A 230,686-nucleotide genomic window follows, 5' to 3' on the forward strand; every position below is an offset into this window, starting at 1 on the left:
AGGGCGGCTCTAGCAGCCAAGTGCTGTTAGGCTTTAATTAAGTTGAGGCCAATATGAAAACACATCACCCAGTTCGCAGTATGCGAAAACAGCGAGGTCTGGTTGCTGTGATTGTAACAATCGCACTGTTTTCCTTTATGGGGATTGCAGCGTTAGCCGTTGATATCAACCATGCGCTCATGAACCGTACTAAATTGCAAAACAGTGTTGACTCCGCAGCATTAGCTGCGGCGTTGGTACTTGATCGCTCAGATTTTACCAGTGGCACAGCAGCAAGTGCTCTTGCTATCGCATCAGGCGCAGCCAAAGATGCTCTTGCACAAATGGCGACGGCAGACGGAAATGCTGAGTTAGATTTTGTCTCCGCACCTGTTGAAGTCAATATTACCTTGGCAAACCGAGCTGATTTGACCGGAGGATATGATCCAGCAGGAGATGATCATTATGTAAGGGTTGCGGTAAACAACTTATCTTTAAACAGTTTTGTCATGCAGATATTTGGTCTTAATAAACAGCTTTCAGCCAGCGCGGTTGCGGGCCCCAGTGCAGGCGGTGGTAGCTGTAATCTGGTTCCAATGGCCGTATGTGAAATAGACGCAAGTGACACAGATAACTCAGGTTTTGACTACAACAGTGTTTATGCTCTTAAACTGGCTACTAATACATCTGATATGGGGGCTGGTAACTTTCAACTACTCAATTATGACACTGACGATAAGTTATCTGAGCAACTTGCAGGTAGCTTCCAAGGATGTGCTTCCGTTGGTAATACTGTGAGGTCAAAACCAGGTAATACAGTAGGGCCAGTAGGGGATGGTCTTAATATGCGCTTTGGTGATAAATCGAACCTTGAAGCGGCTGATTTTCCTGCCGATTCAAATACGACTGAAGCTGAGCTAAGTGATCTCTATAAAAATGATCACAAGGATGTGAATACGATAACCGATGTGTTTGAAAAAATAGCGGAAGCAGAAACTGCATTAGCAAACAATATTAACCCTAAAAATAACAAAGAACTTACTGACGCCGAGGTTGCTGAATATGAAGCGGTGTTGGCTGATTATCCACTCAATAGCCAAGAAGATCTTACTTTAAACTATGAGCAATACCAAAATACAGGAAACGACCGGCGCCGTTTAGCTGTGCCTATTATTGATTGTAGTGCCGATGCGTATGGTGACCCATCCCCAACTGGGGCTAGTGACTACAACGTGAAATCAGTGGGTTGTTTTTTCTTATTGCAACGCGCGCCGACCAACAGTGGGGATAAACAAGAGATCTACGGAGAGTATTTGGAAAAATGCCCAACGCCGAATGTTCCTTATAACGGCGTCAGCAATAGCTTAGGTACCTATCGTATTGTGCTCTATGACGATCCTTTCAATAAGGAGTCCTGAAATGCGTAGCTCTGTCGATAAACAATCCGGTATTGCCGCCGCTGAGTTTCTGGTGACGTTACCTGTCTTGCTATTTATCTTTACCGTCGTGATTGAATTTGGTAACGCTTTTATTCGCTACAGTACCTTGAACAAATCGGTACAAAATGCGGCTCGTTATGCGGTGGTTGATATATATGGCACAGCCACATCAGGTTCTATTGCGAATGAAAACGATATAAAGAACATGGTGATGTATGGCAAGAAGTCTTTTCCTGAGGGTGAAACACCTACACCGATTTTGGATTCGCTGACACTTGCTGACATTTCGGTGACCCCTGTGGGAAATTACGTGGTGATCAGCGCGAACTATGACTACCAGTCTATTCTTAATCTGCTGCCTATCGATGCGCTGGATAACTTAACTATTCATTCTTCAGCAGTAATGAGGGTCGCGCCATGAGGAGACTACATGATCAGCAAGGTATTACCATCGTGGAATTCACATTGGTCGCTTCCACCTTGCTATTACTTGTATTCGCCATTTTGGAGCTCGGATACTTTACTTTTAACTTACAAGCTTTGAATGACTTAACTCGAAGAGCTGCTCGTATCGCGACAGTTTGTCAGGTTGATGACGGTGATGTAATACGCAGTTTGACAATGTCAGAATTTGTGCCCAAAGGATTTACTAACGCAAATCTGAAGATCGATTATCTGGATGCTGAAGGAGTCTCAGTGCCAAATGTTTTGGCCGATGATGCACCGATTCATTATGTCAAAGCGGAAGTTGTTGATTACAACTATGGATTTTCAGGAATACTCAATTTTCTCGGAGATAATGGTGTCATATCGGTTCCTGCATTTGAAACAGTTTTGGTCAGAGAGTCATTAGGGGTAGGGCGACTTGATTCATCAACAGGTGATAAAGTTTATATTGACTGCAAATAAAAATAATCAAGGGAGCCCCTATGGGAGAAGCAGTTAAATTGTCTCGTGGTGACAGCAATAACATTCGAATAAAGACCAATTTGTCTATATGGATTTTGTATTCAAGTGATGCATTCAAGTTACATATGATGAATGAGCTGTCTCAGTGTAATAGTTTAAATTTTGAAGCTATATCGCTTCATGGTGTTGTTGCTGACAGTTTTAAACACTTTACGCCACCGGACCTTATTTTTGTAGAAACAGGTCCCAACTGGGCACAAAAAGTAGTGGAATTGCAAAATTACGACGGGCCAATGATTGAAGATAGTGAAGTTAGTACTTCATTAATTATATTTGGTGACGAGAGTGATAATGGGGCTTTAAAAATAGCTCTTCGCCTAGGTGCTACAGACTTTATATCTGATCAAGCCACAATTTTGGATTTAATGCCTCTGTTGAAAAATGTTGCTGAGGAAAAAATAGCGGCACGCAAACTTGGGCAACTGTTTGTATTTATTAATACTAAAGGAGGCTCTGGTGCGACAACAATAGCTTTAAATACGGCGGTTGAAGTTGCCATGCACCATAGAGAAAAAGTGTTATTGCTGGATTTGGATATTCACTTTGGTGTTGTCATGGATTATCTCAATATTAATCCAGCTTATAGCATTAACGACGCCATTGCGAACGCGTCAGATTTAGATGAAATTTCATTGCATGCTTTAGTCTCTAAGCATCCATCTGGTTTACATGTATTAAGTTTTAAACATGAAAATCATAATGAAAATTTTGATAAAGCGATGCAGATGGGTAAGTTATTACCAACGTTATTGGAATACTATCCTTATGTATTTGTTGATCTTTCCGGTGGTGTCGACCGAATGTTTTCTCCTATTTTGTCGCGAGCTAGTAAAACATTTTTGGTCACGCAACAAAATTTAGTCGCGGTCAAAAACATGTCTCGTATTCTAAAGGCAATGACCTTTGAATACGGTATTCAGCGCGATCAAATTGAAATAATCCTTAATCGCTATGAAAAACGTCAGCAAATACGACTGAAAGATATCGAACAGACGATTTCAGGAGTTCCAATACATGTTATCCCTAATGATTTTAAAGCGGCTATTGAAAGTGCCAACTTAGGGAAACCATTTGTAGAGTCGAGAAAAGGTAGCTCAATTACTAAATCGGTAGTGGATTTATCACAAACATTAGCGCCAGTTAAAGAGAAAAAAGGGTGGCTGAGACGTCTATTTTCCTGATGGATTAGGGAGAGGGTATGTTTTTTAAACGTAAGAATATTAGTTCTGATTTTCAAGAGGAGCTTTTAAAAGAAGAAAGCACCCCAAAAGCTGATATACCAGTAAAGCCTAAATCTAGTCCTGCACTGGGAAATCAAGAAAAGAGTGAAGCACCTAAACAGGATGAGAGCCCTCTTCAGCGCAAATTGCGTGAAGCCGAAGCAAAAAACAAACAAATCGATGATACCCGTAAGCAGCTTGAACAGGAGCAAGCAACGAAACACTATTATCATCGCCGGCTACTCGAAACATTAGATTTGGCATTGCTTTCTAGCTTGGAAAAAGACAGGGCTAAGAAAGATCTCCATGATGCAGTGGTTCAGCTAATGGCAGAAGACCAAAGTCATGCTTTGAGTGCAGAGGGTCGCAAACGGGTCATAAAACAGATCGAAGATGAAGTGTTTGGTTTGGGGCCTCTAGAGCCACTTTTAAATGATTCATCGGTTTCAGATATTCTGGTTAATGGAGCAAAAAGTGTCTATGTTGAGCGCCGAGGCAAACTAGAAAGAACGCCTTATACCTTTCTCGATGACCGACATCTACGTAGCATCATTGACCGAATTGTTAGCCAGGTTGGTCGTCGTATCGATGAATCGTCTCCTATGGTCGATGCCCGCTTAGCTGATGGTTCGCGTGTCAACGCGATTATCCCACCATTGGCACTTGATGGACCTTCAGTTTCTATTCGCCGTTTTGCTGTCGATAAGCTCACTATGGATAACTTGTTATCCTTTAACTCTATTTCAGAGCAAATGGCAAAGTTTGTCGAAGCAGCCGTTAAAGGCGAACTCAATATTCTTATCTCTGGTGGTACTGGTTCAGGAAAAACCACCACTTTGAACATATTCTCAGGCTTCATTCCTAGTGACGATCGAATCATTACCATAGAAGACTCCGCTGAGCTTCAATTACAGCAACCTCATGTTGTTCGTCTAGAAACCCGCCCTGCAAACTTGGAGGGTAAAGGTGAAATTACCCAGCGTGATTTAGTTAAGAACTCACTACGTATGCGACCTGACAGAATTGTATTAGGTGAGGTTCGGGGCAGTGAAGCGGTTGATATGTTGGCGGCAATGAATACGGGGCACGATGGTTCGCTTGCAACCATTCACGCCAATACTCCTAGAGATGCCTTGAGCCGTGTGGAAAATATGTTTGCTATGGCTGGCTGGAACATCTCTACCAAAAACTTACGGGCACAAATTGCTTCTGCGATTCATTTGGTTGTTCAGATGGAGCGTCAGGAAGACGGTAAACGGAGAATGGTCAGTATTGCCGAAATCAATGGAATGGAAGGTGACATCATTACCATGTCAGAAATTTTCAAATTTCAACGCCAAGGCATGGATGAGGAAGGCAATGTCATCGGATTTTTTACTGCGACCGGAGTCATCCCACAGTGCCATGATTCATTGTCTAAACGTGGTTGGCATTTACCTTACGAAATTTTTAATGAAACCTTTGAATAAGGGGTAGAGCAATGGACCAACTGTATTTTTTTGCTTTACTGTTTGTCGCAGTTTTTCTTATTTCCCAAGCATTCCTAATGCCAGCGGCTGGCAATAAAGCAAAGCACAAAGCCATTAGTAAGCGGTTGAAAGAAAGTCAATCGCAGGTCGATGAGCAGAGTCGTTCATTGTTGAATGAACATTACATCAAGAGCTTGTCTCCTATTGATCAGAAATTGGTGAGTTACAGTTATTTCGCCAATATGAAAAAAAACCTAGAGCTTGCCGGTATAGGAAAATCATTAACACAAGTGGTTACCTATACGGTTTTAAGTCAAGTATTGGTTCTGATTCTTTTTATTTTCTTAGGCGCAGAACTTTATATAGCTTTTGCAGCTAGTTTTATTGTTTGGCTAATTTTGTATTTTGTTATTAGCGGAAAAATATCAAAAAGGTTAAGTAAATTTGAAGAACTTTTTCCTGATGCTCTGGATATAATGAAGCGAATGCTATCTGCTGGTCATCCTATTACTTATTCGTTTAATGAAGTCGGAAAAGAATTACCCGAGCCGGTTGGCAGTGAATTTAAGAATACGTTTAATCTTTTAAATTATGGTTACGATATCAGATTAGCCATGATGCAAATGGTAGAGCGTAATCCAACCGTATCTATGTTTGCCTTTTCAAGTGCAGTTTTATTACAAAAAGAGACTGGCGGCGATCTGGCTGAAAATTTAGATAAAGTCGCTAAAGTATTACGTGCTAGATTCAAGTTACAGCGAAAAATAAAAACCTTATCCGCTGAAAGTAAAATGTCTGCTTGGGTATTAATGTTAGCACCTTTCGCTATATTTATTATGTTAAGCGTAATTAGTCCTGGATATTTGGACCCTCTTTACAGTGACCCTCGGGGTCACCGCTTATTGATATATGGTGGAATAGGGTTATTTATTGGCTCTTTGTGGATAAGAAAAATTATTAACTTTGAGGTTTGATATATGCAGGACCTAGTCAATTATCTACAGAATTTTAAATTAACAGAAGAAAACCTCATTCTGCTGATGATAATGTTTTCCAGTATTCTGGTGGTCATTACTATATTCTTACTGGTATTTGGTCGTTCTAAACAGTCTACTGTTCGTAATCGCCTACAAACCTACACAATGGAAGCGGAGATAACAAAGAAAAATAGCAAAATTGATAATGCGCTTGAATCTTTATCACCGATTTTTACTACCAGTAATGCTAAAGAAAAAGAAACGGTGCGTCATCAACTGATGCATGCGGGATTTCACAATGAAACGGCACTGACATACTTCTATGTGACAAAAACACTTTCTACGCTAATCGGGCTTTTTGCCGGATTGCTCTACTACACGTTTTCAGACAGTGGGCAGAATCCGCTGTTCATCTTAATAATCTGTGTTGGAGTCGGCCTCTTTATTCCTAATATTTTCTTACGACATTTAGTTAAAAAACGTCAGTCGCGCATTCGTGCTGGTGTCCCAGATATGCTTGATCTATTAGTGGTTTGTACGGAATCGGGGTTAGGCTTAAATGCTGGCTTGATGCGAGTATCAAAAGAACTTGGCATGTCTCATATGGATTTAGCGGATGAGTTAGATACTGTCTGCCTGAAAATCAAGGCGGGCTACGATATGTCAGAAGCGTTTCAAGGGTTTGTTGAACGAACGGGTGTTGAGGAGTTGGCTGGCTTAATCAGCATGCTGTCTCATGCATCAAGGATCGGCGGCAGCTTATCTCAAACATTGCGTGACTACACAGAAGATTACCGTGACAAGCGAAATCAGGAAGTGGAGGAGATTGCAGCTAAAATACCCACTAAGATGATTTTTCCTCTATTGGTCTGTATTTGGCCTGGATTTTTTATTGTTGTTCTTGGACCGGCAATCATCAAGTTAATGGAAGCTTTTGGGCAATAAAGGATGAATGATGAAAAAATATAATTATGCCACTCTCTTATTGATCGCTCTTATCGCAGGCTGTGCAAGCGATTCCGATAAACAATCTAAGTTTGATAGTGAACTTTATGATGGCAGGCCTGTTGAAACTTTTAGTACAGACGCTGCACCACTAACCGAAACGGAAGCGATAAAACGTGGTGACTATGCGTTAAGGCAAAACAATTCTGATCTGGCGCTTTACGAATATATTCGTTCTCTAGAGTTTCCTGACTCACAATATAGCGACAAAACCTTGTATACCATTGGCCGCATACATCAGTCTCGTGGCAATTATGAACTTGCAGAGCGAGCTTATCTGCTGGCGTTAGAGCACAACCCTAATAACGTTCAGGTTCTAGAGCAATTGGGTTCGAATTATAGTAAGCAAGGTAAAGTTGATGAAGGTCGAAGCTACTTTTTACGAGCGATTAATGCCGATCAATTGCGTTTGAGTTCAAGATTAAAACTGGACGATGACGCAAGTGTGTCAGAGATAGAGGCATTAAGCAGCGACAACCTTTCTCCGGCTAGCGCCTACATGGGATTAGGCATACTCGATGATGTCAAAGCGCAACATGAAGTAGCGCAGGCGTTTTACAAGCATGCTTTAAGAATTCAGCCTAAATCGAGTAAGGCACTGATGAATATGGGTTATTCCCATTATATGAGTGGGAATTACACCGACGCGACGCGCTTTACCTTAGCCGCTCTTGAGCAAGAACCGGATAACGAGAAGGCGTTAAACAACTTGGCACTCATTTATTTAGCCAAAGGCGAAACCCAGCGAGCTTTAAATGTGTTTATGCGCCGAATGGATGCTCCAGAAGCGTTGAATAATGTTGGCTATTTCTTAATGCTTCAGGGCAAACCAGAAAAAGCGATCCCATATTTGCAGCAAGCCATCGACAAAAAGACTTCTTACTACAAGATTGCCAATGAAAATCTAGAACGTGCGTTGGCCGAAGTGCGTGCAAAAACACCTGAAAAAGCAGAAATGATGTCTCAGTGACGGTCAAGCCTATCTTTGGGATCTGGCTCAGGATAGGCTTCAATTACCTTCTTCAAATATTCCTGATGGTACCTGAGTCCGTTAACGCAATGTCTGTCTAGCTTGCCGTTGGCAACCATCTTTTCTAATTCGAGTAACGCGAAGGGAACCGACCAAGCTTGTTTGTATGGTCGGTGGCTGGTTAACGCATCGAATACATTGGCAACGGTGATAATGCGGGCAGATATTGGAATGTCTTCTTGGGTTAAACCGTAGGGGTAACCGCTACCATCCAAAAACTCATGGTGGTAAGCGACGATCTCTTTTAGTACAGCTACACAAGGGTGATCAGGTGAGCCCATTTCATTAATGATCTTGTTGATGATCTCTACGCCTTTTTCCACATGATCTTTTAACTGATCGCGTTCATCATGTCCCAGTGAGCTAGATTTGGTTAACAAACTCACCGGAATAGACAGCTTTCCGATGTCATGGCATTTAGAAAACAGGGTAATGTTTTCAATGCTTTCATCATCTAATTCGTAGATGTGTGCAACTTCAAGTGCTATGACTTTGGCATATCGACAGATTCTTTCTTTGTGTTCAGACGACTCTTGCCAGTGTTCTTGAGATTGTGAATGAACAAGGCTGGCTGAATCGATCAATGAGTGCACTAAGTCATATTCTGACGTCACAACAAAACGAATGATCTCCAAAAACGGTTTGAGTGCTTCGGTCATGGACTGGTTGAATAAATCTTTTTGAAAAGAATTTAAGAATATAAAACCGATAAACTTCTTGTTTTGGAAAACAGGCACAGCCAGAGATGAGCGATACCCTTGATCTATAAGCCATTTAGAATGAGGGAATTTGGCATCTAGCTGATTTGGAATATCATTTAAATAACGACAATCGCCAGTTTCAGAACAGATTTTTAACGCTGGCAATTCTGATAAGGGAAACTCGTAGTGTAAGAGTTCAAAGCCATGAAAGGTGCTATCAGCATAGGTTTTTAGGTGATCATTCTCCTCATCGTAAAGCGCAAAAGAAATGCGATCGACTTCTGGAGCAGACACGCGCAAACGCTCATGAATATCAGTAAGCTGATTATTCAGAGTTCCCGCAGATGCGAAATAGCTGTGATCGCTATTTTTGCTGTGCGTGTCCATGGCATCTCCCCCTAATTTTTCCTCGGTGACAACTCAATTCATCAACCTAATTACGCAACTTATAGCTACTTAATAAGTTTAGTTGAGATTGCCTTTTTCTGTTCAATAAACAACCAGTAAATGTGCTTCAAAATGTTTATGTGAAATCGTTTACCGCCTATAGATAAAGGCATTTGAGCAATACCTTATGCCAGCCATAGATGTTTGTTATCTAAACTCCCCTTCTGTATATGACAATTTAGTGTTATTTGTGTAAACGTTTCCACTATGCAGCAGTGATCACAGAATGCTGACGATATAGCCTGCTAAACTCTTGCACATTAAATGAGATGTTGTTTGAGGTAAGTGAAGTGAAAGTATTGGTCACTGGCGGTATGGGATACATAGGTAGTCATACTTGCGTGCAAATGATTGACGCTGGGATGGAGCCGATCATTCTTGATAACCTGTGTAATGCTAAAAAGAAGGTGTTGGACAGAATTAAGATGATTTCTGGTGTAGCGCCAGTTTTTCATCACGGCGATATTCGTGATGAAGCGCTGCTCGATTCCATTTTTGCTGAGCATGATATCAAAGCGGTTATTCACTTTGCTGGCTTGAAAGCCGTGGGTGAGTCGGTGGCTAAGCCTCTCGAATACTATGATAACAACGTTAACGGCTCTTTAGTTCTTGCGCGTTCTATGCGTAAAGCGGGAGTGAAGAACATCATCTTTAGCTCTTCTGCCACTGTGTATGGTGACCCAGCTTCAGTACCAATTACCGAGTCTTTCCCGACAGGAGCAACGACCAACCCTTATGGCCGCAGCAAGTACATGGTGGAAGAGTGCTTATCGGATCTTTTCAACGCAGATCCGAGTTGGAGCATTACTTTACTGCGCTACTTTAACCCTGTTGGTGCGCATCCATCAGGCTTGATGGGCGAAGATCCGCAAGGTATTCCAAACAATCTCATGCCGTATATCGCACAGGTAGCAGTAGGGCGCAGAGAAAAACTTTCAGTGTACGGGAATGATTACCCAACACCCGATGGTACGGGCGTTCGTGACTATATTCATGTGATGGATTTGGCTGACGGCCACCTTGCAGCATTAACTCACGTTGGCCAGAAGAGTGGTTTACATATCTATAATTTAGGCACCGGTAAAGGTTCTAGTGTGCTCGATATGGTGGAGGCATTCAGCCAAGCTTGCGGCAAAGACGTAGCTTATGAGGTTTGCCCGCGTCGTGCTGGTGATATTGCTGAATGTTGGGCGAGTACGGAAAAAGCAGAGCGCGAACTGGGCTGGAAAGCTACTCGCAGCGTAAAAGAAATGACAGAAGATACTTGGCGTTGGCAGGTTGCTAACCCGCAAGGTTACTAGTTTGAGAGATGAATAAAAGTTATGTCGAATACTGAATTTAACCCTGTAGATCATCCGCATCGTCGCTACAACCCATTAACTGGGCAGTGGGTGCTTGTTTCTCCTCATCGAGCTAAGCGTCCTTGGAGTGGGCAAGATGAAAAGCCATCGGTTGCGGATCTTCCTTCTTATGACGCTAAATGCTTTTTGTGTCCAACTAACGAACGTATTTCTGGAGATAAAAATCCAGATTACAAAGGCACTTACGTATTTAATAACGACTTTGCTGCGCTAATGCCTGATTCTCCTGATGCACCTGAGAATGCACACCCCCTATTCAAGGTGCAGGGTGTTCGCGGTTTAAGTCGTGTTATTTGTTTTTCACCTGATCACAGTAAGACTTTGCCTGAGCTGGCTCCGCAAGCGATACGTGGTGTGATTGATACATGGAATGAGCAGATTGAAGAGCTAGGCAAAGAGTATCCTTGGGTTCAGGCTTTTGAAAATAAAGGCGAAACCATGGGATGTTCTCAACCGCATCCACACGGACAAATTTGGGCAAATAGCTTTTTACCTAATGAAATCGAACGTAAAGACAATAACTTACGTGCGTATTACAAAGAGAATAATTCAAACCTGCTGGTGGATTATGTACAAGCAGAGTTAAAAGACGGTTCCAGAATTGTCGTTGAAACAGAACATTGGGTCGCGCTAGTGCCTTATTGGGCGGCATGGCCATTTGAAACCATGTTATTGCCGAAAACCCACATCCGCCGCATGAGCGAGCTTAGTGATGAAATGCGCGATGATCTTGCTATTGCGATTAAAAAATTAACCAGTCGTTATGACAACCTGTTCGAGTGCTCATTCCCATATTCAATGGGTTGGCATTACGCACCGTTTTTTACAGATGGTCAGAGTGTTGAACATTGGCAATTACATGCCTTGTTCTACCCACCACTGCTGCGTAGCGCAAGTATTCGCAAATTTATGGTTGGTTATGAAATGTTGGCGGAAACTCAGCGAGATTTAACCGCAGAACAAGCCGCAGAGCGACTACGATCGCTATCAGACGTACATTACAAAGAACAATAAGTGGAACAATTATGAGCTTAATTAATAGTGTTGAAGCTGCATTTGAAGCAGTACTGGGTTATAAGGCAAGCCATCTTATTCAGGCTCCTGGCCGTGTAAATCTGATTGGTGAACATACTGATTACAACGATGGTTTCGTTTTGCCTTGTGCGATTAACTACCAAACTGTGGTTGCGGCCTCTCCTCGTTCTGATTCGAAGGTTAAAGTAGTTGCTGTGGATTATGGTAATGCGATTGACGAGTTCGATTTAACTCAGCCAATTACCTTTGTCGAAAACAAAATGTGGGCTAACTACATTCGCGGTGTAGTGAAGTACTTGATGGAACGCGGTTACTCATTTAACGGTGCCGATATCGCAGTGAGCGGTAATGTACCTCAAGGCGCGGGTTTAAGTTCTTCTGCTGCATTAGAAGTGGTTATTGGCCAGACATTTAAAGAACTTTACAGCTTACCTATTAGCCAAGCTGAAATTGCCTTAAACGGTCAACAAGCTGAAAACCAGTTTGTCGGTTGTAACTGCGGCATCATGGATCAGCTTATCTCTGCGGAAGGTCAGGCAAATTCTGCGCTTCTTATCGACTGTCGCAGTTTAGAAACCAAAGCGGTTTCAATGCCTGAAGATATGGCGGTCGTCATCATCAACTCAAACAAGCAACGCGGCTTAGTCGACAGTGAATACAACACTCGCCGCCAGCAATGTGAAGAGGCCGCACAAATCTTTGGTGTGAAAGCGCTACGTGATGTTTCTATCGAAATGTTTAACGACAAAGTAGAGCAGATCGATCCTGTTGTTGCTAAACGCGCTCGCCACGTAATCACAGAAAATGAACGTACCCTGCAAGCGGCAGATGCTTTAAGTGCTGGTGACTTAAAACGCATGGGTGAACTAATGGAGCAATCTCATGCGTCTATGCGTGACGATTTTGAAATCACAGTAAAAGAAATCGATGCCTTAGTAGACATCGTGAAAGATGTGATTGGTGAACAAGGCGGCGTACGTATGACAGGCGGCGGCTTTGGTGGCTGTATTGTCGCTTTAGTTCCGCCATCATTGGTTAACGATGTGGAAAAAGCGGTCGAAGCTCTATATCCAAAACAAAGTGGCCTTACTGCAACCTTCTATGTGTGTCAGGCAAAAGCTGGTGCCGGTTTGATTCAATAAGGGCTTTATCGATGACGAATTCTTTATTTGAAACAATGACACAATCGCCAGCCTACGATGGCCAACAAGCTAAGCTGATTGAGCTCACTAATGCTGGTGGTATGCAAGTGGTGTTTATGGACATTGGCGCAACTTGGTTGAGTTGTATTGTTCCTGTTACAGGCGAAATGCGCGAAGTGTTGCTTGGTTTACGTACTATGGAAGATTTCAAGCAACACGGCAGTTTCTTAGGTGTGACAGTTGGTCGATATGCAAACCGAATTGCTAATTCTCAATACTCATGGCAAGGCGAAACCTATCATTTAAATGGTAATCAAGGTGCGCATTGTTTACATGGTGGTAAAGATGGCTGGAGCCATCGTCGCTGGGATATCGTGGCTCAAAGTAAACAGAAAGTAGAATTCTCAATCTTTTCTGCTGACGGTGACCAAGGATTTCCGGGCAATGCGACTGCATCGGTGGCGTATGAGTTAACAGACGATAATCAGGTCGTGATTAGCTACAAAGCATCGACAGATAAAGCGACTCCGTTGAACCTGACTAACCATGCCTATTTCAATTTGCTCGGTGCAGAATCTGGCGCAGATATTCTCGACCATAAACTGCAAGTTAATGCTGACTACTATCTGCCAACCACATCAGAAGGTATTCCTTTGGGTGAGCTGGCGAGTGTTGAAAACACCAGTTTTGATTTCCGTACAGCTAAGACAGTTAGAGAAGACTTGTTGGCTGATGAACAGCAGAAAAACTGTAAAGGGTATGACCACAGCTTCTTACTTGATGACAGCTGTAAAACGGGGCAAACGGTCGCAACCGTTGAAGCGCCTGACGGTTCTCTGTCGATGGATGTGTTTACCGACAAACCGGCTATCCAGTTTTATGGCGGTAACTTCTTAGAAGGAACACCAAACAGAACTGGTGGGATATACAAACAGTATCAAGGTCTTGCTCTTGAAACTCAGTTTTTGCCTGATTCACCGAATCAAGCAGATTGGCCTCAGGAGAGTTGTATGACTCTTCCCGGCGAAGAATACGCTTTTACCACTGTGTATAAGTTCAACGTTTTGGCGAGCTAACCCGTAGGGTGCATAGTGAACCCAAGGGCTGGGGGGATAAGGTTTACAGTTCTTGGGGGAAAGCGATTTTGCCCTCACTTCTTATGAAGTGAGGGCTTTTTTCTTACTGAACCGTGCTGCTAGACGGTGCTTTGTCTACGGAATCTCTACGTACCAGCGTTGGCGAGAAACACATTGGCTCTTGTTCCAACTCTTCATCTCTAGCCAGTTGCAGCGCAAGTTTTGCCGCCTTTTCTGCCATCATTTGAATTGGGTAACGAATCGTTGTGAGGCGAGGGCGCACATAGCGTGCAATTAAACCGTCATCGAATCCGATAACCGAAACATCTTGTGGTGTCTTCACCCCATTTTCTTCCAGTACCGAAAGTGCGCCTGCTGCCATATTGTCGTTATAAGCAACAACAGCGGTAATATCTAAAGACTTAGTCAGTAAGTTGGTCATGGCTTCTTCACCGCCTTCACTGTCCGGAGAGGCGAGTTCCAAATAACTTGCTGGCAGGGAAATGTTGTGTGCAGCGAGTGCGTCTTTATAGCCTTCAATGCGCTGATCTGCATCTTCAATGTGATGAGAAGAACTGATACAAGCGATCTTTTCATGCCCGTGTCGGATCAGAAATTCTGTCGCTAAGTAAGCGCCTTTGTAGTTATCTAGAGAGATACAACGATCTGCGAGCTCTGGTATATGGCGGTTGATCAGTACCAATGCTTTGATCTCGTGAGCATAAGCAATCAGTTCTTCATCAGAAAGCGCTTTTGAGTGGATAACCAATGCATCACAGCGACTGTTTATCAGCAGATCGATAGCTTGGCGCTCTTCTTCTGCTTCATGGTAACCATTACCGATCAGTAAGTGTTTGCCCGCTTGATGAGCAACATTATCAACCGCTTTGACTAACGTACCAAAGAAAGGATCAGACACATCACTCACTAACACACCAATGGTGTTTGTACTTTGGCTTACTAAAGCGCGAGCAGCAGCATTCGGGCGGTAGCCAAGATCTTTCATCGCTTTCGTTACTGATTCGATCGAAGCTTTACTCGCTTTGGGAGATTTATTGATCACGCGTGAAACCGTTGCCACTGAAACGCCTGCTTCACGTGCTACGTCTTTTATGGTTGCCATGAGAGACCTCGCTACATAAGAAACGTTATTTAACAATGTGAGTGAAAATATGGCAACGAATCCGTTAAGTAATGTACAGATATGAGAGATTAAGCTTAGATTTGAGAAGGGATAATAGAGTGTGTAAACGTTTTTAGTAAACGTACTCTCCTCCTATCCGAAAATAGAAGGAGAAAAGAGATTTAACGGACGCTGGCAACAAGATTATCAATAAAAGAATGTTTAGATTGGCAAACGCCGGCAAGCCTCACGTATTTAGGATTATGGCGGTCATTGAGCAGTGGATGATGCCATCCAACAGTATGCTGAACGAAGTGTTTGGCAAACGCTTCAGAGACTTCTAAACAACCACAAATCACGGTATCAACATAGCTTTGAACAATCGGACTTTTCTCGCAAGGATGAAGATGTTGCTCGGTGACATACACCCAGATCGCTTTGTTTCTGTCGAACTCAATATCAGTTTCAATTTGGTCAGGGTGAAGCGCAACGCGTTGGTAACCACTTTCTCGACGATCAAACTCAACCAGTGCCGCGTCATCAATTTCCAACAGCACACCGTTAACCTGACCTTCACCAGTGTTCACGACTAGCGGAGAGATAGTGTAAGTGTCATCAATTTTCCCCCAAGAGCGAACTAGCCCGTGCGCAATAACTGGAATGGCGCTTCCGGTTTGTCCAGTGAGCTGTCGGGAATGTGAATTGATTAGGCTTCCGTAGCCAAAAATATACATGTACTCGTCCTATTTGAATCTGTAACTGCGTTGACTGCATTCATTCACCCTAATCACATAGTTAGCTATGCTCATAGGGCTTCACTCATTTGTCGTCTTGCTACAAATCCAAATAGTTAGAGTTTCAATGGCTATTTGAATCTATAGCTGTGTTGACTGCATTCATTCACCCTAATTACATAGTGTCCTATGTTCCTAGGGCAGAATTCATTTATTGCCTGTTACTGGTATTAATTTTTCGAGAAAAACTGCAGGCGTTTTAGTATCCAAAACTCTACAGCGAATATTCCTACTAACCCGAAGCAGAATAGTGCAAAGGCAATAGGGGATTCGGTTCCCGGAATGCCTCCTACGTTAACACCTAATAGACCAGTTAAAAAGCTGGTCGGTAAGAAGATAGCTGCAATTACAGAGAACAGATAAGTGTTTTGGTTCATCTTTTCTGCGTGGTATTGGCGCAGTTCACCTTTAATGATTTCTAACTCACTGAGGAAAAAGTCGAGTGTTTCATTAATGCGGGTAATGGTGTTCACGCTATGGCGTAAGCGCATATTCTTGAAGTTAGCTAACGGTACATCTGAAGACAAATAGTCATCAATCGCGTACTGCTGAGGCTTGATGAAGCGTTTGATTTTGAGCAGGGCTTTATGAGTGTCCATCATGTCTTCACTTAGCTCTAGCTCACTGTCAAACGCTTCAATTCTGTCTTCAACAGAATTAAGGTAGTTATCGATGTTTTTGTTGAGCCCATCAATAATGTTCAGCACAAGATCCGCAAGCGTTTTTGGTCCTAGACCTTGCTTTAGAGATTCACGGATAGCATTGATGGTTTTGGATGGAATCTTACGCGTGGAAATCAGCACACCTTGATAATACAGAATGCGAACACTGAGCATATCTGCCGGATCGGCATTGTCGTTGAGATTGACGCCTCTTAGTATCAACAGAAAACTCTGTTCGTCATATTGCTCAAACAACGGGCGCGTATCTTCAGCTAACAAGCTGTCGACAATCGATGCGGGGATAGCATTCTCTAGAAGCCATTCACGAACCCCCGGTATATCTCGTTGGCAATGATACCAATCATGAGCTTGGAGCGAGGTTGATTTACCCGTTGGTTGAGTTGCTTGCTGCCCTGAAAACTGCCAGTGATCGATTAAAAAATCCATAGTGATCCTTTTGAAGCGTTTGTCTCTTACAAATCGTGCTTTTTGAAAGCCTCTGTTTTCAAACTAGAGCTGAAAATGGCTTTGGTAAAGCTTATGTTTTTTATAAAAAGTAGCCCAAGATGATCTTGGGCTACGGGTGATTGCGATTAGAAGCCACGCATTTGAATGCGGCGCAGGAACTCAGTCATCACTCGGTCGTAAAGTAAGTCGCCCAAGAAAGCATCTTCAACATGATGGTCAATACTTGGGTTGTCGTTCACTTCGATCACATAGACTTGGCCGTCAATCTCTTTTAGGTCAACACCATACAAGCCGCTACCGATAAGGTTGGCCGCTTTAACCGCTACATCCACGACATTTTTCGGTACTTGTTTTAAGTCTAGTGTTTCAAAACCACCAGACGAAACTCGGCCGCTATTGTGGTGTTGATAAATCTGCCAGTGGCCGCGACTCATCATATATTTACAGGCGAAGATTGGTTGTCGGTTCATCACACCAATACGCCAGTCAAAATCAGTAGGCATAAAGGCTTGAGCTAAAATCAACGCGCTCTTTTCAAACAGAGCGGAAGCTTCTTTTTCTAGCTCTTCTTCAGTACGCACTTTTACAACGCCACGAGAGAAAGCTCCATCTGGAATCTTCAATACCATTGGTAATTCGAGCTGAGAAAGTAACTTCTCCTTCCAGCCTTCATCAAAGCTTTTCACAATCACGCCTTTTGGCGCTGGCACGTTGTTGCGTTGCAATAGCTCGGTTAAAAACACCTTATTGGTACATTTCATGATCGACTCGGAATCGTCCATGACCACTAAGCCCATCTTTTCTGCGGTTTTGGCAAAACGATAGGTGTAGTTGCTGATGTTGGTCGTAGCGCGGATGAATAGGCCATCAAACTCACCTAAGCGAGATAAGTCGTCAGGTGAAATGGTTTCCAAGTTCATACCTAAGCGGTTTGCTGCACGAACAAAGCGTTTCAGTGCTGAAGCATCTGAAGGAGGCATTTTCTCTTCAGAATCAACCAGCATTGCCACATCGTAGCGGTATTTTTTCTCTTGCTTCGGTTTACGCCATACTTTTGTTGAGAACATTTCCAGAGACTCGATGAAGAAGTCTTGCTCTTGATCTTCCAAATCTTGGAATGGGTATGGTGCAATTCGGTTAATCTGCCATTGACCTTGGTACTTGTGCATTTTCAGTTCAATAACAGGCACCATGAACTGCTCGAACAGGCGACGAGCAAGCTTATCCAACCCCGGCTCTGGCGTGCGTCCGAAGTAGATTTTACAGTGAATAGAATCGGTGTTTTTGCACAGTTTATTGAGTTTCAATAAACCGGAAGAGAGCAGAAATGGCTGGTTGATGTCGTTAATTGCCATGACGCGCGGAATAACGCGGTGCCCACGAGCCTCTGCCATCAATGAGCAGTAGTAGCCGTTGCTCATATAATCATAATCACGACACAAATTGACCACTTGAACGCTACGGAAGTTGTTTTTCCAGTCTGCATCAAGGTATTGGGCGACGCTGACAACTTGTTCGGAAGGGAAGTATTGTTGCCAGTCGCTTGCTTGGTCTGTCACGATTAAAAGGTTTGCCATATTATTTTGATTCCTATTGCTAGAGTCTATATACGCTAAAATTAGATTCCCGCATCACAGTAAACAGCTTTACTGCTCATCACTCCCAACGGTTCGATACGATTAAGTGTAGACAATCGTTCGAATTTTATTGTTCATTACCTAGCTGCATGCTTAGTTGCTTTGGGTGTATTATTGAGTTGCAATCTTGAACGGCCAACAGCCCTACAACCATAAGGACATCGTATGGACTTTCGTCTTGCGAAAAGTGCTGATCTCTCTGCGCTTAATGCGTTAGAACAACAGCTATTTGAAGGAGATAAAATTTCTCCTCGTCAAATGAAGCGTTTTTTACACTCCAACCAAGCTGTCATTTTTGTGGCAGATTCTGGTGAGGAATTGGCTGGATATGCATTGCTACTATTTCATCAAGGTACACAGCTATCAAGGTTGTATTCAATTGCCGTTAAACCTGATTTCAGAGGACGGAGAATTGCTCAGAATTTGGTTGAGCAATGTGAGCGTGCAGCTCTTGATCAAGGCTCTACTACATTAAGGCTAGAAGTTCGCGAAGACAATACGGCAGCAATAAATTTATATGAAAAAATGGGCTATAAAACACTGAAAGTCCTGATTCATTATTACGATGATTTGTGCAACGGCCGCCGCTTACAGAAACGTCTTACACCGCACGGTCCGAAAGTGCAGTTACCTATGCCGTTGTATGTTCAAACCACGCCGTTTACTTGCGGTGCAGCCTGTTTGCTAATGAGTTTTTCTTATTTGGATAAAACCTTTGAACCGACACGAATTCAGGAGATGCAACTGTGGCGTGAAGCGACGACCATTTTCATGGCTGCTGGGCATGGTGGTTGTAGCGGACAAGGCTTAGCACTCGCTGCGACGCGTCGCGGTTTCCATGTTGAGTTATGGAGTCAGTCTAAGAGTACCCCGTTCATTGATAGTGTGCGTGATGCGAATAAGAAAGCGGTGATCGAGTTGGTTCATCAGGATTTTTGTCAGCAATTAGAAACACAAGATGTGACGACCATTGACGCACCGCCAAGCCAAGAGCAGTTGGAAGAGTGGGTAAGACAAGGTGCATGTGTACTGCTGCTTATCAGTACGTATCGCTTTGATGGTAAGAAGGAACCCCACTGGATTGTATTAAGTGGTATGAGTGAGAAATTTTTCTTCTTCCATGATCCGCATGCTGAAGGCGAGGAACACGCTATTGCCTCAGCGTTTGTACCACTGGGCAAAAAGGCGCTGTGCCAGATTTTAGGTTTTGGTAAGCAGAAACATACAGCCTGTGTGGTTATTACCCCTAAAGCGTCTTAATTTATTTAGTATTCTGCCTCTCTTGATTCTTTGGGGATCAGAGAGGCAGATTGTTTTTGTGACTATAGGTATTGAGCTAAGTAAGCTTTAGTTTGTTCGGTCATACGCGCTTTTTCCAGGTCAGAAATAAAGCTCGCTTCAATCGCATTTAAGGTAAATTGCGCTAACTCTTGGTAAGACATTGGGTGAGCATCCGCAACCGCGTTGAAGTTATCTGTCATGTAACCGCCGAAATACGCTGGGTCGTCAGAATTGATGGTGACACAGAGCCCTTGACGCAGCAGTTGTACAATGTTGTGCTGTTCCATCTGCTGAAAAACTTTCAGTTTCAAGTTTGAAAGAGGGCATACCGTCAATGGCATACGAGTTTGTTTAAGTTCTTCCACTAACGCCGCATCTTCAACACAACGCACACCGTGGTCGACACGTTGTACACCCAAAAGGTCGATAGCGTTACGGATATTCATTGCCGGACCTTCTTCACCAGCATGAGCGACCGTAATAAAACCCGCGTTTCTCGCTTCACGGAACACATTCTCAAACTTCTCTGGCGGATGACCTTGCTCTGAAGAGTCTAAACCTACGCCAATGATTTTATCTTTAAATGGCAATGCCTGACGTAAGGTTTCCATCGCATCTGGTTCGCTCAGATGGCGTAAGAAACACATAATGATCTGGCTAGAAATCCCTAACTCTTGCTGCGCTTTATCAAGCGCTTTGCTAATACCATTGATCACGGTTTCAAACGCGATTCCACGATCGGTATGAGTTTGTGGGTCAAAGAAAATCTCAGTATGGATAACGTTGTCTTGCTTGCAACGAAGCATATAAGCCCAAGTAATATCGAAGAAATCCTGTTCGTGAATCAGAACGTTAGCGCCCTGATAATAGATGTCGAGAAAAGACTGTAGGTTTGAAAACTGATAAGCCGCATGAACTTCTTCTGGAGAAGAGAAGGGAATGTCGATGTTGTTGCGTTTCGCCAGTTCAAACATCAACTCAGGTTCTAGAGAACCTTCAATATGTAAATGAAGTTCAACTTTTGGCAGTTGTTGGATAAATCGTTTCATATATGCTCTTAATCCTCATGTGATTAATCGCTTTTCATCTTGAGTGGTGTTTTACCTTTATTACCTTATAGGTATGTGAGGTAAATGGGGCCCATACAAAGAGAAAGCGATAACCTATTCGCTTAACTCTTCGTAATCAGAATTTTACGGATTCTGGTAGAGACCCCCACACCGTATCAGTGGGGTTATACGAAGCAACTTTTGCTATTTTCAAATCTATAATCAGTAAGTTTTACTGTTAGATTTGAAAATAAGAAACTTTAAACAAATGATAACGCAATTATTTGTAATTGCCACTTTTAACAATAAGCAAAGATTCTGGTTTTACTTCTGATATAAAAACCAGATATAAAAAAAGCTCCCCTTGTAGGAGAGCTTCTTGAAGTGATTCGATTTAAGACAAAGCAAGAATTACGCTTGGGATAACGATGAATACTGAGAGTAAGTATCCTGCAACCACAGACTTACTTTTCACCGCCATGTCTGAAATGTAATCGGCGCCTTTCAACGGAATTTCGCGTAAGAACGGAACACCGTAAATCAAGATTGTCGCAAGTACGTTGAACGATAGGTGTACCAGAGCAATCTGTAGTGCGAATACTGCAAACTCACCTGAAACCGCTGTTGCAGCCAGCAGAGCTGTAATACAGGTACCGATGTTAGCACCAAGGGTAAATGGGTACACTTCGCGAACTTTTAGTACACCAGAACCTACCAGCGGAACCATCAAGCTGGTTGTTGTTGAAGAAGACTGAACCAATACAGTCACAACGGTACCTGATGCGATGCCGTGTAGCGGACCGCGACCAATAGCGTGTTGCAGAATTTCACGAGCACGGCCAACCATTAGGCTCTTCATCAGTTTGCCAATCACGGTAATCGCAACAAAGATGGTAGCAATACCAAGAACCACTAATGCAATACCGCCAAACATATCACCAAGAATAGCCAATTGGTGCTTCAAAGCGCCTACTACAGGGCTAGTGATTGGTTTAATAAAGTTCAGACCTTTCATGCTCATATCACCTCCTGCAAGGAACGGTGATACTAGCCAGTGTGAAATTTTCTCAAGTAGACCAAACATGATCTCTAGAGGAAGGAAGATCAACACGGCGAGCAAGTTGAAAAAGTCGTGAATAGTTGCACTTGCAAATGCGCGTTTGAACTCTTCTTTATTACGGATATGACCAAGGCTAACAATTGTATTGGTCACTGTTGTACCAATATTTGCGCCCATTACCATAGGAATCGCGGTTTCGATAGGTAAACCACCGGCAACCAGACCTACGATGATTGATGTGACTGTACTTGAAGATTGGATCAGGGCTGTTGCCACTAAGCCAATCATTAATCCTGCAACTGGGTGTGAAGCAAACTCAAAAAGCACTTTTGCTTGTTCAGCTGCCGCCCATTTAAAGCCATCGCCTACCATTGTTACGGCAAGTAATAGCAAATAAATCATGAAAGCCAAGTTTGTCCAGCGAAGCGTACGAGTCGTTGACGAAATCGGAGCCGCTGTTGAAGCTGCTTGGTTTATCATTGTTTTCTCCATTGACCTTAATTAACTACATTTGGTCTGTTGTTGAATCTGTCGGCGATAGTAGAACCCGAATATTTCAGTAATATGACAGTTTTGTAATAAATAGATATTTTTGTTAATTAGATTCAATTTGGAGCATGTGAGCTTTTTGATGTGTTTTTATCTGTATGAATACTAAGAGTATTTTTATGTATTTTGGATTTGATTAGCAGTAGGTAAAATGCCATTTTTTTGCTCATCTATGAGCTAAACATGACGCAAGAGTCACAAAGAAAATAACTGATGTAGGAAAAAATATAGTTAATCTTTATTTTATTCGGTTTTTTCGAGTTAATTGATTGATGGTGGGTGTTTGGTTTAACCTTAGCGATTATTTGGCTACTGAGTTTCGGCAATATGTCTCATTTAAACTATAACCACCTTTATTACTTTTGGATGGTATGCAAGCAAGGTTCTGTTACTAAAGCGGCAGATGCTTTGTTCCTCACTCCTCAAACGGTAACAGGTCAAATCAAAGCTTTTGAAGAGCGTATGGACGGCAAACTGACCAAACGTAATGGCAGAAGTATTGAACCTACTGAGCTTGGGCAGTTGGTGTTTAAGTATGCAGACCGAATGTTTGGCTTAAGTTATGAAATGCTTGATATCGTTAACTACAGTCAGCGTTCCAATGTTCTTTTTGATGTTGGCGTCGCGGATGCGCTGTCTAAAAGGTTGGTGAGTAAGATTCTGATGACCACCATTCCAGAAGACAACAGTATTCATTTACGTTGTTTTGAATCTACTCACGAACTTCTCCTTGAGCAGTTGTCCCAACATAAACTGGATATGATTCTTTCTGATTGTCCTGTTGATTCAAGCCAAAGCCCAGGTTTGTTTAGTAAAAAACTGGGGGAAAGTAACATGGGATTCTTTGCTCGAAATCATCTTGGCAAAGTTTCATTCCCTGCGGTTTTAGAAGAACGTAAGTTGCTGATGCCGGGAAGTCGTACATCAATGGGGCGAAAAGTCCGTCAATGGTTCGATCACCAAGGTATTCAACCGAACATTCTTGGCGAGTTTGATGATTCTGCGTTAATGAAAGCATTTGCTCGATACCACCCAGAAGCGATTTTCTTGGCGCCACTGCTTTATGTAACCGAAGTGGTTGATGATTTTTCCCTGCAGTTGATCGCACCTATCGAAGAAGTGAAGGAAGAGTATTACGTTATCTTTGCTGAACGGATGATTCAGCATCCGGCGGTCAAAAATATATGTGACGCAGATTTCACAAAATTGTTCGAATGAGACTTTTGTCATTATTTACAGTTGGATTAACTTCACACAATTTGATAAAAAGAACAATTATTACACAGGGCTAATTAATTCGAGCAGCAATAAAGGCGCAAGTTATGAATCAATAAGAATTCAGATGCGTCGCAGAAATAAAATTAACTGATATTACCAAAACACTTTACCCCGCTAATATGCCGCATAACGATAGCCAAGCTAATTGAAGTAAAGGCAGGCGACAAGATAATGAACCCATGAGCATAGCTATTATGTTATTGGGTAAGTAAACGTCGTCATCAAAGCTATTGCTTCAATAGAAAGGGTATTTTGAATTAGTTTATTATGCCGACTTAAGAGCGTTTTAGAAGTTGTTCCTAGGGGACTTATTCATGAATCTACAAGAAATGGAAAAGAATTCCGCTCAGGCGGTTGTTCTACTCAAAGCGATGGCGAATGAAAGGCGTTTACAAATTCTTTGCTTGCTGCACAACCAAGAGTTGTCGGTAGGTGAGTTATGCGGAAAACTAGAATTAAGCCAATCAGCACTTTCGCAGCATTTAGCATGGTTGAGACGAGATGGATTGGTCAACACGCGTAAATCTGCACAAACAGTATTTTATACTCTAAGTAGTGATGAAGTGAAAAAGATGATTGAGTTGCTTCACAATCTGTACTGTGAGTAGCTGATTTAGAAAATGAGTTAAATCAGAAAATAAAAAAACCGGCAAAAGCCGGTTTTTTTCATCGCTGATAATTCAAGCCAGAATTATAGTGCTTTGATAGCTGCAGCGAAGCGAGACTTATGACGAGCTGCTTTATTCTTGTGAATAAGGCCTTTAGTCGCCATGCGGTCTAGGATTGGTGTAACTACAGCAAAAGCAGCAGTTGCAGTTTCTTTGTCGCCTGCTTGGATAGCAGCAACAGTTTTCTTCATGTAAGTGCGCATCATAGAACGACGGCTAGCATTGTGCTGGCGACGTTTCTCAGCTTGGATAGCGCGCTTCTTAGCAGATTTACTATTTGCCAAGGGTCTAACTCCCAAAAACTTTTCGTTAGGTAACATTTTAAGGGCGAGGAATATCCCCTATTTGCTCTAAAATGTCAAATGATTTGTGCAAAAACCCACCTGAACCAAACAAGTTTGGTATAAGAAGGCCTTCGCGGTTAAGATGGCGTGGATTCTAACAGTATTTTTTTCAATGCTAATACTTATCTGCTCTCTGAATGACATTCTTTGCATTCAGTGGGCGACTATGTTGTTTTAGCTTGTTTTTCGAGGTTATCGTGAGCAAACGCTTACTCAAGTCTGGCATGATTGTCAGTGCCATGACGCTTATCTCCCGCGTGCTGGGATTAGTGCGTGATATCGTTGTTGCAAATCTTATGGGAGCTGGTGCCAGCGCAGACGTATTCTTCTTCGCCAACCGTATTCCTAACTTTTTACGTCGTCTATTTGCAGAGGGGGCGTTCTCTCAAGCCTTTGTTCCTGTGTTAACTGAGTATCATGCCTCTGGTGATATGAACAAAACTCGAGACCTGATAGCCAAAGCGTCGGGTACATTAGGGGTATTAGTCTCTATTGTAACTGTGCTGGGTATTGTGTTCTCTGGTGTTGTTACAGCATTGTTTGGTGCAGGTTGGTTTCTGGACTGGTTAAATGATGGACCCGCAGCGCCAAAATTCGAACTGGCGAGCCTGCTTCTTAAAATCACCTTTCCTTATTTATGGTTCATTACTTTTGTTGCTCTGTCGGGCGCCATATTAAACACCCTTGGTAAGTTCGCGGTTTCTTCGTTTACGCCTGTGTTCCTAAACGTCATGATGATCTTATCCGCTTGGTATATTTCTCCAAACTTGGATCAGCCAGAAATTGGTTTAGCAATAGGTGTGTTTTTAGGCGGTTTAGTTCAGTTTTTATTCCAACTGCCGTTTTTGATCAAAGCTGGAGCCTTAGTTAAGCCAAAATGGGGGTGGAAAGATCCTGGAGTGGTCAAAATTCGCACTTTGATGATTCCGGCTTTGTTTGGTGTGTCAGTGAGCCAAATTAACCTTCTATTTGACTCATTTGTTGCCAGTTTCTTGCAAACGGGTTCTATCAGTTGGCTTTATTACTCTGACCGCTTACTGGAGTTTCCGCTAGGTTTGTTCGGTATTGCGATTGCAACTGTTATTCTGCCGGCACTTTCACGCAAACATGTTGATGCCCATAGTGAAGGCTTTTCACATACCATGGATTGGGGCGTGCGCATGGTCACTTTGTTAGGTGTACCTGCCATGCTGGGGTTGATGGTGTTGGCGAAACCAATGCTGATGGTACTCTTCATGCGCGGCGAGTTCTCGGCCAATGACGTTGAACAAGCTTCGATGTCCTTGCTGGCTTATGCTGCTGGTCTGCTGAACTTTATGCTGATCAAGGTTCTTGCTCCGGGGTATTACTCGCGCCAAGACACGAGAACGCCTGTTCGCTACGGTATTATCGCTATGGTGAGTAACATGGTTTTTAACGCCATCTTTGCTTGGTTCTATGGCTTCGTAGGTTTGGCAGCGGCAACGGCACTATCTGCCTTCATTAATATGGCTTTGCTTTATAACGGTTTGCATCAGCAAGGTGTTTACAAGCTTTCACGTAAAACAGTGTTGTTTTTTGCTCGACTGATTGTTGCTGGTGGCGCTATGGTGGCTGCGATTTTATGGCAACTTGAAGATATGTCGGTTTGGCTTGAGTGGAGCTTCCACAGCCGTGCATTAATGCTGGCTGCGCTGATTGCTTTAGGTGCAATTGTTTATTTGCTCACCGCATTGATTCTAGGCTTGCGCCTAAAGGATTTAAAAGCGGCGACAGAATAATGTTAATTAGGGTATAATCCGCCAGTTTCGCACCAATATAACTGAGAACTATAGGTTTTAAACGTATTCCAATGGAATTAATACGCGGTATTCATAATATCAAAGCACAGCATAATGGTTGTGTGTTGACGATTGGTAATTTTGACGGTGTTCACTTAGGACATCAGCAAGTTCTGCAGAAAGTCTCTGAACAAGCGAAAAAGCTGAATTTACCTTCAGTCGTAATGACATTTGAACCGCAGCCTATGGAGCTTTTCTTAAAAGATAAAGCACCAGCTCGGTTAACTCGTTTGAGAGATAAGTTTGTTCAACTGAGTAAACTGGATATTGATCGACTGTTGTGTGTGAATTTTAACCATCATTTTGCCAGTCTAGATGCGGACAGTTTTATCCGTGACTTGTTGGTAAAACGTTTGGGTGTTAAGTTTCTGGTTGTTGGCGACGATTTTTGTTTCGGCCGTGGGCGCAAAGGTAATTTTGCTATGCTCAAAGAGGCTGGGCAAAAGTACGGATTTGAAGTCGTTAGCACGGAAAGTTTCTGCTTAGAAGAGCTTCGTGTGAGTAGTACGGCGATTCGAGAATCGCTGGCCGAAAACGATCTGACGGGAACGTCAGAAATGCTGGGAAGAAACTATAGTATTAGCGGTCGAGTTTCCCATGGTCGAAAACTTGGTCGTACTATCGGATTTCCTACGGCAAATATTCCACTAAAACGCTGTGTTTCACCTGTGTCTGGTGTGTATGTTGTCGAAGCTTATGGGCTCGGTGAACAACCTATTGGTGGTGTGGCGAATATTGGCCAACGACCAACAGTAAATGGTGTTCGTCAGCAGCTAGAAGTGCACTTATTTGACTTCCAAGGCAATTTGTATGGAAAGCAGTTAGAAGTAGCTCTTTTGCATAAGCTAAGAGATGAAAAGAAGTTTGAGTCGTTTGATGCGCTTAAACAACAAATAGAATTGGATGCTGAAGCGGCTAGGGTGTGGTTGCTTCAGTTTAAGAATTAGCCAGTTGATTCCACTGGTTAAAATAATGTCTAACTTCGCCCAATACAACGGAATTAAGAATCGATGAGTGACTATAAAAATACCCTGAACTTACCTGAGACAGGGTTCCCAATGCGCGGTGATCTGGCCAAACGTGAGCCAGCAATGTTAGAGCGTTGGTACCAAGAAGATCTATACGGTGAAATCCGTAAAGCTAAAAAAGGCAAAAAATCTTTCATCCTGCATGATGGCCCTCCATATGCCAACGGTGATATTCACATTGGTCACGCACTTAATAAGATTCTTAAAGACATTATTATTAAATCTAAAACGCTTTCTGGTTTTGACTCTCCATATATTCCGGGTTGGGACTGTCACGGTCTACCAATTGAGTTGATGGTCGAAAAGAAAGTGGGTAAACCAGGCCAAAAAGTGACTGCTGCTGAGTTCCGCGAAAAATGTCGCGAATACGCTGCGGGTCAAGTTGAAGGTCAAAAAGAAGGCTTCAAACGTCTTGGTATTCTTGGTGAGTGGGACAAACCGTACCGCACTATGGATTTTGCAACTGAAGCAAACATCATCCGTGCGCTAGGCAAAATCGCTGACAACGGCCACTTACTAAAAGGTTTCAAACCTGTTCACTGGTGTACAGACTGTGGTTCGGCACTAGCAGAAGCAGAAGTTGAGTACAAAAACAAAGTTTCTCCTTCTATTGATGTGCGTTTCAAAGCAGCAGATGAAGCGACACTTCTGTCTAAGTTTGATCTGAAATCTGATCATGCTGGCGAAGGTGACGTTTCAATCGTAATCTGGACTACAACACCATGGACGCTTCCAGCGAACCGTGCAGTGTGTCTACGTGACGATCTTGAGTACGTTCTTATTCAAGTAGAAGGCGATTCTGAAAAAGATCAGCAGCCAGAACGTATTATCGTTGCTTCTGAGCTAGCAAAAGAAGTGATGGATCGTGCGGGTATCGAGCATTTCCATAATCTAGGTTTTGCTAAAGGTAGCGACCTTGAGTTGGCTCAGTTCCAACACCCATTCTATGACTTCTCCGTTCCAGCGATTCTTGGTGATCACGTAACAACGGATTCAGGTACTGGTGTGGTTCACACAGCACCTGGACACGGTCAAGAAGACTTTGCAGTTGGTCAGAAGTACGGTCTAGAAGTGGCGAACCCAGTAGGTTCAAACGGTGTTTACCTTCCAGACACTGAGTTCTTTGCTGGCCAACACGTATTTAAAGCAAACGATGCTGTTGTTGAGTTGCTAAAAGAAAAAGGCGCTTTACTGCATCATCACGCTTATGAGCACAGCTACCCACACTGCTGGCGTCATAAAACACCAATCATCTTCCGTGCAACCCCACAATGGTTCGTTTCAATGGATCAAGCGGGTCTTCGTGCACAAGCTCTGAAATCAATCAAGAGCGTTCAATGGATGCCTGAATGGGGTCAAAGCCGTATTGAAGGCATGATCGAAGGCCGTCCTGAATGGTGTGTATCTCGTCAACGTACTTGGGGTGTGCCAATTGCTCTGTTCGTTCATAAAGAAACGTCTGAACTTCATCCAAACAGCGCTGAACTGATTGAAAAAGTTGCGAAACTTGTTGAAGAGAAAGGCATTCAAGCATGGTGGGATGTTGAACCTGCTGAACTGCTTGGTGCGGACGCTGAGAAATACGAAAAAGTATTAGACACCCTAGACGTATGGTTCGACTCTGGTGTTACTCACTACGCAGTAGTTGATAACCGTGAAGAGTTCAACGGCGCGGAAGCGGACATGTACCTAGAAGGTTCTGACCAACACCGTGGCTGGTTCCAGTCTTCTCTAATTTCATCTATCGCGATGAAAGGCAAAGCTCCATATAAAGAAGTATTAACTCACGGTTTCGTGGTTGATGGTCAAGGCCGTAAGATGTCTAAATCTATCGGTAACGTGGTTGCTCCTAAAGATGTGACCAATAAACTTGGCGCAGACATTCTTCGTCTATGGGTTGCTTCGACTGACTACACTGGTGAAGTTGCGGTTTCTGATGAAATCCTGAAACGTAGTGCAGACTCATACCGTCGTATCCGTAACACGGCTCGTTTCTTCCTAGCTAACCTAAACGGTTTCAATCCAGCAACGGACATGGTTGCAGCGGAAGATATGGTTGCTCTGGATCGTTGGGCTGTGGCGCGTGCCTTTGCTGCACAACAAGAAATTGTGAAAGCATACGATGAGTACAACACTCACGCGGTTGTTCAACGCCTAATGCATTTCTGTTCTGTAGAAATGGGTTCTTTCTACCTAGACGTGATTAAAGACCGTCAGTACACAGCGAAAAAAGGCGGTCACGCTCAACGTAGCTGTCAAACAGCGCTTTACTACATCGTAGAAGCTTTGGTTCGTTGGATGGCGCCAATCATGTCGTTCACAGCGGATGAAATCTGGAACGAAATGCCAGCTAAGCAAGAAAACGGTGAAGAGCGCAGCAAGTTTGTATTCACTGGCGAATGGTACCAAGGTCTGTTTGGTCTTGCTGAAGGCGAAGAGCTTAACAACGAGTTCTGGACTGAAATCCAAGAAATCCGTGGTGCGGTGAACAAACTGCTTGAAAATGCACGTAACGAGAAAACTATTGGTGGTTCACTGCAAGCTGAAGTGACTCTGTTTGCTGATGACGCACTAGCAGAGAAACTCAACAAGCTTGAAGATGAACTTCGCTTCGTACTACTGACTTCTAAAGCTGCGGTTAAACCAGTATCTGAGAAGACAGAAGCTGCACATGAAACTGAGATCGAAGGCTTGTTCGTTCAAGTAAGCAAAACTGAAGCAGAGAAGTGTGACCGTTGTTGGCACCATACTGCAGACGTTGGCACTATTGCTGGTCACGAGAAAATCTGTGGTCGCTGTGTGTCGAACGTTGACGGCGAAGGCGAAGTTCGTAAATTCGCATAACCAAAGGCGTTTACATGACACAGCAAGCATTAACGCTAAAACAATCAGGAGTGCGCTGGCTATGGCTGGCCCTCTTGGTGTTTGTGGCAGACATTGGCATTAAATTAGTTGTGATGAATAGCATGGGCTATGGTTGGGAAAATCGTATTGAGATTCTTCCCTTCTTCAACCTGCTATATGTTCATAACTATGGCGCGGCTTTTAGCTTTTTGAGCGATCAAGCGGGCTGGCAGCGTTGGTTCTTTACTGCAATTGCATTTGTTGTAACAGGTTTTCTCGCATTTTGGATGAGACGTCTACCTGCTAGTGATAAATGGAATAACATCGCTTATGCGCTGATTATTGGTGGCGCTGTGGGTAACGTGTTTGACCGCGTTGTTCACGGATTTGTTGTTGATTATCTTGATTTTTACTGGGGTAATTACCACTGGCCGGCCTTCAATTTAGCCGATAGCGCAATTTGTATTGGTGCTGCGATGATTATCTTAGATAGTTTCCGTAGCAGTAAAAAAGCGGCGTAAGTTCTATCAAAGCCTAATAACCCTAAGCGCTGTCCGTTGATTCGGAGAGCGCTTTTTGTTAGAAGAACAGCCAATATTTTAAATTCAAATAAAAGAAATAAACGAGACGAAAAAGATCTCGAACAATCTAAAGGAAGCCCAACGTGACAACAATTAATCAGAACTCAGCTGTAACTCTGCATTTTACTATCAAATTAAAAGATGGCTCTGTGGCCGACAGTACACATAATTTAGGTAAGCCAGCTAAATTTGTGATTGGCGATGGCAGCCTGAGTGAAAACTTTGAAAAATGCCTTATCGGAATGACTGCTGGACAAAGCCAAGCGATCGAATTGATTGCGGAAGATGCTTTTGGACAGCCTAACCCAGACAACATCCACCATATGGACCGAGCGAAATTTATCGGCGACACTGAGGTGGAAGTGGGTACTATCATGGCGTTTAGTGGCCCTGACGGTATGGAAATTCCGGGGATCATCACCGAGATTGTCGGTGATTCCGTGACGGTGGATTTTAACCACCCGCTAGCCGGACAAGATGTTATCTTTGATGTCGAAATCTTGTCTGTCGAATAACTGATTACTTATTAATACATCCATGAGCAACAACATGAAAATACTGTTAGCTAACCCTCGCGGCTTCTGCGCTGGTGTTGATCGTGCCATCAGCATTGTAGAACGTGCATTAGAAATGTATCAGCCACCTATCTATGTTCGTCATGAAGTCGTACACAACCGTTTTGTGGTTGAAGGGCTAAAACAACGTGGAGCGGTTTTTGTCGAAGAGCTGCATGAAGTTCCAGATAACAACATTGTGATTTTCTCTGCTCATGGTGTTTCTCAAGCTGTGCGTCAGGAAGCGAAAGAACGCGACTTAACCGTCTTCGATGCAACCTGTCCGTTAGTGACTAAAGTTCATATGGAAGTGGCTCGTGCAAGCCGCAAGCATATGGAAGTGGTGCTTATCGGTCATGCTGGGCATCCTGAAGTTGAAGGCACTATGGGGCAATACGCCAGCGATAAAGGCGGTATGTATCTGGTAGAAAAACCAGATGATGTTCTTGCTCTGGTAGAGAAAGTAAAAGATCCAAGCCATCTGCATTATGTCAGCCAAACCACCTTGTCTGTGGATGAAACGGCAGATGTGATCGATAAACTGCGCGAAGTGTTCCCTGAAATTCAAGGCCCGCGTAAGGATGATATTTGTTACGCGACACAGAACCGTCAGGATGCCGTACGTATCCTTGCGAGTGAAGTAGACGTGATGATTGTGGTCGGTTCTAAAAACTCATCTAACTCTACTCGATTGAAAGAGTTAGCTGAGAAATTGGGCACACCAGGTTATCTGACAGACTGCCCAGAAGATGTACGTCCAGAATGGTTCGACGGTAAGAGCAAAGTGGGCGTAACGGCGGGTGCGTCAGCACCTGAAGAGTTAGTGAACCAAATTATTAATCGCATTAAAGAACTTGGCGCTACCTCTGTAGAAGAAGTGCTAGGTCGCGAAGAAAACATGTTCTTCGAAGTACCAAAAGAACTGCAAATCAAGCAGGTTGATTAATTTCATATCTTCTTGATACAAAACGTGAATAAGAAAAAGGGCTCCGATTGGAGCCCTTCTAGTATCTATCAGACTTTATTGATACAGATTAAACCGTTTCAGTCACACCTGTAGGTTTCTCTTCGTCAGCAAACTCAGTATCGCCTTTGCCTTTAGAGATTTTAATTACGTAAGCTGTGATAGCAAGCGCCGCGACAACACCAATGATAGTTGATAGTTGCATTGGCTGACCAAAGCCTAGCGTACCGTTGTTTAGGATAAAGGTGATACAAACTGAAGTCATGAATGCCGCTGGAACCGTTGTAATCCAGTGGAACTTGTTATGACGTAGTAGGTATGCAGAAGCTGTCCACAACATCATTACAGCTGTTGTTTGGTTAGCAAAACCGAAGTAACGCCAGATGATACCGAAATCTACTTGAGTCAGTACGCCACCGATAATGAATAGTGGAACAGCCATTAGTAGACGGTTACGCATTGTTTTCTGTTCCATGTTGAAGTACTCAGCAAGGATCAGACGGCTTGAACGGAACGCAGTGTCACCAGAAGTGATTGGCAGGATAACCACACCTAGGAATGCGATGATGCCACCGAATACGCCTAGTAGACCGAATGAAGCGCTGTAAACTACGTTACCTGGACCACCGTTAGCAACCGCAGCTTGAAGACCTTCAAGTGAATCGAAGAACGATAGAGCGATAGCACACCAGATTAGCGCGATGATACCTTCACCAATCATTGCACCGTAGAATACGAAACGACCATTGGTTTCGTTCTCAATACAACGAGCCATTAGTGGAGATTGAGTCGCGTGGAAACCAGAGATAGCACCACAAGCAATGGTGATGAATAGTGCTGGCCACAAAGGCATATCTTTAGGGTTCAGGTTGCTGAACATGTCGCTTGGTTCAAAGCCGCCTAGGATTTGGTGTTCGCTAGAGAATGCGATAGCTGTGATCAGACCAACAGACATGAAAATCAACAGTGCGCCAAACAGTGGGTAGAAGCGGCCGATGATTTTATCTACAGGAACGATAGTTGCGATAATGTAGTAAGCAAAAATGATGACTACCATAGTTGTCATGCTTACAGTCAGGCTAGTTTGTTCGTTGATTAGGTTAGTAATCATGCCAGCAGGCGCTGATACGAATACCACACCAACAAGCAGTAGAAGAACAATGGCAAAAATGTTCATAAAGTGTTTTGCGCCATTGCCTAAGTAACGACCTGTCATTGTTGGAACAGATGCACCACCGTTACGAATCGATAGCATGCCTGAGAAGTAGTCGTGAACTGCCCCAGCAAAGATACAGCCAACAACAATCCATAGCATTGCCGCAGGGCCGTATAGAGCACCCATGATTGGACCGAAGATTGGGCCAACACCAGCGATGTTAAGAAGTTGAACTAGGTAAACTTTAGGCGTTGACATGCGAACGTAGTCGACACCGTCAGCTTTTGTATGGGCAGGAGTTTTACGGCTTTCGTTAATGCCGAAGATTTTCTCTACGATAGCACCGTAGATGAAATATCCAGCTAGCAGTGCTGCTACACAGGTTAGGAACCACAACATAGCGATTGTCCTTTGTTATTGGATTATGAAATAAGCTCAATTTGCATAGTAAAGGGTTGCTAGACTAGAAACATTCGCTTTCCTAGTGAGTGGTCGAATAGAGAATTAAGTGGTTTCTGAAGTAAATAAGCGGTCTCTGATATTGTTCAGTGGCAGTCAGAGAAAGTAAGCGGTTCTGTTGATGGATTTGAGGATTTAGCAGGAAAGAATGCACAATCAGTGGTATACCTAAAGAGCTAAAGATTTTTGGCTAAGTTGAAGGTAAATAATGAAAAAAACAATAACAGTGGTAATGGTTTTAGGGCTTTTGGGGTGTGCGGCAACGGACAGCGAATTGGCGAAAGAGGGCAACTGGTATCAAATCGGCTACCAAGATGGCATGGTTGGACATTCACAACGTTCATACAAAATATTGTCAGAGCTTGGGGATGTTCAAGAATCGGATTATGAAAACGGCTACTCGCAAGGCATCGCGGAGTATTGCAACCCTAACGTCGCTTATCAGATTGGCGTGAATGGTCAGTATTATGAAGGTGTTTGTGAAGGAACTGATCAAGCGCAGCGATTTCGTATGGAATGGCAACGTGGCTGGAATGAGTACAATAACTAACTGAAATGTTTTGCTTTCCCCTTTTATTACTCGTCAGTTTCAGGATGTTGAGGTGCTACTATGCACGATGAATCACTCGCATTAGTGTTTGCCAGTGTCGGCGTTGTTGGTCTGTTTTGTCAGTGGTTAGCTTGGCGCTTACGTTTACCAGCGATTTTATTTTTACTACTTGCTGGCATTATTGCAGGCCCTCTCACGGGCATTCTTGTCCCTCAACAATTGTTGGGGGAACTGTTATTCCCACTCGTCTCGTTAGCGGTTGCCGTTATTCTGTTTGAAGGTAGTTTAACGCTTAACTTCAAAGAGATACGCGGAGTCAGTAACACCGTATGGAGCATAGTTTCCATCGGTGCAGTGATCTCTTGGGCTATCACTTCCTTTGCGGTTCATTTGTTACTTGGGTTTGATTGGCCCCTCTCATTCCTGTTTGGCAGTTTGACTGTGGTGACGGGACCTACCGTTATCGTTCCACTGCTAAGAACGGTAAGACCAAATACAAGGTTGTCGAACATACTGCGCTGGGAGGGCATTCTGATTGATCCTCTAGGCGCATTGTTCGTTGTGATGGTGTATGAATTTATTGTCTCCAGCAGTGAAGCGCATAGTCTACACGTCTTTGCTCTTATTATCGCGGTAGGTTTAGCGTTTGGCGTGTTGTCGGGAGCCGCGGTTGCTTATGTGTTACGCAAGGGGCTGATACCGGAATATCTCCAACCTTTTGGCGTTCTGAGTGTGGTATTGGGAATTTTTGCGCTCTCAAATCACATAGAATCCGAATCCGGTTTGCTGACAGTGACTGTGATGGGTATGTGGCTTGCCAATGCTAAAGACGTCAATATCCGCCACATACTGCACTTTAAAGAGAACCTGACTATCTTGCTGATAACAGGTTTATTCATTTTGTTGGCGGCGCGCATTCAATTGAGTGACTTTATGACACTAGGTTGGAGTGCGTTATTGCTGTTTGTTGTTATGCAGCTTATCTCCCGACCTGTGTCTATTATGCTTTCCACTTTACGCAGCAATTTAGCGTTCAAGGAAAAACTCTTTCTTGCATGGGTAGCGCCGCGAGGCATTGTTGCTGCGTCTATTTCATCATTGTTTGCCATTAAGTTGAGTTCTATTGGTATGACTGAGGCTGAGTTGCTGGTGCCGCTGACCTTTATGGTGATTATCGGTACTGTCGTTTTGCAAAGCGCTACGGCACGACCAATGGCATTAGCACTACAAGTGGCAGAACCAGCGCCTAAAGGTTTTCTTATCATTGGCGCGAATGATGTGGCTCGTCAGTTAGGCTTGGCGATCATGAAGTATGATTGTCGTGTGGTGCTCACCGATTCGAACTGGGACTATATCCGTCAAGCGAGAATGGCGGGATTAGAGAACTATTACGGCAATCCGATTTCAAGCCATGCCGATGAATATCTGAACTTAATCGGTATCGGGCATGTGGTCGCCCTGAGTCCAGATAAACACTTTAATATCATGGCGTGTATGCAGTTCTTATCAGACTTTGGTGAGAAACGCGTTTTTTGCCTGCATGATAAGGTCAACGGTAATACCAAAGATAAACACGTGGTGGCGCAGGAGTACCATGGTTTGTCGTTTCTGGGCGCTGATGTCAGCTATAAGAAACTGGCAAGTTTGATCAATCAGGGGGAGAGATCAAGCACACCAAACTGAGCGAAAACTTCACTTATGATGATTACTTGAAGAAACATCAGGAGAGTTATGTGCTACCGCTTTTCTTGGTTGATGCTCGCAATAGAGTGCAGATCTGCTCTGATCTCAACGCGTTCGAGCCGAAAGAAGGTGAAACCGTGGTGTCGCTGATTAAAGCCCAGTCTTAGGACGAACAGCATTGATAAAAAGCGAGCCTAATATTAGGCTCGCTTTCGATTCTTCAGAGTAGCAAGTTGCTACTGATCTTTGATTACTTTGTGCAGAACACCGTCAGATTCAGAAAGCTTCTCTTTTGCCAGATCCGCATCAACACCCGTCAGCAACATCAAAATTGCAACCTTGGCGCTATACCCGCATTCTTGTAACAGAGACTGTGCGGTTTGGGTATCACAGTCTGTGGCTTGCATGACGATTCGCACGGCACGTTTTTTTAGTTTTTCTTGTTCATTTTCAGCTTTGTGGTGAGGTTTTGGAGACTGAAAATGTTGCTCTAAATCATTGAGCTCTTGTTCTTTTGACACAATATGAGAAAGCGCGGATAAAAGTGCGTCGTTAGCCATGAATCACCTCAATAACCTCTAATTTAAGCCGTGATGGTTACTGCTATTTTTGAGTTCGAATATTAATTCGAAAAGTATACGACGCCTAAGCTTGCAAGGCGAGAGGCTCCAGTAACTGCAGGCAAATTACTTGGCAAATTATGCATTCTGCGCTGGGCAAGCCAAGCAAAGGCCATGGCTTCCATATAGTCACTGTCTACTCCTTTGCTAATTGTTGGAGCAACGCCCCAATATGGCAGAAGAGATTGGATTATTTCCATAAGCAGAGGGTTTTGCGCGCCGCCGCCACAGACTAACAATTCGGGTTGTGATCCAATCGCGAACTTAGCCACTTCTTCGCAGATAGTCACAGCGGTAAATTCACACAAAGTACGAAGAACGTCTTCTGGTGAGTAATGGGTGTTTTCGAGATGTTGTTCTAACCAAGGCATGTTAAACAGCTCACGCCCTGTGCTTTTCGGAGCGGGTTCAGACAAATAGGGCTCCTGACAAAAACGTGAAAGCAACTCAGGTATAACTTTGCCTTGTTTGGCTCTGGAAGCATCTTTGTCATAGCTTTCATTCCAGTTCACTTGGCACCAAGCATCCATCAGCATATTGCCCGGACCTGTGTCATATCCAATAACTTCACCATTAGGCTTAAGAACGGAGATATTTGAGATGCCACCAATGTTGAGTACTACAACACTGGAGTCTTTGACTTGGAAAATCGTGTGGTGAAAAGCAGGAACCAAAGGCGCGCCTTGACCGCCCAATGCCATGTCTTTTCGTCTGAAATCCGCAACGGTGGTTATGCCCGTTTTGGCGGCAATTATGTTGCTGTCGCCTAACTGCATCGTAAATGGTTTTGCACCATTAGGCTGGTGGAAGACAGTTTGTCCATGGCTGCCAATGGCGCGAATCTGTTGTTTATCAATATTCGATTTATTTACCAGAGCTAAAGCAGCGTCAGCAAACAGGTGACCAAGCTCATGATCGATTTCGCCAATTTCAGGTAAATGGGTTGCCTGACCAATACAAATATTCAAAACGCGCGATTTGAGCTCAGAGGGAAAAGGAAAGAAATCGTGGTCGATGAGTTCTATTTTATCGTCTTGTATCGCCACCAAAGCGGTATCCACGCCATCCAGACTCGTTCCAGACATAATTCCTATGTACAGTTCACGCTCACTCATTATGTAATCTCGCCGTCAGATCTAAACAAACTCATTGTAATTGAAAAATAAACTGAATAACCTCACCCGCAGTGACAAATTTTGAAATTAGGAGAAATAATGGGACCGTTATGGCTTGATGTGGAAGGCTATGAATTAACCGCAGAAGATCGCGAGATTTTGCAGCACCCTACGGTTGGTGGCGTCATATTGTTTGCTCGCAATTATCATGATAACCAACAGTTGTTGGCATTAAACAAAGCGATTCGCCAAGCGGCAAAGCGTCCTATCTTGATTGGTGTTGATCAGGAGGGCGGCCGAGTTCAGCGTTTTCGCGAAGGTTTTAGTAAGATTCCGGCCGCTCAGTTGTATGCAAAGAGTGACAACGGCGTTGAGCTGGCAAAGCAAGGTGGATGGCTAATGGCAGCGGAGCTCATTGCTCACGATGTCGATTTGAGCTTTGCGCCTGTACTCGATAAAGGCTTTGAATGTCGCGCAATTGGTAACCGTGCGTTCGGGGATGATGTCTCGACTGTGTTGAAATACAGCAGTGCCTTTATGCAGGGAATGAAATCGGTAGGGATGGCAACAACAGGAAAACACTTTCCTGGCCATGGTGCGGTGATTGCAGATTCTCATTTAGAAACCCCTTACGATGAACGTGAAGTCATCAGTGATGATATCTCGATTTTTAAAGCTCAGATTGAGGCAGATATTCTTGATGCCATGATGCCTGCTCACGTTATTTACCCGCATTTTGATGATCAGCCTGCCAGTGGTTCTCCTTACTGGTTGAAAAAGGTATTGCGCCAAGAGATGGGCTTTAAAGGCATTGTCTTCTCCGACGATTTAAGCATGGAAGGTGCGGCAATCATGGGATCGCCAGCAGAGCGATCACTGCAAGCGCTGGATGCAGGCTGTGACATGATTCTGATGTGCAATAAGCGTGAAGCTGCGATTGAAGTGCTGGACAATTTGGCGTTTGTTGACGTTCCTCAAGCACATCAGTTACTGAAGAAGCAAAACTTTAGCTATCAAGACTTAAAAGCGATGCAGGAGTGGAAACAAGCGGTTTCGGCGATGCAACGAATCATAGAACAGCACAGCTAATCAGCATGCGATCAGTGCGGCAAAGAAAAGGCTCCATATGGAGCCTTTTTTAATGAAATCCGAGTTTTTCTTTTAACTCTTTTAGGTAGCGACGGCTGACCGGTACTTTATGCTCTGAACGGGTAATGATTTCCGCTAAACCATTTTCAAGCAGCTTTATCTCTTTAATCGCTTTGAGATTAATTAAATACTGGCGATGACAACGCAGAAGCTGAGTTTTCTCTTCCAGAACCTTAAGCGTAAGCTGGCTGGTGGCTCTTTGGTTATGGGTTTGAACATGTACGCCACTGATATCAGTAAACGCGTATTCCACCTCAGTGGTTGGGATAATCATGATGCGGTTCAAGCCGATACAAGGCACTTGGTCGAGCATCGCGGGCGCGATGGAAGAAAAGTCTTGTTTCTGTGTTGTGCTGCGTTGTAGACGTTGAATGGTCTTATTCAAACGTGCGATTTCAATCGGTTTAAGTAAGTAGTCAAACGCATTGTCTTCAAATGCCTGTAAAGCATATTGGTCATAGGCGGTGACAAACACAACCTTGGGCATGGTTTCTGGATCGAGCATGCTCAACATTTCAATACCAGTGATCTGTGGCATTTGAATATCGAGAAAGACAACATCGGGTTTGAGTTGGTTTATTTTTTTAAGACCTTCAATTGCGTTGTTCGCTTGGCCAATTACGTTGATTTCGCCACTTTCTTCAAGCAATTCCATCAGTTCTTCACGCGCGAACAGTTCGTCGTCAATCACAAGTGCTGAAAGCATTTCTAAACCCTTACTTCTTTTCTAAATTAAGAATTTTCTAGATTAGGAATGAGGAAGCTCATTCGTGTGTATTGGCCCGGTTCAACTTCGATTTTCAGTGCGGAGTTGTCGCCGAATTTATTGGTTAGCCGTTTCGCCACTATCTGCATACCCAACCCATCATGATCATCACTTGGTGGTTGATAGCTGCCAGCATTGTCCTCAACCACTACTCGGTAGCCGTTTTCCACTGGTTCGCTGTATATACGAACTTTGCCATCTTCAAGCAGATTGGACGTACCATGTTTGATCGCGTTTTCCACTAAAGGTTGTAAGGTGAAAGTGGGCACATTGCGTTCCAATAATGAGTTATCGATATCGATCTCGACATCGAGGCGGTCACTGAAACGGGCTTTTTCTATTGTCAGGTATGCATTGACATGAGCGATCTCGTCGCGGAGTGTCACGGTTTCGATATTCTGCTTCAAGTTACTGCGGAAAAACTGCGATAGGTGCTGAATTAATTCGCGTGCTTTTGTCGGATCCCTGCGGATAACGGCACTGATGGTATTGAGAGCGTTAAACAGAAAGTGAGGGTTAATCTGAGCTTGCAACAGCTTAATTTCAGCTCTGGAAAGCAGGATTTGTTTCTGTTGATACTCACCATACAGAATCTGACTGGAAAGTAACTGAGCGATACCTTGCGCCATGGACATATTGATAGTTGAGAACAGCTTGCGCTTTGGTTCATACAGCTTAATGGTGCCAATGACTCTGTCACCCGCTCTCAGTGGAATAATTAACGCAGAACCTAGCTTACAGGTTGGCGATAACGAACATTGATAAGGTTGTTCTTTGCCATCGAGATAGATAATGGCGTTTCCTGAAATCGCATCAAGCGTACTTTGAGAAGATATCGGAGTATTGGGTTTGTGGTGGTCATCGCCAATGCCAACGAAAGCGAGAATTTTTTCCCTGTCGGTAATGGAGACTGCGCCAACGTTGGTAAGTTCGTAAACGATGCGGGCAATTTTGTCGGCATTCTTAGGGTTAAAGCCTTGAGCAAGAATACCGACAGAGCGTTCGGCGATGTTTAAAGCACGACGAGAAAAGGTCGCGGAATACTCTTCAAATATGGTTTTTCTGTCTTGCAGAATACTCATAAACAGCGCTGCACCTACTGAGTTGGCAATGATCATTGGCGCTGCAATGGTGGAGACAAGGTCGTAAGCTTCATCAAACGGTTTGGCTACAAGTAGAATCAGCAGCATTTGAACTATTTCGGCAAACAGAGTGACGGCAAAAACGATACTAGGGCTAAAAACCAGTCGCCCTTTACTGTTTCTGAGCAGATAAGTGTGCAGTAACCCGCCGATGAGACCTTCTGCCGTTGTGGAAATAGCACAGGCTAAATCGGTAAACCCGCCTAGAGTGTAGCGGTGAATCCCGCCTGTTAGGCCAACGAAGAAACCAACCACAGGACCACCGAATAGACCACCCATTACTGCGCCGATTGCGCGAGTATTGGCTATGGCATCATCAATTTGCAGGCCGAAATAGGTTCCCATGATGCAAAACAGTGAAAACAGGGTATAGACACTTAATTTATGATCAAGACGGCTGGAAATATTAAGCAGTGGGAGAAACAACGGTGTCTTACTCAACATGTAAGCTAAAACTAAGTAGACACACATCTGTTGTAATAAGGAAAGGATCAAATCCATAGTTCAGCCAGCAAGCAAATGTTGAAGAATGAGGGTATTTTATGAAAGTTATCGACAATAAAACACGATTTAATCGCATTCAGTGACCTAAAGCTTGTATTTATATTTGTGTAAATAATTTTATACATATGTGTTTTTTTAAATTTACACTTGAAATCTTTTTGTAGCCTGATAAGTTGTGTTCTATTGAGTTTTAGCTTCAGTGTATAAGTTTAGTGTAAATTTTTTAATACAGGTGATAAGATGAAGAAAAGTGAATTAAGTGATATCAATATTATTGATGAACAGGTATTGATCACACCAGACGCGCTAAAAGCGAAATTACCTTTAAGTGATGATAGCCGTCGTTTCATCCGTGAATCTCGTCAGACTATCGCAGATATTATTCATAAACGCGATCATCGTTTACTTGTGGTTTGTGGCCCTTGTTCTATCCATGATGTTGAAGCGGCAAAAGAGTACGCCAAGCGTTTGAAAACCTTGTCAGAAGAGCTGAAAGATCAGCTTTACATTGTGATGCGTGTTTACTTTGAAAAACCTCGTACTACGGTTGGCTGGAAAGGCTTGATTAACGATCCGCATCTGGATGGCACTTTCGATATTGAACATGGTTTGCATGTGGGGCGTGAACTGTTGGTGGATCTGGCTGAAATGAATATCCCTCTGGCAACAGAAGCGCTTGATCCTATCAGCCCTCAATACCTAGCGGATACCTTTAGCTGGGCTGCAATTGGTGCGCGTACCACGGAATCTCAAACTCACCGCGAAATGGCGAGTGGTCTTTCAATGCCTATCGGTTTTAAAAATGGTACCGATGGCAGCCTTTCTACCGCTATTAACGCGATGCAAGCTGCATCATCAAGCCACCGTTTCATGGGGATCAACCGTGAAGGACAAGTGGCACTGTTGACGACTCAAGGTAATGGTAATGGTCACGTGATTCTGCGTGGCGGTAAGCAAACCAACTACGATTCTGTGTCTGTGGCTGAGTGTGAAGAAGATTTAGCAAAAGTGGGCTTAGATGCGGCTCTGATGATCGACTGTAGCCACGCGAACTCACGCAAAGATTACCGCCGTCAGCCGCTGGTAGCGGAAGATGCCATCCACCAAATTCGTGAAGGTAACCGCTCAATTATTGGTTTGATGATCGAAAGCCACATTAATGAAGGTAACCAGTCTTCGGATCTGCCAATTTGTGAGATGAAGTACGGCGTTTCTATTACAGACGCATGTATTAATTGGGATACAACTGAGGCACTATTGCGTAAGGCTCACAAAGAGCTGACTCCGTTTCTCGAAAACCGCCTGAAAGGATAAAAAGGATAAACCATGGCTGTTGAATTGAATGAATTGCGTGATCAAATTGATGCGGTTGATAAGCAGATGGTAGAGCTGCTTGCTCGTCGACTGGCATTAGTGGAAAAAGTGGGTGAAGTAAAAAGCCAACACGGCCTTCCTATTTATGCTCCAGATCGCGAAGCGGCAATGTTAGCTTCTCGTCGTGAAGAAGCTGAGAAAAAAGGCGTACCACCGCAATTAATTGAAGACATTCTTCGTCGCACCATGCGTGAATCCTATGCCAGTGAAAAAGATTCCGGATTTAAGTGTTTGAATCCGGAACTACGTTCAGTGGTTATTATTGGTGGTAAAGGTCAGCTAGGCGGCTTGTTTGGGCGCATGTTCAGACTATCTGGCTACCAAGTGAAAGTGCTTGGCAGTCAAGATTGGGACAATGCAGATGAACTGCTGAAAGATGCAGGTCTTGTAGTGGTCACTGTGCCAATTCACAAAACCATTGGTGTAATTGAGAAGCTTAATAATCTGCCTGAAGACTGCATTCTGTGTGACTTAACGTCGATCAAATCTAAGCCTCTAAAAGCGATGATGGCTGTGCACAAAGGCCCAGTGGTAGGTTTGCACCCAATGTTTGGTCCTGATGTACCGAGCTTGGCGAAACAGGTGATTGTTCATTGTGATGGACGTGGTAAAGAGCAGTATGAATGGTTGCTAAAGCAGTTCTCTATTTGGGGAGCGAGTCTGTGCAATATTGATGCTGAAGAGCACGATCATGGCATGACTCTGATTCAGGCACTGCGTCACTTTACGTCGTTTGCTTACGGCTACCACTTATCGAAAGTAAAACCCAACATTGCTCAACTGCTGAAACTGAGCTCGCCAATTTATCGTCTTGAACTGGCAATGGTTGGGCGCTTGTTTGGTCAGGATCCAAATCTGTACGGCGATATCATTCTGTCGTCTGACGAAAATATTGAAATGATTCAGCGTTTTCAGCGTAGTTTTGGTGAGGCAGTTAGTCTGATTGAAAGCCGTGATAAGGCAGGGTTTGTAGCAAGTTTTGAACAGGTGAGTGAGTGGTTTGGCGATTACTCTCAGCAGTTTATGACGGAAAGCCAGAATCTTTTGAAACAAGCGAACGATTCAATTCATCGCCCTCATTCAAGTTAAAGTGATAACCACTAATACCTAAAAAGCGCTACCTGTTGGTTAGCGCTTTTTTGTTGGTGTTAATGAAACTTAAACTTTTGCTACTCAGCGCAGTCAGCTAAATCCACTAAGTGTTCCAGCTCGCGATGCAGTAGTTCATCACTGCCGACATTGAGTTCAACTAGACGGCGTAAGTGGCCAATACTTTCGATATCAATATGGTCGATTTTGAGATGCAATATACGCTCATTTTGCATGATAAGTGTTGCGGAGAGACTGATGGTGATATCGCTATCGGGGAGTGTGAAAGTGACGTCTACAATGTCGTTTTTATCCAGTTCTGGTTCATCAACTGCCCACAATAAAAGCCCTTTTAATGATAAGTCTTGAATGCAAGTGGCCAACTGATAATCGCCTTGAGTGAGCGTAGCAGGTGCTTGATAGATGATGCGTGAAAAACGTCGGCGTTCAATCATAAATGTATCTCTCGTTAAACATATTCAAAAGCATAGCAAAGGTTAGGCTATTAAACAGATACATAGATTAAAAAGGCCGCAATAAAGCGGCCTTGAATCATTTAAATGTTACTTAGAAATACGTTTGTATTTAATACGGTGTGGTTCTGCTGCTTGTGCGCCAAGCGTTTGCTTCAACCAATCCATGTATTCGGTGTAGTTACCTTCGTAGAAGTTCACTTGGCCTTCATCACGGTAATCCAGAATGTGCGTTGCAATACGGTCTAGGAACCAACGGTCGTGCGAGATAACCATTGCACAGCCTGGGAACTCTAGTAGCGCTTCTTCAAGAGCACGTAGCGTTTCAACGTCTAGATCGTTGGTTGGTTCGTCGAGCAACAGTACGTTACCGCCTGCTTTTAGCAGTTTAGCTAGGTGAACACGGTTACGTTCACCACCAGACAATTCACCAATGACTTTCTGTTGGTCTACGCCTTTGAAGTTAAAGCGAGAACAGTAAGCACGTGCAGGAATTTCGAAGTTGTTGATCTTAATGATGTCAGCACCTTCAGAAATCTCTTGGAACACGGTGTTTTTGTCGTTCATGCTGTCACGGAACTGATCAACAGACGCCAGCTTAACCGTTGTACCCAATTCAATTTCACCTGAATCTGGCTGTTCAACACCGCTTAACATTTTGAATAGGGTAGATTTACCCGCACCGTTGGCACCGATAATGCCAACGATAGCACCTTTCGGCATGCTGAAAGATAGGTTATCGATCAGTACGCGATCATCAAAAGATTTCGTCAGGTTGCGAACTTCAAGAACTTTATCACCTAAACGCTCACCTGGCGGGATGAACAGTTCGTTAGTTTCGTTACGCTTCTGGTGTTCGCCACTTTGAAGTTCTTCAAAGCGTGCCATACGAGCTTTAGATTTCGCCTGACGACCTTTAGGGTTTTTACGTACCCATTCAAGTTCTTTCTCGATAGTTTTCTGACGCGCACTCTCTTGAGAAGACTCTTGCTTTAGACGTTCATCTTTTTGCTCTAGCCAAGAGGTGTAGTTACCCTGCCATGGAATACCTTCACCACGGTCAAGTTCGAGAATCCAGCCTGCCGCGTTATCTAGGAAGTAACGGTCGTGCGTAATAGCCACTACTGTTCCTGTGTAATCCACAAGGAAACGTTCTAACCAAGCTACTGACTCTGCGTCTAAGTGGTTGGTTGGTTCGTCAAGTAGCAGCATGTCTGGTTTTTCAAGAAGCAGACGACAGATAGCAACACGACGACGTTCACCACCAGAAAGCACAGCAATTTTTGCATTCCAGTCCGGTAGACGAAGTGCGTTTGCAGCACGCTCTAAAGCGTTCTCCAGATTGTGACCATCTTTTGCTTGAATCAGGGCTTCCAGCTCACCTTGCTCTTTCGCAAGCGCATCGAAATCTGCATCTTCTTCCGCGTAAGCGGCATAAACTTCGTCTAGACGAGTTAGAGCACCAGCCACATCTGCTACTGCTTCTTCAACCACTTCACGTACGGTTTTAGATTCGTCAAGAACAGGCTCCTGAGGCAGGTAACCAACTTTAAGACCTGGTTGTGGACGTGCTTCGCCATCTATGTCTTTATCAATACCGGCCATGATACGTAGTAGGGTAGATTTACCCGCACCGTTTAGACCTAAAACACCAATTTTGGCACCTGGGAAGAAACTTAGAGAGATGTCTTTTAGAATTTGACGCTTAGGCGGGACGATTTTGCTCACCCGCGACATGGTATATACGTATTCAGCCATTGCCGATTGTTCCTAATCTATCGTTCAGAATAAAGTCGCTATTCTATACCAAAGTTATCGCATTTGTTACTAGGGGCTGTTGACCTTTGTTATTCGATATTCAGGTGAATAGAGTGCTAAACATTCAGTGTTCGAATGCATATATTGGTGAATTATTATTTTTGTCACATTATTCACATCAACTTTACATCCCACCCCTTTACATTTACCACTAGAATTAGCGTAATGGAACGTAAGTAGTACTCAGTAAAGGATTAGAGTTCATGGCGCCCCTGCATTCCTCAAAGCCGTCTCGTATTTTGTTGTCAATGATTGCATTCAGTTCATTGTTTAGCGGCACAGCGTTTTCCGACTCTATCGACCTTAATGCTCAGCGTGATTTGTATGATCAAGCTCAGGAGTGGTTGGATGATAAGAATGTTTCAAAGTTCGAAAAGGCGAGACCAAAACTCGCGAGTTACCCGCTGACTCCGTATTTAGATTATCGAGCGTTTCTCATCGATATTGGTGATAAGCCACCCATCACCGTCAGAGTTTTTATTGACGGGCATAAAGATTTTCCATTCTCTGGCCGTATTAGTGCTCCCTATCTTGATGCTTTAGCTGAGCAAAAGAAGTGGAGTACGTTACTGCAATTTCAGACCTCAGAGCCGAATGGTGAAACCTATCAGTGCCACTATTACAACGCACATTTGAAAGTTGGTAAGCGTGAAAAAGCGTTTGGTGGAGCGAAAAAGCTCTGGATGAGTGGCGCAAGTATTTCAGATGCCTGTGACCCGCTATTCAAAGCTTGGGACAAGTCTGGCGGATTAACCGATGAGCTGGTTTTCAAGCGCATGCTGTTAGCGTTTGACGGACGAAATCGAGGGTTATTGGTTTACCTATCGAAAAAGCTCAGCAGCAGTCAGTTTAAGGAAAAAGGCAAAGCCATGCTGGCTCTGTATGATAAGCCAGAAACCGTGGTCAGTTTTGCAAAAAAATACAGTGATCCCTTGTCGGTTGAGCAGGCTCAGTTCGCGCTGGAAAAACTTGCTCGCGCTGACAGTGAGAAAGCACAGGCTTTAGTCGATAGAGTCACCAAAAGACCTGCGTGGACATCTCAGCAGAAAGCGCAAATTGAGCAGTTCATTGCCTTACGTCTGATGGACTCAGAGGACGAAAAGCTGATTCGCTGGAGAGATAAAGTGATCGCGATGGGCGATAACGTGACTCTCACAGAATCTCGAATCCGCTTAGCACTGCGCAATGCGGATTGGACCCAAGTGTTGTTCTGGATAAACCGCTTACCTGAAGAAGAGATAAAATCTCAGCGTTGGCAGTATTGGTTAGGTCGAAGCGAAATAGAAAATGGTCATGCTGAACAAGGGATGCAGCGCTTGTTTGCGCTTGTCGGTCAGCGCAATTTTTACAGTGTCGCAGCAGCGAAGATTGTAAAACAATCGATTCGCTACCCGAAAACTGCAGTCGAGTTCGATTTCAATCAGGTTAAGCCTTATCAAAAAAGCTTAGTTCGTATTCAAGAGCTGATTGAGCGAGATAAAATTGCGGCGGCAAAAAGTGAGTGGAACTGGCTGCTTGATAAAGTTAATCAAAGCGAAAAAGAGATGCTTGCAGCTTATGCCTCGCGCCAGAATTGGCATCATTTGACCGTTACCGCTTCGATATCGGCCAGCTTGTGGGATAACTTGCAGCTTCGTTTCCCTGTTGCTCACCAATGGTGGTTTAATTTTTATGGCAACAAGCATGGCATAGACCCGATTATGTTGATGTCGTTAGCTCGTCAAGAGAGTGCAATGGATTCAGAGGCACGTTCGCCTGTCGGTGCTCGCGGCATTATGCAAATCATGCCTGCGACCGCAAAATACACGGCTAAAAAATACCAACTCACCTACAGTGGCGCAGATGATCTGTATGAAGTCGGCAAGAATATTGAAATCGGCAGCCACTATCTCAACGGATTGCTCGAGCAATATGACAATAACCGGATCTTTGCATTTGCAGCCTATAACGCTGGACCACAGCGAGTAAACCGATGGCGGGAGCAAACTCAGGGTAAGCTTGATGCTTATGCTTTTATTGAGGCTATTCCATTTCGTGAAACTCGAGGCTATGTACAAAACATTTTGATGTTCGAGACCTACTATCGAGACTTAATGGGTCTGCAAGGCGATTTTCTCAATGAAAATGAGTTGAAGACAAAATATTGATTATATTCGGGGTATCACTAGAATAACGAGGGTGTATCACTTAACGAGTACAGTTATGTCTCAACAACCTGAATACAGCGATTGGTCTCAATTGATTGATTTAGTTAAACAAGCTGCAGATAACGATCAGCATGAGATGCTCTTGACCATGTTAATGACGCCGGATGAAAGGGAAGCGCTCGTTGCCCGAGTAAATATATTCTGTGAACTGCTCAAAGGTGAGATGTCACAGCGTCAAGTGAGTCAGATGCTCGGTGTTGGTATCGCAACCATCACTCGAGGTTCGAATGAACTCAAGTCTCGCTCAGAACAAGAAAAAGAGACTCTAAGTAAACTGATCCTCAAATAACTGTTCATCACATAGCTTCACGGAGTAGAAAGCCAGTCTAGTGACTGGCTTTCTTTCTTCTGCTTTGTGCAAACATACATGTATTTGCCGAGATCACTAAACCAAGTTCGCTGGAAAATGTTCTGGGTTAGTAAATGGAATAAGCGCCAAAATTAAAGCTTGGTGGTAGACAGAGCTACGAGTGAGCTGATGCTGAGTGAGCAGGCCGATCGCTCCGCCTTTTTGTTTAATATTGTCAGTGTCGAACACTTCATCCATCACATCACCCAGTTCATTCGCTTGCTCCAACTTAGCCAGCACTTGTGGTGGAAGCATTAAGCTCGCAGAGCGAGACTCGCCACGATGGGTTTGAGATTCAATAATCATCCAGGCAAACGTAACGTTGCCTTCAATACCTGCTTCCAAGCCAACATAGAAATCACCGTCTGTTAACGCTTGTTTGGCGTTACGAACACGGTTTAATGCGCCCGCTTTAGTTTCTTCGTTGGTCATAGGTTGATCCGCCACTTCGCTAGGTACACTAATACCTTGGAAGTTGAAAGCTTGATTGGGAAATGCGGTTTCAAATGCGCTCTTTACGGCGTTAATTTTTGCCGGATTAAGAGAAGCGATAATTACATTCTTCATAACTTACTTCTGTGTTGTCATTGTTCCAGTATTGGATCTCACGTAATGACATTGGGGGAGCTAAAAAGAAGCCTTGCATGTAGTCACAGTTGTAATGAGTTAACCACTGCTGCATTTCTCGGCTTTCAATACCCTCTGCCGTTACTTTCATCATCTGAGAATGACAGAGTTGGATTAGAGGCTCAAGCACCGACTGCTTACCTTTATCGATGATGGTTTCCAAAAAGCCTTGATCGAACTTAATGCGCTTAATTGGATACTGAACGAGCTGAACAATCGAAGTATAACCAGAACCAAAGTCATCAATGGTCAGGCTATAGCCCTGTTCAACCAAATCATACAGCAGTGGTATTGCTTTAGAATCGGCGGCGAAAGTTTCGGTTATTTCAAAATCTATCCAGTGAGGGCGAATTTTGTATTTGCTCGCCTGCTCGCGAATGTAATCGGCCAAATCAACCGAGTTTAGTTCCGCGGAAGAGAGGTTGATTGAAATATGGATTGGATAATCAAACGTTGCCGACAGTGACGAAAACTCCTTAAACGCGTGAGTAATTACCCATCGGTCAATTTTTCCAAATAGCCCTGTTTGCTCCGCAATCGGGATAAATTCGGTGGGGGAGACTTCGCCGAGCTGTTCTGAGTCCCATCTTAGCAGCACTTCGAATCCTGCGATTTCCATATTGCTGCATGAGTAATAAGGTTGGTAAACCAGCGAGAATTCTTTATCAAAATTCTCCAGACGCAATGCGCGTTCAATAGCATTTCTGCGCTGAACTTGTTGATCAAGCTGTTTGGAATAATGAGCAATTTGGTTTTTACCCGCACTCTTTGCTTGATACATAGCGGTATCGGCATTGATCAGTAAGCTTTCTATGTCGATACCATCCTCTGGATAAGTGGCAATACCTACACTCGCGGTGATTGGGAATCGGCCTAGAGGTGAATCATGATGCTCTTGAATTGGTTGTAACAGACGATGAGAAAACTCAACTGCAAAATCAGACAAACGGCTTGGCGCACAAGTCAGAATAGCGAACTCATCCCCAGATAATCGAGCAGCAAGGCTGTAAACATGTTGATTGAGGTTAAACTCTTCAGAAAGTGCACGCACATGGCTGGCAAAACTGATCAGCAAGGAATCGCCGACTTGGTGACCATATTTATCGTTGACGTACTTGAAGTTGTCTAAATCGATATAGAGCACTTGAACATGGCTGTTAATCGGGGACTCTCTTAATGTTGTCTGTGCCTGAATTTGGAACTGGTAGCGATTACACAACTTAGTTAAATGGTCAAACTCAGCCAGTGTTTTTGTTTCTTGATAGGAGTTGTTGAGCTCTTTATACATATCGTAAAAACGCGAAGATAACCGTCCGATTTCATCTTTAGTAGAGAGTCTTTCTATATTATTTCTTTGCTTGCTTTCGACTTCTTGCAACTGCTTATCTAAGCGAGAAATGGGGGTTATTACATGCCTGTAAAGTAACGATAATAACAAAACCAAACTAAACAATGCAGAACCACCAAAAGCGGCTACTAGGTTTTGTCTAATATCATTGAGCTTATTTCGCATCAGCATAGGTGCTGGAGAAAGTGTTGCGAACATGCCTGGTTGAAGTTCAACCGTCTGGGTTAAGCCTTCTGAGAATGATTGAGGTCTTTTACTAAAGAAAATGGGGCTCTGGTTATCAAACTCCAGTTTATTACGCAGCGCGTTAAACTCATCAAGAACCACGTAAACGACGATAAAGAAGATTCGGTCTCGGTTGTAACTCAACGGTGTTCCAAGAGTGCGGGTGTCTAAGACATCATAACGGACTAACACTCCATCTCCGCTTGAGTTCTCGGTATAACTGATGTCTGAGGTTTTTAACGTTTGGTTGAAGCGCTTTTTCACAAACTTAAAAACGGTTGGGTCGATTTTGCTGAACGGGTCTTCACTATTGTCGGCAAAATAGAGAATGTTATTGTCGCCATCTAAGATGGAAAGAGCAACGGAATCTCTTTCATTGGACTTCATGACATTGAATGTTTTTTCAATATTTTCAGCCAGTTCTAACTCTCGGTATGGATTGTTACTGTGAGAAAAATAGTGGCGAATAATGTCGCTATTGGCGAGCGTAAAGGTGTAACTGCTAACCAGAGATTTGGTTTGTCGAAAATGGCTAGCAAGCTTCTCCATATCAAGCTGCAGATAGCTATCCATGCGTTTAACGAGTGCGTCTTTCTGGCTATCGTAAATGAGATAACCTGACACGGCAGAGCTGAGGATGATGACCGGAGCGATCAGTAAAAGAATTCTATGGTTTAGCTTCATGTTGTTTGATCAGGCTGTTGATGATTTTCGCCCGCTGACTCAAATTGGATGAAGAAAGCTGACTGTCAATGATGCTTTGTGCTAACAAATCATCAGTAAGTAAAATGGCTTTATTGTTGATGTAGCTGGCAGGCATTAAATGCAAAGCTTTGAGATTCGGTGTTGCGGCTTTGATGTCTTGGGCATTCATTGCCGCTATTTCAGGCTGCATCAAAAATTCTAGAAACAACTTAGCTTGCTGTTTGTTATGGGAGGAGCTGTTCAACGCTAAACAATCCACCCAAATATAAGGTTTGCCTTCAGGAAGAACAAAATTCCAATCATCATTGTCGAAATAGCGATTGAGGGAGAACTGATCTCCGCTATAGCTTACCGCCATGTATAAATCATTATTATTACTATGGCTGCGAACATAGCTTAGTGAGTATTCATAAGTCAGAATATCCGGTGTGGCAGCTTCAAGCTTTTCATACGCTTTCTTTAGGTCTTCAACGGATGCAGTCAGTGGTGATAGGTTGAGGCTGTAAAGTGCCGGAAGTAACGTTTCTACACTGTCTTCTAATAAACCCACATGACCTTTCATTTTCTCGTCAATATCGACCAAATCACGCCACTGAGTCGGTGGTTGAGAGATTTTACTTTTACGATAAACAATACCGACATATCCCCAAAAATAAGGAACGCTATGTGAGCCACAAGCTTGTTGCCACATTCGGGCGTTATTTTGGTTGGCGTCGAATGAAGAGAGGTCTTCAAATTTATCTTGCTGAGAGAAAAGCTGTGCTGAAACATTATCTAGAATCACCACATCAAATGGGATTTGATCGCTACTCAGCATGAAGAGGCTACGTTCATCGTCATTATCAAAATGATAGAAGTTGAGCTGAGTGTCGTGACTTTTGTTCCATGCCTCAACGACCCTTGGGGATATTGTATCTTCCCAAAGGTAGATGTTTAGCTCTGAAGCAATGACTTGGCTACTGAGACCAGTAGCACTGAGCATAAGGGAGATGAGTCGTCCAATCTTCACCACAAATAATGCGCCTTATATGACTTTAAGGAATTGTGTTTCCCTGTGTTCACTTTTAAAACACTCAACAGAACACTAATTCATCTGAACTAAATTGTATAACTATTTCTGTATCATAAAGTTCTAATATGCAACTTCGGTCAAACTAGGCGCAATAGTTTGATTTAAGTACGGTTAACTTAACCGTACTTGAGTTGGCTTAACGTTCTCACTTGGATAACAGCCAAGGACTTTCAGATGCTTGGTTAACTTGGTTAACTCTGCGAGTGCCTGCTGCATATTTTCCGAATCCAGATGAGCTTCCAAATCCACATAGAACATCTCTTCCCAAGGATTCCCCATGATTGGACGAGACTCCAATTTGGTCATATTGATACCAAAACGTTGAAGAACAAGCAGCGTTGCAACCAATGACCCCGCTTCCTGTGAAGTAGACATAATCAAGGTTGTTTTGGCTGGAATCTGTGTCGAGACTTCGACAGGCTTACGAGCCACCACGATAAAGCGAGTGTGGTTTTCTGTTTGGTTAGCGATGTTGCTTTGAATGGTTTGAAGACCATAAAGTTTACCGCTCGAGGCATTGCCAATAGCGGCAACATCCTCTCGATTTAACTCTTGCACTTTTTTCATTGCGTCAGCAGTACTTGCGCATGTTTTGAGTTGCACACCTTTAAGGCGACTTAGGAATTCACTGCATTGCTGATGTGGCTGAGGGTGTGAATAAAGCACTTTCAGATCTTCTAAGCGAATGTCTTTTGTTGCAACCAGACAATGTTCAATAGGCTGAGTGATTTCACCAACAATGTATAAGGTGGTGTGTTGAAGCAGATCATAAACTTCGTTGATAGAGCCTGAGCTGGTGTTTTCAATAGGTAGTACACCGTAGTCAGCATGTCCTGATTCTACCGTCTTAGTGACTTCTTTGAATTGATCGCAGTTGAGTTCAACAAGCTCAGTATTTTTGCGGCTGAAATACTCGCGAGTGGCAAGATGTGAGTATGAGCCTTTTGAACCGAGAAAAGCTACTCGTGCCAGCGGTTTTCTGCTTTGAGGATTGGCTAAATTCTGTAAGTAAGCTTGTTGGAGTAACACCGAGTCTTCGATGATGGTGTGAAAAAGCTTGGTAATGAATTGTGCATCAAGCTGGTATTTATCTTTACCTGAGTTGATCAGTTTAACCAGCAGCTGTTGCTCGCGAACGGCATCTCGAACAGGTTTTGAGGTTTCTACTTTGCTTTTTGCTACTTCAATACTGAGTTTACGTCGTTCCGATAGCAAGCTTAATAATTGGTCATCAAGCTCGTTGAGTCTTAAACGAATCTCGTCGAGAGAGTATTGTCTGTCTGTCATTGAAAATTATCCTTATAAAAAAACCTCCCAGTGGGAGGCTTTCTGTTCGTTTTTGACTTTTCTTTCTTAAACGACTTAGCCTCCAAAGCTTATTGGAGAAAAAAGAAGTCAAAAAAGAACAGTTGAGTATTTGTCATTATTTTCGATTAAGTCGTTAAGGTAGTCCCACAATAAGCAAGGCGGCATAGAGCGTCAAGCAAAAAAATAGCGCCCGAAGGCGCTAATTCTAAAGCTGTATATTATTCAGTTTCTTCTTCCAATTCTGGTTTGTCAGATCGTCTTGCTTCTGGTTTATGACGAAGTTTGTTCAATTGGCGTTCTAGTTTCTGTTCAACTTCGTTGACGGCCGCGTACAAATCTTCGTGAACAGCGGAAGCAACTAATTGTCCTTTTGGTACCGTTACTGTTGCTTCGAACTTCATCTGTTTGTTTGGTTCTTCACTAAAGCTACATTGGCAACCTGTAATGTCTACTTGCCATTTCTCTAGTTTTTTTAATTTACTCTCAATGTGGTCGCGGATTGCAGAGGTAATGTCGATGTTTTTACCAGTGATATTCATTTTCATAATGCTTTTTCCTCTGTGTCATCCCTCATGGGTTAACTCCAGATTACCCATTCCCAAATAAAAAATAGTGACCTAGATCACTATTCTTTGTGGGGTATTTCTGATCGCTTTTAAACGTGATCTTCCGCAAAGTGTTGTCTTGATGAGGGTAAAAAAAGCTTGTGATTTTGTTGTTTATGACTACATTTAGAGAGGTAGCTTACTGAAAATTCATCCATTTTTAGGGAGCTAATTCGGCCTTTTAAATACCTCTGATTAATTCCTGAACAACACTGATTTGCGATAGTAATCACTTTGCCAATCATTCTTTTCTACTTGTCTGTGAATCCACTCCTTCAATAGCGTTCAGAGTAGCGGTTAAACTTTCCTCTTTTGCTTGCTTGAGTTGTTCCAACTGTTTGTAAACTACGTAATAGCGACTGACATTCGCCACATAAGTAACAGGCTCTGAGCTAATGTTTCTTCGTGTAATCACTTCCACATTCTTAAACCATACATTCGGATTAAACCCGTGCTTTTTGGCTAGTCGGCGCATTCTATTGATGTTTGCTGGCCCTGCGTTGTATGCCGCCAGTGCAAAATAAACTTGGTCATCTTCGTTTATCTCAGGAACGGAAAAGTATCGGTCTTTTATGAAACGCATATATTTCACACCCGCGTGGATGTTGTTTTCAACCTTCTCGATGTTTTTAATATTGACGTTCGGATCTCTGGCTGTGCTAGGCATAACCTGCATTATGCCTATGGCTCCTTTGTGTGACACTTTTCTCTGGTCAAAACCGGATTCCTGAAATCCTTGCGCTGCCATCATCAGATATTCAAACTCATATTTATTGGAGTACTCAGTAAATATTTTTGCCAGTTCATCAAGGCGTTTAAGTTTTTCTGGATTGAGAGCCTTGGTTAGCCAGCGGGTATCGTCGATGTATTTGCTGAAAATTACGTTGCCTAACAAGGTACCTGATTTCGCTGTTCTCAAATAACCGTTTACGATTTTTTTCAGCTCTGGAGAGTTTTTACGCATTGCCCATGCGATTTGACCATTTTCTCTTAGCGGCAACTCGGTATGTGCTTTTATGTCTTCCATAACATGTATCCACATTTCCGCTTTGTGGCTATCGAGTACCGTCGCAGGGATATGTCCGGAATTAACCATTTCCAATAGTTCGTAGTCTTGCAAAGCTTCTTCAACAAAATGAATTTTTATTGGCTTTAAGCTTTGCAAAATCAGCGAATTGTTTATTTTTTCTAAGCTCTCCATATAACTAGAGCTCTCTCTGACCCAAATCTCTTTGCCGGTCAATTGAGTTAAATTGGTGATGTTAGGATAACTTTTGTTGGTGACAATTAGCTCTTGGATCTCTTTTGTCAGAGGATTACTGAAATCAATCTCTTTTAGACGAGCAGGAGTAATCGTCAGGTTTGCGACTGCTAAGTCAGCTAAACCGGATTGGACAGAAGGGATAAGATCATCTCTGAGAACAGGGATGATTTGAATGTGTACATAAGGGGCTTGTTTTTTGAGGCTCTTTTCAAAGTGATATAAGAGTTCTGCTCCGATACCTTTCGGACGACCTGCTTCCACGTAATAAAATCCTAAGTCGGCAGACACGACGACACGGATGACACCTTTCTCTTTAAGAATCGGCCAGTCACCTTGATAAGGCTTATCACTTAATGGTGATAGTTCAATGCTGTTCGCAGGGAGGCTGAGAAGCAAAACAAACAGGCTTAAAAGACCTCGGTGTAACCAACGCAAATACGGCTCCTTTGCATTCATATCAATCAGTTTGAATAAAGATAAGCTTATGGACAAAAGGAGAAATCAGCAAATGGAAACGAAAAAAAGCCACTGTAAAAACAGTGGCTCATAGAAAGGCGTTATTTGAATATACGACTGATTAGTTTTCAGGGTTAAGTTGAATTAGCTTTTCAGTACGGGCAATAGAATCTTCTAAGCCCAGTTCTTTATAGGCAGCAAGCTGGATCGTGAGTGATTTTCTCGCGGCTTCGGTATCTGGATAAGTTTTTTGCAGCTCCTGACAACGCTTAATCGCAGCGATCCATGCTTCTCTGCGTAAGTAAAAATCTGCAGTCGCTAGGTCGTACTCAGCAAGGCGGTTCTTAAGCGCAAACATTCTGCGTTGTGAATCTTCTGCGTATGGGCTGTCTGGGTAGCGTTGCAGTAGCTTTTTAAAATCAGCAAAAGCTGCTTTTACTGGCTCTGGATCTCGATCACTACGATCAATATTAAACAAATCATGCATAAAGTTACGATCTTGAGCCATATGCGTTAAGCCACGCATGTACAGCACCCAGTCCATTTTTTCATGAGTTGGGTTAAGGCGGCTAAAGCGTTCAATGGTTGCTAAGCCAAGAGCAAGATCGTCATTTTTGTAATAAGCGTAAATCAGGTCAAGTTGAACCTGTTCAGAGTAAGCACCAAATGGATAACGTGAATCCAAGGCTTCAAGTTTTTCTATGGCAGTTAACCAGTTACCACTTTGTAATGATGATTGAGCTTCAGTGTAGAGCTCAGAAGGTGGCACGTCAGGGACGATGTTATCTTTGCTTGAACAACCAAATAGAAGTGATAGTGCAAGCAAGCCTGATAAAGTTTGGTATTTCATGTCAGGAGTGGGTTCCTTGAAAATAAAGCATCTTAAAGCTGGAGCAACTGTTTTAAGCCAGAAAAATCGTTTCTTGTTTTAGCTTGAACAACAGGGCTCCTCAAATCGTTTGGTTACTTTCTCTTTCGTAACAGATACAATGGCGGACATTATTTTATCCATACTAGTGAGTATTAGTCTCACGGTTTTTAAAAAGTTCGATATGGCTCAGCAGATTGAATTAACTCAAACAGTAAAAGATAGCCAGCTTGGTCAACGTTTAGATCAAGCTGTGGCTGAATTGTTCGCCGATTTTTCTCGTTCACGTCTGAAAGAGTGGTTACTTGACGGCAAAATAACAGTAGATGGACAAGTTGTCACTAAACCGCGCACGAAAGTGATGGGCGGCGAAGAGATCACTGTGCAAGCTGAACTCGAAGATGAAGTTCGTTGGGAAGCACAAGACATCCCATTGGATATCGTTTACGAAGATGACGATATTATCGTTATCAACAAACCTCGTGACTTTGTTGTTCACCCAGGTGCAGGTACACCAGATGGCACAGTGCTAAACGCATTGTTGTTCCACTATCCGCCAATTGCAGAAGTACCACGAGCAGGTATTGTGCACCGTCTGGACAAAGACACGACAGGTTTGATGGTGGTAGCGAAGAACGTTCCCGTACAAACACGATTAGTACGTGAACTGCAAAAACGTAATATTACCCGTGAATACGAAGCTATCGCGATCGGTAAAATGACGGCTGGTGGCATGATCGACAAGCCAATTGGTCGTCATTCAACTAAACGTACTTTGATGGCTGTGTCGCCAATGGGTAAACCTGCGGTCACCCACTATCGTGTAGCGGAACATTTCCGTGAACATACACGTATTCGCCTGCGTCTTGAAACGGGTCGTACACACCAGATCCGTGTTCATATGTCGTACCTGCAGCACCCTCTACTAGGTGATACTGCCTACGGTGGTCGTGCACGTATTCCAAAAGGTGCATCTCAAGAGTTAACGGATATGATTCGTAACTTTGATCGTCAAGCGCTACACGCTGTCATGTTGAGATTTAAACACCCAGCGACTGGGGAAGAAATGGAATTTCATGCGCCAGTGCCAGAAGATATGGTTATTATGACTGAAGCATTACGTGCTGATGCGCAGCAGAATCCTATGGAAGAGTATTAATCAACAGGTTTTAAGATGAATTGGATCACTCCTAACTGGAATGCACCTAAACAAGTCAAAGCATTTGCTTCTACACGTATTGGCGGTTGTTCGAAACCACCTTACGAAGGGCTTAATTTAGGTATGCATGTAGGGGATGATCCTATTCTTGTGCAAAGCAATAGAGATCTATTGCAGCAGCAAACCGAAATGCCGACAGCTCCTGTATGGTTAAATCAAACCCACTCAACCGTGGTTTTGGAAATTGCTCAGCCAACCAATGATGTTCTTGATGCCGATGGCGTGATTACCTCATCACCGAATGTGGTTTGTTCTGCGATGACAGCGGATTGTTTACCTGTCTTGATCACCAATACTCAAGGAACTCAGGTTGCTGCTGTTCATGCCGGATGGCGTGGTCTAGCAGGTGGTATTGTTGAAAATGCGCTAACGCATTTTTCTAATGATGTGATGTTATGGCTCGGTCCTGCTATTGGTCCTCAAGCGTTTGAAGTGGGTGAAGATGTTTTACAGGCATTTTTAGACTACGACTCAAAAGCAGAAGCTGCATTTGTTCCCGGCAAGCAGCAAGGTAAATGGTGGGCGAATATGGCAACGCTTACTCGTTTGCGCATGGCTAAACTCGGCATTGATCAGGTTTTTGATAGCGGGTTATGCACTTACCAAGATCCTCAGCGTTTTTATTCCTATCGCCGCGATGGTGTAACAGGAAGGCAAGCAACCTTTATCTGGATCAATGAAAATTAGGATTCCCTAAAAAGTTTCCACTCCCACCTTGAAAAGTGGCGCGTATGTAACCATCTTTCCTTACGTAATTAGTTTGAGGTTAGGAAGGTTGTTATGCGTCTCGACAGATTTACCAGCAAATTCCAAATAGCGATTTCCGACGCGCAGTCTCTCGCACTAGGGCGAGATCATCAGTACATCGAACCCGTGCATCTGATGGTTGCGCTGCTTGATCAAAATGGCAGTCCAATTCGTCCATTGCTGACTATGCTTGAAGTCGATGTCATGCAGCTTCGCTCTAAATTGGGTGAAACGTTAGATCGTTTGCCAAAAGTGAGCGGGATCGGTGGTGATGTACAGCTTTCTAGCGGTTTAGGCACTTTGTTCAATCTGTGTGACAAAGTCGCTCAAAAACGCCAAGACTCTTATATATCTTCTGAGATTTATCTTCTAGCGGCGATTGAAGATCGTGGCCCGCTAGGTCAGCTCCTGAAAGAGTTTGGCTTAACCGAGAAAAAAGTATCAGATGCGATTGAAAAGATCCGTGGTGGTCAGAAAGTGAATGACCCAAATGCGGAGGAGCTACGTCAGGCTCTGGAAAAATTCACAATTGATCTGACTGAACGAGCAGAGCAGGGCAAACTTGACCCTGTGATTGGTCGTGACGATGAGATCCGCCGAACCATTCAAGTGTTACAACGTCGTACCAAAAACAACCCAGTGATCATTGGTGAACCGGGTGTGGGTAAAACGGCAATTGTTGAAGGTTTAGCACAACGTATTATCAATAACGAAGTCCCAGAAGGTCTACGTGGGCGACGCGTACTCTCTCTTGATATGGGCGCATTGGTTGCAGGTGCTAAATATCGTGGTGAGTTCGAAGAGCGATTGAAATCGGTGTTGAATGAGCTAGCCAAAGAAGAAGGCAACATCATTCTGTTCATTGATGAGCTGCATACTATGGTGGGTGCAGGTAAAGGTGAAGGCTCAATGGATGCCGGCAACATGCTCAAACCTGCACTTGCGCGTGGCGAACTTCACTGTGTTGGTGCGACGACGCTCGATGAATATCGTCAGTACATTGAAAAAGATCCGGCTCTTGAGCGCCGTTTCCAAAAAGTGCTGGTGGATGAGCCAAGTGTTGAAGACACCATAGCGATTTTACGTGGTTTGAAAGAACGTTATGAACTTCACCACCATGTAGAGATCACTGACCCTGCGATTGTTTCAGCGGCGACGCTGTCTCATCGCTATGTGTCAGATCGTCAGTTGCCTGACAAAGCGATTGACCTGATTGATGAAGCCGCATCCAGTATTCGTATCCAGATCGACTCTAAACCAGAGGCTTTGGATAAACTAGAACGTCGTATTATTCAGTTGAAAATTGAACAGCAAGCGCTGTCAAATGAGACTGATGAAGCCAGTGAAAAACGCTTAAGTATTCTTAACGAAGAGTTGGGTCTCAAAGAGCGTGAATACGCCGAGCTGGAAGAAGTTTGGAAAACAGAAAAAGCAGCATTGTCAGGAACTCAGCACATAAAAACGGAACTTGACCAAGCGCGTATGGATTTGGAAGTTGCGAGACGTGCCGGTGATTTAAGCCGTATGTCTGAACTTCAATATGGTCGAATTCCTGAGTTGGAAAAACAGCTCGATCTTGCGGCTCAAGCCGAAATGCAAGAGATGACTCTGTTACGCAATAAAGTTACAGACAATGAGATTGCAGAAGTGCTGTCCAAACAAACCGGCATTCCTGTGTCTAAAATGCTTGAGGCAGAAAAAGAGAAGCTGCTTCGCATGGAAGATGTTCTGCATAAACGCGTTATCGGGCAGGTTGAAGCCGTTGAAGTAGTGGCGAATGCGATTCGTCGTAGCCGCGCTGGCTTATCTGACCCGAATAAACCGATTGGTTCGTTCCTATTCTTAGGTCCAACTGGTGTCGGTAAAACGGAGCTTTGTAAAACATTGGCTCACTTCATGTTTGATAGTGAAGATGCCATGGTTCGTATCGATATGTCTGAGTTTATGGAGAAACACTCTGTGGCTCGTTTGGTCGGTGCGCCTCCGGGTTATGTGGGTTATGAAGAGGGCGGTTATTTAACCGAAGCGGTTCGCCGTAAACCTTACTCTGTGATTTTGCTGGACGAAGTGGAAAAGGCACACCCAGATGTGTTCAACATCTTGTTGCAAGTGCTTGATGATGGTCGTTTAACCGATGGTCAAGGTCGTACGGTTGATTTCCGTAACACTGTGGTGATCATGACGTCAAACTTAGGTTCTGCGAGCATTCAAGAGAATTTTGCGAAGCTGGATTACCAAGGTATCAAAGAGCGTGTGATGGAGACGGTAACCAAACATTTCCGTCCAGAGTTCCTGAACCGTGTTGATGAAAGCGTGGTCTTCCATCCACTTGGCAGAGAACATATCAAGTCTATCGCTTCTATTCAGTTGGAGCGTTTACATAAACGCTTGGCTGAAAAAGACTACGATTTGATCGTGAGTGAAGATGCGTTGGAATTGATTGCTCAAGTTGGTTTTGACCCTGTGTATGGTGCTCGTCCGTTGAAACGTGCTATCCAACAAAATGTGGAGAACCCGTTGGCGAAATCGATTCTGTCTGGGAAGTTCGTACCGGGCAAGGCGATTCAGCTTGGGGCTCGCGATGGCAATATCATCGCTAGCCAATAGTTGTCGTCAGCAGCAATAGAAAAAGCCATGCGAGAGCATGGCTTTTTTGTTTCTTCGCAACTTACGTTTATTGAGTTCACATAGTCATTCAAACGTAGGTGAAACTATGAGTTTTACGAGAAGTTAGCGTTAATGCGCATTTTCAAATAGTCCTGCGCTGTGATTGGCTCGTAAACTTTCTTTGGTCCTTGAATGATTTGGTCACGGTTTGCTTGGCAGAAGAACGCCATGCTGTACCGGGAATCTTGATTCTCTTCTGCAGTTGGCATACGGACGCGGTGCAGAGTCGATTTCAGCAAATCATCACTCCAGCGCATTAACATGTCACCGATGTTGCACGTAATCACACCGGCTTTAGGTACGATGGTACTCCACACTAGATTCTCTTTTGCGTCTTTACCTGCTGCGGCTTGAAGTCCACCTTGGTTTTCTTGCTGAAATACCATGGTCAAACAGTCAAAGTCAGTATGAGCACCGGCGCGCCAGAATGTTCCGTTTTGCGGAACTTCTTTTATTGGCAAGTAGTGAAGCATACGCAAGGTGCTAAGGTAATTTTCAGACTCTCTTTGATGCGCTTTAGTGAAAAAGTCGCGCTCAAAGCCCAATTTATCCGCGAAGCACGAAAGAATTTTCATCCCCAGTTGCCAAGCTTGATATTCAAATGAAAGCAGGTGCGATTCAAAATCTTCAACAAGTTCATTGCTGGGCCAAAGGCCACTCATGTGAGGCAATGTAATTTGGTAAGACTCTTTTTGATCGGCTGTGCCCGTTGAGGGGCGAACTTGTTGTTTGAATTCCCAACCGGCATTTAACCCTTCTTTTAAAGGAAACTGCTGTTTTGCTTCCATAGGAAGTGCAAAGAACTGTTCGCTTAACTTAAAGGATTTTTCGATATCGGCTAAAGCGATACCGTGATCAACCAGTTGGAAAAAACCAACTTCAGTTGCAGCTTTCCAAAGCTGTTCGGTGATCTCTTCACGACGCTGATCAAAATCATGCAGGTTGATAAGAGGGATCACAGTGTCTGTGATTTCTACCCCTTTGCCACCGATGGTTGTTTCAAAGTTAAGTTCGTCTAAAAGATATGATTGAGTCATTGTGTTCTCCAATTAAGCATTCGCTTGTTATTGGAGCAATGTCCAGCAATAAGCCAAGAACCTTATTCTTGTTATTACAGACCGCTTCTACTCCGTCTTTCTACTCTTCCTTTTAACGCTGCAGCGTTGTTGACTGTGTTCATTCACTTGTCGCCTAGCTGTGGCGTTAAATAGATTGAGCAAATATAAAATGAAATTTTCTACCAAACTCCGTGCTGGACTTGTTCTGCTTCTTCTTCAAGTAGCGGACCGATGACTTCCACTTCGCGCTGACCTGATTCAAAAACCACTCGGCATGGAAGTGCCAAAGTTGGGTTCTCAGGATGATTCCCGGTTAACTCTTTGAGTTTGGCTTCGCTCAGACCGTAGACAACACGTCCAACGCCAGCCCAATAAATAGCACCCGCGCACATCGCGCAAGGCTCTGCCGATACATATAGAGTGCAGCGGTTAAGAAAATCAGGACGGTACAGTTTGCTGGCACGGGTCATGATCACTCGCTCAGCATGACCCGTCATATCTAAATCGGGTAAGTAACCGTTGATCTCTTCCAGTAAAATTTCACCGTGTTCATCGACCAGTACTGCTGAAAACGGGTGATTGCCCCTCTTTTTTGCTTCCTCTGCCAAAGAGAAACTGTAGCGCAACAACTTAAAATCCGTTTCTTGATTAAGCATTATTTCTCCTTGTGTTATCGCTGCTTTTCTTCTTCAGTCAGGCTCCAAGAGAAGTAACCTTTTTGCACCCAGCTAACAGCTTTGAACAGCAACATACTGACTAGAGACAGGAACACCAGTGCTGCAAAAGCTTGTGGGATTTTGAAATATGAGGTTGAGAACTGAACCAAGTAACCAAGACCTTTTTCAGCCGCGACGAACTCAGCAATAACCGAGCCGATGACCGCTAAAGTGATGGCAACTTTCACGCCGCTGAAAATATGTGGAATGGCGTAAGGCAGGCGAATCTGCCAGATGGTTTTGCTGTTTTTTACGCTCAGTGAACGTGACAGTTCAATAAGTTCAGGTGGCGTAGCCAACATACCTGTAGTGGCTGAAACCACTAATGGGAAGAAGGTAATTAAGCAAGTAATCGTGAGACGAGGTGCATCGCCCGTTCCCAAAATCACAATCAGTAGTGGCGCGATGGCAACCACTGGCGTGGATTGAATCACAACCAGAATTGGAAATAACGCACGGGTAAGGAACTTAGAATTCACCATCATGATAGCGAGAGGGATGCTAATCAAAAACGAGATGATAAAGCCAAGCAACGCAATGCGCAGAGTTGCCCATAAGTTATCGAGCCAACGTTCCATTGATACCTGAGTGAAAGCGATAGCGATATCGCTAGGCGCTGGCAAGATAAACGTTGGTATTGAAAATATTTTACAGATGGCTTCCCAAATAGGAATGATCGCTAATATTGCAATTAGTGGCAGCCAGTTTTGTGACCATTGAGAAAAATAGCGTTTCATAGTTAATCCTTTAACAAGAGACAAATTCGTTTAAGCCAATTAAGCCAATTAAGCCACTGTGCGACGAATCGGCTCAACGTTGTCCTTATCCTGACTATCCGCTTCTTCACTGCTTGTTACGTTGCTCTTTTCTGAACGATAGAAATACTCGCGAATTTTGTTGGTGTAAGTACCAAATTTAGCGTCTTGCAACGTATGAATATTGCGTGGTCGAGGCAGATCGATCTTGATCTCTTCCAACACGGTACTTGGGCGAGGTCCCATCACAAGCACTTTATCAGCGAGCAATACCGCTTCAGAAATGGAGTGAGTGATAAACAGTACTGTCTTCGGCTTCTCCATCCAGATTTTTTGCAGTTCAAAGCCCATCTCTTCACGTGTTAACGCATCGAGTGCTGAGAAGGGTTCATCCATGATCAAAATGTCTGGATTCAGTAACAGCGCTCGCGCAATACCAACACGCTGCTGCATTCCACCGGAAAGTTGGTCCGGCATGCTGTTTTCAAAACCTGATAGCCCAACTGTGTTCAGTAACTCTTGGGCATTTTGACGGTCTTTCTGGCTGACATAATTGAACTTATGTTTAAGCGGAAACAGAATGTTATCGAGGATGTTTTTCCATGGCAGTAGTGTTGGTTTTTGGAACACGATACCGATGTCTTCTCGCGGCCCTGTGACTGCATGTCCGAAAACGGAAATTTCACCCTGTGTTGGAATGATCAACCCTGACAGTAGGCGCAGCAAGGTAGACTTGCCGCAACCTGAAGGTCCAACGATGGCGACGAACTCATGTTTTTCCACATTGAAGTCGACATCGTTGAGAACCGTAACCGAATGTTTGTCAGAGTTATAGGTATGACCTATACGCTTGAACGAAACAAATGGTTGCATTAGTTCACTCCCTCGTAAAACTGACGATCAACCGCTGTTTCTGGGTCAAGTTTGCTGAGATCTAGACCTTGAGCCTCTGCTGTCCATTTCCATGTTTCGCTTAGACGAGATGGCGTGAACTGACCAACGCCATCACGTTGAGATACTTCATTCATGACGAGGCCATGAATCGACTTAATGGTGTCAGCCGCTTGTTTTGAGTCCACTTCAGGAACCATTTTTGTAACGTACGCGCCACTTTCTTCTGGATGAGCCCAGGTGTATTCGACCGCTTTTGCATAAGCTTTCACAAAGCGTTTCACCACATCTGGGTTTTCAGACATAAACTTGTCGCTGGCAATAATAGAAGAAGAGTAGAACTCTAGACCTGCGTCATACCAAGGCAATACCGTCAGCTTTTTCCCTGCTTCAGCGGCTTGCTGTTCGTTTTTAACACGGTCTGTCATCCAAGAAATCATCACGTCAGATTGACCAGTGATCAGCATTGGGTTGAGTGCGCCCGGATCCGCTTTTAACACTTTGACACTTTCTTCTTCAATGCCGTTTTTCTTTAGCATCAAAGGAAGGAAAACGTTCGCTGAAGTAAATGGAGAAGTCGCGATGGTTTTGCCTGAGACATCTTTCACTGAATTGATACCTGAATCATCCAGTACGTAGAATGCGTAAGGTGCTTTGCTAAACAGAGAGTAGATGGCTTTAACTGGGACGTTGTCATTCGCTTTCGCTACTAACAGAGCAACAATATCTGCGGAACCGATATCAGCCGTGCCTGTTGCAATCTTTGTAATCGCATCTGTAGAGCCTTTACCTCCCAGAATGGTTACGTCTAAGTCTTGTTCGGCGAAAAATCCTTGTTGAACGCCAACATAGACAGGTGCCTTATCCCCGCCTGGAAGCCAGTCAAGCTGAAACGTGACTTTGTCTGCAGCAAAGCTACTCGCTGATGTAAGTAGCAAAGATAGCGAAAGGCTTAGTTTGTTGAATTTAGAAATAGTTTTCATAGTTACTCCGTGTCTTCCTTTTCACTCTAAAGTGCAGCAAGTGTTGACTGCATCCTTTAGCTAACTATGAGCAATGTCCCGATACCGTCATTGGTATCTAACCGCTTCTACTCACACTTCCATTGTTCACAGAGCAATCGTTGTGCCAAAAATTGAAAAACAAATGGGAGGTAATTAACTGTACGTTAACTAACCGTTAACGGATGGGCGTTGCAGAGGAAATATCGTCAGATAGGGTTGTATACAATACAAGTAAGATATCGGATAAATATTGTATGCAATTGCACCTTTGCAATGCATTTTAGTGTGGTAAGGCTCAATCTTGGTGCATGTTTTCTGAGCTGGAAATGTAACGACTAAGGTGAGAGTGGTGGTCTGTAATTTGCATTGTATACATTAAGATTGAACGTTCAGAACAGATAATGTTTTGTATATGTTAAATGAGTAGAAGCGGTTAGGAGTAAGCGAACTCTGGGACATTGCTCAAAAGCGAATAAGCCTAAGTAACAGAGTAGGCTTGTATAAAAGGAAGTTTTGATGAACTACTTAATTAAAAATGCCAGCAGTGTCTTTTCTCCTAAACAAGACTGTAAAGATATACGAATTCATAACGGTATTATCGCCGAGCTAGGGCAGAACTTGCTGCCAGAGCAGGGTGAAGAAATTATTGATGCCAGTGATTGTGTTATCTATCCGGGTTTTGTGAATACTCATCATCATATTGCTCAGTCAATCTTGAAAGGGATACCCGCAAGTATTAATGATGGGCTGGGCGACTGGCTTGCAAATGTTCCTTACCGCTACTGGCCTCAAATCACGCCAGAGATCATGTTTTCAGCCGCGAAGCTTGGTTTCTATGAATTGCTGCGTTCTGGCGCAACAACTTGTGCGGATCACCATTATCTCTATCACGCCAATTCATCGATGGAATTAGAAGAGGCGGTTTGGCAAGCCGCAGATGAAATGGGAATTCGGCTGGTTTTATGTCGTGGTGGTGCGACAGTTAAAGGAACACATAAAGGATTAGCGAAAGCAGGCGTTGAGCCTGAATCCGTTGAGTTGATGATAAACCGCTTGGAATCTACTCGCAGTCGTTATCACCAAGAAGGTGAATTTGCCATGCGTAAGCTGGTGGTCGCCCCAACAACGATTGCTCACTCTTCGACTCCAAGTGATCTTCGTCTATTGTCTGAATATGCAAGAAGCCAAAAGTTACGTATGCATTCACATATGTTAGAAGTGGATTTCGATAATGAGCAATCATTGGCGAAATACGGTATGGGCATTGTTGAGTTCGCACAAAGCTGTGATTGGCTAGGCGAAGATGTTTGGTTTGCGCATTTGGTTAAAGCGACAGAGCAAGATATCAAGCTACTTGCAGAAACGAAGACAGGCATTGCTCATTGCCCTACATCGAATTGTCGATTAGGTAGTGGGATTGCCCCTGTTATAGCGATGGAAAAAGCTGGAATGCCGATATCGATTGGCGTTGATGGCTCTGCATCAGCCGAATCCGGTTCTATGCTGCAAGAGCTAAACCTTACTTGGTTGATTCATCGAGCGCAAAATGGTCCTAAAGCCACAACTTTAGAGCAAGTGCTTACCTGGGCAAGTAAAGGTGGGGCAGATATTTTGGGTTTAGAAGGTGTGGGAACCATAGATGTAGGCTATGCCGCTGATATTGTCTTATACGATATTAACCAGCCGCGTTTGTCTGGCTGTCACGATTTATCAATCTCTCCGATAATGGCCGGAGAGCCTTCTTATATTAAAGCGAGTTTCGTCAACGGTAAGATTGCATACCGCCATAGCGACGAAGCGAAATACCTCACTTTAGTTGAAGAAGTACGTCACTCTATCGCCAACTTGAATCAACGAGTGCAAAAGTTAGAGTTTCTATAAGCTGTTTTATGGCAAATTCGCTTAGATAAAACACGATTTGTTTCTTTCTTAATCAATCAGTCTGAAAACTTGGTTTTTAGGCTGATTTCTCCTTGCCAACTCATTTTTCCTCCCTATAATGCGCCTCCGTTGACCAGCAATTCTGAATAAAAGAATGTTGGGAAATATGACGGAAAGTTAAATTTCTTAAGTTAAAGAAAATTAACTAAAAAAGTGGTTGACTCTGAATGTTTACTCGCTAAAATGACCGTCCGTTTTGAGAGGAATACCTCGCAAAACCAAGCTCTTTAACAATTTAAACCTATCAATCTGTGTGGGCACTCGTTGATGAAAATCAAAGTTAAGTCTTTGTTCTAGTAACAAAGCAACTTAGGTTTCAATGAACTGAGTGACCAATACAAATAACTTCGGTTATTTGGCACAGTCAATTCATTACCGTTCTGTTGGAATGGTAATAGCTTTAAAATTACTTTTTACTTTCGAGTAAAAACAGTTTTGAAGTCAGTATTCGTTGAGCCGACAAAATCTTAAATTGAAGAGTTTGATCATGGCTCAGATTGAACGCTGGCGGCAGGCCTAACACATGCAAGTCGAGCGGCAGCACAGAGAAACTTGTTTCTCGGGTGGCGAGCGGCGGACGGGTGAGTAATGCCTGGGAAATTACCCTGATGTGGGGGATAACCATTGGAAACGATGGCTAATACCGCATAATAGCTTCGGCTCAAAGAGGGGGACCTTCGGGCCTCTCGCGTCAGGATATGCCCAGGTGGGATTAGCTAGTTGGTGAGGTAATGGCTCACCAAGGCGACGATCCCTAGCTGGTCTGAGAGGATGATCAGCCACACTGGAACTGAGACACGGTCCAGACTCCTACGGGAGGCAGCAGTGGGGAATATTGCACAATGGGCGCAAGCCTGATGCAGCCATGCCGCGTGTGTGAAGAAGGCCTTCGGGTTGTAAAGCACTTTCAGTCGTGAGGAAGGCAGTATAGTTAATAGCTATATTGTTTGACGTTAGCGACAGAAGAAGCACCGGCTAACTCCGTGCCAGCAGCCGCGGTAATACGGAGGGTGCGAGCGTTAATCGGAATTACTGGGCGTAAAGCGCATGCAGGTGGTTTGTTAAGTCAGATGTGAAAGCCCGGGGCTCAACCTCGGAATAGCATTTGAAACTGGCAAGCTAGAGTACTGTAGAGGGGGTAGAATTTCAGGTGTAGCGGTGAAATGCGTAGAGATCTGAAGGAATACCGGTGGCGAAGGCGGCCCCCTGGACAGATACTGACACTCAGATGCGAAAGCGTGGGGAGCAAACAGGATTAGATACCCTGGTAGTCCACGCCGTAAACGATGTCTACTTGGAGGTTGTGGCCTTGAGCCGTGGCTTTCGGAGCTAACGCGTTAAGTAGACCGCCTGGGGAGTACGGTCGCAAGATTAAAACTCAAATGAATTGACGGGGGCCCGCACAAGCGGTGGAGCATGTGGTTTAATTCGATGCAACGCGAAGAACCTTACCTACTCTTGACATCTACAGAATCCTGCGGAGACGCGGGAGTGCCTTCGGGAACTGTAAGACAGGTGCTGCATGGCTGTCGTCAGCTCGTGTTGTGAAATGTTGGGTTAAGTCCCGCAACGAGCGCAACCCTTATCCTTGTTTGCCAGCGAGTCATGTCGGGAACTCCAGGGAGACTGCCGGTGATAAACCGGAGGAAGGTGGGGACGACGTCAAGTCATCATGGCCCTTACGAGTAGGGCTACACACGTGCTACAATGGCGCATACAGAGGGCAGCGAACTAGCGATAGTAAGCGAATCCCAAAAAGTGCGTCGTAGTCCGGATTGGAGTCTGCAACTCGACTCCATGAAGTCGGAATCGCTAGTAATCGTGAATCAGAATGTCACGGTGAATACGTTCCCGGGCCTTGTACACACCGCCCGTCACACCATGGGAGTGGGCTGCAAAAGAAGCAGGTAGTTTAACCTTCGGGAGGACGCTTGCCACTTTGTGGTTCATGACTGGGGTGAAGTCGTAACAAGGTAGCGCTAGGGGAACCTGGCGCTGGATCACCTCCTTACGTAAAGATTCTCTTGATGAGTGTCCACACAGATTGATTAGGTTTAGATAAGAGTATATTGCAAAGTGATTTTCCTTAGTTCAAGGAAGGCAATTGACGAAGAAAGGAGTTTACATAAGTAAATGACTGACTGAGGATAAACAGCCTGACGCAGAAATAAGAAAAAGCACGAAGCAAGAAGTTGGGTCTGTAGCTCAGGTGGTTAGAGCGTTCGCCTGATAAGCGAGAGGTCGGTGGTTCAAGTCCACTCAGACCCACCAAATCTTCTTTCTTCTTTGTTAAATTATTCGTCGTGTATTGATATACACTTCCTCATAATTTGCCTTGAATAAAAAAGATTATATTTTCCTTTGTGAAAATGACCTACGATGGGGTTATAGCTCAGCTGGGAGAGCGCCTGCCTTGCACGCAGGAGGTCTGCGGTTCGATCCCGCATAGCTCCACCATCTTTAAGCGCATTCGATGAGTGCTTTTAAAAATGGTTTTCGTAAACTCTTTGTTTATAAAAACTCTTGCTCTTTAACAATTTGGAAAGCTGACAGTTAATAATTTGATTAATTATTAACTATTAAAAGTTCTCAAATCCTATGTCTCTTAGAGATGTAGGTACCAATACACATTCAAGTGTTCTTGGGAATAACATCATTGATGTTGTTCATATTTGAGTCCGGCAAAATCGAAATGTCTCTCGCTCATTCAAATAATGAGAGACAACTAACCTTGGTTGCTCGTTTGTCTTCACTTTAAAAAGTGAAATCAAATGGTCCATACATAAGACCTCTTGGGGTTGTATGGTTAAGTGACTAAGCGTACACGGTGGATGCCTTGGCAGTCAGAGGCGATGAAGGACGTATTAACTTGCGATAAGCGTAGATAAGGCAGTAAAAGCCACTTGAGTCTACGATTTCCGAATGGGGAAACCCACTCACAGAAGTGAGTATCATTAACTGAATACATAGGTTAATGAGGCGAACCGGGAGAACTGAAACATCTAAGTACCCCGAGGAAAAGAAATCAATTGAGATTCCGAAAGTAGCGGCGAGCGAAATTGGATTAGCCCTTAAGCTTTTAATGACACAGGTGAAGGCTCTGGAAAGTGCCGCGATACCGGGTGATAGCCCCGTAACCGACATGTCATTTTGAGTGAAAACGAGTAAGGCGGGACACGTGATATCCTGTTTGAATATGGGGGGACCATCCTCCAAGGCTAAATACTCCTGACTGACCGATAGTGAACCAGTACCGTGAGGGAAAGGCGAAAAGAACCCCTGTGAGGGGAGTGAAATAGAACCTGAAACCGTGTACGTACAAGCAGTAGGAGCCTCTTCGTGGGGTGACTGCGTACCTTTTGTATAATGGGTCAGCGACTTATATTCAGTGGCAAGGTTAACCGTATAGGGGAGCCGTAGGGAAACCGAGTCTTAACTGGGCGTTTAGTCTCTGGATATAGACCCGAAACCGAGTGATCTAGCCATGGGCAGGTTGAAGATTGAGTAACATCAATTGGAGGACCGAACCGACTAATGTTGAAAAATTAGCGGATGACTTGTGGCTAGGGGTGAAAGGCCAATCAAACTCGGAGATAGCTGGTTCTCCCCGAAAGCTATTTAGGTAGCGCCTCGGACGAATACTACTGGGGGTAGAGCACTGTTAAGGCTAGGGGGTCATCCCGACTTACCAACCCTTTGCAAACTCCGAATACCAGTAAGTACTATCCGGGAGACACACGGCGGGTGCTAACGTCCGTCGTGGAGAGGGAAACAACCCAGACCGCCAGCTAAGGTCCCAAATGATTACTAAGTGGGAAACGATGTGGGAAGGCTCAGACAGCTAGGATGTTGGCTTAGAAGCAGCCATCATTTAAAGAAAGCGTAATAGCTCACTAGTCGAGTCGGCCTGCGCGGAAGATGTAACGGGGCTAAGTAATCAACCGAAGCTGCGGCAATGCAATTTATTGTATTGGGTAGGGGAGCGTTCTGTAAGCCGTTGAAGGTGTGTTGTAAAGCATGCTGGAGGTATCAGAAGTGCGAATGCTGACATGAGTAACGATAAAGGGGTGAAAAACCTCCTCGCCGGAAGACCAAGGGTTCCTGTCCAACGTTAATCGGGGCAGGGTGAGTCGACCCCTAAGGCGAGGCCGAAAGGCGTAGTCGATGGGAAACGGGTTAATATTCCCGTACTTCTTACAATTGCGATGGGGGGACGGAGAAGGCTAGGTGGGCCTGGCGACGGTTGTCCAGGTTCAAGTGCGTAGGCTTGAGAGTTAGGTAAATCCGGCTCTCTTTAAGGCTGAGACACGATGTCGAGCTACTACGGTAGTGAAGTCATTGATGCCATGCTTCCAGGAAAAGCCTCTAAGCTTCAGATTGTAAGGAATCGTACCCCAAACCGACACAGGTGGTCGGGTAGAGAATACCAAGGCGCTTGAGAGAACTCGGGTGAAGGAACTAGGCAAAATGGTACCGTAACTTCGGGAGAAGGTACGCTCTTGACGGTGAAGTCCCTTGCGGATGGAGCTGATGAGAGTCGCAGATACCAGGTGGCTGCAACTGTTTATTAAAAACACAGCACTGTGCAAAATCGTAAGATGACGTATACGGTGTGACGCCTGCCCGGTGCCGGAAGGTTAATTGATGGGGTTAGACTTCGGTCGAAGCTCTTGATCGAAGCCCCGGTAAACGGCGGCCGTAACTATAACGGTCCTAAGGTAGCGAAATTCCTTGTCGGGTAAGTTCCGACCTGCACGAATGGCGTAATGATGGCCACGCTGTCTCCACCCGAGACTCAGTGAAATTGAAATCGCTGTGAAGATGCAGTGTACCCGCGGCTAGACGGAAAGACCCCGTGAACCTTTACTACAGCTTGGCACTGAACATTGAACCTACATGTGTAGGATAGGTGGGAGGCTTTGAAGCGCAGACGCTAGTTTGTGTGGAGCCGTCCTTGAAATACCACCCTTGTATGTTTGATGTTCTAACTCAGACCCGTCATCCGGGTCGAGGACAGTGCCTGGTGGGTAGTTTGACTGGGGCGGTCTCCTCCCAAAGAGTAACGGAGGAGCACGAAGGTGGGCTAAACACGGTTGGACATCGTGTGGTTAGTGCAATGGCATAAGCCCGCTTGACTGCGAGAATGACAATTCGAGCAGGTGCGAAAGCAGGTCATAGTGATCCGGTGGTTCTGAATGGAAGGGCCATCGCTCAACGGATAAAAGGTACTCCGGGGATAACAGGCTGATACCGCCCAAGAGTTCATATCGACGGCGGTGTTTGGCACCTCGATGTCGGCTCATCACATCCTGGGGCTGAAGTCGGTCCCAAGGGTATGGCTGTTCGCCATTTAAAGTGGTACGCGAGCTGGGTTTAGAACGTCGTGAGACAGTTCGGTCCCTATCTGCCGTGGGCGTTGGAGAATTGAAGGGGGCTGCTCCTAGTACGAGAGGACCGGAGTGGACGAACCTCTGGTGTTCGGGTTGTTACGCCAGTAGCATTGCCCGGTAGCTAAGTTCGGAATTGATAACCGCTGAAAGCATCTAAGCGGGAAGCAAGCCCTGAGATGAGTTCTCCCTGGCGCTTTAAGCGTCCTAAAGGGTTGTTCGAGACTAGAACGTTGATAGGCAGGGTGTGTAAGTGCTGTGAGGCATTGAGCTAACCTGTACTAATTGCCCGTGAGGCTTAACCATACAACACCCAAGGGGTTTTGTGGACTCAAAGCAAGAACAGAATTGAATGTGTAGAGAACATTAACAGCTTTCCGAATTTTAAAATTTTGCTTGGCGACCATAGCGATTTGGACCCACCTGATTCCATGCCGAACTCAGAAGTGAAACGAATTAGCGCCGATGGTAGTGTGGGGTCTCCCCATGTGAGAGTAGGACATCGCCAGGCTCATATTTAGCACCAAGCGCTAACCAATGCGGAGCGGTAGTTCAGTTGGTTAGAATACCGGCCTGTCACGCCGGGGGTCGCGGGTTCGAGTCCCGTCCGCTCCGCCACTTCTTTTTTATTATAGAAAGTGAGAGTCGTCTCATTAAAAACGAACTGCAGGGGTGTAGCTCCAATTGGCAGAGCAGCGGATTCCAAATCCGCGTGTTGGGAGTTCGAATCTCTCCACCCCTGCCATTATTAGAAGCCTCAGTCGAAAGACTGGGGCTTTTTAACATCTGTCGTTTGGATAGTTGTTGCGATGCTCAATTGGCAGAGCAGCGGATTCCGCCAATGCCAAAAATCAGCGCGTGTTAGGTGTTCGAATCTCTCCACCCCTGCCATTATTAGAAGCCTCAGTCGAAAGATTGGGGCTTTTTAACATCTGTCGTTTGGATAGTTGTTGCGATGCTCAATTGGCAGAGCAGCGGATTCCAAATCCGCGTGTTGGGAGTTCGAATCTCTCCACCCCTGCCATTATTAGAAGCCTCAGTCGAAAGACTGGGGCTTTTTAACATCTGTCGTTTGGCTAGTTGCTGCAATCCTCAATTGGCAGAGCAGCGGATTCCGCCAATGCCAAAAATCAGTGCGTGTTGGGAGTTCGAATCTCTCCACCTCTGCCATTATTAGAAGCCTCAGTCGAAAGACTGGGGCTTTTTCACATCTGTCGTCTGGCTGGTTGCTGGAATGTTCAATTGACAGAGAAGAGGATTCCGCCAACACAAAAAACAAGGCCACATCGCTTATTGCTGTGTGGCCTTGTTATTTTATCTGCGCTAATCAACTAACACTTATTCAGCGGTTTCTCCGCATTCTGTTTGCTGAGCTTCAACGCCTTTTAGACGCAAAGTCATGTCCCCTAATTCTGTTATTTTTTTCCGTTTAGCCAGAGAAAATTGAGAAGTCTTTTCACGCAGTTCTTTTTCGTCAACTAGCCATTCTCGTTGTTCTTTTGCCAGTAGTTGATGAGTGCTTGGTTTTGAATGCAGGACCAGTTCATCAGGAATCAATGAATGTACGCCTTCTATGCTAGGTTTGGCTTGTATACGTATTTCTCCTGCTTGCAACGAGGTGCGGATCATTGCTGGCGCAGTTCCCCATTCGACTAATCTTGGATTCGAACTCATGCGCTCTGTCGAAATCAATTCGGCTTCACCTAGTACCGTAAAAGTAATACTGTTTCTTGCTAAGCGTTTGATGTTGCCGCTTTCGTCAGTTACTTCGGCTACTATCGTAACCAACTGGGAACCATCTGCGACGATAGGTGTGCTTTCATCCAATAAGCGGAGTCGAATACGTGTCGGGCGCCTTGCCGGATATTTAACTTCACGACAAACCACTTCGCCGTCAACTAATCCTTCTGCAATAAGGCAAGCCTCCTCAAACAAGTCTGCTCGGTGTTTATCTTTTACCGTCATAAAGTCATAAGCGTTTTTAAAAACGGCGGGTTTAAATGGAATACCTGTGGTGGTGTTTTTGACTGAAATGGTTCCCACTTCAACACCACAGAAAGTTAATCTAACTTGGTCTGCATTACTGCACACGATGACGTCTGAAGGAGAAATAGGCGTCATTTCATGCAGAATCGCAATGTGATAGTCGCTTTCAGCAATAGGGTGTACCACAAGAGGATTACGTTGGCTGCAGAATAGCTCATACGCGTATTTGGGCTGACGGAATGCATCCATGATTCCGCCCCAGAACTGTTCCGGATGATAACCTCGTTGATGGTCAAAGCCATGCCATAGCGTGCCGCCTACATGCTGTCTTGGTGTTTGATAAAGGGTATTAATGCTGGTTGCGTATTGATGACCACCATCTCCAGAACCGAGAGCATAGTGCATGGCTTGGATAATTTGAGCTTGTTCTCCCCAACTGCGATGAACGCGGCTGCTTGAATTATGAGAGTTCCAGTCATCCACATTGTCTCCCCATTCACGGGTAAAGCTGGCCTTGCCTTTGAATAGGTCAAACTCAAGATCTCCTGCTGAAAGTTTGTTACTTCTCATTTGATTCGGGTGGGCATAAACCATATCTGAATACTGTTGGGCTTCGATGTAGCTATCTAGAGGCACGATAGCGCTATACGGTTGCTCTTCATGGACTATTTGATAGATATCTTTGAGGAAACTCTCCGGTTGGTGAGTTTCATTAAGAGCGGGTTCGAAAGCCATAACCGATGGATGATTACGATCTCGACGGATCTTTTGTCTGATATTGGATTTTGCTTGTGACACAAACTGCGGCGAATCATTCCAGAATTGCCAACCGATGGAAGGAATGAGAAGCAGCATGCCAAGTTCATCAGCCGCATCCATGAAAGCCGGAGACTGAGGATAGTGCGCTGTTCTGATGACGCGCATACCTGCATCTCTAAGCTTTTTCACATCATACCAATGTAAGTTGTTGCTCAGAGCAGTACCGACACATGCGTGATACTGGTGACGGTTAACACCAATAAGCTTATCTTCAAAAGCTTGTCCGTTGATGTATAGGCCATCTTCGCCCCGCAGTTCGATAGTTCGAATACCAATTCTGATACGGACTTCATCCACTTTTTCTCCTGCCTGATTGAAGAGCGAACACTCTAACCAGTAAAGATGCGGGGAGTCAGGGTGCCAGAGCTTTGGATTATCAACCGTAATCGACTGTTCTACATGTAGGTTCTGCTGACTTGTTAGCACAACATCTGTGTTGGTCGATGTAATTTCGCTTCCTTGAGAATCGACTAAGCAGGTGTGTAGAGACAGGGGGCAATCTTGAACATCTGTATTCGCTAAATGGGATTTGATATTTACAGTGGCGCTTTGTGGCGAAACCTTTTCGAAATGAACAAATATGCCGCCGCCAGCAACTTCATCGACTTGATTGGCATTGGTAATGTAGGTTTGAGTTGTGGTATACAGCCAAACATGTCGGTACATACCTCCGACATAGGTAAAATCGAGCTCGGACTGATTTTTACCAGCAGGGAAACTGGAATCATCGCTATTGTCGGCCATTACGCAGATCAGGTTGCTGGAGCCAACGTTCACATATTCGGTGATATCCAAAACCATACCGAGAAAACCTTCGTAATTTTCTCTTACTTTCTGCCCATTGATCCAAATCTGAGATTTGCCCTGAATCGCTTCGAAGTTGATGAAAATACGTTTGTTAGAGAAACCTTCGGACAGGTCAAAGTGTTTGCGATACCAGACTTCTCCCTGATAGTTAATACTTCCGCTGGCATCCTCTGGGAGCAATTCAACACAATGCGGAGCGTTGATGATTTCCCACTGGCTGTCATCCAAAGACAGTTCACCCCCTTGAGGATGTGAGCCCTTAAAGAATCGCCAACCAGTACCAAAATTAAACAGATCTCTGGGAGATGATTCAGTGTGAAAGAAACCAGCCGTAGAGAATTGTTGATGGCTGGCACTCACCGTTGGTTTACTGGCTAATGAGCGATGTGATTGGCAAGGTTTGTATTCTGGTGAGCAGAGTTTGGTCATTGATGAAGCCCTAGAGAACGAAAGAGAACAACGCTTAACCACTAATTAACTTTGAAGCGAGGTAAATAGTTCTTAACGGAGCGTTGAAGGAAAAAGAAACGGTATTTTATTAATTTTTAGCCAATAGACTTAAGGTGTACCGGATGTTATTTCGATGCATTTCATAAAAATAGAGGTCCTTTAATTTTGCTATAGCAGCCAGAGAAAATGGCGAGTTGGAAGAGGTTGTCTGAAACCTGATATCGCGTTTTTAATTGTTACAAATTTGATAAATTTTGTTCTCTTAAGTCGCAGGGCATGGTCTAAGATTTGTTAAGTAAAGGCGAATGATTCGTAATGAACTAAGGACATTTCATGACAGAACGTATTGATACCCTAGCGAGCCAACACCAACAAACAAGGGAAATACCGCAAGAAGCTTTTGACTGGTACGACGAATATGCTCATGGTCTGATCGACCGTAGAGAGTTTATGAGACGACTCTCTGGACTCGCGGTATTGGGGTTTAGCATGACAGTACTCACTTCTGCTTTACTACCTAATTACGCTTTGGCAGAACAGGTATCTTTTAACGATGCAAAGATCAAAGCCACTTACGTGGAATTTGATTCTCCAAAAGGGCATGGCAAAGGACGAGGCTATTTGGTTATGCCTCGTGAGCTGACAGGAACTGCGCCAGTAGTTTTGGTTGTGCATGAAAACCGAGGTTTGAACCCTTACATTGAAGATGTCGCAAGACGTCTGGCGATGAATGGTTATATCGCTTTTGCGCCTGACGCGTTATTCCCTCTCGGTGGTTATCCGGGCAATGACGACGATGGTCGAGCGATGCAAAGCAGTATGGATAAAGCCAAGATTGAAGAAGACTTTATTGCTGCCGCAATGTTTATTAAGTCCCATGCCAATAGCTCTGGCAAATTGGGTGCTGTTGGATTCTGTTTTGGTGGCTATGTGGTAAACATGCTTGCTGCCACGATGCCAGACTCTCTGGATGCCGGAGTTCCTTTTTACGGTACACCTGCAGTTGAAAGCATTCGTTCCAATGTCAAAGGGCCGTTGTTATTGCAGTTTGCAGAACTTGACCAGCGAGTGAATTCTACATGGCCTGATTATGAAAAAGTGCTGATGGCAAACAAAGTTCCTTATACTGCGCACATATATAAAGGCGTTAATCACGGCTTCCATAACGACTCTACGGGGCGTTATAACGAAGAAGCAGCGGAATTGGCTTGGGAACGCACCTTGAGCTTTTTCGGTGAACATTTAAAAGCATAGTAAATGGAACCAAGTGGCTCTTGTATTGAATGTTAAGACCTGAACTTTGATACAAGAGCCATTACTTACTATCGCTCCCTATTTTTGAAGCTGTTATGATGTTCAAAAAGAAGGAGTAAGTTATGCCACATTTTCGTTTCCGCGCTGTAGAACCTCAAACAGTGCAAAACTTGTCAAAACCTCTCACGGATTCACTTCAGTCTTTGATGAATTCTCCTCGTGAAGATTTCACTTTCGAATATATCTACACCACTTTCTATGCAGAAGGAGAGGTGACAGCGGCATACCCATTCGTGGAAGTATTGTGGTTTGATCGTGGGCAGGAAGTGCAAGATAAAGTGGCAGCCATTGTGACCGAACAAGTGAAAGGCATTGTTGGTCAGGATTCAAATGTTGCAGTCATCTTTACCGCTCTAAGTCCTGCGGGTTACTACGATAATGCTCAGCATTATTAAGGGGTAAGTTGATGAACTCCGTTATTGATACGATTCTAAATCATCGCTCGATACGTGCTTTTAAAGATACTCCGATTACTCAGCAGCAGTTAGACAGCATTATTAAGTCAGGTATTGCGGCTTCCAGCTCAAGCTTGCTTCAAGTGGTTTCGATTATTCGCGTAACCGATAAAGAGAAGCGCCAGAAGCTGGCTGAGCTATCTGGCAACCAACATTACGTTGCTCAGGCCGCTGAATTTTTGGTGTTCTGTATCGACTATCAACGTCACTATGAGATGAACCCAAATGTAAAGCCTGAGTTTATGGAGTTAACGCTGATAGGGGCGGTAGACTCGGGGATTATGGCGCAGAACTGCTTGTTGGCTGCGGAATCAATGGGGCTAGGTGGTGTTTATATTGGTGGGCTACGTAACTCTCCGCAGCAAGTGGATGAGTTATTGGGCTTACCGAAATACAGCGCAGTGCTGTTTGGCATGTGTCTGGGCCACCCAGACCAAGATCCTCAGTTGAAACCGCGTTTAGGGGCGGATGTGATTGTTCACGAGAACACTTATCAGCCTTTGAACAAAGATGCGGTTGCTGAATACGATCAGACGATGATTGAGTACTATCAAAGTCGTTCGAGCAATGTGAAACAACAAGGTTGGTCGGATCAAATCACTGCTAAGCTGAGTCAGGAATCGAGACCGTATATGCTTGGTTATCTGAATGACAAAGGTCTAGCTCAGAAATAATAGAGATTAGAACGCAACAAAAAAGCCCAGTCACTGACTGGGCTTCGTTTTAAAGTGTTTAGAGAGCGATTACGCTAATCCCTGAATAATCACAAACTTCTCAAGCAACTCTTCTTCCGTTTCTACATGCTCCGGATCCGTCACGATACAGTTGGTTATCGGGCATACAGACTGACATGTCGGAATCTCGTAGTGTCCTTTACACTCTGTACAGAGGTTCGGATTGATCTCATAGATATTGTCACCCATAGAGATAGCTCCGTTAGGACACTCAGGCTCACACATGTCACAGTTAGTGCATTTCTTTGTGATCAATAACGCCATGGTTACTTGCCTACTGGGTTACGAGTATCTTGTCCAGCATTCAGGTTACGCATCAGTAGCGCGTAGTTAAGATCCATGTCTTGAGGCACTGGGATATAAACAAAGTGACCGTTGCCTTTTGCGTCATCAACCGCTTCAGCTTTACGGTTTTCCATTGCTTCAAGAGTGAATACAACGTTTCCTTTTGGCGTCATCAGTTCTAGGCTGTCACCAAGCATGAATTTGTTCTTAACTTCTACTTCAGCCATATCGCCACGGCGCTTACCGGTAAACTCACCAACGAACTGTTGAGCATCAGACACTGAGTAGCCGTAGTCGTAGTTTTGGTATGCATCGTGAGTGTGACGACGTAGGAAACCTTCTGTGTAGCCACGGTGAGCTAGGCTTTCTAGAGTACCCATTAGGTTCTCATCAAATGGTTTACCCGCAACTGCGTCATCGATCGCTTTACGGTATACCTGAGCAGTACGTGCACAGTAGTAGAAAGACTTAGTACGACCTTCGATCTTCAATGAGTGAACACCCATCTGAGTCAAACGCTCTACGTGTTGAACGGCACGCAGATCTTTTGAGTTCATGATGTAAGTGCCGTGCTCATCTTCGTAAGCCGCCATTTTTTCTTCTGGACGGTGAGCTTCAGAAAGAAGTACAACTTCATCAGAAGGTTTACCTAAACCGAGAGTGTTATCAGGACGCTCTTCCTGAACTTCAATAGCTTGCGCAGCATTTGGATCAAACTCTTCTACGATTTGACCGGCTTCGTCTTCTTTGCCTTTTTCTACTTTGTATTCCCAACGACAAGCGTTAGTACAAGTACCTTGGTTCGGGTCACGTTTATTGATGTAACCTGAAAGTAGGCAGCGGCCAGAATAAGCCATGCAAAGAGCGCCGTGGACGAAAATCTCAATTTCCATTTCAGGGCACTGTTCGCGAATTTCTTCAATTTCTTCTAGAGATAGTTCACGAGAAAGAATGACACGCTCAACGCCTTGCGTTGACCAGAATTTTACTGTTGCCCAGTTAACCGCGTTTGCTTGAACAGAAAGGTGAATAGCCATTTCTGGGAACGCTTCACGAACCATCATGATAAGACCCGGATCAGACATGATTAGAGCATCTGGGCCCATATCGATTACAGGTTTAAGGTCGCGGATGAAGGTTTTTAGCTTTGAGTTATGCGGTTGAATGTTGCATACCACGTAGAATTTTTTACCTAGAGCATGAGCTTCGTTGATACCGATCTGTAGATTTTCGTGGTTGAACTCATTGTTACGTACGCGCAGGCTGTAACGAGGTTGGCCAGCATAAACAGCATCAGCGCCGTATGCGAATGCGTAACGCATGTTCTTAAGGCTACCCGCTGGAGATAATAGCTCTGGTACAAAAGTATTTTCAGTTGTCATTGTTTGTTTCTCAATCTGATCACAAGTCAGGCCAATACCACCTGATGGTATTGGAAGGGGCGCAAATTTTACGTCAAAACGTGAGCTGTGCCTAGTAAAGATTAAGAATAGAAGGGGAAGAAAAGTAGGAAAAAACTGACTCCGCGAAGGCAGAGTCAGAAATGAAGAAATTAAGCGTCAGCTTGTGGAAGACCACCAAGCACTTCAAACAGATTTGGTAGAAATGCTGAGAATTCACCGCACAGTAGAGATAAGTCAGCATCTAGGCGAGCTGCTTGATCTTCACGAGGAATATCTTCGTTTTGATCTTTGAGTTCATCGCTGTACTGAATTCGTTTAATGCTGCAATCTTCCGCCAACACAAAGCTCAAACGATCTTGCCAGCTTAAGGCGAGTTTTGTGACCACTTTGTTCGCCTGAATATGGCTTAGGATTTCATCGCTGGTCAGCTCTTGCTTCTTACAACGAATTACTGCGCCGTCATCTAAGAAAGATTTCAGCTCGGCTTCATCAAGTAACTGGAAACCTTGTGGCAAGTTGCCGTCTTTCACCCACTCAGTCAAAGTTGTTTCTACTGCCACTTCAGGAATGGCAGGAACCACAGGCAGGCTGCCCATACTCTTACGCAGTAGTGCCAGCACATCTTCCGCTTTCTTATAGCTGCTTGCGTCAACCAGAATTAGGCCTTCTTTTGGCATGATCAGAACGTAAGTTAGATGGCTGCGGCTAAAGGCACGAGGAAGAAGATCAACAATGATGTCATCTTTGATGTTGTCTTTTTCTGTTTTCTTCAGCGGACGACCTTCTTCCGCTTCCATCAATGCGACTTTCTCGTTAAGAGAGTCTTTAATCACTGAAGCGGGTAGCATTTTTTCTTCTTTCTTGGCGCAGATGAGAATGCGGTCTTCGCTAACGTGAGTCATCATGTCGCCGTGTTTGCCCAGTGCGTGAACCCAGCCAAATTTCTGTTTGTCTTGGCTGCCACATGGCGTGAAACGGAACTCTGCCAGTTGTTTTTCTAGCTGATCGGCGTTGAAATTGACTTCGCGATTAACACGATAAGCCATACAGTTTTTAAACCACATATCTTTTCTTTTCCTTGTTCGAAAGGCCAACATGATAGGGGATTTTCCCGTCAATGTCTTAGGCGAAACACAAAAATTATCAACTTATGCCAAGTAATATAAAACCATGAACAAGATAAGAAACTTATATTAAAAATTGTTTGCAATAGTCACAAAAGTGTCATATTCATTTTTCATAATGCAAAGCGTTGATTAAATATAAAGGTTATTCAAATATGTCTAGAAGGATTCTAGTTGTTGAAGACGAAGCGCCAATCCGAGAGATGCTTTGCTTTGTTCTTGAACAGAAAGGCTACCAAGCAGTGGAAGCAGAAGATTACGACACTGCGGTAGAGAAGTTAGCTGAACCCTTCCCTGATCTTGTTCTACTTGATTGGATGCTACCTGGTGGTAGTGGCATTAACTTTATCAAACACATGAAGCGTGAAGAGCTGACTCGTAATATTCCGGTTGTTATGCTGACTGCTCGTGGTGAAGAAGAAGATAAAGTTCGCGGATTAGAAGTGGGTGCTGATGACTACATCACTAAACCTTTCTCACCTAAAGAACTTGTCGCTCGCTTGAAGGCGGTGATCCGCCGAGTCACACCAACAGCATTGGAAGAGTTGATCGATGTGCAAGGTTTGAAGTTAGACCCTGTTTCACACCGAGTGACAGCCAACGATGTCCCGCTAGATATGGGGCCAACTGAGTTTAAAATGCTGCACTTCTTTATGACTCACCAAGAGCGAGTGTACAGTCGTGAGCAACTATTGAATAACGTATGGGGTACCAATGTGTATGTGGAAGATCGTACCGTTGATGTGCACATTCGTCGATTGCGCAAAGCCCTTGAAGATGCCGGGCACGATAAGTTGATACAAACGGTTCGTGGTGCTGGCTACCGCTTCTCAACGAAAGCGTAAAGAGTTAGGCTCATAAGCGCCAGCCTTGAAAATAAAAGGCTTAAAAAGGATCAAGTTCGAGAGATTATGGTTGAACGATTGACTTGGAAAAAGCTGGCTTGGGAGCTGGCTTTTTTTACCTTCCATGGATAGTGGTTGGATGGATTTTTGGATATATGCCGTGGTTGCTACTGGCAGCAACGGCGATTCAGCTTGTCTGGCATCTGCATAACCAGTTGCGCTTGTCGGCATGGTTATGGGATGAGAAACGCCTGACCCCACCTTCTGGTTCTGGCAACTGGGAGTCTTTGTTTAACGGTATTTACCGACTACAACAACGCCAACGCAAAAAACGCAAAGAGCTGACTAACCTGATTCGTCGTTTCCGCAACGGTGCAGAATCATTACCTGATGCGGTGGTGGTTTTTCGTAGCGAAGGAAACATCGTATGGTGTAACCGCTTAGCTCAACACCTGCTCGGCTTTCGCTGGCCTGACGATTCTGGTCAGCCGATTTCCAATTTGATTCGTACGCCGGATTTCATCAAGTATCTGCAAAAAGATGACTTTTCCGAGCCTCTGGAAATGCGCTCACCACTCAACGTAGAACGTATGCTCGAACTGCGTATAGTGCCTTATACCGAAGGTGAGCATTTGATGGTGGTTCGTGATGTCACTCAGCTTAAACAGCTAGAAGGTATGCGCCGTAACTTCTTTGCCAACGTTTCTCATGAGCTACGCACACCAATGACAGTGCTACAGGGCTATTTGGAAATGACCGAAGACCCAGAAGTCTTGTCTGGGCCGATGTGGGGCAAGGCGCATGGCGTGATGACTGAGCAGCTCAACCGCATGAACAGTTTGGTCAATCAGCTTCTGACTCTGTCGAAAATCGAAGCTGCACCGATGCACGAGCTTGAAGAAGTGGTTAATGTACCTAGCATGCTGGAAATTCTGGAAAAAGAAGCCATCAGTCTCAGCGGTAGTGACGAACACAAGCTCACTTTTGAAGTAGATAAGAAGCTTAAAGTTCTGGCGGACGAAGATCAGTTGCGCAGTGCGATCTCTAATCTTGTCTACAATGCGGTGAAATATACACCTCCGGGTGCTGAAATTTATGTCCGTTGGTATCAAAGCGCGCAAGGTGCTTGTTTGGAAGTCGAAGATAAGGGCGATGGCATTGAGCCACAGCACTTACATCGTTTAACTGAACGTTTTTACCGCGTAGACAAAGCTCGTTCTCGTGATACTGGTGGTAGTGGGCTTGGTTTGGCTATTGTAAAACACGCACTATCACATCATGATTCGCACCTTGATATCGCAAGTGAAGTAGGCAAGGGAAGTAAGTTCTCTTTTGTTCTGCCTAAACGTTTGGTCGTACGATGATAAAACTCAGTCAGTGTTGTATTGCTGCATCCTTATTGCTTGCTCAGATGGCTTATGCGGTTGAGAAGTTACAGGACTATACCAAAACATCGGGTGTTGCTGGCAGTTTGTTGTCGGTAGGTTCAGACACACTTGCAGGTATGACAACACTGTGGGTCGAAGAATTTCAAACGCTCTATCCGAACGTCGATTCTCAGGTGCAGGCATCCGGTTCAGCTACTGCTCCTCCAGCGTTAACCGAGGGCACTGCGCAATTTGGCCCGATGAGCCGACCAATGCGTATGAGAGAGATTGAAGCCTTCGAGCGCGCTTACGGTTACAAACCCACAGAGTTGCGCGTCGCGATTGATGCCATTGGCGTATTTGTCCATCGTGATAACCCGATTGAAGGGCTGAACTTCAGCCAGCTAGACAGCATTTTCTCGGAAACACTGCGTTGCGGAGCGGCCAAGTCTTCACAAACTTGGCAAGATCTGGGTTTGAGCTATGACTGGGCAAAGCGTGGCATACAGATGTTTGGACGCAACTCAGTATCCGGTACTTATGGTTACTTTAAACAGAATGCGCTTTGCGGCGGTGATTTCAAACGCAATGTGAACGAACAACCGGGATCGGCTTCGGTGGTTCAGTCGGTAGCATCATCAATTAACACCATTGGCTATTCTGGTGTCGGCTATCAGGTGTCGGGCGTGAAACTTCTGCCGATTGCCAAATCTGGTACCGATTATGTATTGCCGACCCACGAGAATATCCTTTCCGGTCAGTATCCACTTTCACGTTATCTGTTTGTTTATGTGAATAAAAATCCGTTGCGTGATTTAACGCCGATTCAACGGGAATTCATCCGCTTTATCTTCTCCAAACAAGGGCAAAGCCTAGTAGTAAAAGATGGTTATGTGCCGATTTCCGCTGAAATCGCCAGTCAAGAGCTGCAAAAAGTAGGGATTGAGTAACGGACAAAAAAGCCTCGTCGAAATGCGAGGCTTTTTAATGAACGGGTAAAATTAGAACTTAAGATCCCAACCGACGGCACGCCAGTACTCTTGTTCTGTGAGTAAATCGGCATGCAGCAGTTTGTTGTTTTCCAGCCAGTCTTTATCAACACAGCTTAAAGTCCATTCATCATCTTTGGCGCTTAAGGTGAGTTCTGGTAATGCATCATCATTACGTTGTCCGTTGACTAAAATAGCCAGACGTAAAACGCGGATCAGACCAGTAATGTGTTTCTTCTTAAACAAAGAGAAGTCTGTCATTTCATTGAGCTTTAACGCTTTGCGTTGGAAACGAACCAAGGTTGAAAGCACCAGTTGTTGTTCACTGTTAAAGCCCGGCATGTTGGTATGACGCAGGATATAAGCAGAGTGACGATGGAATGCTTGTAAGCTGATGCTCAAGCCCACTTCGTGAAGCAGTGCGCTCCATTCCAGTAGGTCAAACAGTTCGCTGCCCGCTTTTAAGCCAAGTTCAGAAGAGACATTGTCGAGAAAATCGCGCGCGTAACCTTTTACCTGAGCGGCATGTTCAAGGTCGACTAAGTGTTTAGCAGCAAGATTTTCTGTTGTACGCAGACGAATATCAGAATACTTGAAGCGATCTTCCATTTCGTAGAGCAGGCCTTCACGCAATGCGCCGTCGGAAAAGTGCATCTCTTTGATATGAAGATCTTTAAATATCGCTGACAGAATAGCCACTCCCGCAGCAAATACTGGCTTGCGATCATCGGTCAGCGTCGGCAATTCAATATCGTCAATCTTGTTCCATTCGCACAACTTGTCGATCAACTTGTTTAATCGATCTGGAGTGATAATGCCGTCTTCGTCGCCCAAACCGATAAGAACTTCGTGAATTGCTTTGATGGTACCTGAAGAACCAAACGCACTTTGCCAGCCTTTTTTACGATACTTAGAAGCCATAGACTCAAGTTTCTGCTCGGCTGCTAAGATGGCTTGCGCAAAGTTTTTCTTCGACAGTTTGCCATTGGCAAAATGCTGGTGGGTGTAACTCACACAGCCCATCTGTTTACTGTGAACCAGCTCAGCTTCAAAGCCTTTGCCGATGATCATCTCTGTACTGCCACCGCCAATATCCACTACCAGCATAGAATCAGACTGAGGCTGAGTATGTGCAACACCGAGATAAATCAGACGAGCTTCTTCACTACCGGGGATGATCTCAATTGGAAAAGGCATCACTTCACGAGCGCGCTGGATAAAAATGTGTGCGTTGTTGGCGCGGCGTAGCGTGTGGGTAGCTGCAATGCGAACATTCTCAGGTTCAAAGCCCTGAATTCGTTCTGCGAACATTGCTAAACACTCAAGACCGCGTTCAATTGACGGATTATCAAGATTACCGAGAGAATCCAACCCAGATGCTAAACGAACCCGCTGTTTATGACGGCTGATAAGTTGCAAATCTTGATCGACGACTTTAGCAACGACCATATGGAAACTGTTTGAGCCTAAATCAATGGCGGCAATTTCACGGCTTGAAATGGGTTGGTTCATAGGCGGTAACTTACTCTTGATGGGCGCTAGCCCCTTGTTTACGTGTCTGCTTCTCTACATTTTTAAGATAGTCATAAATCGCTATTTGAGAACGTATTTTTTTACGATTGCCACGTTTCACATAGCTGTTACTCATCTCTTTATCTATAACACGCGCTTTTACAGTATCTGTAAACTGAATGTTTAATATATCGATGATTTTTTTCTTCAAACGCTCATCACGAATAGGTGCAGTAACTTCGATACGGTAATCAATGTTACGTGTCATCCAGTCTGCGGAAGAGATATAGATTTGTGGGTCGCCATCATTGTGGGTCATAAACACGCGCGGATGCTCTAAGAAACGGTCAACGATACTGATCACTTCAATATTGTCACTTACCCCTTCAACACCTGGAACCAGTGAACACATCCCTCGGATGATCATTCTGATTTTTACTCCGGCTGCACTGGCGCCATAAAGTTTGTTAATCAAACCTTTATCGACAAGGTTGTTCAGTTTAATGGTGATAGCCGCTTTTTTACCTGCTTTGGCATTAGCTATTTCGTTGTCTATCAAACGATATAAGCGGGTTCGTGAGTTTCGCGGTGAGACAATTAAATGGTTAAATTTAACCGGACGGAATGGGTTTTCAATATAGTTGAAAACACTGCGAACTTCCGTTGTCAACTCCTCATCGGCAGTCAGTAGAGAGAAGTCGGTATAAATACGGGCTGTTTTCTCGTGGAAGTTACCTGTACCGATATGCGCGTAACGAACAAAGTTATCGTCTTCTTTACGTGTGATAAGTAATAATTTGGCATGAATCTTCATACCCGGCGCGCCAAAGATAACGTGTACGCCAGCTTCGGTGAGAATTCGAGACCATTCAATATTGGCTTCTTCGTCAAAACGCGCTTGCAGTTCAACCACCACAACCACTCGTTTACCGTTATGGACAGCATCGATTAATGAGTTCATCAAGCGTGAATCTTTTGCTACGCGATAAACGTTAATTTTGATACTGATGACTTTTGGGTCAAAAGACGCTTGTCTCACAAATTCGGTAATGTGGTCAAAACTGTGATATGGATAGTGAAGCAAAATGTCTTTGGCTTTGATTGCTTCAAACGAGTTAGGGTAACCATCAAAATCAGCGCAACTTAGCGGTGGTAACGGTCTGTTTTCCAAGTAATCACGGCCAAAGTTTGGAAAACCAATAAAGTCTTTAAAATTGTGATAGCGACTGCCTGGCAACAAACTGTCATAGTGGGAAATTTTCAACTTATCGCATAAGAATCGCAGCATTTCTTCTGGCATTTCTCGTTCATAAACAAAACGAACGGGCATTGCGGTGATACGCTGGCTCAAACTTTCAGACATCTGCTCCAATAAGCTGTATTCAACTTCGTGTCCTAAGTCGTATTCGGCATCACGAGTCATCTTCATTGAGTAGCCCGCGATACTGTCGTAATCGAAAAAGCCCTGAAAAATACTCTCGAGACAGTAACGAATGATGTTGTCGAGCAAGATAATAGTTTTACGACGTTTGCCTTTTTGCTCTGGCACCATGACAAAGCGAGGCAGGTGATCGGTCGGGATTTCGATCAACGCATATTGGCAATGGTCACCTTTTTTCAACTCAACAGTGATATAGGCGTACTCGTCTTTCAGGAATTGAAGAACGTCAATGTCGTCACGCATCAGCAGCGGAGTGATATGAGGCAGTACTTCCTTCTGGAAATACTTGGTTATCCAACGTTGCTGAGCTTCATCAAGTTGGGTCTCATTAACCAGAAAAATACGTCGTCTTGCCATTTCTAAGATCAGATCACTGTAGAGCTGATCAAAATCTTGGTTGAGTTTGTAGGCTTTGGTTTGCATTTGCGACAGCAGATGTTTGGATTCATCGCTGCCACCACGTTCGCGGTTGATGAGGATCATGCGTTTTACATCCGCAAATCGCACCTTATAAAACTCATCTAAGTTGTTGGAAAAAATGCCTAAAAATCGAATGCGCTCGATAAGGGGTACGGTTTTATCTGCGGCTTCTTGCAATACACGTTCGTTAAATGAAAGCCAACTCAGTTCCTTGTCGATATACAGCTTATCCGTACTCATGATACACCTACTGACTAGTTCTTTGACGTTGATAACTGTGGTCGTTAACTATGGTAGCTAACTCATGCAAAATATTGCTCCAATGTGACATTTTTATTGCAGTGAGTATTTTTGTTCTTAGAGTTGTTTTATTTTCAGTTGTTTAATGCGCTTTGTAATATAATTGTCACCTAAACGACATACTATGACATTCTGGCAAATTGGGTAGATTTTTAAATGGTTCAAAGCACATTTTCATTGAAAGAACGAGATCAGAAACGATTAATCAAAGATCGTTTGGTTCGTCTTGCAGTGACATGCGGTGGCGTCAGTGTGCTTGGGGCTTTGGTACTGATCTTTATCTACCTTGGTATGGTCGTTCTTCCTCTGTTTTCAGATTCAAAGTTGGAACCTAATTTTGCCAGTCAGCCTATTTCGGCTTCTGCACCTCAGTATCTGGCTATTGATGAATATGGCGAGCGTGGTTTTATTGTTCGTTCAAACGAAAGCGACAAAGATGTGAGCGCCGAATTTTGGTTGCTTAACCACGAGAAAAGTTCTCCGATCTGGATTGAACACCTCAACATAAAACCGACTGTGTTTGCTACAGCAACACGAGATTCTGGCTGGTTTGCTATGGCGGATAGCGAACGTAATGTGGTTGTGGTTCGTCCCCAATTTCTTTATTCAATGACCAAACAAGGGCGAGGTTTTACGCCGGAACTTGAACATCTGTCATTGCCTAAAAACTTTAAGCTATCTCCTCAAGGGTCAACGGTTCAGCAATTCAGCTTTTCAGTTACTGAAGAGGAGGCGGTGTTTGCCAGCTATCTTGATGACAGCTCTGTGTTGGTTCGTTGGGTGGATACTTCCACGCAAAACCAGCAAGGAGAGTTTCGATTCCCGACTCAGTTTGGCAAAGTCGACCAGTTGGTACTGACGCCGGATGCGAATACCTTGTACATCCGCTCAGGCACAGACCTTGCGGTGGTGCTTCGTGATGGGTTACGTTTTCACATTCGTGAAGTTGTTGATTTGAGCCTTGGTGATAGTAAACACCAAGTTACCGCCATTACGCTTCTGTCCGGTGCTCATTCTCTATTGGTTTCTCATAGCGACGGTTTGGTCTCTCAGTGGTTTGATGTTTTGCATTCAACAGATTCACAAGAGGGCGAGCGTAAGCTTACGCATATCCGCGAGTTTAAGTTGGCATCAGAAATGACGATGCTGCTGCCTGATACCTATCGCAAAGGTTTCTACAGTTTTTATAAAAATGGTTCGGTTCAAAGTCATTACACCACCAGTGAAAAGTTGGTGATCTTTGAACGTGCCTATTCCAAAGCACCGACATTGGCTGCGATGTCAGACAACGAACGTTATTTGGCGACTTATTCTGACGGCATTATCAGTGTCGCTGAGGTGGATAACGGCTATCCGGAAGTATCATTTTCATCGTTGTGGCAGAAAGTGTGGTACGAGAGTTACCCAGAGCCTCAGTACGTATGGCAGTCGACATCCGGTGGCGATGATTTTGAAGCTAAATTTAGTTTGGTGCCTATTGCATTCGGTACATTGAAAGCGGCGTTTTATGCGATGTTGTTTGCTGTGCCAATTGCTGTTTTAGGGGCGATTTATACTGCCTATTTTATGGCGCCGAAAATGCGCCGCGTCGTAAAGCCAACCATTGAATTGATGGAAGCTTTGCCGACGGTGATCATCGGTTTCTTAGCTGGATTATGGTTTGCTCCGATCGTTGAGACGAATCTGGCATCTATCACTGCATTATTTGTTCTATTACCTGTCGCTATTTTTACTGTGGGGCTGGTTTGGTCATGGTTGCCGCGTTCAATTATGCGTAAAGCTCATGGCTGGCACTCTTTAATATTGATCCCTCTGCTGATTGCTTTTGTTGCTTTGATATTATCGTTTACCAGTGAAATCGAGATGTGGTTGTTTGATGGCGATGTACGTTTGCTATTAGCGTCACACGGTATCGATTTCGATCAGAGAAATGCGCTGGTGGTTGGTTTTGCTATGGGCTTTGCGGTGATCCCGACCATATTTACCATTGCGGAAGATGCCATTTTCTCGGTGCCGAAACACCTGTCTGACGGTTCGTTAGCTTTAGGAGCAACGGCATGGCAGACGTTAATGAATGTTGTGTTGTTAACCGCGAGTCCGGGTATTTTCTCAGCCATTATGATGGGCTTAGGTCGAGCTGTGGGTGAGACGATGATCGTCTTGATGGCAACCGGTAACACACCAATTATGGATTGGAACATTCTGGAAGGCATGCGTACTTTGTCTGCGACCATAGCGGTAGAGCTTCCGGAATCCGAAGTAGGCAGTTCGCATTTTAGAATTCTGTTCTTGGCTGCATTGCTTTTATTTGTGTTTACATTTGCAGTGAACTCGATCGCTGAGTGGGTTCGTCAGCGCCTTCGTGCTCGTTATCGTTCACTGTAACGGGTTGGATAGCTAAATGTCGTTATTGAAGTGGTTTAAATCGGGCTCTCCTTGGATATGGCTTACCGGCGGTGCGGTGAGCCTAAGTTTGATCTCGGTTCTTGGATTATTGCTGTTGATCGGCTGGAAAGGGTTAACCTATTTCTGGCCTGCACCTCTGTATCAATGGCACAACTTAGCAGAGCCTAACAAAGTGATCGTCGGGCAGCTATATGCTTCTGAAAGTGTACCTGTCAGCCATTTGAAAGAGATGAATATCACTCTGTCTGCCGAAGCTTTGGAAGAGGGAACAGCAGAGCGCTTAAGCATTAAAGTTGCAAACCGAGACCTCTATCAGGCGGATTTTATTTCACTGCTGGCAGACAACGTTTCTGCGCCTGAAAAGCCAACGGGTTGGGCGGTGATTGAGCGTACCCGTGACGGACAGTTTTTTGGTAAGCCCGTCGGATTTGAAAAAGCCGATGGTGAGAGCAGTGCTTATATTTCAACGCTTCTTGAGCGAGGATTGCAAGAAGTGACGACGCTGCGTGAGCAGATCGATACAGTGATTGAACAAGAGATTCGGGTTGTCAGCAGTGCTTCAGAAAAGTTGAGACTGGAGAGAAGACGTTTAGAGCTCAATGGTAAGTTAACCGATGAATATCAGGTTGCCTATCAGCAACAAAAGCAAGTTCTGGATGAAAAACGAAAACAAGCTGAAGAACATCTGGATTTACTGAGAACTCAGCTAGGTCAGCAAACTCTAATTGTTGAAGACATGGCAGGAACTCGGGTGAGAATTCCAGTGAGTCATATTCTGGATATCTGGTATCCGAATGATATGAATGCTTTGGAAAAATTGACCCAGTGGTCGAAACAGGTTTGGGCGTTTTTATCTGAAAATCCTCGCGAATCTAACTCCGAAGGCGGTGTGTTCCCTGCAATCTTTGGCACTGTCTTTTTGGTGTTGCTTATGTCGGTTATCGTGATGCCTCTTGGCGTCGTTGCTGCGGTTTATCTGCATGAATACGCCAAAGACAATACTTTTACCCGCATTATTCGCGTAGCAGTCATCAACTTGGCCGGTGTACCGTCGATCGTTTATGGCGTATTTGGTTTAGGCTTTTTTGTTTACACCATAGGTTCATCTATCGATAGCGTGTTCTATGCAGAGCGTTTACCAGCCCCTACCTTTGGCACGCCGGGTTTGTTATGGTCAGCGTTGACATTGGCAGTATTAACGCTGCCTGTGGTGATAGTGACCACCGAAGAAGGGTTAACCCGTATTCCGAATTCGGTACGCCACGGTTCATTAGCATTGGGCGCAACACAGTTTGAAACCATTTGGCGAATTGTTCTGCCTATGGCTAGCCCTGCTATGATTACAGGACTGATATTAGCGATAGCCCGTGCTGCGGGAGAGGTTGCACCATTGATGCTGGTGGGGGTGGTAAAAATTGCCTCAAGCTTGCCAGTGGACGCAGAGTTTCCTTATGTTCATTTGGAACGTAAGTTTATGCATTTGGGCTTTCATATTTATGATGTAGGTTTCCAAACCACCAATATCGAAACCGCGCGCCCTTTGGTTTATGCAACGTCATTTTTGCTCGTCACTGTTATTGTGGCTTTGAACTTAACCGCCATCAGCATTCGTAATAATTTGCGCGAGAAATATCGTACTTTAGGACAAGATTAAGCATGTTTTCTGTTAATCAAACTTTGGGCTATCAAGCTCCGTTGGATGTCAACAATCTAACTGACCAGCAAACCTCAATTTCAATTGAAGGTTTGAGCCTTTTCTATGGTCAGACAAAAGCGTTGAGCGATATCTCCATGCGCATTCCTAAAGGACAAGTGACGGCGTTTATCGGTCCTTCTGGTTGTGGTAAGTCGACCTTGCTGCGTTGTATCAACCGTATGAATGACTTAGTGGAAGCGTGTCGTGTAGAAGGTGAAATCAAGCTGCATGGTAAAAACGTTTATCATCCGGATGTGGATGTGGCCACACTGAGACGCCGAGTGGGCATGGTGTTTCAGCGCCCCAATCCGTTTCCTAAATCTATTTACGAGAACGTGGTTTACGGTCTACGTTTACAGGGAATAAAGAACAGTCGAGCGTTAGATGATGCGGTGGAGCGTTCTCTGCGAGCCGCGGCACTGTGGGACGAAGTAAAACATCGTCTGCACGAAAATGCGTTTGGCTTATCTGGTGGTCAGCAACAGCGTTTGGTGATTGCTCGCGCGATTGCTATTGAACCTGAAGTGCTATTGCTGGATGAACCGACATCAGCTCTTGACCCTATTTCGACTCTGACGATCGAAGAGCTGATCCACGAGCTGAAAACCAAATATACGGTTGTGATTGTTACCCATAATATGCAACAAGCAGCAAGGGTGAGTGACCATACCGCCTTTATTCATATGGGAAAATTGATCGAGTACTCAGATACGGACTCTATTTTTACTTCGCCATTGAAAAAGAAAACCGAAGACTACATTACTGGTCGATACGGATAAACGAACAAAAGCAGTTTTTGCAGAAGAACTTTGCGAGTTAAGGAACCATCATGCAGTTAGGTCGCCACATCTCTGGTCAATTCAACGTTGAGCTTGAATCCATTCGTACGCATGTGTTAACCATGGGTGGATTGGTTGAGCAGCAGCTTTCGTTCGCGATGCAAGCGGTGAATAAGCAGGATATTGAGCTTGCAAGAAAGGTGGTGCGTGATGATCACAAAGTGAATGCAATGGAAGTATCGATTGATGAAGCATGCACTCGCATTATCGCTAAGCGTCAGCCTGCGGCAAAAGATCTGCGTTTGATTATGGCGATCATCAAAACCATTACTGATCTCGAACGTATTGGTGATGTTGCAACCAAGATGGCCTATGTGGCTATTGAAAGCCCTTCCTCTAAAGAGAGTCACTTTCAGGTGTCTCTAGAACCGCTATGTCGTAGTGCCGTAGCCATGCTGCACAAAGTCTTGGATGCCTTTGCCCGTATGGATGTGGAAGCCGCAGCAGAAGTGTATAAGCTGGACGATAAGTTAGATAAAGAGTACGAATCTGTGATTCGTCAGTTGATGACTTATATGATGGAAGACCCGAAAAACATCCCGCATATTTTGCAAGTGATGTGGTCAGCTCGTGCGATTGAGCGTGTTGGCGATCGTTGCCAGAATATCTGTGAATACATCATCTACTTTGTTAAAGGCAAAGACGTTCGCCACTTGGGCGAACAGTCTATAGACGATGCGTTACGTTAAAATTGAACGCTAATCGTCAGCACTAAAACGATTTTACAATTTCTACGACTTTGCGAATGGCTTCTGGATTCGTCACAGGGACGATGAAGTCATCGAGGTTTTGATTGCCCATTTTGGCGCTGTTTGCCACCAACGTCATGTGGCTTGCTCGCGTTGATTTTCCGGATAAGTGCACTTCTTTGACCAAGGTTTGAGTGACAATGGCATCCACGTTGTCACTTGATACACCTGCTCCCGCCATAATGGATAAGCGTCCATCTGCAAGTTGTACCATGTCTGCGATGACATCTGCCCCCGCTAATGCATTGCTGGCGAGACCTGAAGTTAGTACTCGCTCACAGCCGAGTTCGATGATGTCTTCTAATGCTTGGCGATAGTCGTGGCATTGATCGATGGCGCGATGAAAAGTGACACCTAATCCATTGAGTTTGGCGTGATTGACGATTCGGGCGCATTTCTGAATATCAACCTTCCCTTCAGCAGTAAGAATACCAAACACGATACCTTGTAAGCCCGCTTCAGCCGCCGCATCAATGTCATACAACATGGACTCCATATCGTCTTCATCGTAAAGGAAATCGCCTTGGCGAGGGCGGATCATGGCATAAACAGGAATAGACGAAATTCTCGCAGCTTGCTTCATCATGCCAAAACTTGGTGTGAGTCCACCTAAAGCCAAAGAAGAGCAAAGTTCGATGCGGTTGGCACCGCCTTCGATCGCTAAATGTAGAGATTCTAGATTGTCGATACACACTTCGATGTTGTAGTTCATGATTGGCTCGCAGCTGTTTGATGTGGGGATAAGTGTATACCAATCAGCGATGTTTTTATCTAATGGCTTGTGCGATCTTTTGCCCAATAAAAAAGCTCAAAGCGGATGCTTTGAGCTTTTACAAGACTTTACTTCTTAACTGATTGGCGGTGCGTTATCGCTTTATATATTGTCCAACCATTAACCCGAGTTGAGCGCGGGCTAAGAAGTGATTACTTTTTGCCTAAATCGTCTGAGTGCTCAGATAGGAATGCTGCAACACCTTTAGGAGATGCGTCCATACCTGCTTTGCCTTCTTCCCATTGTGCTGGGCAAACTTCACCGTGTTTTTGGTGGAAGTTTAGTGCGTCAACCATGCGTAGCATTTCGTCGATGTTACGGCCTAGTGGTAGGTCGTTAACAACTTGGTGACGTACTAGACCGTCTTCGTCGATTAGGAAAGAACCACGGAAAGCAACGCCAGCTTCTGGGTGCTCAACATCGTAAGCTTTTACGATTTCGTGCTTAACGTCAGCAACTAGAGGGTATTTAACTTGACCGATACCGCCATCAGCGATAGCAGTGTTACGCCATGCGTTGTGAGAGAATTGAGAATCGATAGAAACACCGATCACTTCAACGCCTTTAGCTTGGAAGTCTTCAAAACGCTTGTCGAATGCGATCAATTCAGATGGGCAAACGAAAGTGAAATCTAGAGGGTAGAAGAATACAACTGCTTTCTTACCTTTAGTGAATTCTTTGAAGTTGAATGTATCAACGATTTCACCGTTACCAAGTACCGCAGCAGCAGTAAAATCAGGGGCTTGACGACCTACTAGTACCATTTTTTTGCTCCTAAGCATTAAATTATGATAAGCCGACTTTCATTGTTGTCGGCTTAGTCCATGTATGTACGAGACAAACTATAGTACATTTTCTTAAATAGAAAAAAGCGAATTAAATAGATTAACTTAATCGAAAAAAGCGATAATAGCCCAAATCATAATTCACTGAACCGAAATACCTCAAAGATAATAATTACTATGAATAAATGGCCAAGCTTAAAGCAGCTTCATTACTTAGTGACACTGCATGAAACCCGCCACTTCAGCGAGGCGGCATTACGTTGTTTTGTGAGTCAATCTACCTTGAGCAAAGGCATTCAAAACCTTGAAGAGTTAATTGGTTGCCCGCTGTATGAAAAGAAAGATAAAAAAGTCCTCTGGTTTTTACCCTTGCCGGAGAGCAGGTGGTAAAAAGAGGGCGAGAGCTACTCGCTAAAGGACAGGATTTAGTCGAAGTTGGTAAACTGTGTCAAACCGATGCGATGGAAGGGCAACTGAGACTGGGTTGTATCCCGACAATAGCGCCGTTTCTGCTGGTGGATTTGGTGCAAGAGGTTAACTTGCGTTATCCGAAGTTGCATCTTTTACTACGCGAAGATACTACGACGAATCTGCTTCAGAGCCTGAGAAATGGAGAGTTAGATGTTCTGATCTTGGCTCTGCCAATGGATATTGGAAATCTGGAAAGTCGCATTGTCGGCCGAGATGCTTTTCGTATGGTGATCAGCCGACATCAAGCCGATGCGATTCGAGTTCCCATTAAGTACGCAGACTTGCCTGATGAATCTGTATTCTTGTTGGAGAACGAACATTGCTTAACGGAACACGCGGTTTCTGCCTGTAAGCTAACAGAGAAAGAGAAGATTAATCCATTCACAGCCACGAGTTTACATACCTTAGTACAGATGGTTGCCAATGGATTGGGGACGACGTTTATCCCACAAATGGCGATTGAACACGGTCTATTAGAAAACCAGAATCTCGTGGTTATCGATCCTCCCGGTCAGCAGGCCTATAGGGAGATTGGTTTGATATGGCGTCCAAGTTCATCTCGCAGTCATACTTTTAACCTCCTTGCGGATTTGCTTTCAGAGATGTTGTAGCGCTTAGTCGCATGTCCTGCCGGTTGAGGTTTCTGCTTTTTACAGACTTTGAACACCTTATTCGCTCTTTGCTGAGTAGAAACTTCAATTGGTTCGCAAATATAGACGATCATCTTATAGTTAAAATGCACTGGTGAAGGTGCATTTTTTAGTTTTTTATACTTTTCGAATCGCTTTTTCTGTGAAATTTCACAAGACTAAAAATTATGAAGCTTTCATAAAATTGTAAAAATTCACAAAGTAAATTTTACAGTTTTTGTCTTGCTCGATGTTTAAAGAAAAACGGCTTTCTCCGTCTAAGCTACCACCACTTCTGCACTCTTTGATCTTCAAAGCGCCTTTGCTGTTGTTTAAAGCGATTTTACACTTCGATTTTTAATGTAATTATATTACGTAATTAATTACATTTTTGTTGCCTGCGAAGTACTTAAAATATCAACCGAACAAAACTTTGAATTTTGCCGATATGCATTTTTGGGCTTTTACTAAACCCCTTTGTAAGTTAGTGTTTGTTTAGGTTTTGTAGACCTATGTCTAGTCTTAAATACGTTGCAGTCTGATGTTGTTTGAGGGATTGTATAGGCATGGGAAGCAAGGAAGGCTCAGGAAATTAAAAATTCAATTTGTAGTTTTAAAGTTACAAATGAAATTTTAAATAAAAAGGAAGAAGATATGTTCGCTCAAACGTCAGATTCGAATATTGCTCTCGAGAGAGATGCTAGTTTTTGTTCCCGATTAAAAATCACTGGAGAGCTCAACTCAGAGCACGAAGCAATTTTTCCTAGTGAAGCGCAAGCTTTCTTATCGGAACTGTGTGTTCGTTATGCAGCAAGAGTCGATGAGTTACTTGCAGAGCGTGAACGTAAACAGCAAGCAATCGATAACGGTCAGTTGCCAGACTTCCTGAGTGAGACCAAAGATATTCGCGAAGGAAGCTGGAAAATCCTTGGTATTCCAAATGATTTACAGGATCGCCGTGTTGAAATTACGGGGCCAACTGATCGCAAAATGGTGATCAATGCTCTGAATGCAAACGTAAAAGTATTCATGGCTGATTTCGAAGACTCAATGTCTCCAGCTTGGGATAAGGTTTTGGATGGTCAAATCAACTTGCGAGACGCAGTGAATGGCACCATCAGTTATACCAATCCAGACAACGGCAAAAACTATCAACTCAAGGAAGACCCAGCGGTACTGATTTGTCGCGTACGAGGTCTGCATCTACGTGAAAAACATGTCACGTTTGACGGACAGATTATTCCGGGAGCGTTGTTAGATTTCGCTTTGTATTTCTTCAATAACTACAAAGCTCTGTTGAAAAAAGGCAGTGGCCCTTATTTCTACCTGCCAAAACTGCAAGCGTATCAAGAGGCGAAATGGTGGAGTGATGTTTTCCATTTCACCGAAGACTACTTTGGTTTAGAAACCGGCACCATCAAAGCCACGGTACTGATTGAAACACTACCTGCAGTTTTCCAGATGGATGAAATTCTGTTTGCACTGAAAGAACACATTGTTGGCCTCAACTGCGGTCGATGGGATTACATCTTCAGTTATATCAAAACTCTGAAAAAACACGCTGACCGTGTACTCCCTGACCGCCAAGTTGTGACGATGGATAAACCATTCCTCAACGCTTACTCGCGCTTACTGATTTATACCTGTCACAAGCGTGGAGCATTTGCGATGGGAGGTATGGCGGCATTCATTCCAGCCAAAGACCCACAAGTGAATGCACGGGTTCAGGACAAGATTCGCAATGACAAATTGTTAGAAGCGAATAACGGTCATGATGGCACGTGGGTTGCTCACCCTGGGCTTGCCGACACTGCAATGGATGTTTTCAACCAAGTACTTGGTCAACGCAGCAATCAGCTCGACATCAGCCGTATGTCTGATGCGCCTATCACCGCCGAAGAACTATTAGCGCCATGTGAAGGTGTAAGAAGTGAAGAGGGGATGAGACACAACATTCGTGTTGCGCTGCAGTACATCGAAGCTTGGATCTCCGGCAATGGCTGTGTACCGATTTACGGACTAATGGAAGATGCCGCGACAGCAGAAATCTCGCGCACTTCAATTTGGCAGTGGATACAACATGAAAAATCGCTGGATAACGGTCAGACCGTAACCAAAGAGCTGTTCCGTCAGTATCTTGGCGAAGAAATTGAGGTGGTGAAATCAGAACTGGGTGAAGAACGTTTTAACTCTGGCAGATTTAGCGAAGCCGCTGAGCTGATGGAGAAACTCACCACCAGTGATGAGTTGACCAATTTCTTAACCGTACCGGGTTACGAATATTTAGATTAAGCAAAACCTATAACCAATAACAACATTAACGTGAAACAAAAATAGTCAGATCAAAATCAGCGAATGCAGTACTGATTGCGAAAGGACGCTCATATCAAGAGGGATAGATTATGACACTGACACGCCGCCAACAAATTGAAGCGTTAGAAAAAGATTGGGCAACGAATCCTCGTTGGAACAACGTAAAACGCACTTATACCGCTGAAGAAGTGGTGAACCTACGTGGTTCAATTACTCCAGCGAATACGATTGCACAACGTGGTGCAGAAAAACTGTGGTCACTGGTTAATGGCAGTGCCAAGAAAGGTTATGTGAACTGTTTAGGTGCGTTAACCGGCGGTCAGGCTGTACAGCAAGCAAAAGCGGGTATTGAAGCTATTTACCTATCAGGCTGGCAGGTTGCTGCTGATAACAACACGGCATCAACAATGTATCCAGACCAATCACTTTACCCTGTAGACTCAGTACCGAGCGTGGTTAAGCGAATCAATAACTCTTTCCGCCGTGCGGACCAGATTCAATGGTCAAATGGTGTAACTCCAGAAGAAGGCGTTGATTACTTCCTACCGATTGTTGCGGATGCGGAAGCGGGTTTTGGTGGCGTACTCAATGCTTATGAATTGATGAAGTCTATGATTGAAGCGGGTGCGGCAGGGGTTCACTTTGAAGACCAACTTGCATCAGTGAAAAAATGTGGCCACATGGGCGGGAAGGTTCTGGTACCTACTCAAGAAGCGGTACAAAAACTGATTGCTGCACGTTTAGCGGCTGACGTTGCGGGCACAACGACTCTGGTTATCGCACGTACTGATGCGAATGCGGCAGACCTGCTTACTTCAGATTGCGACCCATACGATGCTGACTTCATTGTCGGCGAGAGAACCAGCGAAGGTTTCTATCGTGTACGTGCTGGTATTGATCAAGCGATTGCACGTGGTCTTGCGTATGCACCTTATGCTGACCTTGTTTGGTGTGAAACAGCGAAACCGGATCTGGATGAAGCGCGTAAGTTTGCCGAAGCAATTCTTGCTGAGTACCCAGATCAATTGCTGGCTTATAACTGTTCGCCATCATTTAACTGGGAGAAGAACCTTGATGCAGAAACCATTGCTAAGTTCCAGCAAGAGCTTTCTGACATGGGTTACAAGTACCAGTTCATTACATTGGCGGGTATTCATAACATGTGGTTCAACATGTTTGAGTTGGCACACGCATACGCTCAAGGTGAAGGTATGCGTCACTATGTTGAAATGGTTCAACGTCCTGAGTTTGCTGCGGCTGAAAAAGGCTACACCTTTGTTGCTCACCAGCAAGAAGTGGGAACAGGCTATTTCGATAAGATGACCAACACTATCCAAGGCGGAAATTCATCGGTTACTGCCCTTACTGGTTCCACTGAAGAAGACCAGTTTTAAAAACCATTGATAATAACTTTTTCTGTGCATGAACTTTGAGCGGCTTCGGCCGCTCTTTTTTTGTTAGTTAAATTGTTACAGCTAGAAATATATTTCGTCGTCAATATTAGAACTAGGGCGTAGGAAAATTCTTTTATTATCGTGCCTTATTTTTAATATTTGAATAAGTGTAATTAATTCAATCAGTTAAAATGAATATATAAATATCCATTGTTTGACATTACCTCCCACTGAATAAACAATCCACAGTTCGTCGGTGGTTTACATAGCTGTTTAAGTGTGAAGCTATATAAATTCGTTAACATTCACGTTGTAAAAGTAAATTGATACCTATGAAAGAACTCGCAGCTTTAATTGTCGATGATAACCCAATACAGTTAAGCGCGATGGAACGCCAATTAACCAAATTCGGCATGACCAAGCTAATGACCTGTAACAGTGGTCAGGAAGCATTGCATGCTGTTTCTGAACATCAGTTTGACATTATATTCAGTGACATCATGATGCCCGGAATGGACGGTATCACTCTGATCCGTAACTTAGATAATATTGGTTATCAAGGTGCTTTGGCTATTACCAGTAGTGTCGAAAGCTCTATCATTTCCTCATTAACGTACATGAGTAAGAAACTTGGTTTTTCCAATGTTTATGAACTGAAGAAGCCTGTTTTGGATTCTGTTTTGGAAGAGATGTTTCAAAAAGAAGCCATCATCAAGAAAACTGCGATTAAACAGAAACTAAAATCGGTTGATATGGAAGAGTTGGTTAATGCTCTACAACAAGGTCAGTTTAAAAACTACTATCAGCCACAGTTAGACTACACCACCGGCAAGATTGTTGGGCTAGAAGCGCTTGCTCGTTGGGTTCACCCGAGCAAAGGTATGATTTTTCCCGATATCTTTATCCCGATGTTGCATGACGGAGGAATGGAGTATCACTTGTTCAAAGTCGTTCTCGATAATGTGTTGTCGGATCTTTCTGAAAATCGAATTCAATGTCGTGTGGCAATTAACGTCACGCAGCAAGATCTTGAGATTCCAAGTTTTGCCGATTACCTGTTGGAGCAATGCACTCATCACGCGGTTGATCCTAGTCTGATAACGCTTGAGCTGACAGAGCAGGATATCTACAACGAATCGATTGAAATGATCACCAATGTAACGCGCATGCGTTTATATGGTGTGGGTATCTCAATTGATGACTTTGGTACTGGTAGCTCGTCTTATCTCAAGCTCTCTCATTTGCCATTTACTGAAATTAAAATCGATAAGAATTTCGTTTTTGGCTGTCTGAGCAATACCACGAAGCAGTCAATTATACGCAGCATGTGTACACTTTCTAAAGGTTTACATATCAATCTCGTATCTGAAGGGGTTGAAGACGACGCCACTTGGAAGCTAATGCAGAGTTTGGGTGTGGATGTCTGTCAGGGATATTTGACGGGGAGACCAATGCCGATTGAAGCTCTCAGCCTTTTTGATGTTCATCAGCGCTAAGTTGACTCACTACACATCCATGATGCGCTACTTTAAAATCTCAGTTGTTGCTCTTCTTGTTAGCACTTCTCTGTTCTACGCCATTATATCTTTCAATATGGAAAGACTGGTAAACGGGAAATTCACCCATGTTGATTCCATCGTAAAAACGTTAGAAATCAAAAAACAGAAAATGATTCTTCTTGGGCTGCTGGCTGAAACTGAGCGTCAGTTACCTGTGCTAATCAATGATTCAAATCTTGAGGAGTATGAAGTTTACAGTTATGCCGTTGAAGGGCATGAAGAGCTGACAGAAAATGAGCGTACCATCATCCGAGTCATGCAGCTCAGCAATAAGTATGTTCCTTCGCTATTCGATTCCAAAGATGTATTTATGTACTTTCGTTCCTATGAAGGAAAGAAGATTTTTACTCATGAACTGCTCCCTGACTTTCCAATTTCAGAAGAACTTTTCGGTATTGAACGTTGTAGCATAACCGAAACGTGCTCGATATATGCTCGGCCATTTCAATTGATCGATAGAGTCATTGTCTCCCCTGTGTATAAAGACTTATTGTCAGGTGCTTACATTATGTCTATGTCGTCACCGGTAAGGGACTTTTCCACCAAAAAAATCGTTGGTGACTTTGTTGTCGATCTTCACATCCCGGTGTCTTGGGATCATGGTTTAACGTTTAGAACAGAAAAAAACAACAGCTTTAAAAGTACCATATTTGAGCATATGAATATTAACTTTGGCCGTACTTATACCCGTGAACACATCACTGATAATCGAAGTCGGATCATTTATAAACTCTCATCATCGAATATTGCCATTGAATTTTTCTGGCTATGGGCGATTCTCTTTGTTTGTGCTTTCTTTGTTTACTGGAAATGGGACGATTCCCGCTATAGCCGTAATCTGCTTAAGAAAGTGCTTATTTCAGCAAATGAAGACGAACTGACTGGCTTGTACAACCGTAAAATATTCAAAGAAGACGAATTCATTTTTGCAACATCAAATAAGAAAACCAGTGTTATTGCAATTGACGGCAACAAAATAAAGAAAATTAACGATTTGTTTGGCCATGCGATTGGAGATAAAGCGATCAAACATATTGCGGACTCTATGAAAATCGTATTTGGTTATGATGGCTATTTGGTTCGAAACGGTGGTGATGAATTCATTGTCGTCTTACCAGATTGTGACATAGACACAGCGGAAGCACTCGCTGATCAACTGAAAAGTGAAGTCCGTTCTTCTGTTATTGAACCAACGAGTATGCGGGTATCAGTGGCTACGGGTGTGACTGAAAAAGAAGAGTTTGAGAGTATTGAAGCGGCCATTTTACGAGCAGATGAAAGCTTATACCGAGACAAATATCAGCTATCTTGCTCTAGTTAGATATTTCATATTTATTTGTAATCCTAAAAAGCTGCCAATAAGGCAGCTTTTTTTGTCGCTAGATCTCAAAGTGTTGAGTTGTCGTGACCGTTTTAGGCACCCTTATTTGTTGAATGAATGCAGGTACTTGGCAAAAATGGGAGCAACAGTTTCTAGCAGTGATAGCTTGTATTCACTCTGGCAGCTTAGCGTTCCTACAATGACATTTTTGTACATCAACGGAAAGGTATAGAGTAGTTCGCTATTCTTGGTTCCTTGTGATACTGCAATTGACTCTTCTTTGTCTGCGCTTTTCCATTCTAATGCTATATATGAGACCGCATCTAAATCCTGAATAAGGCTGATAGCTGATTCCAGCTTATTTTGGTGTGGCTCAGAGTTAAGAAGAATAATCGAGAGCTTGGAGAGCAAAACGTTTTCTTCTACTGCCAGTTCCAAGGCTTGGTTGTTTTGGCTAAGTGACAGCTCCAACCCAGAGTAAATATGTCCCATCTTTTCCGCCATACGATGAAAAGTGGAAGATAGAAGACCAATTTCATTGTTGAGGTGGTAATCAAGCTCAATACCGAAGTTACCCAGACGAATGTTTTGACTTGCATTAGATAATTGAACGATAGGGCCAACAACCTTATGGTTAATGTAATGCACAAAGTAAATCACTATTAACCCGACTAGCAATAGCCCGATAGAGCTTATCCAGATCAAATAATGAAATTTGTTTTCTGAGTGAAGTTGGATGTTGTATACCAGCTCGTCAATGATATCGACAAAACTCGGAATGATAAGTAGAACCTCTTGTTCTCTTTGTGTGAGCAGCTTTTCTTTAATGCTTTCCCAGTGCCTAGCCACTTGAAAATAGTGGGTCTTGATTTCGTTAGTTGAGTGCCAGTCTGTAACGGATTTTAGAGCATCTGAGTACAGTACCGAGTCGTATTTCTCTATGTACTTGAGTTTATTCTCTGAGTTGTTTGTTGTGATGTCATAAGCAAGGCGATAGCTTTGCATTCGCAAAGAGCCAGACAGATTAATAATTTCTGCATCTTTATCTAAAGAAATAAAAATAAGCGCTGAAAAAATACTGATCACAGTGCATAGAGCAACAATGAGTGACATCGAATAGGAGGTTATGCCTGAGATAGATTTGTACTTTTTTAATTTCATAAGGTTGCAACGAAGACACGAATTGAGAGAAAAATGGTTATTTCGGCAGAAAAACAAACAGCCGGATAAAAATCCAGCTGTTTACTTTCACTGTTTGCCAAGGTGATTATTTCAGCTTGAAGAAACGCATCAATTCCGCAAGTGACACTGACATTTTTGCCAGCTCTTGTGATGCTTGATTACTGTCTGAAACCATGTTGACTGTTTGGTCTACTTTGTCACGAACGACCGTGATGCTTTCACTGATCATCTCTGCTGTTGTGCTTTGTTCTTCTGTTGCTGTTGCAATCTGAGTATTTAGGTTGTTGGTTTGAGCGACGCTCTCGGTAATAGTTGAGAATGCCACATTTGCCGATTCAGACTGTGTCACCGTCTCTTCAAGCATTGTTTGGCTTGCATTGATAGACTCTACAACATGAGAGGTATTGGTTTGAAGGGTGGTGATTTGACCTTCAATCTTTTCAACTGCTTTTTGCGTTTGCTGCGCTAACTGTCGGACTTCATCTGCCACAACAGCAAAACCACGACCTTGTTCACCTGCTCGAGCCGCTTCAATCGCTGCGTTGAGTGCAAGAAGGTTTGTTTGCTCTGCAATGTTTTGAATCACATTCATTACATCGCCAACTTCTTCAGTACCAGTGCGAAGAGTTGAAATTTCTGCACTTAGGTCACCCATTTGTTGAGCAAGAGAACTGATTTTCTCCATCGACGATGACATGACTGTCATGCCTTTGTTTGCTTCTTCAGTTGCAGATTCAGCTTCTTGAGACGCAGTATTCGCACCAACAGCCACTTCATTAATTGCCGCAGACATTTCATTCATTGCAGTAGCAACTTGATCAGTCTCTTGTTGCTGAGTAATAGAGCTTTGCAAAACTTCGTGGTTGATAGCCGATAGCTGCTCTGAAGCAGAAGCCAGCATTTCACAGTTTTGTGTAATCTCTTCTACTGTGCTGTAGAATTTCTGTTCCATTTGACCCAGTGAGATGCGCATTTGTGCTACTTCATCAACACCCTCGACAGTGTGGTTAGTATGTAACTCACCATTAGCCATGCGTTCAATAATGGATTTGGTGGTATTAATTGGACCTGTGATACTGCGAGTAACCCATTGACAAATTAACATCACCAGCGGCATTGAAATCACTAAAGCCATAATGACAGTTAATACTGCACTTTCAGCAACATCTGAAACTTGTTGTGCAAGCTTCGTTTGGCTGTCAAATGAGTTTTGCTTAATGTCAACGATATTATTTGTGATTTGGTTCCCTAAATTGGCTAGGTTTACATACCAAATTTCGTTACGTTGACCAATGATTGAAAATATCTCTTCAATGTTGCGATTAAAGACATCAACTTGTTTAACGACAGTGCCATTACGATACTGCGGATAAGTTTTATCGAACTCAATCATCATTTTTTGCAGTTGAGCAAATGCACTTTGGTAAAGTTCAAAGTCTTTCTCATCGTTGTCAACGAGGAAGTTAGTAGCGTGTTGCAGCGCGATGGTAAATTGATATTCCGTTTCAATCACACTTTCAAAAAGGTCCATATTGATGCTTGCGCTGTTGTTACGAAGTTGACTGATATGCTTTTGTAGTTCTTCAGTTACAGACTGGTTCGCGCGCACAAGTTCATTTCTGCGCTGCATTAAATTTTTCACTTCATTCAGTTCAGCTTCGTACTTATTGACACTATTTTTCATACCAGTAAGAAGTGTCACCTGCTGCGGATAAATGCTGTTAGCGATCTCAGTTTGAATAATGCTTTCCGTTGCCTTGAGTTCGTTAACTGCATCGTTGAAGCTTTTATCGTCGCCGCTAGCGCGGAAAGTCAAAGCTCGAATGCGTGCCGTTAGCATGTGTTCTTGAACGTTACTTGCTTGAATGGCGTTTTGGTTTGCTTGTCTGAAATCATTGAAATCAGATTGAATTTTTTTGATCGCGAACGCAGCAACCCCTGAAATGATCAGAGTTGAAAGCGTCGTAAAGGCAATGATTAAGTATATTTTATACGATACCTTGGTGATTCTATTAAGCATGTGTTTCTTCTATGTGGACAAACGGAATTAGCCAAATTTTATACAACTAATCACTATCATCCAAAAATGTCCATAGTTGAGTGTGTTCTATAACATTTTGTTTTATATAGATAAATTTGTTTTGTATGACATAACCACAGGTCAAAAAAAACAATCCTACATCTGTGGGAGGAACTGTCTGACAAGGGCTGGGGTTTGTAAGGTAAGGCAGAGAAGTAAAGGTTAATATTATTGAATACTAACCTTTCATAAATGATGAGAAAGGGGCTGATTAAATGAAAATATCGTTATAGATCATCTTCAATTTCTTCAGGTTCTACTTCTTCTTGCAACTCAAGAAGACTCACTGCAATCGAGACAAAGTCGCTATCGGTAATAATTCCGACTAATTCTCCTTTAGCGAGGACAGGCAGACAGCCCACTTTGTGTTTCTGCATGTACATAGCACTTTCTTTTAGCCCCGCTTGAGGCGATACGCTCATTACTTGGGTATGCATGATTTCATAAAGCGGAGAGTCGTCCGTATACGAAGTGGTGCTTGAGGTTTTTTGCAGACTCGATTCTTGTGCGGCCAGTATGTCTCTTTGTGTTACGACACCAAGTAACCTTTTATTTGCATCGACAATAGGAATGTGTCGAATATCTAACGCTTCCATCATGTGTTTGGCATCAGAGAGTGTGTTTGAACGCAGTAATGTATGTGGATTACGAGTCATCATGTCTTCGACTTTAATCATATCCAACTCCTATCTCTTCAGGCTTGTAATAACGCGTTGGTTCTTGTTTAAAGCATAGTTTTTCTGCGGACAAATATCTGAGAGCTTGACCACTTTTATCTCGAATTGAGCGAATTCATCGTTGATTACAAACTATTGCTGATTCATTGGCGGTTAGTGGTGCACAATCCTGTATCTTGATGTGGCTTAGGTATATACTACCGCGCCGCGAAAAGATTCATCGCTAAACCCTGAAGAGAACGAATATACAGTCATGCAAGTTTCAGATTTTCATTTTGAACTTCCAGACGAGCTGATCGCTCGTTATCCAAAAGCAGACCGTACAGCCAGCCGTTTGCTGCAGTTGAACGGTAATACTGGTGCATTAACCGATAGCACCTTTAAAAATGTGCTCGACCTGGTAGAACCGGGTGATCTTTTAGTGTTTAACAATACCCGTGTTATTCCTGCTCGTATGTTTGGCCGTAAAGCCTCGGGGGGCAAACTCGAAGTATTGGTTGAGCGTATGCTTGATGAGCACACGATTCTTGCTCATGTTCGCTCTTCTAAGCCACCAAAGCCGAATACAGAATTGTATCTGGGTGAAAATGATGAATATCATGCAGTGATGGTTGCGCGTCATGATGCGCTGTTTGAAATTCGCTTTACGGACGAAAAAGCCGTATTGGAAATTTTAAATGACATCGGTCATATGCCATTGCCACCTTACATCGATCGCCCAGATGAAGATGCAGATAAAGAACGTTACCAAACGGTTTATAACCAGAAGCCAGGCGCGGTAGCTGCGCCAACGGCAGGTCTGCATTTTGATGAAACACTGCTTGAGCAAATCAAAGCTAAAGGTATTGAGTTTGCTTATGTCACTTTGCATGTAGGGGCTGGAACATTCCAACCTGTTCGTGTAGACAATATCAACGATCATCACATGCACGCAGAATACGTAGAAGTACCTCAAGAAGTGGTGGATGCGATTGCTGCAACCAAAGCTCGTGGCGGGCGTATTATTGCCGTAGGCACAACGTCTGTACGTTCTTTAGAAAGTGCTGCGCAAGATGCTTTAAGCAAAGGTACTGAGTTGGTTCCTTTCTTTGGTGACACTGAGATTTTTATTTTCCCAGGTTATCAATATCAGTTAGTGGATTGTTTGATTACCAATTTCCATCTACCTGAATCAACGCTAATTATGTTAGTAAGTGCATTCGCAAGCTATGAACATACTATGGCGGCCTATGAGCATGCTGTGAAAGAACAATACCGTTTCTTTAGTTACGGTGATGCAATGTTCATTACCAAGAGAACTATTTGAAGCGAAAAGCGTCATACTCTTGATTTATATTTGAAGCTATCTGGACACTTTTCCGGGTGGCTGTTTGTACCTAGGCTAGTGTTAATTTAATGCTGGGTGTAGGTATCAATCCGTCAGACTGTTTCTCTGACATTTGGAGGCTTTGTGAAACTACAATTCAATCTAAAAAAGAAAAATGGCAATGCACGTCGCGGTCAGCTGACTTTTGAACGTGGCACAGTGCAAACGCCAGCGTTTATGCCTGTCGGTACTTACGGCACGGTAAAAGGTATGACACCGGAAGAAGTGGCTGATACTGGCGCACAAATTCTGCTGGGTAACACTTTCCACCTATGGTTACGTCCTGGTCAAGAAGTAATGAAAATGCACGGTGACTTGCATGACTTCATGAACTGGCAAGGCCCAATCTTGACTGATTCAGGCGGTTTCCAAGTGTTCAGCCTTGGTGATATTCGTAAAATCACTGAGGAAGGTGTGCATTTCCGTAACCCAGTAAACGGTGACAAGATTTTCATGGACGCTGAGAAGTCTATGGAGATCCAAAAAGACCTTGGTTCAGACATCGTCATGATTTTTGATGAATGTACGCCATACCCTGCAACTCATGATGAAGCTAAGAAATCAATGGAGATGTCTCTTCGTTGGGCACAACGTTCTCGCGATCATTTTGACAAGCTTGAAAACCCGAACTCTTTATTCGGTATCGTTCAAGGTAGCGTATACGAAGACTTACGTGATGTTTCTGTAAAAGGTCTGACTGAGATTGGTTTTGATGGCTACGCTGTTGGTGGTCTTGCGGTTGGTGAACCAAAAGAAGACATGCACCGTATGCTTGAGCACACCTGTCCACAGCTACCGGAAGACAAACCTCGTTACTTAATGGGCGTTGGCAAACCGGAAGATTTAGTAGAAGGTGTACGCCGTGGTATCGATATGTTTGACTGTGTTATGCCAACACGTAACGCGCGTAACGGTCATTTATTCGTTACTGGCGGTGTAATCAAGATTCGCAACGCGGTTCATAAAACGGATACTTCTCCATTAGACCCGCATTGTGATTGTTACACTTGCAAAAATTACTCGAAATCGTATCTTCACCATTTAGATCGTTGTAATGAAATTTTGGGCGCTCGCCTGAATACCATTCATAACTTGCGCTACTACCAACGTTTGATGGAAAGTATCCGTACTGCGATTGATGAAGACCGTTTCGATCAATTTGTAGAAGAGTTCTACGCACGACGCAATCGTGAAGTTCCACCTCTACAAAAAGAGAAAGCTTAATGTTGATGCCAGCATGTGTGCTGGCATTAACGTAATTTCGTGCGCTAAGTTGGATTTATCTCTATTCCTGACTTGAATTCAACGTTGCGCAACCCAATAGATTTCAAACTAGACAAAACAACTTAGAGGACGTTTCTCAATGAGTCTAATTTCTGTAGCACACGCGGCTCCAGCTGGTACTTCAGCTGGTGGTGGTTTTGAAATGCTAATCATGCTTGGCATGTTCGCGGTAATCTTCTACTTCATGATTTACCGCCCACAATCAAAGCGTGTAAAAGAGCATAAAAACCTAATGGCTTCTATGGCTAAAGGTGATGAAGTGCTTACCAGTGGTGGATTAGTAGGTCGCATTACTAAAATTGCAGAAGACAACGATTATGTGTCTATTGCTCTTAATGAGAACAACGAAATCGTTCTTAAAAAAGACTTTATTACAGCAGTATTACCAAAAGGTACGCTGAAATCTCTATAAACAGCTAGAGGATCTTCTCTGTGCTAAACCGTTATCCGTTATGGAAGTACTTGATGGTGGTATTTGTTATTGCCGTCTCTGCTTTGTATGCACTTCCAAATATTTACGGTGAAGATCCAGCTATTCAAATTACAGGGGCGCGTGGCGCCTCTGTAGATCTGTCAACGCTGGATTCTGTCACTCAAGCGCTAGATAAAGCGCAGCTTTCTCATAAATCCATTGGTCTTGAAAATGGATCTATCCTTGTTCGATTTAATGACACAGATACTCAAATCAGCGCGCGCGATGTCGTAAGTGAAGCTCTGGGTAAAGACACGATTGTGGCATTAAACCTAGCAGCATCAACTCCTGATTGGCTTGAAGCAATAGGTGCAGCACCTATGAAGCTTGGTCTCGACCTTCGTGGTGGTGTTCACTTCCTGATGGAAGTAGACATGGATGCCGCGATGGAAAAACTGGTCAGTCAGCAAGAAGAAGCATTCCGCAGTGAACTGCGAGAAGACAAAATTCGCTACCGTGCAATTCGTCCTCTTAAAGATTCAGTAGAAGTGGTGTTACGTGATGCTGAGCAGCTTGCTCAAGCAAAAGCCTCTTTAGAAGCAAAACACCGCGATATGACATTCATTGCTTCTGATGAAAACAATCAATTCGTTCTCAAAGCGCAATTCTCTGAAACTCGTCTACAAGAAATTCGTAACTACGCTGTTGAGCAAAACATCAGCATCCTACGTAACCGTGTAAACGAACTGGGTGTTGCTGAGCCGTTGGTACAACGTCAAGGTGCAACTCGTATCGTCGTTGAACTGCCTGGTGTTCAGGATACTGCTCGTGCGAAAGAGATTCTTGGTGCAACAGCGACACTTGAATTCCGCGAAGTGGATGACAAGGCAGATTTAGCAGCAGCGGCTGCGGGTCGTGTACCTGCAGGCAGCGAAGTTAAGTTTGACCGTGAAGGTCGCCCTGCCGTGCTTAAAAAGCGTGTCATTCTTGGTGGTTCAAGCATCACTGATGCAAGCTCAAGCACTGATGAATATGGTCGTCCTCAGGTAAACATCTCACTGGATAGTGAAGGTGGCGCGAAGATGTCAGCGTTCTCTAAAAAGAACATTGGCAAGCTGATGGCTACGGTGTTTGCTGAATACAAAGACAGCGGTCGTAAGACTCCAGAAGGTAAAGTTATCTTAGTTAAGCACGAAGAAGTGGTTAACCAAGCAACGATTCAATCTGCTCTAGGCCGTAGCTTCCGTATTACCGGTATCGATTCAGCGGCTGAAGCTCATAACCTAGCTCTTCTATTACGTGCTGGTGCTCTGATTGCGCCAATCTCGATTGTTGAAGAACGCACCATTGGTCCATCTATGGGTCAACAGAATATCGATATGGGTATTCAAGCGTGTATCTGGGGTATGGTTGCAGTAATGCTGTTTACTCTACTTTACTACCGTAAGTTTGGCTTGATTGCCAACGTCGCACTGTTTGCCAACCTTGTATTGATCATCGGCGTGATGTCTATGATTCCAGGTGCAACAATGACCCTACCAGGTATTGCGGGTATTGTATTAACCGTAGGTATGGCAGTGGATGCGAACGTACTGATCTTTGAACGTATACGTGAAGAGCTGCGTGACGGGCGTAACCCTCAGCAAGCGATTCACCAAGGTTATGCGAACGCGTTCAGTACTATCGCCGATGCGAACATCACTACCTTAATCACTGCAATCATTCTGTTTGCTGTGGGTACGGGGGCGATCAAAGGTTTCGCGGTGACTCTGTCTATCGGTATTCTCACTTCAATGTTTACTGCAATTATCGGCACTCGTTGTATCGTCAACTTGTTGTACGGTGGTAAACGCATTAACAAATTGTCGATCTAAAGGTAGGAATTGGTATGTTTCAAATTCTGAAAACAGATAAATCGATCGACTTTATGCGTTGGTCGAAGTTCGCGTTCATTTTCTCGATACTCATGATCGGAGCTTCGATTTTCACACTATCGACAAAATGGCTGAACTGGGGCTTAGACTTCACTGGCGGTACATTGATTGAGGTTGGTTTTGAACAACCAGTAAACCTTGAAGAAATCCGTGTTGCGCTAGAAGCGAAAGGCTTTGGTGATGCAACGGTACAGAACTTTGGTTCAGCTAGAGATGTGATGGTTCGTCTTCGTCCACGTGAAAATGTGGCAAGTGAAGCTCTGGGTAACCAAATCTTAAGCGCAATTAAAGACGGTACTGGTGAATCGGTTGAAATGCGTCGTATCGAGTTCGTTGGTCCTAACGTAGGTGACGAACTAACAGAAGCGGGCGGTTTAGCGATTTTAGTATCGCTACTGTGTATTCTTCTGTACGTGTCTATGCGATTTGAGTGGCGTTTAGCGGCTGGTGCGGTATTAGCACTGGCGCACGACGTGATTATTACACTTGGTATTTTCTCGCTAGTGCAAGTAGAAGTGGACTTAACCATCGTTGCTGCATTGCTAACGGTAGTCGGTTACTCGCTCAACGATACCATCGTTGTATTCGACCGTATCCGTGAGAACTTCCGCAAGATGCGTAAAGGCGAACCTGCTGAAATTATGAATGACTCGATCACTCAAACATTAAGTCGTACCTTGATTACTTCAGGTACCACATTGTTTGTAGTTATCGCTCTGTTTGTTCAAGGCGGGCCTATGATTCACGGTTTCGCGATGGCACTTCTACTCGGTATCACAGTCGGTACTTACTCTTCAATCTATGTGGCTTCAGCCCTAGCATTGAAATTAGGTATTACTCGTGAGCACTTACTGACTCCACAAGTGGAGAAAGAAGGTGCCGAGTTCGACGAGATGCCATAAGAAGAAATGAAAAAGCCACTGAGTTCAGTGGCTTTTCTTTTGTCTCTTCAGTGACAGTCAGACACAAAAAAGCCCCAACTGTTAGGAAGGGGCTTTCTATTTATCAGCTGTGACGGAGCTGTTATTTCAGAATCGCACTGTTACCGTTTTCACGGATGTGGTTCAGAATAGCTTTCACACCGCGTGGGCTAGAGCCAACGATGTTGCCTGATTTCATGTAATCAGTACCGCCAGCGAAATCTGTTAGGATTGCGCCTGCTTCACGAGCAATTAGTTCACCTGCTGCAAGATCCCAAGGTTTCAAACCAAGTTCAAAGTAACCATCAACACGGTTAGAAGCTAGGTAACATAGGTCAAGAGCTGCAGAGCCAGTACGACGGAAGTCTGAACATTCAACAAATAGAGACGTCATAATCTTCATGTAAGATTCTGAGTGTTGCTTTTGTTTGAATGGGAAGCCAGTTGCCAACACGGCACCTTGCAGGTCTTTAATTTGTTTGATACGGATACGACCGCTGTTTAGCTGTGCACCTGAGCCACGTTGAGCTGTGAATAGCTCGTTTAGCATTGGGTTGTAAACACAAGCTACTTCAGTCTTGCCTTTAATACGAACAGCAATTGAAACGCAGAAGTGAGGTAAACCTTTTATAAAGTTTGTCGTGCCATCCAGTGGGTCAATAATCCATTGTACATCCTGATCTTTACCTTCGATCAGACCGCCTTCTTCGGCAATGATGCAGTGCTCTGGGTAAGAGCTTTTAATCGTAGAAACGATAATGTTTTCAGCTTCTTTGTCTACGTTAGTGACAAAGTCGTTCATGCCTTTTTGAGTGGCTTCGATTTTCTCAGGAGTTTCTAGAGATTTAGCAATATGATTGCCTGCCTTTCGCGCAGCGCGAATAGCAATGTTTAGCATAGGATGCATACGGATTTCCCAACGGATGTTAAAGAACGAAAAAGCGGTGCGCAGTATACCAAATGTTTATCAAAATGGAAGTGGTTATTTTTTATTCATTCGGTTCTGAGGGGAGTGAAGCTTCTGACCATTTTACTTAGGTTTATGTTAATATTCTGAGGTTATAAGTTGAGTAGCGTAAATACATCATGTTAAGCAATGTTAAAGTGGTTTTAGTGGGAACCTCTCATTCAGGCAATATCGGCTCTGCAGCACGTGCTATGAAAGTCATGGGTCTCAGCGAAATGGTCTTGGTTGATCCTCAGTGTGAGGTGGATGCTCAAGCTGTCGCATTGGCCGCTGGCGCAAGCGAAATCGCACTCAATGCTCGAATTGTTAATAGTTTAGAAGAAGCTGTAGAAGACTGTGGTTTAGTCGTTGGTTCTAGCGCTCGTTCAAGAACGCTTGAATGGCCAATGCTTGATCCTCGCGAATGCGGTGAGAAGTTTGCTATTGAAGGGCAAAAACATCCGGTTGCTTTAGTTTTTGGACGTGAACGTACAGGGCTAACCAATGAAGAACTGCAAACTTGCCATTACCACGTCTGCATCCCTGCAAATCCTGACTACAGCTCTCTAAATTTAGCCATGGCGGTTCAAACAATATGTTATGAAATCCGCGTTGCGCATTTAAATCAGGTTCAATCTCAATACGCGCCTCAAGCTGAAGAGGAATACCCTCGTCATAAAGAACTGGAAATGTTCTATGAACACCTTGAAAAAGTAATGATTGAAACCCAGTTCATCTCAGAGGCACAACCAGGCCAAGTGATGAACAAACTTCGTCGCCTTTTTAATCGTGCGCGTCCAGAAGCTCAAGAACTCAACATCTTACGTGGCGTTCTTACTGCTGTTGGAAAAAGTCTAGAGAATAAAGAATAACCATTTTTAGTTAATGGTTAAATACCTGACTATTTTAGTCAAATAAATACTTGACCATATTAGTCAGGTATGTGAAACTTCTAACCACATAATCAATGTGGATACGGTGTGATATGAGACTTACATCTAAAGGAAGATATGCGGTAACAGCCATGTTAGATGTGGCTCTGCATTCGCAACAAAGCCCAGTACCATTGGCAGATATTTCTGAACGCCAAGGCATCTCGCTTTCATATTTAGAGCAACTGTTTTCGAAATTACGTAAAGCAGGTTTAGTTGCTAGCGTTCGTGGTCCGGGCGGTGGCTATCGCTTAGGTATGAATGGCCACTCGATTTCAATTGGTACAGTGATTGCCGCAGTTGATGAATCCGTTGATGCAACTAAGTGTCACGGAAAAGGTGATTGCCAAGGTGGTACTCGCTGCTTAACACATACACTGTGGCGCGACCTAAGCTCTCGCATCAGTGACTTCCTTAACAACATCACTCTGGGTGAGCTGATGGTTGATAATGAAGTGCTAGAAATTTCAGATCGCCAAGATATCGATCTTGCGGTTAACCACGGGATTGCACACAAAAATTCGAACACAGTCACCATTGGTGCGGCACCCGTAGGTATTAATGTTCGTTCTTAAGAACGACGTTTACATTGCATTGGAGTAGAAAATGAAACTGCCTATTTATTTAGACTATTCAGCAACTTGCCCAGTTGATCCACGTGTTGCTGAAAAGATGGTTCAGTACATGACGATGGATGGTACTTTCGGTAACCCTGCATCTCGTTCTCATCGTTATGGCTGGCAGGCAGAAGAAGCTGTTGATACTGCTCGTGAGCAAATTGCAGAACTATTGAATGCTGACCCTCGTGAAATTATCTTCACTTCAGGCGCAACAGAGTCTAACAACCTAGCGATTAAAGGTGTTGCACACTTTTATCAAAAACAAGGTAAACACATCATTACCTGTAAAACTGAGCACAAAGCTGTACTGGACACTACTCGTCAGCTAGAGCGTGAAGGTTTTGAAGTGACTTATCTTGAGCCAGAAGCAAATGGCCTCATTGATCTACATAAATTAGAAGCAGCAATGCGTGATGACACCATTCTTGTTTCTATCATGCATGTGAACAATGAAATCGGTGTTATTCAAGATATCACTGCAATCGGTGAACTGTGTCGTTCACGTAAAATTGTTTTCCATGTAGATGCAGCGCAATCAGCAGGCAAATTGCCAATCGACGTTCAAGAGATGAAAGTTGACCTTATCTCTATGTCGGCGCACAAAATTTACGGTCCTAAAGGTATTGGTGCTTTATACGTACGTCGTAAACCACGTATTCGTCTTGAAGCGCAAATGCACGGTGGCGGCCACGAGCGTGGTTTCCGCTCAGGAACACTTCCAACTCACCAAATCGTGGGTATGGGTGAAGCATTCCGAATTGCAAAAGAAGAGATGCAACAAGATTTCGACCACGCTAAAAAACTGCGTGATCGTCTACTAGCTGGCATCAAAGATATGGAAGCAGTTTCGATCAACGGTGACCTAGAACAGCGTTTACCGAACAACCTAAACGTGAGCTTTGCTTTCGTTGAAGGTGAATCACTGCTTATGTCTCTGAAAGACCTTGCGGTATCTTCAGGCAGTGCATGTACATCAGCAAGCCTTGAACCATCGTACGTACTACGTGCTCTTGGTCTTAATGATGAATTGGCTCACAGCTCAATTCGTTTCTCATTCGGTCGTTTTACGACAGAAGAAGACATTGATTATGCGATTGAATTGATTCGTGTAGCTGTCAACAAATTACGCGACATGTCGCCACTATGGGATATGTACAAGGAAGGGGTAGATTTGAACACCGTTGAGTGGGCTCATCATTAATCTTTCCAGCGACTTAGAGGATTCGAGGTAACTATCATGGCATATAGTGAAAAAGTAATTGATCATTACGAGAACCCACGTAACGTAGGTTCATTTGACAAGGAAGATCCATCAGTAGGTAGCGGCATGGTTGGTGCACCTGCATGTGGTGACGTAATGCGTCTACAAATTAAAGTATCTCCTGAAGGCATCATTGAAGATGCAAAATTCAAGACTTACGGATGTGGTAGCGCAATCGCATCAAGCTCGCTTGTAACTGAATGGGTTAAAGGTAAATCAATTGACGAAGCAGCAGCGATCAAAAACGCTGAAATTGCGGAAGAACTAGAGCTACCACCAGTGAAAGTTCACTGCTCAATCTTGGCAGAAGATGCAATCAAAGCCGCTGTTGCGGATTACAAGAAAAAACATCAAGAATAATAAATGATTGGGGAGTAACCCTTTGTTACTCCCACTTTAATTAACAGAAGACCCAAAGGTAGCAGTATGGCCATTACTCTAACTGAATCAGCAGCACACCGAGTTAAAACCTTTTTGGATAACCGAGGAAAAGGTATCGGCTTACGTTTAGGCGTAAGAACGACTGGGTGTTCAGGTATGGCATACGTACTAGAATTCGTTGATGATCTTGAAGACGGTGACCAAGTCTTCGAAGATAACGGTGTGAAAGTTATCATTGATGCGAAAAGCTTGGTTTACTTGGACGGCACAGAGCTGGACTACAAAAAAGAAGGTTTGAATGAAGGCTTTGAATTCAACAACCCAAATGTCAAAGGCGAATGTGGTTGTGGTGAAAGCTTCAACGTCTAAGAGTTCTCTGAATTTAGGGTGAGCAAACGTTCATCCTAAATCGAATTAAAGGACCGATATCTACATGAATTATTTCGAATTATTTGGGCTACCAACTCAGTTTCAACTGGATGGTAGCCTTCTTTCTTCTCAGTTCCGTGAGTTGCAAAAGCGTTTTCATCCAGATAACTTTGCCACGGCTTCTGAGCGTGATCGACTGATGTCGGTACAAAAAACGGCAGAGATTAACGATGCCAATCAAATTTTAAAAAGCCCAATCTCTCGCGCAGAATACCTGCTGTCACTTAACGGCGTTGAACTCCGAGGTGAGCAGCAAACTCTTCAAGATCCAATGTTCCTGATGGAACAGATGGAACTGCGTGAAGAACTTGAAGCAATTACCGACAGCTCTGATGCGGAAAGTGCGCTGTTCGACTTTGATAGTAAAGTCGAGAAAATGTATAAACAGCACTTAATTCAAGTAGAGCAAGAGCTAAACAGTGAGCAGTGGAATACCGCAGCAGACACTGTTCGTAAGCTCAAATTTATTGCCAAATTAAAAAATGAAATAGAACGAGTCGAAGACAAACTCCTCGGCTAATTCTAAAAAAAGGACCCATAGATGGCATTACTTCAAATTGCAGAACCGGGTCAAAGTTCTGCACCGCACCAGCATAAACTGGCTGCAGGCATTGATTTAGGAACCACCAACTCGTTAGTGGCTTCAGTGAGAAGCGGCACGGCAACCACTTTAGTTGATGAGCAAGGACGAAGCATCCTGCCTTCCGTTGTGTCTTATTCCCAAGAAGAAAAAGTGGTCGGCTATGACGCTCATGACAACGCGCAAGCTGATCCTGCTAATACCATTATTTCGGTAAAGAGACTTGTTGGTCGTTCATTAACCGATATTCAGTCTCGTTATCCAAATCTGCCGTATCAATTTAAAGCCAGTGAAAACGGTTTGCCGATCATGCAAACATCTCACGGTGACAAAAACCCGATTCAAGTGTCTGCAGACATTCTTAGAACGCTAGGCCAAAGAGCTGAAAACACATTAGGCGGTGAATTGGCAGGCGTGGTTATCACTGTTCCTGCTTACTTTGATGATGCTCAACGAGTAGCTACCAAAGACGCTGCCGCTCTAGCTGGATTACACGTATTACGTCTACTCAATGAACCAACGGCCGCAGCCATTGCTTACGGTCTGGATTCCGCTCAGGAAGGTGTGATTGCGGTTTATGACTTAGGTGGCGGTACGTTCGATATTTCTATTTTACGTCTGTCAAAAGGCGTATTTGAAGTGCTCGCAACAGGTGGTGATTCAGCATTGGGCGGCGACGATTTCGACCATCTGATAGCCGAATACCTGCAACAGCAAATGGGTATTGAAGGCCAGTTAAGTTCAAGCAAACACCGTGAGCTATTAAACGCAGCAACGGCTGCGAAAATTGCACTGTCAGATAGCGATCAAGTAGAAGTTAATGTCCTTGATTGGTCTGGCGTGCTTACCAAACAACAGTTCAATGAACTGATCCAGCCACTAGTGAAGAAGACGCTGATGTCTTGCCGCCGCGCGCTCAAAGATGCGCAGATTTCGGCAGATGAAGTGTTGGAAGTGGTCATGGTTGGTGGCTCCACTCGTACTCCATACGTGCGTGAGCAAGTGGGTGAGTTCTTTGGTCGTACGCCATTAACCAGTATCAACCCTGATGAAGTGGTGGCCATTGGTGCGGCGATTCAAGCAGATGTTCTGGCGGGCAATAAGCCTGATTCTGAAATGCTATTGTTGGATGTGATCCCGCTGTCTCTGGGTATTGAAACCATGGGTGGCTTAGTGGAAAAAATTATTCCACGCAACACCACGATCCCAGTAGCAAGAGCGCAAGAGTTCACCACCTTCAAAGATGGCCAAACAGCGATGAGTGTCCACGTTGTTCAGGGTGAGCGTGAATTAGTGGATGACTGTCGTTCACTGGCGCGTTTTTCACTCAAAGGTATTCCGCCAATGGCCGCTGGTGCTGCACATGTTCGCGTGACTTACCAAGTAGATGCGGATGGTCTGCTATCCGTAACTGCAATGGAAAAGAGCACAGGTGTACAAGCCGAAATTCAGGTTAAACCGTCTTACGGTTTAAGCGATGATGAAGTGGCTCAAATGCTGCGTGATTCCATGGCTTATGCTAAAGAAGACATGCAAGCAAGAGCCTTGATGGAACAGCGTGTTGAAGCGGATCGAGTCATCGAAGGTCTGATTGCAGCAATGCAGGCAGATGGTGACGAATTACTGGGCCAAGATGAGCGCCAGCTTTTAGTTAATGCTATTGAATCACTGATCGAATTACGCAACGGTGATGATGCAGATGCTATTGAGCAAGGAATAAAAGATACCGATAAAGCGAGCCAAGATTTTGCGTCGCGCCGTATGGATAAATCTATTCGTGCCGCATTGGCTGGTCATTCAGTTGACGAGATTTAAAGAGAAGACAAAAAATGCCTAAGATTATTGTTTTACCCCATGAAACACTTTGCCCGGAAGGTGCGGTATTAGAAGCGCAACCTGGCGAAACGATTCTTGATGTGGCGTTGAAAAACGGTATCGGAATTGAGCATGCGTGTGAGAAATCCTGTGCATGTACCACTTGTCACTGCATTGTCCGTGAAGGTTTTGACTCGCTAGAAGAGAGTGATGAACTCGAAGATGACATGCTAGATAAAGCATGGGGCTTAGAGCCTGAATCTCGTTTGAGCTGTCAGGCAAAAGTCGCGGATGAAGATTTGGTTGTTGAAATTCCAAAATACACTTTGAATCACGCATCTGAAGATCACTAATTATCACTCAGGCTTGATTCAAGCCTGAGTATATGACACTGGAATAACATTATGAAATGGACAGATTCACGCGATATCGCGATTGAACTTTGCGAAAAGTATCCTGATATTGAACCGCAAAACGTACGTTTTACTGATTTACATCAGTGGATATTGGACCTTGAAGATTTTGACGATGAGCCTAATCACTCGAACGAAAAAATCCTTGAAGCGATCATTATGTGCTGGATGGATGAGCGCGATTAAATTCGCTAACCTAGCCTCGCTAAGTTAACAGTTTTAATAAAAAAGCGGGCCTAGTTGCCCGTTTTTTTATCAAGTTGATATTTTTAACTGACAAAATGCTAACATCCCCGAGTTATTGAAGAGATGTGGCGAAGAGACGCCATTACTAAGACAAGGAGAAACCATGTCTACACAAATGTCTGTATTTATTAGCCTGGAAGCTGCCCAGCCTCAGTGGGGAGAAAAGGCGTTATTATCATTTTCTGAGCAAGGAACAACGATTCACCTTACTCAATCTCACGATTTAGGTGCGATTCAACGCGCTGCTCGTAAACTGGATACTCAAGGTTTGCGTTCTGTATCTCTAGAAGGCGAAGGTTGGGATCTCGAATCTATTTGGGCTTTCTATCAAGGCTACCGTGAAGCGAAGAAGAGAAACACAGTTGAGTGGAAACCGCTGGAGCAAGAAGCACAAGCAGAACTAGAAGCTCGTATTAAAACCACAGATTGGGTTCGCGACATTATTAACAAGAGTGCCGAAGAAGTGGCACCTCGTCAGCTTGCGACTATGGCGGCTGAGTTCGTGAAATCTCTGGCTCCTGAACAAGTTTCTTACCGTATCGTAAAAGACAAAGATCTTTTAGCTGAAGGTTGGGAAGGCATTTTCGCTGTTGGTCGTGGTTCAGACCGCACCTCAGCAATGCTACAACTCGACTTCAACCCAACAGGAAAAGAAGACGCACCCGTGTTCGCATGTTTAGTTGGTAAAGGTATTACTTTCGATTCCGGTGGTTACAGCCTAAAAGCATCTGGCATGATGTCTGCGATGAAAGCAGATATGGGCGGTGCAGGCATGATTACTGGTGCGCTGGCACTTTCAATTCTTCGCGGTTTAAATAAGCGCGTGAAATTGATTCTATGCTGTGCTGAAAACATGGTTTCAGGTCGTGCTCTTAAGCTGGGTGATATCATCACTTACAAGAACGGTAAAACAGTAGAAATCATGAATACTGACGCGGAAGGCCGCTTGGTATTGGCTGACGGCCTGATGTTCGCCAGTGAGCAAAAACCTGAGCTGATTATTGACTGCGCAACGCTAACTGGCGCAGCAAAAAATGCATTAGGCAATGATTTCCATGCGCTGATGAGCTTTGATGACGAGTTGTCACACCAAGCTCTGACAGCGGCTAAAGAAGAACATGAAGGTCTATGGCCACTTCCACTGATGGATTTCCATCGTGAGATGTTGCCTTCACCTTTCGCTGATCTATCTAACATTAGCTCTGGTGATTACTCACCGGGCGCAAGTACTGCGGCTGCATTCTTGTCTTACTTCGTTGAAGACCACAAGAAAGGCTGGCTACACTTTGACTGTGCGGGTACTTACCGTAAGTCTCCAAGTGATAAATGGGCTGCAGGTGCAACGGGCATGGGCGTAAGAACCATCTCTCGCGTACTAATGGATCAAGCTAAGTAATCGAAGTAATTAAAGGTGGCCTAAGAGCCGCCTTTTTAAAATAAAACGACAAGTAAAGTAAAAGGACATCTTATGGCCCTAGAAAGAACATTTTCTATCATTAAGCCTGACGCCGTGGAACGTGATCTAATCGGTGAGATTTATCATCGTATTGAAAAGGCTGGACTACGCATTATCGCAGCGAAAATGCTTCGTCTGACTGATGAACAAGCAAGCGGCTTTTACGCGGAACACGAAGGAAAGCCATTCTTTGAACCGCTAAAAGAGTTTATGACTTCTGGCCCAATTATGGTTCAAGTTCTTGAAGGTGAAGATGCCATTACGCGTTACCGTGAGCTGATGGGCAAGACTAATCCTGAAGAAGCGGCATGTGGCACTATCCGTGCTGACTACGCACTCAGCATGCGCCATAACTCAGTACACGGCAGTGATAGCCCTGAGTCTGCTGCACGCGAAATTGAATTCTTTTTCCCTGAATCAGAAATCTGTCCTCGCTCAGAAGCTGTAGTTTAATTTTAAGGAGCTCCCGAAAGGGAGCTTTTTTGTACCCGCCAGATACCTCTCTCAACACTGAAATCTCCGTTTTTTAGCAACTTCACTTAGTACTCGAAGCCTGTTTGCTATTTTTTTAATTTGCTGTTTATTTTTTATTCAATGGCTTGTAAATACCCTAGTAAACTCATGGTATTGCAGCCCTTGTCGTTATTGCCTAAAGGCTGTACAATTCGCGCCCTTAATTATAGTTCCATCTTTGAGAGGCTACATGACCACACAAAAAGTCAATTTACTTGATTTTGATCGCAAGGCTATGCGTTCATTTTTCGCTGATGAACTGGGTGAAAAAGCATTCCGCGCCGATCAGGTGATGAAGTGGATTTACCATTTTGGTTGTGACGACTTCGACAAGATGACCAATATTAATAAGCAGCTGCGCGAAAAACTGATTCAAAAGTGTGAAATTCGTGCACCGTACGTTTCTGAAGCTCAACACTCCAGTGATGGCACCATCAAGTGGGCGATGAAAGTGGGTGATCAGGACGTAGAAACGGTTTATATCCCAGAAGAAGATCGTGCAACGCTTTGCGTCTCTTCTCAGGTAGGTTGTGCGCTTGAATGTAAATTCTGTTCTACAGCCCAACAAGGTTTTAACCGTAACTTACGTGTATCTGAAATTATTGGTCAGGTATGGCGTGCAGCGCGTGAAATTGGCTTAGAAAAAGAAACAGGCCGTCGTCCTATTACTAACGTTGTAATGATGGGCATGGGTGAGCCACTTCTGAATATGAAGAACTTGATTCCAGCACTAGAAATTATGCTGGATGATCTCGGTTTTGGTCTTTCTAAGCGCCGTGTAACGGTTTCTACTTCTGGCGTAGTATCCGGCTTAGACCAAATGACGGGGCAAATTGACGTTGCTTTAGCGATTTCACTTCACGCGCCGAACGATAAGCTGCGCAGTGAAATTATGCCGATCAATGATCGTTGGGATATTCAAGATTTCCTAGCGTCTGTTCGTCGCTATATTGCTTCATCAAATGCAAACCGTGGCAAAGTGACGGTTGAGTATGTACTTCTGGATCATGTAAACGATGGTACCGAGCATGCTCACGAACTGGCGCAACTAATGAAAGACACACCTTGTAAGATTAACTTGATTCCGTTTAACCCATATCCGGGTTCACCTTACAAGAAACCAAGTAACTCACGAATTGATCGTTTCCAGAAAACACTGATGCAATACGAACATACCGTAACGATCCGTAAAACACGTGGTGATGATATTGATGCGGCGTGTGGTCAGTTGGTCGGTGATGTTATTGACCGTACCAAACGTACTAAAATCAAGCAGGTGGATGAGCAAGCTATCCCTGTAAAACAGATTTAGTTAAAAATATTAGTAAGCCAGAGTGAACTCTGGCTTACTTACTTTTGGAATTAATCCTACAAAATATGTCTTTTTGATGTCAGTTTAAGCAAAAACCTTGACGTGTCTGTAATTTCTTTTCCAAATGCTTGTTGTTTACAGGCTAATATCTATTAGAATGTTTCACTATTATCAAAAGTAAATGCGAATTACTGGCGATATCAACATAAATGAATTTTCACCTGTTGAAGTCATCGACATTGATTGCTACTAACAAATCAATAATAAAAGCGACGAAGCGATACTTGAGCACAAAAACACGAGACAGACATCGCGGATGAATACTGAACATAAAGAACAAGAAAACCCAATCGTCGAAGAAACATCAACTGTAGAACAAGAAGCAGCATTTGTAGAACCAGGAACCCTGTTAAGAGAAAAGCGCGAAGCTTTAGGGTTAACACAACAACAAGTCGCTGATCGTTTGAGATTGCGTTTATCCATTGTTCAAAACTTAGAAGCCAACAACTTTGAATCTGATTTAGTCGCTACCTTTATTCGCGGCTACTTGCGTTCTTACGCCAAAGCGGTTGGATTAAAAGAATCTGAAATTTTGCAAGCTTATGAGAAAAGCACCGCTTCGGAACCTCAAGAGCAAACCATGCAAAGCTTCTCAAAGAAAACCAAGCGTGCGAAACACGATAGCCATATTATGACTATTACTTGGGTTATCTTGGTGATTCTTATCGGTATGTCATCACTTTGGTGGTGGCAGAACCACAGAGACAGTGGATTCGAAGCGGATAAAGATGCTGAAGTTTCAGCAGTTTTGAGCAATGAGTCATCATTGCAGGATTCGCGTAACGATCAAGAGTTTGCAACGGTCAGCGAATTAACCGAAGAATCAGGTGAAGAGCCTGTTGAACCAACGTCACCTGCTGATGAAGTTCAAGCGGTAGAACAGACTGAAGAACCAGTAGTTGAAGACGTTGAGCCTGCGATTAGCGAACAAGCGCCTGTTGCAGTGGAAGAAGAACCGACGGTTGTTGAAGAGCCAGTTGTTGAGACGCCTGTTGTAGAACAAGCAGATGCAAGCAACTTGCTAACACTTTCTTTCTCAGCGGATTGCTGGATTCAAGTTAAAGATGCTACGGGTAAAACCTTGTCGACAGGCATTAAACAAGCGGGTCAGACACTGAATTTACGCGGACAAAAACCTCTACAAGTGATTCTTGGCGCTCCAGAAAGCGTATCAATGACATTTGCAAGTGAACCTGTAGACCTTTCTGGGTATACTTCAGGCAAAGTAGCAAGACTCACCTTACCTTAGACAATACTATGCAACACGAATCTCCGATCAAACGTCGTCCTTCTACACGTATTTATGTAGGGGATGTGCCAATTGGCGATGGTGCGCCAATTGCTGTGCAATCAATGACCAATACAAGAACGACTGACGTGGAAGCGACAGTCGCTCAGATCAAAGCTCTGGAAAATGTTGGTGCAGATATCGTTCGCGTATCTGTTCCAACGATGGACGCCGCAGAAGCTTTCAAGCTCATCAAACAGCAAGTCTCTGTGCCACTCGTTGCAGATATTCATTTTGACTATCGTATCGCATTGAAAGTGGCAGAGTACGGTGTTGACTGTTTACGTATTAACCCTGGCAACATTGGCAACGAATCTCGCATCCGTTCTGTTGTTGACTGCGCGCGTGATAAAAATATCCCGATTCGTATCGGTGTAAACGGCGGCTCATTAGAAAAAGATCTGCAAATGAAATATGGCGAGCCAACACCAGAAGCATTGGTGGAGTCGGCGATGCGTCATGTGGATATTCTTGATCGCCTGAACTTTGATAAGTTTAAAGTCAGTGTGAAAGCATCTGATGTGTTCCTTGCTGTGGATTCCTATCGCTTGCTGGCGAAGAAAATCGACCAGCCGCTGCACTTAGGTATTACTGAAGCAGGCGGTGCTCGTGCCGGTTCAGTGAAGTCTGCGGTTGGCTTAGGCATGCTGCTTGCGGAAGGTATCGGTGATACTTTGCGTATCTCTTTGGCTGCCAATCCGGTTGAAGAAATTAAAGTCGGTTTCGATATTTTGAAATCACTGCGTATCCGTTCTCGCGGAATTAACTTCATCGCTTGTCCGAGCTGCTCTCGTCAAGAGTTTGATGTTATTTCTACTGTGAACGAGCTGGAACAACGATTGGAAGATATTTTGACGCCAATGGATGTTTCGATTATTGGCTGCGTAGTAAACGGCCCGGGCGAAGCGGAAGTTTCCCATTTAGGTCTGGCAGGCAGCAATAAGAAAAGCGCATTTTATGAAGACGGCGTTCGTCAAAAAGAACGTTTTGACAACGACGACCTAGTTGCTCAGCTTGAAGCGAAAATTCGCGCCAAAGCTTCAATGTTAGATGAGAAGAACCGCATCAACATTCAGCAACTTGAACAAGATTAATCTAAACGATATTACGGTAACTATTTTGGCAAAGACTATTCAAGCAATCCGAGGCATGAACGACTGTCTCCCAACTCAGTCTTCACTTTGGCAAAAAGTGGAAGGCACGGTAAAAAACGTAATTAGTGCTTACGGCTATAACGAAGTTCGTATGCCTATCGTTGAGATGACACATCTATTTAGCCGTGCGATTGGTGAAGTCACTGACGTTGTTGAAAAAGAGATGTACACCTTTGAAGACCGTAACGGTGATAGCTTAACGCTACGCCCAGAAGGTACTGCTGGTTGTGTACGTTCTGGTATCGAAAATGGTCTGTTGTACAACCAAGAACAACGCTTGTGGTACATGGGTCCAATGTTCCGTCATGAGCGCCCTCAGAAAGGTCGCTACCGTCAGTTCCACCAATGTGGTGTGGAAGTATTTGGTCTTGATGGCCCTGATGTTGATGCTGAATTGATCATGATGACGGCACGTATGTGGCGTGAGCTTGGCATTTCTGAACATGTACGCCTTGAGCTGAACTCAATCGGTTCACTTGATGCGCGTGCGAACTACCGTACCGCTTTAATTGAGTATTTAGAGCAGTATATGGATGTACTGGATGATGACTGTAAGCGTCGTCTATACACCAACCCTCTGCGTGTACTGGATACTAAAAACCCAGATGTTCAAGCCGTATTAGGTGATGCACCTAAGCTATCTGATTACCTAGATGAAGAGTCAAAACAACATTTTGCAGGTTTATGTGAACTTCTTGATGTTGCAGGTATCGAATATACGGTTAACGAGCGTTTGGTTCGTGGTCTGGATTACTACAACCGTACTGTATTTGAGTGGATCACTGAAAGTCTTGGTTCACAAGGTACTGTATGTGGCGGTGGCCGCTACGATGGTCTTGTTGAGCAGTTAGGTGGAAAACCAACACCAGCTGTAGGCTTTGCTATGGGCCTAGAACGTTTAGTATTGATGATGGAAACATTAGGCAATACAGATGTTCGTCGCAGCGTTGATGTTTACATGGTGACGGCTGGTGAAGGTACTCTGTCTGCGGGTATGAAGCTTGCTGAGCAAATCCGTGAGCAAGTTCCGGGTCTTCGTGTTATGACACACTTCGGCGGCGGAAACTTTAAGAAACAGTTTAAGCGTGCGGACAAAGTTGGTGCTGCGATAGCATTAGTTTTGGGTGAAGACGAAGTTGCGGGTAACACTGTGGTTGTAAAAGACCTAGCAGGCGGCGAGCAAGAAACAATTTCTCAAGCAGAGATCGCGAGCAAGCTGGCTCATCTGATCTAATAGCGCATTTTTAGAGATACATTATGTCAATGCTCGTCATTGGCATTTATAAAGAGGATAGGAAGTGGAACTCTACGATACTGAAGAACAACAAGTAGAAGCGATCAAAGATTGGTGGAAGGAAAATGGCAAAGCCGTAATGCTAGGCGCTGTCATTGGCTTAGGTGGTCTTTTTGGTTGGCGTTTTTATCAAGATAGCGTAACCGAAGCGAAAGAGGCTGCTTCAGAAGCTTATACTCAAGCAATCCAGTCTCTATCCTCTAAAGGCATTGATGCGAGCGGTGATGTTCAAAGCTTTATTGATGGAAATAAAGACACTGAGTATTCCGTACTAGCAGCAATGCAACTTGCAAAAGTTCAAATTGAAGCAGGTAATTTAGACGAAGCTTTAGCACAACTTGAGTGGGCGAAAAGCACGACTAAAGATGCGGCTTTAAAACCAGTGATTACTTTACGCGTTGCTCGAGTTCAGGCTGAGCAAGGTGATTTTGATGCTGCATTAGCTGAGCTGAACAATATTACAGAAGAAGGTTGGGCAGGCCGAGTGGCTGAATTGCGCGGTGATATTTCTCTGCGTAAGGGCGACACTGCTGCTGCTTATGCCGCTTACACTGAAGCGCAACAAGCGACTGATGCAAGCCAAACGTTGCAAATTAAACTGGACGACCTAGCCAAGTAAGGGCACAAGTTGATGAAAAAGATGTTCAACAAAGTGCTTCTGTCCTCAGCTGTGTTAGCTCTGCTAGCCGGCTGTGCCAGCGAAGAAGAAAACGTTGTGATGGCACCTGTGCCAGTGGTGAAAAGTGAATTTACGCCTCAGTCACTGTGGAGTACTTCTATCGGTGATGGCGTTGGTCATTACTTTTCTAAGCTGTCACCTGATTTTGCTTACGGCAAAGTTTTCGTTGCAAGCCGTGACGGTATTGTAAAAGCGCTTGATCCTGAAAATGGCAAAGAGATCTGGAAAGTCGATCTGGAAGAAGATGTTTCTGCTCGTCTTTCCGGCGGTATCGTTGCTGCGTATGGTCAAATCTACATTGGCAGTGAAAACGGCGTTGTTATTGCTTTAAATGCTGAGACTGGTGAAGAGTCTTGGAAAGTGAAAGTCGAAGGTGAAGTGTTAGCTTCTCCTGTAGCAGACAACAACCTTGTTATCGTAAATACCAGTCGTGGTGCGTTAGTCGCATTAGATCAGGCGACCGGTAGCCAGAAATGGACAATCAGTACTGAAGTACCGAACTTAACGCTACGTGGTGAAAGCCAACCAGCCGCTGTTTCTGGTGGTGTGTTCTGGGGTACGCCAAGTGGTCGACTAGCTGCGGCAATTTCTGCTCGTGGTCAGCTTATTTGGCAACAACCAGTAGGCCAACCGAAAGGTGCGACTGAAATAGACCGGTTGGTGGATGTCGATGCGTCTCCTGTGATCATCGGCGGAACTCTCTACACGATTGGTTTCAACGGTCAGCTAATTGCAGTTGATCTGCGTTCTGGTAATCCTATCTGGAAACGTAATTACTCATCAGCAACCGATATGGCTACTGATGGCGGTCGTCTATTCCTAGTGACGGATAAAGATCACTTGGTTGCGGTTGATTCGCGCAGTGGTACTGAGCTATGGAACAACGACCAGTTAGAGCACCGTTTGCTGACCGCACCAAAAGTGATTGAAGGCTACGTAGTTGTTGGTGACAGCGAAGGCTATCTGCACTGGATTGATCGTAGTTCTGGTGAGTTTGTTGCTCAGCAGTTGATTGACGATAGCGGTTTTGCTGTTGGTCCAATGGTGATTGATGGCGGTTATGTTCTGGTTACTCGCGATGGCGATGTAAAGAAACTGACGATCAAAAAGTAAATTGTGATATCATTCACAAACGGCTCCTAGCTGGAAACAGTTAGGAGCCGTTTTATTGAAATAAATAGTGTGGTTATAGGTAATACTTATATATAACCTTCCTACTTGAAGCTGCAGCGGTGTTGACTACGTTCGTTCACCCCAATTGCATAGTTATCTATGCTCATGGGGATTCACTCACTTGCCGCCTACCTGCAACTCCAAGTAGTTTGGGTATAATTCGCGTAGGCGGATATATTGGTATAAAGCTGATTGGTTGTTTTCTCAGTCATTACCTATAACTACATATGATTAATAATTGTAGAGGTTGTTATGATACCTGTTGTTGCTCTTGTTGGGCGTCCTAACGTAGGTAAATCGACACTGTTTAACCGATTAACGCGTACGCGCGATGCTTTGGTTGCAGATTTCCCTGGCTTAACTCGTGACCGTAAATACGGCCAAGCAAAGCTAGGTGAGCACGAATTTATTGTTATTGATACTGGCGGTATTGATGGCAGTGAAGAAGGTGTTGAAACTAAAATGGCTGAACAGTCGCTAGCTGCGATTGAAGAGGCAGATGTTGTACTGTTTATGGTAGATGGCCGCGCTGGTCTTACCGTATCAGATGAAGCGATTGCACAGCATCTTCGTCGTATTGAAAAGAACAGCATTTTGGTTGTAAACAAAGTGGATGGTATTGACGCAGACGCAGCGAGCGCTGAGTTCTGGCAACTTGGTATGGAAAACATGTACCAAATCGCTGCAGCTCACGGCCGTGGTGTTGGTGCTTTGATTGACCGTGCGTTGAACCCTATTGCGGAAGAGATGCAGGCTCAAGATGCACTTCTGGAAGATCTGACTGATATTGAAGATTCAGAAGAAGAACAGCTAGAGTATACAGAAGAAGAAGCGGAAGCAGCGTATAAGCGTCTACAAGATCAGCCAATTAAACTGGCTATCATCGGTCGTCCAAACGTAGGTAAGTCAACGCTGACTAACCGTATTTTGGGCGAAGAACGTGTCGTGGTTTACGATATGCCGGGCACCACGCGTGATTCTATCTACATCCCGATGAAGCGTGATGAGCGTGAATACGTGTTGATTGATACCGCAGGTGTTCGTCGCCGTAAACGCGTTAACGAAACGGTTGAGAAATTCTCAGTAGTTAAAACGTTGAAAGCTATTGAAGATGCCAACGTTGTATTACTGGTTATTGATGCTCGTGAAAACATTTCTGATCAAGACTTAAGCTTATTAGGTTTTGCTCTTAACGCTGGTCGTTCAATTGTTATCGCCGTCAATAAGTGGGATGGCTTAAACACCGACGTTAAAGAACATGTTAAGAAAGAACTGGATCGTCGTTTAGGCTTCGTTGACTTTGCTCGTATTCACTTTATTTCTGCGTTACATGGCACAGGTGTTGGACACTTGTTTGAATCTGTTCAAGAGGCATACAAGTCTGCGACAACTCGTGTTGGTACATCGGTTCTGACTCGAATCATGAAGATGGCGACTGAAGATCACCAACCGCCGATGGTTCGTAGCCGCCGAGTGAAGCTCAAGTACGCGCATGCTGGTGGTTATAACCCACCAATCGTGGTTGTGCACGGTAACCTTGTTAAAGAGCTACCAGACTCTTACAAGCGTTATCTGATGAACTACTTCCGTAAGTCACTGGATATCATGGGTACACCGATTCGTATTCAGTTCCAGAACAGCGAAAACCCATTTGAAGGTAAAACTAACAAAATGACGTTATCGCAAGAGCGCAAACGCAAGCGCCTGATGACCATGATGAAAGGTCGCAGAAAATAACGCTTTTTAAGAGCCCAAGCATTGCTTGGGCTTTTTTCTGTTATCTGTAAACCTCTGCTTTATGCGGAGGAGATTGTTAATCATAACCGTCCGATAATTTGATATGTCATATACACCTACTCAAGTCACTTTTACACAATCCATTTATCAGCTCTCAAGCGAGGTACAGTTTGTTAGAGTTAGTGAAGAAGCACTTTATATAGTGACCTCCCAGACTCCTTTTCATCCTGTGAGCCATATTTGGCCTGATCATCCAGCCGATCGAGGAACACTCGCTATCGGAGAGCATGTCTACACAGTTGAGCACTGCCTTGTAGGGGCTATTAATCAGGCCGAGCATCAGTTCCTGGTCGGTAAAGAGATTCCCGTAAAACGAGATGAACCCGGTTGGGTGTTCGTTGTCGTGCATCAAATCAAGGCAGAAGAAAATGCTGTCAAAGTTCATGATGTAGTGAGTTTAACTGTTGACGATATTTATCAGAACCAGCTTAGCCGTGGTCATAGCGCAGGTCACTTAGCTTACTTAGCGTTAAATAAAGTGTTAGCGGCTGGATATTGGCGTAAAGATGCAGACAGGAAAGACCCTCACGGCCACAATGATTTTAATAGTTATGCGCAAGTGACGAGCTTTGTCACAGAAGATCGCTGTGTAGACACGTATCGTCTAGGGAAAACATTGCGTAAGCGCGGTTTGAATAGCGCAGATATGCTAGAAAACTTAGCTAAGATTGAAGAGCAGGTAAATGCGCAGCTTATGTCTTGGTTAACACTGGGATCAAAAATCGAGATCACCAGACAAGGCGAAAACCTGACGGATTCACGCTACTGGCAGTGTGATTTGCAGGAAGGTGAAATAGCGATAATCCCTTGCGGTGGAACGCATTGTGATTCATTGGATAGCTTCAAAGAGATACAAGTGAAGCTAGTACAACGTGACAGTGAACATATCGAAATGCACACGCATGTAACTCATCAATTGGAAAATGATCCTTTTGTTAAGTTCTGATTTGTTGAGATTTTAAAGTTATATGTAGATTATTATTCTTTTTAAAATCCAAATGCAGAATATGTAACTTATGCTTTCGGTGTGTGGTTATATAAATGTTCTTTTAAGGGTAGATCGCTGAACAAAGCAGATAAAGCGGAAGATCTGATTGAGATCTCTTTAACGATCTTTAATATGTAAGCAGGCGTTTAAACCAAAGATTTCGAATTAGAAGTTGGAGTAGTGTAATGGAAAACTTGTGTCCTCAATGTGACAAAGAGCTTGTGTGGGACGGACAGTACCACTGTTCATCATGTGAGAGTCATTTTAAAAAGGTTGGATTTTGTCCCGACTGCGAAGCCGAACTAGAGAAACTGCAAGCATGTGGAGCTGCCAACTATTTTTGCAATACCTGTAATGAGCTGAAGTCAAAATCGCATATTCGTTTTGAGTTTCAAAAAGTTGACTAATCGGTTTATTTAAGTTCTTTTCAATATTAAATCTCACTCAATGACTGAGTGAGATTTACCCTACAGTTATATCAGTCCTCGATATCTATTCTATTCGCTTTTCATCTGTATCATTTGTTAGCTGGGAATCCACATATGAAGTTGGATAAACACTGAAATGAAACGGAAAGAACTCGCGAAAATGACCGACAAAGTGTTGCAACGATATTTACTTTGGCTGCCAAGCATACTTATGGTGTGTGCCATTGGTACGTCTTTTATAAATCAGCAGTTATTTTCAAATAACTTAATCGCTTCGGTCATCACTAGTGTCGAAGAACAATACATTGCCATGAGAAAAGCGGAAGTTGTTGAACGAGTTGATACAACAATCAAAATGTTGGATGTCATTCGCCAAAGTAACGGTCTCGCTGACGGTGATATTATTCCGACGGGGCTTTTCAATAAGACAATGAACTCTTTCCAGTTGTTAAACGAAAATAATGACGGCTATATTTTTGTTATCAACAAGAACAAAAATTTCGTAGTACACCGAAATTCAGACAATTTATTTAGAGACGATATCGACGATAAAGTCGTTCACTATATTTATCAAAGCGCTATTAATGGCGCGTCTTGGGTTGAATATAGCGATAAAGCCTTTAATAACCGTAAGAGTGATGCTGAAGCACAAAAGATCACACACATTCGTTATGTTGAGGATTGGGACGTTGTTTTAGGTAGTGGTGAGCTTTTACACGATATTAAAAACTATTCCGAGTCTGAAGCTAAACTGGTGACGGATTTAGTCCTAGATGAGAAGTCCAATCAAAACTTATTCCATATTCTGGTTTTCATAATCTTCGCTGGCATCATTTATTACCTAAAAAATATTACATCCCAAAAGTTGTACGAATATAAATCGGCGATCGAAGAAAAACTTATCCAGATTGAAGAGAAGGACAATGAAATTGCTTTCCGCTCTCTTTATAACGATGTAACTGGTTTGCCGAATAGAAAGGCCACGTCCGATTATATTGATAATCTATGTCTGCAAGAAAAAGGCGAAGAATACCAATTACAATTGATCGACATTGTCGACTTTCAGAAAGTAAATAACCAGTATGGTTTTGCCGTTGGTGACCGAATACTTCGCCAAGTAACCAGTGCTCTTGAAGAGTTAAAGGATGAAACCATGTTCATCGGGCATGTTGCGGCAGACCAATTTGCCGTGATTTGCCAAAAGTCAGTCAGTTTGTGTATCGATGTAGCAAAAGAAACAGAAACGTTTGAGAAGTTTGATATCTGCGGTGAAATGATCTCACTACGTGTCCGTAATGCAGTCGTGAACTTCAAGAACAGAAATATTTTGGGTTCGATCATTGTTCGTAACGGTGAGCTGGCCATGAAGTATGCGAAGGCAAATAATTTATTTCACGTAAACTATTCTTCGTTTATGTCTAAGAGTTCAGAGCGTCATTTTAAGATCTCGAACCTTCTTGATTTCGCTATCGAAAACAAAGAATTCTATGTTCACTACCAGCCGCAAGTAAGTACATTGAACGGTAAGATAATTGGCGTTGAGGCTTTAGTTCGTTGGGATAACGTTGAGCTAGGTCGAGTTGCGCCGTTGGATTTTATTCCTATCGCAGAGAAGAAAGGAACCATTGGTAAGATCAGTGATCTGGTATTGACTCAAGCTTGTAATGACATTCAATCAGTTAGCCCGAATGGTGAAGAAGCATTGACTCTTTCAGTCAACATTTCTCCTAACCAGCTTATGAGTAAAAGGTTCGTTGAAAATACCATTGAGATCATTGAATCGACAGGTATTGATCCAAGTCGTATTGTGTTTGAAATCACGGAAGGTACATTCTTAAACGATATTCCAGGCACAGTTGCGGTTATTGAACAACTAAAAGCCGTAGGTATTAAGTTCTCAATTGATGATTTTGGCACCGGTTACTCATCACTAAGTTATTTATCTAAGTTACCCGTTGATGAAGTGAAAATTGATAAGAGCTTTATCAATGATTTAGTCGAAGATGAAGATGCTTACAACTTAGTGAAAAGTATCTTGGCGGTTGCGAACATCAAGCAGCTTACCATTGTGGCAGAGGGGGTTGAAACCAAAGAGCAGTCGCAAATTCTTGGTGACCTTGCTTGCCACTTACTGCAAGGTTATTACTTCTCTCGCCCAGTCGATGTAGAAAATCTGACCAAGAAAATAAAAGATAACTTAAAGGTTGAGTAAGACCTGAGTTGTGTTGGGATTCCACTGTGATATTTGCCACTGATAGCCTCAGTGGCTTTTTTATAACGGGATAACGAGATGAGCCTATTTTACGATTGAGCGAATCTCGCCCTCTTTGAGACGAGTTACGATTAGATCACCTTGCTTAACATCATTGGCATCATGGATAACGTCACCTTGAGCATTTTGAGTGATTGAATAGCCGCGCGACAATGTCGCCAACGGACTAACCGCGTTCATTTTATCTGTCAGGCGAGTAAACGTGTGGTGAGAAGAGACAAGATATCGCTTCATGGCATCATTCAGTTCTTTTTGTTTACTGGTTAACAAATATTGTTGATTGCGCAGTATCTTTTCCGGTGACAGCAACTGAAGCTGATGTTTCTGTTTATCGAGATGTTGTTGTGTTTTGTTGATTTGAGCTTGAATCGCACGCTCTAAACGCATGCTGTATTCATCTAACTGTTGCTGCTGGCGTTGTAAACGATTGGCTGGATGCTGTCGGTCTAAACGATGTTGCAGCTGTTTCAACTCCACTTTCTGCTGAGCAAAATAGTGGCGCATAGCGCTGGCTATCTTGTGACGATAGGTTTGAAACGCTTGCTTCTTATGCGTGTTGTCTCTACTGACCAGTTCAGCAGCCGCTGATGGTGTTGGTGCTCGAACATCGGCGACGAAATCGGCAATAGTGACATCAATTTCATGTCCAACTGCACTGATAATCGGGATCTGACTGGCTGCAATAGTACGGGCAACGATTTCGTTGTTAAAGCACCATAAATCTTCCAATGAGCCACCGCCACGACCTACGATCAACACATCGCATTCCGCTCGTGAGTTCGCACACCCAATCGCTTGAGCAATTTGAATCGCAGCCTCTTCTCCCTGAACCAGAGTAGGGTAGATGATCACAGGTAAACTCGGATCTCGGCGTTTAAGTACTTGAAGAATGTCGTGCAGAGCAGCACCAGTTTTCGATGTGATGACACCCACGCATCTTGGATGTTCAGGAAGGATTTGCTTTAAGGTATGAGCGAACAAGCCTTCAGAAGCCAACTTCATTTTTAGTTGGTCGAATTCCTGTTGTAAGCGGCCATCACCTTCAGGCTGCATATTTTCAATGATGATTTGATAATCACCACGCGGTTCATACAGGGATAACCGTGCTTTCACCAATACTTGCTGACCATTCTTCGGCTTAAAGTTCACAAAGCGATTATTGCCTTTGAACATGGCGCATTTTACTTGGGCGCGAGAGTCTTTAAGCGTGAGATACCAGTGACCAGAAACAGGAGCTGAGAAATTGGAAATTTCACCAATTAACCAAACGATGCCCATTTCATTTTCTAGTAATAATCGGACTTCAGCATTAAGACGAGAAACGGTGTAGATGTTTGGATTGGTATTGGAAGGCACTAATTTTTCAACCAGACGTGAGTATGGAAATTAGCGGCAATATAATACATAGCAAGGGGCGGAATGCAAATTAAAATGAAAAAAATGTGTAGCCAAGCGATTGCGTCGGGCGTATAATCCGTCCGCAATATCTAATCCAAATGTAAATTTTCGGGATGGTTAAACATTCTATACGAAAAGGGCATTTGGATTGTTTTTATATTTACCCTCTAAATTGTGAGATATTGCAAATGCTTAGAATTGCCAAAGAAGCGCTGACATTCGACGATGTTCTACTCGTACCAGCACACTCCACCGTTCTCCCAAACACTGCCGATCTACATACGCAGCTAACTAAAAATATTACTCTAAATATTCCAATGATTTCTGCGTCTATGGACACAGTGACAGAGGCTCGTTTAGCTATCGCTCTTGCACAAGAAGGCGGTATTGGCTTTATTCATAAGAATATGTCAATCGAGCAGCAAGCAGCTGAAGTTCGTAAAGTTAAGAAATTCGAAGCTGGTGTTGTTGTTGACCCTGTCACAGTAAACCCAGAAGCGACGATTGCAGATGTTATTGAACTGACAGAAAAGCACGGTTTCGCTGGCTTCCCAGTGGTAACGGATAACAACGAACTTGTTGGTATCATTACTGGCCGTGATGTTCGTTTTGTTACTGATTTAACAAAAGAAGTTGGTTCTGTAATGACACCTAAAGAGCGTCTTGCAGCAGTGAAAGAAGGTGCAACCCGCGCTGAAGTTCAAGAAAAAATGCACGAAGCTCGTGTTGAGAAAGTACTGGTTGTGAACGACGAGTTCCAGCTAACCGGTATGATCACTGCAAAAGATTTCCACAAAGCAGAACGTAAACCAAACGCATGTAAAGATGCTCGTGGTCGCCTACGTGTAGGTGCTGCAGTTGGTGCAGGCGCTGGTAACGAAGAGCGCGTTGCGGCTCTAGTTGAAGCGGGTGTTGACGTTCTACTTATCGACTCTTCACACGGTCACTCTGAAGGTGTTCTAAACCGCATCCGTGAAACTCGCGCAGCTTACCCAGATCTAGACATCATTGGTGGTAACGTAGCGACTGGTGCTGGAGCTAAAGCTCTTATCGATGCTGGTGTTAGTGCTGTGAAAGTGGGTATCGGCCCTGGTTCTATCTGTACTACTCGTATCGTAACGGGCGTCGGTGTTCCTCAAATTACAGCAATTTCAGATGCTGCTGCAGTAGCAAATGAATACGGCATTCCAGTCATTGCTGATGGTGGTATCCGTTTCTCTGGTGACATCTGTAAAGCAATCGCAGCAGGCGCGTCTTGTGTAATGGTTGGTTCAATGTTCGCTGGAACTGAAGAAGCACCGGGTGAAATCATTCTATACAATGGTCGTTCTTACAAGTCATACCGCGGTATGGGTTCTTTGGGCGCAATGTCTCAAGGTTCTTCAGATCGTTACTTCCAGTCTGATAACGCTGCTGACAAGCTCGTTCCTGAAGGTATCGAAGGCCGTATCGCATACAAAGGTCGTCTGAAAGAGATCGTTCATCAACAGATGGGTGGTTTACGTTCAAGCATGGGTCTAACAGGTTCAGCTACTATTGAAGACATGCGTACTAAAGCAGAATTCGTACGAATCTCTGGTGCTGGTATGGCTGAGTCTCATGTACACGACGTTCAAATCACTAAAGAAGCACCAAACTATCGTATGGGTTAAGAGCCGCGTCTAGATTAATAGACGGTTTAGCTCAATAAACGTTTGATCGTAACGGCGAGTTTCTTAGCGGAATATGCACCTTACGTAAACGTTTGCTTTTTTACTTGATGACTTATAGAGAGGCGAGTAGACTCGCCTCCGATTCTCCATTTAGCTGATAAGATTGCTCAATATGACAAAGAACATTCATGATCAACGAATTCTGATCCTAGATTTCGGTTCTCAATACACTCAACTTGTCGCGCGTCGCGTACGTGAAATCGGTGTTTACTGTGAACTGTGGAGCTGGGACGTAGAAGAAGCGGACATTCGCGAATTCAACCCTGATGGCATTATCCTTTCTGGTGGTCCAGAAAGTGTAACTGAACAAAACTCTCCTCGCGCACCTCAATATGTATTTGATTCTGGCGTTCCAGTTCTGGGTGTATGTTACGGCATGCAAACCATGGCAGAACAGCTAGGCGGTCGCGTAGCAAGTTCAGAAGAACGTGAGTTCGGTTACGCACAAGTTAAAGTGTCTGGTGAATCAGCACTATTCAAAGATCTTGCTGAAATCCAAGATGTTTGGATGAGCCACGGTGACAAAGTTGTTGAAATTCCAGCTGACTTCGTAAAAGTAGGTGAAACAGACACTTGTCCTTACGCGGCAATGGCTAATGAAGAGAAGAAATACTACGGTGTTCAGTTCCACCCAGAAGTAACGCACACAAAACAAGGTCTGCAAATGCTAGAGAACTTTGTTCTTGGCGTATGTGCCTGTGAGCGTTTATGGACGTCTGAATCAATCATTGAAGACGCAGTAGCACGTATCAAAGAGCAAGTAGGTGACGATGAAGTTATCCTTGGCTTGTCTGGTGGTGTGGATTCTTCTGTGGTTGCAATGCTTGTTCACCGTGCAATCGGCGACAAATTGACTTGTGTATTCGTAGACAACGGCTTACTTCGTCTTAATGAAGGTGAGCAAGTGATGGAAATGTTTGGCGATAAATTTGGCCTGAACATCATCAAAGTCGATGCGGAAGAGCGTTTCCTAAATGCTCTGGAAGGTAAGTCTGATCCAGAAGAGAAACGTAAGACAATTGGTCACGTGTTTGTTGACGTATTCGATGAAGAGTCGAAGAAGTTGAAAAATGCAAAATGGTTGGCTCAAGGCACTATCTACCCAGATGTGATTGAATCAGCAGCATCTAAGACAGGTAAAGCTCACGTAATCAAATCTCACCATAACGTTGGCGGTTTGCCAGACGATATGGAAATGGGCTTGGTTGAGCCACTACGTGAACTGTTCAAAGATGAAGTACGTAAGATCGGTCTGGAACTTGGTCTTCCATACAACATGCTTTTCCGTCATCCATTCCCTGGTCCTGGTCTAGGTGTTCGCGTTCTTGGTGAAATCAAGAAAGAATACTGTGACTTACTTCGTCGTGCGGATGCTATCTTCATTGAAGAACTACATGCAGCGGATCTATACAACAAAGTGTCTCAAGCATTTACGGTATTCCTACCAGTACGCTCAGTGGGCGTAATGGGTGATGGTCGTAAATATGACTGGGTTGTATCGCTACGTGCAGTAGAAACTATCGACTTCATGACTGCGCATTGGGCTCACCTACCTTATGATTTCCTAGGTAAAGTGTCTAACCGCATCATCAACGAAGTGAATGGTATTTCACGCGTGGTTTACGACATTTCTGGTAAGCCGCCAGCGACAATCGAGTGGGAATAATATTCGATTAGCTCTATTACTAAGCCCCAGAGAACCTCTGGGGCTTTCTTTTTTCAGTTAGAAAATATGTCTGAGTTATTGCAAAGCTCAAATATTAAGCAATTGTCCTACGGTGGGTAATTTGCTTGTGTTTTAATTCTATGTTTTTAATAGGGTTATTTTGTTTCTGTACAGCACAAATAGCTTTTGGTTTTTTGTAACTCAATAGCTATAAAAATGAAATCTAAGTTTTTGTAAATGAAGTCTTTATTTTATCTAGCCGTCCATTAAAATCCGCGCGTAAATTTTATCCACTTTTTTTAAGGTACATGAGTAATGTCTACTAAATTAGCTAACCCAGCACCACTTGGTCTAATGGGTTTCGGTATGACTACAATTCTGCTTAACATCCATAACGCAGGCTTCTTCCCACTAGATTCTATGATTCTTGCTATGGGTATTTTCTACGGCGGTTTAGGTCAAGTTATTGTAGGCATTATGTGCTACAACCGTGGTGATACTTTCGGTACAACAGCATTCACTTCTTACGGTTTATTCTGGTTAACTCTTGTTGGTTTAATCGTTATGCCAAAAATGGGTCTGCCTGCTAGCCCTGAGCACTTCATGGGTTGGTACCTAGGTCTTTGGGGGATTTTCACTGGTTTCATGTTCATTGGTTCTCGCTGCTACCCAGTTGCAAAACAAGTAGTATTCGGTTCACTGACTATCCTATTTGCTCTACTAGCACTACGTGATTTCACTGGTAGCGAGCTAATCGGCACTATTGCTGGTTTCGAAGGTATCTTCTGTGGCGCAAGCGCTATCTACTTCGCAATGGCTCAAGTTCTTAACGCAGAATACGGTCGTGAAGTGTTACCAGTTGGTAAACCAGCTTTCGTTAAAGAAGAAGTTAAAGTTGAACTGAAAGAAGTTGCAGCTTAATTAACTTTTGATTTCTAGAAAGGTCGACCTATGGTCGGCCTTTTTTTGTGTGTAAATTCTAACCCACAGTAAATGTCTGGTTGTTTTATATTCAAAGAGTGGAGTAACGTATTCCTGATACTAGCGCTATGGGCCTAGCTATCCCTTATCCCATGATGTCATTTTAACGGAAGTGGCAAGTCAGTTGGTAAGGCTTATAAATATAAAATTAAACAGGAATGTATATGTTAAGGATTATCACGCAACTATTCCCTCTATGGGCAATATTGTTCTCTCTTTGTGCTTATTTTGTACCTAGCTTATTCGTTGAGCACAAAGGCCAAATTGTTCCACTTCTAACAATCATTATGCTGGCTATGGGGTTAACCCTAAAACCTAAAGACTTTCTCAATGTTATCCATAATAAGAAGGCGATAGGTGTTGGCTTGATTTTACAATTCTCAGTCATGCCTATTACTGCTTTGCTAATTAGTTTACTGCTGGGTTTCGATCCAATGCTCACTATCGGCATGGTGTTGGTTGGCAGTGTAGCGGGTGGTACATCATCGAATGTGATGTGTTATCTAGCAAAAGGGGATGTTGCATTGTCGATAACTATGACATCAATATCTACCTTACTTGGTGTGATACTGACACCTCTATTGGTTGAGTTATTGGCGGGTAAAGCTGTCGATGTACCTGTTGCCAGTATGCTGATGAGCTTAGTGAAGATTGTTCTAGTACCCGTTGCTGGTGGCGTTCTGTTGAATGTCTTCTTACGATCAGTCACTGAGAAACTAGAGCCAGTATTACCACTTATTTCAATGGCGGCTATTGTCCTTATTATTGCCATTGTTGTGGCGTTGAATGCTGGGAACCTTGCGACAATCGGCCCAATCGTAGCCTTGGCCGTTATTTTACATAACGGTGTCGGTTTAGCTTCTGGCTATTGGATTTGCCGTGTACTTGGCTTTAATGAAACTGTGTGTCGTACAGTAGCGTTTGAAGTAGGTTTGCAGAATTCAGGTTTAGCAACTGCATTGGCAATGAAGTTCTTCACCCCAGCATCAGCCGTTGCAGGAACCATATTCTCGATTTGGCATAACTTATCAGGATCTGTGTTGGCTGGTTACTGGGCAAAACGTCCAAATGCTAGTGAAGACATTATTCAGGAAACAGTGAAAAGCTAAGTTGCCGTTTTCGCTGCAAATAAAAAGGGTTAGCTTAGCTAACCCTTTTTCATCTTTCTAATTTTAGTTAGAAGATTGTTCTGCCGGAGTTCCTGAAACCTGCTCTAGTTCAGAATCTGAGTCAGCTGTTGGTGCTTTACCTGTTCTACGTTTGTATTTTTCTTCCCAGTAAGTCGCATTCTTAATGCCAAGTTTTACAGGGTTAAATAGGTAATCTTCTACGCCTTGTTTTTGTTGTTGTTCGTAGTCTTTTAACGCTGCCATTGTTGGTTTAGCCATGAAGAAAATAATCACGATACCAACAATGTTCAGCCAAGCCATCATACCTACACCAACGTCACCCATTGCCCATGCAAGGTTTGCCGTCTTCACCGTACCGTAGAATACCGCTGTAATGATCACCAGTTTTAGGAAGAACATTAGGCCGTCAACTTTGAAAGTACGACGAATGTAAGCCACGTTAGTTTCAGCGATGTAGTAGTAAGCCAGAATGGTTGTAAATGCGAAGAAGAACAACGCGAATGCAACGAATGGTTTACCAACACCTGGAAGTGCACTTTCAATCGCCATCTGTGTGAATGCAGGGCCGTTCGCCGCTACATCTGCTGCGATGTTCTGAACTAGGAACAGACCTTCAGCGCCACCGTGTACGTTGTAAGCACCAGTGATTAGGATCATAAATGCTGTTGCCGAACATACTAATAGTGTATCGATGTAGATAGAGAACGCTTGTACAAGACCTTGTTGAGCTGGGTGATCAACACTTGCTGCCGCTGCAGCGTGAGGACCAGTACCTTGACCCGCTTCGTTAGAGTAAACACCACGTTTCACACCCCAACCAATTGCAGCGCCGACACCAGCCATAGGTGTAAATGCGTCTCCAATGATCATGCCGAAGATTCTTGGTACTTCACCAATGTTTAGCAGAATGATAACGAACGCAGTTACCACATAAGCCAGAGCCATGAATGGCACAACAATTTGTGTGAAGTTAGCGATACGTTTCACGCCACCGAAAATAATGAATGCAAGAAGGATTGAAACAATCGTACCAGTGAGAATTTTTGCGAAACTGAATGTACCGATAGCAGTGTCAATCATTGGTCCTGAACCAAATGCAGTCTCCACGGCATTACCAATGCTGTTTGACTGGACACCCGGAAGTAGGACACCACAAGCAAAAATAGTCGCGATAGCAAAGATCCATGCGTACCATTTTTGACCCATTGCTTTTTCGATGTAGTAAGCAGGGCCACCACGGAACTCATGGTTATCTTCTTCTTTATAGATTTGCGCGAGAGTTGATTCTGCATAGGCTGTCGCGGCACCAAAGAATGCTACAACCCACATCCAGAAAACAGCACCAGGACCACCAAAACCGATTGCTGCTGCTACGCCTGCAATGTTACCTGTACCCACACGACCTGACAGAGAAACTGCAAGTGCTTGGAACGAAGATATGCCCTTAGAAGAACTTTTGCCAGAAAGCAAAAGGCGCCACATCTCGAAGAAATGACGAACCTGAACGAAACGAGTTAGAACTGAATAGAAAACACCTGCGCCAAGACACAGATAAATCAGCGCCGGGCTCCAGATAATTCCATTTAGAAAATCAACAAATGACTGCATTAGTATTTTCCCTGTTGAGTGATAGTTGTGTTTGTTTTGCGTGTCAGATAATAATCTTTTGTAACAGTAATGTTAACCAAATTTTCTCTAAGACTTAATTACTGTGATTTTTCACACGAAATTCTGATTAAAGAGTGAACGGTAAGTTATAAATTCTAGATTTGGTTAAAAAGTGGTCTTTTATAAATCAGATATTACTTATATAAGAATTATGCATGCCTATATGAATAAATTTTCATTTTGAGGTTGTTTTGAAATTGCGATGTTTTGTGGTGAATAATATGTATATACATTAATAAAAAAGGGTCTGGCTAGACCCTTTTTGGTGATTGATAGGATTTTTAGCTGTAATAACGAGAAACGCCTAATCCTGTTACATCAATTTTTGCATCACCATGAGTGATGATGTCTGAAAGAATTTGTCCTGATCCGCAAGCCATAGTCCAGCCTAAAGTACCGTGACCCGTGTTGGTGTATAGGTTCTCTATCGGTGTTGAGCCGATGATAGGAGTACCGTCCGGAGTCATAGGGCGGAAGCCAGTCCAGAATTCCGCTTTACTAAAATCGCCCCCTTGTGGGAACAAATCACGCACCACCATCTCAATCGTTTCTTTGCGAGCAGTTGGAATAGAAGGATCAAAGCCAGCCAATTCCGCTGTACCTGCAACGCGGATTCTGTCGTCAAAGCGGGTTAGTGCAACTTTGTAGGTTTCATCCATTACCGTAGAGGTTGGTGCCAATTCTTCATTCACAATCGGTAAGGTTAATGAGTAACCTTTTACTGGGTATACAGGCACGTCTACGCCCAAAGGCTTCAACATCTGCTTAGAGAAACTGCCTAAAGCGACCACATAAGCGTCTGCTTTCAATAGGCCTTTATCCGTTTGGACACCCATGATCTTTTTGCCTTCAATCTCTAGTGATTGAATTTGAGTATCGAACTTGAATTGTACGCCTTGGGATTTCGCCAGCTCCGTTAGTTGCTGACAGAAAAGGTAACAGTCACCGGTTTCATCATCAGGCAAATAGAGGCCACCAACCAGTTTATCCTGCACTGGAGTTAAGCCCGGTTCTTGTTTAATACAAGAAGCCACATCCATTAGTTCAAAGCGCACACCACTTTGCTCTAATAGCTTCATGTCTTTTTCGATAGAAATGAGCTGTTTTTCGGTACGGAATACTTGTAGTGTGCCTTTTTGACGACCTTGATATTCAACGTTGTGATGCTTCTTAAGTTCTTTCAAACACTCGCGGCTATGATTCGCAATGGCCAGCATGCGAGACTTGTTGATTTGGTAACGAGCAAGTTGGCAGTTCGCCAACATCTGCGTCATCCATTGCAGCATTTGAGGATCAAGCGATGGTTTAACTTTTAAAGGTGCGTGTTTTTCAAATAACCATTTGATCGCTTTTTGAGGAATGCCTGGAGCGGCCCATGGAGATGAATAGCCATATGAGATTTGCCCAGCGTTCGCAAAACTGGTTTCTTCAGCACTACGTGGTTGGCGGTCTACTACCGTCACGCTGTGGCCTGCCTGAGACAAATACCATGCGGATGTTAAACCTACGACACCACTTCCAAGAACGATAACTTCCATTTGAAACTCCTCATTTGTTATAGCGGTAGTTTCTTTGCTTTACCTTTTGTTAACAATCGATAAAAATTATCAGCAGTGTTTAGTAAAACTATAAGCAAAGCTATGTTAAAGAGTTCTCAAGTATCAGCGTTACACACCTTCATGTTAGTTGCTCAATATCCAAGTTTCAGTGCAGCAGCTAAGGAGTTGCACATAACGACAGGTGCAATTAGTCAGCAGTTACTCCAATTAGAATCGAAAATAGGTTTTAGTCTATTTGAACGCCATTCGCGTGGGGTGAAATTAACCGAAGCAGGAGAGGCACTTAGAGCGGTTGTCCAACGCAGCTTTCACGACATCGAAGAGTCGTTACATAACTTGGAGCAACGTGAGAATCGTAAAGAGATCCGCCTTAAACTCACTCCGTCGTTGGCGTTCAAATGGTTGTTACCCAAACTTGAAGATTTCTATCATCAGAATCCAGATATTCAGGTACAGCTTTTTGCGGAAGGGGCGCTGGTGGATAGTGAAAGAAAGGACTTCGATCTCGCAATAGATTACGGCCCTTTTCCTTATAACAGGAAAAACTCTGAGTTACTTATGGCGGAATCTCTGTTACCTGTCATGAGTCCATCTTATTTAAAGGCTCACCCATGGCTTGAAGATATTAGTAACAATAAAAACTATTGGGATGAGGTGAACCTACTTCATGACGCAATGCCATGGGCAAAAGCACCAAGAGATTATGAATGGCTTTATTGGGCGTCCGAAATGGGCGTTGAGATTTCGACTCTCAAAGGGCACTTCTTTAACCGCACCGATATGGCGATGTCCGCTGCTGAAGCAGGGGTAGGGATTGCCATGGCTCGCTCAATGCTACTGCAAAATGAACTGGAAACAGGCAAGCTTATTTCACCATTCAACCCCATACCCGCAAACGCAGGGTACTTTTTGATCACCCATAACCCAAATGAAACCACTGCGGTGTTTACTGAGTGGCTGAAAAGGCAAGTTAGAGACAATGAGGTTGGGTGAGCTGTCTCATGTTTGTTCATACTTTTATCAAACTTTCTCGCGTTAAAAACAGACACGACTTATGATTTAGAAAACTGAATTTTAAGAGCTTACGATGTCACTACATTCTGATTTCTATAACAAAAATGCTCAAGATCTGTGCTCCCAGTACGATGCTTTGAGATTTGAAGATGTACATCAGTCGTGGTCACGTTACTGGCCTGCTTCTGGTTCAAAAGTGTTGGATTTAGGCGCTGGCTCTGGGCGAGATGCGAAATGGTTTGAAGAACAAGGCTGTGAAGTGTTTGCTGTAGAACCCAGCGTAGCTATGCGAACACTAGGTCAAAAGAAAACAGGTTTAAACGTTTCATGGTTAGACGATTCTTTGCCAGCTTTAACTAAGACTGAGAACTTGGGTATCCAGTTTGACCTAATTTTGCTTAGTGCTGTTTGGATGCATATTGCTCCTAGCTATCGGGAAAGAGCGTTTCGTAAGCTTTCAAATCTATTAGCACCTCATGGGAAATTGGTGATTTCTTTACGTCATGGTCAATTTGATGATGGTCGCAAAAGCTATGAAGTATCGGTTGAGGAACTCGAAACTTTGTCGAAAAGTAGTGCGCTTCACGTCACTCAGGTTACAAAGAGTGATGATTATATGAAGCGACGTACCGTATGGTGGGAAACCGCCGTCATGACTCTGCCTGATGATGGGACTGGTGATCTTAAGAAAATTCGACACATCATAGTGAATGACAGTAAATCAGCTACATATAAGTTGGCTCTGCTTCGAACACTATTAAGAATCGCTGATGCCCACTCTGGGGCTGTTATTGATCGTAGTGACGGTAAAGTAGCTATTCCACTTGGACTTGTCGCCTTGTATTGGATTCGACAATTTAAACGGTTGATTGATAAAGAAGACATTCAGCAAAACTCGAATTCATCTATTGGTTTGGGGTTTATTAAGCCAGACGGTTGGGGAAAACTAAAAGAGTTTAAACTGGGGGCTGATGATTTATCTATAGGTGCTATGTTCCTTGGTGAACAAGCTAAAGCGTTTGATAAAACGATTAGAGATTCAATTGCAACGATTAAAGACAATCCAGTTAAGTTTACTTATCAAGGTAGCGCAGAAAACAGAAAAACTTACTTTACTGTAGAAAGAGAAAGGTCTAACCATGGTGATTCGATCGTCATAGATACTTTGTTTCTACAAAGCTACGGGAAGTTTATTCTGGATGAAAGCTTGTGGGATTGCTTTCGCTTATACCACTCATGGATCGAGCCTTTGGTTATCAATCAGTGGATAAAAGAAATGCAGCGATTCAAGAGAAACAAAGATCGAGAGATTTCACTGCAAACTTACTTTGATTGCTTAGTTTGGATTGATAAAGATCACGACACAAGAGATGTCCGAAAACGCGTTGAACAGTTGCGTAAGCAAGATATAGATATTCATAGTGTATGGAGTGGGAGCAAACTCAGAAATGAGTTCCATGTCGATCACTGTTTGCCGTTTACCTATTGGCCAAATAACGATAAATGGAACTTGTTACCAACAACTACTGATGAGAATTTGAGTAAAAGCGATAAGGTGCCTACTGCACATCGCTTGCATGACTCGAAACAGCGTGTTCTTGATTGGTGGCAATTGGCTTGGGGCGAAAATACGATTTTGAAGTCTCGATTCTTTTCAGAAGCGTCATTGTCTCTTCCAACACTTCCACATCAATGTTCTGAGTTTGAAGAAGTATTTGAAGCTATGGGGTTGCAAGTAAAAGGTGTGAAAAGCCGTTTACTTATCAACGAGTGGTAACAAAAAGGGCGATAACTCTAAGAGTTATCGCCCTTTCCAAACGTTTGGTGGGCTGGCGGGAGTTGAAATGGTTTCTCAATTTTCATAGATTCAGTAACTTATATCGATGTTACCAATTTGGTGTTGCATCAAATGTTACATCAATTTCCTGCTTAAAAAGGAACTGAACCCGCGTCCATGTATTCCTAAATCATTTAAAAATACTAGCTTGTTATAGCAATTCAATCTAAATAAATAGGGCTGATACTGAGCATTTTACCCATCCTCACCATCCATTAATAGCGATTTTAACGCATCGGGAGAAGAAGGGAGTAGTCCGACTTTTAAGCCAAATGGTTTGAATACCTTGTTGAGAATCTCTGTATTGTAGCTGCCCCGATCATTCTCTATATCTGAGAGTGTTTTTCTTGAAACACCGACGAGTTTTGCGAACACATCCTGTTTGAGTCCCAGTATATTAATACGTAAATATTTCAACGCTTGACCTTGCGTAAGTTTACCAAGCAAGAGTTGCTTGATGGTTTTGCTTGCCTCGGTTTTGCGTTCTGATGGACGAGTGGAGGGGGCGATTTTTGAGACTCTCTGATTTATTGAAGTTTTGGGCGATGTATTAACGACATATCTCTCTGATATCTCGTGAGGTGCATCTCGATTGGCCCTTAAACGAGCTATGACTTCTTCTACAGACTCTCTTTTTTCTGGAGCACTTTTATTCATAGCAGCCTCGCTTCATCAGATCCTCTAAAGCTTATGAATTAGTTATTAATGTTATGAGTAAAAAATTACTCATAACATTGATTCTTAGATGTTAATGAGTATTTTCTTACTCACTTAGCTTTTATCTAGATCTCTGAGGTGATCAAGTAAGTATTCTGTGTAGTAAAGCGGCATCACGATGTGCTCCTTCTCTGTTGCTGGAGAGCCTTGAGTACCTGTAAGTTTGATTGTCTTGTGGGGTTTGCACTTCTCGATGTAGGATTGCAATGATTTCGCACGGGTTCGCTTACCACTCTTTACTTCTACAGGCACAATTCGACCTAGGTCATCAGCGATAATGAACTCTATCTCTGCTCTTGCGTCTCCCCAAGAGAAACTTGGTTCAATACCTAGCGCAGCGATTTCCTGTTGAACATAGTTTTCGGCGACATATCCCTTGTATTCATAGCCTTGCTGTTTGATTTCACGGTAACCAGTGCCGAGCATATGGTTCAATAGCCCGACATCAAAGAGAAACAGTTTAACCGTATTTTCCTTCTGATAAGCAGCTAAAGGAGAACGAGGCTGTCCTTCAATAGGATGATTTTTTAAAGCAAGCCGACACTTGTGAAGCCATGTGATCGCACTTTCATACTCAGCATAGCGAGACTTGCGTTCGTGAACTCCCTTGAATTTAAACCGTTTAACGGAGTCGTCGAATACCGAAGATAGTTGAGCGGGAATGCTTCGAAATACAGATTCGATTAGCTGTGCATCCACTTTTCCAGAGTACTTTCCGAAATCACGCATGTAGCCCTCAATTAAGTTCCTATGGACTTCAGACACGGCTTCAATGCGTTCAATAATACTGAGTTCTGAGTTTTCGAACCATGAGTTTACGGCTTCAGGCATGCCGCCAACAAAATAATAGTCGGTCAGTAGTTCGATTAATTTTGTATGAGCTGCTGGAGAATTCAGCTTTTGGTCAAATGCTTTTTGCAGTGCTTTTTCTCCAGATGCCCACAAGAATTCCCTGAAAGTCAGTGGCCTTAAATTGTGTTGCTCAACTTTTCCAACGGGAAAGGACGTGAGCAATCCGATATTTGAACCACTAGCAGCAACATAAGCTTTGGGAGCCTTTTCTGCAAAGTACTTAAGAGAGGTGACCGCTCTTGGACATTCACCAATTTCATCTAAAATAAGAAGATCTGTCGATGGTTCGAAGATTTCTCCTGTTAATAGTTCAATGTTGGTGATGATGTCATTAGGGTTTAGGGAGCCTGAAAAAGCTTCCATTAACTCAGGGCTTTCTAGGAAATCGATTCTTATCACATTTTCGAATGTACTTCCTAATAGTTCCTGTAATAAGAATGTTTTACCAGTTTGTCTAGCACCGTCAATCAGCAAGGGCTTCCTTGTCGGCTTGTCTTTCCAGGTGAGTAGGTTTTCAAGTAGTGTTCGTTTCATCTAGCCACCTCAGTTAAAGAGCTTATCTGGTTGAGTGTATATTACACAAAAATGCGCAATTAAATGCAAGGTATAACATTTTTTGGCGCTTAAAAAAGAGGATTTCAACACTTTTATGCGCGTAAAAGTGTTTTTAGTGATTTCTATGCGAATGATAGTGTTGGGGCTGTGAGGGGAGGTGATGGATCTATGCATCATTTCTGTTTGGTTGCTTCACAAGGCCAATGATCACAGTGAGAAAGCCCTAGCGGGCTTTCAGATGCCGAAGTTTGTTGCTGGCTAGCTCTTATAGGTAATAAGCTTTATTAGTAAGTAATCCACTGGTTAAGCGGACAGAACCCTTGGGGTTACAAATAAATGTCGTCCTACCGTCAGCGATGACTTTCTCTACAGCATCATGTTGATGTCCTGCCACCCAATACCTAGCTCTTGAGATCAACTCATTACTCAACCCTGCATGATAATACGGAGCATAATCGCTGCTGGCATTTTGCTCGACAGCAAAAGCTTCTTTAGATGGAAGGTGGTGAGATATTGCTATATCAACTTTCTCTGGAAAGTTGTTAATGAATGCTTTGTACTGTTCTTCAATCATTTGATGGCTGATGTACTTTGTATCATTCATCAGTTCTGAGTAGGCATCAATCAGTGCAGACGAGTATGTGTGGATAGGAAACCAAAGAGTTCCCCCATAAATGCTATACCCATCTAAGTATATTGACTCATTATCCAGAAAAAACAAATTCTTAGTTGTGTCATTATGCACCTTGAGCTTTTCTATTGGGGAGTATCTACGGTCTGTATAGCTTATTGAATCTTGTTTGCGCAGATAGCCAGAACGGTAAGATTTACTTTTACTGCTGTACCACTCGTGGTTTCCTGCAACGAGGACAACGGCTTTAAAGTAAGAACAAAGAACATTTTTTACATACGCAATGCCATTAAGCGCATTGGCAGTATCACCTGCGATGATCAAGACAGCGTCATTATCGAAGTTATGCCAGAAGCTTCGATGGATGCCGTGTAAATCTAAGTGCAAATCAGATACCGCGTAAAATTTCAATTTATCCACCTAATAGGGGCTTGTAGAAGCCGAAGCCTCGGTTTCGAATAGTATATCTTGAGAAGAGGCAGAATTGGCAAGCAATCCATTTTTGAATAGCAAAACCTGCCCATTGTTGCTTTTCTTCATTAGCTATGTGAATGCTATTTAACTTGAGCCATGCTTTCTTCAGGAAGATAGGTACAAGCGAAAGTACAGATGAACATCACAGGCGTGGGTGATTAAAACTAGCAAAATCACGCAATCTTAATTAATCTGATCTCATAATTGTTAGATTTTGAGATGAAAATCATGTCAGGTAAGTATTTATCACCGCCAGAGTGTCCGTTTAGTACGATTAGTGACGTTTTGTTTGAGATTGGTAATCAAGGACTTAATCCTAACGACTATACAGATTACATTAACCCGTTATCTGGTGATTACTATTCATTTAACGAGTTTAGGCGCAGGGTAAAGTCTGGCTTGGATGTCAAATATTGTTGGTGGCTAACTCGTTTGTCCCGAGATAGAACTTTGATTGAGCTAACACCATTAGAAGACAAGCCATTGCCTCCTGGCTTACCTGAACAAGTGATTCAAGCACTATTAAACTCTCCTGACTATATACAGTATTGCAGATTCAATAACTTGCACGAGTTTGGTCGTGTGTTATCACAGATTGATCGACATACCACGCATAGTGCAATGCTGGGTATCCTAGAACAAATTGGTGAACGGGCGCATTTTGAGCATCTAGCGAATAACCTTGTGGATGATGAAGCGATATCGAGTAGTCAATTGGAGGGGGCGGCTACGACGACAATCCTTGCGAAAGAAATGATTAGAAAAAAAGGAAGCCTCGTACTGACGATGAACGAATGATTTTTGGAAATTTTGACTTAATGCAAATTGCGTGGGAGCTTAGGGATGAGCCGTTCAGCATTGAGTTAATCAGAAATTTACACAGTGCTGGAACAAAAACGCTAGAGCAAGAAAAATATACCTCAGGCTTATTTAGAGCGACGGATGATGTTGCGGTTGTTGATGCTGAAGGGGAGGTTGTTCATCAACCGCCTAAATACGATGATATTGAAAGATTACTCACTCGGGTCGTGAATTGGTTAAATGCTAATGGCAGCGGCGTTCATCCTGTTATTCAAGCCATCACACTTCACTTTGTCATCGGTTATGTTCACCCGTTTCGAGATGGTAACGGGAGAGTCGCTAGGGCTTTGTTTTACTGGTATATGTTTAAATCTGGTTATACAGGCTTTCGTTATATTGCGATATCAGCATTGCTTAAAAAAGCTCCAATTCAATATGGTGTGAGCTATCTAGATACGGAGCACGATAACTTAGACCTAACGTATTTTATTAAATATCAGCTGAAAGTTATCAGTCGCGCCATTGATGAGTTTGTTTCCGTTTATGAACGAGCGGCACATCGAATGCAGGAGTTGGAAGAGCGATATTCTGGTTTAGAAGATATTGAGAGAAAGATCATCGGGTTTGTGTCTGGTGAGCCTCGTTACCGTAAAAAGCCAACGGTAACAGCGAGGGAAGTCGAAAGTTTACTAGGTATTAGCTACAACAGCGCGAAGCAAAAACTTGACGGTATGGTTACAGCAGGAATACTAAAATCTGAAAAAATTGGTAAATCCACAGAATATTTCTTAGCGTGAAAATTGAAATTTGAGCAAGGCACCGTGTTCGTTCGTTGTAAGGAGAGCTAACTAATGAGCTTGAAAAGATAGCAGCGAAATGTCGTTTCGAGTTCTAGTTTTTGAGAATCAAAACTAAGAGTAGTATTTGTCGGCGTTCATTTTTCGGTTTGTTCATAAAAAATGAACAAAAGAATAAAATGAACGCTTGATGTGGTTCTTATCTTGATGAGATCTCGCTAGCGTATAGGTGGCTACGGCATTTAGGACAGATTGGTTTACTAGGTAGCGTAACTTGCCACTGGCATTGACACATGATGCACTCAAATTGAGCTGAACGTCTTGGCACAGGTTCTGGCTGGATAGCTTTCGTTGCTGGTTGCCATGAGTCGGAACGATGAAGCTTGAAACTCCTGTGGTTGCGATGGCGGAGTTGGTCATTAAGAAGACTCGGAGTAGGGGGCGGAGTGTACCGAGATGCTTTTAAGGATAATCGCTCAGTCGCTTCTTGCTTCAATTGAACGTAGCGTGGGTGAAATACCCACACTTTAGATTCGAAATCGTGTTGAAGGTAATCTTTCAGTCTGTCTAGTTGCCGAATTCCTGAGACTTTATTACGTGTAAATAGGTGATGTGTATCATCCAGCTTGATTTCGAGTATACCGCATTGCCTGTTATGTGGAGTGAGCAATTCACTTGGAAGTGGACGGTTTGGGTGGGTGAAATAAATAACAAAGGTGAACTCACCGACTCTGCCCATGACGTCTACAACACATTTTTCAAATGAAGCTTCTTTATCGACGTTATCAAGTAAGATGGTGGATGACTTAGCAACCCAAAAATCTTCTTTGAAGCACTTTCCTTTCACTTGTTTTGTTAGAGAACTCCTGTATTCAGGAAGAACAATAGCTATACCAGTTTCTATCACTTGTCTCGCCATCATGCGCACAGAAACAAAAAAAGAAAAATCACATTCTTTATCAGTTCCTTCAACCTTGCGGCTCGCGTGAGCAAAGTGCCATTGCTTTTCTTCACCTTGTCTCGCAATCAGTGGTGTATGGCAAGAAGGGCATATACAGCCGCAATTTTTCCCTCGCACAACATCTGCGACATCAACGAATGTCTGATCTTGAGTTCTTAAGCCGAAAGGCACATGTTGAAGCATCATCAAAACGTGAACAACTCTCAATTTAGCGACGGTATGTACTGATTTTAGGCAAGAATGCTTTATAAATATGTCAGATGGGTTATGAATTGTGCCTTTGTTTTCGTATTGTCTTTTATACAATCGATGATTAACTGCATGAAAATGATGTAATTGTCGGGGATAGATATGGATGAGCTTGAGCTAATTGAGCAAAAGATTCATGAGCTGAAAAAGGATCTGGCTCAACTTGAACAGCAGAAGCAGCGTCTATTGACGCAGGAAGCGATTAACAAGAAGCCTGTATGTGAAATGTCACCTCAACAAAAACTGTCTATCTATCAGAGTTATTTTAAAGGCAATAGTCAATGCTATGCACATAGGTGGCAGAATCAACAAGGTAGAAGTGGTTATGCGATCGCTTGCGAAAACGAGTGGCATCAAGGTCTATGTGGCAAACCTAAAGTAAAGTGTTTGGAGTGTCCCAATCAAGCATTCAAGCCGTTAGATGATGCCGCTGTGTATGCCCATCTTACTGGCAAAGAAGTTGTTGGTTTATATCCTATGCTAGCGGACAACACCTGTTGGCTACTCGCGGTTGATTTTGACAAAAGTGATTGGCAAGAAGCTTCTCTTGCGTATGTCGAAGTGTGCAAACTAAACGGTATCGATTGTTTATTAGAGCGATCTCGTTCAGGTCAGGGAGCACATGTATGGATTTTCTTTGCACAAGCGGCTGATGCAAAAGTGGCTCGACAATTAGGGTTCTATTTACTTGATGAAGCGATGAAAATTCATGGCGCTTTGTCATTTGATTCCTATGATCGCCTATTCCCCAACCAAGACGTGCTACCTATCGGAGGAATTGGGAATCTGATTGCGTTGCCGTTACAAAAACAAGCTCGTGCAAACGGAAACTCGGTGTTTGTTGATCAGTCCTTTACACCATATTCTGATCAATGGGAGATGTTAGCGTCGATGGGACGACTATCTATTGAGAAAATAGAATTACTTCTCGAAAGCAGAGTGGAGCATCGAAATGGTGCTGAGGATGGTCTGTCGATTAAGCCTTGGGAGCGAACAGTGAACACTACCGTTTCCATCCCAGACAGACCTAAGGCGATAGACATTGTTCTTGCTAACCGATTGTACATACCTATAAGTCAAGTTCCGAATTCTTTAATCGCCCAGTTTAAGAAATTGGCATCCTTTTCGAACCCTAAGTTTTTCAAAGCCCAAGGGTTGCGTTTATCTACCAACGGAATTGCACGTTTTATATGTTTGGCGGAGTTAGACAGTGGTTATTTGAGCTTGCCGAGGGGCTGTTGGGATGACGTAAAGGCTATTTGCTCAGAATTAGGTATTGCTCTCCAAGTAACGGATAATCGTTTTGTTGGTCAGGCGCTAGCAGGCATGATATTCGTTGGCTCTTTGCGCTCAGCGCAAAGTAAAGCGATTGATGAGCTAATGCAGCATGACATCGGTGTTCTTCATGCTCCTACTGCCTTTGGCAAAACGGTAACGGCAATCGGTTTAATAGAAAGACGAGGAGTCAATACCCTGGTCTTAGTGCATAACAAGCAGCTTGTTGACCAGTGGCAGGAGCGCTTAAAAGCTTTCACCCAGGGTGTCGATATCGGCGTATATACAGGAAGTAAGAAGAAACCAACAGGACAAGTTGATATCGCGACTTATCAAAGTTTGATAAACAGAAGCGACAATAGTGTTCATGCACTGGTGAAAGAATATGGCCAAATTATTGTGGATGAATGCCACCATCTATCAGCACCACAATATGAGCAGGTGTTATCTGAAGCGCATGCTAAGTACGTCGTTGGGATTAGTGCAACACTTGAAAGACGAGACGGGCATCAACCGATCATATTTATGCAAGCAGGTAGAGTAAGGCATAGCATAAAGTTAGACCGAAACAATCAGTTTGCTCAGGTACTAGATCGCCGAGAGCTGACCCTGGAAGTGCCTTTACATTTATCTTCGAATGAACCTCAACCTCATATTTCTGAAATTTATCGTTGGTTAATGCTTCACCCTGTACGTAATGCCGCTATTGTCGAGGGCATTCAAAACGAAGTCGCTAATGGCCGAGTTCCGATCGTATTAACCGAACGGAGAGAGCACGCCAATATCATTGCTGGTTTGCTTAATGATGCGGGGATTACACACCAAATATTAGTGGGTTCGATGAAGAAAAAGCAGCAAGCTGAGGTGATGTCGAAGCTAGACAGTACACAAGTCATTGTTGCCACAGGACGTTTTGTAGGAGAGGGCTTTGACCTTCCACGCCTAGATACTTTGATATTGGCGTTGCCAGTATCTTGGAAAGGATCGTTAATCCAATATGTAGGGCGAATACAGCGTGATTACAAAGGAAAAGAGGAGGTGAAAGTGATCGACTATGTTGATGCAAAACTTCCAATGCTGCTCAGGATGTTCAATAAGCGAGAAAAAGGGTATCGGGCACTTGGTTTTTCATCAGAATCAATAATCCAAGAGCAATTGATTTAATCTTGGTTTTACCTCGATATCTCACAGGGTTCGATAAACGCTAAGCACTTCTACTCAAGTTACTTGAAGGTTACTTCTGTACAAGGTAATCATTGGACGTGTTGTTTAATTTTTCGCCACTAAGATTTAGACACTAACTTTTAGTGTCTAAATCTTAGTGGCCTGTAACTGAATGAAATTAAATATATTTTTTGTAAATCATTAAGATTTTTTGCTGAGGCGACTTCTAAGAGGCTGGCGAGAGTGTAATTGTGCTACAACCGTGCTTACGGCAGGCATTTTTATGAGCGAGGCTGATATGAAGAACGAGGCTAAGGATACAAGAAGTGATAACGAGCAAGCCGAATCAAAGGATAGTGAGGTTACGCTAAATGGACTTCTTGAATTGCTTGATCACGCTATCTCTACCAATACTGATAAGCTAGTTGAAGTAACTGAAGCCCTCAAAATAGAACTGGAAGAGATCATCGATGACTATCAAGTTGGTCTAGACGGGAAGTATTAAGAACAATCACCATTCGAGTCTGCACAGCATAAAGCTGTGCTACCCAAGCGGCATGCGCCGCAGTAACGAATGGTGGGTATCATGCAAGATAGCTTTCTTGCAGTGTAATCTCCAATTCTTTGCCCAGAAGGACCTCAAAGTCAGTAAATAGAGCGATAGGTCGGCAAGCATTCCCTTTCTCCTCGAACTGGATAAATCCTTTTGATGATAAGGCGTCGATTTTTCGTGACAGTTCGTGGATATGATGACCGCTAATCTCCGCAAGATCAGCTAGAGTTTCAGGCTTTTCTCTACTGATCAGCAGCATTAGTTCGATATTCTCATTACATAGTAGCTTTGAAGCTTCATTTAGTGACGTGAACCAAAATGTAGGTAGATGCTTATTATGGCTAATGTTGCCTGCGGCCACACTAATCATGTGCCTACGAATGAGATCTTCCGATGCAACCCCAATGCGAGCTTTCATGAGTATCCTTCTCAGAACGAAGTAATAGAACCCTAGTGTATACGACGCTGTTTTGAAAGAAAAAGTGTATAGATATATTCGCTATGCGAATGGATGCCATTTTCATGACAGAAAGGTCAAGAGAAACAACGATATCCTATTCTCATCGATCCCCTTTCGATTCAGCGACCTAAGGTCTACGAGCGATCGTATCCATAAAAGCCCAGGTGTAGGAGCGAGCAGAACGAGATACGTGAGTGGTTAGATGAATAGAAGAACAACGATACCAAAGTACTGTAAATGGTCACTAACTGACTGATAGTAATGGAAATTGTGATATGTTGCGATGACGTAACCTTTGACCGAACGATAAACATCGTTGGATAAGGATTCAAAAATCTATCTTAGAGGTCAAGGAAAACAACGATACCAGAGGACGTCACTTTCATGATCGAGAGGTCAAGAGAAACAACGATGTCCAATTCTCATCGAACCCCTTTCGATTCAGCGACCTAAGGTCTACGAGCGATCTCTAAAAGCAGATTTATATGGTCTAGGAGTGATCCTCTTCCTGATGGATGTGAGCATAACCTATTGTATTTAAATTATTATTTCTTAAAAAGGATCCTGGTCTACGTGCGATCTCAAGAAGCAACTTTCTGTGGTCTATGAGCGATCCTCACCATAAAAGCCAAGGTGCAGGAGCGAGCAGAACGAGATACGTGAGTGGTTAGATAGAATTGAAGAACAACGATGCCAAAGTACTGCAAATGGTCATTAACTTACTGATAGTAATGGAAATTGTGATATTTTTCGATCACGTAACCTTTGACCGATCATAAACATCGTTGGGTCAGATTCAAAAATCTATCTTAGAGGTCAAGGAAAACAACGATACCAGTGAATGCCACTTTCATGATCGAGAGGTCAAGAGAAACAACGATGTCCTACTCTCATCGAACCCTTTTCGATTCAGCCCCTAAGGTCTACGAGCGATCTCAAAAAGCAATTTTCTGTGGCCTATGAGTGATCTTCTCCATAAAAGCCGAGGTGCAGGAGCGAGCAGAACGAGATTCGTTAGTGGTTAGATAGAATAGAAGAACAACGATACCAAAGTACTGTAAATGGTCATTAACTCACTGATAGTAATGAAAAATGTGACATTTTTCGATCACGTAACCTTTGACCGATCATAAACATCGTTGGGGAAGGTTCAAAAATCTATCTTAGAGGTCAAGGAAAACAACGATACCAGACGACGCCGCTTTCATGATCGAGAAGTCAAGAGAAACAACGATATCTGAATAGCCACCGATTTTATAGACATGCTTCGGTTAGACTCGTTTCTGCCCCAAAGTGAGCTGGCACAATTTTTCTCTTCAATTTAGATACGCGTTTTTTGCAATACTTGAATTCATGATAGCTAGAAGTCATGACCTAATCCTATTTTGTTGATGTTGCCAAAGTTATTATTCAGAACTGTGTTTTGGAGGGATTGAATGAAACCCTATGCATGGCAATCTAGTTGACCATTAATTTTTATTCGCCTAAAATGTGATCTGTATCACACTTTGGGCGGGGGTATATGAATCATCAACAATTCAAAACTCAGTGTTCTTATTGTCAGGCAGAAATTGATTGTTATTTACCAGTTGGAAAGTTACTAAGCTTCAGTAGTAATTATACCGTTGAGTGCTCAGTTTGCGGAGCAAATCATGTGTTCAAACTTCCTTATGGCACGTCAGGCTTCCTTTCCAGCGACCTTGCAAAAGGCAATCCGATGCTCGAGGAATTATAGAGGCGGCATGAATAAAAGATTTTCTGGACGAGATCCATTACGTAAATGGCTGGCTACTGTCAGTGGTGTGGTGATTTCAACCATTGTGTTGGTCAATGATGTGGACAAACTGGTGATCAATACCACTAACCCTAAGATGCTATCTCAACTTATTTATGAGCGTTCAAGCGAGTTTCTAGATCAACCATATTTGGTCAACTTTGAAAAGTCTGAGGATAAAAAAACAGATGTATCGATTGATTATTCAAAAATGATCATGGTTACTGCTTGGGAAGCAACGTTAGCTCGTAATGGCAGGCGCATAGGTGGGTTAAAGCTTTTGCTCAAAGAGCTAGGCTCGTATCAGTACTGTTGTACGAATATAATTGAAAATCCCACCTTTAAAATTGCTGGTTTGTGGATAGTAGAGCCAACAATGCCAAACGAAATTGAAGAGCTAAAGTCAATCTTGGATAAGTTTGCGATATCATATGATTTCAGTGATGGAAGTGGATTTATGACACTTAATAACTTTCGTTTTAATGGCAATGGAGTATCAATATACCCAGATATGCTAAGCAGCTAATAAATGCTCAAATCTCCAACATACTTTTCCTAATCCAATAGGAACTTTCTAGAGCATTAGATCTAACGAGTTTCTGTCCATCTTCGTTTCAGCCTATTCGGGCTGAAATATTTCTGTCCAGAACTGTTTCATTCGGCACTTTCTAGCACGAAAGTGCCCCATTATGATTTAGTGATCGGTTTGTCATCAGTTAAACGTATGATATTCACCTTACTTAAACTTATGGATGGCAAAAGATAAGATGCAAACTTATTGCTCCCGCATAATAAAATATTTTCTTTTACAAGAAATTGTAACTTCTTAATTTTTTTGGTGTGTCAACAAGGATTACACTGTGTAATTTGTGGCTTTTTTCTTATAAGTAACATATGCATTGCCAGCATATTTCGCTTCGAGTTTAGGATTATCTAGCAAGGTTTGTACATACTCATCCAAGTTCGATATTTTTCTATCTTTAGAATTTTTAAAACTAAAATAGTCCGACAGTTTGGCGGTATATTCTTTATGAATTTCGTAAATATTTTCATTCCGAGTAAGAACCAGTTCCAGTGGTAGCTTAGATGATAGTTCATTAAATACTGATTCTGATACAGGTAGCGCAATGGCTTTATCTAGCTTGGTATCCAATTTAAATTTGTCTATATCACAGTTCAAAGCTAATGGGTTTAATGTAAAAGAAATAATTTTGAGAAATTCACAATCGGATACACCTAAGTCTCTGTAGATTAAGTAGATAACCAACATTCTTAACTTCCAGTATATTTTATTTACTTCGTCCGTAGTGAATTGCTCTACTTCACCATGAGCAGCTCTGTCTCTGACCTCCTTAATCAAATGTAGGTCATCATTTGACAGGAACACCTCTGTAACGTACTTACCTATGTGGCTTATATATTTCTTAACTTTTTGTTTAAAGGTTGCAGCAGAACGGTTAGGTAAGGCTTCCCTAAGTACTTTCACATTACTCAGATCTGCCAGAATACCTTTTGAAAAACTATGGACTAGCTCTGTATCACCAGATATCAAGGCTGAAACTTTATCCGTTAGCTCGACATATTCATCTTCATCAAGCGTGGTATCAAGATTTAATTGGTCGACTTTGTGACTACAATACTTGTCGAGAATGGCGGCATAAAGCATTGTTTCATACTCCAAAACGCCATTGAAATTGTATAAAGGTATTGTTCGTGACCAGATATTCTCAAATTCAAACGCATTTTTTACGAAGTATGAATCACAAATTTTTGGGAAATGCTCTCTCAATCGCTCTGAAAGCATTAAGCTATTTGGGTATGAAAGGTCATGCTCAAAAGTATCTTTTACTGTTGGGATGTATAACGATCCTCTGTTTTCGCCATCCGACACCTCGATTTTAGACACTTTAATAGGAAAACCTGTAATCCAAGTGAAAAGGTTTTGTGATTTATACAGGTAGTGTTCTATTTCGCTGAAAGTAATAGAGTTTTCAAATTCTAAGGTCAAAGTCATGGAACTTGTAAATGTAAAACCATCTTTAGTTGATGTGTCAGCGAGTCGATAGTTTTGGTTCAATCCAATCTGGACGTATTGGTCGTCTTTGAATACTGTTGTTTCCAGTGGAACTATAGTGACATTTCCGCTCAGATTACCATTCTGCTCAAGGTTTCTTGAAATTTCATTGTTGAAATACGCTGCTAGTTCGGGAAACGTGAAATACACTTTTTTTAGTTTAGCCCTATTAGCTTTACCTGAATATACGTATCTAAACAATTTGGAAAAGTGGGAACTAGAATTAATAGTTCCTGATAAAAGATACTTCGGAGCTAACTGCTCGGTAAAGTCCTCTACTTCAATAGTGTCTTCATTATTTTCATAAAAGTACGAATGCTTGCTAACATGAGACAGCTTAGGAAGCTGACCGTAGTTAATTTTAAGTTTGCCGTACTCACCTTCGGTAATCCGAACATTTAACTCTAAATTTTCAGCTAACAATAAATCCAAAACTCACCAAATATCCAGCTATACACATACAAATTTTACCGAACTTTTTTTCTTTAGCCATCCAATTTAATTAAGGATCTGGAAGTCTTCTGTGATGATATAACCTTAGGTCATTGACGTTGCCATACTTATCCTAATCACCCCAATTTCTAAAGTATCGATTTCACTAACAAATAAGAATAGCTGTCGCGCAGCCGACAGCTTTATTCAGAGTTGAACAAGCCCGAGCCTCTTCTTTATATGTAAATTGTGTCTGATGAGTTTAGCGTTTAGATAAGATGTAACTTTTCTTGAAGCGAACGGTGTCATGATGTGAGGCCTGATAGCTTCACACCTTAAGTTGAACAGTCTGTTAAGCTCTATTCATAGGCGACCCTTCTGTCATGACTGTCTCCATTATCCTTATTCTTTCTGCCTTTCGGCTAACTCGGTCGGCTCACTCCAACACAAGCCATTTCATGATGGCAACAAGGGCAACTACGTACCACTTTCGACTGTTCTGTCCTAGATACAGGGCGGTAAAGTTTGCTTGCAGATAAAAACAGTAACTGGATTTGTAGGCAGAGTTGATGGGCGTTTCCGCGAAGAAAACCATAGTCTCTGACTCGCTGAAGACCTTTGGGTAAAACATGTTGAAGTATCAACCATAGGAACTGTGTTATCGGAAGTGTTCGGGATCTTTGTTGTTTCGTTTTGCCATCTACATATTCGAAGGTGACTTCATTCTCTGTGACAGATTTGATGTCTTTGTCTGGCAAGACTCCACGGTAGAGATAGCGCGACAGATATTGCAGAGCAGGTAACCCATACCCAACACACCGACAGTCTACGACCCATTTTGAGGGAACATCTCGGGGTAAAACCGCAGGTATTGTCTGATTGATGGATTCTAGCATTCGAGCACGCCAGACCTTGGCGAGGGCGAACTCATTAAACAGGTAATTCTTTTTCCCTTTAAACCACTGATGCCTCTTTGCATCATATTGCCCTCCCGCAACAATAACGTGCAAGTGAGGATGTAGATCTCGCTTTCGGCTGTGTGTATGAAGGACGATAGTAAACCCCAGTTCACCTTGGGTTTGCCTGTGAGCAAAGTCTTTTAACGTAGATGAAGCTACGCGGAACATGGTTTGATAAAGTGCTCGGGGAGCAGAGCAAGCTAAGCTTCTCAGTTCATAAGGTAATGTGAAGGTTACCATGTAGTAATGAACTGGAAGCAGCTTACTTTTCTGCCTTTCAAGCCAGTCTGATGTTGTACGATGCTGACATTGCGGGCAGTGACGATTTCCACACGAGAGAGTGAGACGGTCATCATGGTGGCAGTGGGAGCAATACCACTGCGAGAGTCCTTGTTTATCTGTTTTACACCGTAACATGGCGGAGATGGCTCGCTTGATATCGCTGTTAAAGTGATGACCATAGTCTTGTTCAAGCTCGTGACGATGTTGGCGCAACAGGTCGATAAAAGTGCTCATACGGTCAACTCCCAGTCGAGATGCAGGCGGTCAGCCAGTTGATTGAGAGCTTGATTAGCATCATGTAACTTGAGTTGTGTGAGTTGAGTATAACGAGCCGTTGTATTTAAACTCGCATGACCAAGAAGGATTTGCAGTGAACGCAGGTCAAGCCCTTGCTCTAGGAGATGGGTTGCAAAGCAATGTCGGAGTGAGTGAGGGGTAATTCGCTTATGAATACCACATTCCTGTACAACCTGTTTAAGGGCTTTTTGTGCTCCTTGATCATTAAACGCGACATCACAACACTTACCTTTGCTTGGGAATAACAGTTTGGGATGTCGGTGTGTACACCAGTATCGGCGTAAGGCGTGAAGCGTTCTGTGAGGGAGTGGTACCAGTCGGTCTTTACCGCCTTTTCCATAGCGAATATGGACTTGCATATTATGACTGTCGATATCGGAGATGGTGAGATTGAGAGCCTCATTAATCCGAAGCCCCATCGTGTATAACGTTAAGAATAACACTCGGTAACGGGGTTCACGGGTGGTGTTAATAATCTGAGCGACTTGCTCAGGAGAAATGATATTCGGGAGACGTTTTACTTTCGGAGGCTTGATGATGCCGATCCATTCCCATTGTTTGTTGAGCGTATGTTTGTAGAAGAATTGAAGCCCACAGCGGTCAAGTTTAATCGTGCTCCAAGAGACCTGACCAATCAGTTGGCTGAAATATCGTCGCAGGTCTTCAATGGTCAAGGTATCAGGGCACCGATCAAAATACTCGGTGATACGTCGCACAGCAAGAGAGTATGCAGAGATGGTTTTGGCTCGCTTACCTTGAAGCTTGAGTTGGGTAAGATGTTGTTGATATAAGGCGTCAAAGCGCTCTTTTTCAGACGGGGTCATAGTGTTCTCTCCAGTAACACACCACCGACATGATGGTGTTACTAAAGAGTATGATTGTTGGTGCTTATTCGTTTCTGCCGCGGAGCGGCTTCGTTCAACGCGAAAATGTCCAAAAGTGAGTTGTGTGGTTTTTGGCAGTGCCAGCATGCACCTAATCGTGATTTGTCACAATTAAGTGCGTGTTTCTGCCAACCCTTTTCAAATCTCGAATTGCAGCTTCTTTCTTCGCAATCCGCAAGGGACGGCCTGAAGTTATGGTATTGCTGATAATGTCAATATCATCACGTTTTGTATGTGTGAACTCGATGATGCCGTAGGGAGTTCTAAACTCCCCTTTACGCCCTGTTGTCATGATAGTGATTCGATCAATCATCACTTGAGAAATGACACTGTATTCTGAAAGCGCCGATTCTAGAGAGATGTAATTGTACTCTCCTCGTCGCAAGCATTTAGCAATGTATTCAATAGTATAACCACCTTTATGACTACTGTATGAGAATACATAAACACCGTTACACGCCCGCTCTAGTACTCCAGCTTTCACCAAACGGGGTAAACTTTGCTGGAATGCTGTAGGTGAATCATCAAAAAATAACCTCCTGAGGTCACTTTTTCTGTAAACGTGTATACCTTGCCTGTCAAACTTATGCAGGCGATCCAATGCAGCCTCAATCTTCACTTCAACGCTCATAAGTAGTCACAAAAAGTAAGTATGACATATATTTTTGTCTATTTGTTATTGAAGATAACAAATGGTGATCGCTAATACCCTTCGTGATCCCTGAGTGGTTTTTCCAAGTTAGGATCCTAACTCGGAATTTTGGTGATGAATATGGTTACTTTTCGGCTAGGGAAATAGCAGTACTAAGCGCTGCCAGACTCCGATATTCATTCTCGGTTAGGATCCTAACTCGGAATCTATGATGATAAATATGATTCTTTGAGGAGGATAATCGCAACACTAATAGCCCAGAGTCCGATCTTTTTCATTTGGGTAGGAGTTTAACTAATTATTACTTCTCTAATTTAATAATTAAAAAATCAAACAATTTTTATTTAATAATTAAATGTTAATGTGATTTTTAAAATAGTGGTTAAAGGTCCTTTACAAAGAGAATATTACTTGATAAATATAATAGTCATTGAATTTATCTATATATATTAAGAGGGTTGTCGATATGTCTCAAGTTTTGGTTTATTCTAAACGTAATCGTGAAATGAGTTATCTCTCTGCAAGAGAAGAACGTGAAACTAAGCCAAATAGATTTCAAGTCGTTTATAACGATATTTCGGATGAAGAAGCATTACGTAGAGCAAACTCTATTAATTTAGATGAAAAGAACAATGTTCCTCAAGTTCGTTTAAAAAGACAACCTATTAAGGAAGATAAAGAATGCCGAGTGCCTGGCTTATATGGTTGTAACCGTTATAAGTCAAGAAAAAATGAGACATTCAACGTGTTCTAACGTTGTTCTTTTTTTGCACAACGTTAAAGCCTGTGAGCTTGTGTCAGGCAAATGATAAAAGCCTTAAAAATTCCGTCACTAAAGCAGGTGGCAAGAGAATTTGCCAAGACTGGCAAGCAATGTGCCACTACTGGCATTGAAAGTGCCAGTAGTGGCAGAAGAATTTCTGCAATAATTTAGACTTATTTGGGTTTAACCTTCATTTTTGTAAAAGCTAACCTTATATTAGAATTATAACTTTATAATAGTTATAACAGTTATAATAGTTATATCATAAAAAATTAAATAAATAAAATTTAATTTTTTATGTTGGATTTTAATGTCAAGGTTTTTTTAACTGAGTTTGTTTTTTATTATATATAAATAACTTTAGAGTAATGATTTTTATCTATGCGTAATAATTTATTTACTCGATTTTTATTAAGGCAAAGGTGGTTTGCCAAAATTATTGACTTAACTAGTCAACTTTAGCGAGATGTAAACATCCCTGTAGTATCAACAAACATCCGTTTTCTGATACCAGACGGGAATGAAGTGTTTGCGGTCTCATAAAGTAGGGTTCGGATTTTTATGACACCTAACAGGTTGATGATACCAATTGTGATGCCAAAAGGAGTGAGTAGTGAATAGTATGGGACGGACATTCGCTTATTGTCGTGTATCGACTAGTGAGCAAACTGTGTCAAATCAGATCTTAGCTATCAGAAATGCTGGCTACGATATTCAAGAACACCGAATTGTACATGAAACAGTTTCTGGTAGTGTGCCTGCAACTGAACGACGTGAGTTCAAAATGTTGATTGAGCATAAACTTGAACCAGGGGACAAACTGGTGGTACTAAAGCTTGATCGACTTGGAAGAGATAACATTGATGTTCAGCATACGATCAGTATGCTGTTAGAAAAAGGTGTTACGCCAATATCTCTTGATCTGCCTACCGCTGATCTAAGCTCAGCAGAGGGACGATTGATGCTACAAATGTTCTCAGCATTTGCTGAGTTTGAGCGAAACCGTATTCGGGAACGGACGTTGGAAGGGCAGGCTAGGGCTAAATCTGAGGGTAAGCGGATTGGCCGACCAGAAGCTATCAGTACAACTCAAAAAGTTCAAGAATGTAGATCAAGGGGACTGAGCCAATCTAAAACAGCTCATGCTCTAGGCATCTCCGTCCCCACGGTCAAGCGACATTGGAACAAGAGGTTAACTGAAAGTATTCAATGAAGAACAATGTTCCATGACAATGTAAGATTGAGTTCTGCCAGAAGTCATTACTCGTTAAGAGGTTAACGATATTGCAAGAACCTTGTTCTTGCTTAGCTTATCGAATAATACCAAGTTCTCTCGCCGACATTCAGTAGAAGTCTTATCTTTTGCTAGCTTTGAATATTGATGCATGATAACCATATCGAGAGTGAATTGCTCTTTACTCGGAACAATGTTCTTATCCCAATCTTAAAATAGTAAAGATTGGGTATTTGATTAATCAATAAAAAACTGTGTGGAAGAACAATGTTCCGAATGATAAGTAGGAGGATCTTCCTTTTAATAAGCTATGCTTCCAGAGTTAATCATTAAAACTAAAGATATAATCTTCTAAAAATAGAATTGATTTAAAATTCTGAGAACAGTATTACAATTAATAATAAGAAGGCCGAGATAAACTCGACCTTCTATCCAACGCTTAACCGCCAGTTGGCGCGGAAGTGTAACCATCTATTAGTAGATAAAATAGTGATACATTTACTTGTATTAAACTAATTTTTCTTTAAGCCACCAGTGAGGTGGAAGGAATTACTTTTACTTTTAAAGGTTAAGTAATATTAGTTTAAATATATCTTTAAGCCACTTTCTAGATAGAAGCTCTGCTTCTTGCTACGGGATTTAATATATTAGATTGTTTTTTCTTAATCAAGAGTTTTTTCAACTTGACTAAAAAGTTTTTTATGTATAATGAAAAACATTAAAAACTATATTGAATTAAAATTTTTTAGTTGAGTGGTTTTATTGGTGTGTATGTATCATAAACCTATTTGAACACCTAAGTTTGATACTGCGAGAACATTGTTCTCGCTAGGTTACTAAAAGATGAAAGTTATTCAATTAAATTAGCGAATAAAAAGTCGTGAGTAGAGGGAGAGTGAAAGATTTAGAGCAGTGGGCAGTGCCTCCAGACATTTTCAAAATGCAGTATACACCGCTAAATTCCCATCCCAGAACGCTCTACCTCTTCATGCAGCTCTTTCCAGTCAGGACAATACTTGGCGACTAGTTTCCAAAAGTTTTTGGCATGGCTCTTCTCTACGGTATGACATAGCTCATGAAGGATTATGTAATCCATCACCTTATTGGAAAACTCCATGCAACGAGGGTGGAACTCCAGAACATTGTTCTCGGTGCAGTTAGCCCAACGTGCATCAAACTTTTTTATGTGGAAAGTTGTGGCTTGCATGCCCGTTTCCTGTTGCCAATAGCGTAAGCGAGAAGCGATTTTTTCTAAGGCTTTCTGTTTGTAGAAACGCTCCAGCGCTGGTTTGAATCGCTCACGGCTGACGAAGTGGCCTTCGGGAGAAAGAACTTTAAAACGGCTTTGGTTAAACTTCACTTCTACCGTCGATAACTCTGGCGCAGGGATCACTTCACAATAGAAAGAACGACCACGGTAAGGCGCTCGGCTACCTGTGACGATTTCTTCTTTTAACGGTTGATTGACTTCCGCTAAGCGCTCTTTGATCCACCTTGCTCTATACCGAATCAGCTCTCGTTGCTCGTCCTCAGAGGCACTTGGGCCTCTGAGAAGAACAGTCTTCCCTCTTTCTACAGTAACGTAGTGGTGACTGAGTTTTGAGTCGAGCTTAAATTCCCACTCGATTTCAGTTGTACCGTATTGAAAAATTGGCATGTGTTTCTTTCGTCTTTGGTGAAGCAAAGGATCAGTTGTTCAGCATAATACTGAAAATTTCAGCAGAGTGCTGACGTGCTACGGTCATATCCCAGCCACCAAGACCACGTAAAATCGTTCTGATTGTTTTCTTGATCTCGTTGTGAATATCAGTCTGTTTTTTCCATATCGGTGACAACATGACTTCAGCGATATCAGGGTGGCTAAAGAGGCCTTTAGTCCATGCCAGAGCTTCAGCTTCCTCTACTTGCTTTTCCAAGTAGTTGAACACGGCTCGCTCTGTTGCTGTTCCCAAGCCCATTTCAGATGGCTTTGCATCTTTATCACGTACACGCTGAGCAAAAAGCTCTAGCTGTTCAAGGAATAGAGCTTGTTCAATACGTCCTTCACGTTCATCTTGGATAAGCTTTTCTAGCTCTTCTTCCAAGTCACCAAAGAAGGCAGGATCTTTACCTTTACCCGTCTTAATGGTGTGCTTGAGTTTGTTCTTCATGACCAATGCTGCACTCCCAGCACTTTTTTGCTTGCGGAGTAGATCCATATCCGCAGCATCCAGAATTGAAACTTCACGACCTAGCAAGCTCTTAACTTCACTTGCTTCTATATGCTCGTCGAGCATGTTTTTAAGCAGCTCAGATTCAGATGCCGTAATGCGAACCGTATCAGCACTCTCAGGCATTTTGTTGCGCAGTTGGAGTTTTATCTCATTCAGCACTTTGAAGTAAGGCTGATATTTAGATGCGCGTTCGTCAGGTAACACGATATCTAAGCGGCTATTGAATCCAGCGAGAGCAACGAGGAAGTCTTCAACAATATCTAGACGAGTATCTGGATCTAGGTAGAGATCGGCATCCTCTTTGTAAGGTTCTGGTTGCTTCACGGGATTGTGCTTTTTCGGAAGAATGTCTAACACTTTTGTCAAAGCTGATTGAAGACGTGGTAACTCCGCTTCGACGTCCGTCCACACTTGGTCGGGTTGTACGTCACCACCATAAACTTTCAGTGCTTCATCTAGGTACTCAACCACACCGAAATAATCGACAATGTAACCCGCTTTCTTACCTTTTCGAGTTCGGTTTACACGAGCAATAGCCTGAAGCAAAGTATGTTCTTTTAGCGGTTTATCCAAATATAAAGTGCTGACAATAGGCGCATCCCAGCCAGTTAACAGCATGTCAGAAACGATGATTAACCCAATGTTGTTAAACTTGGTTTCTTCTTTGGTATTAGCGGATTCATCACCATAAGGCAGCTTAAATTCATCATTCACCAAGCTTGGGATCTTTTCAGATGGTACGGCTATCGGTGTTTGGCCTTGTTTGAGTTCCCGCTTGATACGCTCTTCGATAGTTTCAAGTTTTGAGGTTGAGCCTGATGCATAGTGAGCTTGTTGTTCACTAATACCTGTGCGCTTATCTGTCATACTACCGAGAGAGATAACCACTCGGCTTTCAAAGGTCGGCAGACCTTTGTTTTGACGCTCCTGCATGATTTGGTTTAGTACGTCTTTATAGCGAACAGCCATATCACGCCCGTCACATACCAGTATGGCTTTAAATCCGCGAGGCTTCACGCTTGATAGAAAATGTTCGATGAGATGGCGAGCATTTTCCTCAATACGACCGATAGCACCACGACGTTTTTTGAGTAATTCTTGCTTTAGCTTTTTCTTACGGGCTAAAGGCTCATTACCAAATTCATCCTCAAAAGCTTGTTTTAGCTTTCCGTCGCTACCCCATTGCGCCATACCTTCAAGATATTTAATAGGCAGTGTCGCGCCATCTGCAACCGCCTCGTCGAGGCGGTAAGTATCGATGTACTCCTTACCGCCGAATGTACCCAAGGTTTCTTTATCGTCTTTAAAAAGCGGGGTGCCAGTAAAAGCTATGAACTTCGCATTAGGTAAAGATGCACGCATGAATGCAGCAAGGAATCCATATTGACTGCGGTGAGCTTCATCAACCATCACGAAGAAGTTTGGCTTGGTACTCAGAACACGAAAATCAACTTTCTCTTCGCTCACGAGTTCCCATTTGGCTTTTTTAGGGTTGCCATTAGCATCGGTTTGACCGTGAAGAACATTGTTCTCCTTTAAAATCCAGCACTGTTCTTGCCCCGAATCATCTTTCCTCAAAACGCGTCTGACGCGACTTTTAGAGTCTGCAATGGAATCCTCATCTTCAGACTCTTTTGCGGCCTGTATCTGCTTACCATCGCTTTCTTGAAACTTTTGAACGGTCGAAGTGAAAATGGTGCCGTAGTCATTGCTGAGCATGGCTTCTAGCCCTGCGACGGAGTCTGCTTTAATCGATTCAAGACCGACATTGGTAAAGGTATTGTGGATCTGGCGGTCAAGGTCAGTGCGGTCGGTAAGAATCAAGATACTTGGGTTATTGAAACCAGAAATTTCGGCTCGCATTAAACGGGCAAGTAGCGCCATCGTCAGTGATTTACCACTCCCTTGCGTATGCCAAACCACGCCGCCAAGTTCTTGGCCTAATAGCTGCGGGTCTTTCCCCTGTAGACGAAGTAGCGTCTTCTCTACGGCACGCCACTGTTGATAACGTGGCAGCTTCTTGATCATGACGCCTTTTTCTATCTCATACATAGGGTAAAAACAGACTAAACGCACAAAGCGGGAAGGCTCGAATAATGCCCACAGTAGTTTGTCTTGCTCTGTAGGGGGCTTGCCTAATTGATTTTCTAATTCGGTAAGAACAATGTTCTCGTCAGACTTTTTCGGATCAAATTTGTAAGTTAGATAGAACTGCTCTGGCGCATAGATCGCGCCATACTTGGCTTGGCTGCGATTAATGGCGGCACAAACCATATTAAAGGCAAAGTGTTGAGTGAAAGTGCCTTGGTAGCCATCAATTTGTGCAATGCCTTTGCTGAGCTTAATTGAGCTGTTTTTACACTCAATCAAGCCAAGGGGTAAGCCATTAATGAATAAAAGTAAATCTGGCTTAAAAAGCTCATCGTTGGCATTCTTGCCGACGTACTGATCAACCACATGGAATGAGTTACCCTCGGCACCTGTTTGGTTGATAAAACGGATGCTACGAGGCTGACCATTTTTGTCTTTTTGTTGCAGGTTCGATTGAAACAGAACATGCTTCCAGAATGCATGGTTTGCCAGCATTAAGTCGCTATTATGCTCAAACCATATGTCTCTGAGCTGTTTGATCGCTTTGCTTGCACCGTTCGGAACTTCGGCCAGCCAAGGATTAAGGGCGTGTAACCTGTCAGTTAGCACAGATTCCAGAATAACAGGCTCGGTCTTGTGTGTTTGTTCTACATCTCGACCTTTAATGTGCTGATAACCAAGGGTTTTTAACCATTCAATCGCTGGGCGTTCTACCCCAACTAGCTCTGGATTCGATGATTCAGCCTGACCTGACATACCTTATTCCTTTATTTATTGTTATTCATTTTTTATTGTTCATTTAAATTACGTTTTTTGCTTTTTAGATGCCTTCGTTGAAGGCATCATAGAGCGATAGCTAAGCTGCTTCAGTCTCCTCAACAGGAACTCGCCATTCGCCCGTAAGTAACTTCTGCATCAAGCCTTTTTTGAGTTGCTGGGTTTCGGCTTTTTGTTGCTCAAGTAAAGTTAACTTATCATTTACGAGTTTAAGCGTTTCTTCTATCCACTTTTTTTCTTCACTAATTGGCACTAGAACTTTAAATTTCTTTATTTGCTTTATAGTTAGTTGAGGTTGTGCGCTTCCAAACACCACTTTACTTATTTGAGCTTTGAACTGAGGCGATTGCATAAACTGGTAAAGATAGTTGGGCATTGAGCTGTCGATACATCTTATGATTGCCATTCCAGAATTAATGCGCACGGCATCAAAAAGTTCTTCATGTTTAAACAGACCAAAATTACCTACAGTCCCTCGTGTGGTAAGAACAATATCATTTTGCAAGACTTGCCCTTTTCTCAGTTTATTGTGCTTCTCCTGAGATATGAACTGTGTTGTTTCATAAGTGAAGCCCTGTTTCGTTACATTTTTAGCACTGAGGAATAAGCAGTATCCAAAGTCTGAAAAGTCGGCCTGTTTTGGGTAAGATTTACCTCTGTCACCGTCCTCAATATCAGCAATTTCAGCTAGCTCTAGAGTACTCCAAGGTTGAGGAATTTTCCCAAATGGAGAATCCTGAAACTCAGTATGCGGTTGCCAGTTACCATTCTCGTCCTGAACACCGACACCTTCTGAAAAAAGCTTTTGCATTAAGCCTGTTTTTAGTTTTTCGGTTTCTGCAATTTTCTGGTCGATAAGGTTGATTTTCTTATCTACTGTTGAAAGGATTTCCGCGATTTTTTGTTGTTCCTCCGTTGGCGGTAGCGTAACTTTTAGTTTGACTAGCCTTGTTTGCTTAATGCCCTTAGCTGTTGACCCTGTTGCGTTAGCGTTTAACTCATTTTGAAAGCTTTCAGAAGACATGAAATGAAACAGGTACTCACTAAGTACTGATTCATTTGGTTTTAGTAAGATTACTCGTTGGCTTAAAATATACTTATTGTCATCAGGAATAAGAGCTACGTTCCCCAATGGAGCTTCCATCGTAAAAACAATATCGCCTTTTGAGCAATCTCCTTTGGTCATCCAAGCGTCATACAGTTCTTCAGAAGCAAGGTAACACTCTCGTTTGAAGTCGATATATCCCTGCTTAACATTATTTGCAGAAAGCGCTCTTATTGAACCATTTCCCCATTCCATCCCAATTTTTTTGGGGTTTTGCCTCTGAAATCAATGACTTTATCAATGCATGATGACAACGGCACACTTTTCCAAACTGGTGAGTTCATATTAAATGCCTTTGAGTTGAGCTAAGTGTTTAGAGAGCTTTGAATCGATTTCACTCAATTCTTGGTCAATGCTTTTTAAATTGCTCAAAACTAACTCTATGTTTATGCGAACATCTTCTTCTGATGTATCGATATAGCGGCTGATATTGAGGTTAAAGTCATTCTGCTTGATTTCAGCGATATCGACTACGCGTAGATATTTATCAACCGAGACAGAATCTAGTAGCTCCGAAAGTTTATCTTCCGTTTGCTCTCCAGCATCAACTAAAATTTGTTTCGCTTTGCTGTACTCGGTTGTGATACGTTTGATATCACTTTCACGAAGATAGTTCATCGCTTTACCTTCACCAAACTCAGCAGATGCATCAACGAAAATAACCTTGTTCTTCAGTGCAGCAGGTTTGTCTTTATTGATGATTAAAACCGCAGCCGCAATGCCTGTGTTGAAGAAAAGTGCTGGCGGCAAACCAACTACACCTTCGATCAAGTCGCCTTTAAATTCATCGTTGCCGATAAGCATACCTTTACGAATTTTACCCTCATCACCTTCACGGAACAGTACACCGTGAGGAACGACAACACCGATGCGACCATTATCTTTCGTTGAGGCTATCATATGCTGCACAAAGGCTAGATCTGCTTTTGTCCTCGGTGCAACGCCAAGACCAAAACGACCATAAGGATCTTTAAGGTCAGTGCTGTATTTCACGTTTCTCTCTTTGCCACTTTTTCCATCAATGATTTTACCGTCATTGAGTTCTAGCGGTTCCCACCACTTCGATTGAGAGAAAGGTGGGTTGGCAATCACACGGTCGAACGTTTGAAGGCCTTCGCCATCTTTATGTAATGGATTTACCAGTGTATCGCCGCGCTTAATGTCACCATCTAGGTTGTGCAAGAACATGTTGAGTTTAGCAATTGCCCATGTTCCTAGGTTCTTCTCCTGACCGTAAAGTTTACAGTTAGGCTTACCCATGATGGTGCCATTCTCGTAGTTTTCTTTAATGTGACGAGCGGACTCAACCAACATGCCGCCGCACCCACAGGTCAAATCGTAAATCTCATGGCCTGGCTGTGGGTCAATCAGCTTAACGATAAGTTCTACCACTTCGTGTGGGGTGTAGAACTCGCCGCCTTTCTTACCAGCATCATCAGCAAACTTGCCAATCAAATACTCGTACGCATCGCCAAGTAGGTCGGCTTTGTAGAGGTTTTTATTGCCCAGCTTGTGCTGGTTAAAGTGACGGAGTAGGCGAGTTAGTAACTCATTGCTGAGCTTCTCTTTATCACCGAACTGAATGGCGGTAAGCACTTTTTCTAGTGATGGGTTTTGATGTTCGATTTCAGCAAAGGCTTCATCGATGTACTCACCAATATTTTCCGTTCTTTCGACCAGCTTGTTCCAACGTGCATACACAGGAACGAATTGCTCTGGGTTATCTTCCTGAATGAGCGCCATTGCTTCTTCAGCGCTGCAACCTTCCTCTTCCATCACGGCTTCTACACGCTCGTCAAATACGTCTGAAAGACGTTTTAAGAACAGGAGACCGAAGATATAGTTTTTGAAGTCTGAGCTATCTACGGTGCCACGCATGATGTTTGCGCTGCCCCAAAGCCATGTTTTTAGCTCTTCAAGGCTGATTTTTTCTACTGCGGTATTGGTTGTCATAAGAATCTCTTAAACGTTCACGGCTCGTTCAGAACCTTGGTTTGAGCGAAGAACAAAATTGTGGGCATTATAACGCAACAAGCTTCGATTGAGAGGCTTTAGATCCAGGAATTGAGCGCTGTAGTAAGATTATGATTTGATGTGGGATATTCCCTGCTACCTTCTGAGTGTCGTGGTAGCAGGGCAGTGTTGGTTGTTAAGCTGCGGACTTGGTAGTTTCAGATGGGGCTGTCTTAAAGTAAGCATAATTACGAGCGTTTTTATGCAGCTCTACTTTTGCTTTCTTGCTACTGCTGCGGAATGTCCCAACTTCGAAGCCTAATGAGTTTAAGAGTCTTTTCAAGTATGACGTTGCCTTGTTTGGCTTTGCCTCTTGGTGAAGAGGCTTGCTAATGTGTAAGCCATCTTTAAAAGCCCAGTTTAATACCTCTTGCTTCAAATAGCAGGCTTTTACAATCTGGCGAACATCGTCTTTGTGAATCCAAAAAGCGTCACCATCGACAGAAAACCCATACTTTCTCAAAATATTGTCATAGATGAACATCGCGGCAGAATGGTGCTTCGTTTCGATTTCCACTTTGTCACTAGAGCGATTCACGAACGGGAATGAATCAAACACACTTCGATTGGCTAAGAACTTGAAGTGGAAGTTAACGTCATCTTCTGTAACCTTTTTCACTCCGTAATCCCGCTTGATCTGAAACTTAGTTAAAGAAGCATTATCAGAAGACGTCCTTCTGTCTTTAGTCCATAACCAGGAAGCTTGTTCTTGAGTTAAATCAGGTGAGGATACAATCGCTTGCACTTCTAACTCTTTGTACTCTTTGGCTGCCAGAGTAACACTCTTTTGAGCAAACAGTTGTGCTGTAAATGAGGATGGGGCCGATGTAGTCATGAAACCGAGTTCTTCCAACGTTAAATGTAAATGCAAGGCTAAAGGAGCGAAGAAGCGCTTTTTAACGTTGTTGAATGCAATGTTTAACTTGTCGGTTGGTTGAACATGGACTGTTGGTTTGTACGTCGTCTCTTTGGCATGTGGCGTAATGAAATCTTTGTATGCATCAACGGCAAACCAAATTTGTTTTGCTGTACGAAATCGACGTGCGAAATTAATCAGCTCTAACGGTGTCAGTGTCTTATCGCAGAAAACCACAACCTTGTTAGTAAAGTGCGTAGTAATTGAAAAGCCTGAACTTAAGCAAGGAGATGCCATGATAGCGTTATACTTCTTAATCTCTTCGTTTGGATTCTCCAAAAAGGCTTTTTGAGCAGGCATGTCTTTATTGTGAGCGTGAATAATTAAGACCCCGTCTTTTAGTGCTTCTTCTTCACAATCTAGCCTATTAGAATCTTTATAGCCCAGTGATTGGGTTACCTGGCGAAGTGTGACGAGAGAGTCAAACAGGAATACTTTATCTTCATCAATAAGGCGCTCTTTGAGATAAACGTTAGAGAGGTACTGGTTTTTATCTGTGATCACCGCTTTGATTGAAGAATACGGGTTCTCAGTGCAATCCAATAGTGTCACTTCGCTTCTTAACTCTTTGATGTAACTCAAGCTGATGTCTGAAAGATCTGCATCACCCACAATCAATTGTGGGACATTACGAATGGCTTCTGACAAGCTTTCAAAAACTTGTTGTTTTGGTAACTGTTTACTGGGTTCAGAACATACGACAGTCGTCAGTACTTTTTCGAACTCATCAATGATAAGAATATCCGCCTGATTAAGCACAGAGCGAATATGAGATTTCCAAATGCTGTTTACAACAACCCCCATTGCATCCGCCTGTTCTAGCTCGCATAAATCTTGGTTGTAGCTGACTGCGAGATTGTCATTGCAGTATTGTTCGACCAGTGCGGTCAGGTAAGACAGATAAACGATCTTCTTGTTTTTGCTTCGAGCCGCTTTTGCTAATGGACCAAATAGATGCTTGGTCTTCCCTGTACCTGTTGCCGCTCTTACTGCAAGAGTTTTGCTGTCGTTGATAAGCTGTGAGCACAGCGGAGAGCGCAATGAATCAACGGTGATGGTCTTAGTTTGAAGAGTCGGAGACATGAACTTTCGCACTCTATTGCGATTCTGTTCGAGTTGCTCATCAAGTGCAGCTCTCAATAACTCAATACTCTGAACGCCCTGTAAATCAGACAGAAAGGTGTTAACACATGCCTCGGTTGTGCTGTTTGTCAGAGGAACAGTACGAATCAATTGCTTGGAAAGCCACTGCGATGTTTCTTTGCACGGTGATAGAGAGTTGCAAAGGGTTAGATAAGTCACAGTGCTTCTAAAGTTCTCTAGGCTGTAGTAAATCCCTGTCGCGCTATCTAACATTGGAACACGACTTCCACAGTAGTTGCTTTTCATTAATCTAGCCGTTTGAGTCGGGAACAGCTTTGAATCGGCGACTAATGTAGTCGTATAGCCAGCATCTAGATAATATCGGACGACATCCATCGCATTGCTTCTGTCGTTGCGTAGAGCAACGACTCGATGATCATTCGAGCGATGCTGAAGGCACGGGTCGAGCATAATGAAAACCGACTTAGCTTTTGAGGTTTGAAGTAGAGTGTGTTCTGTAGCTTGAGATTGCGCGATGACGTTCATTTATTCTAATTCCTGCTTGAACGTAAAAGTGCAAAATTTCTAGATAATATATATAACTAAAAAATTCTGCACTTTTACCAGCATGCTAAAGCATGCAGTAAACAATTGATTTATTTGTGCTTAGTGAGAATTTTTAGTTATGCGGCTAGTGCATAGAGACTGTTGTCGAAAAGAGACTGTCTTTGCTCAACAAGATGAGAAACAGTTTGCTGTAGATCTTTGCCTAGTGCCATGGCTGCGATAATTGCATCGACCTCATGAGACAAGAAACCAACAGAGTTTGCGCCTAAAGGAATTGACGGTGGGAAAGTTCCATCATTGATTTTGCGATGGAGAGTCGCTCTTGAGAATGGAACGCGCTGTAGAACGTCAGATTTACGTACGATTTTTAGAAGAGGAGTTGTATTTACAGACATAACGATAACCTACATTAATTCATGTCTAGTACTAACTTTATATTCCAATACTTACACTGATCCACGGAAGTTTATTATCAGTGAAGGAACACCTAGATGGGACTGAAGCCTATTGGGTTACAGACTCATTCCTTAACAATTAAAGGAAGGTATTCGTATGTAATGGAATAGTGAAGACTTCAAAAAAGGCTCCGAAAGTTAAGTTAATACCAAAACAATAAACAAATAGTTAAACCGAAGTTTAACGGGAATAAGTTACGTCGCCGCGTAGCGGACTTTAAATGTCTGTTTCCTATGTAAAAATTAAATATTTAGACGCGATTTAAAATAATGTGGGTGATTCTCATCGTCAATACAAAATCACCCACATTTCGTTTATAGTGTGACTTGCGTCACTTATTTTGATGGTTTTGCAATAGTGTTAGCAGTTTTAGAAGCATCGAATATGAAGTTACTCCACCATTCCATGATCTTGCGGCGTTCTTCCAAGTATTCAGCATTGTTGTAGATGTCACGAATCGTGTTCTTGTCTACGTGTGCTAAACACAGCTCAATAGCATCTTTGTTGAAGCCCTGTTCGTTGAGCGCTGTACTGCCAATTGAGCGGATACCATGGCTCACCAACTTTCCCGCCATACCTGCACGTTTCATTGCAGCGTTGATACTTTGACTGTTCATGTGTTTGTCTGCTGAGCTAGCGCTTGGGAAAACATATCGTTGACCGAATGATATAGGCTTCATAAAGTTCAATAGCTGTAATGCAGCGTCTGAAAGAGGGATCTTATGGTCGCGTTTCATTTTCATTTTATCTCGACCAATGATCCAAAGCCTGTTTTCGAAATCTATCTCATTCCATTCGGCTCTAGCGCACTCATTTGGGCGGGTTAGCGTGTGAAGCTGAAACTCAAAGGCGCACCTAGTGGTAAGCTTGATATTTGCCAATGACATTTTTTGCATAAGAATATGTAGCTCATCAGGCTTTATCGTAAGCATGTGTTCACCTTTTGGCTTTTTGAAAGCTTTCCAGATGTTTTCGAACCGATTGAATTCAACTTTGCCGCAGTGTTGTGCATATGTCATAACTTCATTCAAGCGCTGACAGACGCGTCTTACTGTTTCTAAAGCTCCTTTCGCTTCAATAGGTCGTAATGTTTGAATCACTGTTTGAGTAAGTAATTCGTTAACAGGCATATTTCCTAAATTGGGGAAAACGTGAAGCTCAAGAGAGCGCCAAATGTCATCTGCATAATCATCTGACACATCGTGTTTCTTCACTTCAAACCATTCTTCAGCGACAGCTCTTAACGTGTGAGACTGTGCTACCTGAGCAGTAAAACGTTGGTTATCTCTGTGAGTTTTAGGATCTACACCTTCCGCGACTAATTGTCGCATCTCTCTTGTTTTTTCTCTCGCGGAAGCGAGAGTGATATCAGGAAATGCGCCGAGGCTGATGTTCTTGCGTTTTTTAGTTACTGGATGGATGTAGTTGAAAATCCAAAGTTTTGCGCCATTGGGCTTTACACGTAAGTACAGACCGTTGCCATCGGCAAGCGAATATTCTTTCTCTAAGGGCTTAGCTTTGGTTACTTGAGTTGATGATAAAGGCTTGATTTGCTTAGCCATTTTAATGGTTCCTTTCTGATGTAACACCAATTTGTGTTGTTATTGGTTAGTGTTACGCAGAATGTTACTAAATGACTGAGATTAAGTGAATCTCGATGAGACGCCCTGAACCACTTAAAGCTAGATAGGACAAGGGTTTAGAAAAGAAAACGGGACGTCCTGAGACGTCCCGTTACTAGTGATTGGTGGAGCTGGCGGGATTTGAACCCGCGTCCGAAAATCATTCACCATTGGTACTACATGCTTAGTCGATCTTTAATTTCGCCACCCACCTGCGAACCGACACGCTAATGAATGACTATCCTGAATTATAATTCGCTGTTCATCTCTCAGGCGGGAGAATCCGAGCTAGCTTGTTTGGGTTTGACTCTTTGTTATTCCCCGTCTTACGAGCGGAAGCTAGGGCAAAGAGGCTCTTAGCAGGGTATTAAGCTGCTAGTGCGTAGTTTTCGTCGTTTGCGACTATTTTTTTGCGGTTTGTTAACGAGGCCTACCGCACCTCGGCATGCACCTCAGACTTCAAAATTCCCGTCGAATCCAGAATCAGCCCCAAGGTTGTTGATGCATAGTACCAGAAAAGCATTGCCTGTCTAGCGCTGTGCGTCTGTTTGGTCAAGATTAACGCAATGAGCTCTTCATTACGCGTGCTTTCTCTCTCGCCCAATCTTTTTCTTTTAAATCATCACGTTTATCGTGAAGCTTTTTACCTTTCGAAACGCCAACTTTGAGTTTTACCCAAGAGCGAGACCAGTAAAGAGACAACGCTGTTAAAGTCATACCTTCACGGTTAATTCGACCGAATAGGTTGTCGAGTTCACGACGGCTTAATAGCAGTTTACGAACGCGAGTAGGGTTAGCGACAACATGCGTTGAGGCTTGTTGTAGCGGAGTAATAGTCATACCAGAAACAAAAGCTTCTCCGTCTCGCATGAAAACGTAGCTTTCAGCGATATTTGCTTTGCCTTGACGAAGAGATTTAACTTCCCAGCCTTGTAGCTCCAGCCCTGCTTCTACTTCATCTTCAATAAAGTATTCATGGCGAGCTTTTTTGTTAAGCGCGATAGTGTTGCTACCCGCTTTTGTCTTTGAATTTTTCTTTACCATAGTGGGCGCATTATACGGATTTGGTGAATAGATAGGAAATGCTTTTCTTTGCGTAGCATAAGGTTAACTGCGTTGCCTAACAAGTAGCAATGTGCGTTTACTTGAGGTGACATAAGTATGACAGTACAATCAGCGCTAACCGATATGTCCGGGCAATGATGAGGAGTAAAGATGAAACAAATTAGTCGTTCTGCGTTGGTATCGTTTAGTGCAGAGCAGATGTTTCATTTAGTTAATGATGTCGCTCGCTACCCTGAATTCTTGCCGGGTTGCTCAGGTACTCGTGTATTGGAATCATCGCCGGAGGCAATGATAGCATCTGTTGATGTGTCTAAAGCCGGTATAAGCAAAACATTTACTACATCAAACGAGTTGCGTCATGGTGAGTCGATCATGATGAATTTGGTTGATGGCCCGTTCAAAACCTTACGTGGTGGATGGCATTTTACGCCACTAGACGATCAGGCTTGTAAGGTCGAACTGAAGTTGGAGTTCGAGTTTTCCAGCAAAATGATTGAACTGGCGTTTGGTAAAATTTTTAATGAGCTGACCAGCAACATGGTTAATGCTTTCACGAAACGCGCAAAGCAGGTGTACGCATAATGAGTATTGAATCGGATATTATTCATGTTGATGTTGTTTATGCTTTGCCACATGAACAACGAGTGCTGAATCTTGTCGTAAACAAAGGCATGACGGTAGAAGAGATCATTCAGACGTCTGGTATTTTGTCCATGTATCCAGAGATTGACTTGAAAGCAAACAAAGTGGGCGTGTTTAGCCGCAATGTGAAGCTTGACTCGACAGTTCGTGACAGAGACAGAATTGAGATTTACCGCCCGTTATTGGCTGACCCGAAAGAAATCCGCCGTAAGCGAGTAGAGCAGCAAAGAGCTCAAGCAGCCAGTTCGAAATAATGTATGAGTATAAAAAAGAGCTTGTATGAAACAAGCTCTTTTTTTGTATTTAGGATCTGAAATTCTTTAGAGAAACCTTATATGGGAATTACTCTAGTTGATACCTTCGAAAAACGAATCACCAGCTGGAAAATCCCCAGAAACGTTGGTCAATGTACCCGCAGGGTTGAAACTGACGATAAGGTTTTTTTGTTCAGAATCTTTGTGCCCTTCAGTATGGTGATAGATGTAGTACCAAGTATCAGGGTAACCATTTTCTACCAACATTGGTGATCCAAGAACGAAACGTACCTGCTCTTTGCTCATACCAAATTTCAATTTATTTACGGATTCTTGTTCAACATAGTTGCCTTGGTTGATGTCGATTCGATAAACCAATTTTTCTAGTAATGAGCAGCCAGACAAGGTAGTCACTGCTAGGGGAATGGCAATAAGCCATTTGGTAAACTGCATATTCAAACTTCTATAAACCGTAAAATAAAACTCGCAAGATAATAAACAAGCTCACAGCGAATGTAAAAACATCAAATCACTATGAGCTAATTGAGACTACGAATTTTGAATTTGGTTGCAAAGCGTAGACAAAAAATCGCGACTTTTGTGTGCTATGCAGCAATTAACAGCTCTTTTGCGTTGGCTAGTGTCGATTCAGTAATCTGACTACCACCGAGCAGACGTGCTAGTTCAGAGACTCGTTGTTCGTTATTGAGTTTCACCATCTGCGTTTCGGTTTTACCGCCTTTGGTTTGTTTTGCAACAAACATTTGGTTATGACCGCAACCCGCAACTTGAGGTAAGTGAGTGACACAAAGAACCTGAGTAGATTCGCCCAGTTTTCTCAACATTTTACCAACGACTGCCGCAGTTGGACCTGAAATCCCCACATCTACTTCATCAAAGATCAAGCTAGGTGTATCCACTTTCTGTGCAGTGATCACTTGGATAGCGAGTGATATACGTGAAAGCTCACCACCCGATGCCACTTTCGCAATAGGTTGAAGCGGTTGACCTGCGTTGGTTGACACCAAGAAGGTCACAGAGTCGATACCTAATGGAGTTGGGTGACCCACTTGGCTACTAATATCAATCTTGAATTGGGCTTTCTCCATGCTCAATTCATGCATACTTTGACTAATCAGTTTATCCAGCTCTTTAGCGTAGCGTATGCGAGATTTATTTAACTTCTCAGCTTGAGTAAGAAACTCTTGATACTGTTTCGCAACATCAGCTTCCAGTTCAGAGAACTTTTCATCAGAGCTATCAAGTTGCTCAATTTGTTTGAGTAGATCTTGATGATGCTGATACAACTCTTCAGGGAGAACGTGATGCTTACGTGAAAGAGACATAATCTTTGAGTAGCGTTCTTCTACATAAGCCATGCGCTCAGGGTCTACATCAATATGATCGAGGTATGAGCGAAGTTCATTATTTGCTTCTTCCAACTGAATAATCGCTTCGGCAATCATATTTGGTAGCGCTGAAAGCGAGCTGTCCATTTCTGCTAGTTCAATTAAGGTATGACTGGTGGACTGTAATAAGCTTAGAGCGTTAACTTCTTCGCCTTCATCAATCAAAGTGATCGCTTTTTGGCAATTCAAAGCAAGATCACCGCTGTTAGATAAGCGCTTATGCTCTTGTTCTATTTCGCTGTACTCTTCTTCACCAATTGAAAGTTCATTCAGTTCTTTAATTTGGTATTCCAAAAGTTGTAATTGTGCTTGGTTTTGTAAGCGGTTTTCTTTGAGCTGCTTCAGTTGGCTATTCGACTGTCGCCAGTTTTGGTAACTGATACGAGTACTTTCCAACAGGCTTGTATGGTTAGCATATTGATCCAACATTGCCAATTGTTGCTCTGGCTTCATCAGTTGCTGATGCGCATGTTGACCATGGATATTAATCAGTAATTGACCTAGCGCTTTTAGTTGTGATCCCGGAACAGGACTACCGTTGATAAATGCACGTGAACGACCATCTTTAGTAATGGTTCTACGCAGTATGCAGTCTTTGCCGTCCAGCAGGTCATTATCTTCCAACCAGCGGGTGGCGTTAATATTGTTGTCTAGGATGAATGAAGCGCTGACTTCGGTTTTGTCTTCACCTTGTCGAACCATACTCGCTTCTGAACGGCCACCAAGACATAAGCTTAGAGCGTCAATAGCAATAGATTTACCAGCGCCTGTTTCGCCAGTAATGGTCGTCATTCCTTGTGAAAGCTCAAGCTGCAAAGATTTCACGATTGCAAAGTTGTTTACGCTTAAATGAGCCAGCATTTTTCGTCACCTGTACAATTAAATAATACTGTATTTTTGAACAGTATATACTGTTTCTTTATACAGTAAAGATGGCTGTGTGAAAATTTTTAGTGTTGGAAATGGTGCTGTGTTTAATGCGTTAAATGGGATTCAAGTAGAGTTGCTTGATAGCACTAGCTTTCTAGCAATATGCCCTTTGAACAATGTGAGAATCAGTTTTGAATTGATTACTAAATGTTCATTAAATAATTTGACGAGGTTCACAAAAAAGATAGAATACGCAACCTGTATACAATGTGACAAGGTGTAGAAAATCATGAACTCAGCACTTCTTTCGCTATTAGAAAAGAAAAGCACTTCGGGAAAAAGTAAATCGCAATCGACATTGGCTGACAAACTATCAAGTGTCATGATGTTTGGCGCGACACTTGCTGTAGTTGGTGTATTAGGGCTAACGTACATTGCATAAATTCAAATAAAAAAGACGCTTCAAGCGTCTTTTTTATTATCTAGCGAATAGCGTTTACTTTGTCGCTATCACTTCAATTTCCACTTTCGCATCCATAGGCAGGCGAGCGACTTCTACGCATGAACGCGCTGGAAAAGAGGCTTTGTGGCTTTCAAAGAATTCGCCATAGACTTTGTTTACTAATGGGAAATCATTTAAGTCTTTAACGAAAACCGTAGTCTTAACAATGTTGCTTGCACTTAAACCTGCCTCTTCAATGATAGCCAAAGCATTGTTTAGTGATTGTAAGGTTTGCTCTGCAACATCTTCAGGCATCTGTTTCGTTTCCGGATTAATTGGTAACTGCCCGGAAGTAATGACCATTCCACCCAGATTAACGCCTTGAACATAAGGTCCAATCGCCAGGGGTGCTTTTGTTGTATTGAGTATTTCTGCCATGGTAATTCTCGTAATTAGTGGGTTGTCATTGGGTTAGTAAAACTGACTTAACCGCTGAATGTAGGTAATAGGTTCATCATTGACATAAAGTGGAACACAGCGGTCGCGATACCAAATAAGATCAGCATGCCGATCATGGCGTTACCACCCGGAGCCATAAATCCTTCTTGTCCACCTTCTAAAGTGCGTGATTTACGAGCTAATAAAGCTGGAATTAAACAAGCCCAAATTGTTGCTGCCGCACCTGCATAGCCAATCGCCAGAACAAAGCCGAAAGGGAACAATAAAGAAAGGAGGAGTGGTGGAATAAATGTCACTACCCATGTTTTAGTGCGACCTTGTTTGTTGTCTTCAAATTTGAACAGGTCTGCCAGAAAATCAAAAACACCTAAGCCAACACCGATGAACGACGAAAGAATGGCCGCCATTGAGAAGGTGTTGATTGCGTGGGATACCTTGTCTGAATCGATCACAGAACCTAATGCCGACAACAGAACTTCAACGTTACCGCCTTGCTCAATCACTGGGCCGAAATTGCTACGTGGTAGGTTACCGTAAATACTAACCATCCATAGGAAATACAGACATAGCGCGATAACCGTACCACCGAGAATAGCGTATTTTGCGCGATGCTCACATCCGTAGTAAGAACGCATACTGGCCACTGAGTGATGATAGCCAAACGAAGTTAACGCCACAGGTAGCATAGCCATAGCGTATGGAGCGTAATTGGATTCTTCGCTGATACGGTCAAACAGTACGCTCGCATCAATGTTGACGGCTAAACCAGAAACACCAAAAATAAAACTCAGCACCATAAAGGCAATAAGAACAATAGAAATCCTGTCGACTGCTCGAGTAGAGTGCCAAACGAAAAGAGAGAAAACAGCAACAAACAGGACTGACGCGATTTTATTATTGATACCTAAAACACCTTCCAGAATTAAACCTGAAGAAGTGATGTACGCATAAAGTAAGATACCGCCAACAAAATAAACCGCTAAGTTATTAATCCGGTTAACGTTATCGCCGAGAATATCTTTGGTTACAGTGTTAAAAGACACTTTAAGTTCATAGCGCTTGAATGCTTCCAATAGCATCCAACCCGAGAGTGTCATCATGATCATGGTGAAGGTAATTGCGATAAGAGACCAAGTTGTCCAAGCGCCAGCTCCCGCGCTTGGCAAACCTAACATTCCAGCCCCTACACAGACACTTGCTATGATACAAGCTCCGCCTACTAAAGATGGATTATTGTTCATAATCGTTACTCTTGTTTAAGTTTCATGTTGAGGAAAAAGCCCGCTAAATTTATAGATTTTGTTTTGCTCGATTTAGAGGGAAATAGCGCGCCAATTAGGCGCGCTTGATGTAGTTATTATTCAACTTCTTTTAGACGAGCTGTGAAGTGGCGTAGCACTGGTGGCTCGTAAGTGAAATCGAGTCCCTTCACGTTGTGAGCATTCTCTTTTACTTTCCCAAATGCTTCGATAACGAAGTCCATATGTGTTTGAGTGTAAGTAGCACGAGGAATGGTTAAACGTAACAATTCAGCAGGACAAGGGTGTTGCTTACCGGTTGCAGGGTCACGACCCAACAGTAACGAACCGATTTCCACCGCGCGGATACCTGCTACTTTGTAGAGTTCACAAGCCAAAGCATGAGCTGGGAACTGATGTGAAGGGATGTGAGGTAATAGTTTGCCAGCATCAACGAATGCAGCGTGACCGCCAGCCTGCTGACACACAACCCCAATAGCTTCTAGGCCATCAACAAGGTACTGAACCTGACCGATTCGGTACTCTAGCCAGTCTTGACGCATACCATCGTAAAGACCGACAGCAAGGCGCTCCATTGCACCGCCTTCAAGACCACCATAGGTAGGGAAACCTTCCTGAACCACACAAAGCGTACGACACTCAGTGTAAACGTCCATCATTGATTCATCTTTGAAACACAACAGGCCGCCCATTTGAACCATCGCGTCTTTCTTAGCAGACATCGCTAAGCCATCTGCATATTTGTAAGTTTCACGAGTGATTTCTTCGATAGTCCAATCTTGGTAACCCGGCTCACGTTGTTGGATAAAGTAAGCATTCTCGGCAAAACGAGCAGAGTCCATGATGACAGGAATATCGTAGCGTTGAGCAATCTCGTATACCGCTTTTAAGTTAGCGATAGAGACTGGCTGACCACCTGCCGAGTTACAAGTAATCGTGCTGACAATGTAAGGTACGTTCGCAGGTCCTGCTTCTTCAATCGCCATTTCCAGTTTCGCGATGTCAAAGTTACCTTTGAAATCTGCATTGACAGAAGTATCGAACGCATCTTCGGTATAGACGTTTTTCGCCACACAGCAGTTAACCTGAGTGTGACCTTGAGTGGTGTCGAAAAAGTAGTTAGACAGCGCCACCATTTTTGAACGGTCTAGGCCTTTTTCTAGCTCGCGCTTTTTAATCAGAACTGGAATGTAGATTTGTTCTGCACCACGACCTTGGTGCGTAGGGATAGTTAGCTCATAACCGAAGATATCTTTCACTGCATTTGCAAGTGCATAGTAGCTGCGGCTGCCGCTGTATGCTTCGTCACCCATGAGCATTGCTGCTTGCATTCTTTGTGTAATAGAACCAGTACCACTATCTGTTAAAAGGTCGATAAACACATCATCACTGTCTAGCAGGAATGGGTTCATACCCGCTTTAAGAATCGCTTCTTCACGATATTCACGAGTTGTACGTTTTACTGGCTCAACAACACGAATGCGGAATGGTTCTGGTAAGTGTTTAAAGTTTTCCATGATAATACCTTTGAATATTTTAATTTTCGTCAGGCGATATTATTCGACACCAGTTATATATTTAAGGTGCAAAATATCGCGCTAAATAATTAGCGATAAAATTCGAGTTAAATAAATCTATTTAAGAATAACCAAGCGACAACTTTAAATTAATAAAGAGGAATGCAAGTATCGAAAAACGATATAAATAGATTTAGTGTTGATGCTGATTGTTTAAAAGATTCGTAAGAATGCAGAAACAACCAAGCAGACTAGGCGTGTGCAAAAGAAGGTAAGATTGAGATTTGATAGTCGTGCGTGTACCAAGCTAGGGAGCTTGACCATAACTTATCTTGAATTTTTAGATTTTTACTCATATCTAAATCCGCTGTGAGTTATAGCTGGTTGACTGATGGATGGATTCTTAACCAAGTTTATTGGTAAGTAAATTGACAGAAATAATAATTGTGACCGAAGTCCTTAACTTGAATATGGAATAAATCATAGCTCACAAATAGTCGGGTATAGGGTAAATAAATTCATGATAGAAAATAAATGGAAATTAAAAAATCTTTTAAATATTAATAATTCCCTATAAAAAGACCTCGATATTATTCATCGAGGTCGATAGTCATTAGAAGGTAAAGTGGTTGGTTTAAAACAATTTACTCGACCAGCCCAACTTGCTTCGCAATACACTGTAGTAACTGTAATCCTTCGGGTGGATTAACTTCAGAACATTCGGGCTTTGATAAATGATCACTTCATCACCCGGTGACACCGGTAACGATATTTGACCATCACAACTGACTTCTTGAGTGCCTCTGTTGTCCGGTGACACCACTAATTTAATGCGGCGCTTACCATCAACCACTAATGGACGACAAGAAAGTGTATGCGGGAACATTGGCACCAGTGTAATCGCATTGAGACTAGGGGAGACAATAGGACCTCCACCAGAAAGAGAATAGGCTGTGGAACCTGTTGGGGTAGAGATGATCAGACCGTCTGAACGCTGAGAGAAAGCGAACTTGTCATCAATGTACACCTCGAACTCGATCATATGAGCAATTTTGCCAGGGTGAAGCACAGCTTCGTTCAAAGCCGCATTGTGGCTTTTGATTTGCCCGTGGCGGTGAACTTCCGCTTCCAGTAAGAAGCGTTCTTCTTCCATGTATTCACCTTGCAAGACTGCTTGTAGGTGTGTTTGGAAATCTTCAGGGTTCAAATCGGTCAGAAAGCCTAAGTTGCCACGATTAACACCGATCACAGAGATATCAAAGCGAGAAAGTACGCGAGCGGCACCCAACATATTGCCGTCACCACCGACAACAATCGCGAGATCTGCTTGCTTGCCAAGTTCGATTAAACTTGAGAAGTGGTCTTGAGGAATATCCGTTAAAATTTCTTTGAGCCTGTCGTCAATAAATACGGAATAACCTAGAGTTGTAAGCCACTGATACAATTCTTTGTGAGTCTGAATTGCTTGTTGATCTCTAGGCTTGCCAATGATGGCGATGACTTCAAATGGTTTTTTCATAAGTTTCCAACTGAATTAGGCTTGAATCAAAATTCTTCATCCCCATAATAAGGGCAAGTTACGCTTTTATGCGAATTTTTGTGTCAAGAACGTAAAAGAGAATTCAGTTCCTTAGCGGTTATTACGTAAAAGAGATAACTGAAGGAATGCAGGAGATATCATGAGCAACGAAGAAAACAAAGTTAAAGATGAAGAGCTGAAGCCAGAAGCGGTTGAAGTTGAAGCTGAAGCTGAAGCTGTCGGCACTGATGCTGATATCGATTGGAATCAAGATGACGCGCAAGAAGGCGAAGTGCTTGATGAGCAAGAAGCAAAAATTGCTCAACTAGAAGCGGCATTGCTTTCGACTGAACAGCGTTTGAAAGATCAGCAAGACAGCGTATTACGCGCTAAAGCTGAAGTTGAGAATATGCGTCGTCGTTCTGAGCAAGAAATTGATAAAGCACGTAAATTTGCTTTGAACCGTTTTGCTGAAGAATTGTTGCCTGTTATCGATAACCTAGAGCGTGCGATTCAAGCGGCTGACATGGACAACGAAGCGATTAAACCTGTGATTGAAGGTGTTGAACTAACACACAAAACTTTCATTGGTGTGATTGAGAAGTTCGGTTTGAAAGAAATTAATCCAGAAGGTGAAGCTTTCAATCCTGAATTCCATCAAGCGATGTCAATTCAAGAAAGCCCAGACCACGAGTCAAACACGGTTATGTTCGTAATGCAAAAAGGTTACGAGTTAAACGGTCGTGTAGTTCGCCCAGCAATGGTAATGGTTGCTAAGTAATCTTACTGAAAAAGAACGAAAACGGGAGGCAAGAGCCTCCCGTTTACTTTGTCGAAAGACAATCGTTATCGGGTGAAACCAGGTGGTAGAGCGCTGAGTTTTTATCCAGCATCAAAAAAACACTCGAAAAGCCGATAATTTTTATTTTTTTTCATTTTTCCCCTTGAAATGCTTTTTGGCGCCCTTATCTATGGGGCATACAAGAAGCAAACATACATGTTTAGCTTTGTAGCCCGATAAGGGCATAACAAACGAACAGAGAATTTATTTCGGAGATAGCCTGATGGGTAGAATCATTGGTATTGACTTAGGTACGACTAACTCATGTGTTGCTGTACTAGACGGCGACAAACCTCGCGTAATTGAAAACGCAGAAGGTGAGCGTACCACCCCTTCTATTATTGCATATACAGACGGCGAAACATTGGTCGGTCAACCTGCAAAACGTCAAGCTGTAACGAACCCAGAAAACACGCTATTTGCTATTAAGCGTCTTATCGGTCGTCGTTTCGAAGACGAAGAAGTTCAGCGCGATATCGAAATCATGCCATACAAAATTGTACGTGCTGATAACGGTGACGCATGGGTTGAAGCGAAAGGCCAAAAAATGGCTGCACCTCAAGTTTCAGCAGAAGTTCTTAAGAAAATGAAGAAAACTGCAGAAGACTTCCTAGGTGAAGAAGTAACTGGCGCTGTAATCACAGTTCCGGCTTACTTCAACGATGCTCAACGTCAAGCAACGAAAGATGCTGGTCGTATTGCAGGTCTAGAAGTAAAACGTATCATCAACGAACCAACTGCAGCTGCTCTAGCTTACGGTTTGGACAAGAAGGGCGGCGACCGCGTTATCGCTGTATACGACCTTGGTGGTGGTACATTCGATATTTCAATCATCGAAATCGATGAAGTTGAAGGCGAGAAGACTTTCGAAGTTCTTTCTACCAATGGTGACACTCACCTAGGTGGTGAAGACTTTGATAACCGTCTAATCAACTACTTGGTTGACGAATTCAACAAAGAACAAGGTATCAACCTGAAGAACGATCCACTTGCAATGCAGCGTCTAAAAGAAGCGGCAGAAAAAGCGAAAATCGAACTTTCTTCAGCACAGTCAACTGACGTGAACCTACCATACATCACTGCAGATGCGACTGGTCCTAAGCACATGAACATCAAAGTTTCACGTGCGAAACTAGAATCTCTAGTTGAAGATTTGGTTCAACGTTCATTAGATCCACTAAAAGTTGCTCTAGCGGATGCTGATCTATCTGTAGGCGACATCACTGACGTTATCCTAGTTGGTGGTCAAACTCGTATGCCTATGGTTCAGAAGAAAGTTACTGAGTTCTTCGGTAAAGAGCCACGTAAAGACGTGAACCCTGATGAAGCAGTAGCCGTTGGTGCTGCAGTTCAAGGTGGTGTACTTGCTGGTGACGTTAAAGACGTACTTCTTCTAGACGTAACTCCACTGTCTCTAGGTATCGAGACTATGGGTGGCGTTATGACTAAGCTAATTGAGAAAAACACTACGATTCCAACTAAAGCGAACCAAGTGTTCTCAACAGCTGAAGATAACCAAAGTGCAGTAACGATTCACGTACTGCAAGGTGAGCGTAAGCAAGCGACTTATAACAAGTCTCTAGGTCAATTCAACCTAGAAGGTATTCAACCTGCACCACGTGGTATGCCTCAGATCGAAGTTATCTTCGACCTAGATGCGGACGGTATCCTGCACGTATCTGCGAAAGATAAACAAACTGGCAAAGAGCAGAAGATCACTATCCAAGCTTCTGGCGGTTTGAGCGACGAAGAAATCGAGAAAATGGTACAAGAAGCAGAAGCTAACAAAGAAGCGGACAAGAAGTTCGAAGAGCTAGCAACTGCACGTAACCAAGCTGACCAAATGATTCACGCAACTCAAAAACAAGTTGCTGAAGCCGGTGAAGCTCTTCCAGCAGAAGATAAAGAGAAAATTGAAGCCGCTGTAGCAGCACTAGAAACTGCGAAGAAAGGCGACGACAAAGCAGAAATCGACGCAAAAGTTCAAGCGTTGATGGAAGCTTCTCAAAAGCTAATGGAAATTGCCCAACAGCAAGCACAAGCACAACAAGGTGCGGGCGCTGAGCAGCAATCAGCTTCTAAAGAAGACGATGTTGTTGACGCTGAATTTGAAGAAGTGAAAGACGACAAGAAATAATTTGTTGTAAGCGGATGGCTTGTTTAATGACAAGTCATCTGTGTTCACGATTCATTCTATTTACTTGCGGGCGTCAGAGTTTCTCTCTCGCCCGCATGTTTCTAGTTGTAGAGTCTATCTAGATAATACTATTTGCTCGTCAACTGATAGCGTCAACATATTGATTGCTAATTAAAACCTAAATTTGTTGTCAGTAATATTATCTAGATTGATTGATAAAAGACGGAGAAGCAATGCGCTTCTCGCTCAAAGTAATTGGTAGTTTAAAACATGTCAAAACGTGATTTTTACGAAGTATTAGGCGTTAGCCGTGATGCCTCAGAGCGCGATATCAAAAAGGCGTATAAGCGCCTAGCAATGAAATTTCACCCAGACCGCAACCCGGGTGATGCGACTGCTGCGGATAAGTTTAAAGAAGTAAAAGAAGCGTACGAAATTCTGACGGATGATCAGAAGAAAGCCGCTTATGACCAATATGGTCATGCAGCCTTTGAACAAGGTGGTATGGGCGGTGGCGGCTTTGGTGGTGGCGGTGCCGATTTTGGTGACATCTTCGGTGATGTGTTTGGTGACATCTTCGGTGGTGCTCGTCGTGGCGGCGGTCCTCGCGCACAGCGTGGTGCAGACCTACGTTACAACATGGAACTGACTCTAGAAGAAGCGGTTCGCGGTTGCAGCAAAGAAATCGAAGTACCAACACTGGTTCATTGTGATACTTGTAATGGCTCTGGTGCTAAGAAAGGCACATCGGCACAAACCTGTGGAACCTGTCACGGTCACGGCCAAGTGCAAATGCGCCAAGGTTTCTTTGCTGTACAACAGACCTGTCCTACCTGTAATGGTAAAGGCAAGATCATTAAAGACCCATGTAATGACTGTCATGGTCAAGGTCGCAAGCAAAAAACCAAAACCCTTAACGTTAAGATCCCTGCAGGTGTGGATACTGGCGATCGCATTCGTTTATCTGGCGAAGGTGAAGCGGGAGAAATGGGTGCACCAGCAGGTGATTTGTACGTACAAGTACACGTGAAAGAGCACCACATTTTTGAACGTGATGGCAACAACCTTTACTGTGAAGTGCCAGTAAGCTTTGCTATGGCTGCCCTTGGCGGTGAAGTTGAAGTCCCAACTCTTGATGGTCGTGTAAACCTTAAAGTGCCGGAAGAGACGCAAACAGGCCGTATGTTCCGTATGCGTGGTAAAGGCGTTAAGAGTGTTCGCGGTGGTGCAATCGGTGACTTGCTAGTGAAGCTGGTGGTAGAAACGCCTGTGAAGCTCAGCTCTCGTCAAAAAGAACTGCTACGTGAACTGGAAGACTCTTTCGGTGGCGAAGCGGGTCAAAAGCACAAACCTAAATCAGAAGGTTTCTTCAACGGTGTTAAGAAGTTCTTCGATGATCTAACCAGCTAATATCTCGTGACTAGATATAAAAATAAGGCCAGCATTGCTGGCCTTATTTGTATTTGAAGCTTAAAGCCAGCAACCACTGGGTAAGCTTTCTCCTGTGTGTGATAGCGTCAACTTGTTATAAGCTTTGCCTAGGCAGGTGTCGTTGTTCTGCCCTTTCGTCGCCTTAGGCGTTGCTGTAATCAGATACCCCGTTTTGCTGACAGTGGCTGAAATCTCATATCTATCACGATCGACTTCGCAAAAGCTGTTGCAAATATCGTTAGTCATTATGGTATCCGCTGAGTAACCATTGTCGTAGTTTTCTTCCAAATAGAGCTGCAATTTAGACATATCGGCCATTGCCTGCTTTCTATGTGCTTTCCTAATGTGGTCACTGTAGTTGGGGTAGGCGATAGAACCTAGAATTCCAATGATGGCCACAACGAGGATTAATTCGATGAGTGTCAAACCTTGATGCTTACGTGACGCTATCTTGCAGTAAAATATACGAATCATTTCTATTACTTCTCCATATCAACCTACGCCATTTTTAGTACCTGTTAGTATCCTTGCAAGTTGATTCATATTAATTGCAAGACTTACAGAGGAATTTGGGAAATGCTTCGCGGGTTCACTTTACTAGAGATGCTCATCACGATTTCTATTATGTCGGTGTTGTTAGCTTTTGCTGCGCCGAATCTTTATCTCTACCAACAGAAACACAAAATCAGGAATTTAGCTTCTGAAATACACGGGTTTCTTGTTCAGGCTAAATCAGAAGCTGTCTTTCGTAATAAAGATCTCTGGGCTCATATTGAAATGGATAGTAATCCGACGGTAACGGGGATGTGGTCTATACGTGTGACTGATTCTGAAACTTCAGGAGCAGGGGAAACGATACAAGTTATGGTTGGAGACAAGTATAGAAATATACATTTCCAATCCAATTACCTATCGAATCAAATTAAGTTCAATGGCATCAGAGGCAAGATAAGTAATGGCACCTTACGTTTTGCATTAACTGATCTGATAGAGAAACCATTGAATTTAAGAAGCTCGTTTGGTGCTAGTCGAATCATTGTTTGCGGAGAAGGAGGGGAGTTTTATGGTTACTCGCAGTGCAGTTCGCAAATGTAGTGGTTTCTCCATTGTTGAATTCATGGTTGCAGCTTTATTAGGAGGAATAGCATTAACGACTATTGGTAGTGTGCTCCTTTCAACGCAAAAATCTGCTAGTGAAAAAAGTAAACAAATTATGCTGTTACAGAACGTATCAAGCACATTGCATCAACTAAAAGAGGACATATTAAGAGCTGGGTTCGATGATGGATTTGATACTTCAGCGCGATTTTTGGGCGAGTCAAAGGTCACCTATGTACATAGCAAACCTAACGCATTGGGGTATGTGTATAAAGTTCGTTCAAGCACTCCTCCTGAATATAGACATGTGCTGTATTGGTTAAATAGTAAAACTTCTAGTCTGATGTTCTGCGAAAAAAGCCGGCCAACGTTGATCTCTGTTTATTCTGCTGCAACTCAATTTGGTAACTGCTATTCCGTGTTTGATCCTAACCAAATATCCGTGAACCAATTTTCCGTTACTAGCCATCAGATTGATAGTAATGATGTCGAAAGTGCCTTTGTTATTGTTCGCATGGCTGCTCATCTGACGAAAGAGCCTGAAATTAATCAATATTTAGAGATCAAAGTGACGCAGAGGAACTGGCAATGAGTAGGTGCTTACAAAAAGGTGTTACAACTTTAGCTGTCACCTCCATTTTATTGATGGTGGCATTAACGGTGACGTTGGGCACTCAGAAATCGCTTTTTTACCAAATTAAACGCTCCCAAAATGAGATTAAATCTCGGCAAAACCATTGGTTAGCGGAAGGTGCTATTGAGTGTGGTTATGCGCAGTTCCGAGCTGAAAATAAGGTTCCACAAAATATTACTGATTGTGGTTCCGGGCATGGAGTCATTGCTTCCTTTGTCCCTTCTGTTCATGGTCAGCGTGTGGTAGCACAAAGTGGTTACAGTACTGTAGAAAAAGAAATCTTGATTAAGAATAGATTGAGCTCAGGGGCAATACAGTCCAATGCGGATTTGTATTTTCATTCTAGTTTGTCATTTGCAACGCCTGATCCTGGTAAGTTCACGGAGAGAGGTTGGGAGTGTGTCGCTCTTCGTTATGGGAGACGTTTTTATTCACCATCGTTGGTTAATCAGGGAGTGGTTCACGGCAGAAAACCCTATGAAGATTTTAGTAACCCCGGTTACAAAGACTGTCTTGGTTCTCATCGCTCTTTCGGTCAATCGTGGGGACATTTAGGAAAAGATTTCGTACAAGATGCCCATTTATCTCTATTCGAACAGTTCTTTAATGTCCCTGCTCACGAACATGACAAGGTGAAAATGAGTGACAAAGTAACTGTGATGGAGGGCGTTGGGTATCCTAAGCAAGTGTATAACTGCGGCAGCGCATTGGCATCGCAAATTCGTTCTGGCAAACATTTCCTCTGGGTTGAAGGGGGATGTGAGATCAAAATGTCTGAATACAATAACTTAGTCAATGCGGCTTCTGCTACTGACGGTGTTCTAATACTTGTTCACGAAGGCGTTTTTTCAGTGATGGGTAAGCCTCCCGGTGGCTCGTCTGAGCCGTTCAAAGGGGTTTTATTCCATTTTAATCGAGAGTTTGTTGCATCTCCCATTCAATGGAGAGGCTTTGTTGCGGATAGGATTTTGAATCATCCTTCTTCTGTTGTTGAGCGATCTTTTCGAAACATAGCTTCATATTATCAATATGGTGCGTTCAGTTTATCTGGTGGGCAATACTTTGATACACCGGGGCAGTCAGCAGTATTTAATGATTCATTAGAAGTCAATTTTAATGGTGATGTCATCAATAACGTACAGGCAAATGTTAATCCACCAAGGTGGAGAGAAGGATCTTGGTATGCAGAATAGAAACAAACAGTCAGGTTTTAGTTTGGTTGAAGTGATGATCACTTTTGCTTTAATTGGGGTTAGTGCCTTAGGGCTTATCAAACTTCAAGCTTATATTGAACAACGTGCAGATTATGCCCTACACAGCATTAAAGCGTTGAATGTTGCAGAGCAGAGGCTGGAGTGGTTTCGAACTCGAGGTTCTAGAGCGGCTCATATGCGCGTTAGAACGCCTGACTATGATAGGAACATCGCTTCTTATGTATGTAACGAAGACCCTGTGTACAAAGTGAGTTGGGATGTTCATGAGCCCAATCCAACATTGGCAGTAAAAACGATCACTATGGAAGTATCTTGGTTTGACCGAAACGGAAGTAAGCAAACGGTCTCTCTACAAACGATGTTGTCCAAATACAGTGAGTTTAATACCTAGGTGTTTGAGCGAGCTATAAGCATCAATCGATACAAAAGCCCGCATGTCGCGGGCTTTTTGAATTGAGATAAATCATTACTCAGTTTTAAGATATTTAGCGTGAAACTCTAGGTGATCATCGATAAATGTCTGAATGAAGTAGTAGCTGTGGTCATACCCTGGCTGAATACGCAGAGTTAAGTTTGCTTTTGCTTCAATCGCTGCTGATTGCAATGTCTCTGGTTTGAGCTGCTCAGTTAAGAAGCTATCTGCGTTTCCTTGGTCAACCAATATTGGCGCAGTTATTAGGTGAGTTTTCATTAACTCGACTGCGTCATACTGTAGCCATTTACTTTTGTCTTCGCCTAAGTAATTGCGGAACGCTTTTTGTCCCCAAGGCACGGCCATCGGATGACATATAGGGCTAAATGCAGATATCGACGAATAAGCCGTTGGGTTCTTGATGCCAATCGTCAAGGCTCCGTGACCACCCATACTATGCCCTGAGATGGCTTTGCGTTTACTAACAGGAAAATTTGCTTCTATCAGCAGCGGCAGTTCATCAACGATGTAGCTGTACATCTGATAATGTTCCTGCCATGGCTCTTGGGTAGCATTAAGATAAAAACCTGCACCGAGGCCGAAATCATAAGCTCCTTCCGGATCATCAGGAACACCTTCGCCTCTAGGACTGGTATCTGGAGCGACAATCGCAATCCCTAACTCTGCGGCTTTTTTGAAAGCGCCCGCTTTCTGCATAAAGTTTTCATCTGTACAGGTGAGACCTGATAACCAATACAATACAGGTACTGGTTTATCCTCGGTCGCTTCTAACGGCAGATAAATTGCAAAGCGCATTTCACAATTGAGAGTGCTGGATTGATGAATGTATTGCTTGTGCCAGCCATCGAAAACTTTCGCTTGGCTATGATTAATTAAACTCATTCTTCCTCCTATACCCAGTTGTCTCAAGTGACCGCTTAAACGGGCAGCCACTCGAAATTAAAAGGTATACGCTGATTTTATTATATCGTTCTACACTACTTATCGAAGTGAACGACAGAGCGAATACTTTCGCCAGCATGCATCAAATCGAACGCATCGTTGATTTCATCTAAGGCCATGGTGTGAGTGATAAACTCTTGTAGGCCAAACTCACCTGCAAGGTATTGCTCAACGATGCCCGGAAGTTGTGAACGACCTTTAACTCCGCCAAATGCACTACCACGCCATACACGTCCAGTGACCAATTGGAATGGGCGAGTAGAGATCTCTTGACCTGCGCCAGCAACACCAATAATAACGGATTCGCCCCAGCCTTTATGACAGCATTCAAGCGCCTGACGCATCACGTTTACGTTACCGATACATTCAAATGAGAAGTCCACGCCGCCGTCTGTCATCTCAACAATCACTTCTTGAATAGGCTTGTCGAAGTGTTGCGGATTGATACAGTCTGTCGCACCAAGCTGTTTCGCTAATTCGAATTTCTTCTCGTTGATATCGATACCTATGATACGGCTTGCGCCGACCATGCGAGCCCCGATAATGGCTGAAAGACCAATACCGCCTAAGCCGAAGATAGCGACAGTGTCGCCTTTCTTCACTTTAGCGGTATTCATTACCGCGCCCATACCCGTTGTGACACCGCAACCTAATAGACAGATTTCTTCTAGTGGTGCTTCTTTATTCACTTTCGCAAGAGAAATTTCAGGCAGTACAGTGTATTCAGAGAAGGTTGAGCAACCCATGTAGTGATAAATAGGTTGACCATCTTTGTAAAAGCGAGTCGTACCATCAGGCATTAAACCTTTACCTTGGGTTTCGCGAACCGCTTGGCACAGATTGGTCTTACCTGATTTACAGAACTTACATTCGCCACATTCTGCTGTGTAAAGTGGGATAACGTGATCACCGACATCAACAGAAGTAACACCTTCACCGACCATCTCAACAATACCGCCACCTTCGTGACCAAGAATCGATGGGAACACGCCTTCTGGGTCTTCGCCGGATAACGTGAATGCATCAGTATGACAAACACCTGATGCCACAATTCGCACTAACACTTCACCTTTACGAGGAAGCATCACATCAACTTCTTCGATTTTAAGAGGTTGGTTTGGACCCCACGCAACCGCAGCGCGTGATTTTATGAATTTGTCTTGTGACATGTGGTCATCCTTTTAATCAATAACGAGGAGTGCTTGGTGTACTCCCAACACCATTAGTAGTCTTTTAGTATAGAAGCTTCTCTTTGGTTAATAATTGGGTGAAAATGAGAATAACTTTTACACTATTGTAATAATCAAAAAGAGTTGTTGATGGCAGGTTGGGAAGGAATTAACGAATTTATAGCGGTTGCTGAGTGTGGAAGCTTCACTCAGGCCTCGTTGCGCTTAAACACTTCTGTGGCGAACATTAGTCGCCGTGTCGCAACGCTTGAAGAGCGACTGAAAGTGAAGCTGTTGGTAAGAACGACACGTAAGGTGTCTCTGACTGAAGCAGGGCTGGTTTACTTTCAGCAATGTCGAGTGTTGGTTGAAGGTTTAGAGCAAGCAGAGCAAACCGTTACTCAAATGCAGCAAACGCCGCAAGGCAAACTAAAAGTGACAGCACCAGTGACTTACGGAGAGCAAAAAATTGCGCCTCTACTTCATCAGTTTCTTCAGCAACATGAACAGCTAAATTTAGAGTTAGTGCTCACTAACCAAAAGCTCGACTTAATTGAACAAGGTGTCGATCTGGCAATCCGTTTGGGGCAGTTAGACGATTCCAGTTTTCGGGCTAAGAAACTGAGTAATCGACAGTTATATGTTTGTGCAACGCCAGAATACTTGGCTCGCTTTGGCGTGCCTCATACATTGTCTGAGCTTAATAAACATCAATGTTTGATTGGAACTTATGATCACTGGCGTTTCAAGGAACACGGCCAGTCACGCTCTATTCGGGTGAAAGGTAATATTAACTGCAATAGCGGGATCGTTCTGTTGGATGCTGCACTGCGTGGAATGGGCATGGTTCAGCTACCGGATTACTACGTAAGTGAACACTTAGCTTCAGGAGCATTAGTCGAAGTACTTCCTTCGTATCGTGATGACAGAGAAGGAGTGTGGGCGCTTTATCCTCACAATCGGCATCTCTCGGCCAAAGTCCGCCTGCTGGTGGATTACCTTGCGCAAAGCTTATCAGCCGAAGCTGTTGTATAATTTCGTCCAATAAAGGGCAAACAAACCCAAGTCCAACAAGAGAGAGAATAATGACGGAATCCCAAGCGGAATTTAGCCCACAAGACGAAGACTTTATGCGCCAAGCGATGGCTTTAGCCGCTAAGGCTGAAGAGCAAGGAGAAGTTCCTGTGGGCGCTGTATTGGTTAAAGATGGTGAAATCATCGCGCAAGGCTGGAACCGTTCAATTGGCAATCATGATGCAACGGCTCACGCTGAAATTCAGGTATTACGTCAGGCGGGAGAGAAGTTAGAAAACTATCGCCTGCTCGATACAACGTTGTATGTCACGTTGGAACCTTGTCCTATGTGTGCTGGCGCTTTATTGCATAGTCGAGTAAAGCGAATTGTCTATGGTGCTCCTGATCTTAAAGCCGGTGCCGCAGGTACGGTATTGAACATCTTTGACAGCCCTGCGGCTTATCACTACGCCACGATAGAAAAAGGTTTATTAGAGGATGAGTGTCGCCAGCAGTTACAGGCCTTCTTCAAGCGTCGTCGCAAAGAAATTAAAGCATTAAAAGATGAACAGAAACGAGATCAAACAGTTGAGAAATAAAAGTAACAAGTGGGAAGTAGCGGGATAGAACAAAATAAGACGAGTGAATAAAACGAGTGGTAGTGGGTCTTTGGCAAACATCTACATTTGTAGATGTTTGCGTCCCTAAAATATCAGCTGATTACAAGTACTGTTCTTCCAAATGTACATACGCTCGATGACGTGCTAGCACTTTCTTTTTTGTATTGGCTAGCATACGGCGACGGCGGTTAGCTGATACTGCTTTGTTAAGGAGTTTAGGCCTGCGTTTAAGCATAAAACGTCCCCCTTTCAGTACTAACTATCACAACAAACCCCAATTATTCATCCAATCAGGGCGCCAAACTATCAAACTTATTTGACGTTTTTATGTATCCGACTCTTACTTGTTTTTATTTGTAGAGTAAGAGCGGATGCACATATCTATTTATGGGTTCCGAAGAAAAAAATCAAGTGTTTATTTTTGAATTGATGCAGGGTTATCGCTTGCCGATTCTGCTTGCTCAGAATCTAAGCTCTCTTCATCGTTTTGCGAATCATCAATAGACTCATCAAGGGTACTTTCATCACTTTCATCCTCTTCCGGTAAATGAATCACCGTGATGTCATCGGTGCCAGATTCGACGCTAACCACTTTCTGTTGCTCTAAATGGCCAATGATACTTTGATAGTAACGACGTATGTTCTCAACATAGTTTCTCGCTTCATCACCACGAGCATAACCATAGATGGTCTTCGAGAAATATTTCTTCTGACGTAACAAAGGTAGTCTGTCTTTTACTTCTGCCCAAGTATCCGGATCACTGCCCTGAAGTTTGGTGAGTCGACGAGCATCCATCATGTGTCCGTAACCGACGTTATAGGAAGCAAGGGCAAACCAGATTTTTTCGTGATCAGAAATGGAATCTGGAACTCGCGCCACCATTCTTCGTAGGTACTCGACACCACCTCTAACCGACTGTTCTGGGTCAAGGCGGTTGGAGACATCAACACTTTTCGCAGTTGGTAGCGTCAGCATCATCATGCCACGTACACCCGTTGGTGATTTAGCTCTAGGGTTCCAATGAGACTCCTGATAAGCCAGTGCCGCAATCAAGCGCCAGTCAAATTCATCCGAATATTTCTGGAATAGTGGTGCCCATTTAGGCAGTCGGTTATCAAGTGCTCGAATAAATGCACGCGTGTCTACATAGTCGAAAGTGCCAATGTGACCGATGTACTTTTCTTCTAATGATGCGAGCGATCCTGATTGTTTTAGTTCACCAAAGAACTCAATCATCATGGCATACAGGCTTTCGTCTTGTGAACGACGCATAAACCAAGAGATAGGTTGGTCTTCTGTCACTTCAAAGGCAGACGCGAGGTCAGGGTAAATACGTTGAGAAAGTGAAACTTCTACCGAATCTGCCATAGTAAACAGCAATGAACCTTCGGAAACGCTTTTGAGCAGATCGTTGACGTCTGAATTGGTATCAATATGGAAATCAAAATCAGGGTAATCTTTCTTTAGTCCGTTGAGCGTTGTTTCAAAGTGAGAATCATCAACCACACTGAAAATAGATTGGCCGTCATTTTGATCTTCAAGCTCTTGTTGCTTATTGACAAGCTGCTGAATATTACGCGGACGCCATTGGCCTTTTTTATACACTACTTGTTGAGATACGTAGTAGTAAGCAGGGCCGGCGCGGTAGTCTTTCAGACGTTCTTCCGATTGGCTAAGACCTGCAGCGATGATATCGATCTCGCCGTTTTTGAGAGCAGGAAACAGACTTGAGAGGCGATAAGCGGGCTTCATCTCAAGTTTGACATTCAGTTGTGCTGCAAATTCTCGGGCTAATTCATAATCCAACCCAGAAGGGCCATCTGGACCGATGTAGTAAGAGAGTTGGTTGTTTAATGTACCAACACGCAAGACTCCGCGTTCACGGATCTGGTCAAGTTCACTTTTCGGTTCGGAATCTATTTGGCAACCACTTACGAGAAGAGTCATTAAAAATAGAGTGAAGCCACGGCTGAGTGAATGATAAAAAAGCTTTGTCATTAATTTGAGATCTCTTACATCAATTAGTGCCTTTATATCAAAGGCTGCTCGTATGGCAAAGTGATAGCTTGTTACTAAGCTTGTTGTGTCTGAAAATTGTTCAAACAGGGTGAAATTCAAAATTAATGAAAAAAATGACGCAAACGGTTGCTTTTGGTGTTACGTCACAAAAAAAATCCTCTATAATGCGCTCGCATCAAAGAGATGAAATCGGCATAAGTTCCAATTAATTAGTTTAACGTACTGATAATTAGATGAATTTATGCCAATTACACCTCAATCAATGGATATAGAGACCTTTGCACATGAGAATTTTGCGTGGTTCCCCAGCTCTTTCTGAGTTTCGTGTCAATAAACTACTCGAGACGTGTCGTGAACAAAACTTACCTGTGACGGGTATCTATGCAGAGTTCATGCACTTTGCTGATCTCAAGGCAGATTTAGACGACAGTGAAATCGAAAAACTTGAGAAGTTACTGACTTACGGTCCAACAATTCAAGAACACGAGCCACAAGGTTTGCTACTTCTTGTTACTCCTCGCCCGGGTACAATTTCTCCTTGGTCTTCTAAGGCAACAGATATCGCTAACAACTGTGGCTTGGCAAATGTTAAGCGACTAGAGCGCGGTACGGCTTACTACATTGAGTCTGAAGGTGAACTTTCAGCTGACCAAATCGCTAGCATCAACGCTTTAATTCATGACCGCATGATGGAAGTTGTTTTTACTGAACAAGAGCAAGCTGCTGCACTATTCAAATCTGCAGAACCAGCGCCAGTTGCTTACGTTGATCTACTTTCAGGTGGTCGTAAAGCGCTTGAAGAAGCAAACGTTACTCTTGGTCTGGCTCTTGCTGAAGATGAGGTCGACTACTTACTTGAAAGCTTTGTGACTAAGCTTGAGCGTAACCCAACTGACATCGAATTAATGATGTTTGCACAAGCAAACTCAGAGCACTGTCGCCATAAGATCTTCAATGCAGATTGGACAATCGACGGCGTGAAGCAAGACAAATCGCTGTTCAAGATGATCAAGAACACTATGGAGATGACTCCAGATTACGTTCTGTCGGCTTACAAAGATAACGCTGCGGTAATGGAAGGCTCTGAAGTTGGTCGTTTCTTCCCGAACCCAGAGACTCGTCAATACGGCTACAGCCACGAAAAAGCACACATTCTGATGAAGGTGGAAACACACAACCACCCAACGGCTATTTCTCCATGGCCAGGTGCTTCTACAGGTTCTGGCGGTGAAATCCGTGATGAAGGCGCAACCGGTATCGGCGGTAAACCGAAAGCTGGCTTAGTTGGTTTTACAACCTCTAACCTTCGTATTCCAAACTTTGTTCAGCCTTGGGAAACGGACTTCGGTAAGCCAGGTCGTATCGTTAACGCTCTGGATATCATGCTTGAAGGTCCTTTAGGCGGCGCAGCATTTAACAACGAATTTGGTCGTCCTAACCTTTTAGGCTACTTCCGTACCTACGAAGAGAAAGTGACTTCTCACGCGGGTGAAGAGATCCGTGGTTACCACAAACCAATTATGATTGCTGGTGGTTTAGGTAACATCCGTGATGAACACGTACAGAAGAAAGAAATTCCAGTAGGTGCAAGCTTAATCGTGCTTGGTGGTCCTGCAATGAACATCGGCCTTGGTGGCGGTGCTGCTTCTTCTATGGCTTCAGGTCAGTCTGCGGAAGATCTCGATTTTGCTTCTGTACAACGTGAAAACCCTGAGATGGAACGTCGTTGTCAGGAAGTTATCGACCGTTGCTGGCAGCTTGGTGACGCAAACCCAATCGCATTTATTCACGATGTGGGCGCGGGCGGTATTTCTAACGCATTGCCAGAGCTAGTAGATGACGGCGAGCGTGGCGGTATTTTCCAACTGCGTGACGTGCCAAATGATGAGCCGGGAATGAGCCCGCTGGAAATTTGGTGTAACGAATCTCAGGAACGTTACGTACTGGCGGTTGCGCCAGAAAACATGGCAGCGTTCGATGCTATCTGTAAGCGTGAACGTGCTCCATACGCAGTTGTAGGTATCGCGACTGAAGAGCGTGACCTGAAGCTGGAAGATACACACTTCGACAACACACCTATCGATATGCCAATGGATATCCTGCTAGGTAAAACACCTAAAATGCACCGTGATGCGAAAACAGCGAAGGTGAACAGCCCAGCTATTGATCGTTCAGGTATTGAATTGGGTGATGCGATTGAACGTGTTCTTCGTCTACCAGCCGTTGCCGAGAAAACATTCCTTATCACCATTGGTGACCGTACGGTAACTGGTCTTGTGGCTCGTGACCAAATGGTTGGTCCATGGCAGGTTCCTGTTGCGAACTGCGCAGTAACAGCGGCAAGTTACGACACTTACCACGGTGAAGTCATGGCGATGGGTGAACGTACGCCTGTAGCATTACTGGACTTCGGTGCGTCTGCTCGTCTAGCGGTTGGTGAAGCGATCACTAACATCGCAGCAACTGAAATCGGCGATATCAAACGTATTAAACTATCTGCTAACTGGATGTCTCCAGCGGGTCACCCAGGTGAAGATGCTGGTCTATACGAAGCAGTGAAAGCGGTAGGTGAAGAGCTGTGTCCGGCACTTGGTCTGACTATCCCTGTGGGTAAAGACTCAATGTCGATGAAGACTAAGTGGAACGAAAATGGCGAAGACAAAGAAGTGACTTCTCCACTTTCACTAATCATCACTGCGTTTTCTCGCGTAGAAGATGTTCGTAAGACAGTAACTCCACAGCTTCGCACAGATTTAGGCGAATCAAGCCTAGTACTTATTGACCTAGGTAACGGTAAAAACCGCCTAGGTGCAACAGTACTGGCTCAGGTTTACAAGCAGTTGGGTGATAAGCCTGCTGATGTAGATAACGCAGAGCAACTAAAAGGTTTCTTCAATGCTATTCAAAGCCTAGTTAGCAACGACAAGTTGATTGCTTACCACGATAAAGGCGACGGCGGTCTATTTGTGACTCTTGCTGAGATGGCATTCGCTGGTCACTGTGGTGTGAAGGCAAACATCGAAGCTTTAGGTGAGGATACTCTGGCTGCGATGTTCAACGAAGAACTCGGTGCAGTTGTTCAGGTTAAGAACGATGAAATTGAATCTGTACTAGCAACACTAGCAGATAACGGTTTAGCAGCATGTTCACATGTTATTGGCGCAGTAGAAGCTTCAGACAAGCTAGTGATCACTTCTGGTAACACAGTATTGGTCGACCGTTCAAGAACAGAACTTCGTACTATCTGGGCTGAAATGACGCACAAAATGCAAGCGATGCGTGACAACCCTGCGTGTGCAAACCAAGAGTTTGAAGCGAAGAAAGACAACTCAGACCCAGGTCTGAACGTGAAACTCAGCTTCGATACTAACGAAGACGTAGCAGCGCCTTACATTGCGAAAGGTGCTAAGCCTAAGATGGCAATTCTGCGTGAGCAGGGTGTTAACTCGCATGTTGAAATGGCAGCAGCGTTTGACCGTGCAGGCTTTGAAGCTACCGATATCCATATGAGTGATATCTTGACTGGTCAGGCTGTATTGGAAGAGTACCAAGGCCTTGTGGCTTGTGGTGGCTTCTCTTACGGTGACGTACTGGGTGCTGGTGAAGGTTGGGCGAAGTCAGTGCTATTTAACGCACAGGCTCGTGACCAGTTTGAAACCTTCTTCAACCGTGAAGATACCTTCTCTCTAGGTGTGTGTAATGGCTGTCAGATGCTTTCTAACCTGAAAGAACTGATCCCAGGTGCAGACTTATGGCCTCGTTTCGTACGTAACGAATCTGAGCGTTTTGAAGCTCGTTTTAGCTTGGTAGAAGTTCAGAAATCTGATTCTGTGTTCTTCGACGGTATGGCTGGTTCTCGTATGCCTATCGCGGTTTCTCACGGTGAAGGTCGTGTAGAAGTTCGTGATGAAGCACACCTAGCTGCTATCGAAAACTCAGGTACGGTAGCGGTTCGTTTTGTTGATAACTTGGGTAACCCAACACAACAATACCCGAACAACCCGAATGGTTCGCCAAACGCAATTACTGGTTTAACAACTGCTGATGGCCGTGTAACCATTATGATGCCTCACCCTGAGCGTGTATTCCGCACAGTAGCGAACTCTTGGCATCCAGATAGCTGGGGCGAAAACGGTGCTTGGATGCGTATGTTCCAAAACGCTCGCAAGAACTTGGGTTAATTACAGACCTGTGAATTAAAGCTACTAAATTTCAGATAATAAAAAACGCAAACTATCATGGGTTTGCGTTTTTTTACATTCTACATCAGCAATTTCGAAGATTAACGAAATTGCCCTGCTTCTGGCAGAAACTCAAAGCCCGCTGTGGCCAACTTTGCTTCAAGTGCGGTTCGGTCAATATCGAAGTAGGCAACCAGCTTGTCTAAATCACCGTTAAAGTCGTCCCGCAGCTTCATGTTCACAATGCTCATTAGCATGACTGTGTCCATAGAGGCGAAATTCGCGAGATTCATTATTTGTCCTCGAAATCAGAAATCAGTAAGTTTGCCGCAGCAAAGGCGGCTTTCTCTCTTACTTCTTTTGGTAAAGAAGTATCCGCTGCCACATCGTTCAAAGCACGAACCGCGCAGCTAATTGCTTGAGGAATATAGGCTTGATCGCCACTACCAATTTGAGCGTATAACTCACGAACTAAATCACAACAACCGTAAACTTGCATATCTCTATCCTACTTTTACAGAACGACCTACTTTTACAGAATGAATAATACAGAACGAGACGTCTGCCTTATAAATGATAACTGCTCTCAATATACACAGAGAGCAGAATGAAGACAAAAGTTACCTTTGAGCTGGCTCAATGTTGAGTTTCAGCCGGTGAATTATTCACCGTTTATCTGTTGATGAATGTTATTTACTAACTCTTCACTTAAACCGAGTTGCTTCGCCAGTTCTTGAAGATACGCTTTTTCCATAAAGTTTTGCTCGTCGGCAACCAAGGCTGAAGCAAGATAAATCTCTGACGATTGAGCCGGAGTTTGCGCCAGCGCAGCAATTTCATTCGGATCTAAAGGCTTTTTCAACTCTTGTTGGAACAGGGTTTGAACGTCGTTATCGGCACCAATCTCATTAATCACTTGGTTTATCTTAGCCATTTCTTGCTCATCTACGTGTCCATCTGCTTTGGCGGAAGCGATCATCGCTTTAAGAATGAGTATTTCATGGCGAGGATTTGATTGGTCAAAGGCCGCTGGCTGAGTTGGTTCATTTTGATTGGCTTGCCAGTCGTTATACATCTTATAAGCGAGAGCCCCCAGAGCCGCAGAACCACCAATGGCGAGCGCTTTTTTGCCCAACTTCTTGGTTTTCTTTGAACCCATTAAAAGGCCTATGATACCTCCGCCGAGTGCACCTGCACCAAGGGTGGCAAGCTGGCTTTTATCCTGAGCTAAAGACTGAGCTTGCTGCTTACCGGATTGAACCAAATTGGAGTTGAGTGCTTGATTGAGTAGGGCTTTGAGATCCATGTCTTTCTCCTTTTTGTTTTTATGCAGTGTAGAAGAGAAATGATGAATCCAGCATTAATAAAAAAGGCTGCCAATAGGCAGCCTTCAAAGATAGACGTTCGAGATTAAGCCATTTGCGACTTGATGTGCTCGACGATATCAGTCATTGACACTGGAGTTTTATCACCAGTGCGACGGTTTTTATATTCGAAATTACCTTCGTCCATACTACGATCACCGATAACGATCGTATGAGGAACACCAAGTAGCTCCATATCAGAGAACATAACACCTGGGCGTTCTTTACGGTCATCGAATAGAACTTCGATACCAGCAGCTGTCAGTTCAGCATATAGCTTCTCTGCGGCTTCTTGAACGCGCTCAGATTTGTGCATGTTCATTGGAACGATAGCCACTTGGAACGGTGCAATAGCGTCTGGCCAGATGATACCGTATTTATCGTGGTTCTGTTCAATCGCAGCAGCCACTACACGAGTAACACCGATACCGTAACAACCCATTTCTAGAATAACGTTTTTACCGTCAGCGCCTAGAACACCACAGTTCATTTTCTCAGAGTAGTTAGTACCAAGCTGGAAGATGTGACCAACTTCGATACCACGCTTAAGCATGATAGTGCCTTTACCACATGGGCTTGGGTCACCTTCAACAACGTTACGTAGGTCTTCAACTTGACCTAGTTGAACGTCACGGCCCCAGTTAATACCGAAGTAGTGTTTACCATCAACGTTTGCACCAGCACTGAAGTCGCTGGTTACAGCAACTGTGCGGTCAACGATGAATGGCAGTTTTAGGCCTACAGGGCCTAAAGAACCTGGACCTGCACCGACTAGAGCACGAATCTCTTCTTCAGAAGCCATCTCTAATGGAGAAGCGACTTCTTTCAAGTTTTCTGCTTTTACTTCGTTTAGCTCGTGATCACCACGGATGATCAGGGCAATGATGTCTGCGTCAACTTCATCTGATGCTTTAACGAAAAGCGTTTTAACTGTTTTCTCGATAGGCAGTTCAAATTGCTCAACAAGTTCTGCAATGGTTTTCGCATTTGGCGTATCAACCAGAGTCATCTCTTGAGTTGGTGCTGCAAGTTCTGCTGCAAGTGCAACCGCTTCTGCTTTTTCAATGTTCGCAGCGTAATCAGATTCAGTAGAGAATGCGATTAAGTCTTCGCCGCTTTCCGCCAATACGTGGAACTCTTGAGAGCCGCTGCCACCGATAGCGCCGCTATCCGCCAATACTGGGCGGTAATCCAGACCCATGCGGTCGAATGCTTTACAGTAAGCATCGTGCATAGCGTCGTAAGATTTTTGCAGACCTTCTTTATCGATGTCGAAGCTGTATGCATCCATCATAGAGAATTCACGAGAGCGCATCACGCCAAAACGAGGGCGGCGTTCATCACGGAATTTAGTCTGGATCTGGTACAGATTTAGAGGTAGTTGCTTGTAAGAGCTAACCTCGTTACGCACAAGAGCAGTAATCACTTCTTCTGCTGTTGGGCTTAGTACAAACGGACGAGTGTGGCGGTCAGTAAAGCGAAGCAGCTCAGGGCCCATTTTTTCAGAGCGACCAGTCTCTTCCCATAGTTCAAACGGCTGCACAACGGGCATTAATGTTTCGATAGCCCCTGCATTGTCGATTTCTTGGCGAATGATGGTTTCGACTTTACGCAGTACGCGAAGACCGGTAGGTAGCCAAGTGTAAAGACCTGAAGCTAGCTTACGGATCATACCCGCACGTAGCATGAGCTGGTGGCTCACTACTTCTGCGTCGTTTGGAGTCTCCTTCAGAGTAGAAAGAAGATATTTACTGGTACGCATTTATGGTATCCGTTTATCAAAGGTGGTAATAAATTTAGCCGCTAATAATATCAGCCAAATGCGAATGTCAAAAGTGTTCAATAGTAGTAACTGTCACTAAGTTACCAGATATGGTGAATTTTACGTTCAAATTGTACAAATGTACTGCGTATTGCTTATCGTCAGGCTTATTTTTCTTGTAAGCAGGACGTGGATCTTGTGCTAGAACTTCGCTAATCACCGCTTGTTTGACGGTTGAATCGGGTAGCGACTGCAAAATAGCCAGAGCTGTAGGGCTGAATTCAACCTCAACTGTTGGAGGCTCCGCATCTGCGTATCCACCTTTTGCTTCCGGTACTGAGTCAGAATAGGGGATATAAGGTTTGATATCGATGATGGGAGTACCATCAACCAGATCAACACTGCCCACTTCTATATAGATTTGATCGCCTTCTTTATTTATGCCTCGAAACTCCACCGCAGACATACCAATTCCATTCGGACGAAATGTTGAACGGGAAGCCAATACACCCACTCTTTCATTGCCACCAAGACGTGGTGGACGAACCGTTGGTTTCCAACCTGCTTCAAGATTTTGATCAAACAAGAACAATAACCACAGATGACTGAACTGCTCTAACTCACGTACTGCTTCCATACAGTTCAGCTCGCCTAATAATTTGATGCGTGCTGTTGCGCTGGGCACTAAACGCGGCTGGCGGGGAACGGCAAACTTCTCTTTATATGGAGTTTCGATGGTAGCAATCGGCGTGATGGTGTGCATTGGCGTGTATTGAGTTTGGCTAAAGAAATAAAAGTGAAAATATCACACCTAACAGAGAACAGTAGTAATTATTGTTGACAGTAATTCTATTTTGTTATGTTATAACATAACAATAATTGATTGCGAGGTTTCATCCATGAAAGTATTAAGTTCTCTGAAAAGTGCAAAAAATCGTCATCCAGGTTGCCAGATTGTAAAACGTCGTGGGCGTCTTTACGTTATCTGTAAAGCTAATCCAAGGTTTAAAGCAGTGCAGAGATGAGTCATTGCTACGACTTGAATATCGTTATTAACTTATAATATTCGTTAAATACATTTGTTTGGTTTATAACACTACGTATTGTGCTGATTTGAATTATTTTATGCTTAATTTGAAATAATCTGTAACATCTTTGATTTTGTAATGTTCACTCCCTCAAGTACTCTTCGCCGCGCTTTTGACATTTTTGTCACAAATGCATAGAGAAAACTACAAGGAGGAAACAGATGAGTTCGTCTGCTTCAATAAACAAACCAGCACCTAAAAAGTCACTTTTTACCCGCTTCTTAGATGGTGTTGAGTATTTAGGGAACCTATTACCCCATCCGATTACTTTATTCGCTATTTTCTGTTTAGCGATTCTTATTTCATCAGGTATTGCAGGCTATTTTGAAGTCTCAGTTATGGACCCACGTCCAGAAGGCGCTAAAGGCCGTGCCGCTGATGGTATGATCCACGTTGTTAGCCTGCTTAATGCTGAAGGTCTACAACTGATCGTAACTAACCTAGTGAAAAACTTTGTTGGTTTCGCACCTTTAGGCACAGTGCTTGTTGCTATGCTTGGTGTGGCAATTGCTGAATATTCTGGTCTTTTATCTGCTGCAATGCGTGGCCTTGTTATGGGCGCATCTGCTCGCATGGTAACAGTCACGGTTGTATTTGCAGGTATCATTTCGAATACAGCATCTGAACTTGGCTACGTGGTATTGATTCCACTTGCAGCTATGTTGTTCCACTCTTTAGGTCGTCACCCTCTGGCAGGTCTGGCTGCCGCATTTGCAGGTGTATCTGGTGGTTACTCTGCAAACCTTCTGATTGGTACTGTTGATCCACTGCTTTCAGGTATCACTGAAACAGCAGCACAAATGATTGACCCAACATACACGGTTGGCCCAGAAGTGAACTGGTACTTCATGTTTGTCTCTACCTTCTTTATTGCAGGTATGGGTGCTTACGTAACTGAGAAGATCGTTGAACCTAAATTGGGTAAATACAACCCAGAAGAGGCTGCAGAAGACCTTTCTAAAGACAAGATGGGTACTCTGACTGATATTGAAAAACGTGGTTTGAAGCTGGCTGGTATTGCAGTACTTGCAGTAAGTGCTCTTCTGGCTTGGACTATCGTTCCTGCTGACGGTGTTCTTCGCTCTGCTGAAGGTACTGTTGCGGGTTCACCATTCCTGAAAAGTATTGTTGCTTTCATCTTTGTATTCTTCGCAATCCCTGGCTACGTTTATGGCCGTGTTGTGGGTACGATGAAAACTGACCGTGATGTTATCGATGCGATGGCTAAATCTATGTCTTCTATGGGCATGTACATCGTATTGGTATTCTTTGCTGCTCAGTTTGTTGCATTCTTCAAGTGGACTAACTTCGGTCAGGTATTTGCTGTTGCAGGTGCAGACTTCCTGCAAAACATCGGCTTAACAGGTCCAATGTTGTTCTTCGCATTTATCCTGATGTGTGGCTTCATCAACTTGATGATCGGTTCAGCATCGGCGCAGTGGGCAGTAACGGCACCAATTTTCGTTCCAATGTTAATGCTAGTCGGTTATGCGCCTGAAACGATTCAAGCGGCTTACCGTATCGGTGACTCAACCACTAACATCATCACACCAATGATGAGTTACTTTGGTCTGATCCTTGCGGTTGCAACTCGCTACATGAAGAATCTAGGTATTGGTACGCTAATCGCAACCATGCTGCCTTACTCAATCTGCTTTATCGTAGGTTGGAGCTTGTTGTTCTACGTTTGGGTATTCTTGCTAGGTCTACCAGTAGGCCCAGGTGCTGCAACGTACTACACGCCATAAGTCATGTTCGCTTTAAGCGACATACCTTGATTGGTTATATAGCTTGATTAGTTATATAGATAAGAAAAAACCTGCGAGATTCGCAGGTTTTTTTGTATTTAGAATCGAGCTATTTTTTAAACTTCGCCAGATATCTGTCTAAGTGGTTAGCGAACTCGCGTCGATCAGTCTGAGACAGGGCACTTGGACCTCCGGTTTGAATACCACTTGATCGCATTGTTTCCATAAAGTCGCGAATATTGAGGCGTGCTTTAATGGTGTCTTTCGTATAAAGCTCACCGCGTGAGTTAAGCGCCAATGCCCCTTTGGTAATAACTTCGTCGGCAAGGGGAATGTCGGAAGTGATAACCAAGTCGTTCGCTTCTACTCGTCTTACAATTTCATTATCAGCAATATCAAAACCCGCAGGAACCTGAATGGAGTGAATATTGACTCGTTTAGGTACTGGAATGATGTGATTAGCTACGAAGGTACACTCTATCCCTGTGCGTTCTGCAGCACGCACAATCGTTTCTCTTATCACTTTCGGGCAAGCGTCTGCGTCAACCCATATCTTCATTGAGCTTTACCGTTAATTTGTTGTTCCAACTGTTCAATACGCTTAGTGAGCTGAGCTATGGTCTGCTCTAGCTGATGAATACGATCTGTGTCCCCACTGGTTTTTGCCGCAATTTCTACTTTCGGAACACGGTTAGCATTCTTCCAGCTTTTAATCGCGGCAATGAGGGCAGCCATAGGAACTGATGTGCTCATACGTGCTCTAACTAACGCAACAGTCGGTTCTTTTCCTTGCTGTTGCAGAGTGGTGAGCACACTTTCGAGCTCTTTAGTGACGTCTTGTGTGAGCATAGGTCATCCTTCTATCTGTTGGCGTGATTTTATATCAGATCGATGGATTATTCCTGCTTAAAAGTTTTAGCGTGTCTTCGTTCGTTTTTCTTCAGTTCAAGAGTGCTAGTGAAAGTAACACGTTCTTGTGCGAGATCTCTTACAAGTAGTGTGAGATATCAGAGTTTTGTGAAGCGGAAAATGCTACTTTATGGTTATAACTTATTGAATTTTAGTGTTTTAAATTGATTGCTTGCTTTGTATGCAGAAATATTTGCGATCAGGTAATTGCACAAAAAATCCAAAGGCGTAGATTAAACCTCGTCGGAAGGGAACTGACACGGAATTGGATACACCACTGGACGGTGATTTCAGGACGAAAAAGTGATTAACGGATAAATCACTACATGGATACGGATACGAACGGATTCAACAGCTAACAGGAAGTTAGTTGGCAAGGAAAGCAAAAAGGATAAACCCTAGGAAAGGGTAGGACACCATCAGGACGATGGGAAGGACACCGCTCAAGGAACAAGTGATGAGCGCTAACAGGAAAGTTAGCACAAAGGATGAAAACGGACACCGCTAGGAAGGCGATGCAAGGATTTGACTGAAGGATTCGGTTTTTTAAGGATGATGCAGGAAGCACGTATTTGTAGCCGGATTGCTGCACACAAGACTTAAACCCCAGCACTTAGGTGTTGGGGTTTTTCTTAATTTGAAGTTTTCCAATTCAAATTCTGTTATCTCTGCGACAATTTCTACCGACCACATAGTGACCTTTTTATCGTTATCTATGCGAAAATCAGTAAAATAATAAAAATAATCAGTGGCTTAATTTTTTTGTTTTTGTTAGTAATAGCAAAAACGCTATTCATTTGATGTTGTAACAAGGATTGTTTGTGACAATAGTGACACGACGAACACTGTTAATTCCCTATACAGAATCGTTCGAGTTGGACTTTTTGATGCTGAATTGCTGTGCTAAAAACAGGGCATATATGAACGGCCCTAAAACGGTTTCGGCATCAAGAGAGTTATTCAAGCGCGTACTCAATGACTCCTCCATTCATGCAATGGCGGTTCTGGATAACTATAATCGTGAGTTTATGGGGCATGTGTTTATCGAGCGCGATGACATTAAAGCTGAGCTGGGCTTTATTTTCGATAAGCTGTACTGGAAGCAAGGTTTAGCGTCTGAAGCATTAAAAGCGTTTTTTCCCAAAGCCTGTGAGCGATTAGGACTGATGAGAGTCGTTGCGAGTGCGGAAGTTGAAAATCTCTCCGCGATTAAGATATTGCAAGCTTTAGGGTTTGAAAACAAAGGCGAAAATGAAGAATATTTCGCCCCGAGTTATGACTTCGAATGGATTAGACCATCCGATGCGGTGGCAAGTTAAAGCGCATTGGGATGAAACCGCGCATTTCCAGCTTTCCTTGGTAACAGTCGTCGCCTAAAGCCGAAAATTCAAACAAGTAAACCGTATGCCAAAACCAGCGACCATCGCTGGTTTTCCATTTGTGGCCGCCGAATGAGACGCTTAGCAATTGGAGTTCAAGCTGATCGCACTTTCTCAATACATGTGACTTTGCGATTTCAGACTGACGCCTTTGCTGCCAAAAGAGAAAACAGACAAAACACAACGCCAATATTGCCAATAAGTCTCCAATCATCTTCTATCCTAAGACTTTGTATCTTGTTGAAGTTTAATCAGCGCTTGAGCAAGCTCTTCAGATGGTGTGCCATGCAGAAGTGGTAATAACACCATTCTTAGCTCTGGCAACATGACTAAGTCGGCAAATAGCTGATTGAACAGAGTCTGGTTGCCTGTTTGTGCCAGCCTTAGTAAGAACTGTTCTGCTCGCGAATTTAGGTTCAAAACGTGCCACGCACGACCTGCAATCGCAATCAGAACTTCAGGATGGCTTAAACGTGGGCTTGCTAAGATAGCATCGACAATCTTGCTCAGCAGTTTTTCATCTGAACCGGAAAGCGCACGAGTTAATGCCGACAGTAAAAACAGATCTGGGTCCTTGCTTGAAATCTCTGCCTGCGCAAATTCTTCAAGACGCTCGGCCAGTTTAGCGGGCGGTTTAGTATGCTCAAGTGCTCCAAGCAGCGCATAAAGAGGTTGCGTGGGTAAGTGAGAAAGCGCTTTACGCACCATAGGTCCGTTTTGTTCTTGGCTTAAGCGTGCGCAGATATCGGTAATACCTTGCAGACCTACGGTTTGCCAGTTGTTCCAGCCAAGACCGCCCGAGAAATAGTGCTGTGCGTGCTCGTAATATTGGCTGCAAGGCATATCTAGCTCAGCGCGAATTTGGCTGTGGAAGACCGCCATTTTGTCTTCAGATGGCTTAAAGGTGTAGGGATTGTTTGCCAGTTTTTCCTGCTGCTCTTCGGTAAGTTCTTTATTGAGACGAGTCCCCATAGCTTCAACTACGTACTTAATGAATTGCCCCACATCCGCTTGTAGCAACAATCCTCGTTCGTCTAAAGCAAATTTCAGAAACCAAATCCAGGGTTGTTTGGTTTCATTCCAGTACGCAATAGCAAGGTGAGCGGTACGCTTTACAGGATATGGGTAAGCTTGATGTCCTTGTTCTACGTGCGAAAACTGATCGTTGTCGATCGGTTGAATACGTCGGCCAAGGTCGAAAATTTGATATTGGCAGCCACTGTTTTTTAGCAGCGCTGTCAGAGTTTGAATATTGTCCATGGGAGCAAAATGTTCCTACTTTTCTTTGGGGCAAGTAACCCTTCTTTCCCCAATAAATGGTACTCTATGGCCCTTTTTCAAGGTGTACGACCAATAAACTTGGTGAATCATGACAATTAACACAAAACTGGCCCAAGCATTGGAGCAGTTAGAAGCTGAAATGCGCCAATGTGAAGTATGGCAGTCAACGCCTCCGAGCTTGGAAGCGATGCAAAGTGTTGAGCCATTTTCCATCGATACGCTCGACCCGCATGAGTGGCTTCAATGGGTTTTTATCCCGACAATGCAGAAGTTACTTGATGAAGGACAAGCGATTCCAAGAGGGTTTGAGTTGTCGCCTTATTTTGAGGAAGTCTGGAAGCATCAAGATAAGTTTCAGGCTGTTTTGCTGGTGGTAAACCATATTGATAGGGTATGTCAGTAATGTTGGAAATTATCTACCAAGACGAGTATTTGGTGGCGGTAAACAAACCTGCGGGAATGTTGGTGCATCGTTCATGGCTGGACAAGCATGAGACTCAGTTTGTGATGCAGACATTGAGAGACCAAATTGGTCAGCATGTTTTTCCATTGCATCGTTTAGACCGACCGACGTCTGGTGTGCTGGTTTTTGCGTTATCGAGCGAAATTGCTTCCAACGTTATGCCGATGTTTGCCAATCATGAAATGGTGAAAACGTATCATGCAATTGTCCGTGGTTGGATTGAAGAGGGCGATGTGCTGGATTATCCGCTCAAAGAAGAGCTGGATAAAATTGCCGATAAGTTTGCCAAGCAAGATAAAGAAGCACAGTCTGCGGTGACCGAGTACCAACCATTAGCCAAGGTGGAAGTGCCGTTTTCAACCGGAAAATTTCCAACTACTCGCTACTGTTTAGTTGAAATGAAGCCTAAGACAGGGCGTAAACATCAGTTGCGTCGTCATATGGCGCATCTTCGTCATCCAATTGTTGGTGATACCACGCATGGTGATGGTAAACATAACCGCTTGTATCGCGAAGAGTACGATTGTCATCGCTTAATGCTGCACGCCAGCGAACTGCGTTTTGTCCATCCGTACACTAAGCAAGAGTTGGTATTAAAGGCTTCTTTTGATGAAAGCTGGCAAAAGTTGTTTGCTGAGTTTGAGTGGAACCATCCACAGCCTTAAATTGCAGGTCTTACACAAAGCAAAAAGCCTTCTCTCTGAGAAGGCTTTTTCGTAGCAATAATCTTATTGGATTACTTATTCAGGTAGGATTCTACGGCAGTTTTGATGCCAGCACCGTCTAAACCAAGTTCAGCATGCATCTCTTCCTGGGTTCCTTGAGCAATGAACTGGTCAGGAAGACCAAGATTCAGCACCGGCTTGATGATTTTTTCTTTCATCATAAACTCAACAACGCCTGCGCCTGCGCCACCTGCAATCACGTTCTCTTCCAGTGTCACAATGATATCGTGGCTCGCTGAAAGTTCTTTGATTAGTGCTTCATCTAATGGTTTGACGAATCGCATGTCAGCCACGGTTGCATTCAATTCTTCAGCCGCTTCCAGTGCATAAGGAAGTAGGGAACCGAAGCTTAGAATCGCCACTTTTTCACCTTGACGCATCATGCGACCTTTACCGATTTCAAGCGCAGTAAACTCTTGCTTGATTTCAACACCCATACCGTTGCCTCGTGGGTAGCGGACCGCACTCGGGCCTTGATGTTGATGACCGGTATACAGCATTTGACGACATTCGTTTTCATCTGCCGGAGCCATGATGGTCATGTTCGGGATGCAACGCATAAAGCTTAAATCGAATGCACCTTGGTGAGTCTGACCATCAGCACCGACAAGCCCCGCACGGTCGATAGCAAACATCACTGGCAGATTCATAATAGCGATATCGTGAATCAACTGATCGTAACCGCGTTGCAGGAAGGTCGAGTAAATCGCCACTATCGGGTTGTATTTAGCGATTGCCATACCTGTTGCTAATGTCACGGCATGTTGCTCAGCGATCGCCACGTCGAAGTATTGAGATGGGTACTCTTTCGAGAAGCGAACCATGCCAGAGCCTTCACGCATCGCAGGTGTGATTGCCATCAGTTTTGGATCTTGCGCAGCCATATCACACAGGAAATCACCGAAGATCTTCGAGTAGGTCGGTTTGGTACTTGAGCTCTTAGGCAAGCTGCTATGACTTGGGTCGAACTTAGGCACGCCGTGGTAACCAATCGGATCTTTCTCCGCTGGTTCATAACCTTTGCCTTTCTTCGTCATAATATGAAGGAACTGCGGGCCTTTAAGCTCACGCATGTTTTTCAATGTTTTGACCAGTTCAATCACATCATGACCGTCAACAGGGCCGATATAGTTAAAGCCCAACTCTTCGAAAAGCGTTCCCGGAACGACCATGCCTTTCAGGTGCTCTTCCGTACGACGAACCAATTCTTTGATTGGTGGAATACCAGAGAGAACTTTCTTACCGCCTTCACGAATGGAAGTGTACAAACTGCCTGACAGCACCTGAGCAAGATGGTTGTTCAGTGCGCCAACGTTCTCTGAAATCGACATTTCGTTGTCGTTGAGAATAACCAGCATATCAGGGTGAACGTCACCAGCGTGGTTCATGGCTTCAAATGCCATACCAGCGGTAATCGCGCCGTCACCAATCACGCTGACGATCTTACGATCAGCGCCTTCTTTGCCAGCACAAATAGCCATGCCCAAAGCAGCACTGATAGATGTCGATGAGTGACCGACAGACAAGGTGTCGTATTCGCTCTCTTCGCGCCAAGGGAAAGGATGAAGGCCATCTTTTTGGCGAATCGTAGGCATTTGCTCACGACGCCCCGTCAGGATTTTATGCGGATAAGCCTGATGACCCACGTCCCAAATCAACTGATCAAATGGCGTGTTGTAGACGTAGTGAATCGCCACTGTCAGTTCAACAGTACCTAAGCCAGAAGCCAGGTGTCCGCTTGATTGACTAACAGAGTTAAGCAGATACGTTCTGAGTTCATCACAAAGCTTTGGCAGAATGTTTTTAGGCAGACTGCGTAATTCGTCCGGCGTATTCGCCAGAGCCAGTGTTGGATATTTTGAAATATCAAGAGTCATAATTATGCGCGCTTATAGTGTTAATTTTTGCGCTCGATGACGTATCGGGCGAACTCTTCAAGACATTCTGTATTGTAAGGAATAGCTTCAAGTGCTTGAAGTGCTTCCTGTAACAGAGTTTGGGCTTTATTTATCGCTCCGTCCAATCCTAATAGAGCTGGGTACGTACTTTTGTTGAGCTGTTGATCTGAACCTTGAGGTTTACCCAAAGTTTCGGTATCGCCGATGACATCCAAAATGTCGTCTTGTACTTGAAATGCGAGGCCAACGGCATCGGCATATTTATCAAGCTGTGGCAGAACTTGTAGGCCCTTCTCACCAGCGGCTAAAGCTCCTAAACGAATCGCACAGCGCATAAGTGCGCCGGTTTTATTGCGATGAATTGTTTCGAGCTCTTGCAACGAAATAAGACGATTCTCTGCGCCAAGATCAAGTGCTTGTCCTAAACACATACCTTGTGCACCGGAAGCTTCAGCAAGTACCTGAACCATTTTGATACGATTGACTTCGCCTTCTTCAGACAGAGTACCTTCGGCCAAAATGGTAAATGCTAGGGTTTGCAGGGCGTCACCGGTTAGGATCGCCGTTGCTTCATCGAATTTAATATGGCACGTCGGCTTACCACGGCGTAGCTCATCATCGTCCATGGCCGGTAAATCGTCATGGATAAGTGAATACGCGTGGATACACTCCACTGCTGATGCCGGGGTGTCTATATCTTCAATAGAGCAACCTAGCATTTGGCCTGTTATATAGACCAAATAGGGGCGAGCACGTTTACCGCCCAGCAGTAAGCCATAACGCATTGCTTCAATCAGCGCTAAGTCTTGGTTGGGCAGGCGGTTTAACCAGTGGTCAAGCTGCTCATTATTTCGTTGTTGATAAGAGGTTAGAGCCTCAATCATAGGACACTCTTAAACGTTTCGTTCAGCCGCTAGTCGCATTATCAATCAGAGACAAAACGACGAGAGACAATAAATAGTTAAGAACAATGAATATCAGTTATTCAGGTAATTCGTTAAATTCACTGAGTGGCGCATCATCTGTGTTGCTTAGCAGAATGCTAACACGCTGTTCCGCTTCATCCAGTTTACTTTGACCTGAGCGAGCAAGAGCGATACCACGTTCGAATTTTTTCAGTGCATCGTCTAGTGTTAAATCACCATTTTCTAGCTGCTCGACCACTTGATCTAACTCTTCAATGGTCGCCTCGAAAGACATGTTTTCTGGTTTTTTACTCGCCATAATATTATTGCCTTGGGAAAGATGCACGAAAGTTACCTTAGCCTGTGTTGATGGTCAAATTTAACCAACCAATTTTGTCAGAATTACGGAGGTTTTTAGTCGATACCGATAACGAATATGAAAATTCACGGTGGTGCGTTATTCGTAATTAATGAGCATTTTGTGCAATCTATGAATACCGAAGGTGCATATTGGCACGCTTTAAGTATAAACTTGTTGTTGGCGTAATTGAGGCACAAGTGTCCTTTCGTCAATTTTCTATTTAAGAATTTGATTCTCTTGTCGATAAGAGAATAACTGAGAGTCGTTCGGCTCTAATCAATGCGAACATATTGTCTGAGGAGTGCTTCGTGGATTTAGCTACGCTGATAGGTCTGATTGGTGGCCTAGCTTTCGTTATTATGGCGATGGTTTTAGGTGGAAGCCTAACGATGTTCGTCGACGTAACCTCAATTCTTATTGTTGTCGGTGGCTCTACGTTTGTTGTTTTGATGAAGTTTACCATGGGGCAGTTTTTTGGAGCTGCTAAAATTGCTGGTAAAGCATTCATGTTCAAAGCCGATGAACCAGAAGATTTGATCGCAAAAATCGTAGAAATGGCTGACGCTGCACGTAAAGGTGGTTTCCTTGCTTTGGAAGAGATGGAAATCAGTAACAGCTTTATGCAAAAGGGCATTGATTTACTGGTAGATGGTCATGACGCGGATGTGGTTCGCGCAACTCTACAAAAAGACATTGCATTAACGGATGAGCGACACGAATTTGGTTCGGGTGTTTTCCGCGCATTTGGTGACGTTGCACCAGCGATGGGGATGATCGGTACTCTTGTTGGTCTGGTCGCGATGTTGTCGAACATGGATGACCCGAAAGCCATCGGTCCTGCAATGGCGGTTGCACTTTTAACCACGCTATACGGTGCGGTTCTTGCGAACATGGTGTTCTTCCCAATTGCAGACAAGTTATCGCTTCGTCGTGAACAAGAAACATTAAATCGCCGTCTGATTATGGATGGTGTGCTGGCAATCCAAGATGGTCAAAACCCACGTGTGATTGACAGCTACTTGAAGAACTACCTCAACGAGGGCAAACGAGCTCTTGATATTGATAGCGAATAACCGGAGCAAATGATGGATGACCAAAAGTGTAAATGTCCACCTCCGGGGCTTCCCGCTTGGTTGGGGACATTTGCCGACCTAATGTCCCTGTTAATGTGCTTCTTCGTACTGCTGCTTTCGTTTTCGGAAATGGACGTACTGAAGTTCAAGCAGATTGCCGGCTCGATGAAATTTGCTTTTGGTGTGCAAAACCGTCTGGAAGTGAAAGACATTCCAAAAGGTACCAGCATCATTGCTCAGGAGTTCCGTCCGGGGCGTCCTGAGCCTACACCTATCGATGTGATTATGCAGCAAACCATAGACATCACTCAGCAGACGTTAGAGTTCCACGAAGGGGATGAAGATCGTGCTGGTGGTACTATGCGTGATGCTGGCGATATGACTGGCGGTCAGTCCCCAGAAACATCGACCGAAGACAATCAAAATACTGAGTCGGAATCTCAGCAACAGCAATCTCAGGCAGCTTCTGAAGCGACTGAGACCTTGATGGAAACCATTAAGAACGCGCTGCAACGGGAAATCGAGCAAGGTGCAATCGAAGTGGATAACCTTGGTCAGCAGATTGTTATCCGCATTCGTGAGAAAGGCGCATTCCCTGAAGGTTCTGCTTTCTTGCAACCTAAGTTCCGTCCTTTGGTTCGTCAGATAGCCGATCTGGTTAAAGATGTTCCGGGTATCGTTCGGGTTTCTGGTCACACTGATAACCAGAGAATTGATTCGGAATTGTATCGTTCAAACTGGGATCTTTCTTCTCAGCGTGCCGTGTCGGTCGCTCAAGAGATGGAATCGGTGCGCGGCTTCTCACATCAGCGCTTGCGGGTACGAGGCATGGCTGATACCGAGCCTTTGGGACCCAATGACACCGCGGCTCAACGCTCTCGTAACCGTCGTGTGGAAATCAGCATTATGCAGGGCGAGCCGATGTACAGTGATGAAATACCATCAGCACAAGCTGGCTCAATTCAATAGCTAAGCGACGAAATACAGTTCAAAGGCAAGCATCAGGCTTGCCTTTTTCTTTGGCGCGCTTTTATCGTTGCGTCATTATCGTGTATAATCTCGCCCCCTTAGTGATACCCACTCTGGTCGTCGATGAAATTAGCGTTATTGCTGAGTTCAGAGATGTAGCTAAGTACAAGCTACTATTACGTTAATACTTTAATTGCGAAGACACTTATGAAATTTATTGTTAAGCCCCATCCAGAAATCTTTGTTAAAAGTGAGTCGGTGCGTAAGCGCTTCACGAAAATTCTTGAGTCTAATATTCGCAATATCGTAAAGAGCCGTACGACAGGCGTTGCTGTATTTAACCGTCGTGACCACATTGAAGTGACCTCTGAAAGTGACCGCTTCTTTAATGAAACGCTGGAAATTTTGACCAGAACTCCGGGTATTCAACAAGTTCTGGAAGTTAAGCAGTCAGAATTCAAAGATCTTCATGATATTTACGAGCAAGTGCTTGAAACTAGCCGTCATCTGATTGAAAACAAAACCTTCGTGGTTCGAGCTAAGCGTCGTGGTAAACACGATTTTTCTTCAATCGAGCTTGAGCGTTACGTTGGTGGCGGTCTAAACCAAGCGGTTGAAAGCGCAAAAGTTAAGCTAACCAATCCTGATGTGACGATTAACGTTGAAGTTAACTATGAGTTGCTCAACCAGATCATCAAACGTTACAAAGGGTTAGGTGGTTTTCCTCTTGGTACTCAAGAAGATGTACTTAGCCTGATCTCTGGTGGTTTTGATTCGGGTGTTTCAAGCTACTTACACATTAAGCGTGGCTCAAAAGTTCACTACTGTTTCTTCAACTTAGGTGGCCCTGCTCACGAGATTGGTGTTAAGCAAGTTGCCCACTTCTTATGGAACAAATATGGATCTTCTGCCAAGGTGCGTTTCATCTCTGTTGATTTCGAACCGGTTGTGGCGGAAATTCTTGAGAAAATAGATGACGGCCAAATGGGCGTTATTCTTAAGCGCATGTTTATGCGTGCAGCTGGTCAGGTCGCAGAAAAATTCAATATTGAAGCTTTGGTTACAGGTGAAGCATTAGGTCAGGTATCAAGCCAGACTCTGACTAACCTGCGCCATATCGATGGTGTGACTGATACCTTGATTCTTCGCCCTTTGATTAACTGGGATAAAGAAGACATCATCACGCTTGCACGTGAAATCGGCACTGAAGACTTCGCTAAAACAATGCCAGAATACTGTGGAGTTATCTCAAAGAGCCCGACGGTTAAAGCGGTGAAAGCGAAATTGGAAGCGGAAGAAGCGAAATTCGACTTCTCTATTCTGGACAAAGTAGTGTACGACGCTCGTGTTATGGATATCCGTGACATTGAGAAAGAGAGCCAAGAGCAAGCGCCTGAAGTAGAGCAAGTTGCAGCGGTTCAGGAACACGCGGTTGTACTTGATATTCGTAGTGCAGATGAGCAAGAAGATAAGCCGCTAGAGATTGATGGTGTAGAAGTGAAGCACATTCCTTTCTTCAAACTTTCTACTCAGTTTGGCGATCTTGACCAGTCTAAGACTTACTTATTGTATTGTGAACGTGGCGTGATGAGCCGTTTACAAGCTCTGTACTTGCAAGAGCAAGGTTTCAAGAACGTGAAAGTTTATCGCCCATAAGCGTTAGCTGAACACTCTAAGTGGAAAAGACGCAACTTGTTGATTCAGGTTGCGTTTTTTTATTTTTGAAGGATATTCAGGCATAAAAAAACACCGCCAATAGGCGGTGCTAAAAATTTGACAGACAGGTCAAAATAAATACAGGAAGTATATGTTTTGTAACAGGGGATAACTGCACAAAACAGGTGGTAGAATTCTACCTAACTCGAAAATCGAGTATGCAAACACAACATCGTAATAATAAAGCCAATTGATTCAGGAGAATCAAGCCGTTCAGGCTCATATTACCGGACGAAATATAGATTTTCTCTGGCTGGTTAGCAATGGACAATTTATAATGTTTCAGATAAAAAAACTAATGAATATTTGGAACAATACATAGGATTGAACCATGTCCAGACGATTACCTCCATTGAACTCACTAAAAGTGTTCGAAGCCGCCGCTCGTCATTTGAGTTTTACTCGTGCAGCAGAAGAACTTTTTGTGACTCAAGCTGCAGTGAGTCATCAAATCAAGGCTCTTGAAGAGTTTCTCGGCTTAAAGCTATTTCGTCGTCGTAATCGTTCTTTGTTGCTTACCGAAGAGGGTCAAGCGTACTTTCTGGACATCAAAGATATCTTTGGTTCATTGGCTGAAGCGACAGATAAGTTATTGGAACGTAGTGAAAAAGGTGCGTTGACCATCAGCCTTCCACCGAGCTTTGCTATTCAGTGGTTAGTGCCTCGGCTTGCCGACTTTAACCAGCAGCAACCGGATATTGATGTACGCATTAAAGCGGTTGATATGGAAGAAGGCTCGCTGACGGATGATGTGGATGTCGCTATCTATTATGGACGAGGTCACTGGCCCGGTTTACGTGCTGACAAACTCTATCAAGAGTTTTTGATTCCTCTCTGTTCGCCTTCTTTGTTGCTGGGTCAGAAGCCACTGAACTCATTAAGCGATCTTCCTCTACACACTTTGTTACACGATACTTCACGTCGAGACTGGAAACAGTTCGCCAAAGAGAATCATATCGATGGTGTAAACGTGAATCACGGACCAATCTTTAGCCACTCAACCATGGTGCTACAAGCGGCTGTTCACGGGCAAGGCATTGCATTGGGGAACAACGTATTGGCACAACCAGAAATCGACGCAGGCCGCCTTGTAGCGCCGTTTGATGAAGTACTAATGACTAAGAACGCCTTCTATGTGGTTTGTCATGAGAAGCAAGCGGATATGGGGCGTATTGCGACATTCCGCGACTGGATGCTGAAGAAAGCACGTAGCGAGCAAGAGGTCATATTAGATGAATAACGTAAGAATAGAGGGGGAGGAGAACTCCCCTCTGTTTATTTTTGCCCATGGTGCTGGTGCAGATATGGAACACGAGTTTATGTCGCAAGTGGCAACAGGACTCGCAAGTAAAGGCATTCGTGTCGTACGTTTTAATTTTCCTTATATGGTAAAACGAGCGGAAGACGGTAAACGTCGACCGCCGGACCGCGCGCCGAAACTTTTGGAAGCATTCGAACAAGTCATTGCCGAGCATGCGTCTCAACCGATTGTTATCGGTGGTAAATCCATGGGTGGAAGAATGGCTTCGATGCTAAGCGATAACCCTATGGTCAAAGGTATTGCTTGTTTGGGTTTTCCTTTCCATCCGCCGGGTAAGGTTGAAAAGTACAAGGGCGAGCATTTGGCTTCATTGGGAAAAACGTGTCTGATTTTGCAAGGTGAGCGCGATACCTTTGGTAGCAGAGAAGAGTGTTCAAGCTTCCAGTTTAGTAGCCAAGTAAAGATTGAATATATCCCCGATGGCGACCACAGCTTCAAACCTCGCAAGTCATCCGGTCATACTGAAGTCAGTAATATTGCTCTTGCCGTGGAACATTTAACTCAATTTATTCTGGAACTGAACAATGAAAAGTAAGTATTTGCTCACCTTAGGTGGGTTGTTTTCTGGTATTGCTGTTGCATTGGGAGCATTTGCTGCTCACGGGTTAAAGGCGTATGTCACACCGTATCAGCTAGAAGTGTTCCAAACAGGGGTTCAGTATCAGTTCATCCATGCGGCTGCTTTGATTGCTTGTGGCATTTTGTTGGTTTTATCTCGCAGTGAAAAAGCGCAAAAATATTTTAGCCGCGCGGCGATTTGCTTTATCATCGGCATCTTTTGTTTTAGTGGCAGCTTATATGCGCTAGCGCTAACAGGAATAAAGTGGTTTGGACCAATTACTCCAATGGGTGGTCTACTCTTTATGATTGGCTGGGCGATGTTTGTTCTGGCTGCCATAAATTTTGATGAGGTGAAACAGTGAAACAAGTGATGCTCTATTGTCGTGCGGGCTTTGAAAAAGAGTGCGCAGGCGAGATCCAAGATAAAGCAACCCAACTTGAGGTTTTTGGTTTCCCTCGTGTCGTTAACAACTCAGGCTTTGTTTTGTTTGAGTGCTACCAAGACGGCGATGCAGACAAACTGATCAAGAACATCGATTTTCAGGCGCTGATATTCTCTCGCCAGATGTTTGCTGTGGCGGCTGAGTTTACTGCTTTACCAACAGAAGACCGTATTTCGCCGATTTTATCTGAACTTGCTGACATCGAAGCATTTCCAATGTGCGGAGATGTTCGTGTTGAAACGCCAGATACTAATGAAGCGAAAGAACTGCTGAAATTCTGTCGTAAGTTCACTGTGCCACTGCGCCAAGCGTTGCGTGGTAAAGGTATCCTGACTGCAAAAGACAACGCCAAACGGCCTGTTCTGCATGTGTGTTTTGTTAAGTCTGGTCATTGTTTCGTCGGTTACTCATACAGCCAGAACAATTCTAAGTTCTTTATGGGCATCCCGCGTTTGAAATTCCCAGCGGATGCGCCAAGTCGTTCAACACTAAAGTTGGAAGAAGCATTCCATGTATTTATTCCACGTGAAGAGTGGGATGACCGTTTAGCGTCGGGCATGTGGGCGGTTGATTTGGGCGCGTGCCCAGGCGGCTGGACTTATCAACTCGTTAAACGTTCAATGTTCGTACATGCTATCGATAACGGTATGATGGCAGACAGTTTGATGGAAACCGGTCAGGTAAAACATCATATGGTTGATGGTTTCAAATTTGAGCCGCCACGTAAAAACGTGACTTGGTTGGTTTGCGACATGATTGAAAAGCCTTCTCGTGTGGCACAGTTGATGGGCGAGTGGATCATTAGCGGTTGGGCGAAAGAAGCGATCTTTAACCTTAAACTGCCAATGAAAGGTCGTTACGATGAAGTGCTGCAAGATATTGAGAACTTAAAGATTTTCCTAAAAGATCATAATGTTAAGTTCAAGCTTCAGGCTAAACATCTTTATCATGACCGTGAAGAAATTACCGTGCATGTGCAGACGTTAAAAACGATCTCTCCACACTAATCCTCGTCTAAATTGAAGCTGTAGGGGTTGCGTTCATTAACCTGACTTGTACTTGCAGTTTCAATTGGTTAGAAGATAGCCATATATACAAAAAACGCGCCTTAAGCGCGTTTTTTGTGTATGTGCTAGTCACTCTTTGTTAAAGCGAATGTCTTGAAGATTAAAGCCAAGTTCAATGTCGGTCTTCAGCGTGGCGATTTGCTTACAAATACGCGCCATTTCAATATGTTCGTCGAGCTTTTTGCGGTATTTGGGGGCAAGTTCCGAACTCGTAAAGGCTTCCTCAATGCTAGCAAACTGAGTCAGGATCTCTTTGGCAGCTTTAGGGCCTATTCCAGCAACGCCGGGAACTTGGCTGGAGCTGATGCCCGTTAATCCCCAGTAATCCGCAAGCTGTGAAGGCTTAACCCCAAATTCCTTTTGAATAAAAGGTGCATCCAACCAGCGGTGCTGGAAATAATCTCTGATTTGCAATGTGGGAGAGAGCAGCTGGCAATAGCCTTTATCAGTGGAAATGATAGTGACTTTTTCATTGTGGCTTGCCACTTTACACGCCAGCGTTGCAACCAAGTCATCCGCTTCATCGCCTTCAGAAAGCAGTGAATCAATGCCTAATTCCCACCAAGCTTGTTGAATACGATCTAATCCTTGCTGTAAGGGCTCAGGCATCGGCTTACGGCCTTCTTTATAAGACGGCAATAGATCTGCTCGCCATCCTCTGTCCTGCAGGTGGTGATCAAACACAGCAATAATATGTGTCGGTTCAGATTCGCTGATTATACGTGCGAGTGTTCGAGAGGTCGTGTTTATGGTTCGCTCAATATCATTAGGGTCTGGCTGCGCAGAGTGAACGCGGCGAATGAGGTTAAGAGCATCAATAATGACAAGATGAATAGACATAAACACAAAAAAATAAGGAGCGATTGCCCCTTATTCTAATGAAATTC

191 protein-coding genes, 4 tRNA genes, 3 rRNA genes, 1 other RNA gene, 4 pseudogenes, 1 riboswitch and 1 other annotated feature (1 of these 205 cut by a window edge) are annotated in these 230,686 nt (G+C 43.5%); of the genes and pseudogenes, 120 read left to right on the forward strand and 83 right to left on the reverse strand.

All coding sequences use genetic code 11. From position 1 onward, the window contains the following. The 9 genes in view from P4S58_RS02115 to P4S58_RS02155 are tightly spaced (at most 20 nt apart) and all read left to right on the forward strand, a layout consistent with a single transcriptional unit that may run on beyond the window. Positions 1-41 carry the 3' portion of a hypothetical protein gene (locus tag P4S58_RS02115; protein ID WP_102968106.1) on the forward strand. The gene continues 217 nt to the left of window position 1, outside the view, so 41 of the gene's 258 nt are visible here — the last part of the coding sequence; its start codon lies beyond the left edge, outside the window; it ends in the stop codon at positions 39-41. Between the two features lie 12 nt (positions 42-53). After that, on the forward strand, positions 54-1,397 hold the full coding sequence (locus tag P4S58_RS02120) for a pilus assembly protein TadG-related protein (RefSeq protein WP_102968107.1): 1,344 nt from the start codon (positions 54-56) through the stop codon (positions 1,395-1,397). 1 nt (position 1,398) lies between these two features. Beyond that, positions 1,399-1,839 carry a TadE/TadG family type IV pilus assembly protein gene (locus P4S58_RS02125; RefSeq protein WP_102968108.1) on the forward strand — a complete coding sequence of 147 codons (441 nt, stop codon included), beginning with the start codon at positions 1,399-1,401 and terminating at the stop codon, positions 1,837-1,839. Next, positions 1,836-2,327 (forward strand): TadE/TadG family type IV pilus assembly protein, encoded by a 492-nt coding sequence (locus tag P4S58_RS02130; RefSeq protein ID WP_102968109.1) that lies wholly within the window; start codon positions 1,836-1,838, stop codon positions 2,325-2,327. The genes P4S58_RS02125 and P4S58_RS02130 overlap by 4 nt, the downstream gene beginning before the upstream one ends. 20 nt (positions 2,328-2,347) lie before the next feature. Continuing rightward, positions 2,348-3,568: an AAA family ATPase gene (locus P4S58_RS02135; protein WP_180980314.1), complete on the forward strand. Its 1,221-nt coding sequence runs from the start codon at positions 2,348-2,350 to the stop codon at positions 3,566-3,568. A 17-nt stretch (positions 3,569-3,585) separates the two neighbouring features. Next, complete coding sequence (locus tag P4S58_RS02140; RefSeq protein ID WP_102966238.1) at positions 3,586-5,076, forward strand: CpaF family protein; 1,491 nt, start codon at positions 3,586-3,588, stop codon at positions 5,074-5,076. 11 nt (positions 5,077-5,087) lie between these two features. Further along, positions 5,088-6,050, forward strand: a complete 963-nt coding sequence (locus P4S58_RS02145) for a type II secretion system F family protein (RefSeq protein ID WP_112403405.1) — start codon at positions 5,088-5,090, stop codon at positions 6,048-6,050. Positions 6,051-6,053: 3 nt separating this feature from the next. After that, positions 6,054-6,998 (forward strand): type II secretion system F family protein, encoded by a 945-nt coding sequence (locus tag P4S58_RS02150; RefSeq protein ID WP_102969182.1) that lies wholly within the window; start codon positions 6,054-6,056, stop codon positions 6,996-6,998. A gap of 7 nt (positions 6,999-7,005) precedes the next feature. After that, entirely contained in the window at positions 7,006-8,028 is a 1,023-nt protein-coding gene (locus P4S58_RS02155) for a tetratricopeptide repeat protein (RefSeq protein WP_373279144.1), read from the forward strand. On the opposite strand, the gene P4S58_RS02160 is transcribed toward P4S58_RS02155, so the two are convergent. Further along, positions 8,022-9,176 (reverse strand): HD domain-containing phosphohydrolase, encoded by a 1,155-nt coding sequence (locus P4S58_RS02160; RefSeq protein WP_102969184.1) that lies wholly within the window; start codon positions 9,174-9,176, stop codon positions 8,022-8,024. The two genes, P4S58_RS02155 and P4S58_RS02160, sit on opposite strands and share 7 nt — an antisense overlap. A gap of 350 nt (positions 9,177-9,526) precedes the next feature. Here P4S58_RS02160 and galE point away from each other — a divergent pair, with 350 nt between their 5' ends. From galE to galM, 4 genes are read left to right on the forward strand one after another with little or no spacing between them, the layout of a single operon-like run. Beyond that, on the forward strand, positions 9,527-10,537 hold the full coding sequence (gene galE, locus P4S58_RS02165) for a UDP-glucose 4-epimerase GalE (RefSeq protein ID WP_102969212.1): 1,011 nt from the start codon (positions 9,527-9,529) through the stop codon (positions 10,535-10,537). Positions 10,538-10,558: 21 nt separating this feature from the next. Beyond that, positions 10,559-11,611, forward strand: a complete 1,053-nt coding sequence (locus tag P4S58_RS02170; protein ID WP_102969185.1) for a UDP-glucose--hexose-1-phosphate uridylyltransferase — start codon at positions 10,559-10,561, stop codon at positions 11,609-11,611. A gap of 11 nt (positions 11,612-11,622) precedes the next feature. Then, on the forward strand, positions 11,623-12,774 hold the full coding sequence (gene galK, locus P4S58_RS02175) for a galactokinase (protein ID WP_373279145.1): 1,152 nt from the start codon (positions 11,623-11,625) through the stop codon (positions 12,772-12,774). A gap of 11 nt (positions 12,775-12,785) precedes the next feature. Beyond that, positions 12,786-13,850: a galactose-1-epimerase gene (galM, locus tag P4S58_RS02180; RefSeq protein WP_102969187.1), complete on the forward strand. Its 1,065-nt coding sequence runs from the start codon at positions 12,786-12,788 to the stop codon at positions 13,848-13,850. 103 nt (positions 13,851-13,953) lie between these two features. Here the strand turns inward: galM and P4S58_RS02185 are convergent, their stop codons facing one another. The 4 genes from P4S58_RS02185 to P4S58_RS02200 all read right to left on the reverse strand — a co-directional run bounded on the left by P4S58_RS02185 (position 13,954) and on the right by P4S58_RS02200 (position 18,474). Continuing rightward, positions 13,954-14,973 carry a substrate-binding domain-containing protein gene (locus P4S58_RS02185; protein ID WP_102969188.1) on the reverse strand — a complete coding sequence of 340 codons (1,020 nt, stop codon included), beginning with the start codon at positions 14,971-14,973 and terminating at the stop codon, positions 13,954-13,956. A 182-nt stretch (positions 14,974-15,155) separates the two neighbouring features. Then, entirely contained in the window at positions 15,156-15,707 is a 552-nt protein-coding gene (locus P4S58_RS02190) for a gamma-glutamylcyclotransferase family protein (RefSeq protein ID WP_102969189.1), read from the reverse strand. 230 nt (positions 15,708-15,937) lie between these two features. Next, positions 15,938-16,876: a zinc transporter ZntB gene (locus tag P4S58_RS02195; protein WP_102969190.1), complete on the reverse strand. Its 939-nt coding sequence runs from the start codon at positions 16,874-16,876 to the stop codon at positions 15,938-15,940. A 146-nt stretch (positions 16,877-17,022) separates the two neighbouring features. After that, positions 17,023-18,474, reverse strand: a complete 1,452-nt coding sequence (locus P4S58_RS02200) for a RimK family protein (protein WP_102966248.1) — start codon at positions 18,472-18,474, stop codon at positions 17,023-17,025. 225 nt (positions 18,475-18,699) lie between these two features. Here P4S58_RS02200 and P4S58_RS02205 point away from each other — a divergent pair, with 225 nt between their 5' ends. After that, a complete protein-coding gene (locus tag P4S58_RS02205) occupies positions 18,700-19,794 on the forward strand; it encodes a GNAT family N-acetyltransferase/peptidase C39 family protein (RefSeq protein WP_042484308.1) in 1,095 nt (364 codons plus the stop codon). A gap of 62 nt (positions 19,795-19,856) precedes the next feature. Here the strand turns inward: P4S58_RS02205 and P4S58_RS02210 are convergent, their stop codons facing one another. Together P4S58_RS02210 and P4S58_RS02215 are read right to left on the reverse strand one after the other, a co-directional pair. Beyond that, a complete protein-coding gene (locus tag P4S58_RS02210; protein ID WP_102969191.1) occupies positions 19,857-20,864 on the reverse strand; it encodes an adenosine deaminase in 1,008 nt (335 codons plus the stop codon). 113 nt (positions 20,865-20,977) lie between these two features. Next, a riboswitch (purine riboswitch) is annotated at positions 20,978-21,077 on the reverse strand. Positions 21,078-21,258: 181 nt separating this feature from the next. Beyond that, the gene (locus P4S58_RS02215; protein ID WP_102954153.1) at positions 21,259-22,404 is read right to left on the reverse strand and encodes a Na/Pi symporter; all 1,146 of its coding nucleotides are present in this window, start codon (positions 22,402-22,404) and stop codon (positions 21,259-21,261) included. Positions 22,405-22,800: 396 nt separating this feature from the next. On the opposite strand from P4S58_RS02215, the gene nhaR reads away from it, so the two are divergent. Continuing rightward, positions 22,801-23,691 carry a transcriptional activator NhaR gene (gene nhaR, locus P4S58_RS02220; RefSeq protein ID WP_042484300.1) on the forward strand — a complete coding sequence of 297 codons (891 nt, stop codon included), beginning with the start codon at positions 22,801-22,803 and terminating at the stop codon, positions 23,689-23,691. A 374-nt stretch (positions 23,692-24,065) separates the two neighbouring features. Continuing rightward, positions 24,066-24,359, forward strand: a complete 294-nt coding sequence (locus P4S58_RS02225; RefSeq protein WP_042484297.1) for an ArsR/SmtB family transcription factor — start codon at positions 24,066-24,068, stop codon at positions 24,357-24,359. 83 nt (positions 24,360-24,442) lie between these two features. Here the strand turns inward: P4S58_RS02225 and rpsT are convergent, their stop codons facing one another. Beyond that, a complete protein-coding gene (gene rpsT / locus P4S58_RS02230; protein ID WP_042484294.1) occupies positions 24,443-24,703 on the reverse strand; it encodes a 30S ribosomal protein S20 in 261 nt (86 codons plus the stop codon). A gap of 257 nt (positions 24,704-24,960) precedes the next feature. Here rpsT and murJ point away from each other — a divergent pair, with 257 nt between their 5' ends. The 6 genes from murJ to ispH all read left to right on the forward strand — a co-directional run bounded on the left by murJ (position 24,961) and on the right by ispH (position 32,536). Continuing rightward, the gene (gene murJ, locus P4S58_RS02235) at positions 24,961-26,523 is read left to right on the forward strand and encodes a murein biosynthesis integral membrane protein MurJ (RefSeq protein WP_180980315.1); all 1,563 of its coding nucleotides are present in this window, start codon (positions 24,961-24,963) and stop codon (positions 26,521-26,523) included. Positions 26,524-26,594: 71 nt separating this feature from the next. Further along, positions 26,595-27,530: a bifunctional riboflavin kinase/FAD synthetase gene (gene ribF / locus P4S58_RS02240; RefSeq protein ID WP_102963282.1), complete on the forward strand. Its 936-nt coding sequence runs from the start codon at positions 26,595-26,597 to the stop codon at positions 27,528-27,530. Between the two features lie 63 nt (positions 27,531-27,593). Continuing rightward, on the forward strand, positions 27,594-30,455 hold the full coding sequence (gene ileS, locus P4S58_RS02245) for an isoleucine--tRNA ligase (protein WP_102969192.1): 2,862 nt from the start codon (positions 27,594-27,596) through the stop codon (positions 30,453-30,455). A 14-nt stretch (positions 30,456-30,469) separates the two neighbouring features. Next, entirely contained in the window at positions 30,470-30,976 is a 507-nt protein-coding gene (gene lspA, locus P4S58_RS02250) for a signal peptidase II (protein ID WP_102969193.1), read from the forward strand. Between the two features lie 143 nt (positions 30,977-31,119). Continuing rightward, positions 31,120-31,551 (forward strand): FKBP-type peptidyl-prolyl cis-trans isomerase, encoded by a 432-nt coding sequence (gene fkpB / locus P4S58_RS02255; protein ID WP_102969194.1) that lies wholly within the window; start codon positions 31,120-31,122, stop codon positions 31,549-31,551. Positions 31,552-31,573: 22 nt separating this feature from the next. Further along, the gene (gene ispH, locus P4S58_RS02260) at positions 31,574-32,536 is read left to right on the forward strand and encodes a 4-hydroxy-3-methylbut-2-enyl diphosphate reductase (RefSeq protein WP_180980452.1); all 963 of its coding nucleotides are present in this window, start codon (positions 31,574-31,576) and stop codon (positions 32,534-32,536) included. An 88-nt stretch (positions 32,537-32,624) separates the two neighbouring features. On the opposite strand, the gene P4S58_RS02265 is transcribed toward ispH, so the two are convergent. Then, entirely contained in the window at positions 32,625-34,109 is a 1,485-nt protein-coding gene (locus P4S58_RS02265; protein ID WP_042484272.1) for a carbon starvation CstA family protein, read from the reverse strand. A 268-nt stretch (positions 34,110-34,377) separates the two neighbouring features. Between P4S58_RS02265 and P4S58_RS02270 the strand changes: the two genes are divergently transcribed. Together P4S58_RS02270 and P4S58_RS02275 are read left to right on the forward strand one after the other, a co-directional pair. Further along, complete coding sequence (locus tag P4S58_RS02270; protein ID WP_042484271.1) at positions 34,378-34,719, forward strand: DUF2799 domain-containing protein; 342 nt, start codon at positions 34,378-34,380, stop codon at positions 34,717-34,719. Between the two features lie 60 nt (positions 34,720-34,779). Beyond that, positions 34,780-36,569: pseudogene (locus tag P4S58_RS02275) on the forward strand (cation:proton antiporter). Between the two features lie 69 nt (positions 36,570-36,638). Here P4S58_RS02275 and P4S58_RS02280 read toward each other — a convergent pair. Together P4S58_RS02280 and P4S58_RS02285 are read right to left on the reverse strand one after the other, a co-directional pair. Next, positions 36,639-36,962, reverse strand: a complete 324-nt coding sequence (locus P4S58_RS02280; RefSeq protein WP_102941065.1) for a hypothetical protein — start codon at positions 36,960-36,962, stop codon at positions 36,639-36,641. 62 nt (positions 36,963-37,024) lie between these two features. Beyond that, on the reverse strand, positions 37,025-38,137 hold the full coding sequence (locus P4S58_RS02285) for an anhydro-N-acetylmuramic acid kinase (protein ID WP_102969198.1): 1,113 nt from the start codon (positions 38,135-38,137) through the stop codon (positions 37,025-37,027). Between the two features lie 99 nt (positions 38,138-38,236). Between P4S58_RS02285 and nagZ the strand changes: the two genes are divergently transcribed. After that, entirely contained in the window at positions 38,237-39,226 is a 990-nt protein-coding gene (gene nagZ / locus P4S58_RS02290; protein WP_102969199.1) for a beta-N-acetylhexosaminidase, read from the forward strand. Positions 39,227-39,275: 49 nt separating this feature from the next. On the opposite strand, the gene btsR is transcribed toward nagZ, so the two are convergent. Both btsR and P4S58_RS02300 read right to left on the reverse strand, forming a co-directional pair. Then, on the reverse strand, positions 39,276-39,992 hold the full coding sequence (gene btsR / locus P4S58_RS02295; protein ID WP_042484258.1) for a two-component system response regulator BtsR: 717 nt from the start codon (positions 39,990-39,992) through the stop codon (positions 39,276-39,278). Between the two features lie 26 nt (positions 39,993-40,018). After that, complete coding sequence (locus P4S58_RS02300) at positions 40,019-41,695, reverse strand: sensor histidine kinase (protein ID WP_102966256.1); 1,677 nt, start codon at positions 41,693-41,695, stop codon at positions 40,019-40,021. A gap of 243 nt (positions 41,696-41,938) precedes the next feature. Here P4S58_RS02300 and P4S58_RS02305 point away from each other — a divergent pair, with 243 nt between their 5' ends. After that, positions 41,939-43,012, forward strand: a complete 1,074-nt coding sequence (locus P4S58_RS02305; protein ID WP_102954165.1) for a 3-deoxy-7-phosphoheptulonate synthase — start codon at positions 41,939-41,941, stop codon at positions 43,010-43,012. Between the two features lie 12 nt (positions 43,013-43,024). Beyond that, entirely contained in the window at positions 43,025-44,161 is a 1,137-nt protein-coding gene (tyrA, locus tag P4S58_RS02310) for a bifunctional chorismate mutase/prephenate dehydrogenase (RefSeq protein ID WP_042484249.1), read from the forward strand. Positions 44,162-44,241: 80 nt separating this feature from the next. Here the strand turns inward: tyrA and P4S58_RS02315 are convergent, their stop codons facing one another. Further along, a complete protein-coding gene (locus P4S58_RS02315; RefSeq protein WP_102969201.1) occupies positions 44,242-44,616 on the reverse strand; it encodes a PilZ domain-containing protein in 375 nt (124 codons plus the stop codon). Positions 44,617-44,724: 108 nt separating this feature from the next. Beyond that, positions 44,725-46,392, reverse strand: a complete 1,668-nt coding sequence (ettA, locus tag P4S58_RS02320; protein ID WP_042484243.1) for an energy-dependent translational throttle protein EttA — start codon at positions 46,390-46,392, stop codon at positions 44,725-44,727. Positions 46,393-46,655: 263 nt separating this feature from the next. Between ettA and P4S58_RS02325 the strand changes: the two genes are divergently transcribed. Further along, the gene (locus P4S58_RS02325; RefSeq protein ID WP_102969202.1) at positions 46,656-48,599 is read left to right on the forward strand and encodes a transglycosylase SLT domain-containing protein; all 1,944 of its coding nucleotides are present in this window, start codon (positions 46,656-46,658) and stop codon (positions 48,597-48,599) included. A gap of 55 nt (positions 48,600-48,654) precedes the next feature. Continuing rightward, the gene (trpR, locus tag P4S58_RS02330; RefSeq protein ID WP_042484238.1) at positions 48,655-48,948 is read left to right on the forward strand and encodes a trp operon repressor; all 294 of its coding nucleotides are present in this window, start codon (positions 48,655-48,657) and stop codon (positions 48,946-48,948) included. A 96-nt stretch (positions 48,949-49,044) separates the two neighbouring features. On the opposite strand, the gene yjjX is transcribed toward trpR, so the two are convergent. The 7 genes from yjjX to P4S58_RS02365 all read right to left on the reverse strand — a co-directional run bounded on the left by yjjX (position 49,045) and on the right by P4S58_RS02365 (position 57,468). Continuing rightward, positions 49,045-49,575, reverse strand: coding sequence for an inosine/xanthosine triphosphatase (gene yjjX / locus P4S58_RS02335; protein WP_102969203.1), 531 nt, complete (start codon positions 49,573-49,575; stop codon positions 49,045-49,047). Next, a complete protein-coding gene (locus P4S58_RS02340; protein ID WP_102963295.1) occupies positions 49,547-51,892 on the reverse strand; it encodes a putative bifunctional diguanylate cyclase/phosphodiesterase in 2,346 nt (781 codons plus the stop codon). Before P4S58_RS02340 ends, yjjX begins: the two co-directional genes overlap by 29 nt. Next, positions 51,876-52,895, reverse strand: coding sequence for a polyamine ABC transporter substrate-binding protein (locus tag P4S58_RS02345; protein ID WP_337164492.1), 1,020 nt, complete (start codon positions 52,893-52,895; stop codon positions 51,876-51,878). Before P4S58_RS02345 ends, P4S58_RS02340 begins: the two co-directional genes overlap by 17 nt. Before the next feature lie 201 nt (positions 52,896-53,096). Next, entirely contained in the window at positions 53,097-54,272 is a 1,176-nt protein-coding gene (pheA, locus tag P4S58_RS02350; RefSeq protein ID WP_102969204.1) for a prephenate dehydratase, read from the reverse strand. A 14-nt stretch (positions 54,273-54,286) separates the two neighbouring features. After that, positions 54,287-54,407, reverse strand: a sequence feature (Phe leader region). Positions 54,408-54,511: 104 nt separating this feature from the next. Beyond that, positions 54,512-54,838 carry a ribosome hibernation-promoting factor, HPF/YfiA family gene (hpf, locus tag P4S58_RS02355; protein WP_042484225.1) on the reverse strand — a complete coding sequence of 109 codons (327 nt, stop codon included), beginning with the start codon at positions 54,836-54,838 and terminating at the stop codon, positions 54,512-54,514. A 301-nt stretch (positions 54,839-55,139) separates the two neighbouring features. Further along, positions 55,140-56,597 (reverse strand): lytic transglycosylase F, encoded by a 1,458-nt coding sequence (locus P4S58_RS02360; protein WP_258006772.1) that lies wholly within the window; start codon positions 56,595-56,597, stop codon positions 55,140-55,142. 142 nt (positions 56,598-56,739) lie between these two features. Then, a complete protein-coding gene (locus P4S58_RS02365; protein WP_102941080.1) occupies positions 56,740-57,468 on the reverse strand; it encodes an outer membrane protein assembly factor BamD in 729 nt (242 codons plus the stop codon). A gap of 202 nt (positions 57,469-57,670) precedes the next feature. Between P4S58_RS02365 and rluD the strand changes: the two genes are divergently transcribed. The 3 genes from rluD (at position 57,671) to clpB (ending at position 62,059) form a co-directional block, all read left to right on the forward strand. After that, positions 57,671-58,645, forward strand: a complete 975-nt coding sequence (rluD, locus tag P4S58_RS02370; RefSeq protein WP_102955690.1) for a 23S rRNA pseudouridine(1911/1915/1917) synthase RluD — start codon at positions 57,671-57,673, stop codon at positions 58,643-58,645. Positions 58,646-58,660: 15 nt separating this feature from the next. Beyond that, the gene (gene pgeF, locus P4S58_RS02375) at positions 58,661-59,392 is read left to right on the forward strand and encodes a peptidoglycan editing factor PgeF (protein ID WP_102966261.1); all 732 of its coding nucleotides are present in this window, start codon (positions 58,661-58,663) and stop codon (positions 59,390-59,392) included. Positions 59,393-59,485: 93 nt separating this feature from the next. Continuing rightward, positions 59,486-62,059, forward strand: a complete 2,574-nt coding sequence (gene clpB, locus P4S58_RS02380) for an ATP-dependent chaperone ClpB (RefSeq protein WP_102969206.1) — start codon at positions 59,486-59,488, stop codon at positions 62,057-62,059. Positions 62,060-62,172: 113 nt separating this feature from the next. On the opposite strand, the gene P4S58_RS02385 is transcribed toward clpB, so the two are convergent. The 5 genes from P4S58_RS02385 to P4S58_RS02405 form a co-directional block, all read right to left on the reverse strand. After that, positions 62,173-63,156 carry an isopenicillin N synthase family dioxygenase gene (locus P4S58_RS02385; RefSeq protein ID WP_102969207.1) on the reverse strand — a complete coding sequence of 328 codons (984 nt, stop codon included), beginning with the start codon at positions 63,154-63,156 and terminating at the stop codon, positions 62,173-62,175. Positions 63,157-63,356: 200 nt separating this feature from the next. Next, positions 63,357-63,833: a nucleoside deaminase gene (locus tag P4S58_RS02390; protein WP_102969208.1), complete on the reverse strand. Its 477-nt coding sequence runs from the start codon at positions 63,831-63,833 to the stop codon at positions 63,357-63,359. A 14-nt stretch (positions 63,834-63,847) separates the two neighbouring features. Beyond that, the gene (locus tag P4S58_RS02395) at positions 63,848-64,630 is read right to left on the reverse strand and encodes an ABC transporter permease (RefSeq protein ID WP_102969209.1); all 783 of its coding nucleotides are present in this window, start codon (positions 64,628-64,630) and stop codon (positions 63,848-63,850) included. A gap of 48 nt (positions 64,631-64,678) precedes the next feature. After that, the gene (locus P4S58_RS02400) at positions 64,679-65,521 is read right to left on the reverse strand and encodes an ABC transporter ATP-binding protein (RefSeq protein ID WP_102969210.1); all 843 of its coding nucleotides are present in this window, start codon (positions 65,519-65,521) and stop codon (positions 64,679-64,681) included. Further along, positions 65,521-66,522 carry an ABC transporter substrate-binding protein gene (locus tag P4S58_RS02405; protein WP_102955730.1) on the reverse strand — a complete coding sequence of 334 codons (1,002 nt, stop codon included), beginning with the start codon at positions 66,520-66,522 and terminating at the stop codon, positions 65,521-65,523. The genes P4S58_RS02400 and P4S58_RS02405 overlap by 1 nt, the downstream gene beginning before the upstream one ends. Positions 66,523-67,059: 537 nt before the next feature. Here P4S58_RS02405 and P4S58_RS02410 point away from each other — a divergent pair. The 8 genes from P4S58_RS02410 (at position 67,060) to P4S58_RS02445 (ending at position 74,616) form a co-directional block, all read left to right on the forward strand. After that, positions 67,060-68,424 (forward strand): amidohydrolase family protein, encoded by a 1,365-nt coding sequence (locus P4S58_RS02410; RefSeq protein WP_102969211.1) that lies wholly within the window; start codon positions 67,060-67,062, stop codon positions 68,422-68,424. Positions 68,425-68,953: 529 nt separating this feature from the next. Continuing rightward, positions 68,954-70,495, forward strand: a 16S ribosomal RNA gene (locus P4S58_RS02415). Positions 70,496-70,678: 183 nt separating this feature from the next. Further along, a tRNA-Ile gene (locus P4S58_RS02420) sits at positions 70,679-70,755 on the forward strand. A 110-nt stretch (positions 70,756-70,865) separates the two neighbouring features. Beyond that, positions 70,866-70,941, forward strand: a tRNA-Ala gene (locus tag P4S58_RS02425). A gap of 347 nt (positions 70,942-71,288) precedes the next feature. Next, positions 71,289-74,177 (forward strand): 23S ribosomal RNA (locus P4S58_RS02430). Positions 74,178-74,266: 89 nt separating this feature from the next. After that, positions 74,267-74,382, forward strand: a 5S ribosomal RNA gene (gene rrf, locus P4S58_RS02435). The 16S, 23S and 5S rRNA genes sit together here with 4 tRNA genes alongside, the layout of an rRNA operon. Positions 74,383-74,412: 30 nt before the next feature. Next, positions 74,413-74,489 (forward strand) — tRNA-Asp (locus tag P4S58_RS02440). Between the two features lie 50 nt (positions 74,490-74,539). Continuing rightward, positions 74,540-74,616 (forward strand) — tRNA-Trp (locus tag P4S58_RS02445). Between the two features lie 593 nt (positions 74,617-75,209). On the opposite strand, the gene P4S58_RS02450 is transcribed toward P4S58_RS02445, so the two are convergent. Beyond that, positions 75,210-77,912, reverse strand: coding sequence for a glycoside hydrolase family 2 protein (locus P4S58_RS02450; RefSeq protein WP_102969665.1), 2,703 nt, complete (start codon positions 77,910-77,912; stop codon positions 75,210-75,212). Between the two features lie 354 nt (positions 77,913-78,266). Between P4S58_RS02450 and P4S58_RS02455 the strand changes: the two genes are divergently transcribed. The 3 genes from P4S58_RS02455 (at position 78,267) to nfsA (ending at position 80,376) form a co-directional block, all read left to right on the forward strand. Beyond that, positions 78,267-79,187, forward strand: coding sequence for a dienelactone hydrolase family protein (locus tag P4S58_RS02455; RefSeq protein WP_102969664.1), 921 nt, complete (start codon positions 78,267-78,269; stop codon positions 79,185-79,187). Positions 79,188-79,309: 122 nt separating this feature from the next. Then, complete coding sequence (locus P4S58_RS02460) at positions 79,310-79,642, forward strand: DUF1904 domain-containing protein (RefSeq protein ID WP_042489593.1); 333 nt, start codon at positions 79,310-79,312, stop codon at positions 79,640-79,642. Positions 79,643-79,653: 11 nt separating this feature from the next. Beyond that, positions 79,654-80,376 (forward strand): oxygen-insensitive NADPH nitroreductase, encoded by a 723-nt coding sequence (nfsA, locus tag P4S58_RS02465; protein WP_102969663.1) that lies wholly within the window; start codon positions 79,654-79,656, stop codon positions 80,374-80,376. Positions 80,377-80,445: 69 nt separating this feature from the next. On the opposite strand, the gene P4S58_RS02470 is transcribed toward nfsA, so the two are convergent. The 3 genes from P4S58_RS02470 to rdgC all read right to left on the reverse strand — a co-directional run bounded on the left by P4S58_RS02470 (position 80,446) and on the right by rdgC (position 83,188). Then, the gene (locus P4S58_RS02470) at positions 80,446-80,700 is read right to left on the reverse strand and encodes a YfhL family 4Fe-4S dicluster ferredoxin (RefSeq protein ID WP_042489597.1); all 255 of its coding nucleotides are present in this window, start codon (positions 80,698-80,700) and stop codon (positions 80,446-80,448) included. Positions 80,701-80,702: 2 nt separating this feature from the next. After that, positions 80,703-82,103, reverse strand: coding sequence for a prephenate-dependent tRNA uridine(34) hydroxylase TrhP (trhP, locus tag P4S58_RS02475; protein WP_102969662.1), 1,401 nt, complete (start codon positions 82,101-82,103; stop codon positions 80,703-80,705). A gap of 170 nt (positions 82,104-82,273) precedes the next feature. Then, positions 82,274-83,188, reverse strand: coding sequence for a recombination-associated protein RdgC (rdgC, locus tag P4S58_RS02480; protein ID WP_042489601.1), 915 nt, complete (start codon positions 83,186-83,188; stop codon positions 82,274-82,276). Positions 83,189-83,403: 215 nt separating this feature from the next. On the opposite strand from rdgC, the gene phoB reads away from it, so the two are divergent. The 3 genes and pseudogenes from phoB to P4S58_RS02495 all read left to right on the forward strand — a co-directional run bounded on the left by phoB (position 83,404) and on the right by P4S58_RS02495 (position 86,410). Beyond that, positions 83,404-84,093 carry a phosphate regulon transcriptional regulator PhoB gene (phoB, locus tag P4S58_RS02485; protein WP_042489603.1) on the forward strand — a complete coding sequence of 230 codons (690 nt, stop codon included), beginning with the start codon at positions 83,404-83,406 and terminating at the stop codon, positions 84,091-84,093. A gap of 66 nt (positions 84,094-84,159) precedes the next feature. Further along, a pseudogene (phoR, locus tag P4S58_RS02490) lies at positions 84,160-85,457 on the forward strand (phosphate regulon sensor histidine kinase PhoR). Further along, a complete protein-coding gene (locus tag P4S58_RS02495; protein WP_337162843.1) occupies positions 85,454-86,410 on the forward strand; it encodes a PstS family phosphate ABC transporter substrate-binding protein in 957 nt (318 codons plus the stop codon). Before phoR ends, P4S58_RS02495 begins: the two are co-directional and overlap by 4 nt. Positions 86,411-86,461: 51 nt before the next feature. Here the strand turns inward: P4S58_RS02495 and ppx are convergent, their stop codons facing one another. After that, on the reverse strand, positions 86,462-87,961 hold the full coding sequence (gene ppx / locus P4S58_RS02500) for an exopolyphosphatase (protein ID WP_102969659.1): 1,500 nt from the start codon (positions 87,959-87,961) through the stop codon (positions 86,462-86,464). Positions 87,962-87,971: 10 nt separating this feature from the next. Further along, positions 87,972-90,062, reverse strand: coding sequence for a polyphosphate kinase 1 (gene ppk1, locus P4S58_RS02505; RefSeq protein WP_102969658.1), 2,091 nt, complete (start codon positions 90,060-90,062; stop codon positions 87,972-87,974). Between the two features lie 216 nt (positions 90,063-90,278). On the opposite strand from ppk1, the gene P4S58_RS02510 reads away from it, so the two are divergent. Genes P4S58_RS02510 through phoU form a run of 4 tightly spaced genes read left to right on the forward strand, consistent with a single transcriptional unit; the run spans position 90,279 to position 95,752 of the window. After that, the gene (locus tag P4S58_RS02510; protein ID WP_102963925.1) at positions 90,279-92,507 is read left to right on the forward strand and encodes an ABC transporter permease subunit; all 2,229 of its coding nucleotides are present in this window, start codon (positions 90,279-90,281) and stop codon (positions 92,505-92,507) included. 16 nt (positions 92,508-92,523) lie between these two features. Next, a complete protein-coding gene (gene pstA / locus P4S58_RS02515; RefSeq protein ID WP_102963924.1) occupies positions 92,524-94,182 on the forward strand; it encodes a phosphate ABC transporter permease PstA in 1,659 nt (552 codons plus the stop codon). Positions 94,183-94,184: 2 nt separating this feature from the next. Next, a complete protein-coding gene (gene pstB / locus P4S58_RS02520) occupies positions 94,185-95,003 on the forward strand; it encodes a phosphate ABC transporter ATP-binding protein PstB (protein WP_102954635.1) in 819 nt (272 codons plus the stop codon). Between the two features lie 50 nt (positions 95,004-95,053). After that, positions 95,054-95,752 (forward strand): phosphate signaling complex protein PhoU, encoded by a 699-nt coding sequence (gene phoU / locus P4S58_RS02525; protein ID WP_042489618.1) that lies wholly within the window; start codon positions 95,054-95,056, stop codon positions 95,750-95,752. Between the two features lie 22 nt (positions 95,753-95,774). Here phoU and P4S58_RS02530 read toward each other — a convergent pair whose 3' ends face one another. Then, a complete protein-coding gene (locus P4S58_RS02530) occupies positions 95,775-96,524 on the reverse strand; it encodes a copper homeostasis protein CutC (protein ID WP_102969657.1) in 750 nt (249 codons plus the stop codon). A gap of 212 nt (positions 96,525-96,736) precedes the next feature. Then, positions 96,737-97,348, reverse strand: a complete 612-nt coding sequence (locus tag P4S58_RS02535; RefSeq protein ID WP_042489622.1) for a peroxiredoxin C — start codon at positions 97,346-97,348, stop codon at positions 96,737-96,739. 198 nt (positions 97,349-97,546) lie between these two features. Between P4S58_RS02535 and P4S58_RS02540 the strand changes: the two are divergent. The 5 genes and pseudogenes from P4S58_RS02540 to P4S58_RS02560 all read left to right on the forward strand — a co-directional run bounded on the left by P4S58_RS02540 (position 97,547) and on the right by P4S58_RS02560 (position 105,056). Continuing rightward, positions 97,547-98,451: pseudogene (locus P4S58_RS02540) on the forward strand (hydrogen peroxide-inducible genes activator). Positions 98,452-99,123: 672 nt separating this feature from the next. Beyond that, positions 99,124-100,761 (forward strand): malate synthase A, encoded by a 1,638-nt coding sequence (aceB, locus tag P4S58_RS02545; RefSeq protein ID WP_102969656.1) that lies wholly within the window; start codon positions 99,124-99,126, stop codon positions 100,759-100,761. A 110-nt stretch (positions 100,762-100,871) separates the two neighbouring features. Further along, positions 100,872-102,176: an isocitrate lyase gene (aceA, locus tag P4S58_RS02550; RefSeq protein WP_102969655.1), complete on the forward strand. Its 1,305-nt coding sequence runs from the start codon at positions 100,872-100,874 to the stop codon at positions 102,174-102,176. 332 nt (positions 102,177-102,508) lie between these two features. Then, positions 102,509-103,672 (forward strand): EAL domain-containing response regulator, encoded by a 1,164-nt coding sequence (locus tag P4S58_RS02555; protein ID WP_102969654.1) that lies wholly within the window; start codon positions 102,509-102,511, stop codon positions 103,670-103,672. After that, the gene (locus P4S58_RS02560) at positions 103,635-105,056 is read left to right on the forward strand and encodes a GGDEF domain-containing protein (RefSeq protein ID WP_181461009.1); all 1,422 of its coding nucleotides are present in this window, start codon (positions 103,635-103,637) and stop codon (positions 105,054-105,056) included. Before P4S58_RS02555 ends, P4S58_RS02560 begins: the two co-directional genes overlap by 38 nt. A gap of 102 nt (positions 105,057-105,158) precedes the next feature. On the opposite strand, the gene P4S58_RS02565 is transcribed toward P4S58_RS02560, so the two are convergent. The 3 genes from P4S58_RS02565 to P4S58_RS02575 all read right to left on the reverse strand — a co-directional run bounded on the left by P4S58_RS02565 (position 105,159) and on the right by P4S58_RS02575 (position 108,995). Then, positions 105,159-106,217: a type IV pili methyl-accepting chemotaxis transducer N-terminal domain-containing protein gene (locus tag P4S58_RS02565; protein WP_102968362.1), complete on the reverse strand. Its 1,059-nt coding sequence runs from the start codon at positions 106,215-106,217 to the stop codon at positions 105,159-105,161. A gap of 106 nt (positions 106,218-106,323) precedes the next feature. Continuing rightward, positions 106,324-108,258, reverse strand: coding sequence for a methyl-accepting chemotaxis protein (locus P4S58_RS02570; RefSeq protein WP_102968361.1), 1,935 nt, complete (start codon positions 108,256-108,258; stop codon positions 106,324-106,326). A gap of 287 nt (positions 108,259-108,545) precedes the next feature. After that, a complete protein-coding gene (locus P4S58_RS02575; protein ID WP_042489641.1) occupies positions 108,546-108,995 on the reverse strand; it encodes a CBS domain-containing protein in 450 nt (149 codons plus the stop codon). A gap of 253 nt (positions 108,996-109,248) precedes the next feature. Here P4S58_RS02575 and queA point away from each other — a divergent pair, with 253 nt between their 5' ends. From queA to secF, 5 genes are all read left to right on the forward strand, one after another. After that, entirely contained in the window at positions 109,249-110,301 is a 1,053-nt protein-coding gene (queA, locus tag P4S58_RS02580) for a tRNA preQ1(34) S-adenosylmethionine ribosyltransferase-isomerase QueA (RefSeq protein WP_102963915.1), read from the forward strand. A 144-nt stretch (positions 110,302-110,445) separates the two neighbouring features. Further along, positions 110,446-111,585, forward strand: coding sequence for a tRNA guanosine(34) transglycosylase Tgt (gene tgt / locus P4S58_RS02585; RefSeq protein ID WP_042489645.1), 1,140 nt, complete (start codon positions 110,446-110,448; stop codon positions 111,583-111,585). A 139-nt stretch (positions 111,586-111,724) separates the two neighbouring features. Beyond that, entirely contained in the window at positions 111,725-112,057 is a 333-nt protein-coding gene (yajC, locus tag P4S58_RS02590) for a preprotein translocase subunit YajC (protein WP_102954642.1), read from the forward strand. Positions 112,058-112,077: 20 nt separating this feature from the next. Continuing rightward, on the forward strand, positions 112,078-113,931 hold the full coding sequence (secD, locus tag P4S58_RS02595) for a protein translocase subunit SecD (protein ID WP_102954643.1): 1,854 nt from the start codon (positions 112,078-112,080) through the stop codon (positions 113,929-113,931). A 14-nt stretch (positions 113,932-113,945) separates the two neighbouring features. Beyond that, a complete protein-coding gene (secF, locus tag P4S58_RS02600) occupies positions 113,946-114,893 on the forward strand; it encodes a protein translocase subunit SecF (protein ID WP_102968359.1) in 948 nt (315 codons plus the stop codon). Positions 114,894-115,014: 121 nt separating this feature from the next. Here secF and suhB read toward each other — a convergent pair whose 3' ends face one another. Next, positions 115,015-115,818 (reverse strand): inositol-1-monophosphatase, encoded by an 804-nt coding sequence (gene suhB / locus P4S58_RS02605; RefSeq protein WP_042489653.1) that lies wholly within the window; start codon positions 115,816-115,818, stop codon positions 115,015-115,017. Positions 115,819-115,997: 179 nt separating this feature from the next. Between suhB and trmJ the strand changes: the two genes are divergently transcribed. The 21 genes from trmJ (at position 115,998) to P4S58_RS02710 (ending at position 136,888) form a co-directional block, all read left to right on the forward strand. Next, on the forward strand, positions 115,998-116,729 hold the full coding sequence (gene trmJ, locus P4S58_RS02610; protein WP_102954645.1) for a tRNA (cytosine(32)/uridine(32)-2'-O)-methyltransferase TrmJ: 732 nt from the start codon (positions 115,998-116,000) through the stop codon (positions 116,727-116,729). 113 nt (positions 116,730-116,842) lie between these two features. Next, entirely contained in the window at positions 116,843-117,364 is a 522-nt protein-coding gene (gene iscR / locus P4S58_RS02615) for a Fe-S cluster assembly transcriptional regulator IscR (protein ID WP_042489657.1), read from the forward strand. A 31-nt stretch (positions 117,365-117,395) separates the two neighbouring features. Next, positions 117,396-118,610 carry an IscS subfamily cysteine desulfurase gene (locus P4S58_RS02620; protein WP_042489658.1) on the forward strand — a complete coding sequence of 405 codons (1,215 nt, stop codon included), beginning with the start codon at positions 117,396-117,398 and terminating at the stop codon, positions 118,608-118,610. A 36-nt stretch (positions 118,611-118,646) separates the two neighbouring features. Then, positions 118,647-119,030, forward strand: coding sequence for a Fe-S cluster assembly scaffold IscU (gene iscU, locus P4S58_RS02625; protein WP_042489659.1), 384 nt, complete (start codon positions 118,647-118,649; stop codon positions 119,028-119,030). Positions 119,031-119,096: 66 nt separating this feature from the next. Continuing rightward, a complete protein-coding gene (gene iscA / locus P4S58_RS02630; protein WP_042489660.1) occupies positions 119,097-119,420 on the forward strand; it encodes an iron-sulfur cluster assembly protein IscA in 324 nt (107 codons plus the stop codon). Positions 119,421-119,484: 64 nt separating this feature from the next. Continuing rightward, positions 119,485-120,000: a co-chaperone HscB gene (hscB, locus tag P4S58_RS02635; protein WP_042489661.1), complete on the forward strand. Its 516-nt coding sequence runs from the start codon at positions 119,485-119,487 to the stop codon at positions 119,998-120,000. Between the two features lie 21 nt (positions 120,001-120,021). After that, positions 120,022-121,875: a Fe-S protein assembly chaperone HscA gene (gene hscA / locus P4S58_RS02640; RefSeq protein ID WP_102968358.1), complete on the forward strand. Its 1,854-nt coding sequence runs from the start codon at positions 120,022-120,024 to the stop codon at positions 121,873-121,875. A 14-nt stretch (positions 121,876-121,889) separates the two neighbouring features. Continuing rightward, a complete protein-coding gene (gene fdx / locus P4S58_RS02645) occupies positions 121,890-122,228 on the forward strand; it encodes an ISC system 2Fe-2S type ferredoxin (protein WP_042489664.1) in 339 nt (112 codons plus the stop codon). A gap of 51 nt (positions 122,229-122,279) precedes the next feature. Further along, positions 122,280-122,474, forward strand: a complete 195-nt coding sequence (gene iscX / locus P4S58_RS02650) for a Fe-S cluster assembly protein IscX (protein ID WP_042489665.1) — start codon at positions 122,280-122,282, stop codon at positions 122,472-122,474. A 163-nt stretch (positions 122,475-122,637) separates the two neighbouring features. Beyond that, a complete protein-coding gene (gene pepB / locus P4S58_RS02655; protein ID WP_042489667.1) occupies positions 122,638-123,930 on the forward strand; it encodes an aminopeptidase PepB in 1,293 nt (430 codons plus the stop codon). A gap of 72 nt (positions 123,931-124,002) precedes the next feature. Then, a complete protein-coding gene (gene ndk, locus P4S58_RS02660) occupies positions 124,003-124,443 on the forward strand; it encodes a nucleoside-diphosphate kinase (protein WP_042489669.1) in 441 nt (146 codons plus the stop codon). Between the two features lie 250 nt (positions 124,444-124,693). After that, entirely contained in the window at positions 124,694-125,815 is a 1,122-nt protein-coding gene (locus P4S58_RS02665) for a bifunctional tRNA (adenosine(37)-C2)-methyltransferase TrmG/ribosomal RNA large subunit methyltransferase RlmN (protein WP_042489672.1), read from the forward strand. A 316-nt stretch (positions 125,816-126,131) separates the two neighbouring features. After that, positions 126,132-127,124, forward strand: a complete 993-nt coding sequence (gene rodZ / locus P4S58_RS02670; RefSeq protein ID WP_102968357.1) for a cytoskeleton protein RodZ — start codon at positions 126,132-126,134, stop codon at positions 127,122-127,124. A gap of 8 nt (positions 127,125-127,132) precedes the next feature. Next, on the forward strand, positions 127,133-128,257 hold the full coding sequence (gene ispG, locus P4S58_RS02675) for a flavodoxin-dependent (E)-4-hydroxy-3-methylbut-2-enyl-diphosphate synthase (RefSeq protein ID WP_102968356.1): 1,125 nt from the start codon (positions 127,133-127,135) through the stop codon (positions 128,255-128,257). A 25-nt stretch (positions 128,258-128,282) separates the two neighbouring features. Next, complete coding sequence (hisS, locus tag P4S58_RS02680; protein WP_102968363.1) at positions 128,283-129,551, forward strand: histidine--tRNA ligase; 1,269 nt, start codon at positions 128,283-128,285, stop codon at positions 129,549-129,551. A gap of 64 nt (positions 129,552-129,615) precedes the next feature. Next, positions 129,616-130,230: a YfgM family protein gene (locus P4S58_RS02685; RefSeq protein WP_102963909.1), complete on the forward strand. Its 615-nt coding sequence runs from the start codon at positions 129,616-129,618 to the stop codon at positions 130,228-130,230. A 12-nt stretch (positions 130,231-130,242) separates the two neighbouring features. Continuing rightward, a complete protein-coding gene (gene bamB, locus P4S58_RS02690; RefSeq protein WP_102968355.1) occupies positions 130,243-131,403 on the forward strand; it encodes an outer membrane protein assembly factor BamB in 1,161 nt (386 codons plus the stop codon). 312 nt (positions 131,404-131,715) lie between these two features. Further along, positions 131,716-133,200: a ribosome biogenesis GTPase Der gene (der, locus tag P4S58_RS02695; protein ID WP_042489682.1), complete on the forward strand. Its 1,485-nt coding sequence runs from the start codon at positions 131,716-131,718 to the stop codon at positions 133,198-133,200. A 103-nt stretch (positions 133,201-133,303) separates the two neighbouring features. Continuing rightward, positions 133,304-134,206, forward strand: a complete 903-nt coding sequence (locus P4S58_RS02700; protein WP_102963907.1) for a metal-dependent hydrolase — start codon at positions 133,304-133,306, stop codon at positions 134,204-134,206. Positions 134,207-134,433: 227 nt separating this feature from the next. Then, positions 134,434-134,655: a zinc ribbon domain-containing protein gene (locus P4S58_RS02705; protein WP_042489686.1), complete on the forward strand. Its 222-nt coding sequence runs from the start codon at positions 134,434-134,436 to the stop codon at positions 134,653-134,655. Positions 134,656-134,812: 157 nt separating this feature from the next. Then, positions 134,813-136,888, forward strand: a complete 2,076-nt coding sequence (locus P4S58_RS02710) for an EAL domain-containing protein (protein WP_102968354.1) — start codon at positions 134,813-134,815, stop codon at positions 136,886-136,888. 84 nt (positions 136,889-136,972) lie between these two features. Here P4S58_RS02710 and xseA read toward each other — a convergent pair whose 3' ends face one another. After that, entirely contained in the window at positions 136,973-138,304 is a 1,332-nt protein-coding gene (gene xseA, locus P4S58_RS02715; protein WP_102968353.1) for an exodeoxyribonuclease VII large subunit, read from the reverse strand. Positions 138,305-138,534: 230 nt separating this feature from the next. Here xseA and guaB point away from each other — a divergent pair, with 230 nt between their 5' ends. The 4 genes from guaB to P4S58_RS02735 all read left to right on the forward strand — a co-directional run bounded on the left by guaB (position 138,535) and on the right by P4S58_RS02735 (position 143,814). Then, positions 138,535-139,998, forward strand: a complete 1,464-nt coding sequence (gene guaB, locus P4S58_RS02720; RefSeq protein WP_042489692.1) for an IMP dehydrogenase — start codon at positions 138,535-138,537, stop codon at positions 139,996-139,998. Positions 139,999-140,170: 172 nt separating this feature from the next. Continuing rightward, entirely contained in the window at positions 140,171-141,724 is a 1,554-nt protein-coding gene (gene guaA, locus P4S58_RS02725; protein ID WP_042489694.1) for a glutamine-hydrolyzing GMP synthase, read from the forward strand. A gap of 315 nt (positions 141,725-142,039) precedes the next feature. Next, positions 142,040-142,645, forward strand: coding sequence for an acetate uptake transporter (locus P4S58_RS02730; RefSeq protein WP_042489695.1), 606 nt, complete (start codon positions 142,040-142,042; stop codon positions 142,643-142,645). A 224-nt stretch (positions 142,646-142,869) separates the two neighbouring features. Continuing rightward, complete coding sequence (locus P4S58_RS02735) at positions 142,870-143,814, forward strand: bile acid:sodium symporter family protein (protein WP_102968352.1); 945 nt, start codon at positions 142,870-142,872, stop codon at positions 143,812-143,814. Between the two features lie 63 nt (positions 143,815-143,877). Here P4S58_RS02735 and P4S58_RS02740 read toward each other — a convergent pair whose 3' ends face one another. After that, positions 143,878-145,443, reverse strand: a complete 1,566-nt coding sequence (locus tag P4S58_RS02740; protein WP_042489699.1) for an alanine/glycine:cation symporter family protein — start codon at positions 145,441-145,443, stop codon at positions 143,878-143,880. Between the two features lie 341 nt (positions 145,444-145,784). Continuing rightward, positions 145,785-147,041: a D-amino acid dehydrogenase gene (locus tag P4S58_RS02745; RefSeq protein WP_102968351.1), complete on the reverse strand. Its 1,257-nt coding sequence runs from the start codon at positions 147,039-147,041 to the stop codon at positions 145,785-145,787. A 102-nt stretch (positions 147,042-147,143) separates the two neighbouring features. Between P4S58_RS02745 and P4S58_RS02750 the strand changes: the two genes are divergently transcribed. Both P4S58_RS02750 and P4S58_RS02755 read left to right on the forward strand, forming a co-directional pair. After that, on the forward strand, positions 147,144-148,055 hold the full coding sequence (locus P4S58_RS02750) for a LysR substrate-binding domain-containing protein (protein ID WP_102968350.1): 912 nt from the start codon (positions 147,144-147,146) through the stop codon (positions 148,053-148,055). A 94-nt stretch (positions 148,056-148,149) separates the two neighbouring features. After that, positions 148,150-149,853 carry a class I SAM-dependent methyltransferase gene (locus tag P4S58_RS02755; protein ID WP_102968349.1) on the forward strand — a complete coding sequence of 568 codons (1,704 nt, stop codon included), beginning with the start codon at positions 148,150-148,152 and terminating at the stop codon, positions 149,851-149,853. 255 nt (positions 149,854-150,108) lie between these two features. Here the strand turns inward: P4S58_RS02755 and P4S58_RS02760 are convergent, their stop codons facing one another. The 3 genes from P4S58_RS02760 to P4S58_RS02770 all read right to left on the reverse strand — a co-directional run bounded on the left by P4S58_RS02760 (position 150,109) and on the right by P4S58_RS02770 (position 153,079). Continuing rightward, on the reverse strand, positions 150,109-150,570 hold the full coding sequence (locus P4S58_RS02760; RefSeq protein WP_025795024.1) for a helix-turn-helix transcriptional regulator: 462 nt from the start codon (positions 150,568-150,570) through the stop codon (positions 150,109-150,111). Between the two features lie 114 nt (positions 150,571-150,684). After that, positions 150,685-152,016: an ATP-binding protein gene (locus P4S58_RS02765; protein ID WP_263838112.1), complete on the reverse strand. Its 1,332-nt coding sequence runs from the start codon at positions 152,014-152,016 to the stop codon at positions 150,685-150,687. Positions 152,017-152,302: 286 nt separating this feature from the next. Further along, the gene (locus P4S58_RS02770; RefSeq protein WP_337162861.1) at positions 152,303-153,079 is read right to left on the reverse strand and encodes a metallophosphoesterase; all 777 of its coding nucleotides are present in this window, start codon (positions 153,077-153,079) and stop codon (positions 152,303-152,305) included. Positions 153,080-153,370: 291 nt separating this feature from the next. On the opposite strand from P4S58_RS02770, the gene P4S58_RS02775 reads away from it, so the two are divergent. Together P4S58_RS02775 and P4S58_RS02780 are read left to right on the forward strand one after the other, a co-directional pair. Then, positions 153,371-153,940: a hypothetical protein gene (locus P4S58_RS02775; RefSeq protein ID WP_337162862.1), complete on the forward strand. Its 570-nt coding sequence runs from the start codon at positions 153,371-153,373 to the stop codon at positions 153,938-153,940. A gap of 20 nt (positions 153,941-153,960) precedes the next feature. Next, a complete protein-coding gene (locus tag P4S58_RS02780; RefSeq protein ID WP_337162864.1) occupies positions 153,961-154,740 on the forward strand; it encodes a Fic family protein in 780 nt (259 codons plus the stop codon). Between the two features lie 199 nt (positions 154,741-154,939). Here the strand turns inward: P4S58_RS02780 and P4S58_RS02785 are convergent, their stop codons facing one another. Continuing rightward, positions 154,940-155,887, reverse strand: coding sequence for a competence protein CoiA family protein (locus P4S58_RS02785; RefSeq protein ID WP_337162865.1), 948 nt, complete (start codon positions 155,885-155,887; stop codon positions 154,940-154,942). Positions 155,888-156,052: 165 nt separating this feature from the next. On the opposite strand from P4S58_RS02785, the gene P4S58_RS02790 reads away from it, so the two are divergent. Next, on the forward strand, positions 156,053-158,389 hold the full coding sequence (locus P4S58_RS02790; protein ID WP_337162866.1) for a TOTE conflict system archaeo-eukaryotic primase domain-containing protein: 2,337 nt from the start codon (positions 156,053-156,055) through the stop codon (positions 158,387-158,389). A 298-nt stretch (positions 158,390-158,687) separates the two neighbouring features. Next, a complete protein-coding gene (locus P4S58_RS02795) occupies positions 158,688-158,894 on the forward strand; it encodes a hypothetical protein (protein ID WP_337162867.1) in 207 nt (68 codons plus the stop codon). A gap of 79 nt (positions 158,895-158,973) precedes the next feature. Here the strand turns inward: P4S58_RS02795 and P4S58_RS02800 are convergent, their stop codons facing one another. Beyond that, a complete protein-coding gene (locus P4S58_RS02800) occupies positions 158,974-159,360 on the reverse strand; it encodes an HVO_A0114 family putative DNA-binding protein (RefSeq protein WP_140276694.1) in 387 nt (128 codons plus the stop codon). 1,784 nt (positions 159,361-161,144) lie between these two features. Here P4S58_RS02800 and P4S58_RS02805 point away from each other — a divergent pair. Beyond that, positions 161,145-161,702 carry a hypothetical protein gene (locus P4S58_RS02805; RefSeq protein WP_337162868.1) on the forward strand — a complete coding sequence of 186 codons (558 nt, stop codon included), beginning with the start codon at positions 161,145-161,147 and terminating at the stop codon, positions 161,700-161,702. Between the two features lie 327 nt (positions 161,703-162,029). On the opposite strand, the gene P4S58_RS02810 is transcribed toward P4S58_RS02805, so the two are convergent. From P4S58_RS02810 to abiEi, 4 genes are all read right to left on the reverse strand, one after another. Then, the gene (locus tag P4S58_RS02810; protein WP_337162869.1) at positions 162,030-163,682 is read right to left on the reverse strand and encodes a hypothetical protein; all 1,653 of its coding nucleotides are present in this window, start codon (positions 163,680-163,682) and stop codon (positions 162,030-162,032) included. 422 nt (positions 163,683-164,104) lie between these two features. Next, entirely contained in the window at positions 164,105-165,157 is a 1,053-nt protein-coding gene (locus P4S58_RS02815) for an IS91 family transposase (protein ID WP_102952878.1), read from the reverse strand. Beyond that, on the reverse strand, positions 165,154-166,044 hold the full coding sequence (locus tag P4S58_RS02820; protein ID WP_274676372.1) for a tyrosine-type recombinase/integrase: 891 nt from the start codon (positions 166,042-166,044) through the stop codon (positions 165,154-165,156). Before P4S58_RS02820 ends, P4S58_RS02815 begins: the two co-directional genes overlap by 4 nt. Before the next feature lie 151 nt (positions 166,045-166,195). Then, entirely contained in the window at positions 166,196-166,735 is a 540-nt protein-coding gene (gene abiEi, locus P4S58_RS02825) for a type IV toxin-antitoxin system AbiEi family antitoxin (protein ID WP_337162873.1), read from the reverse strand. 487 nt (positions 166,736-167,222) lie between these two features. Between abiEi and P4S58_RS02830 the strand changes: the two genes are divergently transcribed. Together P4S58_RS02830 and P4S58_RS02835 are read left to right on the forward strand one after the other, a co-directional pair. Then, positions 167,223-167,510, forward strand: a complete 288-nt coding sequence (locus P4S58_RS02830) for a hypothetical protein (protein WP_088731948.1) — start codon at positions 167,223-167,225, stop codon at positions 167,508-167,510. A gap of 631 nt (positions 167,511-168,141) precedes the next feature. After that, positions 168,142-168,732 carry a recombinase family protein gene (locus P4S58_RS02835; RefSeq protein ID WP_029861041.1) on the forward strand — a complete coding sequence of 197 codons (591 nt, stop codon included), beginning with the start codon at positions 168,142-168,144 and terminating at the stop codon, positions 168,730-168,732. Between the two features lie 976 nt (positions 168,733-169,708). Here P4S58_RS02835 and P4S58_RS02840 read toward each other — a convergent pair. The 9 genes from P4S58_RS02840 to smpB form a co-directional block, all read right to left on the reverse strand. After that, positions 169,709-170,410 carry a M48 family metallopeptidase gene (locus P4S58_RS02840; protein WP_258509208.1) on the reverse strand — a complete coding sequence of 234 codons (702 nt, stop codon included), beginning with the start codon at positions 170,408-170,410 and terminating at the stop codon, positions 169,709-169,711. A 31-nt stretch (positions 170,411-170,441) separates the two neighbouring features. After that, complete coding sequence (locus P4S58_RS02845; protein ID WP_337162874.1) at positions 170,442-173,813, reverse strand: type I restriction endonuclease subunit R; 3,372 nt, start codon at positions 173,811-173,813, stop codon at positions 170,442-170,444. Between the two features lie 100 nt (positions 173,814-173,913). Beyond that, a complete protein-coding gene (locus P4S58_RS02850) occupies positions 173,914-175,134 on the reverse strand; it encodes a restriction endonuclease subunit S (protein ID WP_337162875.1) in 1,221 nt (406 codons plus the stop codon). Positions 175,135-175,224: 90 nt separating this feature from the next. After that, positions 175,225-176,892, reverse strand: a complete 1,668-nt coding sequence (locus tag P4S58_RS02855; protein WP_025588480.1) for a type I restriction-modification system subunit M — start codon at positions 176,890-176,892, stop codon at positions 175,225-175,227. Positions 176,893-177,088: 196 nt separating this feature from the next. Then, positions 177,089-179,497 carry a hypothetical protein gene (locus P4S58_RS02860; RefSeq protein ID WP_257966366.1) on the reverse strand — a complete coding sequence of 803 codons (2,409 nt, stop codon included), beginning with the start codon at positions 179,495-179,497 and terminating at the stop codon, positions 177,089-177,091. Positions 179,498-179,634: 137 nt separating this feature from the next. Then, entirely contained in the window at positions 179,635-179,913 is a 279-nt protein-coding gene (locus P4S58_RS02865) for a helix-turn-helix transcriptional regulator (RefSeq protein WP_000115789.1), read from the reverse strand. 396 nt (positions 179,914-180,309) lie between these two features. After that, positions 180,310-181,536, reverse strand: a complete 1,227-nt coding sequence (locus tag P4S58_RS02870; protein ID WP_025588475.1) for an integrase domain-containing protein — start codon at positions 181,534-181,536, stop codon at positions 180,310-180,312. Between the two features lie 183 nt (positions 181,537-181,719). After that, positions 181,720-182,087, reverse strand: a transfer-messenger RNA (tmRNA) gene (gene ssrA, locus P4S58_RS02875). Positions 182,088-182,154: 67 nt separating this feature from the next. Continuing rightward, entirely contained in the window at positions 182,155-182,640 is a 486-nt protein-coding gene (smpB, locus tag P4S58_RS02880) for an SsrA-binding protein SmpB (RefSeq protein WP_042489074.1), read from the reverse strand. Between the two features lie 171 nt (positions 182,641-182,811). Here smpB and P4S58_RS02885 point away from each other — a divergent pair, with 171 nt between their 5' ends. Beyond that, positions 182,812-183,243 carry an SRPBCC family protein gene (locus P4S58_RS02885; protein WP_102954685.1) on the forward strand — a complete coding sequence of 144 codons (432 nt, stop codon included), beginning with the start codon at positions 182,812-182,814 and terminating at the stop codon, positions 183,241-183,243. Further along, positions 183,243-183,557: an RnfH family protein gene (locus P4S58_RS02890; RefSeq protein ID WP_102968330.1), complete on the forward strand. Its 315-nt coding sequence runs from the start codon at positions 183,243-183,245 to the stop codon at positions 183,555-183,557. Before P4S58_RS02885 ends, P4S58_RS02890 begins: the two co-directional genes overlap by 1 nt. A gap of 93 nt (positions 183,558-183,650) precedes the next feature. Here the strand turns inward: P4S58_RS02890 and bamE are convergent, their stop codons facing one another. Further along, complete coding sequence (gene bamE, locus P4S58_RS02895) at positions 183,651-184,010, reverse strand: outer membrane protein assembly factor BamE (RefSeq protein ID WP_102968329.1); 360 nt, start codon at positions 184,008-184,010, stop codon at positions 183,651-183,653. 152 nt (positions 184,011-184,162) lie between these two features. Continuing rightward, positions 184,163-185,827, reverse strand: coding sequence for a DNA repair protein RecN (gene recN / locus P4S58_RS02900; protein WP_102968328.1), 1,665 nt, complete (start codon positions 185,825-185,827; stop codon positions 184,163-184,165). A gap of 298 nt (positions 185,828-186,125) precedes the next feature. Between recN and P4S58_RS02905 the strand changes: the two genes are divergently transcribed. Then, complete coding sequence (locus P4S58_RS02905; protein WP_180980195.1) at positions 186,126-186,278, forward strand: hypothetical protein; 153 nt, start codon at positions 186,126-186,128, stop codon at positions 186,276-186,278. 54 nt (positions 186,279-186,332) lie between these two features. Here P4S58_RS02905 and P4S58_RS02910 read toward each other — a convergent pair whose 3' ends face one another. The 4 genes from P4S58_RS02910 to nadK form a co-directional block, all read right to left on the reverse strand. After that, positions 186,333-186,716, reverse strand: coding sequence for a Rid family detoxifying hydrolase (locus P4S58_RS02910; RefSeq protein ID WP_102968327.1), 384 nt, complete (start codon positions 186,714-186,716; stop codon positions 186,333-186,335). Positions 186,717-186,763: 47 nt separating this feature from the next. Beyond that, positions 186,764-187,978: an aromatic amino acid transporter gene (locus P4S58_RS02915; RefSeq protein ID WP_102968326.1), complete on the reverse strand. Its 1,215-nt coding sequence runs from the start codon at positions 187,976-187,978 to the stop codon at positions 186,764-186,766. Positions 187,979-188,094: 116 nt separating this feature from the next. After that, positions 188,095-189,513, reverse strand: a complete 1,419-nt coding sequence (gene tnaA / locus P4S58_RS02920; protein WP_102968325.1) for a tryptophanase — start codon at positions 189,511-189,513, stop codon at positions 188,095-188,097. Between the two features lie 634 nt (positions 189,514-190,147). Beyond that, the gene (nadK, locus tag P4S58_RS02925) at positions 190,148-191,032 is read right to left on the reverse strand and encodes an NAD(+) kinase (RefSeq protein ID WP_042489052.1); all 885 of its coding nucleotides are present in this window, start codon (positions 191,030-191,032) and stop codon (positions 190,148-190,150) included. 160 nt (positions 191,033-191,192) lie between these two features. Between nadK and grpE the strand changes: the two genes are divergently transcribed. From grpE to dnaJ, 3 genes are all read left to right on the forward strand, one after another. Continuing rightward, positions 191,193-191,813: a nucleotide exchange factor GrpE gene (gene grpE, locus P4S58_RS02930; RefSeq protein ID WP_102968324.1), complete on the forward strand. Its 621-nt coding sequence runs from the start codon at positions 191,193-191,195 to the stop codon at positions 191,811-191,813. Positions 191,814-192,096: 283 nt separating this feature from the next. Next, a complete protein-coding gene (gene dnaK / locus P4S58_RS02935; RefSeq protein WP_102954691.1) occupies positions 192,097-194,010 on the forward strand; it encodes a molecular chaperone DnaK in 1,914 nt (637 codons plus the stop codon). A gap of 270 nt (positions 194,011-194,280) precedes the next feature. Beyond that, on the forward strand, positions 194,281-195,420 hold the full coding sequence (dnaJ, locus tag P4S58_RS02940; protein WP_102954692.1) for a molecular chaperone DnaJ: 1,140 nt from the start codon (positions 194,281-194,283) through the stop codon (positions 195,418-195,420). Positions 195,421-195,480: 60 nt separating this feature from the next. Here dnaJ and P4S58_RS02945 read toward each other — a convergent pair whose 3' ends face one another. Beyond that, positions 195,481-195,921, reverse strand: coding sequence for a type IV pilin protein (locus tag P4S58_RS02945; RefSeq protein WP_180980198.1), 441 nt, complete (start codon positions 195,919-195,921; stop codon positions 195,481-195,483). 96 nt (positions 195,922-196,017) lie between these two features. On the opposite strand from P4S58_RS02945, the gene P4S58_RS02950 reads away from it, so the two are divergent. Genes P4S58_RS02950 through P4S58_RS02965 form a run of 4 tightly spaced genes read left to right on the forward strand, consistent with a single transcriptional unit; the run spans position 196,018 to position 198,778 of the window. Then, positions 196,018-196,536: a GspH/FimT family pseudopilin gene (locus tag P4S58_RS02950; RefSeq protein ID WP_102964428.1), complete on the forward strand. Its 519-nt coding sequence runs from the start codon at positions 196,018-196,020 to the stop codon at positions 196,534-196,536. Continuing rightward, a complete protein-coding gene (locus P4S58_RS02955) occupies positions 196,505-197,131 on the forward strand; it encodes a pilus assembly protein PilW (RefSeq protein WP_102964427.1) in 627 nt (208 codons plus the stop codon). Before P4S58_RS02950 ends, P4S58_RS02955 begins: the two co-directional genes overlap by 32 nt. Then, complete coding sequence (locus P4S58_RS02960) at positions 197,128-198,366, forward strand: hypothetical protein (RefSeq protein WP_042489015.1); 1,239 nt, start codon at positions 197,128-197,130, stop codon at positions 198,364-198,366. Before P4S58_RS02955 ends, P4S58_RS02960 begins: the two co-directional genes overlap by 4 nt. Beyond that, a complete protein-coding gene (locus P4S58_RS02965; RefSeq protein WP_042489013.1) occupies positions 198,356-198,778 on the forward strand; it encodes a type IV pilus modification PilV family protein in 423 nt (140 codons plus the stop codon). The genes P4S58_RS02960 and P4S58_RS02965 overlap by 11 nt, the downstream gene beginning before the upstream one ends. Positions 198,779-198,853: 75 nt before the next feature. On the opposite strand, the gene fghA is transcribed toward P4S58_RS02965, so the two are convergent. Together fghA and P4S58_RS02975 are read right to left on the reverse strand one after the other, a co-directional pair. After that, complete coding sequence (gene fghA, locus P4S58_RS02970; RefSeq protein WP_102968323.1) at positions 198,854-199,702, reverse strand: S-formylglutathione hydrolase; 849 nt, start codon at positions 199,700-199,702, stop codon at positions 198,854-198,856. A gap of 95 nt (positions 199,703-199,797) precedes the next feature. Further along, entirely contained in the window at positions 199,798-200,931 is a 1,134-nt protein-coding gene (locus tag P4S58_RS02975; RefSeq protein ID WP_102968322.1) for an S-(hydroxymethyl)glutathione dehydrogenase/class III alcohol dehydrogenase, read from the reverse strand. A gap of 150 nt (positions 200,932-201,081) precedes the next feature. Between P4S58_RS02975 and P4S58_RS02980 the strand changes: the two genes are divergently transcribed. Then, positions 201,082-201,966: a LysR family transcriptional regulator gene (locus P4S58_RS02980; RefSeq protein WP_102964424.1), complete on the forward strand. Its 885-nt coding sequence runs from the start codon at positions 201,082-201,084 to the stop codon at positions 201,964-201,966. A gap of 50 nt (positions 201,967-202,016) precedes the next feature. After that, positions 202,017-202,544 (forward strand): tRNA adenosine(34) deaminase TadA, encoded by a 528-nt coding sequence (gene tadA, locus P4S58_RS02985; RefSeq protein WP_042488999.1) that lies wholly within the window; start codon positions 202,017-202,019, stop codon positions 202,542-202,544. A gap of 436 nt (positions 202,545-202,980) precedes the next feature. Here tadA and mltF read toward each other — a convergent pair whose 3' ends face one another. Next, a complete protein-coding gene (gene mltF, locus P4S58_RS02990; RefSeq protein WP_102968321.1) occupies positions 202,981-204,564 on the reverse strand; it encodes a membrane-bound lytic murein transglycosylase MltF in 1,584 nt (527 codons plus the stop codon). A gap of 125 nt (positions 204,565-204,689) precedes the next feature. Between mltF and P4S58_RS23670 the strand changes: the two are divergent. Together P4S58_RS23670 and purL are read left to right on the forward strand one after the other, a co-directional pair. Next, a pseudogene (locus tag P4S58_RS23670) lies at positions 204,690-204,873 on the forward strand (hypothetical protein). Then, complete coding sequence (gene purL / locus P4S58_RS02995; RefSeq protein ID WP_102968320.1) at positions 204,870-208,766, forward strand: phosphoribosylformylglycinamidine synthase; 3,897 nt, start codon at positions 204,870-204,872, stop codon at positions 208,764-208,766. The pseudogene P4S58_RS23670 and the gene purL overlap by 4 nt, the downstream one beginning before the upstream one ends. 101 nt (positions 208,767-208,867) lie before the next feature. Here the strand turns inward: purL and P4S58_RS03000 are convergent, their stop codons facing one another. From P4S58_RS03000 to tsaA, 5 genes are all read right to left on the reverse strand, one after another. Beyond that, the gene (locus P4S58_RS03000) at positions 208,868-209,059 is read right to left on the reverse strand and encodes a DUF4250 domain-containing protein (RefSeq protein ID WP_042488991.1); all 192 of its coding nucleotides are present in this window, start codon (positions 209,057-209,059) and stop codon (positions 208,868-208,870) included. After that, the gene (locus P4S58_RS03005; RefSeq protein WP_042488988.1) at positions 209,059-209,265 is read right to left on the reverse strand and encodes a YaeP family protein; all 207 of its coding nucleotides are present in this window, start codon (positions 209,263-209,265) and stop codon (positions 209,059-209,061) included. Before P4S58_RS03005 ends, P4S58_RS03000 begins: the two co-directional genes overlap by 1 nt. Before the next feature lie 162 nt (positions 209,266-209,427). Further along, positions 209,428-210,072 carry a tellurite resistance TerB family protein gene (locus P4S58_RS03010; RefSeq protein WP_102968319.1) on the reverse strand — a complete coding sequence of 215 codons (645 nt, stop codon included), beginning with the start codon at positions 210,070-210,072 and terminating at the stop codon, positions 209,428-209,430. Between the two features lie 104 nt (positions 210,073-210,176). After that, positions 210,177-211,892, reverse strand: a complete 1,716-nt coding sequence (locus P4S58_RS03015; RefSeq protein WP_102968318.1) for a proline--tRNA ligase — start codon at positions 211,890-211,892, stop codon at positions 210,177-210,179. A 67-nt stretch (positions 211,893-211,959) separates the two neighbouring features. Further along, the gene (tsaA, locus tag P4S58_RS03020; protein ID WP_102968317.1) at positions 211,960-212,655 is read right to left on the reverse strand and encodes a tRNA (N6-threonylcarbamoyladenosine(37)-N6)-methyltransferase TrmO; all 696 of its coding nucleotides are present in this window, start codon (positions 212,653-212,655) and stop codon (positions 211,960-211,962) included. Between the two features lie 136 nt (positions 212,656-212,791). Between tsaA and ykgO the strand changes: the two genes are divergently transcribed. Together ykgO and P4S58_RS03030 are read left to right on the forward strand one after the other, a co-directional pair. Next, a complete protein-coding gene (gene ykgO, locus P4S58_RS03025; RefSeq protein WP_081878768.1) occupies positions 212,792-212,917 on the forward strand; it encodes a type B 50S ribosomal protein L36 in 126 nt (41 codons plus the stop codon). A gap of 224 nt (positions 212,918-213,141) precedes the next feature. Further along, complete coding sequence (locus P4S58_RS03030) at positions 213,142-214,728, forward strand: AbgT family transporter (RefSeq protein ID WP_042488976.1); 1,587 nt, start codon at positions 213,142-213,144, stop codon at positions 214,726-214,728. 109 nt (positions 214,729-214,837) lie between these two features. Here the strand turns inward: P4S58_RS03030 and P4S58_RS03035 are convergent, their stop codons facing one another. Together P4S58_RS03035 and P4S58_RS03040 are read right to left on the reverse strand one after the other, a co-directional pair. Further along, positions 214,838-215,287 (reverse strand): YaiI/YqxD family protein, encoded by a 450-nt coding sequence (locus P4S58_RS03035; protein WP_042488973.1) that lies wholly within the window; start codon positions 215,285-215,287, stop codon positions 214,838-214,840. Continuing rightward, the gene (locus P4S58_RS03040; RefSeq protein WP_102968316.1) at positions 215,284-215,577 is read right to left on the reverse strand and encodes a hypothetical protein; all 294 of its coding nucleotides are present in this window, start codon (positions 215,575-215,577) and stop codon (positions 215,284-215,286) included. Before P4S58_RS03040 ends, P4S58_RS03035 begins: the two co-directional genes overlap by 4 nt. 881 nt (positions 215,578-216,458) lie before the next feature. Here P4S58_RS03040 and P4S58_RS03045 point away from each other — a divergent pair. Beyond that, positions 216,459-216,956 carry a GNAT family N-acetyltransferase gene (locus P4S58_RS03045; protein WP_081878767.1) on the forward strand — a complete coding sequence of 166 codons (498 nt, stop codon included), beginning with the start codon at positions 216,459-216,461 and terminating at the stop codon, positions 216,954-216,956. Here the strand turns inward: P4S58_RS03045 and P4S58_RS03050 are convergent. Together P4S58_RS03050 and P4S58_RS03055 are read right to left on the reverse strand one after the other, a co-directional pair. Beyond that, positions 216,928-217,230: a DUF3301 domain-containing protein gene (locus P4S58_RS03050; RefSeq protein WP_042488963.1), complete on the reverse strand. Its 303-nt coding sequence runs from the start codon at positions 217,228-217,230 to the stop codon at positions 216,928-216,930. The genes P4S58_RS03045 and P4S58_RS03050 overlap by 29 nt on opposite strands. 8 nt (positions 217,231-217,238) lie before the next feature. Beyond that, the gene (locus P4S58_RS03055; RefSeq protein WP_102968315.1) at positions 217,239-218,276 is read right to left on the reverse strand and encodes a DUF3549 family protein; all 1,038 of its coding nucleotides are present in this window, start codon (positions 218,274-218,276) and stop codon (positions 217,239-217,241) included. A 109-nt stretch (positions 218,277-218,385) separates the two neighbouring features. On the opposite strand from P4S58_RS03055, the gene P4S58_RS03060 reads away from it, so the two are divergent. Both P4S58_RS03060 and truC read left to right on the forward strand, forming a co-directional pair. Then, the gene (locus tag P4S58_RS03060; protein ID WP_042488956.1) at positions 218,386-218,700 is read left to right on the forward strand and encodes a YqcC family protein; all 315 of its coding nucleotides are present in this window, start codon (positions 218,386-218,388) and stop codon (positions 218,698-218,700) included. Beyond that, entirely contained in the window at positions 218,691-219,425 is a 735-nt protein-coding gene (gene truC, locus P4S58_RS03065) for a tRNA pseudouridine(65) synthase TruC (RefSeq protein ID WP_180980423.1), read from the forward strand. Before P4S58_RS03060 ends, truC begins: the two co-directional genes overlap by 10 nt. A gap of 71 nt (positions 219,426-219,496) precedes the next feature. Here truC and dxs read toward each other — a convergent pair whose 3' ends face one another. The 3 genes from dxs to xseB all read right to left on the reverse strand — a co-directional run bounded on the left by dxs (position 219,497) and on the right by xseB (position 222,607). After that, positions 219,497-221,362, reverse strand: a complete 1,866-nt coding sequence (gene dxs, locus P4S58_RS03070) for a 1-deoxy-D-xylulose-5-phosphate synthase (protein WP_102968313.1) — start codon at positions 221,360-221,362, stop codon at positions 219,497-219,499. A gap of 20 nt (positions 221,363-221,382) precedes the next feature. Next, complete coding sequence (gene ispA, locus P4S58_RS03075) at positions 221,383-222,267, reverse strand: (2E,6E)-farnesyl diphosphate synthase (RefSeq protein WP_102964411.1); 885 nt, start codon at positions 222,265-222,267, stop codon at positions 221,383-221,385. Positions 222,268-222,364: 97 nt separating this feature from the next. Further along, positions 222,365-222,607, reverse strand: a complete 243-nt coding sequence (gene xseB, locus P4S58_RS03080; protein WP_042488944.1) for an exodeoxyribonuclease VII small subunit — start codon at positions 222,605-222,607, stop codon at positions 222,365-222,367. Between the two features lie 350 nt (positions 222,608-222,957). Here xseB and pomA point away from each other — a divergent pair, with 350 nt between their 5' ends. The 7 genes from pomA to rlmM all read left to right on the forward strand — a co-directional run bounded on the left by pomA (position 222,958) and on the right by rlmM (position 229,739). Further along, positions 222,958-223,722 (forward strand): flagellar motor protein PomA, encoded by a 765-nt coding sequence (gene pomA, locus P4S58_RS03085; protein WP_042488941.1) that lies wholly within the window; start codon positions 222,958-222,960, stop codon positions 223,720-223,722. A gap of 12 nt (positions 223,723-223,734) precedes the next feature. Further along, complete coding sequence (locus P4S58_RS03090; RefSeq protein WP_102964410.1) at positions 223,735-224,691, forward strand: flagellar motor protein MotB; 957 nt, start codon at positions 223,735-223,737, stop codon at positions 224,689-224,691. Positions 224,692-224,898: 207 nt separating this feature from the next. Continuing rightward, positions 224,899-226,347 carry a tRNA uracil 4-sulfurtransferase ThiI gene (thiI, locus tag P4S58_RS03095; RefSeq protein ID WP_102953722.1) on the forward strand — a complete coding sequence of 483 codons (1,449 nt, stop codon included), beginning with the start codon at positions 224,899-224,901 and terminating at the stop codon, positions 226,345-226,347. A gap of 391 nt (positions 226,348-226,738) precedes the next feature. Beyond that, a complete protein-coding gene (locus tag P4S58_RS03100) occupies positions 226,739-227,647 on the forward strand; it encodes a transcriptional regulator GcvA (RefSeq protein ID WP_042488931.1) in 909 nt (302 codons plus the stop codon). Beyond that, complete coding sequence (locus P4S58_RS03105; RefSeq protein WP_102968312.1) at positions 227,640-228,263, forward strand: alpha/beta family hydrolase; 624 nt, start codon at positions 227,640-227,642, stop codon at positions 228,261-228,263. Before P4S58_RS03100 ends, P4S58_RS03105 begins: the two co-directional genes overlap by 8 nt. Next, positions 228,253-228,651 carry a DUF423 domain-containing protein gene (locus P4S58_RS03110; protein WP_102968311.1) on the forward strand — a complete coding sequence of 133 codons (399 nt, stop codon included), beginning with the start codon at positions 228,253-228,255 and terminating at the stop codon, positions 228,649-228,651. The genes P4S58_RS03105 and P4S58_RS03110 overlap by 11 nt, the downstream gene beginning before the upstream one ends. After that, positions 228,648-229,739 carry a 23S rRNA (cytidine(2498)-2'-O)-methyltransferase RlmM gene (rlmM, locus tag P4S58_RS03115; RefSeq protein ID WP_102953725.1) on the forward strand — a complete coding sequence of 364 codons (1,092 nt, stop codon included), beginning with the start codon at positions 228,648-228,650 and terminating at the stop codon, positions 229,737-229,739. The genes P4S58_RS03110 and rlmM overlap by 4 nt, the downstream gene beginning before the upstream one ends. A 129-nt stretch (positions 229,740-229,868) precedes the next feature. Here rlmM and xni read toward each other — a convergent pair whose 3' ends face one another. Further along, positions 229,869-230,639: a flap endonuclease Xni gene (gene xni / locus P4S58_RS03120; protein ID WP_102968310.1), complete on the reverse strand. Its 771-nt coding sequence runs from the start codon at positions 230,637-230,639 to the stop codon at positions 229,869-229,871. Positions 230,640-230,686 lie beyond the last annotated feature (47 nt).

The organism is Vibrio sp. Hal054 (assembly GCF_037162405.1).
In the GTDB taxonomy this organism is placed as follows: domain Bacteria; phylum Pseudomonadota; class Gammaproteobacteria; order Enterobacterales; family Vibrionaceae; genus Vibrio; species Vibrio diazotrophicus.

Bases quoted from the DNA above. Each gene is read 5' to 3' on its own strand.
- P4S58_RS02120 (WP_102968107.1), top strand. From the start codon at position 54: ATGAAAACACATCACCCAGTTCGCAGTATGCGAAAACAGCGAGGTCTG.
- P4S58_RS02125 (WP_102968108.1), top strand. From the start codon at position 1,399: ATGCGTAGCTCTGTCGATAAACAATCCGGTATTGCCGCCGCTGAGTTT.
- P4S58_RS02130 (WP_102968109.1), top strand. From the start codon at position 1,836: ATGAGGAGACTACATGATCAGCAAGGTATTACCATCGTGGAATTCACA.
- P4S58_RS02135 (WP_180980314.1), top strand. From the start codon at position 2,348: ATGGGAGAAGCAGTTAAATTGTCTCGTGGTGACAGCAATAACATTCGA.
- P4S58_RS02140 (WP_102966238.1), top strand. From the start codon at position 3,586: ATGTTTTTTAAACGTAAGAATATTAGTTCTGATTTTCAAGAGGAGCTT.
- P4S58_RS02145 (WP_112403405.1), top strand. From the start codon at position 5,088: ATGGACCAACTGTATTTTTTTGCTTTACTGTTTGTCGCAGTTTTTCTT.
- P4S58_RS02150 (WP_102969182.1), top strand. From the start codon at position 6,054: ATGCAGGACCTAGTCAATTATCTACAGAATTTTAAATTAACAGAAGAA.
- P4S58_RS02155 (WP_373279144.1), top strand. From the start codon at position 7,006: ATGATGAAAAAATATAATTATGCCACTCTCTTATTGATCGCTCTTATC.
- P4S58_RS02160 (WP_102969184.1), bottom strand. From the start codon at position 9,176: ATGGACACGCACAGCAAAAATAGCGATCACAGCTATTTCGCATCTGCG.
- P4S58_RS02170 (WP_102969185.1), top strand. From the start codon at position 10,559: ATGTCGAATACTGAATTTAACCCTGTAGATCATCCGCATCGTCGCTAC.
- galK (WP_373279145.1), top strand. From the start codon at position 11,623: ATGAGCTTAATTAATAGTGTTGAAGCTGCATTTGAAGCAGTACTGGGT.
- galM (WP_102969187.1), top strand. From the start codon at position 12,786: ATGACGAATTCTTTATTTGAAACAATGACACAATCGCCAGCCTACGAT.
- P4S58_RS02185 (WP_102969188.1), bottom strand. From the start codon at position 14,973: ATGGCAACCATAAAAGACGTAGCACGTGAAGCAGGCGTTTCAGTGGCA.
- P4S58_RS02190 (WP_102969189.1), bottom strand. From the start codon at position 15,707: ATGTATATTTTTGGCTACGGAAGCCTAATCAATTCACATTCCCGACAG.
- P4S58_RS02195 (WP_102969190.1), bottom strand. From the start codon at position 16,876: ATGGATTTTTTAATCGATCACTGGCAGTTTTCAGGGCAGCAAGCAACT.
- P4S58_RS02200 (WP_102966248.1), bottom strand. From the start codon at position 18,474: ATGGCAAACCTTTTAATCGTGACAGACCAAGCAAGCGACTGGCAACAA.
- P4S58_RS02205 (WP_042484308.1), top strand. From the start codon at position 18,700: ATGGACTTTCGTCTTGCGAAAAGTGCTGATCTCTCTGCGCTTAATGCG.
- P4S58_RS02210 (WP_102969191.1), bottom strand. From the start codon at position 20,864: ATGAAACGATTTATCCAACAACTGCCAAAAGTTGAACTTCATTTACAT.
- P4S58_RS02215 (WP_102954153.1), bottom strand. From the start codon at position 22,404: ATGATAAACCAAGCAGCTTCAACAGCGGCTCCGATTTCGTCAACGACT.
- nhaR (WP_042484300.1), top strand. From the start codon at position 22,801: ATGTCTCATTTAAACTATAACCACCTTTATTACTTTTGGATGGTATGC.
- P4S58_RS02225 (WP_042484297.1), top strand. From the start codon at position 24,066: ATGAATCTACAAGAAATGGAAAAGAATTCCGCTCAGGCGGTTGTTCTA.
- ribF (WP_102963282.1), top strand. From the start codon at position 26,595: ATGGAATTAATACGCGGTATTCATAATATCAAAGCACAGCATAATGGT.
- ileS (WP_102969192.1), top strand. From the start codon at position 27,594: ATGAGTGACTATAAAAATACCCTGAACTTACCTGAGACAGGGTTCCCA.
- lspA (WP_102969193.1), top strand. From the start codon at position 30,470: ATGACACAGCAAGCATTAACGCTAAAACAATCAGGAGTGCGCTGGCTA.
- ispH (WP_180980452.1), top strand. From the start codon at position 31,574: ATGAGCAACAACATGAAAATACTGTTAGCTAACCCTCGCGGCTTCTGC.
- P4S58_RS02265 (WP_042484272.1), bottom strand. From the start codon at position 34,109: ATGTTGTGGTTCCTAACCTGTGTAGCAGCACTGCTAGCTGGATATTTC.
- P4S58_RS02270 (WP_042484271.1), top strand. From the start codon at position 34,378: ATGAAAAAAACAATAACAGTGGTAATGGTTTTAGGGCTTTTGGGGTGT.
- P4S58_RS02280 (WP_102941065.1), bottom strand. From the start codon at position 36,962: ATGGCTAACGACGCACTTTTATCCGCGCTTTCTCATATTGTGTCAAAA.
- P4S58_RS02285 (WP_102969198.1), bottom strand. From the start codon at position 38,137: ATGAGTGAGCGTGAACTGTACATAGGAATTATGTCTGGAACGAGTCTG.
- nagZ (WP_102969199.1), top strand. From the start codon at position 38,237: ATGGGACCGTTATGGCTTGATGTGGAAGGCTATGAATTAACCGCAGAA.
- btsR (WP_042484258.1), bottom strand. From the start codon at position 39,992: ATGCTTTCAGCACTTGTGATTGACGACGAACTGTTCGCGCGTGAAGAA.
- P4S58_RS02300 (WP_102966256.1), bottom strand. From the start codon at position 41,695: ATGGATTTGATCCTTTCCTTATTACAACAGATGTGTGTCTACTTAGTT.
- P4S58_RS02305 (WP_102954165.1), top strand. From the start codon at position 41,939: ATGAAGAAAAGTGAATTAAGTGATATCAATATTATTGATGAACAGGTA.
- tyrA (WP_042484249.1), top strand. From the start codon at position 43,025: ATGGCTGTTGAATTGAATGAATTGCGTGATCAAATTGATGCGGTTGAT.
- P4S58_RS02315 (WP_102969201.1), bottom strand. From the start codon at position 44,616: ATGATTGAACGCCGACGTTTTTCACGCATCATCTATCAAGCACCTGCT.
- ettA (WP_042484243.1), bottom strand. From the start codon at position 46,392: ATGGCTGAATACGTATATACCATGTCGCGGGTGAGCAAAATCGTCCCG.
- P4S58_RS02325 (WP_102969202.1), top strand. From the start codon at position 46,656: ATGGCGCCCCTGCATTCCTCAAAGCCGTCTCGTATTTTGTTGTCAATG.
- trpR (WP_042484238.1), top strand. From the start codon at position 48,655: ATGTCTCAACAACCTGAATACAGCGATTGGTCTCAATTGATTGATTTA.
- yjjX (WP_102969203.1), bottom strand. From the start codon at position 49,575: ATGAAGAATGTAATTATCGCTTCTCTTAATCCGGCAAAAATTAACGCC.
- P4S58_RS02340 (WP_102963295.1), bottom strand. From the start codon at position 51,892: ATGAAGCTAAACCATAGAATTCTTTTACTGATCGCTCCGGTCATCATC.
- P4S58_RS02345 (WP_337164492.1), bottom strand. From the start codon at position 52,895: ATGCTCAGTGCTACTGGTCTCAGTAGCCAAGTCATTGCTTCAGAGCTA.
- pheA (WP_102969204.1), bottom strand. From the start codon at position 54,272: ATGACAGACAGACAATACTCTCTCGACGAGATTCGTTTAAGACTCAAC.
- hpf (WP_042484225.1), bottom strand. From the start codon at position 54,838: ATGAAAATGAATATCACTGGTAAAAACATCGACATTACCTCTGCAATC.
- P4S58_RS02365 (WP_102941080.1), bottom strand. From the start codon at position 57,468: ATGAAATACCAAACTTTATCAGGCTTGCTTGCACTATCACTTCTATTT.
- rluD (WP_102955690.1), top strand. From the start codon at position 57,671: ATGGCTCAGCAGATTGAATTAACTCAAACAGTAAAAGATAGCCAGCTT.
- pgeF (WP_102966261.1), top strand. From the start codon at position 58,661: ATGAATTGGATCACTCCTAACTGGAATGCACCTAAACAAGTCAAAGCA.
- clpB (WP_102969206.1), top strand. From the start codon at position 59,486: ATGCGTCTCGACAGATTTACCAGCAAATTCCAAATAGCGATTTCCGAC.
- P4S58_RS02385 (WP_102969207.1), bottom strand. From the start codon at position 63,156: ATGACTCAATCATATCTTTTAGACGAACTTAACTTTGAAACAACCATC.
- P4S58_RS02390 (WP_102969208.1), bottom strand. From the start codon at position 63,833: ATGCTTAATCAAGAAACGGATTTTAAGTTGTTGCGCTACAGTTTCTCT.
- P4S58_RS02395 (WP_102969209.1), bottom strand. From the start codon at position 64,630: ATGAAACGCTATTTTTCTCAATGGTCACAAAACTGGCTGCCACTAATT.
- P4S58_RS02400 (WP_102969210.1), bottom strand. From the start codon at position 65,521: ATGCAACCATTTGTTTCGTTCAAGCGTATAGGTCATACCTATAACTCT.
- P4S58_RS02405 (WP_102955730.1), bottom strand. From the start codon at position 66,522: ATGAAAACTATTTCTAAATTCAACAAACTAAGCCTTTCGCTATCTTTG.
- P4S58_RS02410 (WP_102969211.1), top strand. From the start codon at position 67,060: ATGAACTACTTAATTAAAAATGCCAGCAGTGTCTTTTCTCCTAAACAA.
- P4S58_RS02450 (WP_102969665.1), bottom strand. From the start codon at position 77,912: ATGACCAAACTCTGCTCACCAGAATACAAACCTTGCCAATCACATCGC.
- P4S58_RS02455 (WP_102969664.1), top strand. From the start codon at position 78,267: ATGACAGAACGTATTGATACCCTAGCGAGCCAACACCAACAAACAAGG.
- P4S58_RS02460 (WP_042489593.1), top strand. From the start codon at position 79,310: ATGCCACATTTTCGTTTCCGCGCTGTAGAACCTCAAACAGTGCAAAAC.
- nfsA (WP_102969663.1), top strand. From the start codon at position 79,654: ATGAACTCCGTTATTGATACGATTCTAAATCATCGCTCGATACGTGCT.
- P4S58_RS02470 (WP_042489597.1), bottom strand. From the start codon at position 80,700: ATGGCGTTATTGATCACAAAGAAATGCACTAACTGTGACATGTGTGAG.
- trhP (WP_102969662.1), bottom strand. From the start codon at position 82,103: ATGACAACTGAAAATACTTTTGTACCAGAGCTATTATCTCCAGCGGGT.
- rdgC (WP_042489601.1), bottom strand. From the start codon at position 83,188: ATGTGGTTTAAAAACTGTATGGCTTATCGTGTTAATCGCGAAGTCAAT.
- phoB (WP_042489603.1), top strand. From the start codon at position 83,404: ATGTCTAGAAGGATTCTAGTTGTTGAAGACGAAGCGCCAATCCGAGAG.
- P4S58_RS02495 (WP_337162843.1), top strand. From the start codon at position 85,454: ATGATAAAACTCAGTCAGTGTTGTATTGCTGCATCCTTATTGCTTGCT.
- ppx (WP_102969659.1), bottom strand. From the start codon at position 87,961: ATGAACCAACCCATTTCAAGCCGTGAAATTGCCGCCATTGATTTAGGC.
- ppk1 (WP_102969658.1), bottom strand. From the start codon at position 90,062: ATGAGTACGGATAAGCTGTATATCGACAAGGAACTGAGTTGGCTTTCA.
- P4S58_RS02510 (WP_102963925.1), top strand. From the start codon at position 90,279: ATGGTTCAAAGCACATTTTCATTGAAAGAACGAGATCAGAAACGATTA.
- pstA (WP_102963924.1), top strand. From the start codon at position 92,524: ATGTCGTTATTGAAGTGGTTTAAATCGGGCTCTCCTTGGATATGGCTT.
- pstB (WP_102954635.1), top strand. From the start codon at position 94,185: ATGTTTTCTGTTAATCAAACTTTGGGCTATCAAGCTCCGTTGGATGTC.
- phoU (WP_042489618.1), top strand. From the start codon at position 95,054: ATGCAGTTAGGTCGCCACATCTCTGGTCAATTCAACGTTGAGCTTGAA.
- P4S58_RS02530 (WP_102969657.1), bottom strand. From the start codon at position 96,524: ATGAACTACAACATCGAAGTGTGTATCGACAATCTAGAATCTCTACAT.
- P4S58_RS02535 (WP_042489622.1), bottom strand. From the start codon at position 97,348: ATGGTACTAGTAGGTCGTCAAGCCCCTGATTTTACTGCTGCTGCGGTA.
- aceB (WP_102969656.1), top strand. From the start codon at position 99,124: ATGTTCGCTCAAACGTCAGATTCGAATATTGCTCTCGAGAGAGATGCT.
- aceA (WP_102969655.1), top strand. From the start codon at position 100,872: ATGACACTGACACGCCGCCAACAAATTGAAGCGTTAGAAAAAGATTGG.
- P4S58_RS02555 (WP_102969654.1), top strand. From the start codon at position 102,509: ATGAAAGAACTCGCAGCTTTAATTGTCGATGATAACCCAATACAGTTA.
- P4S58_RS02565 (WP_102968362.1), bottom strand. From the start codon at position 106,217: ATGAAATTAAAAAAGTACAAATCTATCTCAGGCATAACCTCCTATTCG.
- P4S58_RS02570 (WP_102968361.1), bottom strand. From the start codon at position 108,258: ATGCTTAATAGAATCACCAAGGTATCGTATAAAATATACTTAATCATT.
- P4S58_RS02575 (WP_042489641.1), bottom strand. From the start codon at position 108,995: ATGATTAAAGTCGAAGACATGATGACTCGTAATCCACATACATTACTG.
- queA (WP_102963915.1), top strand. From the start codon at position 109,249: ATGCAAGTTTCAGATTTTCATTTTGAACTTCCAGACGAGCTGATCGCT.
- yajC (WP_102954642.1), top strand. From the start codon at position 111,725: ATGAGTCTAATTTCTGTAGCACACGCGGCTCCAGCTGGTACTTCAGCT.
- secF (WP_102968359.1), top strand. From the start codon at position 113,946: ATGTTTCAAATTCTGAAAACAGATAAATCGATCGACTTTATGCGTTGG.
- suhB (WP_042489653.1), bottom strand. From the start codon at position 115,818: ATGCATCCTATGCTAAACATTGCTATTCGCGCTGCGCGAAAGGCAGGC.
- trmJ (WP_102954645.1), top strand. From the start codon at position 115,998: ATGTTAAGCAATGTTAAAGTGGTTTTAGTGGGAACCTCTCATTCAGGC.
- iscR (WP_042489657.1), top strand. From the start codon at position 116,843: ATGAGACTTACATCTAAAGGAAGATATGCGGTAACAGCCATGTTAGAT.
- P4S58_RS02620 (WP_042489658.1), top strand. From the start codon at position 117,396: ATGAAACTGCCTATTTATTTAGACTATTCAGCAACTTGCCCAGTTGAT.
- iscU (WP_042489659.1), top strand. From the start codon at position 118,647: ATGGCATATAGTGAAAAAGTAATTGATCATTACGAGAACCCACGTAAC.
- iscA (WP_042489660.1), top strand. From the start codon at position 119,097: ATGGCCATTACTCTAACTGAATCAGCAGCACACCGAGTTAAAACCTTT.
- hscB (WP_042489661.1), top strand. From the start codon at position 119,485: ATGAATTATTTCGAATTATTTGGGCTACCAACTCAGTTTCAACTGGAT.
- hscA (WP_102968358.1), top strand. From the start codon at position 120,022: ATGGCATTACTTCAAATTGCAGAACCGGGTCAAAGTTCTGCACCGCAC.
- fdx (WP_042489664.1), top strand. From the start codon at position 121,890: ATGCCTAAGATTATTGTTTTACCCCATGAAACACTTTGCCCGGAAGGT.
- iscX (WP_042489665.1), top strand. From the start codon at position 122,280: ATGAAATGGACAGATTCACGCGATATCGCGATTGAACTTTGCGAAAAG.
- pepB (WP_042489667.1), top strand. From the start codon at position 122,638: ATGTCTACACAAATGTCTGTATTTATTAGCCTGGAAGCTGCCCAGCCT.
- ndk (WP_042489669.1), top strand. From the start codon at position 124,003: ATGGCCCTAGAAAGAACATTTTCTATCATTAAGCCTGACGCCGTGGAA.
- P4S58_RS02665 (WP_042489672.1), top strand. From the start codon at position 124,694: ATGACCACACAAAAAGTCAATTTACTTGATTTTGATCGCAAGGCTATG.
- rodZ (WP_102968357.1), top strand. From the start codon at position 126,132: ATGAATACTGAACATAAAGAACAAGAAAACCCAATCGTCGAAGAAACA.
- ispG (WP_102968356.1), top strand. From the start codon at position 127,133: ATGCAACACGAATCTCCGATCAAACGTCGTCCTTCTACACGTATTTAT.
- bamB (WP_102968355.1), top strand. From the start codon at position 130,243: ATGAAAAAGATGTTCAACAAAGTGCTTCTGTCCTCAGCTGTGTTAGCT.
- der (WP_042489682.1), top strand. From the start codon at position 131,716: ATGATACCTGTTGTTGCTCTTGTTGGGCGTCCTAACGTAGGTAAATCG.
- P4S58_RS02700 (WP_102963907.1), top strand. From the start codon at position 133,304: ATGTCATATACACCTACTCAAGTCACTTTTACACAATCCATTTATCAG.
- P4S58_RS02705 (WP_042489686.1), top strand. From the start codon at position 134,434: ATGGAAAACTTGTGTCCTCAATGTGACAAAGAGCTTGTGTGGGACGGA.
- P4S58_RS02710 (WP_102968354.1), top strand. From the start codon at position 134,813: ATGAAACGGAAAGAACTCGCGAAAATGACCGACAAAGTGTTGCAACGA.
- guaB (WP_042489692.1), top strand. From the start codon at position 138,535: ATGCTTAGAATTGCCAAAGAAGCGCTGACATTCGACGATGTTCTACTC.
- guaA (WP_042489694.1), top strand. From the start codon at position 140,171: ATGACAAAGAACATTCATGATCAACGAATTCTGATCCTAGATTTCGGT.
- P4S58_RS02730 (WP_042489695.1), top strand. From the start codon at position 142,040: ATGTCTACTAAATTAGCTAACCCAGCACCACTTGGTCTAATGGGTTTC.
- P4S58_RS02735 (WP_102968352.1), top strand. From the start codon at position 142,870: ATGTTAAGGATTATCACGCAACTATTCCCTCTATGGGCAATATTGTTC.
- P4S58_RS02740 (WP_042489699.1), bottom strand. From the start codon at position 145,443: ATGCAGTCATTTGTTGATTTTCTAAATGGAATTATCTGGAGCCCGGCG.
- P4S58_RS02745 (WP_102968351.1), bottom strand. From the start codon at position 147,041: ATGGAAGTTATCGTTCTTGGAAGTGGTGTCGTAGGTTTAACATCCGCA.
- P4S58_RS02750 (WP_102968350.1), top strand. From the start codon at position 147,144: ATGTTAAAGAGTTCTCAAGTATCAGCGTTACACACCTTCATGTTAGTT.
- P4S58_RS02755 (WP_102968349.1), top strand. From the start codon at position 148,150: ATGTCACTACATTCTGATTTCTATAACAAAAATGCTCAAGATCTGTGC.
- P4S58_RS02760 (WP_025795024.1), bottom strand. From the start codon at position 150,570: ATGAATAAAAGTGCTCCAGAAAAAAGAGAGTCTGTAGAAGAAGTCATA.
- P4S58_RS02765 (WP_263838112.1), bottom strand. From the start codon at position 152,016: ATGAAACGAACACTACTTGAAAACCTACTCACCTGGAAAGACAAGCCG.
- P4S58_RS02775 (WP_337162862.1), top strand. From the start codon at position 153,371: ATGTCAGGTAAGTATTTATCACCGCCAGAGTGTCCGTTTAGTACGATT.
- P4S58_RS02780 (WP_337162864.1), top strand. From the start codon at position 153,961: ATGCAAATTGCGTGGGAGCTTAGGGATGAGCCGTTCAGCATTGAGTTA.
- P4S58_RS02785 (WP_337162865.1), bottom strand. From the start codon at position 155,887: ATGATGCTTCAACATGTGCCTTTCGGCTTAAGAACTCAAGATCAGACA.
- P4S58_RS02790 (WP_337162866.1), top strand. From the start codon at position 156,053: ATGGATGAGCTTGAGCTAATTGAGCAAAAGATTCATGAGCTGAAAAAG.
- P4S58_RS02795 (WP_337162867.1), top strand. From the start codon at position 158,688: ATGAAGAACGAGGCTAAGGATACAAGAAGTGATAACGAGCAAGCCGAA.
- P4S58_RS02800 (WP_140276694.1), bottom strand. From the start codon at position 159,360: ATGAAAGCTCGCATTGGGGTTGCATCGGAAGATCTCATTCGTAGGCAC.
- P4S58_RS02805 (WP_337162868.1), top strand. From the start codon at position 161,145: ATGAATAAAAGATTTTCTGGACGAGATCCATTACGTAAATGGCTGGCT.
- P4S58_RS02815 (WP_102952878.1), bottom strand. From the start codon at position 165,157: ATGAGCACTTTTATCGACCTGTTGCGCCAACATCGTCACGAGCTTGAA.
- P4S58_RS02820 (WP_274676372.1), bottom strand. From the start codon at position 166,044: ATGACCCCGTCTGAAAAAGAGCGCTTTGACGCCTTATATCAACAACAT.
- abiEi (WP_337162873.1), bottom strand. From the start codon at position 166,735: ATGAGCGTTGAAGTGAAGATTGAGGCTGCATTGGATCGCCTGCATAAG.
- P4S58_RS02830 (WP_088731948.1), top strand. From the start codon at position 167,223: ATGTCTCAAGTTTTGGTTTATTCTAAACGTAATCGTGAAATGAGTTAT.
- P4S58_RS02835 (WP_029861041.1), top strand. From the start codon at position 168,142: ATGGGACGGACATTCGCTTATTGTCGTGTATCGACTAGTGAGCAAACT.
- P4S58_RS02840 (WP_258509208.1), bottom strand. From the start codon at position 170,410: ATGCCAATTTTTCAATACGGTACAACTGAAATCGAGTGGGAATTTAAG.
- P4S58_RS02845 (WP_337162874.1), bottom strand. From the start codon at position 173,813: ATGTCAGGTCAGGCTGAATCATCGAATCCAGAGCTAGTTGGGGTAGAA.
- P4S58_RS02850 (WP_337162875.1), bottom strand. From the start codon at position 175,134: ATGGAATGGGGAAATGGTTCAATAAGAGCGCTTTCTGCAAATAATGTT.
- P4S58_RS02855 (WP_025588480.1), bottom strand. From the start codon at position 176,892: ATGACAACCAATACCGCAGTAGAAAAAATCAGCCTTGAAGAGCTAAAA.
- P4S58_RS02860 (WP_257966366.1), bottom strand. From the start codon at position 179,497: ATGAACGTCATCGCGCAATCTCAAGCTACAGAACACACTCTACTTCAA.
- P4S58_RS02865 (WP_000115789.1), bottom strand. From the start codon at position 179,913: ATGTCTGTAAATACAACTCCTCTTCTAAAAATCGTACGTAAATCTGAC.
- P4S58_RS02870 (WP_025588475.1), bottom strand. From the start codon at position 181,536: ATGGCTAAGCAAATCAAGCCTTTATCATCAACTCAAGTAACCAAAGCT.
- smpB (WP_042489074.1), bottom strand. From the start codon at position 182,640: ATGGTAAAGAAAAATTCAAAGACAAAAGCGGGTAGCAACACTATCGCG.
- P4S58_RS02885 (WP_102954685.1), top strand. From the start codon at position 182,812: ATGAAACAAATTAGTCGTTCTGCGTTGGTATCGTTTAGTGCAGAGCAG.
- P4S58_RS02890 (WP_102968330.1), top strand. From the start codon at position 183,243: ATGAGTATTGAATCGGATATTATTCATGTTGATGTTGTTTATGCTTTG.
- bamE (WP_102968329.1), bottom strand. From the start codon at position 184,010: ATGCAGTTTACCAAATGGCTTATTGCCATTCCCCTAGCAGTGACTACC.
- recN (WP_102968328.1), bottom strand. From the start codon at position 185,827: ATGCTGGCTCATTTAAGCGTAAACAACTTTGCAATCGTGAAATCTTTG.
- P4S58_RS02905 (WP_180980195.1), top strand. From the start codon at position 186,126: ATGAACTCAGCACTTCTTTCGCTATTAGAAAAGAAAAGCACTTCGGGA.
- P4S58_RS02910 (WP_102968327.1), bottom strand. From the start codon at position 186,716: ATGGCAGAAATACTCAATACAACAAAAGCACCCCTGGCGATTGGACCT.
- P4S58_RS02915 (WP_102968326.1), bottom strand. From the start codon at position 187,978: ATGAACAATAATCCATCTTTAGTAGGCGGAGCTTGTATCATAGCAAGT.
- tnaA (WP_102968325.1), bottom strand. From the start codon at position 189,513: ATGGAAAACTTTAAACACTTACCAGAACCATTCCGCATTCGTGTTGTT.
- nadK (WP_042489052.1), bottom strand. From the start codon at position 191,032: ATGAAAAAACCATTTGAAGTCATCGCCATCATTGGCAAGCCTAGAGAT.
- grpE (WP_102968324.1), top strand. From the start codon at position 191,193: ATGAGCAACGAAGAAAACAAAGTTAAAGATGAAGAGCTGAAGCCAGAA.
- dnaK (WP_102954691.1), top strand. From the start codon at position 192,097: ATGGGTAGAATCATTGGTATTGACTTAGGTACGACTAACTCATGTGTT.
- dnaJ (WP_102954692.1), top strand. From the start codon at position 194,281: ATGTCAAAACGTGATTTTTACGAAGTATTAGGCGTTAGCCGTGATGCC.
- P4S58_RS02950 (WP_102964428.1), top strand. From the start codon at position 196,018: ATGCTTCGCGGGTTCACTTTACTAGAGATGCTCATCACGATTTCTATT.
- P4S58_RS02955 (WP_102964427.1), top strand. From the start codon at position 196,505: ATGGTTACTCGCAGTGCAGTTCGCAAATGTAGTGGTTTCTCCATTGTT.
- P4S58_RS02960 (WP_042489015.1), top strand. From the start codon at position 197,128: ATGAGTAGGTGCTTACAAAAAGGTGTTACAACTTTAGCTGTCACCTCC.
- P4S58_RS02965 (WP_042489013.1), top strand. From the start codon at position 198,356: ATGCAGAATAGAAACAAACAGTCAGGTTTTAGTTTGGTTGAAGTGATG.
- fghA (WP_102968323.1), bottom strand. From the start codon at position 199,702: ATGAGTTTAATTAATCATAGCCAAGCGAAAGTTTTCGATGGCTGGCAC.
- P4S58_RS02975 (WP_102968322.1), bottom strand. From the start codon at position 200,931: ATGTCACAAGACAAATTCATAAAATCACGCGCTGCGGTTGCGTGGGGT.
- P4S58_RS02980 (WP_102964424.1), top strand. From the start codon at position 201,082: ATGGCAGGTTGGGAAGGAATTAACGAATTTATAGCGGTTGCTGAGTGT.
- tadA (WP_042488999.1), top strand. From the start codon at position 202,017: ATGACGGAATCCCAAGCGGAATTTAGCCCACAAGACGAAGACTTTATG.
- mltF (WP_102968321.1), bottom strand. From the start codon at position 204,564: ATGACAAAGCTTTTTTATCATTCACTCAGCCGTGGCTTCACTCTATTT.
- purL (WP_102968320.1), top strand. From the start codon at position 204,870: ATGAGAATTTTGCGTGGTTCCCCAGCTCTTTCTGAGTTTCGTGTCAAT.
- P4S58_RS03000 (WP_042488991.1), bottom strand. From the start codon at position 209,059: ATGAATCTCGCGAATTTCGCCTCTATGGACACAGTCATGCTAATGAGC.
- P4S58_RS03005 (WP_042488988.1), bottom strand. From the start codon at position 209,265: ATGCAAGTTTACGGTTGTTGTGATTTAGTTCGTGAGTTATACGCTCAA.
- P4S58_RS03010 (WP_102968319.1), bottom strand. From the start codon at position 210,072: ATGGATCTCAAAGCCCTACTCAATCAAGCACTCAACTCCAATTTGGTT.
- P4S58_RS03015 (WP_102968318.1), bottom strand. From the start codon at position 211,892: ATGCGTACCAGTAAATATCTTCTTTCTACTCTGAAGGAGACTCCAAAC.
- tsaA (WP_102968317.1), bottom strand. From the start codon at position 212,655: ATGCACACCATCACGCCGATTGCTACCATCGAAACTCCATATAAAGAG.
- ykgO (WP_081878768.1), top strand. From the start codon at position 212,792: ATGAAAGTATTAAGTTCTCTGAAAAGTGCAAAAAATCGTCATCCAGGT.
- P4S58_RS03030 (WP_042488976.1), top strand. From the start codon at position 213,142: ATGAGTTCGTCTGCTTCAATAAACAAACCAGCACCTAAAAAGTCACTT.
- P4S58_RS03035 (WP_042488973.1), bottom strand. From the start codon at position 215,287: ATGAAGATATGGGTTGACGCAGACGCTTGCCCGAAAGTGATAAGAGAA.
- P4S58_RS03040 (WP_102968316.1), bottom strand. From the start codon at position 215,577: ATGCTCACACAAGACGTCACTAAAGAGCTCGAAAGTGTGCTCACCACT.
- P4S58_RS03050 (WP_042488963.1), bottom strand. From the start codon at position 217,230: ATGATTGGAGACTTATTGGCAATATTGGCGTTGTGTTTTGTCTGTTTT.
- P4S58_RS03055 (WP_102968315.1), bottom strand. From the start codon at position 218,276: ATGGACAATATTCAAACTCTGACAGCGCTGCTAAAAAACAGTGGCTGC.
- P4S58_RS03060 (WP_042488956.1), top strand. From the start codon at position 218,386: ATGACAATTAACACAAAACTGGCCCAAGCATTGGAGCAGTTAGAAGCT.
- truC (WP_180980423.1), top strand. From the start codon at position 218,691: ATGTCAGTAATGTTGGAAATTATCTACCAAGACGAGTATTTGGTGGCG.
- dxs (WP_102968313.1), bottom strand. From the start codon at position 221,362: ATGACTCTTGATATTTCAAAATATCCAACACTGGCTCTGGCGAATACG.
- ispA (WP_102964411.1), bottom strand. From the start codon at position 222,267: ATGATTGAGGCTCTAACCTCTTATCAACAACGAAATAATGAGCAGCTT.
- xseB (WP_042488944.1), bottom strand. From the start codon at position 222,607: ATGGCGAGTAAAAAACCAGAAAACATGTCTTTCGAGGCGACCATTGAA.
- P4S58_RS03090 (WP_102964410.1), top strand. From the start codon at position 223,735: ATGGATGACCAAAAGTGTAAATGTCCACCTCCGGGGCTTCCCGCTTGG.
- thiI (WP_102953722.1), top strand. From the start codon at position 224,899: ATGAAATTTATTGTTAAGCCCCATCCAGAAATCTTTGTTAAAAGTGAG.
- P4S58_RS03100 (WP_042488931.1), top strand. From the start codon at position 226,739: ATGTCCAGACGATTACCTCCATTGAACTCACTAAAAGTGTTCGAAGCC.
- P4S58_RS03105 (WP_102968312.1), top strand. From the start codon at position 227,640: ATGAATAACGTAAGAATAGAGGGGGAGGAGAACTCCCCTCTGTTTATT.
- P4S58_RS03110 (WP_102968311.1), top strand. From the start codon at position 228,253: ATGAAAAGTAAGTATTTGCTCACCTTAGGTGGGTTGTTTTCTGGTATT.
- xni (WP_102968310.1), bottom strand. From the start codon at position 230,639: ATGTCTATTCATCTTGTCATTATTGATGCTCTTAACCTCATTCGCCGC.